Source organism: Streptomyces sp. NPDC034043, assembly GCF_055575675.1.
Genome location: NZ_JBVISF010000005.1, coordinates 142862 through 371019, shown reverse-complemented (window position 1 = coordinate 371019; position 228158 = coordinate 142862). Strand labels below are relative to the sequence as shown.

Below are 228158 nucleotides of genomic sequence, written 5' to 3'. Positions count from 1 at the left end.
ATCGAGAACATTACACGGTCATGGCCCCAGTCCAAAAATCGGTTTCCCCGAGCCCTTCCACGAGCCCTTCCGGGGCTCCGACGCCTGCCCGCCCTGCCCGTTTTGAGTGATTCGCCGCGATCCGATCCGGTCCCCGAGCCGACCCGAAAGCCGATCCGTCCCAAGCCGATCCGACCCGAGCCGTCACGCCCGGGCGAACTGGTAGAACCGCTTCAGCGTGCAGTGCTCGTCGAGCAGGCGGCCGTAGATCGGCTCGCCCTCCAGCTCCCGGTACGTCTCGATCGGGTCGCCTTTTATGATCAGCGCCCGCGCGCATTCCTCGCACCAGTACTGGTAGTCGGGGTTGACCGGCTCCATGTCCCGCACGATCGGCGTGCCGTTGTTGCACCAGTCGCACCGCCGCCGGTGTGCACCCATCCGTCAGCGACTCCCTCCCGCGTCGGGCCGTCGTGTCCCCCTCCGGCCGTCCGATTCTGCCACGTCGGCAGCGAACGGGGCAGCAAGCGCACAAAGGGGAACAAACGCAAGGATCCCGCCCCCTGTTGGGGACGGGATCCTGATTGTGGAGCTAAGGAGAATTGAACTCCTGACCTCCTGCATGCCATGCAGGCGCTCTACCAACTGAGCTATAGCCCCGCTCTCCGCGGCGTTCCCCCCGTTTCCGGTGTTCTTCGCTGCGAACAAGAAGAACTCTAGCCTGTGACCAGCCGGAAAGTGAAATCCGGGTCCGAGCCGCCCCGCGGGACACCGCGGAGGCCTCAGTCGTCGTCGCCGAGCACCGGTTCCGGCAGCGTGCCGGCGTTGTGCTCCAGCAGGCGCCAGCCGCGCGCGCCCTCACCGAGGACGGACCAGCAGCAGTTGGAGAGCCCGCCGAGGCCCTCCCAGTAGTACGCCTCCAGGCCCAGCAGGCGCCCGATGGTCGTACGGATGGTGCCGCCATGGCTGACGACGACGAGCGTGCCGCCCTCGGGCAGCCGGTCCGCGTGGCTGAGCACCACCGGAGCGGCGCGGTCGGCGACCTCGGTCTCCAGCTCGCCGCCACCGCGGCGGACGGGCTCGCCGCGCTTCCAGGCCGCGTACTGCTCGCCGTACTTCTCGAGGATCTCCTCGTGGGTGAGCCCCTGCCAGTCACCGGCGTACGTCTCGCGCAGCGACTCGTCGTGTGCCACCGGCAGGCCCGTGACGGCGGCCAGCTCGGCGGCCGTGTCCGCCGCCCGCCGCAGGTCGGAGGCGACGATGGCGTCCGGCTTCAGCGAGGCGAGCAGCCGGGCGGCGCGGCGCGCCTGCGCCACACCCGTCTCGGTCAGCTCGATGTCCGTCGAACCCTGGAACCGGCGCTCCAGGTTCCAGGCGGTCTGGCCGTGCCGCCAGAGGACGATCTTCCTGCCGGGCCGGCCGGCAGCGGTGGTGGGCGCGCTCAGAACAGATCACCGTCCAGCTCGTCGTCCCCCTGCGCCTCGCGCAGCTTGGCGTGCTCCTCGGCCTTGCCGAGGGTGAGCTTGGCGTCCTCGGGGAGCTCGATCTCGGGGCAGTCCTTCCACAGGCGCTCCAGCGCGTAGAAGACGCGCTCCTCGCTGTGCTGGACGTGGACGACGATGTCGACGTAGTCGAGGAGGATCCAACGGGCGTCGCGGTCGCCCTCGCGGCGCACCGGCTTGGCGCCGAGCTCCTTCAGGAGGCGCTCCTCGATCTCGTCGACGATCGACTTGACCTGGCGGTCGTTGGGCGCCGAGGCGAGCAGGAAGGCATCGGTGATCGACAGCACGTCGCTGACGTCGTACGCGATGATGTCGTGCGCGAGCCGGTCGGCCGCCGCCTGGGCGGCGGTGGTGATGAGCTCGATGGAGCGGTCCGTGGCGGTCACTGGCCATGCTTTCGGGTTGGCGGGCAGATTCCTACAAGGGTCTCACGTACCGCCGCCACCGCCCGCGCGCAACGGTTCGCGCGGGCGCAATCACCAGGTCAGGACGGGTTGTAGTCCTTCCCCAGCAGCACCACCACGTCCGCGTTCACCGCGTTCTCGGCCTTCTTCACGGCCGTCTCCGGCAGCCCCAGCGTCTTGGCGACGTCGATCGCGCGGTCCCGCTGCGCGTCGTCCTGGTACGTGATCCGCGTGGTGGCCGCCGTCCCGTCGGCCTTGCCGCCGTCCACGAAGCCGTAGCCCCCGTTGAGCAGCGCGGCCTTCGCCGCGACCTGCGCCTTCTCGCTGCCGGTGGCGTCCTTGAGGCCCACGCGCGGGACGGCGCCGGGCTGGGCCGCGGTGAAGGAGCCGCCGAGGATCTCCTTGACCACCTTCCGGTTGGCCTCGTCGGTCAGGCTTCCGTCCGGCTTCACGGCCAGCACCTCGGTGCGGTACGCCGCCGCCTTGGCGTGCTCGCCGATCCGCGACAGCAGGCCGCCGAGGTTCTGGGCGTCCAGTCCCGGGTCGAGGATCTGGCCCATGCTCTCCACGGTCGTGGCCGCCGCCTTCGGGTCGCCCGGGATCTTGCGCAGGACGGCGTAGAGCACCCTGCCGGTGCGCTCCAGCTGCCTGGCCTCCGGTTCGCCCTGGCCCCGGTGCGTGGCGTACGCGACGGCCATCGCCCCGGTCAGGCTCTGTCGGGGGCCCTGCGCCACGGCCGGGGTCCGGGCCTGCTCGTCGGCCGGGACGGCCGCGTCGGTGTCCACCTCGATGCCCCCGATCAGCTCGACGAGCCGTTCCAGGAAGGGGGTGTCCAGGCGCCAGGTGCCGCCGATGCGGGTGCCGAGCACGGTGTCGAGGGACTCCCGGGTGCCGAGGCCGCCCTCCTCGACGGCCTTGCCGAGGGAGGTCCCGGTGCCGTCCTGCTTGGGCACGCCCAGGGTGTTGGGGATCAGGACGGTGGCGCCGCGCGCGGTGGTGACGTTGTCAACGAGCAGGGCGGTGGAGCTGCCGCCCCGCTTGGTGTTGTGGAGGTGCACGACGATCATGTCGCGCTTCTGCGCCCCGGTGGCGGCCGCCGCGCCCTGCTGCTGCGCGGGGCCGTCGATGAAGGGCAGCTTGCCCGCGTACCAGAGGTAGCCGAGCCCGCCCACGGTGAAGAGGGCCAGGACGACGACCAGGGCGACGCCCCGGTTGCGGCCGCGGCGGCGGGCCTCCTCGCGGCGCTCGGTCCGGCTCTCGGTGAAGGCGAGCCAGTCGATGACGTCCTCGGAGTCCTCGTCGGGCCGGTCGATGAAGGCGAACTGCTCCGTGCGGTAGTCACGGCCGGCGCCGGGGCCGTCCGGGCTCTCGGAGGGGGATCCGGCGGGCGCAGCCCGGCGCGGTTCGGGGACCTGGGCGGGGGGTGCCGGTGCGGGTGCCGGGGCCGGCGGCTGCTGTGGGGCCGTCTGCTGCGGGATCCACTGCTGGGTTTGCTGGGTGTCGTACCCGGGGGCGGGGCCTTGCGGGTACTCCTGCTGCCGCGGGTGGGCGTCGTACTGCTGCGGCGGCGGGTAGGGCTGCTCGTACTGCGGGTACTGCGGGTAGTGCGGGTACTGCTCGTACTGCGGGTACTGCTCGTGGGGCCGGCCGTACGGGGGCGGGGCGGGCGGTTCGGGCCGTGCGGCCGCCTGGCCGTACACGGGCCTGCCGTACGGGTCGTAGCCGATGAGCTGCTGCTGGGCGGCGTACGGGTCGTACGGATCCTGTGGGTCGTTCACCGCGGTGCCCCTCTCTCCGGAAGCTCAGGCTCCCCGGTACAGCTCGCGCTTGTCGATGTAGCGCACCACACCGTCCGGAACCAGATACCAGACCGGGTCGCCGTGGGCGACCCGCGTACGGCAGTCCGTGGAGGAGATCGCGAGCGCGGGCACCTCGACCAGGGAGACCCCGCCCTCGGGCAGTCCGTCGTCGGTGAGGACGTGGCCGGGCCGGGTCACTCCGATGAAATGGGCGAGGGAGAACAGCTCGTCCGCGTTGCGCCAGGTCAGGATCTGGGCGAGGGCATCGGCGCCGGTGATGAAGAACAGGTCGGCGTCGGCGTTGAGCGCGCTCAGATCCCGCAGGGTGTCGATGGTGTACGTCGGGCCGCCGCGGTCGATGTCGATGCGGCTCACGGAGAACTGCGGGTTGGAGGCGGTCGCGATGACCGTCATCAGGTAGCGGTCCTCGGCGGGCGACACGGCCCGCTGCGACTTCTGCCACGGCTCGCCCGTGGGTACGAAGACCACCTCGTCGAGGTGGAAAAGGGCGGCCACCTCACTGGCGGCCACCAGGTGTCCGTGGTGGATCGGGTCGAACGTCCCGCCCATCACTCCGAGCCGGCGCTTGACCGGGCCCGTAGGCATTTCCTGCTCTCCCATGAGCGCAGAGCCTACTGGCCCGGTGGCACGCGCGCGGAGGCCCGGTACAGAAGGGAACCCGGCTCAGCGGTCGCGGTTCAGGCGGGTGGTCACCCAGAGCATGAGCATCAGGATGACGAACGCGGCGCCACCGGTGAGGTACGGGTTCAGGCTGTCGTGGCCGCCGCCGTGCTTCCCCCCTTCCTCCGCGGCGAGGACGACCAGGTTGTGGGCGGTGGTGGAGAGGCTCATCAGGCAGGTACCTATCGAGTCGGAGAGCGGGCGGAGACTTCCCTCACATCGTATGCGGGGGCCCGGGGCACGCTCACGCCGACTCAGGCGTTGGACGAGGATAGAGGCACGTCACCACAGCCGACCCAGGGGGAGGGCCCATGACGGACACCGGATCCGTGAAGACACCGGCACGCGAGCGCAGGAGGTACCCGGGGATTTCCTCGCGGGCGTACGAACACCCGGCGGACCGCTCGGCGCTGGTCGCGCTGCGCCGGCTCGCCGGTTTCGACACCGTGTTCAAGGCGCTCAGCGGGCTGCTCCCGGAGCGCAGCCTGCGGCTGCTGTTCCTGTCGGACTCGGTGCGGGTGGGCGAGACCCAGTTCCCGCACCTGCACGAGATGCTGCGCGACGCCTGTTCCATCCTGGACCTGGAGAAGGTCCCCCAGATGTACGTGCAGCAGGACCCGAAGCCCAACGCGATGTGCATCGGGCTGGACGAGCCGATCATCGTGGTCACGACCGCGCTGGTGGAGCTGCTGGACGAGGAGGAGATGCGGGCGGTGGTGGGCCACGAGGTGGGCCACGCGCTGTCCGGGCACTCCGTGTACCGCACGGTGCTGCTGTTCCTGACGAACCTGGCGCTGAAGGTGGCGTGGATCCCGCTGGGCAATGTGGCGGTCATGGCGATCGTCACCGCGCTGCGCGAGTGGTTCCGCAAGTCGGAGCTGTCGGCGGACCGGGCCGGGCTGCTGGTCGGGCAGGACGTCAACGCCTCGATGCGCGGCCTGATGAAGATCGCGGGCGGCAACCACCTCCACGAGATGAACGTCGACGCCTTCCTGGCCCAGGCCGAGGAGTACGAGGAGAGCGGCGACCTGCGCGACTCCGTCCTGAAGATCCTCAACGTGCTGCCGCGCACCCACCCCTTCACCACGGTGCGGGCGGCCGAGCTGAAGAAGTGGTCCCAGAGCCGGGACTACCAGCGGATCGTGGCCGGGCACTACCCCCGGCGGGAAGAGGACAAGGACACCTCGGTGACCGACTCCTTCCGCCAGTCCGCCTCGCACTACGCGGAGTCGGTTCGCACCAGCAAGGACCCGCTGATGAAGCTGGTCGGCGACATCGCCGGCGGCGCGGGCGACCTCGGTGGGAAGCTGCGCGACCGGTTCACCGGCACGGGCGGTGCCGCCACCAGGGACTCCGGCGGCTCCGGCGAGCCGAAGGGCTCTACGGAACGGGACTGACCGAGGCCGGCGGGGGCGGCTGCGGCAGGGCCCGCGGGCTGCCCTGCGCGTCGGGCGGGGCCAGTACGCCGCACAGCCCGGCCGTGCGCCTGGGGCGGCCGGTGGCGTACGGGTCGCTCGCGGGCGGGCCCACGGTGGTCGGCCCGGCGCCGGCCGGCAGCGGGCGGAATCCCCCGGCGGGCTCGCTCGCGCAGTCCTGCGGCCCGGCCATCACGTACGCCGAGGTCACCTCCGCCCGGCGGGCCATGAGGTCCTCCCGGTCGAAGCGCAGGCGCAGCTCGCGGCGGACGGTGAACAGCGAGGCCCCGTCGGCGGCGGGCGGCCCGGCCGCCGGCCGTACGGCGTACACGAAAGTGTGATCCGTGCTCACCTCCAGCAGCTTCGGGTTCAGTTCCTGGAAGGTGAGGGTGCCGTTCACCCGGACGCGGCTGTCGGCGACGACGGCGGTACCCGGGTCGAAGCGGACCAGCCAGCCGGTGGCGGCGTGCCGGCCGTCCGCGGAGGGCGAGGCCATGCTCTCGTCGAACTGGGCGAGCTGCCCGGGGTCCAGCAGCACCCGCACGGGCCGGGAGGCGGCGCCGGAGAGCACGTCGGGGTCCAGGGAGGACTGGACCAGGTAGTCCTTGGCGATGGACAGGGCGGCGACGACCTGGCCCTCGGTGAAGTGGTGCGTGCGGCGGACGGCCGGCAGGGTGATCCCGGCCGCGCCCACCCGGTACGCGGCGGCCGGGCTGTTCGCGTAGAGGTCGGCCGGGCGGCCGCCGGGCACCGTGGCGGCCGCCGCCAGGGGGACGACGGTGCTGTTCAGCGGTTCGGTCTCGCCGCCGGGCTGAGGGGCGTACGGGTTGCGAAGGCCCATGTAGACGGCGATCGCGAAGGCCGTGGCGATGAGCAGGACGAGCAGCATGCCCTGACGGGCACCGCGCGCCGGGGTGCCGGTGCGCGGCCGGGCGGTGCCGCCGCCGGACCAGATGGAACGGCTGCGGACGGCCCGCGCGTGCTCGCCCATGCGTTCCCGGGCGGAGAACTCCTGGAGCCGGGCAGCACGGACGAAGTCCTCGTCGAACACCACCGAGCGGTACTCGTCCGGGCGCAGTTCGTCATCACCCCCGCCGGTGCCTTCGGGGGTGCCGTTGGGCGGATCTCCTGGAACGGCCATCGCTTCTCCCGCTGTCCCCGCTTCAGAGAAGCCCCCAGCTCCGGCGTGAACGAGTGGGGTCGTACCTTCAGGGTTGGCGGCCGACGGGGTACGTAAACGCGCCGACGCCGGTGACTTCCCTCAGCGGGGTGCTCGCGGGGGCGGGTGCGGGGTCCTGGTCGCCGGAGGCGCTGCGGTAGACGGCGCTGAAGGCCAGCGCGACCATGCCGAGCCCCATCACGACGGCGAGCACCCAGGCGACCGGGCGCAGCCAGGGTGAGCGGCCGCGGTAGGGGCGCATGGCTCCGCCGTACGCCCCGTACGGGCCTTCGGCGTAGCCGTGGCCGTCCGGGCCGAACTCCCATCCGGGGTCGTCGAGGCCGTACCCGTCGGGGTGGCCGTAGTCGTCGTCGGCCGCCCAGCCTCCGGCGACGCGGGCGGCCTCGGCCTCGGCGCGCGCCCGGTCGGCCGCGCGCTGGCGCTCGGCCGCGCTCGGTTCGTGGATCTCGGCATTCCGGACGAAGTCCTCGTCGAACACCACGGAGGCGAATTCGTGATCCGCGCCTCCGCGGTCGTCGTCGGGCTCCCCGTCGTCCGGGAACGGTTTGCCCCCCACGTCGTCCGGCACGGAACCAGCGTAGACCTGGGGGGCCGCTTTGGGCAGGGTGTGAGCCTGATTCCGGCCACACCGTGTCCCGGGCGACTACCGTACGTGACCGTCGCCGGTGACGATGTACTTGGTGGAGGTGAGCTCGGGAAGCCCCATCGGGCCCCGGGCGTGCAGCTTCTGGGTGGAGATCCCGATCTCCGCGCCGAAGCCGAACTGGCCACCGTCCGTGAACCGGGTGGAGGCGTTCACGGCAACGGTGGTCGAGTCGACCAGCTGGGTGAAGCGGCGGGCGGCGGCCTGCGAGGTGGTGACGATCGCCTCGGTGTGACCGGAGGTCCAGCGGCGGATGTGGGTGACGGCGTCGTCGAGGGAGTCCACGACGGCGGCGGCGATGTCGTACGACAGGTACTCGGCGGCCCAGTCCTCGTCGGTGGCGGGCAGCGTGGTGGCCTTGGTGCCCTCGGCGGCGGCCAGTACCCGGTCGTCGCCGTGGACGGTCACGCCGGCGCCGGCGAGCGCGTCGAGGGCGCGCGGCAGGAACGCGTCGGCGATGTCGCGGTGCACGAGGAGGGTCTCGGCCGCGTTGCAGACGGAGGGCCGCTGGGCCTTGGAGTTGATGAGGATGTCCACGGCCATGTCGAGGTCGGCCTGGGCGTCGACGTAGACGTGACAGTTGCCCGTACCGGTCTCGATGACGGGAACGATGGACTCTTCGACGACGGTCTTGATGAGGGAGGCACCGCCGCGCGGGATGAGGACGTCGACGAGGCCGCGGGCGCGCATCAGCTCGCGTACGGAGTCGCGGGACTCGCCGGGGACGAGCTGGATCGCGTCGGCGGGCAGGCCGGCGCCCTCGATGGCGTCGCGCAGGATCGCGACGAGGGCGGTGTTCGAGGCATAGGCGGAGGAGCTGCCGCGCAGCAGGACGGCGTTGCCGGACTTCAGGCAGAGGGCGGCGGCGTCGACGGTGACGTTGGGGCGGGCCTCGTAGATGATGCCGACGACGCCGAGGGGGACGCGGATCTGCCGGAGGTCGATGCCGTTGGGGAGGGTGGAGCCGCGGACGACCTCGCCGACGGGGTCGGGGAGGGCCGCGACGTCTCGGACGTCCGAGGCGATGGCGCGGACGCGCTCGGGGGTGAGGGTGAGGCGGTCGATGACGGTCTCGCTGGTGCCGGCGGCGCGCGCCTTGTCGGTGTCGACGGCGTTGGCGGCGACGATCTCGGCCGTACGGGCCTCCAGCGCGTCCGCGATGGCCAGCAGGGCGGTGTCCTTGGCGGACCGCGGGAGTGGCGCGATGGCGGCGGCGGCGGTGCGGGCCGCCTGCGCGGTGGCGGTGACGGGGGAGGTGGCGGTGGCGTCGTCGAGCGAGGTCATGCGGCCCAGGGTAATCCCCGCGGCCCCGGGCTCCGCCGCCCTTCCCATCCCCCGAGACGGCCGGGCCGGCCGGTCCGGCCGCGCGTGCGGGCCGCCGGTCGCCGGGAGGCCCCGGGGGACCGGCCCGCGCTCCGGGAAGGCTCCCCCTCACGGCCGCACCATGCCCGTTCCCCGGATCCCCGTTCGCCGAGCTGCCGGACGCCCGTGCCTCGCACGGCGGCCTAGGTCCTGTCGTCAAAGTAGCGCCGGTCAGGCCTGCGGCGTCCGGTGCCGTGCATCGCAAGGCGGAGGGGCGCCCGAGTACTGGACGTACTCGGGTGCCCCGACAACGCGGCGAGGTGCGGTGCCGGGGGCCGCGGGCCAGGCGGGACTTTGACGACAGGGCCTAGTAGGGGTGCACCCCTACGGGGTGGGCCGGGGGCGGGCCGTAGCCTTCGGCCACCCGCTGGCGGTACGTGGGGCGGTCGATGACCTCCAGGCCGACGATCTCCCACGGCGGCAGCTGCGCCGAGGAGCGGTGCTCGCCCCAGAGCCGCAGCGCGACGGCCGCCGCGTCGTGGAGGTCGCGGGCCTCCTCCCAGTACCGGATCTCCGCGTGGTCGTCGGCGTACCGGCTGGTCAGCAGGAAGGGGTGGTCGTGCGCGAGCTGCTCCAGCCCGCGCCGCACCTCGGAGAGCGGCGCCGGTTTGCCGGAGACGCTCAGGGTGATGTGCCACAGCCGGGAGGTCTCGGCCTGCTCGTCCCCGCCGCCGCCCACGCTGGTCAGCGCTCGTCTCACCAGCCCGCCTCCTGTCTGCGCCACGCGTGTCCACCCCACACAGTTGACCAGTCCCCGGCCCGCCGCGCGGCGGTTTTGCCGAACCTCAGCCCTGGAGCAGCACCAGATCGTCGCGGTGGACGACCTCCCGCTCGTACGCGGGTCCGAGCTCCCGCGCAAGCTCGCGGGTGGAGCGGCCGAGGAGCTGCGGGAGTTCCTTGGCGTCGAAGTTGACCAGGCCCCGGGCCACGGCGCGGCCGTCGGCGGCGCGCAGCTCCACCGGGTCGCCGGCGCTGAAGTCGCCTTCGACGGCGGCGATGCCGGCGGCCAGCAGTGAGCTGCCGCGTTCGGTGACCGCGCGTACGGCGCCGTCGTCCAGGACGAGGTGGCCCTGCGGGGTCGACGCGTGCTGGAGCCAGAGCAGCCGGTCGGCGGAGCGGCGGCCGGTGGCGTGGAAGTGCGTACCGGTCTCGCGGCCGGCCAGGGCGTCGGCGGCGTGGCTGGCGGAGGTCAGGACCACCGGGATCCCGGCGGCGGCGGCGATCCGCGCGGCCTCGACCTTGGTGACCATGCCGCCGGTGCCGACGCCCGCCTTGCCCGCGCTGCCGATGGAGACGTGGGCGATGTCCTCGGGACCGCGTACCTCCGCGATGCGGGTGGTGCCGGGCAGGGACGGGTCTCCGTCGTACAGCCCGTCGACGTCGGAGAGGAGGACGAGGAGGTCGGCGCGGACGAGGTGGGCCACCAGGGCCGCCAGCCGGTCGTTGTCGCCGAAGCGGATCTCGTCGGTGGCGACGGTGTCGTTCTCGTTGACCACCGGCAGGGCGCCCATGTCCAGGAGCTGGTCCAGGGTCCGGTAGGCGTTGCGGTAGTGGGCGCGCCGGCTGGTGTCGTCGGCGGTCAGGAGGACCTGGCCGACGCGGACGCCGTAGCGGGCGAAGGAGGCCGTGTAGCGGGCGACGAGGAGACCTTGGCCGACGCTGGCGGCGGCCTGCTGCCGGGCGAGGTCCTTGGGGCGGCGGGCCAGGCCGAGCGGGGAGAGGCCGGCGGCGATGGCTCCGGAGGAGACCAGGACGATCTCCCTCTCGCCGCCGCTGCGGGCCTTGGCGAGTACGTCGACCAGCGCGTCCACCCGGTCGGCGTCGAGGCCGCCCGCGGCGGTGGTCAGGGAGGAGGAGCCGACCTTGACCACGATCCTGCGGGCGTCCACGACACCTTGCCTAGCCGTTGACACGTCTTTCCCCTCATCGAACCGACCGATCCCTGCGACCGGGCCAATCTACGGGGTGGGGCGGCGGGCCCGCCCGCCGGTTTCAGACCGTGGACGAGGAGGGCTCCGACACCCGCTCCGGTCCGGGGCCGCCGGCCGGACCCGCCCCGGTGCCGGGGATCAGGATCCGGCGCGAGAGCAGGAAGGTGAAGGGGATGGCGACGACGGCCGCGACGAGCGGCGCGATGCGGGTGTCCATTCCGGCCCAGCTCACCAGGGCGTAGAGGCCGGCGGACTGGATCACGTAGTTCGTGACGTTCGTCAGCGGGAAGAGGAGGAATTTCTTCCAGGTGGGCCGGGTGCGGTAGGTGAAGTAGGTGTTCATGAAGAACGACCCGATCATCGACAGCACGAAGGCCAGGGTGTACGCGGCGAAGTAGGGCATCCACGGATGCAGCAGCAGGTAGATGCCGAAGAAGGTGCCGGTGTTGACCCCGCCCACCAGGGCGAACCGGAAGATCTGGCCGAGCTGGTCGCGTCGGCTGGGCCGGCTCATCAGCGGCTGCGCTCCGTGATCACGGCCTCGGAGATCCCGGGCATCCGCTCGGCGCCGTGGGCCTCCTTGACCAGGAAGTGCGGGCGGCGCTTGCTCTCGTAGTAGATGCGGCCGATGTACTCGCCGATCAGACCCAGCATGATCATCTGCATGCCGCCGATGCCGGCGATCATCGCGACGATGGTGACGTAGCCGGGCGAATCGATGCCGTTGGTGATCGCCATGACGGTGATCCACAGCGCGTACAGGCCGGTCAGCGCGACCAGCGACACGCCGAGCCAGATACCGAGGCGCAGCGGCTTGTTGTTGAAGGAGATCAGCCCGTCCATGCCGTAGTTCAGCAGGGACCCGAACTTCCACTTGGTCTCGCCCGCCTCGCGCTGGGCGTTCTGGTAGTCGAAGTGGACGGTGTCGAAGCCGATCCAGGAGAACAGGCCCTTGGAGAAGCGGTTGTACTCGGGGAGGGCGAGCAGGGCGTCGACGGCCGGGCGCGACAGCATGCGGAAGTCGCCGACGCCGTCGGTGAGCTCCACGTCGACCCAGCGGTTGACCCCGCGGTAGTAGAGGCGGCTGAGGGCGGAGCGGAGCTTCTTGTCGCCCTCGCGGGTGCGCCGGGCGATGATCTGGTCGTGGCCCTGCCGGTAGTGCTCCAGCATGGTGGCGATCAGCTCCGGCGGGTGCTGGAGGTCCGCGTCCATGATCACCACGGCGTCGCCGGTGGCCTCGCGGAGCCCGGCGAGCATGCCGGCCTCCTTGCCGAAGTTCCGGCTGAAGGAGACGTAGCGCGTCTGCTCCCCGTACTCGGCGGCGATCTTGCGGAGCTTGCCGAGGGTCCCGTCCCGGCTGCCGTCGTCGACGTAACAGACCTCGTACTCGACGGGCAGGGTGTCCAGCACCCGGCGGATCTCCGCGTCGAACCGGTCGATGACGGCTTCTTCGTTGTAACAGGGGACAACTACCGACAGCTTGGTCATGAGCACTTCCTGCAGCGTCCTAACGGGTGATTGTCGGCGACCGGGCCCGCCACTCACCTCTTCCTTAGAAGTATGCACGCCGGCGGCCGGCCTGCCCGAGTCGCGTGTGGCACACGGTAGCTTTGACGGAATAAGCGGAATGGAACGAAAGGATCGAGGTGCACGTGCCTGACGTCTCCGTGGTCGTCATCGTCTACAACGACGCAGAGCGTCTGCCGACAGCAGTCCAGTCGGTTTTGGACCAGACCCTGCACGGGGTCGAGGTCGTGATCGTGGACGACTGCAGCGAGGACCGCTCCTTCGCGGTCGCCCGGGAGCTGGAAGCGGCGAACCCGGGCAGGGTGCGCGCCTTCCGGCTGCCCGAGAACAGCGGCGGCTGCGGCGCCCCCCGCAACCACGGCATCCAGCAGGCCACCGGCACCTACGTCATGTTCCTGGACAGCGACGACGTCCTGGAGCGCAACGCCTGCCGGAACATGCTGGTGGCCGCCGAGCGGACCGGCTCCGACCTGGTCTCGGGCATGTGCGTGCGCGTGCACCTCGACAACCGGTGGGGCAAGACCACCGAGTGGTACCCGTGGATCTACTCCCGTACCCGGACCCTGGAGTCGATCACCGAGTACCCGGACCTGCTGGTCTACGACACCCTCTCCACGAACAAGTGCTACCGGCGCGCCTTCCTGCTGGAGCAGGGCCTGGAGTTCCCGGTCGGCATCCACTACGAGGACCTGCTGTTCTCGGCGCAGGCGTACGTCGCCGCCCGCCGCATCACGCTGATCCCGAACCACGTGTACTTCTGGAACGTGGTCGAGAAGGCCCAGTCGAAGTCGATCAGCAACCGGCGCCACGAGATCGCGAACTTCGTCCACCGGATGGAGATCCACCGCCGCGTCGACGAGCTGCTGGCCGCCAAGGGCCACACCGCGATCAAGACCGCGAAGGACGCCAAGTTCCTCAAGCACGACCTGGTGCTGCACCTGCGCGACCTGCCGCTGCTGGGCGACGACTACCGCCGGGAGTTCGCCCGGCTGGCCAACGGCTACCTGGCCGGCATCGACCCGGCCGCGTACGACAACGTCACCCACCTCCAGGCCATCTGCGCCTACCTCCTCGGCAAGGAGGACTGGGACAACCTCCTCATGGCCGCCGACTCCATGACCAACAAGGGCCGGCTGTCCTCCCCGCTCGCCGAGCGCGACGGGCGCGTCTACTGGTGCGGCAACCACCTCGACGACGCCGAGGGCCGCCGGATACTGGACGTCACCGGCCAGGGCTTCCACACCGCACCGCTGTCCTCCCTGGCCCTGGGCAACCGCCTGACCTCGTACGAGGACGACGGGCGCGGCACGGTCACGCTGTCCGGCGCCGTCGTGAACCCGCTGGGCCGCATCCAGGAGGACACCGAGCTCAAGGCCTCCCTGGAATTCCGGGCCCGCCGGCAGATCGGGGTGCGCTCCTTCAGCTTCCCGGTGACCACCGTGCGCCACGCCGGTCACACGATCGAGTGGACCGCCACGGCCGACATCGCCGGCACCGTGCGCCCCCTCGGCATCATCGACGCCGTCTGGGACGTCCGCCTCAAGCTGACGGCCGGCGCCGACCGGCTCACCACCCGGGTCTCGGTCGGCGGCGTCGACCTGGACTCCGCGGCCCGCCTGCGGGTGCGCCCGCGCCTGACCCGGCTCGTCTCCGACCGCTTCGAGCCCGAGGTGACGAAGAAGGGCAACCTCTCCTACGTCCTCACCGCCGAGGGCGCCGCGGCCGTGCGCACGCAGACACTGCTCAGCAGCGCCATGCACGGCAAGGCGGCCGGCGTGGTCAAGCGCGGCCTGCGCCGGGCCCTGAAGGCCCGCCGCAACCTCGGCTCGGGCGAGCAGAAGGTGAAGGTCTACCACGAGGTCTTCTCGAAGCTGCCGGTCAAGAAGGGCACGGTCGTCTTCGAGAGCCACATGGGCAAGCAGTACAGCGACAGCCCGAAGGCGATCTACGAGGAGCTCGTCCGCCAGGGCGCGCCCTTCGAGGCGATCTGGTCCTACGCGGGCGCCCGGCCCACCGGCTTCCCCGAGGAGGCCACCCTGGTCAAGCGCTGGAGCTGGCCCTACCTGCGCGCGCTGGCCCAGGCCGAGTACTGGGTCGACAACCAGGGCTTCCCGCTGGCGCTGGCCAAGCGCCCGGGGACCACGTACATCCAGACCTGGCACGGCTCCGCGCTCAAGCGGATGGGCTTCCACGAGCCCCACACCAAGGCACAGGGCCGGGCCGGGCAGGACCGCTTCCAGGCGGCCGTCAACCGCTTCGACCACTTCCTGGTCCGCTCCGAGCACGACGTGCGCACCCTCGCCAAGGGCTTCCGGCTGCGCGACGAGGTCCTGCTGCGCACCGGCTACCCGCGCAACGACGCCCTCGTCGAGGCCCACCGCGCCGAGGCGGACAGCGGGGAGCGCGTGCGCGGTCCGCTCGCCGCCGAGCTGGGCATCGACCCGGACAAGCGGGTGCTGCTGTACGCGCCCACCTTCCGGGCGAGCGCGGACGGAACGGTGGAGGGCTTCGCGTTCCCCTTCGACGTCGAGGAGTTCGCGGACCGGCTCGGTGACCGCTTCACGCTGCTAGTGCGCACGCACTACCTCAACAGCGTCTCGCTGCCGCCGTCGGTGGCGGGCCGGGTGATCGACGTGTCCCGGCACCACGACATCACCCCGCTGCTGGCGCTCGCCGACGGGCTGATCACCGACTACTCGTCCGTGATGTTCGACTACGCGGTGCTCGACCGGCCGATGCTGTTCTTCGCGTACGACTACGAGAAGTACGCCACCGACATCCGGGGCACGTACTTCGACCTGAAGGAGAAGGCACCGGGGCCCGTCGTGGCCACGGCCGACGAGCTGATGCAGGCCGTCTCCGCCTTCGACGAGGCCGACGCCAAGTACGCGGAGGCCCGCCAGCGCTTCCTCAGCGAATTCGGCGAGTACGACCGCGGGGACGCCGCCCGCCAGATCGTCGAGAAGTTCTTCACCAGGAGCGGCAAGTGAGCCAGCAGCCCCACGAGTCCACAGCGCCGGGCGGCCGCGACATCTTCCTCGTCTCCAACAGCGTGGACGAGCTCGGCGGCGTGACCACCTGGTCGCACCAGATGGCCCGGCTCTTCACCGACCGCGGCCACCGGGTGCACGTCATCGGCATCGCACCCGTGGCGGAGGAGATCCGCCAGCAGCTGCCGTCCGGTCTCCCGTACGAGATGACCACCCTGTACGAGGCCCACCCGCCCAGGGCCCGCCGGCTGCGCGGCCTCAAGGGCCGGCTCAACGCCCCGGAGCGGCGCCGGCAGGCGGCCCGCCAGGCGGGCATGCGGGCCAAGGCGGAGGTGCTGAGCGGCCTGTTCCGGGCCGCCCGGCCCGGCGCCGTCGTGATCGTCACCCAGGTCTGGGCGATGGAGTGGGTGGCCCTCGCCGACACCAAGGGGCTGTCGGTCATCGGGATGAGCCACGAGTCCTTCGAGGCCAGCCACAAGTCCACCCGGGGCGCGCGGGTCCGCCGCTTCTACGCGCAGGCCGACCGGCTGCTGGTGCTCACCCCGGAGGACGCGGACCTGTGGATCCGGGCCGGCATGGAGAACGTCGACAGCATGCCGAACCCGCTGCCGTTCATGCCGGACTCCCCCGCCCCGCGCACCGCGAAGGTCGTCGCGAGCGTCGGCCGCCTCGCCTTCGAGAAGGGCATGGACCTGCTCCTCGACGCGTGGGCGGACGCCGCCCCGCGCCACCCGGACTGGACCCTGCGGATCTACGGCGCGGGGATCGAGGACGCGGCCCTGCGGGCGCACTGCGCCTCGCTCGGCGTGGAGGACTCCGTGGAGTGGATGGGCAGCACCGCCGACGTACTGGGCGCGCTGCGCGAGGCGTCCGTCTTCGCGCAGGCCTCCCGCGCCGAGGGCTTCCCGATCACCCTGCTGGAGGCGATGGCCGCGGGCCTGCCCGTGGCCGCCTTCGACTGCGCGCCTGGAGTGCGCGAGATCGTGCGGCACGGTGAGGACGGGCTGCTGGCCCGCCTCGGCAACACGATGGAGCTGGCCGGGCACCTCGACACCCTGATGTCGGACCGCGACACGCGCGAGGCGCTCGGCGACGCGGCCTTCCGCCACGTGCGGCGCTACTCCGCGGCGGAGATCACCGACCGGTGGGAAGAGCTGTTCGCCCTCCTCGAACGCTGACCCGCCCGCCCGTACGTACGCGGCCGCCCGCCCGGGACCCGGTCCCGGGCGGGCGGCCGCGTACGCGGCGCGAAGCCGGACGTCAGACCGTGTGGACGTCCTTGTGCGGGTCGCGGTGGCCGGCCCTGCGGTTGGCCTCCCAGCCCGCCCACGCCGAGGTGATCATCTCGCGGACGTCGTGCCGCGCCTTCCAGCCCAGCTCGGCGGCGATCCGGTCGGCCGAGGCCACGACCTTCGCCGGGTCACCGGGACGGCGCGGGGTGACGACCGGCGCGTAGGTGTGGCCCGTGCCCTCGTTCAGCAGCTCGACCATCTCCTTGACGGAGACGCCCTCGCCCCGCCCGATGTTGACGGTGAGGTCCTTGTGGTCCCCCGCCGCACCCCACTCGGCGAGCCGGCGGGCGGCCACCACATGGGCGTCGGCCAGGTCCTCGACGTGGATGTAGTCGCGGATGCAGGTGCCGTCCGGGGTCGGGTAGTCGTCACCGAAGATGCGGGCGCCCTCGCCGGCGTCGTACCGCTCGAAGACCATCGGGACCAGGTTGAAGACCCCGGTGTCCGCGAGCTCGGGGGTGGCCGCGCCCGCCACGTTGAAGTAGCGCAGGCAGGCGGTGGAGATGCCGTGGGCTTTGCCGGCCGCGCGCACCAGCCACTCACCGGCGAGCTTCGTCTCGCCGTACGGGCTCAGCGGCTTGCAGGGGGTCTCCTCGGTGACGGAGTCCACGTCGGGCATGCCGTACACGGAGGCGGAGGAGGAGAAGAGGAAGTTGCGGATGCCCGCGGCCGCCACGGCCTCCAGCAGCACCGTGAGGCCCTGCACGTTCTCGCGGTAGTAGTACAGCGGCTTCTCGACGGACTCCCCGACCTGCTTCTTGCCCGCCAGGTGCACCACGCCGGTGATCTTGTGCTCGGCGATGGCCTCGTCCAGGGCGAGGCGGTCCAGCACCGAGGCCGTCACCAGCGGGACGCCCTCCGGTACGCGGTCCTCCCTGCCGGTGGAGAGGTCGTCGAAGACCACGACCTTCTCACCCGCGAGCAGCATCGCGCGGACGATGTGCGCGCCGATGTAGCCGGCACCACCGGTGATCAGAAATGTCATGCGTGTCTCCCGAGCTCTAGCGTGACCGCCGCGTGCGGGCGCGGTCGAGGCGGTTGCGTACGAAGGTCAGCGCGCCCCCGGCACCGGGCGCGAGGCGCACGGCCAGCGCTCCGGCGGCCGTGCGGTAGGGCTGCGCCAGCAGAACACCGTACCGGCTGCTGGGCAGGGCCCTGCGGCGGAGCAGGCCGCCCGAGGGGTGCAGGGAGGTGACCAGGGAGCTCCCGTCGGCGCAGTCCACGCCCACCCGGACGTCCCAGGCCTGCATCCCGCGCAGCCCCCGGCGGCGCCCCTCGGCGGCCAGCGCGGCGAGCCGGAAGGGCACCTCGGCGGTCCACCCGTCCCCGTCCGCGGCGGCCCGCAGCTCCACCGGCCGCACCAGCACCGGATCGCCGCCCGCCCGGGGCGGGAAGCTCAGCCGAACGGTCCGCGGACCGGCCCCGGCGAGCCGCCCGTACAGGTCGCGCACCCGGATCCGGACGGCCCCCGCCCCGGCGGGCGCGGCGTCGACGGTGACGGGCAGCGCGTCCACCGGTACGGCGTCGAGACCGTCCAGCGGCACCGGCAGCCGCTCGCTCCACACGGGCAGCCCGGCCGTGTCACGCGCGTACGGGGGCAGCAGCCGGGCCGGCTCGGCGGCGAACCGGGTCAGCCGCTCCACGTCCTCCGGCGGGGCCTCGGCGGCCGCGAGCACCCGCGCGATCCAGCGGGCACGGGCGGGGGCGGCGTCGATGTCGGCCGGGTCGAAGCCCGCCAGGTACTCGCGGGTGAGGGTCCACCAGGCGGCCTGGTACTCGGGGTCCGTGCCCAGCTCCCGCAGGTACATCCGCAGGTCGTAGTCCAGGAACTTCACCTGGCAGGCGCGGCCCAGTTCCGGCGAGGCGGCGGCGAGGGTGCGCGAGGCGGTGCGGTGCGCCTCGACGCGGGAGCGCCAGTTCCCGACGTCCGCGCGGTCCAGGGAGATCGACACCCGCGCGGCGCTGCGGCGCACGTGCCACACGTAGACGAGGTCGCCGACGACCGCGATCCGGGGCGCGGCGGCCAGGACGCGGGAGGTGAAGACGAAGTCCTCGTACACGAACCGGCCGTCGGGGAAGCGGATCCCGTGCTTCTCCAGGAAGGCGCGGTCGTACAGCTTGTTGACGCAGAGCGTGTCCCGCACCAGCTCGGGCCGGTCGGCGGGCCGCTCGATGACGTCGCCCGGCGCGTACAGGCCGGGCATCCAGGGCACCTCGCGGCCCTCCGGCAGCTCCCGCCGCACGCACGAGCCGACCGTGACGGGGGCGCGGTGCTCCTCGGCCGCCCGCAGCAGCGCCCGGACGGCGCCCGGCGGCAGGACGTCGTCACTGTCCAGGAAGAGCACGTAGGGGGAGGTGGCGGCGGCGATCCCGTCGTTGCGGGGGGTGCCGCAGCCGCCGCTGTTCCGCGTGCGGTGCAGCACCCTCAGGCGCGGATGGGCCGCCGCCAGGTCGTCCAGCACGCGCGCGGTCCCGTCCGAGGAGGCGTCGTCGACCGCGATGACCTCGGCGACCACCGGGCCCTGGGCGAGGGCCGAGGAAACGGCCTCGCCCACGAGCCCGGCGTCGTTGTACGCGATCACCACCACCGATACCGAGGGGGCCGCGGCGGTGTCACTGCTGGAATGGCTGCTCACCCGTTGGATCCTAGGCGAACGGCGTAAAGCCCCGTTCAACAAGGCGGCACGCCGGGGAGGGTCGGCGTCAGAAGGGACGGAACTCGTCGTACTCCTGCTGGGCGGCGTCGCCCCGCTTGGCTTCCTTCTCCTTGCGGCGCGTGGTGGCCGGACGCGGGGCCTCCAGGCGGTGGTCCTCGCCTCGGCGGCCCAGCATCTCGGCGCCGGCCATCATGGTCGGCTCCCAGTCGAAGACGACCGCGTTCTCCTCGGAGCCGATCGCGACGCCGTCGCCCGCCTTGGCACCGGCCTTGCGCAGCGCGTCCTCCACACCGAGGCGGTTGAGCCGGTCGGCGAGGTAGCCGACGGCCTCGTCGTTGTTGAAGTCGGTCTGGCGCACCCAGCGCTCCGGCTTCTCGCCGCGCACGCGGTACACGTCCTCCACCTCGTCGTAGGTGACGGTGAAGCCCGCGTCGTCCACGGCCTTCGGGCGGATGACGATGCGGGTCGCCTCCTGCTTGGGCTTGCGGGCGCGCGCCTTGGCCACGACCTCGGCCAGGAAGTAGGAGAGCTCCTTCAGACCCGTACGGGCGACGGCGGACACCTCGAAGACCTTGTAGCCGCGGGCCTCCAGGTCCGGGCGGACCATCTCGGCGAGCTCCTTGCCGTCCGGGATGTCGACCTTGTTCAGGACGACGAGGCGCGGACGCTTCTCCAGGCCGCCGCCGTAGAGCTTGAGCTCCTCCTCGATGAGGTCGAGGTCGCCCACCGGGTCGCGGTCGGACTCCAGGGTGGCGGTGTCCAGCACGTGCACGAGGACCGAGCAGCGCTCGACGTGGCGCAGGAACTCCAGGCCGAGGCCCTTGCCCTGGCTGGCGCCGGGGATCAGACCCGGGACGTCGGCGATGGTGTAGACGGTCGAGCCGGCCGTGACCACGCCGAGGTTCGGGACGAGGGTGGTGAAGGGGTAGTCCGCGATCTTCGGCTTGGCGGCGGAGAGCACCGAGATCAGCGAGGACTTGCCGGCGCTCGGGAAGCCGACCAGCGCCACGTCGGCGACGGTCTTCAGCTCCAGGACGATGTCGTCCGTGGTGCCGGGGACGCCGAGGAGCGCGAAGCCGGGGGCCTTGCGGCGGGCGGAGGAGAGCGCGGCGTTGCCGAGGCCGCCGCGGCCGCCCTCGGCGGCTACGTAGGTGGTGCCCTGGCCGACGAGGTCGGCGAGGACGTTGCCCTGCTTGTCCAGGACGACGGTGCCGTCCGGCACGGGCAGGATCAGGTCCTGGCCGTCCTTGCCGGAGCGGTTGCCGCCCTCGCCGGGCTTGCCGTTGGTGGCCTTGCGGTGGGGGCTGTGGTGGTAGTCCAGCAGGGTGGTGATCGCCTGCTCCACCACCAGGATGACGTCGCCGCCACGGCCGCCGTTTCCGCCGTCGGGGCCGCCGAGCGGCTTGAACTTCTCCCGGTGTACGGAGGCGCAGCCGTGGCCCCCGTTACCCGCGGCGACGTGCAGCTCGACGCGGTCCACGAAGGTGGTCATGGGTGTTCCTCCAGATACATACGGGAATGTCCCGGGCAGGCCTTGCTGCCCATTAAACGTGTCTATGTGACAACGCGCCGAGGGCGGACCCCTCTTCCCGGCATGCGCCGGGAAGAGACGAGATCCGCCCTCGGGCTGTTACGAACGCGTGTGATTCAGCGGGAAGCTGGATCAGGCGGCCGGAACGATGTTGACGACCTTGCGGCCACGGTGCGTGCCGAACTGAACGGCACCCGCCTGCAGCGCGAACAGCGTGTCGTCGCCACCGCGACCGACACCGGCACCCGGGTGGAAGTGGGTGCCGCGCTGGCGGACGAGGATCTCACCAGCGGAAACGACCTGACCGCCGAAGCGCTTCACGCCGAGCCGCTGAGCATTGGAATCGCGACCGTTCCGAGTGGACGATGCGCCCTTCTTGTGTGCCATGTCTCAGTCCCTCTTACTTCGCAGCCGTGGGGATACCGGTGACCTTGATCGCCGTGTACTGCTGACGGTGACCCTGGCGACGGCGGTAGCCGGTCTTGTTCTTGTAGCGCAGGATGTCGATCTTGGCGCCCTTGGTGTGGTCCACGACCTCGGCCGTGACCTTGATCCCGGCCAGCACCCACGGGTCGCTGGTCACGGCGTCGCCGTCGACAACGAGCAGGGTCGAGAGCTCGACCGTGTCGCCAGCCTTGGCAGTGGAAATCTTGTCAACCTCAACGATGTCGCCGACAGCAACCTTGTGCTGGCGACCACCGCTGCGCACGATGGCGTACACGCGGATCTCTCTCTCACTCGGGACGGATGCTCCTGAAGCCAGCCGCTCACACGGGCCGGGCCCGTGATGATCCGGAATTGGACGAGCGGCCTCTCCCGTGACCCGGCCGCTTGCGCGGTCGTGCGGGAGGAAGGTGCTCAGGAGCGCGACGCACGCTGAACGGGTAATCGTTCAAGACACGCCGACGGTCTAGGTTACGGGGCTGGTTCCGGAGGGTCAAACCGGGCCCCGTGGCACCGTGGACCCCGCCCGGGGGCGGGGTCCACGGTCACGGAACGGATCAGGCCTCGGTCGGAGCCGAGACGGACGGAGCGCTCTGCTCCGCCGCCGCGGTCTTCTTCGTGGCCCGCTTCGCCGTCGTCTTCTTGGCCGTCGCCTTCTTCGCGACGGTCTTCTTGGCGGCCGCGGCCTTCTTGGCCGGGGCCTTCTTCGCCGTGGTGGCCGCCTTCTTGGCCGGCGCCTTGCGGGCGGCCTTCTTGGCGGGAGCCGGCGCCTCGGCCTCGGCCTCGGCGGCCTCCGGCTCGGGGGCCTCGGCCGGAGCCTGCTCCGGGGCGGCCGGCGCGGGCTCGGCGGCCGGAGCCTCGACGACCACGATGGCGGCCTCCACCGCACCGGCGGGCGCGGTGGCCCTGCGTACGGCACGGCGGCGCGGACGGGCCGGGGCGGCCTCCACGACGGGCTCGGCCGGGGTCTCGGCGACCACGGGCTCGGGCTCGGCGACCGGCTCCGGCTCGGCGACGCGCTCGGCGACGGCCTCCACGGCCGGCTGCGGCTCGGCCACCGCCACGGGCTCCGGGGCCACGACGGGCTCCGGCTCCGGCGCGGTCGCCTTGCGGGTCGCCCGGCGACGGGTACGGCCCTTCGGCGCGGCCTCCTCCACGGGGGCGGCCTCGACCGTCTCAGCGGCCTCGACGGCCTCGGCGACGACCTCCGCGGCCGGCTCCAGCACCGTGTCGGCGGGCTCGGTGACCGGCTCCGCCTCCACCACCGGGGTCACCGGCGCGGGGGCAGGGGCCTGGGCGGCGAACCGCTCCGCACCGCGCGGGGCGCCCGCCGGAGCGGTCGCCTTACGGGTGGCGCGGCGACGGTTGCGGCGCCCGCTGACGCCCGCCGCGGCCTCGGCCTCGGCGGCGCTGCTGTACAGCTCCTCGTCCGGCACGAACGCCGGCTCCGGCAGGGCACGGGGCGCGGCGAGCTCGGCGGCCACCTCGGCCTCGGTCTCGGCCTCCTCCAGCAGCTCGGCGTCGACGGTCTCCACCGTCTCCAGCTCGTGCTCGTGCTCGTGACCACGGCCACCGCGGCGCTTGGCGCGCTTGCCGTTGCCGCCGCCGCCCACCGCGGCCGGCGTCTCCATGTGGACGATCACACCGCGGCCGTTGCAGTGGACGCAGGTCTCGGAGAAGGACTCCAGCAGACCCTGGCCCACCCGCTTGCGGGTCATCTGGACCAGGCCCAGCGAGGTGACCTCGGCCACCTGGTGCTTCGTGCGGTCACGGCCCAGGCACTCCAGCATGCGCCGCAGCACCAGGTCGCGGTTCGACTCCAGGACCATGTCGATGAAGTCGATGACGACGATGCCGCCCAGGTCGCGCAGCCGCAGCTGGCGCACGATCTCCTCGGCCGCCTCCAGGTTGTTCCTGGTGACGGTCTCCTCGAGGTTGCCGCCCTGACCGGTGAACTTGCCGGTGTTGACGTCGATGACGATCATCGCCTCGGTCTTGTCGATCACGAGGGAGCCGCCCGAGGGCAGCCACACCTTGCGGTCGAGCGCCTTGGCGAGCTGCTCGTCGATCCGGTACGTCGCGAAGACGTCGACCTCGGAGGTCCAGCGGGACAGCCGGTCGGCCAGGTCCGGGGCCACGTGGGACACGTAGCCGTGGATGGTCTGCCACGCCTGGTCACCGCTGATGATGACCTTGGAGAAGTCCTCGTTGAAGATGTCGCGCACGACGCGGACCGTCATGTCCGGCTCGCCGTAGAGCAGGCTCGGCGACGAGGTCGTGATCTGCTTCGACTTCTTCTGGATCTCCTCCCACTGCCCCTGCAGACGCTCGACGTCACGGCGCAGCTCGTCCTCGCTCGCGCCCTCGGCGGCGGTGCGCACGATGACGCCCGCGTCCTCGGGGACGATCTTCTTGAGGATGGTCTTCAGACGCGCGCGCTCGGTGTCGGGCAGCTTGCGGCTGATACCGGTCATCGAGCCCTCGGGCACGTAGACCAGGTAACGGCCGGGCAGCGAGACCTGGCTGGTCAGGCGGGCGCCCTTGTGGCCGATCGGGTCCTTGGTGACCTGGACCAGAACCGACTGGCCGGACTTCAGGGCGGACTCGATGCGGCGCGGCCCGTTGGCCATGCCGAGCGCCTCGAAGTTGACCTCACCGGCGTACAGGACGGCGTTGCGGCCCTTGCCGATGTCGATGAAGGCGGCCTCCATCGACGGCAGCACGTTCTGGACCTTGCCCAGGTAGACGTTGCCGACGTACGAGGTGGCTTCTTCCTTGTTGACGTAGTGCTCGACGAGCACGTTGTCCTCGAGGACGCCGATCTGGGTGCGCTCGCCCGCCTGGCGGACGACCATCACGCGCTCGACGGCCTCGCGGCGGGCCAGGAACTCGGCCTCGGTGATGATCGGCACCCGGCGGCGGCCCTGCTCGCGGCCCTCGCGGCGGCGCTGCTTCTTCGCCTCCAGACGCGTCGAGCCCTTGATGGACTGGACCTCGTCCGCGCCGGTGCCCAGCTCGGCCTTCTCGCGCGCCGGACGCGGCTCGCGGACCTTGAGGACGGTACGGACACCGTCCTCCTCGCCCGCCTCGACCTCGACGGCACCGTCACCGCTGCGGCGGCGACGCCGGCGACGGCGACGGCTGGAGGCGGAACCGAGGGCCTCGTCGGCCTCCTCTTCCTCTTCCTCCTGCTCGGCTTCCCGCGGCTCGGCTTCCTGCGCGGGGGCCTCGGCCTCGCCCTCCTCGTACGCGGACTCGTCCAGGTCGGCGTTCTCACCGCGACGGCGGCGACGGCCACCGCGACGGCGGCGGCGCGAGGGGCGCTCGCCCGACTCGTCGGCCTCGTCCTCGTCGAACTCGGCGGCCTCGGCCTCCGGCTCCTCCTCGGCGAGCTCCTGCTCGGCCGGGGCGACGGGCTCGGCGGCACCGCGACGGCGGCGGCGACGGCCGGCCGGCTGCGCGGCGGGGGCCTGGACCTCGGCGACGGCCTCGGCCTCTTCCTCCTCGTCCTCCTCCACCGAAGCGGCGGCGGCAGCGGCCGCGGCGGCCATGGCGGCGGTCTCCGGCGTCTGGAACATCGGCTCGGCGAAGACCGGCGCCTGGAAGACGGCCACGGCGGGACGCGCGGCGCGGCGGCGGCCGGCCGGGGCGGCCTCGGGCTCGGCGGCGGCCTCGGGCTGCGCGGCGGGGGCCGCGGCGGCGGGGGTGGCCGGGGCGGCGGAACGGGTGGCGCGGCGGCGGCCCCGCTTGGGGGCGTCCACGGCGTCGGCGACGGTGACGGCGCGGGTGGCGGTCCGGGGGGCCTCCTCCGCGGCCGGGGCCTCTTCCGCTTCCTGCTCCGCGTCCTCGACGGCCGGGGCGGCCTCGGCGGCGGCCGGGGCGGCGACGGCGCGGGTGGCGCGGCGGCGGGCACGCGGCGCGGGAGCGGCCGGAGCCTCCTCCTCCACCGCCGGAGCCGGGACGGACTCCACGACGACCTCGGCCGGCTCGGCGGCCGCGGGGGCGGCGACGGCACGGGTGGCACGACGACGGGCACGCGGCGCCGGAGCGGCCGGAGCCTCCTCGGCGACCGGAGCGGGAGCCGGCTCCACGACGACCTCGGCCGCCTCAGCGGCAGGCGCGGCGACTGCACGCGTCGCACGGCGACGGGCACGCGGCGCGGGAGCGGCCGGAGCCTCCTCGACGGCCGGCGCCGGAGCGGCCGGGGCGGTCTCGGCGGCGGCCTCCGGAGCGGTCTCGGCGACCGGAGCGGTGGTGGCACGGGTGGCGCGGCGGCGGGTGCGCGGGGCGGGAGCGGCCACAGGCTCCTCGGTGACCGGCGCCGGAGCCGACTCCACGACGACCTCGGCCGCCTCAGCGGCAGGCGCGGCGACGGCACGCGTCGCACGGCGACGGGCACGCGGCGCGGGAGCGGCCGGAGCCTCCTCGACGGCCGGCGCCGGAGCCGGAGCGGCGGCCTCTACGGGCGCCTCGGCGGCGACGCCGCCGGGCGGGCCGGCCGGCCGGGAAGCCGCGCGGCGACGCCTGCGCGGGGGCAGGTTGTCGCTGGGGCTGCCACTGTCGGCGGCGGGGGTGTTCTCGTTTTCGTTGTTGAGCATGCGGGGTTCTCCCGTCACGCTCCCGGGCGCCGCGGCTGACGTCCGGTCCGGCACGGCTCCGCGCGAAGGGCGCGGAGCCGGCCTCCGGGGCGCGTTCGCCACACGGGAGCTGTAGTCCATGGCCGCCGGTTCCGTACGTCTTGTCCGTACGGCCTGGCGGAAGTCTTCAGGTCTGTGCGCTGCCCGACCCAGGTGGCTCCCGAGTGCCAGGGCGGCGCGACGACGACGTTCCTTACGCGGCGGGACCTTCCGGCGCCTTCGCGTCGGCATTCACGGCGGCCGTGGGTGGGGCGGCCGTGACGGCTTCGCGGTCGGGCGCGAGCGGGTCGGTCACCGTGCCGGACTCCTCGTCGAAGAGCCCCTGCGCCAGCCTGGTCACCGCTGCGGGGACCGGCGGCGCCAGGTCGGCCACAGCGTGGAGACCGGACAGGACGTCGTCGGGTCGCACGGCAGGTGTCAAATGCCGAACAACCAGCCGCAGTATCGCACAGGCATTGTCCAGCGGCCTATCAGCCGGGGCGGGAAGGGCCTCAAGACTGACGACGGCGCCCCGGGTGTCGAAGGTCCGCATGCCGTTCTTGGTCCGGCGCTGCACCTCGACCGTCTCGGCCGCGAGGAAGACCTCCACCGCCCGCGCGGCGTCGGCGGGCTCCACGCCCTCCAGGCGCAGCTCCCAGACCGAGGCCGTCAGGCGGTCCGCGAGCCCGGAGGTGCGGGCCTCGACGGCGTCGACGATGTCGAGGCCGGCCGGCATGGACTCGTCGAGCAGCTCGCGGAGCTTCTCGGGGTCACGGGCCTCGGCGAGGCCGATCTCGAGGTACTCGGCCTCGCTGCCGGTCCCGGTGGGGGCGGCGTTCGCGTACGAGACACGGGGGTGCGGGGTGAAGCCGGCCGAGTACGCCATGGGCACCTCGGCGCGGCGCAGGGCGCGCTCGAAGGCGCGCTGGAAGTCTCGGTGGCTGGTGAACCGGAGGCGGCCACGCTTGGTGTAGCGCAGTCGGATGCGCTGCACCACCGGTGCGGGAGGCGGGCCTTCGGGCTGTCGCTTGCCCAGTGGTTCTTCTCCTTGTGCGGGGCGGCACGGCTCGCGCGCCGCCCTGAGGTCTGTCGACCCGTCCGGCTCACCCCCGCCGTTCGCGCAGGGAGATCTCGGGAGCGGGTGCCGCGTCGGCGGCTGTCGTACTACCCAGAGTACGCGCCCGTGACCTCGCCGGTTCCCGGGGCGGTCCCCCGAACAGCACGCGCCGGACCTCGGCCCGTGCCTCGCGCACCGCGGCACGGGAGGTACGCCACACCTCGCGCAGGGCGTGGCCGAGGGGTGTGGCCACCTGCCGGTACACCCACGCGGCGGGCCGGACCACGCAGCCGCGCCACAGCCGGCGCAGGCCGCGGCCGAGGGCGCGGGTGATCCGGCCGGCGAGGTGCCAGGCGCTGACGAGGAGGCTTCCGAGGGGAGCGAGTAGGTACCGGTACAGGAGGGAGAGCGGCGGCAGGAGCACGTACCGCCCGATCCAGGCCAGCCCGTGCCCGGCCGGCAGGAGCACATACCGCCACAACCCCACCCAGGGCCACACGAACAACAGCCGCCAGAGCCCGCGCACCAGCCACCGCAGGCCGTGCCCGGCCGGCGTGAGCACCTCGCGGTACAGCCAGCCCGACGGCAGCACCACCGCGTGCCGCACCACCCATGCGATCCCGGTCCCGAGCGGCGCCAGCACGTACCGCCCGAAGGAGAGGAACAGCCAGGCGGTGCCCAGCCCGAGGGGCCGCAGCAGCCAGGTGTACGCGGCGCCGGAGACGGGCACGACCAGGTAGCGCCACAGTCCGGCCCAGGGCCAGTAGAAGAGGAGGAGCAGCAGCGGCCTCAGCGCGTACCGCCACACCCGCGCGAGCACCCATCCGGCGGCCCGCCCCAGTGGCGCCAGCACACGGCGCCGCGCGGCCCTCGCGCCCAGCACGAGCAGGTCCCACACGGCCCGAACCGGCAGCACCACCAGCACGGCCACGATCTTCACCGGCACCCTGACCACTCCGGTCAGGCACCCGTCCCCACCCGGCGCCGCCTGCTGCTTTTCCATCCGCATGCCGCTAAGGACACCAGAACCAGCAGTTCCGTTGCGCCCGGGCCCGGCGGGCCGGCGGGCAGACGGGCCGAAGAGGCCGGCGCACGAACACATATGCCCCCACCGTCGGACGGTGGGGGCATAGCGCGAAAGGGCTCAGCCGGAGGCCGAGGTCGAGGTCACTTCACGACCGACAGGGGCAGCAGCTTCTTGCCGGTCGGGCCGATCTGGATCTCCGTCTGCATCTGCGGGCACACGCCGCAGTCGAAGCACGGGGTCCAGCGGCAGTCCTCGACCTCGGTCTCGTCGAGGGCGTCCTGCCAGTCCTCCCAGAGCCAGTCCTTGTCCAGGCCGGAGTCCAGGTGGTCCCAGGGCAGCACTTCCTCGTACGTGCGCTCGCGGGTCGTGTACCAGGCCACGTCCACGCCGTACGCCGGCAGGGTCTTCTCCGCCGCCCGCATCCAGCGGTCGTAGGAGAAGTGCTCGCGCCAGCCGTCGAAACGGCCGCCGTCCTCGTAGACCGCGCGGATCACGTCGCCGACGCGGCGGTCGCCGCGCGAGAGGAGGCCCTCGACGATGCCCGGCTTGCCGTCGTGGTAGCGGAAGCCGATCGAGCGGCCGTACTTCTTGTCGCCGCGGATCTTGTCACGGAGCTTGCCGAGGCGGGCGTCCGTCTCCTCGGCCGACAGCTGCGGGGCCCACTGGAAGGGGGTGTGCGGCTTCGGCACGAACCCGCCGATGGACACGGTGCAGCGGATGTCGTTCTGGCCGGAGACCTCGCGGCCCTTGGCGATGACGTTGACGGCCATGTCGCCGATCTGGAGGACGTCCTCGTCGGTCTCGGTCGGCAGGCCGCACATGAAGTACAGCTTCACCTGGCGCCAGCCGTTGCCGTAGGCGGTGGCGACGGTGCGGATCAGGTCCTCTTCCGAGACCATCTTGTTGATGACCTTGCGCATGCGCTCGGAGCCGCCCTCGGGGGCGAAGGTCAGGCCGGAGCGGCGGCCGTTGCGGGTCAGCTCGTTCGCCAGGTCCACGTTGAAGGCGTCCACGCGGGTCGACGGCAGCGACAGGCCGACCTTGTCGTCGCTGTAGCGGTCGGCGAGGCCCTTGGCGATGTCGGCGATCTCGGTGTGGTCCGCGGAGGACAGGGAGAGGAGGCCGACCTCCTCGAAGCCCGTCGCCTTGAGGCCCTTCTCGACCATCTCGCCGATGCCGGTGATGCTTCGCTCCCGCACGGGGCGCGTGATCATGCCGGCCTGGCAGAAACGGCAGCCGCGGGTGCAGCCGCGGAAGATCTCCACGGACATGCGCTCGTGGACGGTCTCGGCGAGCGGGACCAGGGGCTGCTTGGGGTACGGCCACTCGTCGAGGTCCATGACGGTGTGCTTGGAGACGCGCCACGGCACGCCGGAGCGGTTCGGGACGACACGGCCGATGCGGCCGTCCTCGAGGTACTCGACGTCGTAGAAGCCCGGCACGTACACGTTGCCGGTCTTCGCGAGGCGCAGCAGGACCTCCTCGCGTCCGCCCGGGCGGCCCTCGGCCTTCCAGGTGCGGATGATCTCGGTCATGTCGAGGACGGCCTGCTCGCCGTCGCCGATGACCGCGCAGTCGATGAACTCCGCGATCGGCTCGGGGTTGAAGGCCGCGTGCCCGCCCGCGAGGACGATGGGGTGGTCGACCGTCCGGTCCTTGGACTCCAGCGGGATGCCGGCGAGGTCCAGCGCCGTGAGCATGTTGGTGTAGCCCAGCTCCGTGGAGAAGGACAGTCCGAACACGTCGAAGGCGGAGACGGGGCGGTGGCTGTCCACGGTGAACTGGGGCACCTGGTGCTCGCGCATCAGGGCTTCCAGGTCGGGCCAGACCGAGTACGTGCGCTCGGCGAGGACCCCCTCGCGCTCGTTCAGCACCTCGTAGAGGATCATGACGCCCTGGTTGGGCAGACCCACTTCGTAGGCGTCCGGGTACATGAGTGCCCAGCGGACGTCACAGGCGTCCCAGTCCTTGACGGTGGAGTTCAGCTCACCACCGACGTACTGGATCGGCTTCTGAACGTGCGGAAGCAGGGCCTCGAGCTGAGGGAAGACTGACTCGGCGGGCATAGCAACCTTCGTGAGCGGGCAGGGGGGCGACTCTCAAGCGTAACCCGCTCGGAGCCGCCCCCTGAATCCCAGCGGCCGGCGGCGGGCGGGGCGCGCACCGGACCTCGCGCGACCCGCGTTCACAGGGAGGAGCGGAGCTTCGGTCGCGACGCCCGGGCCCAGACGGCCGGGAGGTCGCGTTCCGTGCGTTCGGCCCGGGCCTCCTCGCGGCCGTGGAGGAGCCCCCAGGTGAAGGAGGGCTCGCCGGCGCCGTGGGCCTGGTGGGCCAGGTCGCGCAGGACGGTGCGGGTGACCACGCTGTCCTGGTGTTCGCCGAGCACGTCCTGGACCGCCTCCATGGCCTTGGCGAACTTGTTCGCGGGCTTGCCGAGGGCGGGTTCGGCGGCCTCCGCGCCGTAGCGGGCGCGTTTGGCCGCCTTGCGGGCCTCGTGGAGGGCCCGGTCGCGTTCCTGCCCGGGGCCGAGGGTCAGGGCGCGGTCGACCCGCCGGGCGAGCCTGCGGTAGTCGCGCAGGATCGCCTTGGGGAGGGCCTTGCCGGCGGGCTTCGCGGCCCTGGGCAGCAGCGGCGGGTCGGCGAGCAGGGCCTCCAGGGTGTCGAGGAGGGTGAGGTACCGGGCGTCGTCCAGGGCGGCGAGGGCGCGGCGGCGCGACGCGGAGCGGCTGGTGCTGTTCCAGGTGCGCAGCCGCTTGTGGACGGGGCCGGCGAGGAGGGGGTGGGGGAGGCCGGCGACCGCTTCCCGGAGGTGGTCGTGGAGGACTTCCCTGTCGCGGTCGGCGCCGAGTTCCGTGCCGAGCCGGCGCAGCTCTTCGCCGATGGGGTCGGTGACCTCGCGGTCGAGGATCTTGCGGTAGGTCTTGAACGCGCTGCGCAGTCGCCGGGAGGCGACCCGCATCCGGTGCACCGAGTCGGGCTGGTCGCGTCGTACGGCCGGGTCACAGCTGATCAGGGTGTCGACCTGCCGGCGCAGGTACGCGAGGACGTGCGCGCCGGCGGTTGCGTCGGACGGGCCGGGCGCGGGCCGGGCGGGGGCCCCGCTGCCGGTCTCGGCGAGGGCGCGGGCGAGTTTGGAGGGGGCCTCGGAGACCTTGAGCCCGGCCTTCTGGAAGGTCTGTTCGACGGCGTCGAGGAGTTCGGGTCCGGTGCCGTCGGCGAGTTCGACCTCGACCTCGGTCCAGTGCGCGGTGGCCCCGCCCCGTTCGGCGTGGACGGTGTCGGTGCTGAGCTGTGCGAGGAGGGTGCCGTCGGCGTCGAGGAGGTCGCGGGTGCGGCGTTCGGAGCGCAGCCGGACCTGGGGTTCGAGCCGGTGGTCGCGCACCCGGGAGCGGACCAGGGCGGCGAGGGCGGGCGGGACGGTGTCGGCGAGGGGGGCTTGGATCTCGCCGCGGACCCCGGGGGCGACGGGGAGTTTGAGGTGCCAGCCGGAGTCCTCGCCGCCGGTGCGGCGGCGCAGGGTGAGGCCGTCGGCGGCGAGCCGCTGGTCGGGGGTGTCGTAGTAGACGGCGTCGAGGTGGTCGGTGCCCCGGTCGTGGACGGCCGCGATGGCGGCGGTGCCGGTGAGGTCGGGGAGCTCGGGCCGCGCGCCGGCCCGGGGCTCCGCGCGCCGGGCGGCCTTGCCGTGCCCGGCCGCCTTGCCGCCCGCACCGGGTTTCGCCGCCCGGCCGGTCTTCTCCGTGTTTCCGGTGTTTCCGGTGTTTCCGGTCGTGCCGGCGCCGCCGTCGGTATCACCGGTGGTGCCGGAGCGCTTCCCGCCGGATCGCGGGAACTCGAATTTCCGCTCGATCTCGCGCTTGGTGTCCGCCATGAACCGAATCTAGTCCCGATCGGAGCACGGTGGGAGAGGGCCTCGGCGTTCGGCGGAACGGCCCCCTCCGCACCGTGTCGGCTCAGGCCGAGAGGGGGCGTTGCACGCGGATCGACTGGAGCAGCCCGACGGCCACCCAGACGGCGAACATCGATGATCCTCCGTACGACACGAAGGGCAGCGGCAGGCCCGCCACCGGCATGATGCCGAGGTTCATTCCGATGTTCTCGAAGGACTGGAAGGCGAACCAGGCGATGATCCCGGCGGCCACGATGGTCCCGTACAGCTCGGTGGTGGCGCGGGCGATCATGCAGGCGCGCCACAGGACCACTCCGAGCAGGCCGATGATGAGGATGCCGCCGATGAAGCCGAGCTCCTCCCCCGCGACCGTGAACACGAAGTCGGTCTGCTGTTCGGGCACGAACTGGCCCGTGGTCTGGGGGCCCTCGAACAGGCCTGAGCCCGAGAGGCCGCCGCCGCCGATCGCGATGCGCGCCTGGTTGGTGTTGTAGCCGGCGCCGGCGGGGTCGAGCTCGGGGTTGGCGAAGGCGGCGAAGCGGTTGATCTGGTACTGGTCGAGGACGCCCAGCTGCCAGATCAGGATGGCTCCGGCGGTTCCGGCGCCGATCAGGCCGACCACCCAGCGGTTGGAGGCCCCGGAGGCCAGCAGCACTCCCAGCACGATCACGACCATCACCATGACCGACCCGAGGTCGGGCATCAGCATGACGATGCCCATGGGCGCGGCGGCCAGGCACAGCGCCTTGACCACGGTGCGGTGCTCGGGATGTTCCAGGTCTCCGGCGTCGACCCGGGCCGCCAGCAGCATCGCCATCACCAGGATGATCGTGACCTTCACGAACTCCGAGGGCTGGAGCGAGAAGCCGCCGCCGATGACGATCCAGGCGTGGGCGCCGTTGATGGTGGCGCCGAGCGGGGTGAGCACGGCCGTGACGAGCAGGAGCGAGAGCCCGTAGAGGACCGGGACGGCCCCGCGCAGGTTGCGGTGGCCGAGGAGGACCGTCCCGATCATCAGGAGGAAGCCGATGCCGGTGTTGAGCAGGTGGCGCCAGAGGAAGTACTGCGGGTCGCCCTGGTTGAGGGTGTCCCGGTGGCGGGTCGCCGACCACACGAGCACGGCGCCGATCAGGGACAGGGCGAGCGCCGACAGCAGTATCGGCCAGTCGAGGCGGCGCAGGACCGAGTCACGGGCCGTCAGCCGGGCGAGCGGGCCCTTCTGGGGCGCGTACCGGGACACGGAGAAGTTGTTGGCGGTCTGCATCATCACGTCTCAGTCATGCCGCAGGGGCGGCGGGCCGGCGAGCGCGGGCGGCGCCAGCTCCTCCGGGGACGGGGGCACGTACGGCCGGATCTCGGGGGCGTCGATGGTGCCGTCGGGGTGGACGGTGGGCAGCTCGGCCTGCGGCTTGGGCAGGAGGGCCTTGCCGGTGTCCTTGCCGTCCATGGTGAGGCCGTACATCGCGTTGTAGATGTTGCGTACGGCGGGGCCCGAGGCTCCGGAGCCGGTGCCGCCCTGGGAGATCGTCATCACGATGGTGAAGTCGTCGGTGTAGGTCGCCAGCCAGGAGGTGGTCTGCTTGCCGTAGACCTGGGCGGTGCCCGTCTTGGCCCGCAGCGGGATCCTGTCCAGCGGCCAGCCGCCGAACCGCCAGGCGGCGGTGCCGCCGGGCTCGACGACCATGCGCAGGCCCTTGTCGAGGTCGGCGACGGTCTTGGCGTCGACCGGCAGCTTGCCGTGGGACGTGGGCTTGATCTCCTGGATCTTGCCGTCGGGGCTGATCACGGCCTTGCCGACGGTGGGGTTGTAGAGGGTGCCGCCGTTGCTGATGGCGGCGTAGGCGGTGGCCATCTGGATGGGGGTGACGAGGACGTCGCCCTGGCCGATGGCGAAGTTGATGCTGTCGTAGGCCTTCAGCTGGTTGCCTTCGAGGCAGCTTTCGTAGGCGATCTGCTCGACGTAGGTGCCGCCCTTCTTGCCCTGCTTGCACCAGGAGTCCTTGTTGGCCGCCCAGAAGTTCTGCTTCCACTGGCGGTCGGGGATGCGGCCGGTGACCTCGTTGGGCAGGTCGATGCCGGTCTCGGAGCCGAGTCCGAACTCACGGGCGGTCCGGTAGAACCAGTCGTGGGCGTCCTTCTTGGGTTCGAGGCCGCCGTCGCGCTGCCACTCCTTGTGGCCGAGTGCGTAGAAGACGGTGTTGCAGGAGAACTTGAGGGCTTCGCCGAGGGTGATGGGGCCGTGGCCCTTGGACTCGAAGTTCGCGAAGCTGCGGCCGCCCATGTTGTAGGAGGCGCTGCAGTTGTACTTGTCGTTGAAGGCGTAGCCGGCGCGGACGGCGGCGCTCGCGGAGACCACCTTGAAGATGGAGCCGGCGGGGGCCTGGCCCTGGATGGCCCGGTTGAGCAGCGGGTAGTTGGAGTTCTTGCTGGTGAGGTTGGCGTAGTCCTGGCCGGAGATGCCGCCGACCCAGGCGTTGGGGTCGTAGTCGGGCTGGGAGGCCATGGCGACGACGCGGCCGGTCTTGGTCTCCATGACGACGACGGCGCCGGAGTCGGCCTCGTACTTGCGTCCGGTGATGTTGTCGGTCTCCTTGCGGACGACCTTCATCGCCTGGGCGAGCTCGTACTCGGCGACGGACTGGACCCGGGCGTCGATGCTGGTGACGAGGGTGGACCCGGCGACGCCGGGGTCGGACTTCGTCTGGTCCATGACGCGTCCGAGGTTGTCGACCTCGTACGAGGTGACCTGCGCCTTGCCGCGCAGCTCCTTGTCGTACGTGCGCTCGAGCCCGGAGCGGCCGACCTGGTCGGAGCGCAGGTGGGGCGCGTCGGTGTCCTTGGCCTTCTGGATCTCGTCGTCGGTGACGGGCGAGAGGTAGCCGAGGACCTGCGCGGTACGGGCGGCGCCGGGCGCGGGGTAGCGGCGCACCGCGGTCGGTTCGGCGGTGATGCCGGGGAAGTCCTCGGGGCGTTCGCGGATCTGGAGGGCCTGCTGGGTGGTGGCCTCCATGGTGACCGGGATCGGCTGGTACGGGGAGCCGTTCCAGCAGGGCTTGGGAGTCTGGGAGTCGCAGAGCCGGATCTTGTCCATGACGTCCTGCGGCTTCATGTCCAGGACTCCGGCGAGGCGGGTCAGGACGGCCTTGCCCCGGTCCTTTATCCGCATCAGCTCGGTGCGGGAGGCGGAGACGACCAGCCGGGTCTCGTTGTCGGCGAGGGGGACGCCGCGGGCGTCGAGGATCGAGCCGCGCACGGCCGGCTGCACCACGCGCTGGACGTGGTTGCTCCTGGCCTCGTCGGCGTACTCGTGGCCGTTGCGGATCTGGAGGTACCAGAGCCGGCCGCCGAGGGTGCAGAGCAGGGAGAAGACGAGGATCTGGATGATGACGAGCCGGATCTGCACCCGGGGGGTGCGGCCGGTCTCGGGAATGTTGGTCATGCCTCGTGCTCCCCCGTCACAGCTTCTTGACGTTCTTCACGCCTTTGACGCCCTTTATCCGGCCGGCCCGGTTCGCGCGGCCGCGGGCGGTGCGCAGCCGCAGGCCGCCGCGCCGGCTGCCGATGCTGAGGCCGGTGCCGCCGGCGAGCCAGCCGGAGGACACGTCGGCGCCCTGCGGCGGGCCGCCGCCCGCTTCGACGGCCATCGGGTCGTTCTCCGCCCGGCGGGCGAGGGCCATGATCCACGGCACCGTGAAGGGGGCCAGCAGCAGGTCGTAGAGGACGGCGGTGAACAGCAGCCCGCCGAGGCCGACGTGACGTTCGGCGGTGTCGCCGACCAGGGCGCCCACGCCGACGTAGAGCAGGATCGAGCCGACGGCGGCGGCGAGCACGGTGAGCATCGGGCCCCAGGCGGAGCGGAACCGGCCGTTGTCGGGGCGGGCCAGTCCCACGAGGTAGCCGATGATGCACAGGACGAGGGCGTAGCGGCCCGCCGCGTGGTCGGCGGGCGGGGCCAGGTCGGCGAGGAGTCCGGCGCCGAAGCCGAGGAGGGCGCCGGAGGTCGGCCCGTACACCAGGGACAGGGCGACGACCGTGAGCAGCATCAGGTCGGGGACGGCGCCGGGGAGCTGGAGCCGCCCCAGGACGGTGACCTGGATGACGAGGGCCACCACGACGAGGGTGGCGGAGAGCAGGATCCGGTTGAAGCGCATGGCTCAGCGTTCCTCCTCGTCCGCGGGCCGGCCGGAGACGCTCGGGGAGGGCGTGACCGTGACGGTGACCGTCGGTGTGGGCTTGGGGGGTTCGGGCTTGGGCGGCAGGACGGCGTCGCGCGGGTCGTCGCGGGGCGGTACGACGACCACGCCGACGATGTCGAGGCGGGAGAAGCCGACGAAGGGGCGGACGTGGATCGTGCGGGTGAGGCCGCCGTTGGAGGGGTCGACGCGGACGACCTCGCCGAGCGGGACGCCGGGTACGAAGGGCTTGTTGGCGCGGGAGCCGAAGGTGACCAGGCGGTCGCCGGGGCTGACCTTGGCGCGGCCGTTGAGCATCTGGACCGACAGGGCGCGGTCGCCCTGGCCGGTGGCGAAGCCCAGTTCGCCGCTCTGCTCCAGGCGGGTGCCGACGGTGAAGTCGGGGTCGTTGGCGAGCAGGACGGTGGAGGTGTCGGGGCCGACGGTGGTGACCCGGCCGACGAGGCCGTCGCCGTTGAGGACGGTCATGTCGCGCTCGATGCCGTCCTTGCTGCCGGCGTCGATGGTGACGGTCCAGGAGAAGCCCTGCGCGGACCCTATGGCGATGACTTCGGCCCCCTTGATGCCGTACTGTCCGGCGCCGGCGCGCTTGAGCATCTCGTCGAGCTCGTGGATGCGGCTCTTGGCCCGCTCGTCGCTGCCCATCCTGGTCTTCAGGAGGGCGTTCTCTTGTTCCAGCCGGGTGATGCGGTTGTGGCGCTCGTCGGAGTCGCGTACGGCCCCTATGGCGTTGGCGACCGGGCCCACCGCGGTGGCGACGCCCTTCTCGACCGGGCCGAAGACCGCTGCCGCGGCCTTGCGGGCACCGTCGACCGGTGATTCCTCGCCCGCTCTGATGTCCACCGTGATCAATGCGAACGCGATGGCGATCAGCAGCACCAGGAGCAGCCGGCTCTCTCGTGTGTCCCTCACGTGCGGCGGCCGTGCCTTCCTCGTAGAAAACCCGTGCGGCGGAGTCGCTCCGGCGGAGCCGGGGCCGCGCCGGACTGTGCCTGTATATCAACGATCCGCCGCACCGGCGCGGTAGCACCCGTACGGCGGATCCTTGTGTTCCGCATGCCCCGTTGGAGGGGGTTTGATCACCGCCGGGGCTGGGCGTCCAGGACCTGCTGGAGGGCTTCGAACTCCTCGACGCACTTGCCGGAGCCGAGGGCCACGGAGTCGAGGGGGTCCTCGGCGATGTGGATCGGCATGCCCGTCTCGCGGCGCAGCCGCTCGTCGAGGCCGCGCAGCAGGGCTCCGCCGCCGGTGAGGACGATGCCGCGGTCCATGATGTCGCCGGACAATTCCGGCGGGCACTTGTCGAGGGTGGTCTTGACCGCGTCCACGATGGAGTTGACCGGCTCCTCGATGGCCTTGCGCACCTCGGCGGCGGAGATGACGACGGTCTTCGGGAGGCCGGAGACCAGGTCGCGGCCGCGGATCTCGGTGTGCTCGTCCTTGTCGAGGTCGTACGCCGACCCGATGGTGATCTTGATCTGTTCGGCGGTGCGTTCGCCGAGGAGGAGCGAGTACTCCTTCTTGATGTGCTGGATGATCGCGTTGTCCAGCTCGTCGCCGGCCACCCGGATGGACTGTGCCGTGACGATACCGCCGAGGGAGATGACGGCGACCTCGGTGGTGCCGCCGCCGATGTCCACGACCATGTTGCCGGTGGCCTCGTGGACGGGCAGGCCCGAGCCGATGGCGGCGGCCATGGGCTCCTCGATGATGTGCACCTGGCGGGCGCCGGCCTGCGTGGACGCCTCGATGACGGCGCGCCGCTCCACCCCGGTGATGCCGGAGGGCACGCAGACCACGACGCGCGGGCGCGCCAGGTAGCGACGCTTGTGGATCTTGAGGATGAAGTACCGGAGCATGCGCTCGGTGATCTCGAAGTCGGCGATCACGCCGTCCTTGAGGGGCCGTACGGCGACGATGTTGCCGGGCGTCCGGCCGATCATCTTCTTCGCCTCGGAGCCGACCGCCAGGATTCCACCGGTGTTCGTGTTGATGGCGACCACGGACGGCTCGTTCAGAACGATTCCCCGGCCCCTCACGTACACCAGCGTGTTGGCGGTCCCGAGGTCGATCGCCATGTCACGGCCGATGAACGACATGTTGTTCCCCTTGTTCCCCATGAGGAGCGTCTGGCCTTCCAGTTGATAGCGGCTGCTGTCAGGTCGGCGAGGTGGGTGTGTGGGTGGAGGCCCCATCGTAGTGCCGCGAGTACCGGTACCGCGCGACGGGACTCCGGCGATCCCGCCGGAACGGAAACCCGCCCCCTGATTGGTGACGTCGTGTCCTTGCCATGCGTTCCCGGCCGATACCCGCAATACCGAAGGGCGACCGAAATTACTTCGGTCGCCCCAGGTCATGAGCGCTATTCGGCTGATGTCTCGTCAGAAAGGACTGTTCCCGGAAATCAGAGCGCGGGGAAGAAGAGCTTCAGCTCGCGCTCCGCGGACTCCGCGGAATCCGAGGCGTGGATCAGGTTCTCGCGGACGATGGTGCCGAAGTCCCCGCGGATGGAACCGGGCGCCGCGGCGATCGGGTCGGTGGGTCCGGCCAGCTGGCGGACACCCTCGATCGCACGTTCCCCTTCCACCACCAGGACGACGACCGGGCCGCTCGCCATGAAGCCCATCAGGGGCTCGTAGAAGGGCTTGCCCTTGTGCTCACCGTAGTGGGCCTCCAGGGTCTCCGCGTCGAGCGTGCGCAGCTCCATCGCCGGGATGGTCCAGCCGGCCTTCCGCTCGATGCGGCCGATGATCTCGCCGACCAGCCCGCGACGGACGGCGTCGGGCTTGAGGATGACGAGAGTGCGCTGGGTCATGTGGGTGCTCCTTGCGGCAAACGGGTGCGGTGCGACGAATCTACAGGGCCGAAACGGTGAACCGTCACGCAGCGTCAGGAGCGGCGGCTTCCGCCTGACGGGCGGCCCAGCTCGCCTTGATCGCGTCGATCTTGCGGCCGTAGTGCACCGAGCACCACCACAGGCCCGCGAAGACCGCGCCCAGGAAGAACATCGTCGGGACCACGAAACCGCTCGCGATCAGCCCGATCTGCAGGGCCCAGCCGATCTGCACCGCGCCGGGACGCGAGAGCATCCCGCACAGCAGAACCGACAGCAGCATCGTCACACCACAGACGGTCCACACCTCGGCCTGGGTCAGGTCCGGGTTCTTCATGGCCACCAGGCCCGCGAAGCCGACGATGAAGAATTCACCGATCAGCGTGCTCGCGCAGAGCGTGCGCATCGATCCCTCAGCCCTTCTTGAACAGCAGGCGGGCCTCGCCCACCGTGATCACGGAACCGGTCACCAGGACCCCGGCCCCTCCGTATTCGGCCTCTTCCTCCGCGAGGGTGACGGCCGCCTCCAGCGCGTCGTCCAGCCGGGGCTCCACCTGCACCCGGTCCGGGCCGAAGACCTCGACGGCGATCGCCGCCAGCTCGTCCGCGCCCATGGCCCGGTGGCTGGTGTTCTCGGTGACCACGACCTCCGCGAAGATCGGCTCGAAGGCCTCGAAGACGCCCTTGACGTCCTTGCCCTCGCTCGCGGCCACGACACCGATCAGCCGGCTGAAGCCGAAGGCCTCGGTGACCGCCTCCGCGGTCACCTGCGCGCCCGCCGGGTTGTGCGCGGCGTCCAGGATCACCGTCGGGCTGCGGCGCACGACCTCCATGCGGCCCGGCGAGGTCACCGAGGCGAAGGCCTGCCGGACGGTGTCCGCGTCCAGCTCCCGCGCGTGCTCCCCGCCGACGCCGAAGAAGGCCTCGACGGCGGCCAGCGCGACCGCCGCGTTGTGCGCCATGTGGGCCCCGTACAGCGGCAGGAAGATGCCGTCGTACTCGCCGCCCATGCCGCGCAGGGTCAGCATCTGGCCGCCGACGGCCACCTCGCGGGAGACGACGCCGAACTCCATGCCCTCGCGGGCCACCGTCGCGTCGACCTCCACGGCCTTCTTCAGCAGCACCTGCGCCGCGTCCACCGGCTGCTGCGCCAGGATCACGGTGGCGTCCTGCTTGATGATGCCGCCCTTCTCCTGGGCGATCTCACCGGGCGTCGAGCCGAGCCGGTCCGTGTGGTCCAGGCTGATCGGGGTGATCACCGCGACCGTTCCGTCGATCACGTTGGTGGCGTCCCAGCTGCCGCCCATGCCGACCTCGACCACGGCCACGTCGACCGGCGCGTCCGCGAAGGCCGCGTACGCCATGCCGGTGAGCACCTCGAAGAACGACAGCCGGTACTCCTCGGCGGCGTCGACCATCTCCACGTACGGCTTCACGTCGTGGTACGTCTCGACGAAGCGCTCGGCGCTGATCGGCGCCCCGTCCAGGCTGATCCGCTCGGTCACGGACTGGACGTGCGGGCTGGTGTAACGGCCCGTGCGCAGGTCGAAGGCGTTCAGCACGGCCTCGATCATGCGGGCCGTGCTGGTCTTGCCGTTGGTGCCGGTGACGTGGATGGACGGGTACGCGCGCTGCGGCTCGCCCAGTACGTCCATCAGGGCGGCGATCCGGCTGACGGACGGCTCCAGCTTGGTCTCGCCCCACCGGGTGGCCAGTTCCTGCTCCACCTCCAGCAGCGCCTTCGCCACCTCCGGGTCCTCGGGGCGGGACGGCACGGGGTCGCCCGACGGCGGACCGGCCTGGGCGCGCAGGGTACGGCTGCCGGCCTCGATCACCGCCAGGTCGGGGTCGCGGTCGGACTCTTCCGCCACAATCTGGTCGAACTCGTCGAAGGTACCGTCGCGGTCGCGGTCGTGGCTCTCGGGCTGCTGCTCACTCACGGGGACCAGTCTACGGACGGGGACCCGCAGGACTTCCGGCCCGGGCGTTTCGGGACCTACGGGCGCGAAGGCGGCGTGATCGTCATGCAAGCCTTGCGGCAGGAGAGAGGGGACCGAATGCCGCAGGCCAGCACCACCACGACCGCCTCCAGCCGCGACATAGGGATGGACCTGGGAACCGCCAACACCCTCGTCTACGCGCGCGGCCACGGGATCGTCCTCAATGAGCCGTCCGTGGTGGCGGTCAGGGCCGGCACCACCACCGCCCTGGCCGTCGGGGCCGAGGCCAAGGAGACCATCGGCCGCACCCCGGGCTCCATCACCGCCATCCGCCCCCTCAAGGACGGGGTGATCTGCGACTACGAGGCCGCCGAGGAGATGATCCGGCACTTCGTGCGCAAGGCGGTGCCCGGCCGGCGCCCCCGCGCCCGGATGGTGATCTGCGTGCCGTCCGGCGTGACCCCCGTCGAGCGGCGGGCCATCGTCCACGCCTCCACCCGGGCCGGCGCCCGGACGGTCCACCTGATCGAGGAACCGATGGCGGCGGCGATCGGCGCCGGACTTCCGGTGGCCGAACCGCGCGGCTCGATGGTCGTGGACATCGGCGGCGGCACCTCGGAGGTCGCCGTGATCTCCCTCGGCGGGATCGTCACCTCCCGGTCCCTGCGGGTGGGCGGGGACCGCCTGGACTCCGCGATCACGGACTACGTGCGCAAGCGGCACTCGCTCCTCATCGGCGAGCGCACCGCCGAGGACGTCAAGATCGCCATCGGCTCCGCCTGGCCCGTCCCCGGACGGCCCGAGCTGGAGGCCCGCACCTTCACCGTGCGCGGCCGGGAGAAGGCCGGCGGGATGCCCAAGACGCTGGAGCTGACCGCCACCGACGTACGGGCCGCCCTCGACGAGCCCCTCGAGGCGATCATCGCCACCGTCCGCGCCACCCTGGAGGACTGCCCTCCGGAGCTCTCCGGCGACATCATGGAGCACGGCATCGTCCTCACCGGCGGCGGCGCCCTGCTCCCCGGCCTGGACCTGCGCATCGCCTCCGCCACCGGCATCCCGGTCTTCGTCGCGGACGCCCCGCTGGACTGCGTGGCCCTGGGCTCCGGCCGCTGCGTCGAGGACCTCGACACGCTGAGCGGTCTGCTCGCCCCCGCCGGGGCCTGAGCGCCGGCCCGGTCAGCCGCGCGGCAGCGTCGCCACCACCTCGTACGAGTCCGGCGTGCGCGTCGCCGTCAGCGTGCCGCCCAGGCTGCGGACCCGCTCGGCCATGCTCGCCGTACCCGAGCCCGCCGAGACCGGGGCCCGGCCCGGGGCGCCGTCGGGCAGGCCGTTGCTGACGGCGATCCGCACGTGCGGGCCGTCCGCCCGGACCGACACCTCGATGGTCTCGCCGCGGGCGTGCTTGGCCGCGTTGGTCAGGCACTCCTGCACCACCCGGTAGACCGCGGCCTGCCGCAGCGGCGACAGCGCGTGCGCCTGCGGGTCCAGCGCCAGCGTGACCGGCGAACCGGCCCGCCCGCTCTGCTCCGCCAGCGCCGCCAGCCCGTCCACACCGGGGGTCGCCGCCCGCTCCCCGCGCTGCACGATGATCTCGTTGAGGACCAGGTGCGCCCGCCGGGCGGTGTCCGACAGCTCCTCGAAGTCCTTCGCGTACGGCGTCTCCCGCGCCCGCATCGACAGCACCTCCGAGCGCACCGTCAGCAGGGTCAGCTCCCGCCCCACGAAGTCGTGGACGTCGCGGGCGACCGAGGTCCGCTCCTGCTGCACGGCGCTCAGCACCGCCGACTCGGCCCGCCGGGCCTCCAGCTCGCGCACCAGGTCGTGCCGGCAGGCGGCGATCCCGACGGCGGAGGCGAGCACCCCGATCGGCACCACGAGGCCCAGGAAGGAGCTGAGCGTCGCCACCTTCGGCTCGGGCCAGCCCGGCAGGCAGAACACCGCGACCGCGAAGGCCACGTACCCGAGGGTGGCCAGGACCGCTGCGCGGCGCCCCCGGTACCGGCCGACGGAGTACAGCGCGAACTGGATCAGGGTCAGCTCGTGCAGCCAGCCGATGAACAGCAGGGCCGTGAGGTACGCCGCCCACGGCATCCGGCGGCGCGCCAGCAGCGTCGAGCAGCCCGCGGTGAGCACGGCGGCGGCCCCCGCCCCGCTGAGGGAGTTGTCGGCGGCGGCGAGGCCGGGCAGGTCCAGCGTCATCAGGGCCAGGCAGCTCAGCGCGGCGAGGGCGTCCTGCGCCCGGGGCGAGGCGCCCCAGCCCTCGGCCATCCGGCGGGCGGAGGCCACGGCCCGGTGGAACGCCGACGGGGCGGGCTTGACGTGCATCCCCCCATCATCCGTGGTCGGCCCGGGGGGTGCGGATCGAGGGGTGCCGCATATGAAGTGATATGCGGCACTCCGGTCATCTCCGGACACGGGCCCACGCGAAGGCCCCCGCACCGTCCGGAGACGGTGCGGGGGCCTTCGCACGCGGCAGGGACGCGCGGCTACGCGGCGGGCAGGGCGGCCAGCTGCGCCTGGATCCGGGCGATGTCCGCGTCGGCCTTGGCGAGACGGCCCTTGATCTTGTCCACGACGTTGTCGGGGGCCTTGGCGATGAACGCCTCGTTCGCCAGCTTCGCCTCGGCCTGCTGCTTCTCCTTCTCGGCGGCGCCCAGGTCCTTCGTCAGGCGCTTGCGCTCGGCCTCGACGTCGATGGTGCCCGACAGGTCGAGCGCGACCGTGGCGCCGGCGACCGGGAGGGTCGCGGAGGCGCTGAAGGCGTCGCCCTCCGGCTGGAGTCGCAGCACCTGGCGGATGGCCGCCTCGTGCGCGGCGAGCGCCGTACCGGACAGGTCGAGACGGGCCGGCACCTTCTGCTTGTCGTCGAGGCCCTGCTCCTTGCGGAACCGGCGGACCTCGCGGACGAGGTTCTGGACGCTCTCGATCTCGGCCTCGGCGGCCTCGTCGCGGAAGCCGCTGTCCTTGGGCCAGTCGGCGACCACGAGGGACTCACCGCCGGTCAGCGTGGTCCACAGCGTCTCGGTGACGAAGGGGACCACCGGGTGCAGCAGGCGCAGCATCACGTCGATGACCTCGCCGAGGACCCGGCCGGAGACCTTCGCCTGCTCGCCGCCCGCGAAGAAGGTCGTCTTCGACAGCTCGACGTACCAGTCGAAGACCTCGTCCCACGCGAAGTGGTAGAGCGCCTCGCTGAGCTTCGAGAACTGGAAGTCGTCGTAGTAGCCGTCGACCTGCGCGACCGTCTTGTTGAGGCGGGACAGGATCCAGCGGTCGGTGGCCGACAGCTGCTCGGCCGGCGGCAGCTCGCCCTCGATCGTGGCGCCGTTCATCAGCGCGAAGCGCGTGGCGTTCCAGATCTTGTTGGCGAACTTGCTGGACGCCTGGACCCAGTCCTCGCCGATCGGCACGTCCGTGCCGGGGTTGGCGCCCTTGGCCAGGGTGAAGCGGACGGCGTCGGAGCCGTACTTGTCCATCCAGTCGAGCGGGTCGACGACGTTGCCGAAGGACTTCGACATCTTCTTGCCGCGCTCGTCGCGGACCAGGCCGGTCAGCGCGATCGTCTTGAAGGGGACCTCGCCGTCCATGGCGTACAGGCCGAACATCATCATCCGGGCGACCCAGAAGAAGATGATGTCGTGGCCGGTGACCAGGACGTCGGTGGAGTAGAACTTCGCCAGGTCCGGGGTCTTCTCCGGCCAGCCCAGCGTGGAGAACGGCCACAGGCCGGAGGAGAACCAGGTGTCCAGGACGTCCGTGTCCTGGATCCAGCCCTCGCCCGTGGGCGCCTCTTCGTCGGGGCCGACGCAGACGACCTCGCCGTCGGGGCCGTACCAGACCGGGATGCGGTGGCCCCACCACAGCTGGCGCGAGATGCACCAGTCGTTGAGGTTGTCGACCCAGTCGAAGTACCGCTTCTCCATCTCCTGCGGGTGGATCGCGACCCGGCCGTCGCGGACCGCGTCGCCGGCGGCCTTGGCGAGCGTCTCGACCTTGACCCACCACTGGAGGGACAGGCGGGGCTCGACGGTGGTCGAACAGCGCGAGCAGTGCCCGACGGAGTGCAGGTAGGGGCGCTTCTCGGCGACGATCCGGCCCTGCTGGCGCAGCGCGCCGACGACCGCGGAACGCGCCTCGAAGCGGTCCAGGCCGAGGAAGGGGCCGTGGACGGTGATGACACCGTGCTCGTCCATGATCGTCATGTTGGGCAGGTTGTGGCGCTGCCCGATGGCGAAGTCGTTCGGGTCGTGGGCGGGCGTCACCTTGACGCAGCCGGTGCCGAACTCGGGGTCGACGTGCGCGTCCGCGACGACCGGGATCGAGCGGTCGGTGAGCGGCAGCTTGATGAGCCGGCCGACGAGGTGCTTGTAGCGCTCGTCGTCGGGGTGGACGGCGATGGCCGTGTCACCGAGCATCGTCTCGGCGCGGGTGGTGGCGACGACGAGGCTGTCCTCGCCCTCGCCGTACCGGATGGAGACGAGCTCGCCCGCGTCCTCCTGGTACTCCACCTCGATGTCGGAAATGGCCGTCAGACAGCGCGGGCACCAGTTGATGATGCGCTCGGCGCGGTAGATCAGGCCGTCGTCGTAGAGCTTCTTGAAGATGGTCTGGACGGCCCTGGACAGGCCCTCGTCCATGGTGAAGCGCTCGCGGGACCAGTCGACGCCGTCACCGAGGCGGCGCATCTGGCCGAGGATCTTGCCGCCGTACTCTTCCTTCCACTGCCAGACGCGCTCGACGAACTCCTCGCGGCCCAGGTCGTGGCGGGACTTGCCCTCCTCGGCGAGCTGCTGCTCGACCTTGTTCTGGGTGGCGATGCCGGCGTGGTCCATGCCGGGCAGCCACAGGGACTCGTAGCCCTGCATGCGCTTGCGGCGGGTCAGGGCGTCCATGAGGGTGTGCTGGAAGGCGTGGCCCAGGTGGAGCGAGCCGGTGACGTTCGGCGGCGGAATGACGATGGTGTACGGGGGCTTCTCGCTCGCGGGGTCGGCCGTGAAGTACCCACGCTCTACCCAGCTCTCGTAGAGCTTCCCCTCTACCTCGGCCGGCGCGTAGGCGGTCGGCAGTTCGGAGTCGGGTGCGCTGGGTGTCTGCGTGTTCTCGGTCACGGGCACAGTTTAGGGCCGTAACGGTCCGGTACTGAAACCCGTATTCCGGGGGCCCGCCGCCCCGGGCGCCCGTGCCTTCCGCCAGGATGTGTGAAACGGATAAGCAAACCTCACAGGGGGACGCGGGATGAGTTACAACCAGCCGGGGCCGTACGGCCAGCAGCCACAGCAGCCGGGCCCCTACGGGCAGCAGCAGCCGCCGCAGCCGTACGGCCAGCCCCCCCAGCAGCCCGGCTACGGCTACCCCCAGCAGGCCCCGCCGCCCCCGCCGGCCTACCCGCAGCAGGGCGGCTACCAGACCCCTCCCCCGCCCCCGCAGCCTCCGTACGGCCAGCAGCCCCAGCCGCCGGCGTACGGCTACCAGACGCCGCAGCAGCCCCAGCCCGCGTACGCACCCCCGCCGCAGCCCCCGAAGAAGTCGAAGGCGGGCCCGATCATCGCGGTGGTCGTCGCCGTGGCAGTGATCGCGGGAGCCGGCTGGTGGTTCCTGGGCGGCGCGGGCGGCGCGGTCTCCGACGCCACCAAGGGCTACAAGCTGGTCGCTCCGGAGTCGGTGGGCGAGTTCCAGAAGAACCCGAAGTACGAAGAGAAGCCCATCAGCGACAAGGACAAGCAGGAAGCCGAGGCCGTCGGCATCAAGAACCCCACCCAGGTGGGCATGAGCTACATGACCGGCGACCCGAAGAATCCGCTCACGCAGAAGGGCATCAACTTCAGCGGCGTCTACGGCGACATCGCCGACCCGGAGAAGTCGGTCGACGCCTACTTCGCCATGTTCAAGATGAACGCCGCTCAGAAGAACGACAAGTCGACGGTCGAACTGGTCGGCAGCCCGAAGGAGATCACTCCCGAAGGGTTCGATGGGGCCGTGCTCAAGTGCCAGGAGATCAAGGCGACTCCGAAGGACCCGAGCAAGGGAATCAAGGAGTTCACGCTGCCCGTCTGCATCTGGGGGGACTACAGCACCCTGGCCGCGGTCAGCGCCAGCGACGCCGTCTCCATCCTCGCCGGCAGGCCCGGCTACACCCTGGAGCAGACCGCCGACTTCACGGCGAAGCTCTACAACACCGCCCGCGTCAAGTCCTGATCGCCCGGCGCCCGGTGCGGGCGGTTCCGCACCGGGCGCGCGACATGATGCCTACGCCTCCAAGCATGCTGCCAAGGCGTCAGCAGGCCTAACTCCTATGTTGAGCAGAGATCCGTAACACTGACTGAAGGACCACGCCTGGTGAGCGGCACCCGCCGCGCAGGCACTCTGCACGTTCGGACCGATCACGTAGCCCGCCTGATGCAGCGCATACTGGCAATCGCCCTGATCGGCCGCTGCGGGTGATGCCACCACGATCGGCAGCGCAGCAGCGGCGAACATCGCCGCCAGAACGGCGCCTGCGCGCTTCTTCTTCATGTCTCGTCCCTTCCAAGAAGATGGTCGAGAGGGAGTCGATCAAGGACTCGGGCGCCGCGCCATGGGGCGACAGAACTATCGTCCGAATATCGGTCACTTTCGTCCGGAAAACGAAGAGGGGCGCCCCGGATATCCGGGACGCCCCTCTTCAAACTTGGCGTCGGTTACGCCGACTTCTCCTGCGGGCCCTGGTCCTTCGGGACGATGCGGGGGACCAGCGTCGGGTTGACGTTGGAGCGGACGACGTCGGCGCTGATGACCACGCGGGCCACGTCCTTGCGGGACGGGACCTCGTACATCACCGACATCAGGACCTCCTCCATGATGGCGCGCAGGCCGCGCGCGCCCGTCTGGCGGAGGATCGCCTGGTCGGCGATGGCCTCGAGGGCCTCACGCTCGAAGTCCAGCTCGACGCCGTCGAGTTCGAACAGGCGCTGGTACTGCTTCACCAGGGCGTTGCGCGGCTCGACCAGGATCTGGAGGAGGGCTTCCCGGTCCAGGTTGTGCACCGAGGTGATGACGGGGAGGCGGCCGATGAACTCGGGGATCATCCCGAACTTCACCAGGTCCTCCGGCATGACCTCCTGGAACTGGTCGCTCGCCTCGATCTCGCGCTTCGAGCGGATCGTCGCCCCGAAGCCGATGCCCTTGGCGCCCGCACGCGACTCGATGATCTTCTCCAGGCCGGCGAAGGCGCCGCCCACGATGAAGAGCACGTTCGTCGTGTCGATCTGGATGAACTCCTGGTGCGGGTGCTTGCGGCCGCCCTGCGGCGGGACCGACGCCGTGGTGCCTTCCAGGATCTTCAGGAGGGCCTGCTGGACGCCCTCGCCCGAAACGTCGCGCGTGATCGACGGGTTCTCGCTCTTGCGGGCGACCTTGTCGATCTCGTCGATGTAGATGATCCCGGTCTCGGCCTTCTTGACGTCGTAGTCAGCCGCCTGGATCAGCTTGAGCAGGATGTTCTCGACGTCCTCGCCCACGTAGCCCGCCTCCGTCAGCGCCGTCGCGTCGGCGATGGCGAACGGGACGTTCAGCATGCGGGCCAGGGTCTGGGCCAGCAGGGTCTTGCCGGAGCCCGTGGGGCCCAGCAGGAGGATGTTGGACTTCGCGAGCTCGATCGCGTCGTCACGGCCCTGCGCGCCGCCGTTCTCGCCGGCCTGGACGCGCTTGTAGTGGTTGTACACCGCTACCGAGAGCGCCTTCTTCGCCGGCTCCTGGCCGACGACGTAGCTCTCCAGGAACTCGTAGATCTCACGGGGCTTGGGGAGTTCCTCCCACCGGACCTCGGAGGTCTCCGCGAGTTCCTCTTCGATGATCTCGTTGCAGAGGTCGATGCACTCGTCGCAGATGTACACACCGGGTCCTGCGATGAGCTTCTTCACCTGCTTCTGGCTCTTTCCGCAGAACGAGCACTTGAGCAGGTCGCCGCCGTCACCGATGCGTGCCACGAGGTGCTTCCCCTTCGCCTGGGAGACGCCTGGTTCAGCGCTCCTGGTGCCTCATATCCGACGGTACCTTGCCGGGGGCCCCGTTCGGGGCCCCCTTGACGCGGTTCACATCGCAGAATCCTGCGGTGCGGCCGCGCCGAGTGGCGGCAAGGATCAGACCGCGTTCATCTTGCGGGTCGAGACGATCTGGTCGATCAGCCCGTACGCGAGCGCGTCCTCGGCCGTGAGGATCTTGTCGCGCTCGATGTCCTCGCGGATCTTCTCGATCGGCGTGGACGAGTGCTTGGCCAGCATGGTCTCCAGCTGGTCGCGCATGCGCAGGATCTCGTTGGCCGCGATCTCCAGGTCGGAGAGCTGCTCGCGGCCGGTGCCGCCGGAGGGCTGGTGGATCAGCACACGGGCGTTCGGCAGGGCCATGCGCTTGCCCGGGGTGCCGGCGGCGAGCAGGACCGCGGCGGCGGAGGCCGCCTGGCCCATGCAGACCGTCTGGATGTCCGGCTTCACGAACTGCATGGTGTCGTAGATGGCCGTCAGCGCGGTGAAGGAGCCACCGGGGCTGTTGATGTAGATCGAGATGTCGCGGTCCGGGTCCATCGACTCCAGGCACAGCAGCTGCGCCATGACGTCGTTGGCCGAGGCGTCGTCGATCTGCACGCCGAGGAAGATCACGCGCTCCTCGAAGAGCTTCGCGTACGGGTCGTACTCGCGCACGCCCTGCGAGGTGCGCTCGACGAAGCGCGGGATGACGTAGCGGTTGTCGACCTGGGGGCCGGAGTAGAGGCCGCTCGCGGAGAAGTTGTTCAGCATCTGGGTGTTCACCGTCCTGGTGGCGTTCTGCGGGCTGGGGGTGCCTGGCTCGGGCGGGCTGGCGTACGGGGCCCCGTACGGGCCCCCGCGCGCCGGGCCGGGATCAGGCCCCGGTGCCGCCGCCGCCCGGGACCAGGGACGCGGCGGAGATGATCTCGTCGATGAGGCCGTACTCCTTGGCCTCCTCCGCCGTGAACCAGCGGTCGCGGTCGCCGTCGCGGATGATCGCCTCCACGGTCTGGCCCGAGTGGTGCGCGGTGATCTCAGCCATGCGCTGCTTGGTGCGCAGCAGGTACTGGGCCTGGATCTTGATGTCCGAGGCGGTGCCGCCGATACCGGCGGAACCCTGGTGCATCAGGATGTCGGTGTTCGGCAGCGCGAAGCGCTTGCCCGTCGCGCCGCCGGTGAGGAGGAACTGGCCCATGGAGGCCGCCATGCCCATGCCGATGGTGACGACGTCGTTCGGGATGTACTGCATGGTGTCGTAGACCGCCATGCCCGCCGTCACGGAGCCACCGGGGCTGTTGATGTACAGGTAGATGTCCTTGTCCGGCTCGGCCGCCAGGAGCAGGAGCTGCGCCGTGATCTTGTTCGCGATCTCGTCGTCGACCTGCTGGCCGAGGAAGATGATGCGTTCGCCGAGCAGCCGGTTGTAGACATGGTCGCCGAGGCCGCCACCGATGGACGGCTCACCCGCGGCGTAAGGCTTCAGATTCGTCACGTATCCACCTGCTCGTCTCCGACGGCCACATGCCGTCTCAGCGTCTCGTTCTGGGGCGCGGACCTACCGGGGGGCGATGCCCGCCGACTTCGGGTACTCCCGTGCCCTCGTATTCATGGACCCTAACGCGCAGGTAGGACAACGCCATCCCGCTTCCCGAACTGTTCGCTCGGAGCGCAAGGTCCCGAGCCCTTCGCGGGGGCATGCGGAAGGGCCCGGACGCGGCTGCGTCCGGGCCCTTCGGGGCACTGCTCAGGGGGCTCCGCCGGGGCGTCGCCCGGGGGTGTTACTTGGCCTCGTCGGCCTGCGCCTCGGCGTCGCCCTCGACGGCCTCGGCGGCCGCCTCGACCTCGTCCTCGTCGTCGGAGAGGTCGACGACCTCACCCTTGGTGTCGACGACCTTGGCGGCCTCGACGACGACCGCGAGGGCCTTGCCGCGGGCGACCTCGCCGACCAGCATCGGGACCTGGCCGCCCTCGACGACGGCCTGGGCGAACTGGTCCGGGGACATGCCGGAGGACTGCGCGCGGCGCATGAGGTGCTCGGTGAGCTCCTCCTGGTTGACGCCCAGCTTCTCCTTGTTGACCAGCGCGTCGAGGACGAACTGCGTCTTGATGCCCTTGACGGCCTGCTCGGAGGTCTCGGCGTCGAACTCCTCGACCGTCTTGCCCTGGATCTCGAGGAACTTCTCGAGGTTCAGGCCCATCTGGCCGAGCTGGTGGTGCTCCAGGTTGTGCTTGCGGGTCTGGACCTCGTCCGCGAGGAGCTTCTCGGGGATCGGGACCTCGACGAGCTCCAGCAGCTTCTCCAGGACGCGCTCCTGGGCCTGCGTGGCCTGGTCGTACTGCTTCATGTTCTCGAGGCGCTTGCGGCTGTCCGCCTTCAGCTCCTCCAGGGTGTCGAACTCGCTCGCCATCTGGGCGAACTCGTCGTCCAGCTCCGGCAGCTCGCGGGCGGAGACCTTGGTGACCTTGACGGTGACCTCGGCGTCCTTGCCCTCGGCGGAGCCGCCCTTCAGCTGCGAGGTGAAGGTGGCCTCGCCGCCGGCCTCGAGGCCCTTGACGGCCTCGTCGATGCCGTCGAGGAGCTCGCCCGAGCCGATGGTGTAGGAGACGTCGGTGGCGACACCGTCCGCGAGGACCTCGCCGTCGACCTTGGCCTCGAGGTCGATGGTGACGACGTCGCCCTCGGCGGCGGCGCGCTCGACGTCCTTGGTGGACGCGAAGCGGTTGCGCAGCTGCTCGACCGACTTCTCGACGTCCTCGTCCGAGACCTCGACCGCGTCGACCTCGACCTCGATGCCGGAGTAGTCCGGGATCTCGATCTCGGGGCGGACGTCCACCTCGGCGGTGAAGGCCAGCAGCTCGCCGTCCTTCAGCTCGGTGATGTCGACCTCGGGCTGGCCCAGCGGGTTCAGGTCGGCCTCGTTGACCGCCTCGGTGTAGAACTTCGGGAGGGCGTCGTTGACGGCCTCCTCCAGCACCGCACCGCGGCCGAAGCGCTGGTCGATGACCCGGTTCGGGATCTTGCCCTTGCGGAAGCCCTTCACCGTGACCTGCTGGTTGATCTTCTTGTACGCCGCGTCGAGGCTGTCCTTGAGCTCCTCGAAGGGCACCTCGACAGTGAGCCGAACCCGAGTCGGGTTCAGGGTCTCCACGGCGCTCTTCACGGTTCGGTCTCCTTGTGGCTGACTGCTTGGGGTTCTGCCGGCCCGCTGTGATTCAGCGGCCTCGGCGGATTTCGGCCCGGCATCAGACACACGGGCACGCAGCTTGCATAGTAACCGCAAGCGGCAATCAGCCCACAACGCGATCTTCGGAGATCCCGGTGGCGGGCGGTACTGGTGGTCGGGGTGGCCGGATTCGAACCGACGACCTTCCGCTCCCAAAGCGGACGCGCTACCAAGCTGCGCCACACCCCGTCGGTGCGACACGTAGGGTACATGCCCGGAGACCCTCCGACGCCCCGGTTTTCCCCGGCGGGCGCACGCGCGCGCGGAGCGGGCCGGACACGGCGGGAAAAGCGGTGTGCACTCCCCCCGCGCGACCCGCTAGGATGCTGTCCGTGCCGCGGTCCCCGGACCTGCGGCGCGCATGTTGCGGGTGTAGCTCAATGGTAGAGCCCTAGTCTTCCAAACTAGCTACGCGGGTTCGATTCCCGTCACCCGCTCTCCATGACTCGGGGCCAGGCGCCGGAGATTTCTCTCCGCCCTGGCCCCGAGGCGTTTTTCCGGGTCCGGAGGGCCCCGCGGAAGGCCCGCGTCAGAGCTTGATGCCCGCGATGGTGTCCGCGAGGGAGTTCAGGAAGCGGTTGACGTCCGGGGCGATGGAGCTGGACGCGAGGAAGAAGCCGAAGAGGACCGCGACGATGGCGGGGCCGGCCTTGATGTGGCCGCCGCGGATCAGGATCACCAGGATGATCGCCAACAGAACCACCACTGACAGCGAAATGGCCACTACTGATCACACCTTCGGTCGTCCCCTGGCCGGCCCGGCGCGCGCGGTCGCGCGCGCCCCACTTGCACCATCCTCCCACCAACCGGCCCCCACTACCCGCCTCGTGACGAATCGCCATGATGTCTTTCCCGCCGGACGGGCGCAGATCCGGCACATATGGGGCGGAGCGGGACCGGGGGCCGGGTTCAGGGCGGGGTGATGCCGAGGAGGGAGCGGACGCGGGCGTACTTCGCGGTCAGCCGGTCCCGGGTCGGCGCGTCCAGTACGGACAGGCGCACCGGGTCGGCGTTGTGCGCGAGGTCGGCTTCCTTGACGAGGAGGGCGCCGGGGGTGGCGAGGACACGGGCGGCGTATTCCTCCAGTGGTTCCCCGGGGCGTTTGGTGAGCGCCAGGACCATGTCCTTGACCTCCTGCGGCAGGGCGGCCTCGGCGAGCTGTGCGGGGCTGAGCGCGTCGTCCTCCACCGAGTCGTGGAGCCAGGCCGCGGCCTGCTGGGCGGGGGTGCCGCCGCGCAGGCGGACGCCTTCGGCCACGGCGGCCAGGTGCTCGGCGTAGGGCCGGCCGGCCTTGTCGGTCTGGCCCTCGTGCGCGGAGCGGGCGAGGGCCTCCACCTCGGCGAGGGTCAGGGAGCGGTCCGTCATGCGATCTCCTCGGCTGCCGTGCGCAGGGCCTCGGCGACGCGGTTCACGTCCGCCGGTGTGGTGCGCCAGTTGGAGAACGCGGCGCGCAGGGCGGCGGTTCCCCCGTGGACGGTGGGGGTGACGAAGACGTCGGCGGCGACGGCCTCGCGCAGGGCGGTCAGCCGCTCGGGGGTGGGGGCTTCGGCGAGGGTGAAGCAGACGACGTTGAGGCGGACCGGGGACAGGAGCCGGAAGGCCGGGTCCCGGCCGAGGCGTTCGCCGAGGGAGCGGGCGCAGGCGATGTCCCGTTCGACGATCTCCCGGTGGCCCTCGCGGCCGTACGCGCGGAGGGTGAACCAGGCGGCGAGGGCCCGCAGCCTGTGGGAGTTCTCGGGGGTGAGGTGGACCAGGTCGGGGTCGGCGCCGAGGGGGCCGAGGTAGGCGGCGGCGTTGGCGAAGACCCGGGACTGGAGGTCGCGGCGGCGGGTGAACTGGACGGCGCTGTCGTAGGGGACGTTGAGCCACTTGTGCAGGTCGGCGCAGACGGAGTCCGAGGCGTCGAGGCCGGCGACGAGGTGCGCGTGTGCGGGGGTGAGGGCCGCGAAGGCGCCGAAGGCGGCGTCGGTGTGGAGCCAGAAGCGGTGGCGGTCCTTGAGGGCGGCGACGGCGCGGAGGTCGTCGAAGTCGGCGGTGTTGACGGTACCGGCGTTGGCGACGACGACCGCCGGGCCGGGCGTCTCGGCCAGGGCCCGGTCGAGGGCGGCGGGGTCGACGGCCTCCCGGCCGGGGAGGGTCGGCACGCGGACGAGGGCGGAGCGGCCGAGGCCGAGGACGGACAGGGCCTTGGCGATGGAGGAGTGCGGGGCGCCGGACAGTACGCGGACGGGGCCGAGGGCGGCGGCCCCGTCCTCGGCCGGGGAGACGCCGAGGTGTTCGCCGAGCCATTCGCGGGCGATGGCGAGGCCGGCGGTGTTGGACAGGGTGGCGCCGCTGACGAAGGTGCCGGTGTGGGCGGCGGAGAGGCCGAAGAGCTCGCGCAGCCAGCCGACGGTCTCGCGTTCGAGGTGCTGGCCGGCGCCGTCGAGCGCGGAGTTGGAGTTCTGGTCGTGGGCGGCGGTCAGCCAGTCCCCGGCCAGGGCGGCGGGAGTGGCGCCGCCGGTGACGAAGCCGAGGTAGCGGGGTCCGGCGGAGGCGGAGAGGCGGGGTGCCCAGCGGGCCCGGAAGTCGGCGAGGGCGGCTTCCGTGCCGGTGCCGTGCTCGGGAAGGGGCGCGGGCGGCGGCGCGTCCCCGGGCGGTACGACGGGGCGGTCGTCCAGGGTGGTGAGGGCCTCGGCGGCGGCGCGGCGGGTGGCGTCGAGGAGTTCGGGGAGGCGGGCGAGGTCGGCGGCGAGCGTGCGGTCCATGGGCGGGACGGTAGACGCCGCCCGGGCCGGGCGACCGGGCCAATCGGCGGCGAGTGGCCCGGCGGAACCCGGGGCGGCGTTGGGGGGGCGAGGCGCACGGCGGGGGGGGGTCCCCGGCGGGCGCGGAGCGGCGTACGGGCGGGCGGGGGGCCTACGGGCGGCGGGTCCGGGCAGGCGGCGCGGGCGGCGGACGGGCTGTGGCCGTCGGGGCTGCCCTACGCCGCTGCCGGTGCCGGGTAGCCCGGGCGGGTCGTGAGGGTGGTCATGCGGGCGGCGATCCGCTGGGCGGAGGTGCGCGGGAGGCGGTCCGCGATGAGGCCGTCGGCGAGGAAGAGCACCTGGTCGGCGTGGGCGGCGGCGGACGGGTCGTGGGTGACCATGACGACGGTGGCGCCGAGGGAGTCCACGGCGTCGCGGAGCAGGCCGAGCACCTCGGCGGCGGTGGTGGTGTCGAGGGCGCCGGTCGGTTCGTCGGCGAAGACCACGTCGGGCCGGGTGACCAGGGCCCGGGCGATGGCGACCCGCTGCTGCTGTCCGCCGGACAGTTCGGCGGGGCGGCGCCGGCCCTTGCCCTCCAGCCCGACCCGGGCGAGCAGTTCCGCGGCGCGTGCCCGGTCCTGGCGGCCGCCGCCGAGGCTCATCGGGAGCAGGACGTTCTGCTCGACGGTCAGCGAGGGCAGCAGGTTGAAGGCCTGGAAGACGAAGCCGAGGCGGCTGCGGCGCAGCTCGGTGAGTTCGTTCTCGTTCATGGCGGTGATCTCGGTGCCGCCGAGCCGGACGGAGCCCTCGGTGGGGACGTCGAGTCCGGCGGCGCACTGGAGGAAGGTGGACTTGCCGGAGCCGGAGGGGCCCATGACGGCGGTGAAGCTGCCGCGCGGGAGGGTGAGGTCGATGCCGCGCAGGGCGTGGACGGAGGCGGCGCCGCGTCCGTAGACGCGTCGTACTCCGCGCAGTTCCACGGCGGGGCCGGTCTCCTCGTCGTGTCGCCTGGTCCGCCTGAACGCCATGGTGTGCCGCCTTCCGTACCGCTGTCCGCTGGTGTCCCCGACGCTACGGAGCGGCGTGCGGGGGCGGCCATGGAGCGGCCCGGCGGACGGCTGGTGGGGTAAACCCCACCCCGGGTCAGGGCGAGCGGCGGATGAGGAGCAGGGCCCGGTCGTCGTTGACGTCCTTGGCGACCTTCTCGATGAGGTGCCAGGCGGCGCCCTCCCAGCCGGCGGCGACGTACCGGTCGGCTTCGCCGGTGAGCCGGTCGATGCCCTCGCTGATCTCGCGGTCGGAGGTCTCGACGAGGCCGTCGGTGAAGAGCATGAGGACGTCGCCGCTGCGCAGGTTGCCGCGGGCGGGTGCGAATTCGGCGCCGTCGTAGACGCCGAGGAGCGGTCCCTCGCCGGTCACCTCCTGCCAGCGGCCGGTGCCGGCGGAGAGCTGGAGGGCGGGGAGGTGTCCGGCGGACAGGAGTTCGTAGTCGCCGGTCTCCAGGTCGAGGACGAGGTGGATGGAGGTGGCGAAGCCCTCCTCCCAGTCCTGGCGGAGGAGGTAGCCGTTGGCGGCGGGGAGGAACTCCTGGGACGGCAGGGCGCCGAGGAGGCCGCCGAAGGCGCCGGAGAGGAGGAGGGCGCGGGAGCCGGCTTCCATGCCCTTGCCGGAGACGTCGGTGAGGACGACTTCCAGGGTGCGGCCGCCGTTGGTGCGGGCGGCGACGACGAAGTCGCCGGAGAAGGACTGGCCGCCGGCCGGGCGCAGGGCCATCTCGCGGTGCCAGCCGCGCGGCAGGGCGGGCAGCTTGCTCTGTACGCGGATGCGTTCGCGCAGGTCGAAGAGCATGGTGCCGCCGCGTCTCCACGGGACGCCGACGCGGCTGCGGAACTGGGCGATGACCAGTCCGAAGAATCCGCAGGCGGCGACCACGAGCACGGTCCCGGGGGTGACCCGGGCGGGTCCCTGGGTGTACGGGCCGAGGACGAGGGCCTCGACGATCAGGGCGGCCGCGGCGGCGGCGTACAGCCCGAGCAGGCTGGCGGGGCGCAGCAGGAGGCCGCCGGCGACGATGGGCAGGACCAGGGCCGACGGGGAGAACCAGACGGGCATGAGCAGGGTGCCGCAGGCTATGGCGGGTACGGTCAGGAGGAGGCCGGCGAAGGCCAGCCAGTCGGAGGCGTCCCCGCGGAAGTAGTCGACGGCGGATTTGCGCAGGGCGGTGCGGGCCCGGTGCGACAGCATGCGCATCCGGGCCGTGAACGTCTCGACGCGTGCTCCGGCCATTGCTCCGGGACCATATCCATCCTGGCTGTGGCCGCGCAGGGGGACCCCCGGACCAATGGCGCTTCGCGGAGCGAAAACCCTTCGACCGCGACGGAACGCGCGCGTGAGGATGGCCGCATGGCACTTGAGATGCGGGTTTTGAAGCAGGATGACTGGGATGTCTGGTTCCGGCATCTGGAACTGGCGTTCGGCGGCGTCTCCGAGCCCGCCCCGGCCCGGGAGCTCTTCCGATCCCTGACGGAGCTCGACCGTTCCCTCGGCGTCTGGGACGGCGAGGACTGCGTCGGCTCCGCTTCGGCCTTCGGCTTCCGCCTCTCGGTGCCGGGCGGGGCCCTGGTCCCGGCGTCGGGCGTCACCATGGTCGGGGTCGCGCCGACCCACCGCAGGCGCGGGGTGCTCACCTCGCTGATGCGGCGCCAATTGGACGACATCCGTACGGGTGAGGAGCCGGTCGCCGTGCTGACGGCGTCGGAGCCGGAGATCTACGGCCGCTTCGGGTACGGGACCGCCGCGTACTCCACGGCCGTCGACATCGACACCACCCGGGTACGCCTCTCCGTGCCGCCGGGGACGGACGGGGTGCGGCTGCGGCTCGTGGACCCGGAGAAGGCCCTGCCGGACTGCGAGCGGGTCTACGCCGCCCTGGTCGCGGGGCGGCCGGGCATGCTCGCGCGGCGGCCGGGCTGGGAACGGCACGCACTGCTGGACGCGCCGGAGCACCGGGAGGGGGCGTCGCCGCTCACGTGCGTGGTGGCGGAGGGTCCGGACGGCGAGGTGACCGGGTACGCCCGCTACCGGGTCAGGCCGGACTGGGAACTGACCGGCTCGGACGGCAAGGTCGAGGTCGCCCAGGTGGACGCGCTGGACCCGGCGGCGTACGCGGCGCTGTGGCGCTACCTCTTCGAGATCGACCTGACCTGGCACGTACGGGCGTACGCGCGGCCCGTCGACGATCCGCTGCTGCACCTGGTGAGCGACGTCCGGCGGGTTCGGGCGAAGCAGCGCGACGCGCTGCACCTACGGCTGGTGGACCTGCCGGCGGCGCTGGAGGCGCGGGCGTACGGGGCCGCGGTGGACGTGGTCGTGGAGGTGGAGGACGCGTTCTGCCCGTGGAACACCGGGCGGTGGCGGCTGTCCGCCGACGGGGACGGCGCGGCGCGGTGCGCGCGCACGCGGGACGCCGCCGACCTGGCCCTGTCGGTGCGGGAGCTGGGCTCGGCGTACCTGGGCGGGATCACCCTGACCTCGCTGGCGGCGGCGGGGCGGGTGCGCGAGCTGCGCCCGGGCGCGCTGCGGCAGGCGTCGCGGGCCTTCGCCGGTGATGTGGCGCCCTGGCTGCCGCACTCGTTCTAGGCCCTGTCGTCAAAGCAGCGCCGGTCAGGCGGGACTTTGACGACCGGGCCTAGGGCTACCGCCGCTGGCAGGTGGGGCACCAGAAGAGGTTGCGGGCGGCGAGGCCGGCGGTGCGGATCTCGCCCCCGCAGATGTGGCAGGGCATGTTCGCCCGCCGGTAGACGTACACCTCGCCGCCGTGGTCGTCCACCCTGGGCGGGCGGCCCATGGCCTCGGGGAGGTGCTCGTCGCGGACGGTGTCGATGCGGTTCTTGCGGACGCCCTCGCGCATCAGCACCACCAGGTCGGCCCACATCGCGTCCCACTCGGCGCGGGTGAGGTCCTTGCCGAGCCGGTAGGGGTCGATGCCGTGCCGGAAGAGGACCTCGGCGCGGTAGACGTTGCCGACGCCCGCGACGGTCTTCTGGTCCATCAGGAGGGCGGCGATCGTGGTCCGGCTGCGGGAGATCCGGGCCCAGGCGCGGACCGGGTCGTCGGCCGGGCGCAGCGGGTCGGGGCCGAGGCGGTCGTGTATCGCCTTCTTCTCGCCCTCGCCGATCAGGGCGCAGGCGGTGGGGCCGCGCAGGTCGGCGTAGTGGTCCTCGTTCAGCAGGCGCAGCCGGACCGTGTCGGTCGCCGGCGGGGCCGGGGCGGTGCCGAAGCCGAGCTTGCCGAAGAGGCCCAGGTGGATGTGGATCCAGGCGTCACCGAGCTCCAGGAAGAGGTGCTTGCCGTGGGCCTCGGCGCCCTCCAGCTCCCGCCCGTCGAGCAGGGCCGCGCTCTCGGCGAAGCGGCCCTGGGGACTGCTCACCCGTACGGGGCGGGCGGCGAAGCGCTCGGTGTGGTCCTGGGCGAGGCGGTGGATCGTATGCCCCTCGGGCACGGCGGTGCTCCTCCATCGGGTGCGTGCCGCCGGACGGGTGCGTCCGGCGGCACGGGGTCCTACTGGTCCTGCGGGTGGTGGGCCGGGATCGGGGGGAGCTCGCCGGTGGTCTCGTACGCGGAGAGCATGTCGATGCGGCGCGTGTGGCGCTCCTCGTCGGAGTACGGGGTCTCCAGGAAGGCCTCGACGAAGCGGGTGGCGTCCTCCTGGGAGTGCATCCGGCCGCCGACGGAGATGACGTTGGCGTTGTTGTGCTCGCGGCCGAGCTTCGCGGTCTCCACGCTCCAGGCGAGGATGGCGCGCACGCCCTTGACCTTGTTGGCGGCGATCTGCTCGCCGTTGCCGGAGCCGCCGATCACGATGCCGAGGCTGTCGGCGTCCGCGGCGGTCTTCTCCGCGGCGCGGAGGCAGAACGGCGGGTAGTCGTCCACGGCGTCGTAGATGTGGGGCCCGCAGTCGACGGGCTCGTGGCCGTTGTTCTTGAGCCAGTCCACCAGGTGGTTCTTGAGCTCAAAGCCGGCATGGTCGGATCCGAGATACACGCGCATGGGTCGAGTGTGGCATGCGCGGCTCCGGAGGACGGCGGAGGGGTGTCGCATAAATCACTTCTAAACCTCAAGTAAACCCAAAGAACGCAGACGGGAGGGGTCGGGACCTTGGTCCCGGGTTAGGGGCCTTGGGTAACTATCGGAAGAAGGTCTTCCGTACTGGCCGGAAATCGGGTTTGAATGCCGGAACTCTCCACCCGAGAACCTAAGGATTCGTCCATGAGCACCACGACGACCCTTCAGAAGGCAGGCGACTCGACCGGCGACCCCGGTTCCGCCCAGCCCTCCGACGGTCTCAAGGCCGGTCTCAAGAACCGCCACCTCTCCATGATCGCCATCGGCGGTGTCATCGGCGCCGGGCTCTTCGTCGGCTCCGGCGGCGGCATCGCCAAGGCCGGCCCCGCCATCCTGATCTCGTACGCCCTCGTCGGCGCGATGGTCGTCTTCGTGATGCGGATGCTGGGCGAGATGGCCGCCGCCAGCCCGAACTCGGGCTCCTTCTCCGCGTACGCCGACCGGGCGCTGGGCCGCTGGGCCGGTTTCTCCATCGGCTGGCTGTACTGGTTCTTCTGGGTCGTCGTGCTCGCCGTGGAGGCCACCGCGGGTGCCGCCATCCTGGAGAACTGGATCCCGGCCGTCCCGCAGTGGGCCTGGGCGCTGATCGTGATGGCGGTGCTGACCGTCACGAACCTCGGCTCGGTCGCCTCCTACGGTGAGTTCGAGTTCTGGTTCGCGGGCATCAAGGTCGTCGCCATCGGCGCGTTCGTGGTCGTCGGCATGCTGGCCGTCTTCGGCATGCTGCCGGGCTCGGACAACCCGGGCGCGGGCTTCGCGCACCTGACCGACACCGGAGGCTTCTTCCCCAACGGGTACGGGGCCGTCCTGACCGGTGTGCTGATGGTCGTCTTCTCCTTCATGGGCAGCGAGATCGTCACCCTCGCCGCCGGCGAGTCGGAGAACCCCCGCAAGGCGGTCACCCAGGCCACCAACTCCGTCATCTGGCGGATCGGCGTCTTCTACCTCGGCTCGATCTTCATCGTGCTGACGCTGCTCCCGTGGAACGACAAGTCGATCACCGAGAAGGGCTCGTACGTCGCCGCCCTGGACTCGATCGGCATCGCGCACGCCGGCACGATCATGGAGGTCATCGTCCTGACCGCCGTGCTGTCCTGCCTGAACTCGGGCCTCTACACCGCCTCCCGCATGGCCTTCTCGCTCGGTGAGCGCGGCGACGCCCCGAAGGCGTTCGCCAAGGTCAACGCCAAGGGCGTGCCGGTCGCCGCGATCCTGGGCTCCACGGTCTTCGGCTTCGTCGCCGTCTACTTCAACTACGCCTTCAAGGACACGGTCTTCAACTTCCTGCTGAACTCCTCGGGTGCCATCGCGCTCTTCGTCTGGCTGGTGATCTGCTTCACCCAGCTGAGGATGCGCGGGATCCTGGTCCGCGAGGCCCCGGAGAAGCTGACCGTCAAGATGTGGCTCTTCCCGTGGCTGACCTGGGCCACCGCCGCACTGATCATGTTCGTGATCGGCTACATGTTCGTGGACGACGCGAACCGCGAGGTGGTCACCCTGTCCACCCTGGTCGCCGCCCTCGTCGTGGCCGTCGGCGTGGTGCTGGACCTCCGCCGCAAGCGGGCCGCGCTGCGGGGCTGAGCCCTGTACGCCCACGCACGACAGAGCCCGGCCCGCCGTCACTGGCGGGCCGGGCTCCGGCGTACGGGGGGCGGTCAGCTGCGGCGGCCGGCCAGCTTCCAGACGGCCGGCAGGGCTCCCATCGCGAGGGCGGCCTTGAGGGCGTCGCCGATGAGGAACGGGACCAGGCCCTTGGCGACGGCGGTCTCGAGGGACATCCCGGTGACGGCCATCAGGTACGGCACGCCCACCGCGTAGATCACCGCGGAGCCCAGCGCCATCGTGCCGGCCATGCGCAGCACCGAGCGGTCGCCGCCGCGCCGCGCGAGGGCCCCGACGAGGGTGGCGGCGAGCAGCATGCCGAGGACGTAGCCGAAGGTCGCGCCGCCCGCGCCGGAGCCGCCGTTCGCGAACCACGGCACGCCGGCCATGCCGACCAGCACGTAGAGCGCGAGCGACAGGAAGCCGCGTCGGGCGCCGAACGCGGTGCCGACGAGGAGGGCCGCGAAGGTCTGACCGGTGATCGGGGCGGCCAGGCCGTCGACCTGGACGGAGATCTGCGCGGCCAGGCCGGTGAACGCGGCTCCGCCGGCCACGAGGGCGGCGTCCTTGACGCGGCTCGCGGGCAGCAGATCGGCGAGGACGGCGCCGGGCCGGAAGGAGACGGAAGCGGTGCTCATCGAAGGCTCCGGAGGGTGGGGTGGTCGGGCAGGTCACCGCGACGTTAGCCGCCGGCCAACGGCCGCCCCACCATCGACCGGGACAAAGCCGTACTGTCCGGTTTGGTGGAGACCGCACAAAGGCACGGCCTTACACCCGCGTTGAAGTGATCCCGATCACGGGCCACATTCGACGGCACATCCTTTTTGCTCCCGGGGGGCCCTCCAGCCAGACTGTAGGTTCCCGCCAATCCCCCTGGATACCCCTGGATTCCCCGTCCATCCCTTGCGCAGCCCCCGGCGTCGCTTGCCTACCGAGAGTACGAATCTGCTCATGCGCGAAGACCTGTCCGTCACCGGGAGCGAGCTGCCCCCGGAACCCCTCAGCCACAGCCTCAAGCAGCGTCACCTGACCATGCTGGGCCTCGGCGGCGTGATCGGCGCCGGCCTCTTCGTCGGCTCCGGCGCCGGCATCGGGATCGCCGGCCCCGCGATCATCTGCTCGTACCTGCTCGCGGGCGTGCTCGCCATGCTGGTGATGCGGATGCTCGGCGAGATGTCCGCCGCGATGCCCGCCTCCGGCTCCTTCTCCGTGTACGCGGAGAAGGCCCTCGGGCGCTGGGCCGGCTTCTCGGCCGGCTGGCTGTACTGGTTCCTGCTGGTGGTGGTGCTGGCCGTGGAGGCGACCGGCGCCGCGAACATCGCGCACGGGTGGGTGCCCTCGGTCGACCAGTGGCTGTGGGTGCTGATCTTCATGGTGGTCTTCACGCTCAGCAACCTGGCCGCCGTACGGAACTTCGGCGAGTTCGAGTTCTGGTTCGCCGCCCTCAAGGTCGGCGCGATCGTGCTGTTCCTGATCCTGGGCACCCTGGCGGTCTTCGGCCTGCTCCCCGACACCGAGCCGGTGGGCACGGCCAACCTGACCGGGCAGGGCGGCTTCTTCCCGGCCGGGGTCGGCGGGGTGATCGCGGGGATGCTGGCGGTGGTCTTCGCCTTCGGCGGTCTGGAGGTCGTCACCATCGCCGCCGCCGAGTCGGACGACCCGGCCAGGTCCGTGTCCCGCGCGGTGCGCAGCGCGGTGTGGCGCATCCTCTTCTTCTACGTCGGCTCGATGCTGGTCATCGTGAGCCTGCTGCCGTGGGACTCGCTGGAGCCCGGTGAGAGCCCGTACGTCGCCGTCCTCGACTCGATCGGGATCCCGGCGGCCGGCCAGATCATGAACATCGTGGTGTTCGTGGCACTGCTGTCGGCGCTGAACGCCAATCTGTACGGCTCCTCGCGCATGGTGTTCTCGCTGGCCGAGCGGGGCGAGGCGCCGAAGTCGCTGCTGAAGGTGTCGGGCAGCGGGGTGCCGACGCGGGCGGTGCTGGCCTCGGTGGCCTTCGGCTTCGTCTCGGTGGTGCTGAACCTGCTGTGGCCGGACACGGTCTTCCTCTACATGCTCAACGCGGTCGGCGCGGTGCTGCTGTTCGTGTGGGCGCTGATCGCCGTCTCGCAGCTGCGCCTGCGGCCCCGGCTGGAGCGGGACATGCCGGAGCGGCTGACGCTGCCGATGTGGGCCTTCCCGTACCTGACGTGGGCGGCTCTCGTCGGCATGGCGGCGGTGCTGGTGCTGATGCTGTTCGACGACTCGGCGCGGCCGCAGTTGCTGTGGTCCTCCGGGGCTGCGGCCCTGGTGCTGCTGGTGGCGTGGTACCGGGAGGCGCGGGACCGGCGGTCCTGACGCCGCGACAGACGTGCCGCGGGCCCGGGACTTCCGTCCCGGGCCCGTTCCGCTTTCCGGGGCGGGGCGGTCACGTCCGGTGAGAGCGATGTCCGGATAGTGGACCGACGACGTCCGATAACCGGACGCTCGACAGACTGGCCCCATGAGTCAGAGCACCACCACCGCACCTCCCGGACAGCAGGCCCCGACGGCCGCAGGGGCCGGGTCGCCCCTCGGCAACGGCCTCAAGCAGCGCCACCTCTCGATGATCGCCCTCGGCGGGGTGATCGGCGCCGGCCTCTTCGTCGGCTCCGGCGCCGGCATCGCGGCCGCCGGCCCCTCCATCGTGCTGGCGTACGCCGCGTCCGGGCTGCTCGTGATGTTCGTGATGCGGATGCTCGGCGAGATGTCCGCCGCCAACCCGGCCTCCGGTTCCTTCTCGGTGCACGCCGAGCGGGCGGTCGGGCCCTGGGCCGGCTTCACGGCGGGCTGGATGTTCTGGACCCTGCTGGTCGTGGGCGTGGCCATCGAGGCGATCGGCGCGGCGCACATCCTGGCGGGCTGGTTCCCCGGCACCCCGTCGTGGATGTGGGTGCTGGTCCTGATGGTGGTCTTCACCACCGCCAACCTGGGCGCCGTCTCGCGCTTCGGCGAGTTCGAGTTCTGGTTCGCCGCCCTCAAGATCGGCGCCATCGCGCTCTTCCTCGGGCTGGGCGTGCTCGCCGTCCTCGGCCTGCTGCCCGGCACCTCCTCCCCCGGCGCGGACAACCTGCTGCACGACGGCGGCTTCCTGCCCAATGGGGTCGACGGCCTGCTGGTCGGCCTGCTCGCCTCCGTCGTCGCGTACGGCGGCCTGGAGACGGTGACCATCGCGGCCGCCGAGTCCGAGGACCCGGTCAAGGGCGTGGCCCGGGCCGTGAGGACCACCATGTGGCGGATCGCGATCGTCTACGTCGGCTCGATGCTGGTGATCGTGACCCTGCTGCCCTGGAACGACCCGGCCGTCACCGAGCACGGCCCGTACGCGGCGACCCTGGACCACCTGGGGATCCCGGCCGCCGGCCAGATCATGAACGTGGTGATCCTGATCGCCCTGCTGTCCGCGATGAACGCCAACATCTACGGCTCCTCGCGCATGGCCTACTCCCTGGTCGCGCGCGGCCAGGGCCCCCGGGCGATGGGCAAGGTCTCGGGCGGGGTGCCGCGCCGGGCGGTGCTCGCCTCCGCGGGCTTCGGCTTCGTCACCGTCCTGCTGTCCTACTGGTACCCGGACACCCTCTTCGCCTGGCTGCTGAACATGGTCGGCGGGGTCATCCTGGTCGTTTGGGGCTTCATCGCCGTCTCGCAGTACGTGCTGCGCCGGCGCCTGGAGCGCGAGGCCCCCGGCAAGCTGGTCGTGCGGATGTGGGGCTTCCCGTACCTGACCTGGGTGGCGCTGGCGGGCGTCGCGGGCGTGCTGGTGCTGATGGTCCTGGGCGAGGACACCCGGGTGCAGGTCGTGTTCACCGGCGGACTGACCGCGGCCCTGGCGGCGACCGGGTACGTGATGCAGCGCCGGCGCGCCGCCTCCGGGGAGTCCGCTCCGAGGTAACACCCCTGCCCGACGGCACGTCAGAGGCCGGGTCCGTGCACACGCACGGGTCCGGCCTTCGGCGTTCGGGCGGTGCGCACAGGAGAGGTGACCCTTACTCGTGGAGCCGGAATAGATGCTGCTAGCGTGCAGTTGCGCATTAATTGCAATTAGCGATTGGCACGCTGAGGGGACCGGACAACACGCATGGCGATCTACACGCTTCCTGAGCTTCCTTACGACTACGCGGCGCTCGAGCCGGTGATCAACCCGCAGATCATCGAACTGCACCACGACAAGCACCACGCGGCCTACGTCACGGGTGCCAACACCACGCTCGAGCAGCTGGAGGAGGCGCGCGACAAGGAGAACTGGGGCGCGCTCAACGGGCTGGAGAAGAACCTGGCGTTCCACCTCTCCGGCCACATCCTGCACAGCATCTACTGGAACAACATGGCCAGCCCCAAGACCGGTGAGGGCGGTGGCGAGCCGACCGCGGCCGACGGGGTGGGCGACCTCGCGGACGCGATCACGGAGTCCTTCGGCTCCTTCGCCAAGTTCAAGAAGCAGCTGACCTTCGCGTCCTCCGCGACGCAGGGCTCCGGCTGGGGCGTGCTCGCGTACGAGCCCGTCAGCGGCCGCCTGGTCGTCGAGCAGGTCTACGACCACCAGGGCAACGTGGGCGTCGCCAGCACGCCGATCCTGGTCTTCGACGCCTGGGAGCACGCCTTCTACCTCCAGTACAAGAACCAGAAGGTCGACTTCATCGAGGCCATGTGGAACGTCGTCAACTGGCAGGACGTGGCCCGGCGCTACGCCGACGCCAAGGCGAACACCCCGCTGCTGATCCCCGTCAAGGGCTGATCCGCAGCGCCTAGACCCGTCCGGCTCGTGATCGTCTTCTCAGCCTTCGCGTGCGGACGTGTTCAGCGGAAGACCCCCGTGAGGACGTGACTCACGGGGGTCTTCTGCGCGTACCTGGGCCGGGCGGGCCGGACCGGGGCCGGACTACTCGAAGCTGGGGCCCTTGGTGCGGGTGCGCTTGATCTCGTAGAAGCCGGGGGTCGAGGCGACCAGCAGGGTGCCGTCCCACAGGCGGGCGGCGGCCTCGCCGCGCGGGGCGGGCGTGACGACCGGACCGAAGAAGGCCACCTCCTCGCCGTCGGCGCCGGGCACGGAGATCACCGGGGTGCCGACCTCCTGGCCGACGCGCTCGATGCCGTCGTTGTGCGAGTCGCGCAGCACCTGGTCGTACTCGTCGGAGTCGGCGTAGGCGAGCAGCTCGGCCGGCAGGCCGACCTCCTCCAGGGCGTCGGCGATGACCTCACGGGTCGCACCGCGGTCCTCGTTGTGGATCTTCGTGCCGAGGGCGGTGTACAGCTTGCCGGTGACCTCTTCGCCGAACTTCTGCTGCGCCGCGACCACCACGCGCACCGGAGCCCAGCCCTTGGGGCCGAGCAGCTCGCGGTAGCGCTCGGGCAGCTCGTCGAGCTTGTCCTCGTTGAGCACGGCGAGGCTCATCACGTGCCAGCGGACTTCCACGTCGCGGACCTTCTCGACCTCGAGCATCCACCGCGAGGTCATCCAGGCCCAGGGGCAGAGCGGGTCGAACCAGAAGTCGACCGGCGTCTTCTCGCGCACCTGGGTGTCGGTCATGGCTCTCCTCAAGTCACATAGGGCGTCACGGGGCATGTTCCATCTCGCCAACCAGGCCGGGAACGTGCGCATTCCCCGTGGGAGGATTCCAGCGAAGACCGCGATCACGCACGAAGGAGTGCAACGTGCCCGGAGAGAATCTGTCCCGCGACGAGGCCCGCGAGCGGGCCGAGCTGCTGTCCGTCGACGGGTACGAGGTGGTCCTCGACCTGAGGTCCGCGGTGGACGAGGCCGAACCGGCCGAGGGTCCCCGCACCTTCCGTTCGGTGACCACCGTGCGCTTCCGGGCCGCCGTCCCGGGCGCCTCCTCCTTCGCGGACCTGATCGCCCCCTCGGTGAACTCCGTCACCCTCAACGGGCGCGCGCTGGACCCGGCCGCCGTCTTCGACGGGGCGCGGATCGCGCTGGAGGGGCTCGACTCCGAGAACGTCCTGGTCGTCGACGCGAACTGCGCCTACAGCCGCACGGGCGAGGGCATGCACCGCTTCGTGGACCCGGAGGACGGCGAGGTCTACCTCTACACCCAGTACGAGCCGGCGGACGCCCGCCGGGTCTACGCCAACTTCGAGCAGCCCGACCTGAAGGCGCCGTACCGCTTCGAGGTGACCGCGCCCGAGGGCTGGCAGGTGTGGAGCAACGGCGCGGAGGAGTCCCGCGAGGGGCAGACGCGGCGCTTCGCCGAGACCGCGCCCATCTCCACGTACATCACCTGTGTGGTGGCCGGGCCGTACCACTACGTCACCGACACCTACACGCGCGGGGACCTGACCATCCCGCTGGGCGCGATGTGCCGCAAGGGGCTGGCGAAGCACTTCGACGCCGACGACGTCTTCCTGGTCACCAAGCAGGGCTTCGACCTCTTCCACGAGATCTTCGACTACCCGTACCCCTTCGGGAAGTACGACCAGGCCTTCGTGCCGGAGTACAACCTGGGCGCGATGGAGAACCCGGGGATGGTGACCTTCCGCGAGGAGTACATCTTCCGCGGGAAGGTCACGCAGGCCTCCTACGAGCGGCGCGCGAACGTCATCCTGCACGAGATGGCGCACATGTGGTTCGGCGACCTGGTCACCATGAAGTGGTGGGACGACCTGTGGCTGAAGGAGTCCTTCGCCGACTTCATGGGCTCCTTCGGGCTGGTCGAGGCCACACGCTTCGACCAGGCCTGGGTCACCTTCGCCAACAGCCGCAAGGCATGGGCGTACCGGGCCGACCAGCTGCCGTCCACGCACCCGATCACGGCCGACATCCGTGACCTGGAGGACGCGAAGCTGAACTTCGACGGCATCACGTACGCCAAGGGCGCCGCCGTGCTCAAGCAGCTGGTCGCGTACGTGGGCCGGGAGGCGTTCCTGGACGGCGCCCGGCGCTACTTCAAGGCGCACGCCTACGGGAACACCACGCTGGACGACCTGCTGTCGGTGCTCGGGGAGGTCTCCGGGCGGGACATGGCCGAGTGGTCGCGGGCCTGGCTCCAGACGGCGGGCGTGAACGCGCTGACGCCGGTGGTGACCTCCGACGCGGCCGGGCGGCTGACGGAGCTGGCGGTGGTGCAGGACGGCGACGAGCCGCGGCCCCACCGGGTGGCGGTGGGCCTGTACCGGCTGGAGGCCGACGGTTCCCTGGTGCGCTACGCGCGGGCCGAGGCCGACGTGGCGGGGCCCCGGACGGTGGTGGCGGACCTGGCCGGACTGGAGCGGCCCGACCTGGTCCTGGTCAACGACGAGGACCTCACGTACTGCAAGATCCGCTTCGACGAGGTCTCGCTGGCGACGCTGCGCGGCCACCTCGGCGACCTGAACGACCCGCTCGCCCGGGCGCTGTGCTGGTCGGCGCTGTGGAACCTGACGCGGGACGCCCTCATGCCCGCGCGGGACTTCCTCTCGCTGGTTCTGGCCCACGCGGGCCGGGAGACCGACGTGGGCGTGCTCCAGCAGCTGCACGCGCAGGCCCTGAGCGCGGTGACCCACTACACGCCGGCGGAGCGCCGCGAGCAGAGCGGGCGCGACCTGGCGGCGGGCGCGCTGCACGAACTGCGGCTGGCCGAGCCGGGGTCGGAACACCAGCTGACCTGGGCCCGGTTCTTCGCGGCGAGCGCGGCGACCGAGGGCGACTTCCAGCTGCTGCTGGGCCTGCTGGACGGCACGGCGCGGATCGACGGGCTGGAGGTCGACCAAGAGCTGCGCTGGGACTTCCTGCTGCCGCTGGTGGCGCACGGGGCCCTGGGCGAGGCGGCGGTGGAGGCCGAGCTGACCCGGGACGACACGGCTTCGGGCAAGCGGCACGCGGTGCGCTGCCTGGCCGCCCGGCCGTCGGCGGCGGTCAAGGACCAGGCGTGGGCGGCGGTGGTGGAGTCCGACGCGCTGTCCAACGCGCTGGTGGAGGCCACCATCGACGGGATGCAGCGGGCCTCGCAGCGCGACCTGCTGGCGGGTTACACGGGACGCTACTTCGAGGTGATCGAGCGGGTCTGGGCGCAGCGCTCGATCCAGATCGGCATCGACGTGGTGAAGGGGCTCTACCCGATGCTCCAGGACTCGCAGGCCACGGTGGACGCCACCGACGCGTGGCTCGCCGCCCGCCCGGACGCGGCCCCCGCGCTGCGCCGGCTGGTCCTGGAGTCCCGCGACGACCTGGCCCGTGCGCTGCGCGGCCAGGCGTGCGACGCGGCCGCGGGCTGAGACCGCGTACGGCGGGGTGCGGGCCGGCGGTCCGCACCCCGCCCCGGGGGTGTGCCCGTGCGGTCATGGGGTCATAGGCTCATCGGAGCAGCGGTCCTATTCGGCACTCGAACGCCCGTACTTTAGCCCCGGCTTGTCCGGATTTGTCGACGGGCGTGTAACAGGGGTTAGCAAGGCCATGGCCTGAGGGAATCACCGCGTCATGAACCAGAACGCACCCCTCCCCCTCACCCACCTCACCGCCAGCCGCCCCCGCGTGCTGACCCTCGCCCAGCTGCGCGAGCACGGCGTCAGCGCCTCCGAGGCCGCCGGGCGGCCCTGGCAGCAGGTCCTGCCCGGGGTGTTCCTGCTCCACTCCGGGCCCGCGACCAGCGAGGAGCGGCTGCACGCCGCCCTGCTGTACGCCGGCCGGCGCGGCAGCGGCGAGGCCATGATCACCGGGCTGGCCGCCCTCGCGCTCTACCGGTTCTCCTCGACCTCCGCCCTGCTCGCCCTCCCGCACATCGACGTCCTCGTACCGAACACCCGCCGGCTGCGCTCCACCGGCGACGTCCGCATCGTCCGCGCCCACACCCCGCCCCGCCCCGTGGAGGTGACCGGGCTCCCGGTGGCCCCGGTGGCACGGGCCGTCGCCGACGCCGTCGCGCAGGTCTCCGACGCCGGCACGGTGCGCGGCATCCTCAGCGAGGCCGTCCGCGGCGGGCACTGCGAACCGGCCGCCGTGGTGCGGGAGCTGACGGTGGCCCGGCTGCTGAACCGGCCGCACGTGGTCGACGCCGTCGAGTCCCTCCTCGCGGAGGGCCGGGCCATCGCCGAGGACCGGCTCTACCAGCTCGTACGGGGCTACGAGCTCCCCGAGCCCGTCTGGAACGTGGACCTGCGGCTGCCCGGCGGCCCGCACCTGGGCGGCGTCGACGCGTACTGGCCCGAGCAGGCCGTCGCCATCGAGATCGACACCCGCGCACCCCGCCAGGGCGAGGACGAGGACTGGTCGGAGGCGGTCCGCAAGCGGGAGACCCTGGAGCGCCTCGGGGTGACCGTCCTGTACCTGACGCCCCGCAAGCTGCGCGACTGGCCCGAGCAGCAGGCGGCGGTCGTCCGGACCGCCCTGACGGCGTCCGGCGACCGCGAACCCGCCGCCTACCTGGTCGTACTGCCCCGGTGAGGCGGGTTGGCCGGGGAGTACTCGGGAGTGCTCCACCGCAGCCGGCCCGGATGCAGGCTCTCCACGACCGCCTCCACCCGGAAGCGCACGGCGCGGCCGCCGCCCGGGCCGTACTCGGTCCGCGCCCGGCCGCTCAGCTGGAGCAGCCCGCCGCCCTCCCAGTCGGGGAAGAGCAGCCCGGCCCGCTCGTCGGCGGCCAGGTTGCCCAGGGTCAGGAACATCGCGTTGCCCGCGTAGTCCGGCCAGAGCAGTTCCGTCGGCGAGAGCACCTCCACGAAGCCCGGCATGCCGCCCCGGTGGCTGGCGTCGGCCCCGTCCGCCTCGGCGGTGGTGGCGACGAAGAAGGTGTCCGCGGCGCGGACGGCCCTCACCTGGCCGGGGGTGAGCGCGTCACCGCGCCCCACCACACCGGCCCCTTCGGCCACCAGCTCCAGCGGCTGCCGCTTCTGGAGGTACTTGGGGCAGTTGGAGAACACCTGCTCGGCCTCCACCGCGAAGCCGCCGGGCGTCACGGCGAGGGTCCCGTTGAGCCGCATCCGGCGCCGGGTGCGCGGGTCCAGGGAGATCGTGCCCGTCCGGGTGCCGTCGGTGGCCAGCGCCCCGGCCAGCGGGTCGCCCTCGGGGAGGCCCCCCGAGACCTCGATGCGGCGCGGCCCGGTGGCCCGTACGAAACCGGGCGCGCCGGTGAGCAGCGAGGCCCACAGCCGTCCCGCGCCGTCGGCGGCGCCGACGACGAGATGGGGCTGCTGGGCGAGGAAGGCCGCCGCGACGTCGCGGATGTCCGCGCCGATGGAGCGGCCGACGTGTTCGGCGAGCCCGCGTACGCCGACCCGTTCCTGCACGGCCAGCGAGCCCTGGTGGTACCGGCCCATCACGATCCCCTGTCTTCCTAGAAGAATCCGCAGGTCGGAGCGCCCGCCGTCGGGGCGGGAGCGCCCTGGGCCCCGGTGGGCACGGAGATCTCCAGGCGGGTGCCGTCGGGGTCGTGGAAGAAGATCCCCCCGGAGGCCGCGCCCTCGCCGTGGGCGACGACGCCGTCGTGGGCGAATGCGACGCCGAGGCCGCGCAACCGCTCCTCGTACGCCCGGACCTCCTCGATCGCGCCGGCCGAGAACGCGAGGTGGTGCAGTCCGGCGGCCTGCGGCTCGTACCTGCCCCCCGCCTGCTGCCAGAGGGTCAGGACCAGTGCGCCGTCCTGGCCGAGGAAGGCGAACCTGCGGTCCTCCTCCTTGCCCTCGCCCAGCAGCGCGAAGCCGAGGGCGTCGCGGTAGAAGGCGAGCGATCGGTCCAGATCGGTGACGTTGAGGCCGATGTGCCCGGTGCCGAGCGGGCCGGTGGCGGTCGTCATGAGGGTTCCCTTCCGAGGTTCCAGAATCCTGGAGTTCTAACCTTCTAAATCGAGATTAGGGGTTAGAACCGCGAGCGTCAACCGGTCACGTACCCTTGAGGGGTTAGCGGCACGAGGAGGCGGACATGACGGCACCGACCACGGACCCGCGTCCGCTCACCGGGGAGCCGGTCTCCCTGGACCTGCTGAACACGCGCTGGATGGCGGACGGCGAGGCCGTCGACCTCTTCGCGGGGGCCTTCGGGCTGACCCGGGTGGAGGGGCTGGCGCTCTGGCTGAAGAGCACCGGCCTGGCCGGCCGCTTCCGCGCCGACGCCTCGACCCTCGTGCACCTGCTGACCGCGCGCGAGGCGATCGCCCGCGCCGTCGCGGACCCCGCGGACGAGGGCGCCCGCTCCCTGGTCGACTCCGTACTGGAGCACGGCCGGATCCGCGCCACCCTCACCGCCGAAGGCCCGGGCGAGCGCGCCGAGTTCGCCGACCCCTCCTGGGGTCCGGCGTGGACGGCGGCCCGCGACTACCTCGGCCTGCTGGCCACCGCGCCCGACCGGATCCGCAAGTGCGCCTCGGAAACCTGCGTGCTGCACTTCCACGACACCTCGCGCAACGGCACCCGGCGCTGGTGCTCCATGGCCGCCTGCGGCAACCGCGCCAAGGCCTCGCGGCACTACGCGCGCACGCGCGAGCGCTGAACGGCCGGAATCTGTCACACCCGTTCTGAGACGGAAGTCCGATCCGCCTCCGCAAGGCGGTCGGAGAGTCGATAAATCAACTCATCGGGCGTTCCAACTCGCCCCGAATCACCCTGGCTTGTCCTCACTGGCGGACACCGCGCACTGACGGGAACCCGCCATGTCAGGTCTCGGTCAATGACAGCCCTCCCCAAACAGCTGTCACTTGCGCAAAGCTGACCGGTCATCCGGCACCGAATTCCGGACCGTATCTTTCACTTAGCCAGGGATGCTGATGACCCTCGACTCCCCCAGCTCCACCACCGGGGCCATACCCGGCACCAGGCGCGCTGCCCGCGTCGCGGCGGCCGCGGGCCTGGTGGCCGCCCTCTGCGCCACCGGCGCGGTGCCCGCGTTCGCCGCGGGCGACGGCGACGCCCCGTGGACGACCGCGCCGGTCAAGTCCGCGGACCAGAAGCTCGGTTCGGCCGACGCCGAACTGCTCCAGGAGGCCAAGGCCAAGGGTGACGCGACCGTCACCGTCATGGTCGCGACCGCCCCCGGCCAGACCAAGCAGGTCGCCGACCAGCTCGACGCCGTCCAGGGCGCCTCGGTCGGCCAGACGTACGACAAGCTCGGCTACGTACGCGCCACCCTGCCGACCGACAAGGCGGAGGCCGCGCTGAAGGCGGCCGCCAAGCTGGAGTCCGTCCACGGCATGGACCTGCGGCACGAGATCCGGCTCCCGGACCCGCGCCCCGAGGTGAGCAAGGAGGGCTCGGCCAAGAAGACCGCCGCCGAGACCTACCCGGCGCCGGACAAGAACACCCCGGCCAAGAACCCGTACAACCCCTCGTTCGAGACCGGCTCCGTGGACTTCGTCAAGGCGAACCCGCAGGCCGACGGCCGTGGCGTGACCATCGGCATCATGGACTCGGGCGTCGACGTCAGCCACCCCGCGCTGCAGAAGACCACCACCGGCGAGCGCAAGATCGTCGACTGGGTGACCGCGACCGACCCGATCACGGACAACGACGGGACCTGGCGCGCCCAGATCACCCCGGTCACCCCCGCGGGCGGCGCCTTCACCGCCGGCGGCCAGAGCTGGAAGGCCCCCGAGGGCACCTTCCAGTGGAGCCGCTTCAGCGAAGCCATCACCGCCAACGGCGACATGAAGGGCGACGTCAACCGGGACGGGGACACCACCGACCGGTTCGGCATGCTCTACGACCCGGCCGCCGGCACCGTCCGCGTCGACACCGACCAGAACGGCGACTTCACCGACAACGAGCCGATGAAGCCGTACAAGGACGGCTTCCAGATCGGCTACTTCGGTACGGACAACCCGGCGACCGAGGTGGCGGAGCGCATCCCGTTCACCATCGAGATCCGCAAGGACGTCCCGATGGACCCGCTCGGCGGTGACTGGATCGGCAAGAAGGCCGACTTCGTCAACATCGGCATCATCGAGTCCGAGCACGGCTCGCACGTCGCCGGCATCACCGCCGCCAACGGCCTGTTCGGCGGCCAGATGAACGGCCAGGCGCCCGGTGCCAAGCTCGTCTCCTCCCGTGCCTGCTCCTGGTCCGGCGGCTGCACCAACGTCGCCCTGACCGAGGGCATGATCGACCTCGTCGTCAACCGCGGCGTCGACATCGTCAACATGTCGATCGGCGGCCTGCCGGCGCTGAACGACGGCAACAACGCCCGCTCGGAGCTCTACAAGAACCTCATCGACACCTACGGTGTCCAGCTCGTGATCTCCGCGGGCAACGAGGGTCCGGGCGTCAACACCATCGGCGACCCCGCCCTCGCGGACAAGGTCATCTCCGTGGGCGCCGCGGTCTCCAAGGAGACCTGGGCCGCCAACTACGGCTCCGGCGTGGCCAAGAAGTACAACATGTTCCCCTTCTCCTCGCGCGGCCCGCGTGAGGACGGCGGGTTCACGCCGACCGTCACCGCCCCCGGCGCGGCCATCAACACCATCCAGACCTGGCTGCCCGGCATGCCCGTGAAGGAGGCCGGCTACAGCCTGCCCGCCGGCTACGGCATGCTCCAGGGCACCTCGATGTCCTCGCCGCAGGCCGCGGGCGCCAGCGCCCTGCTGATCTCGGCCGCCAAGCAGCAGAAGATCGCGCTGTCCCCGGCGAACCTGCGCGTGGCGCTGACCAGCACCGCGAAGAAGATCGACGACGTCCCGGCCCACGCACAGGGTGCCGGTCTCATCGACATCCCGCAGGCGTGGCAGTCCATCCAGCGCGGCCCCAAGGCCAACGAGTTCACCGTCAAGGCCCCCGTCGACACCGCGCTCGACCAGTTCCTGAAGACCCCGGGCTTCGGCACCGGCCTCTACGACCGCGAGGGCGGCCTCAAGGTCGGCCAGAAGAAGGTCTACGACGTCGTCGTCACCCGCACCACCGGCGTCAAGTACGGCACCCGCCACAACATCGGCTGGCGCAACAACGACGGCACCTTCAAGGTCGTCGGCGGTGGCGGCTACGACTACGTCACCCTGCCCCTGAACAAGCCCGTCACCATCAAGGTCGAGGCCAACGCCAAGTCGGCCGGCGTCCACAGCGGCATCCTGCAGCTCGACGACCCCACCACCGAGGGCGTCGACAAGCAGATCCTCACCACGGTCGTCGCCGCCACCCCGCTGGCGAAGCCCTCCTTCACGCTGTCGGACAGCTCCACCGTCCAGCGCAACAGCCACAAGTCGTACTTCGTGACCGTCCCGCAGGGTGCCAAGACCCTCGAGGTCGCCCTCGGCGGGCTCGCGGCGGGCAGCCAGACGCGCTTCATCTCGATCCACCCGTACGGCACGGGCGTCGAGGACAGCGCGACCACCCAGTGCTACCCGAACTACGACAACCCGGCGAACCAGTGCCGCCCCGACCTGCGCTCGTACGAGAACCCGCAGCCGGGCGTCTGGGAGATCGAGGTCGAGTCGCGCCGTACGTCGCCGCTGCTCGACAACCCGTTCAAGCTGGACGTCTCCGTGCTCGGCGCGGCCTTCGACCCGGCCGTCAAGGTCCTGCCCGAGGTCAAGCAGGGCACCCCGGCGCCGGTCCAGTGGACCGTGAAGAACGACGCCGCCGCCATCTCCGGCGGCAAGCTGGCGGGCGGCCCGCTGGGCTCCGCCAAGGTCGACAAGCCGACCATCGCGACCGGTGAGACCAAGACCACCGAGGTCACCGTCGGCGAGGGCGCCTCGCGCCTCGACGTGGCGATCAACAAGCCCTCGGACACCGCCGCGGACCTCGACCTCGAGGTCTACAAGGACGGCGTCAAGGTCGGCTCCTCCGCCGACGGCGACTCCGACGAGACCGTGAGCCTGGTCAAGCCCGCCGCCGGCACCTACACCATCAAGGTCATCGGCTACGCGATCCCGGCCGGCACCACCACGTACGACTACCGCGACGTGTACTTCTCGGCCGCCCTGGGCTCCGTCCAGGTCGACGAGGCCACTCCGGTCAACCTCGCCACCGGGGCCTCGGCCGCCGTCTCGGCGCAGGTCCTGGTCTCCGGCGCGGCCCCCGAGGGCCGTCAGTTCTTCGGCCAGGTCCAGCTGCTCAACGCCCGCGGCACCGCCGCCGGCACCGGCAGCGTGCAGATCGACAAGGTCACCCCGTAACGGCGTGACCGGCTGAACGCATGACGAGGGGCGGTGCCCGACCGGGCACCGCCCCTCCGTCTTACGCTCCGACCAGGCAAAACGGACCGTCGGCGGCCCTGGGGGAGGCCGTCCGGGGACCCGTCACGGGCGGGCGGGCGTCCGACACTGTCCGCACCTCGGACAATGGATTGGACAAGCCTCGTGGGTTCGAACGCATGATGGCTTCACGCGCGCCCGCGTCCCCGTATTGAAGGAGTCACCGTGAGGGTCGGAATCGTCGGAGCCACCGGACAGGTCGGCGGAGTCATGCGCGGCATCCTCGCCGAGCGGAAGTTCCCGGTGGACGAGCTCCGGCTCTTCGCCTCGGCCCGTTCCGCCGGCTCGACCGTCGAGTGGCAGGGCCGGGAGATCACCATCGAGGACGCCTCCACGGCGGACTACTCCGGCCTCGACATCGTGCTCTTCTCCGCGGGCGGCGCCACCTCCAAGGCCCTCGCCGAGAAGGTCGCCTCCCAGGGCGCCGTCGTGATCGACAACTCCTCCGCCTGGCGCAAGGACCCCGAGGTCCCCCTCGTCGTCTCCGAGGTCAACCCGCACGCGATCAAGAACCGCCCCAAGGGCATCATCGCGAACCCGAACTGCACCACCATGGCCGCCATGCCGGTGCTGCGCCCCCTCCACGAGGAGGCGGGGCTGGTCGCGCTCGTCGCCACCACCTACCAGGCCGTCTCCGGCTCCGGCCTGGCCGGCGTCGCCGAGCTCAAGGGCCAGGCCTGCGCGGTCTCCGAGGCCGCCGACCAGCTGACCTTCGACGGCGGCGCGGTGGAGTTCCCCGAGCCGGCCGTCTACAAGCGCCCCATCGCGTACAACGTGGTCCCGCTCGCCGGCAACCTGGTCGACGACGGCTCCTTCGAGACCGACGAGGAGCAGAAGCTCCGCAACGAGTCCCGCAAGATCCTGGAGATCCCGCAGCTCAAGGTCTCCGGCACCTGCGTGCGCGTCCCCGTCTTCTCCGGCCACTCGCTCCAGGTCAACGCCCGCTTCGAGCGTCCCATCAGCGTCGAGCGCGCCTACGAGCTCCTCAAGGACGCCCCCGGCGTCGAGCTCTCCGAGATCCCCACCCCCCTCCAGGCCGCCGGCAAGGACGCCTCGTACGTGGGCCGCATCCGCGTGGACGAGACGGTCGACAACGGCCTCGCGCTGTTCCTCTCCAACGACAACCTCCGCAAGGGCGCCGCGCTGAACGCCGTCCAGATCGCGGAGCTCGTCGCCGAGGAGCTCCGCGGCTGACGACCCCCGGGTCCGACGAAACGGAGGGGCGGTGCCGGGACGGCACCGCCCCTCCGTCGTACCCCCGCCGTGTTCGCCTCTGGATTAGTCCTGCCCCGCGGCGCGGCCCGCGTGGAAGGATGGCCGGGCAACGTCACCATCAAAGGAGATGAACGCGTGCCTGGCACGAATCTCACCCGTGAAGAGGCTCAGCAGCGGGCGAAGCTGCTCACCGTCGACTCGTACGAGATCGAACTCGATCTCAGCGGCGCGCAGGAGGGCGGCACCTTCCCGTCCGTGACCACCGTGCGCTTCCAGTCGGCCGAGGCAGGCGCCGGGACCTTCATCGACCTGGTCGCGCCGGCCGTGCACGAGGTCGTCCTGAACGGCAAGTCGCTCGACGTGGCCGCCGTCTTCCGCGACTCGCGGATCGCGCTGGACCACCTCGCCGCCGGCGCCAACGAGCTGCGCGTCGTCGCGGACTGCGCCTACACCAACACCGGCGAGGGCCTGCACCGCTTCGTCGACCCGGTCGACCAGCAGGCCTACCTGTACACCCAGTTCGAGGTGCCGGACGCGCGGCGGGTCTTCGCCAGCTTCGAGCAGCCCGACCTGAAGGCGACGTTCCAGTTCACCGTGACCGCCCCCGAGGGCTGGACGGTCATCTCGAACTCCCCGCGCGACCTCTCGCAGGGTGCCGACCCCAAGGACCGGGTGTGGGTCTTCGAGCCGACACCGCGCATCTCCTCGTACATCACCGCGCTGATCGCCGGCCCGTACCACGCGGTGCACAGTTCGTACGAGGGCCCGGACGGGCAGTCCGTGCCGCTCGGCATCTACTGCCGGCCCTCCCTCGCCGAGTTCCTCGACGCGGACGCGATCTTCGACGTGACCCGGCAGGGCTTCGACTGGTTCCAGGAGAAGTTCGCGTACGACTACCCCTTCGCGAAGTACGACCAGCTCTTCGTGCCGGAGTTCAACGCGGGCGCGATGGAGAACGCGGGCGCGGTCACCATCCGCGACCAGTACGTCTTCCGCTCCAAGGTGACGGACGCGGCGTACGAGGTGCGCGCCGAGACCATCCTGCACGAGCTCGCGCACATGTGGTTCGGCGACCTGGTCACCATGGAGTGGTGGAACGACCTGTGGCTGAACGAGTCGTTCGCCACCTACACCTCGATCGCCTGCCAGGCCTACGCCGAGGGCTCGAAGTGGCCGCACGCCTGGACGACCTTCGCCAACTCCATGAAGACCTGGGCCTACCGCCAGGACCAGCTGCCGTCCACGCACCCGATCATGGCCGACATCCGTGACCTGGACGACGTCCTCGTCAACTTCGACGGCATCACGTACGCCAAGGGCGCCTCGGTGCTCAAGCAGCTCGTCGCGTACGTCGGCATGGACGCCTTCTTCAAGGGCGTGCAGGCGTACTTCAAGGCGCACGCGTTCGGGAACACCCGCCTGTCGGACCTGCTCGGCGCCCTGGAGGAGACCTCCGGCCGCGACCTGACCGCCTGGTCGAAGGCGTGGCTGGAGACGGCCGGCATCAACGTCCTGCGCCCGGAGATCGAGCTGGACGCGGACGGCCTCGTCTCGTCGTTCGCCGTCCGCCAGGAGGCCCCGGCCCTGCCGGCGGGCGCCAAGGGCGAGCCGGTGCTGCGCCCGCACCGCATCGCGGTGGGCCTGTACGACCTGCGCGACGGCAAGCTGGTCCGCACGGACCGCCTCGAGCTGGACATCGACGGCGAGCTGACGGCCGTCCCCGAGCTCGTGGGCCGGACCCGCCCTGCGGTCGTGCTGCTCAACGACGACGACCTGTCGTACGCCAAGGTCCGCCTGGACGAGGTCTCGCTGGCCAACGTCACCGCGCACCTGGGCGACTTCACGGAGTCCCTGCCGCGCGCCCTGTGCTGGGCCTCGGCGTGGGACATGACCCGCGACGGCGAGCTGGCGACGCGCGACTACCTGGCCCTGGTGCTGTCCGGCATCGGCAAGGAGTCGGACATCGGCGTGGTGCAGTCGCTGCACCGCCAGGTGAAGCTGGCCGTCGACCTGTACGCCGACCCGGCGTGGCGGGAGCAGGGCCTGGAGCTCTGGACCGAGGCCGCGCTCGAGCACCTGCGTGCGGCCGAGCCGGGCAGCGACCACCAGCTGGCGTGGGCCCGGGCCTTCGCGGCGACGGCCCGTACCGAGGGACAGCTGACCTACCTGGCGGCGCTGCTCGACGGCTCGGCGGAGGTCGAGGGCCTGGTCGTGGACACGGAGCTGCGCTGGGCGTTCCTGGAGCGCCTGGCCGCCACGGGCCGCGCCGACGAGGCGGCGATCGCGGCGGAGCTGAAGCGGGACGCGACCGCCGCGGGCGAGCGCCACGCGGCGACGGCGCGGGCCGCGCGGCCCACAGCGGAGGCCAAAGCGGCGGCATGGGCCTCGGTGGTGGAGTCGGGCGACCTGCCGAACGCGGTGCAGGAGGCCGTGATCGGCGGCTTCGTCCAGACCGACCAGCGGGAGCTGCTCGCGCCGTACACGGAGAAGTACTTCGCGGTGCTGAAGGACATCTGGGAGAGCCGCAGCCACGAGATCGCGCAGCAGATCGCGGTCGGGCTGTACCCGTCGCTCCAGGTCTCGCAGGCGACCCTGGACGCGACGGACGCGTGGCTGGCCTCGGCCGAGCCGAACGCGGCGCTGCGCCGCCTGGTCTCGGAATCCCGCGCCGGCGTCGAGCGCGCCCTGAAGGCCCAGGCGGCGGACGCGGCTGCGTCCCGGGCCTGACGGCCGCACCCCCGGCCCCCGCACGGGGGCCGGGGCCCCCGCCCGGTCCCCTCACCCGAGTGCCGCCGCCGCCTCCTGGAGTGCCTCCAGGGCTCGGGAGAGCGCCGGGGCGGATTCCGTGCCGCGGCGGAGGGCGGCGATGACGTGGCGGGTCGGGCGGTCGTGGGGCAGGGCGCGGACGGCCACCCCCGAGGCGCGGGCGGAGACCATGCGCGGGACCAGGGCGACGCCCATCCCCGCCTCCACCATCGCCAGGATCGCGGTCCACCCGGACGCCGAGTGGGCCTGCTCCGGTACGAAGCCCGCCGGTTCGCACGCGGAGCGGGTGATCTCCGACCAGGGCCCGCTGCCGCCGTAGATCCACGGCTCGGCGGACAGGTCGGCCAGCCGTACCTCCGCCGCGCCCGCCAGTGGATGGCCGGGGGGCAGGGCCACGTCCAGGGGGTCCTCCAGCAGGGTGACCCGGGTGAAGCGGGCGTCCCGCGCCCCCGGGGCGTGCGCGGCCAGGGAGAGGGCGAGGTCCACGGCCCCGGCGGACAGCAGCTCGTACGATTCGGCGGCCTCGGTCTCCCGTACCCGCACCTCGATCCCCGGGTGGCTGAGCCGCAGGGCGGCCACGGCCGGGACGACCAGCACCGGCACCGCCGTGGAGAAGGCCCCGATGCGCACCTCCCCCGCCTCCCCGGCCAGGTAGCCGGCGAGTTCGGCGTCGGCCCGCTCCAGCTGGGCGAAGACGGCCTCGGTGTGCCGCAGCACCAGGTGCGCGGCGTCGGTGAGCCGGACCCGCCGCCCCTGCGCCTCCAGCAGCGTCACCCCCAGGTGCCGGGCGAGGTTGGTGAGCTGCTGGGAAACGGCCGAGGGCGTCATGTGCAGCGCCTCGGCCGTGGCGGTCACCGTCCCCTGGTCGGCCAGGGTGCGCAGGATCCGCAGCTTCTTGATGTCCCAGTCGGTCACGGGAGCGAAACTACCTCCGGGTCGCGCTGCCGAGGGCGACACCGCCGAGGATCAGCGCCATGCACAGCAGCTGTGCCGGTCCGGTCCGCTCGCCGAGGAGGAGCAGGCCGAGCCCGGCGACGCAGACCGGCTGGAGGTAGTAGACGACTCCCGCGCGGGCCGCCCCGATCAGGGAGATGGCCTTGTTCCAGGCGAAGAAGGCGACGGCGGAGGAGAAGACGCCGACGTACAGCAGGGGTCCGACGGTCGCGGAGGTGACCTCGAAGCCGCCCTGGACGGTGAGGGACACGGCGTAGGCGGGAGCCAGCATCAGGGCGCCGAGGACGAAGGTGGCGAGCAGGAAGGACAGTCCGCCGATCTCGGCGGGCTTGCGCTTGAGCAGCGCGCTGTAGGTGGCGAAGGACAGTGCGGCCCCGAACATCCACAGGTCGCCGGCGCCGAAGTCGAAGCCGAGCGATCCGTCGCCGACCAGCAGCAGCACCCCGAAGGCCGCGAGGAGCATCCCGAAGGAGCGCCGGACGCCGAGCCGTTCGCCGCCGAGGCGGGCGTACAGGGCCATGACGACCGGCGAGGCCGCCATGATCATGCCCATGTTGGAGGCGGAGGTGGTCAGTCCGGCCTGGTGGACCAGGGTGTTGTAGAGGGTGACTCCGAAGAGCGTGGCGAGCGAGACGTAGCCGACGTGCCGGCACAGCAGCGCCCGCTGCCGCCAGGCCTGCCGGGCGGCGAAGGGGGCGACCGCGACGGCGGCGATGATCCAGCGCCAGAAGACCGCCTGTACGGGAGGGACCGTGTCCGCCATGCCCCGGGTGGCGACGAAGCTGCCGGACCAGACGACCGTCGCGACCAGCGCGAGCAGTACGCCGAGCCCCGCGGCTGCCTTCTTCGTCCCGGCTGCGGCAGCGGCGCCGCCGCCGGCGAGGGCGCCGGCGGCGGTTGATGCGGTGCGGACACGGTCCATGACGGTCACTGCTGGTTTCCCCCTCGGGGTTCGGTGTGGTGCGTGTCCCCCACCTTCACACCTTCACTTTGCCCAGGTCCATCGAAACATTTCGATCGGTCTCTTCAGAGGAACTGAACGGTTCCTCCGCGGCGGCCGGCTCGTCCGCCACCGGAGCGGCCTTCCCGGGGAGCTGCCCGACGACCGTGGCGCCGAAGGCGATGGCCATGCCCACCAGCTGTACGGGCGACAGCGACTGGCCGAGCGCGGCCCAGCCGATGACGGCGGCGGTGAGCGGCGACAGCGGGCCGAGCAGGGTGACGGAGGTGGCGGTGAGCCGGCCGATTCCGCGGAACCAGAGGAAGTACGCGGCCCCGGTGTTGATCAGCATCATGTAGCCGTAGCCGAGGAAGGCCTTGCCGTCGAGCGCGGGCGGCGCGCCTTCGACCAGTGCGGCGATCGGGATGATGACCAGGCCGCCCGCGGTGAGCTGCCAGCCGGTCACGGCCAGCGGGCCGACGCCCTCGGGGCGTCCCCAGCGCTTGGTCATCACGGTGCCCGCGCCCATGGCGGCGGAGGAGACCACGCCCGCGATGACGCCGATGAGGTCGAGCTCGGCCTGGGCGGTCAGCACCACCATGCTCACTCCGAAGGCGGCGGCCACGGCGGCGAGCACGGTCCGCAGCCGGGCCCGCTCCCCCAGGAGGAGGGCGGCGAGCCCCACGACGAAGAGCGGCCCGGCGGAGCCGAGCACGGCCGCGACGCCGCCGGGGAGCCGGTAGGCGGCGAGGAAGAGCAGCGGGAAGAACGCTCCGATGTTGAGGGTGCCGAGGACCGCGGACTTCCACCACCAGGCGCCCTTGGGCAGGGTGCGGGAGAGGGCGACCAGCAGCAGACCGGCGGGGAGGGCGCGCATGGCCCCGGTGAACAGGGGCCGGTCCGGCGGCAGCAGCTCACTGGCGACGAAGTACGTCGATCCCCAGGAGATGGGGGCGAGCGCGGTCAGGAGGGTGGTGGTGACACGGTTCACGGTCACTCCTCGGGCAGATGAGGATCGGCGGGCGGGGTGCGGGTTGGCCGCGACCCACCCGGGGGCCCGTCCCCGGACCTCCCCGGGTAGGTCGCTGATAAGTAGCTTACCGCTAAGCTACTTTTAAGCAAGCTACTTTCTTGCGGACGAGCGAGCGGAATCGGATACTTCGGTCATGACCGAGGTGAAGAAGGCCCCCGCCCCCGAGAAGGACGCCGTCGACGCGATCACCGCGCAGTGGGCCGCCGTACGACCGGACCTGGACACCGCCCCCATGGCCGTCTTCGGCCGGATCTACCGGATCTCCAAGGCCGTGGGCGAGGCCGTCGAGCGCGCCTACAACCGGCACGGCATCACCCGCGGGGAATTCGACGTCATCGCGACGCTGCGCCGCTCCGGGGTCCCGTACACCCTCTCCCCCCGCGAGCTGTCCGCCACGCTGATGCTCACCACGGGCGGCATGACCGGGCGCCTGGACAAGCTGGAGAGGGCCGGACTGCTCACCCGCAGCCCCGACCCGCACGACCGGCGCGGGCTCCAGGTGACCCTCACCGACCGGGGGCTCGCCCTCGCCGACGAGGCGGTCTCCGCGGGACTGGAGGTGCACCGCGCCGCCCTGGAGGGCTTCGACCGCGAAGAGGTCGAACAGCTCACGGCGCTGCTGCGCAAGCTCCTCGCGGACGTCGCCTAGGTCCCGCGCGTTTCCGGGCACGCCAAGGCGCCGGAGGCCGCGCGGGGGCCGGCTCACACCGGTTCCGCGGACCTCCGGCGCCCGGAAGTCTTGACGAAGGGCCTGCCCGGCCGGGTCAGACCTTGGTCTTGCGCGACTTGTCGCCGACCATCACGAGACCCGCGATGACCAGGAACAGCACGATCGGCGCGGCCACGTACAGGCCGAGCGTCTCGCCAATGCTCAGGCCCGGGCCCGGGTCGTCACCGTCGTCGCGGGTCACCGCGAGCGCGGGAGACGTCATCAGCAGCATCATCAGCGTCGTTCCGGCCGTGACGGCGCCGGCGCGCAGAGCGTTCTTCTTGTCCACGGTGCAAACGTAGCGAACACCTAAACGGGGCGCGCGCCCGGGGGTGCCGTACGGGTCCGCGCGCCCTCCCGCACGGCGCCGAGCAGGGCGTTCGCCCGGGGCGAGGCGGTCAGCGCCTCCAGGGTCAGCGGCCGCCCCCCGGCGTCGGCCAGCGGCAGCCGCCAGTTGGGGTACTGGTCCCAGGTGCCCGGCAGGTTCTGCGGCCGCCGGTCCCCCACCGCGTCGGGCAGCCACACGCCGACCAGCCGGGCGGGCGTGCGCAGCAGGAACGCGTACAGGGCCCGTACGGCGGCCTCCTCGCCCTTGGTCTCCAGCCCCAGCCGGTCCAGTACCGCCAGCCACCGCGCGGTGTCGGCGGCGTCCTCGGCCCGCTCCTGCTCCAGAGGACGGGTCAGCAGGCCGAGCCGGTCGCGCAGTTCGACGTGGGACCCGGCCAGCTTGGCGGCGGAGGGCGGCAGGTCGTGGGTGGTGGCGGTGGCCAGGCACTCCGACCGCCAGGCCGCGGCGGGCAGCGGCTCGCCGTCACCGGACCAGTCCCGCTCGAACCAGAGCACGGAGGTGCCGAGGATCCCGCGCCGGGCCAGCGCCCGCCGCACCCCCGGCTCGACCGTCCCGAGGTCCTCGCCGACCACCAGCGCCCCGGCCCGGTGGGCCTCCAGGACCAGCACGGCCAGCATCGCCTCGCCGTCGTAGGAGACGTACGTCCCCTCCGCGGGCGGGGTGCCCTCCGGGATCCACCAGAGCCGGAACAGGCCCATGACGTGGTCCACCCGCACCGCCCCCGCGTAGCGGAACACCCCGCGCAGCAGGGCCCGGAACGGCGCGTACGCGGACTGCTCCAGCGCGTCGGGCCGCCACGGCGGCAGTCCCCAGTCCTGGCCGCGCGCGTTGAAGGCGTCCGGCGGGGCGCCGACGGAGGCGCTGCGGGCGTGGAAGGAGCCGGTACGGGCGTCCGAGCCGTCCGGGTGCACCCCGACGGCCAGGTCGTGCACGATGCCGACCTCCATCCCGGCCTCCCGCGCGGCCCGCTGGGCGGCGGTCAGCTGGGTGTCCGTCAGCCAGACCAGCCAGCAGTGGAAATCGGCGCGCTCCCCGGGGTCCTCCCCGGCGGCGGCCGCGCACCAGGCGGCGTGCGCGGCGAGCCCGTCCCCCTGGGCCGCGCGGAACGCCCGGTAGGCGGCCTCCCGCGCGGGGGTGCGCGGGACGGCGTACAGCAGTTCCAGGGCGGCGCGCTTGAGGGCCCAGACGGCGTCCCGGTCGATCAGCGCCCCCTTCTCCAGCACCTCCCGGCGCAGCTCTCCGCCCCGGGCGGCGAGTTCGGCGAGGGCGTCCCGCTCCGGGCAGGCCTCCCACTCGGGGAGGTCCTCGACGCGCAGGTGCACCGGGTCCGGGAAGCGACGGGAGGACGGCCGGTAGGGGGACGGGTCGCTCGGGGTACCGGGGAAGCCCGCGTGGAGCGGGTTGACCTGGACGAACCCGGCGCCGTGGGTGCGGGCCGCCCAGCGGGCCAGCTCCGCGAGGTCGCCCAGGTCGCCCATGCCCCAGGAGCGCTCCGAGAGCAGGGAGTACAGCTGGACGAGCAGCCCGTGGGCGCGGGCGGGCGCCGCCGGGGCCCGGTCCGGGGCCACGATCAGGGTGGCGGAGGCGGTGCGCCCGTCGGGTGCCTCGGCGGCCAGCCGGTGCACCCCCAGGGGCAGGCCGGGGTGCCAGTCGGCCTGCCCGGCCCCGTCCTCCAGGGTCACCCGCACCCGCGTCCCGGCCGGCAGCCCGGCCAGGGCCGCCGGCGCGGGCTCTCCCCTCCAGTGCACCAGCGTCGGCGGGAGCAGCCGCCCGGCCCGCTCCCGCTCGGTGGTGCCGGCCGTCTCCCGCACCTCCTCTGGGGTGCCGGCGGGGACGCCGATCAGGCCCAGCACGGCCCGGACCGTGGCCTCGGGCACCTGGACGGTGACGTCCTCGGCGGGCTGGTAGGAGGTGGCGACGCCGTAGAGGGCCGCGAGCCGGGCGAGGTCGTCCATCGTCATCCTTGGCTGGAGGGGGGCTGGGGGACGGCTGGGCCATCTCTTCCGGATCTCGCCGGTCAAGCCCGCGGCGTCTGGTGCGGTGCCTCGCAAGGCGGAGGTACAGCGCGCGTACTGGACGTACCCGGCTGTGCCGACAACGCGGCGAGGTGCCGTGCCAGGCGTCGCGGGTCAGGCAAGATCCGGAAGAGACGGCCTAGGTGAGCGGCTCGCTGGTGAGGGGGGACTCGGCCACGAGCGGGGACTCACTGGTCAGGGGCGCGTACGCGGAGCCGGCCAGCGGGGGTTCGCTGGTCAGCGGCGGGTGCGCGGCGTCGGCGGCCGGCAGGTCCCCGGGCCCGGACGGGACGGGCAGATGGGCGAGCGGGGCCGGTTTCCCGCGGGTGGCGGACGCGGTGCGGGCGTTCATGAGGTTCCTCCCTGGTGCGGTTGTTCGGACCGCCGGCGTGGTTGTTCGGACCGCCGGCGCTCTTCGGACCGCCGGCGCGGTCTTCGGACCGCCCATGCAACACCCGTGGTGAACACCGCAGCCATACCCAGTCAGGGGCATCGCATTCCTGGCGGATCCAGGTCAGATCACCCCACCCGCATTGACACCCACGCCGCACGGGTGGTGGGCTCTGGCTCGTTCACACGGTCGGGGGACGACTCGGGACGGGGGAGGCTCCATGCAGCTCAGGGGCAGGAAGCGGACCACGGCCGCCGCCGTCGCCGTCATCGGAACACTGCTCGGCGGAGCTGTCGCGTCCGCTCCGCCGCGGCTCACCGCGGCACCGGGGAACTCGGGCTCCGCGCGCCCCGACAGCGGGTCAGTCCCCGTCCAGGCGGCGGGACTCGGGTCCGTCGTCGACCCGGGCTCCGACGTTCCCCGAGCCGCTTCCGAGGGCCCCGCCGTGTGGCCGAGGCCGCAGTCGGCGACCGCCGACCCGGGGCGGGAGCTGCCGGTGCCCGCGGAGGCCGTGCTGGTGGCCCCGCAGGACGTGGACCCGTACGCCGTCGAGGTCGTACGCACCGCCCTGCGCGCGGCCGGGGTGCGGAACCCGCTCGTGCGCCCCCCGGGCGCGGCGCTGCCCGAGCGGGCCCTCGTCGTCCGGCTCCAGGGGCCGGACGCCGAGGAGGCCCTGCGGGCGCTGGGCGCCGCGCCGGCCGGGGACCTGCCCGCCGGCGGCTACCGGCTGGCGGTGGGACGGACCGGCGGGCGGGACACCGTCGCGCTGGCCGGGGTGGGCGAGGACGGGCTGTTCCACGCCGCGCAGACGCTGCGCCAGCTGCTGGCGGCCGGGCGCGGCAAGGTGCCCGGGATGCTGGTGCGGGACTGGCCCATCGCCCCCGTGCGCGGGATCACCGAGGGCTTCTACGGGCAGCCCTGGACCCAGGAGCAGCGCCTGGAGCAGCTGGACTTCCTGGGCCGTACCAAGCAGAACCGGATGCTGCTGGCGCCCGGTGACGACCCGTACCGCACCACGGCCTGGCGCGAGGAGTACCCGCGCGCACGGCAGGAGGAATTCCGGGCCCTGGCCGAGCGGGCCCGCGCCAACCGGGTGGTGCTCGGCTGGGCGGTGTCCCCGGGGCAGTCGATGTGCCTGTCGTCGGCGGACGACCGGGCGGCGCTGCTGCGCAAGGCCGACGCCATGTGGGAGCTGGGCTTCCGGGCCTTCCAGGTGCAGTTCCAGGACGTCAGCTACACCGAATGGGGCTGCCGCGCCGACCGGGCGCGGTACGGGACGGGCCCCGCCGCGGCGGCGAAGGCGCACGCCGAGGTCGCGGGCGAGCTGGCCGCGCACCTGGCGGCGCGGCACCCCGGGTCGGCCCCGCTGTCGCTGCTGCCGACGGAGTACTTCCAGAACGGCGCCACCGCCTACCGGACGGCCCTGGCGGGGGCGCTGGACCCGCGCGTGGAAGTGGCCTGGACGGGCGTGGGCGTGGTGCCGCGCACCATCACGGGCCAGGAGCTGGCCGGGGCGCGGGCGGCGCTCGCGCATCCGCTGGTCACCATGGACAACTACCCGGTCAACGACTGGGACCCGGGCCGCATCTTCCTCGGCCCGTACGCCGGGCGCGATCCGGCGGTGGCGGGCGGTTCGGCGGGGGTGCTGGCCAACGCGATGGCGCAGGGCACCCTGTCCCGGATCCCGCTGTTCACGGCGGCGGACTACGCCTGGAACCCGCGCGGTTACCGGGCCGGGGAGTCCTGGGCGGCGGCGGTCCTCGACCTGTCCGGCCCCGACCCGAGGACCCGGGCGGCGCTCGCGGCCCTGGCGGGGAACACGGCCTCCTCGGGCCTGAAGGTGGAGGAGTCGGCCTATCTGAAGCCGCTGGTCGAGGAGTTCTGGCGGGCCCGCGCCGCCGGGGACAAGGCCGCCGGCGACCGGCTCCGCGCGGCGTTCACCGTGCTGCGGGAGGCCCCCCGGCGCCTGGACGCGCCGGTGGCGGAGGAGGCCGGGCCCTGGCTGGAGCGGCTCGCGCGGTACGGGGCCGCGGGCGAGCTGGCGGTCGACCTGCTGCGCGCCGAGGCCCGGGGTGACGGGGCGGCCGCCTGGCAGGCCTCGCGGGAGCTCGCGCGGGCACGGAGCGCGCTGGCCGAGCCGGGCGGGGTGCGGGTGGACACCTCCGTGCTGGACCCCTTCCTGGCGAAGGCGGCGGCGGAGTCGGACGCCTGGACGGGAGCTGCCCGCAAGGACGGGACCGTGGTGCGCGAAGCCGGCTCCCACACCGTCCGGCTGGACTCGGCGCGGCCGCTCGCGGCGGTCACGGTCATGACGGACCCGCTGGCGCCGGGCGCGCGGGGCGTGACGGTGGAGGCGCACGTGCCCGGTGAGGGCTGGCGGCGGCTGGCCGACGCGGCGGTGTCCGGCTGGACGCAGGCCGATGCGGCGGGCGTACGGGCGGACGCGGTCCGGCTGTCGTGGGCGGGCCCGGACCCCGTGGTGCACAAGGTGGTCCCGTGGTTCGCGGACGGCCCGCGGGCCCGCTTCGAACTGTCCGCAGGGGGCCGCGCCGACGTGGAGATCGGCGGCGCGGCGCGCACCGTGCCGGCGCAGCTGTCCGGACTGCGTCCCGGGGAGTTCCGGGCCCCGCTGACGGCGGCCCCGCCGGCGGGGGTCCAGGTGCGGCTGCCGCAGGAGGTCGCGGTGCCCCGGGGCGCGACGGTCTCCGTCCCGGTGGAGGTCACGGTGGCGGCGGGCACCCCGGCCGGGGTGTACGAGGTCCCGCTCGCCTTCGACGGGGAGGTGCGCACCCTCACCGTCCGGGCGGTTCCGCGCACCGGCGGTCCGGACCTGCTGCGCACGGCGCGGGCCCGCTCGTCGGGCGACGAGGCCCCGCAGTTCCCGGCGTCGGCGGCGGTGGACGGGTCCGCCGCCACCCGGTGGTCGTCCCCGGCGGTGGACGGCGCCTGGTGGCAGGCCGAACTGGCCGCCCCGGCCCGGGTGGGCCTGCTGACCCTGCACTGGCAGGAGGCCCACCCCTCGCAGTTCCGGGTGGAGACGTCCCGCGACGGCGTGACGTGGCGCCCGGGGGCGGTGGTGTCCTCCCGGGGCGGGGTGGACGCGGTCCGGCTGGACGCGCCGGACACGCGCTACCTCCGCGTCACGTGCGAGCGCCGCGCGACGCGCTTCGGCTGCAGCCTCTGGTCCGCCACGGCCCTCGCGGTGGTCCCCTGAGCCCTGCGCGGCGCGGCGCGCGCACGGCCCGGGCGCGGGGGGCTACGCGGTGGCTCCGATGCGTTCGAGGGCGTCCTGTGCCCCGTACGGCTGGAGGTACGGCATCCACCGCGGGTCGCGGTGCCCCGTTCCGATGATCCGCCAGGCCAGCCCGGAGGGCGGAGCCGGCTGGTGGCGCAGGCGCCAGCCGAGTTCCAGCAGGTGCCGGTCGGCCTTCACGTGGTTGCACCGCCGGCAGGCGGCGACCACGTTGTCCCAGGCGTGCTGGCCTCCGCGGCTGCGCGGGATGACGTGGTCCACGCTGGTGGCGACGGCCCCGCAGTACATGCAGCGGCCGCCGTCGCGGGCGAACAGCGCGCGGCGGGTGAGTGGAACGGGCCCCCGGTAGGGGACCCGCACGAAGCGCTTGAGCCGGACCACGCTGGGCGCGGGGACGGCTCGTGTCGCGCTGTGCAGGAAGGCGCCCGATTCCTCGAGGGAGATGGCCTTGTTCTCCAGGACGAGGACGAGCGCGCGGCGGAGCGGTACGACGCCGAGGGGCTCGTACGACGCGTTGAGGACCAGGACGTGCGGCACGGACTGCCTCCTTGTACGCCGGCGGCGCGTGGCTCGCGCCGGGACGATCTGCTCTCAGTCTCCCCTTACGGCTGGTCGAAGCGCCACCACGCGCCGGTAACGGGCCCGGGGTGTTTTCGACCACACACCCTTTCCTCCCCAGGTGAGTCCGGTCTCTCCCTCGAACAGCACAACGAGGTCGGTCGCGTGCCCCGTTAGTGTGGATGGTCCGCCCGCACCGTCTGCACGACCGTACGACCGTTCCGCGGGCGGACCGCTATGCCCTGGAGGTTCCCGCCGTGCCCTCGCCCGCCATCCTGCTACCGCAGGCAGCGTCAACCACCGACGACGCCGCCGAGAGCGTGACGAACGCCGCGAGCTTCGTCGAGGAGAACTGGGCCACCTGGCTGAGCGTCGGCCTGCGGATCCTGCTGATCATCGTGATCGCGGTGGCGCTCCGTTCGGTGGTCCGCAAGGCCCTGACCAAGCTGATAAGCCGGATGAACTCCGGGGCGGAGGCCGTCGAGGGCACCGCGCTCGGCGGGCTGCTGGTCAACGCGGAGCGGCGCCGCCAGCGTTCGGAGGCGATCGGTTCGGTACTGCGTTCGGTGTCCTCGTTCGTGATCCTCGGCACGGCCGCGCTGATGGTGCTGGCCGCCCTGAAGATCGACCTGGGGCCGCTGCTGGCGAGCGCGGGCGTGGCCGGTGTGGCGATCGGCTTCGGTGCCCGCAACCTGGTGACGGACTTCCTCTCCGGCGTGTTCATGATCATGGAGGACCAGTACGGCGTCGGTGACCAGATCGACGCCGGGGTGGCCTCGGGCGAGGTGATCGAGGTCGGACTGCGCGTGACCAAGCTGCGCGGCGACAACGGCGAGATCTGGTACGTCCGCAACGGCGAGATCAAGCGGATCGGCAACCTCAGCCAGGGCTGGGCGACCGCGGGCGTGGCCGTGCAGGTCAAGCCGACGGAAAACCTCGCGCACATCCGCGAGGTGGTCCAGGGGGTCGCGGACACCCTGGCCAAGGAGACCCCGTGGGACGAGCGGCTGTGGGGTCCGGTGGAGGTGCTGGGCCTGGACGAGGTGCTGCTGGCCTCCATGACGGTGAAGGTGTCGGCGAAGACGATGCCGGGCCAGCAGTTCGCGGTGGAGCGCGAGCTGCGCTGGCGGATCAAGGAGGCCTTCGACGCGGCCGGGATCCGGATCATCGGCGGCGCCCCGGACCCCGGCGAGGAGGAGGCCGCCCCGGTCGACGCGGCGGCCGCCGTCGCCGCGCCGTCGGCGCTGGCCAACCCGGCCTCCCCGCAGTCCCTGGCCACCGCCCCGATCCCGCAGGCGCCCGCGCCGGGGGTCCGGCTGCCGAAGTAGGGCCCGCCCGGCCGTCCGCCGTGCCCGCCCGCACCCACCGCTGCCCCGCCGGTCCGTACCGGCGGGGCAGCGGCATTGACACCCCTCCGCCGCTGATAGGAAACTTACCTAACAGTTGCCTCGGTGAGGGAGCACCCGTCATGCCGACCACCACTCCCGGAACCCCCAGCCTGCTGCGCGCCATGAACGACCGCGCCGCCCTGGAGCTGCTGCTGACGCACGGCCCCCTGTCCCGGACGCGGATCGGGCGCCTCACCGGACTGTCGAAGCCCACCGCCTCCCAGCTGCTGGCCCGGCTGGAGGCCGCCGGGCTGGTCGTGGCCACCGGCACCGACGGCGGCCGCCCCGGCCCGAACGCCCAGCTGTACGCGCTCAACGCCCGCGCCGCCCACGTCGCCGGTCTCGACGTGACCCCCGACCGGGTGCTCGCCGCCGTCGCCGACCTGACCGGCACCGTGACCGGCCGCGCCGAGATCCCCAGCGCCGAGTGCGCCGACGCCGTCGGGCAGGTCACCCGGGCCCTGCGCGCGGCCCTGGAAGACGCCGGGCTCACCCTCCCCGCCCTGCACCGCGTCGTCATCGCCACCCCCGGCGCCTTCGACCCCCGCTCCGGGCGGCTGCGCTACGCCGGCCACCTCCCCGGCTGGCACTCCCCCACCCTCCTCGACGAACTGGCCGCGGCCCTGCCCGTGCCGGTCGAGTACGAGAACGACGTGAACCTCGCCGCGGTCGCCGAGCAGCGGCTCGGCGCGGCCCGCGGCCACGAGGACTTCGTCCTGCTGTGGAACGAGGAGGGCCTCGGCGCCGCCCTCGTCCTCGGCGGACGGCTGCACCGCGGCTGGACCGGCGGCGCGGGCGAGGTGGGCTTCCTGCCCGTGCCCGGCCACCCCTTGGTCCGCCAGGTGGCGCGGGCCAACAGCGGCGGCTACCAGGAGCTGGCCGGCGTACAGGTCCTGCCCGCCCTCGCCGCCGGTGCCGGGTTCGACGCCGGCGTCCTCCCGGGCGCCCCGCGGGCGGCGCGGGTGGCCGCCGGGGCCGACCTGCTGCGGCGCGCCGCCGCCGAGCCGCGGGGAGCCCGCCTGCGCTTCCTCCGGTCGTACGCCACCGCGCTCGCGACCGGCCTGGCCTCGCTGGTCGCCGTGCTGGACCCGGAGATCGTGGTGCTGTCCGGCGCCCTGATCACCGCGGGCGGCGACCCGCTGCGCGCCCTGCTGGAGGACGAACTGGCCGAACTGGCCCCCTCCCGGCCCCGGCTGGTGACCGGCGAGGTGCGCGAACACCCCGTGCTGCGCGGCGCCCTGGAGAGCGCCCTGGCCACCACCCGCGAGGAAGTCTTCGACACCTCCCGCTGACCCCCGTCCCTCAGCCCCCTCAGCCCCTCATCCGAAGTTCTCCCCCAGAGAGCGAGTGCCTCCATGCCCGAAGCCGCACGCCTGACCACCACCGCGGCCGTCCTCGCCGCCATATCCCTGCTCGCCGCCGGCTGCACCGGCCAGAGCGGCGCCCCCGCCGCCGACGACCCGAAGGCCGACGTCACCATCAGCTTCTGGCACGGCTGGTCCACGCCCAGCGAGGTCAAGGCGATCGAGGACAACATCGCCCGCTTCGAGAAGGCGCACCCGAACATCAAGGTCAAGGCCACCGGCAACATGACCGACGACAAGATCAACCAGGCGCTGCGCGCGGGCGGGGACAAGGCCCCCGACGTGGTCTCCTCCTTCGCCACGGACAGCGTCGGCGCGTTCTGCAACTCCGGCGCCTTCGCCGACCTGGGCCCCTTCCTGGAGAAGTCCGGGATCGACACGGCGAAGGTCTTCCCGGCGACCCTGCTGGAGTACACGCGGTTCAACGGCAACCAGTGCACGCTGCCGCTGCTCCACGACGCCTACGGCCTCGTCTACAACAAGACCGCGTTCGCCGCCGCCGGGATCGCCGAACCGCCGCGGACGTGGAGCGAGTTCGAGGAGGCCGCGCGGAAACTCACCAAGCCCAAGGGGGATTCGTACGAGCAGCTCGGCGTGATGCCCACCTTCCACGGCTACGAGACCACCCCGATGCGGCTGGCCGCGCAGTGGAGCCCCACCTACTTCACCGCCGACGGCAAGTCGAACCTCGCCAGCGACCCGGCCTTCGCGAAGATGCTCACCGCCCAGAAGGACCTGGTGGCCAAGCTCGGGGGCTACGAGAAGCTGGAACGGTTCCGCACCGGTTTCGGCGCCGAATGGAGCAACGAACACCCCTTCCACAAGGGACTCGTGGCCATGCAGATCGACGGCGAGTGGAGGCCGGCCATGGCCAAGGCGGCCGGCGTCCCCTTCGAGATCGGCACCGCCCCGCTGCCCGTGCCGGACGACCAGAGGGCCGACTACGGCAAGGGCTACCTCTCCGGCACCATCATGGGCATCTCCTCGGCGAGCCGGAAGCAGAACGCCGCCTGGGAGCTGGTGCGGTACATGACCACGGACACCGAGGCGGTGGTCGCCTTCGCCAACGCCATCCACAACATCCCCTCGACGCTCGACGCGCTCCGTTCGCCGCGGCTCTAGATCACCCCCGAGTCGAAGACGTTCCTCGACATCGCCCGGCACCCGAAGTCGAACACCACCCCGGCCCAGGTGAACGGCGGCGCCTACCAGCTGACCTTCCAGGACTTCGCGTACTCCGTCGAGAAGGGCGACGTCCCCGATCTCGCGGCCGGGCTCGCCAGGACCGACCGGCAGATCGACACGGACATCGCGAAGGCCAAGTAGCCCCATGGCCACCACCCCCGCCCTGCGGGCCCGGCACCGGCGCTCCGCCCTGCGGACCCTCGCCTTCCTGTCGCCCTGGCTGATCGGCTCCGCCGTCTTCTTCGCCTACCCGCTGCTGTCCACCGTCTACTTCTCCTTCACCCGGTACGACGGCTTCCGGCCCCCCGTCTTCAACGGCCTGGACAACTGGAGCTACGTCTTCTGCGACTATCCGCTCTTCTGGCCGGCGATGCGCAACACGCTGTGGCTCGTCGCGGTCATGGTGAGCTGCCGGGTCGTCTTCGGGCTCGGCGTCGGCCTGCTCGTCACCAAGGTCAAAACCGGCGCCGGCCTCTTCCGGACCCTGTTCTACCTGCCCTACCTGGCCCCGCCGGTGGCCGCGACCCTCTCCTTCGTCTTCCTCCTCAACCCCGGCACGGGCCCCGTCAACACCCTGCTCGAAGCCGCCGGACTGCCGGCGCCCGGCTGGTTCACCGACGCGGCCTGGTCCAAGCCCGCGCTCACCGTCCTCGCGCTGTGGGGGGCCGGCGACCTGATGGTGATCTTCATGGCGGCGCTGCTCGACGTACCGAAGGAGCAGTACGAGGCCGCCGAGCTGGACGGGGCCGGCGCCTGGGCCCGCTTCCGGCACATCACCCTGCCGAACATCTCCCCCGTCGTCCTCTTCGCCGTGGTCACCGGGGTCATCCAGGCCATGCAGTACTACACGCAGCCGCTCATCGCCGGGAAGACCTCCGCCGGGATCATCGGCGGCTCGGGACAGCAGGTCGAACCGGGCTACCCCGACAAGTCCACGCTGACCCTCCCCCAGACCGTCTACAACCTCGGCTTCCAGCGCTTCGACTACGGCTCCGCCAGCGTCCTGTCCCTGGTGCTTTTCGCCCTCTCCATGGCCGTCACCGCGCTCCTGATGCGCCGCCGGGGCGGACTGATCGGATCCGGTGACTGAGATGCGCCACCACCGCAAGGCCGTGCTCCACTGGGTCGGGGTGCACGCCCTGGCCGTCGCCGCCGCCCTGTTCTTCGTCCTCCCCTTCGTCTTCCTCCTCCTCACCTCCCTGATGAGCGACCAGCAGGCCCTGACCCGCGAGCTGTGGCCGCGCACCTGGGAGTGGGGCAACTACGCGCAGGTCTGGCACACCCCCGGCTTCCTGACCTGGTGGCGCAACACCCTGCTGTACGCGGGGCTCGGGACCGTGCTGACCGTGGTCTCCTCGCTGCCCGTCGCCTACGCCCTCGCGAAGTTCCGCTTCCGCGGCCGGCGGATCGCGCTGCTCCTGGTGATCGCCACGATGATGCTGCCGCCCCAGGCGGCCGTCATCCCCATGTACCTCTTCTGGGCGAAGCAGCTCGACCTGTCCGGCACCCTGTGGCCGCTGATCGTGCCGCTGGCGTTCGGCGACGCCTTCGCCATCTTCCTGCTGCGCCAGTTCCTGCTGACCATCCCCGGCGAGTACCTGGACGCGGCCCGCCTCGACGGCTGCGGCGAGGTCCGCGTCCTGCTGCGCGTCGTGGTGCCCATGGCCAGGCCGGGGATCGCGGCCGTCGCGCTGTTCCAGTTCTTCTACGCCTGGAACGACTACTTCGGCCCGCAGATCTACGCCTCCGACAACCCGGCCGCCTGGACCCTCAGCTACGGCCTGGAGTCCTTCAAGGGGGCGCACCACACCAACTGGAACCTCACCATGGCGGCGACGGCGCTCGTCATGGCCCCGGTGATCGTCCTCTTCTTCTTCGCCCAGAAGGCGTTCGTCGAGGGAGTCACCCTGACCGGCGTGAAAGGCTGATCCCGATGAAACTCGCAGTGGTGGGCGGCGGTTCCACCTACACGCCCGAACTGGCCGACGGCTTCGCACGGATGCGCGACACCCTGCCCGTCGGCGAACTCGTACTGATCGACCCCGCCGCCGAACGGCTGGAGCTGGTCGGCGGCCTGGCCCGGCGGATCTTCGCCCGCCAGGGCCACCCGGGGCGCGTCACCACCACCTCCGACCTGGACGCGGGCGTGGCCGACGCCGACGCGGTGCTGCTCCAGCTGCGCGTCGGCGGGCAGGCGGCCCGGCTCCAGGACGAGACCTGGCCCCTGGAGTGCGGCTGCGTCGGCCAGGAGACCACGGGTGCGGGCGGGCTCGCCAAGGCCCTGCGGACCGTCCCGGTGGTCCTCGACATCGCCGAGCGGGTCCGCCGGGCCGCCCCGGACGCCTGGATCATCGACTTCACCAACCCGGTCGGGATCGTCACCCGGGCCCTGCTCGGGGCCGGGCACAAGGCGGTCGGGCTGTGCAACGTCGCCATCGGCTTCCAGCGGAAGTTCGCCGCCCTGCTGGGCGTGGCGCCCGCCGAGGTCCACCTCGACCACGTCGGCCTCAACCACCTGACCTGGGAACTCGGGGTGCGCCTCGGCGGCCCGGGCGGCGCCGACGCGCTGCCGCGCCTGCTGGCCGAGCACGGGGACGCCGTCGCCGCCGACCTGCGCCTGCCGCGGGCGCTGCTGGACCGGCTCGGCGTGGTGCCCTCGTACTACCTGCGCTACTTCTACGCCCACGACCAGGTGGTGCGGGAGCTGGGCGAGAAGCCCTCGCGGGCCGCCGAGGTCGCCGCGATGGAGCGGGAACTCCTCGCCCTGTACGCGGATCCCGCGCTCGACGAGAAGCCCGCGCTGCTGGCCCGGCGGGGCGGGGCCTTCTACTCGGAGGCGGCCGTGGACCTCGCGGCGGCCCTGCTCGGCGGCGGCGGACCGTCCGTCCAGGTGGTCAACACCCGCAACGGCGGGACGCTGCCCTTCCTGGCGGACGACGCCGTGATCGAGGTCCAGGCGCGGGTCGGCGGCGAGGGCCCGGTACCGCTGGCCGTGCCCCGGCTCGACCCCCTGTACGCCGGGCTGGTCGCGCACGTCGGCGCGTACGAGGACCTGGCGCTGGACGCGGCCCTGCGCGGCGGGCGGGAGCGGGTCCTCAAGGCCCTCCTCGCGCATCCGCTCGTCGGACAGTACGACCTGGCCGAGGGGCTGACCGACCGGCTGCTCGCGCACAACAAGGAGCACCTGCCGTGGGCGTAGCCGTCCCCGGCGCCTCCGCCGTCCCGGACGGCCCGGCCCGCCCGGCCGTCCTCGCGATCGACGCGGGCAACAGCAAGACCGACGCCGTGCTCGTCGCCGCCGACGGCACGGTCCTCGGCACCGGGCGCGCCGGGGGCTTCCAGCCGCCCCGGACCGGTGTGGAGGCGGCCGTGGACGTGCTCGCCGAGGCCGCCTCGGCGGCGGCCGCGGCCGCCGGGCTGCCCGGGGTGCCGCGTGTCGCCCGGGTCTCGGCCTGCCTGGCCAACGTGGACCTGCCGGTGGAGGAACGCCGGCTCACGGAGGCGGTCGCGGCGCGCGGCTGGGGCGCGGCCACCGAGGTGCGCAACGACACCTTCGCGATCCTGCGGGCGGGAGTGGACACCCCGTTCGGGGTCGCCGTGGTCTGCGGGGCGGGCATCAACTGCGTGGGCATGCTGCCCGACGGGCGCACCGCCCGCTTCCCCGCCCTCGGGCAGATCTCCGGGGACTGGGGCGGCGGGGGCGGCCTGGCGCAGGAGGCCCTGTGGTGGGCGGCGCGGGCCGAGGACGGGCGGGGCGGACCGACGGCTCTGGCGACGGCCCTGCCCGGGCACTTCGGGCTGGCGTCGATGGCCGCGCTGATCGAGGCGGCGCACCTGGGCACTCTGGCCCGGGAGCGGCTGCACGAGCTGGTGCCGGTGCTGTTCGCGGTGGCGGCGGCGGGGGACCCGGTGGCCTCGGCGCTCGTGGAGCGGCAGGCCGACGAGGTGGTGGCGATGGCCTCGGTGGCCATGGAGCGGCTCGGGCTGCTGGAGCGGGAGGTGCCGGTGCTGCTGGGCGGCAGTGTGCTCGCTGCCCGGCACCCGCAGCTGAACGGCCGCATCGAGGAGTTGCTGGCCGTCCGCGCGCCCCGGGCCCGGGTGTCGGTGGTCACCGCCCCGCCGGTGCTGGGGGCCGCCCTGCTGGGGCTGGACGCCCTGGGCGCGCCGGCCGGCGCCGCGGCGAGGCTGCTTACCCGTTTGAGTGAAACCGCGCCGGGCACCTCGGCGGCCGGAACCACGGGGGCCGCCGAGGCGTATTGACGGTGAAGGGCATCGGCGGTGAAGGGTGACGGGGGGATCCGCAGGGGTAGGAGCAGGCGGGGCGACGGCCGGGGCGGCCCGGGAGGGGGGACCGTCCAAGATCGGGCACCGGGTGCTGTGGCCGGGCGCCACTACGGCCATACTGCTGCGGAGCAGAGGGACCGAGGGGGAGGTCACGGTGGCCATCACGACACGCGCGCCGGCGCCCGGGGGCGGTACCTCCGGGGCGCCCGCCGGACCGGCCGGGAGACCGCCCGCGCCGCCGGGACGCGGTACCGCCTGGGCGGAGGGCGTCGAGCGGCTGCGCGCCGCGGCGACGACCGAGCCGGGCCGGCTGCGGATCATCGGTGCGGTACTGGCCGCCCTGGTCGTCCTGTTCGGCGCGGTGGCGGTGTGGGAGGTCTCCGGCCGGGTCACGGCCGCGGAGGACGTGGTGGGCCGCAGCCAGCCGCTGAGCGCGGACGCGGCGAGCATCTACCGTTCCCTCGCCGATGCCGACACGGCCTCCTCCAGCGGCTTCCTCGCGGGCGCCCAGGAGCCCCGGGAGGTCCGCCGGCGCTACGAGAAGGACATCGCGAACGCCTCCCGGCTGCTGGTGAGCGCGGCCGCCAACACCGGGGCCGGCGGGGAGTCCCGCAAGGAGATCGCGCTGCTCGGCGAGCAACTGCCCCGCTACACCGGGCTGATCGAGCAGGCCCGGGCGACGAACCGGCAGGGCCTGCCGCTGGGCGGAGCCTACCTGCGCCACGCCAACGAGCTGATGAGCACGGTGCTGCTGCCCGCGGCCCAGCGGCTGTACGAGGCGGAGACGGGCCGGCTGTACACGGACTACGACGAGGCCCGGTCCTGGCCGGCGGCGGCGACGGGCGCGGGCGTGCTCGCGCTGGCCGCCCTGGTGTGGGCGCAGCGGCGGACCTACCGGCGGACGAACCGGGTCTTCAACCACGGAATGCTGGCGGCGACGGCCGCGGCGGCGGTGGCGCTGCTGTGGCTGACGGTGGGGCAGTCGGTGGCGCGGGCCGGGCTGGGCGAGGCGAGGGCGGACGGGCAGGAGTCCCTGAAGGTGCTCAACGACGCCCGGATCGCCTCGCTCCAGGCGCGGGCGAACGAGAACCTGACGCTGATCGCGCGGGGCGCCGTACTGGCCGAGGACAAGAAGTCCGACAAGTACGACGTGGACTACGAGAAGAACATGAAGCAGCTCGACGCCGGTCTGGCGCGGGCGCTGCGGCTGGCGGACGACGGGAGCGGCCGGGAGCCGGTCTCGAAGGCCGTCGCGGGCGTGGCGCAGTGGAAGCAGCGGCACGCGGCGGCCCGGGACGCCGACATGAAGGGCGACTACGAGCAGGCGCTGCTCCAGGTCATCGGGGACGAGCGGCACAAGGACAGCAGCGGCACCTCGTTCGACACGGTGGACGCCTCCCTGGAGCGGGCCGTGGCCCATGAACAGAAGCAGTTCACCCTGGCCGCCCGGGACGGGCTCGGCGCGCTGGGCGGCCTGGTGACGGGCTCGGCGGTGCTGGCGCTCGCCGGCGCGGCGGCGGCCCTCCTCGGCATCGGCCGCAGGCTTTCGGAGTACAGGTGAGATCGATGCGGATACGAGGGACACGGCCGGAGCGGAACGAGCCGTACGGGACGCCGCGGGAGGCGGAGGGCGCTGTGCCGCGGCCGTCCGGCGCGGCCCGGGTGCGGGGCGCGGCCGGCCGGCTGCGCGGCTGGGGCGGGGTCAGTGCCATGGCCGCGGCCTGCGGGGTGACGGCGGCGGCGGTGCTGCTGCCGCTGGCCGGGTCCCCGCCGGCGGGCGGGTCCGGGGCGGTCCGCGAGCCGGCCGCGGTGGCCGCGGCCCCGTACCAGCCGGCCGACACCTGCCAGAACCCGGAGGCCAGCCTGCGCCCGTCGGGGCTGGACGGCCCGGCGATCGAGCGGATCCGCAAGGCGGGCAAGCTCGTGGCGGGCGTGGACCAGAACAGTTTCAAGTGGGGCTACCGCAATCCGGACGGCCGTCTGGACGGTTTCGACATCGACCTGGTGAAGGCGATAGCGAAGGACATCCTGGGCAGTGAGGACCTGGTCATCTACCGGGCCATCCCGACCAGTCAGCGCGTCCCGGCGCTCCAGGAGGGCCGGGTCGACATCGTCGTGCGGACCATGACGATCAACTGCAAGCGCCTGGAGGACGTGGCCTTCTCGACGGCCTACTTCGAGGCCGGCCAGCAGGTGCTGGCCCCCAAGGGCTCGCCGATCACCGGGTACGACGCCTCGCTGAAGGGCCGCCGGATCTGCACGGCGGCCGGGTCCACGGCGGAGTCGGCCCTGAAGTCCCAGTCGTACGGGTCCGTCGGGGTGTCGGTGCCGAACCAGCTGGACTGCCTGGTGCGGCTCCAGCTGGGCGAGGTGGACGGGATCATCACGGACAACGCGCTGGCCGCCGGACAGGCGGCGCAGGACCCGTCGGTCCAGCTGGTCGGGGCGCCCTTCACCCGCGAGTTCTACGGGGTGGCCATGAACAAGGACGCCTCCGACCTGGTGCGCCGGGTGAACAAGGTGCTGGAGAACTTCCGGGCGGGCGGTGAGCAGAGCCCGTGGGCGACCTCCTACAGGAAGCACTTCGAGGACGTCCTGCCGAGGGCCAGCGTGCCGCCGGCGCCCAAGTACCGGGACGGCTGAGGCACATGGCGGATTCGGAGCGGTACGTGAGCGAGCCTTACACGAGCGGGCCCCGTGCGGGCGGGCCCCATCCGAGCGAGCTCCGTGCGCCCCTGCCGGGTGCGGGGCCGGCGGTGATGGACCGGGACGACGTCGACCGGGCGCTGGCCCGTCTGGGCGCGGAGCACGAGGCCGTCGAGACCTCCCTGCTCGCGCTCCAGGACCACGCGGGACGGCGGCTGCTGGAGGGCGCCGCTCTGAGCGGGGTCACCAAGGAGCGGTGGGCCGCCGCCGACGCGTCGGTGACCCGGCTGTGGACGTACTTCGACGCCTACAGCGGGGCGCTGGCCGCCGCCCGGGAGATCCGCGAGCGGCGCCGCTGGCCGAGCCGGGAGGACCTGGCCGAGCTGACGGAGCGGCTGCGCGGGCCGGGGGTGACGATCGCCGGCGCCGGGCTGGAGGGCGCGGCGCTGGCGGAGCGCTTCTCTCTGGCCGAGCTGGTGGCCCGGATGAACGAGCTGTACGCGTCCGCCCTGGACGTGGTGGTCGCCGCCGACGCGGTGTGGTCGGCGCTGCCCGCGCGGATCGACCTGCTCGCCGCCGAGCTGCACCGGACGCGTTCGCTGGCGCACTCGGTGGGGGTCCGGCCGGGCGAGCACCCCGCGGGGGACGACCTGGAGGAGATCACCGCCGAGCTGACGCGACTGCGGGAGGCGGTGATCGCCGACCCGCTGGCCTTCTGGGTGCCGGCGGCGGGGAGCTCCGCCCCGGGCGGGGGCCGTCCGGACACCGCCCGCTACGACCGGGCGGCGCGCGCGCTGGACGACGTACGCCGTGAGGTGGAAGCGGTCCTGACGGTACGGCAGGACGCGGAACAGCGGCTGATCGCGGTACGGGACCTGCTGTCGCGCGCCGACCGGACCCTGGCGGAGGCGCGGACGGCGCGCGGCGAGGTGCTGGCGAAGATCGCGGCGTCGGAGGTGCCGGCGGTCAGCGGCCCGCCGACGGCCCTCCAGGAACAGCTGGCGGCGGCGGCCGAGTACCGGCGGCGGTCGCAGTGGCACCGGCTGTCGCCGCTGCTGGACGCGCTGGAGGACCGGGCCGAGGAGGAACTGCGGAGGGCCCGTGAATCGTTGACGGCGGTGACGGCGCCCCTGGCGGTGCGGGCCGAGCTGCGCGGACGGCTCGACGCGTACAAGGCGAAGGCGGCCCGGCACGGCATCGCGGAGGACCCGCTGCTGATCGAGCGGTACGACGCGGCCCGGCGGATGCTGTGGAGCGCGCCCTGCGACCTGCGGGCTGCGGAGCAGGCGGTCCGGCGCTACCAGCAGGCGACGGCGGAGGCCCTGGCGCCACAGGAACACCGGCCCGCGCGGCCGGGGGAGGAGGAGGCATGACCCCGATCGGAACGCCCTGCCTTCGCCCCGGCTGCCTGGGTGCGTACGAGGACATGGGCGGCGGCGGGCTCTACTGCGACACCTGCGGGCTGGCGCCGGTGGGTGCGGTCGCCGCGGGCGCGGAGGAGCTGGTGTCGCCGCCGACCGGGATGACGAGCGCCGCCCGGCACGGCGACTCCCGGGGTTCGGCGGGTTCGCGCGGTTCGGGCCGGTCCTCGGCCTCGGCCCGCTCCTCGCGGTCCTCCCGCTCCTCCTCCTCGCGCCGTTCGGTGTCCGGCCGGCTGTCGCGTTCGCTGGCCGGCAGCGCGTCCAGCCGGTCGGTGTCGGTGCGCAGTTCGGGCTCGGCCGCGTCCTCGTCGGGGCGTAGCCGGCTGGGCGCGGGGCTGGTCAGCGTGCCCGAGGTGCCGCGTCCGGATCCGTCGGCGGCGGTGCTGGAGAACCCGGAGGTGCCGGAGCGGAAGCGGTTCTGCTCGCGCTCGGACTGCGGGGCTCCGGTGGGCCGGGCGCGCGGGGACCGGCCGGGGCGCACGGAGGGCTTCTGCACCAAGTGCGGGCACCCGTACTCCTTCGTGCCGAAGCTGCGCGCCGGGGACGTGGTGCACGGCCAGTACGAGGTGGCGGGCTGCCTCGCGCACGGCGGGCTCGGCTGGGTCTACCTGGCGGTGGACCGGGCGGTGTCGGACCGGTGGGTGGTGCTCAAGGGCCTGCTCGACACCGGGGACCAGGACGCGATGGAGGCGGCGATCTCCGAGCGGCGTTTCCTCGCGGAGATCGAGCACTCCAACATCGTGCGGATCTACAACTTCGTGGAGCACCTGGATCAGCGGACCGGTTCGCTGGACGGGTACATCGTCATGGAGTACGTGGGCGGCAAGTCGCTGAAGGAAATCGCCAACGAGCGGCGCCGGCCGGACGGGCGGCGCGATCCGCTGCCGGTGGAGCAGGCGTGCGCATACGGGATCGAGGCCTTGGAGGCCCTCGGGCACCTGCACAGCCGCAACCTCCTCTACTGCGACTTCAAGGTCGACAACGCGATCCAGCAGCAGGACCAGCTGAAGCTGATCGACATGGGCGCGGTCCGGCGGATGGACGACGAGGAGTCGGCCATCTACGGCACGGTGGGCTACCAGGCGCCCGAGGTGGCGGAGGTGGGCCCCTCGGTGGCCTCCGACCTGTACACGGTGGCGCGCACCCTGGCGGTGCTGACCTTCGACTTCCAGGGCTACACGAACGTGTTCGTGGACTCGCTGCCGGATCCGGAGCACATCGAGGTGTTCCAGCGGTACGAGTCCTTCTACCGGCTGCTGGTACGGGCGACCGATCCGGATCCGGGGCGGCGGTTCGCGTCCGCGCAGGAGATGGCCGACCAGCTGACGGGTGTGCTGCGGGAGGTGGTCGCGCTGCAGACGGGCCGGCCGCGGCCGCAGCTGTCGACGCTCTTCGGGCCGGAACTGCGGGTTCCGGACACCCAGCTGTACGCGGACGCGCCGGGGGCGGAGGTGTCCCGGCTGGGGGTGCGGTCCGTGGCCGCCGGGCGGGGCGGGCTGTTCGGCCGGCGCACCCGCACCGCGGCTTCGGCGGGTGCGGCGGGTGCCGTGGCCCCGGCGGGCGCACCGTCCGCCGCGGTTCCCGGGCAGGACACGGGTGCGGGTCCGGCGGTGGCGCACGGGCCGGCGCCCGTTCCGGCCGGCGTGCCGGGGCGGGGCGGGCCGGCCGGTGCCGGCGCCGTGCCCGCTCCGTCCGCCGGAGCCTCCCCCGCGGGAGGCGGCGCGGCGCTGCCCGCACTCGCGACCACCGCCACGCACGTCGCCGGGTCCGCCGTGCCCGGGCCCCGGCGGGCGCCGGCGGCCCCCGCGCACGCGCTGCCGCCGCTCCCGGCCCCGCGTACGCCGCCGCCGGCCACCGCCGGGCTCGCACCCCTCGACGCCCGCGACACCGCACTGGCCCTGCCGGTGCCGCTGGTGGACCCCGCCGACCCCAATGCCGGCTTCCTCGCCGGCCTGCTCGCCTCCGCCCCCGCCGATCTGCTGGGCGCCCTCGGCGCGGCGCCGGCCGACTCCGTCGAACTGCGGCTGCGGGAACTGCGCGCCCGGCTCGAACTGGGCGAACTGGCCGTCGCCGGTGACGCCCTGGCCGAGCTGGAGGCCCGGTACCCGGACGACTGGCGGGTGGTGTGGGCGCGCGGGATCGCCTCCCTGGCCACGGGGGACGACGCGATAGCGGCCCTGTCCTTCGACGCCGTCTACGACGCCTTCCCGGGCGAGCCCGCGCCGAAGCTGGCGCTCGGGCTGTGCGCGGAGGTCCTGGGGCAGCTGGACAACGCCGCCGAGTACTACCGGCTCGTGTGGATCACCGACCCGGGCTTCGTGAGCGCGGCCTTCGGGCTGGCCCGGGTCCAGCTGGCGGCCGGCGACCGGGAGGCGGCGGTGCGCACCCTGGAATCCGTACCGGAGGCGTCGATCCACTACACCGCCGCACGGGTGGCGGCCGTACGGGCACGCCTGCGCGACCGTTCCCCGCATGAGGAGCTGCTGGCCGACCTCGCGGCGGCTTCCGACCAGGTGGAGGCGCTGCGGCGGTTCGGCCTGGACCCGGAGCGGCAGGAGCGGCTGGCGACGGAGGTCCTGGGCTCCGCCCTGGACTGGGTACTGTCGGGTGGCCGGGGTGCCGACCCCGGCCGGACCTCGCTGCTCGGCAGTCAACTGGACGAGCGGGGCCTGCGCTTCGGCCTGGAACGCTCCTACCGCGTCCTCGCCCGGCTGGCGCAGCGGGGCGAGGAGCGGATCGAACTGGTGGAACGGGCAAACCGTTTCCGTCCCCGGACGTGGGTGTGAGTGATGTCGATGCATCGGCCGTCGGGCTGCCCCAGCTGCGCGGAGCCCCTGGAGGAGGGTGACCGTTTCTGCGGCGTGTGCGGATACGCCCTCTCCGCCGCGCCCCCCGCCACGGATCCCACCCCGACCCTCCCGGTCACCCCCACCCGGGCCGCGGCGGACCGGGCCGGGTACGAGTCCCCGGCGTCCGGCCCCGCCGAAGCTCCGGCGGCCGCGGCCCCGGAGCGGCCCGGCGCCCGCGTCCCCGCCGCACCCGGCGCCGCCGAGCCGGCCCCCGTCCCGGCCGGGGCCGCGCACCACGCCGTCCCGGGCTACGGCGGCCCCGCCGGGTACGGGGTGCCCGCGCCCGGATGGGAGGGCGAGACCGGGCCGGACGCCCCTTGGGCCTCAGCCGCCGCGCCCGGGGAACCGCACGGCGGCGCCGCGCGGGAAGCCCCGTACGGAGGCGCGGCTCAGGGCGGCGGCCCGCACGAAGACCCGTACGGCGGCGCCGCGCGGGAGGACCCCTACGCGGGCAGCGGCGGCGTCCGCCACGACCCGCCGGGCACCACGCCCGAGGAGCCGTACGGCGGCGCCGCGCGGGAGACCCCGTCCGGCACCCCGCAGGGCGAGGGCAGGACCTGCGTCGCCTGCCGCGCCGGGCACGTGGACACCGACGGGTACTGCGAGCACTGCGGCCACGCGCAGCCCCGGGAGCGGGACCACCTGGAGGAGGAGCTCTGCAGCGTCGCCGCCGTCAGCGACCGCGGCCTGCGCCACCACCGCAACGAGGACTCCTTCGCCGTGTCGGCCACCGCCCTGCCCGACGGCTCCGCAGCCACCGTCGCCATCGTGTGCGACGGCGTCTCCTCCGCCAGCCGTCCCGACGAGGCATCGGCGGCCGCCGCCGGCGCCGCCAACGAGGCGCTCCTCGAAGCCCTTCCGCGCGGCACCAACCCGGTCGAGGCCATGCACGAGGCGATCCTCGCGGCGGCCGCCGCGGTCACCGCCCTCGCCCCGCCGGCGCCCGGCGCGCAGAACGCCCCCGCCTGCACGCTCGTCGGGGCCGTCGTCAGCGGCGGTGTGCTGACCATCGGCTGGGTCGGCGACAGCCGCGCCTACTGGGTGCCGGACGACCGCTCCGCCCTGGCCCGCCGGCTCACCGAGGACGACTCCTGGGCCGCCCAGATGGTCGCCGCGGGTCTGATGGGAGAGGCCGAGGCCTACGCCGACGTCCGGGCCCACGCCATCACCGGCTGGCTCGGGGCCGACGCGTACGACCTCGAACCGCACACCGCCAGCTTCAGACCGGACCACCCCGGCGTGGTGGTCGTGTGCACCGACGGCCTGTGGAACTACGCCGAGTCCGCGCGGGAGATGGCGCGGCTCCTGCCGGCGGACGCCGCCGCCCGCCCGCTGCACAGCGCGCAGGTACTGGTCGGACACGCCCTGGACGGGGGCGGCCACGACAACATCACGGTCGCCGTCGTGCCCTTCGGCGACCCGGTGCAGGCGCCGCCCGAAGCGCGGGCGGAAGCGCATGCGGAAGCACCCGCACGACCCGAAGCGGAACCCGAAGCGGAACCGCAGGTCCGCCCCCAGGGCTGACCGCCCGCCCCAGCCGGCCCGGAGGAGGAGTCCAACCGATGGCGAACTTCGCCAAACCGAGCGCCCCGCGCTTCAGCGTGGAGGTGTACCAGAACGAGTTCCTGCCCGCGGGCGGGCGCGACGTGCACGCCATCGTGACGGTCACCTCCACCGGCGGAGCCACCGCCACCGCCGCGTACGCGCCCGGCCAGGACGCGGCCGTCGTGATCATGGTGGACTGCTCCGGCTCCATGGAGTACCCGCCCGACAAGATGCGCGGCGCCCGCGAGGCCACCGCCGCCGCGATCGACACCCTCCGCGACGGCACGGCCTTCGCCGTGATCGCCGGCACCCACGAGGCCAAGGAGGTCTACCCCGGCCGGGGCGGCCTCGCCACCGCCGGACCGGCCACCCGCGCCCAGGCCAAGGAGGCCCTGCGGGGCCTGCACGCCGGCGGCGGCACGGCCATCGGGACGTGGCTGCGGCTCGCCGACGGCCTGCTGCGCCGGACCCCGGCCCAGATCCGGCACGGCATCCTGCTCACCGACGGCCGCAACGAGCACGAGGACCCGGCGGTGCTGCGCGCCACCCTCGACGCCTGCGCCGGCCGCTTCACCTGCGACGCGCGCGGGGTGGGCACGGACTGGGAGGTGAAGGAGGTGAGGGGGATCGCGAACGCGCTGCTCGGCTCCGCCGACATCGTCGCCGATCCGGCGCGTCTCGCCGAGGACTTCACGCGCATGATGGAGAAGGTCATGGGCAAGGAGGTCGCGGACGTCGCGCTGCGCCTGTGGACCCCGGTCGGCGCGGAGATCCAGTACGTCAAGCAGGTCTCGCCCTCCGTCCAGGACCTGACGGACCGCCGCACCGGGGCGGGCCCGCGCGCCGGGGACTACCCGACGGGCTCCTGGGGCGACGAGTCCCGCGAGTACCACGTGTGCGTCCGGGTGCCCGGCGGTTCCGTGGGCCAGGAGATGCTGGCCGCCCGGGCCTCGCTCGTCCTGCCCGGTCCGGACGGCGAACCGCGTCCGCCGCTCGCCCAGGGGCTGGTCCGGGCGGTGTGGACGGACGACCTGGCCGCTTCCACGGCCATCAGCCCGCAGGTGGCGCACTACACGGGGCAGGCGGAGCTCGCGGAGGCTATCCAGCAGGGGCTGGAAGCCCGCAAAATGGGCGATGTCGACGGCGCGACGGCGAAACTGGGCCGTGCCGTGCAGCTGGCGAGCGCCTCCGGCAACGCCGACACCGCGAAACTGCTCGCGAAGGTGGTGGATGTCGTGGACGCGGTGGCGGGTACTGTGCGGCTGAAGGCGAAGGTCGCCGATGCCGACGAGATGACCCTTGAAACGCGTTCGACGCAGACCGTCCGAGTGAAGAAGACCTGAGAAGAAGCCTGACGCGATGACGCAGGGAGAAGGGGGAGCCGCCGCGATGCCGACCTGCCCGAACGGCCACCAGTCCGCCTCCGACGACTGGTGCGAGGTCTGCGGCCACCGGATGGCCGCCCCCGCGGGCGCCTCCGCGGCACCCTCCCACGGCTACGGCTACCCGCCCACCGGCGGAGAGCCGACCGCGCAGGCCGAGCTGTGCCCGCGGTGCCGGACCCCGCGCGAGGCGATGGCCCCCTTCTGCGAGGAGTGCCGGTACAACTTCCTCACCCGCACGGCGACCCCGTACGCGGCGGAGGCCGGTCCGGGCACATTGGGCACCCCGCCGTCCCCGCCCCTGCCGCCGGTTCCGCCCCTGCCGGTGTACTCCCAGGACCACTTCGACTACCAGGGCTCCCGCCCGTCGCGGGTCAACCGCCCGGCGGAGCCGCTCCAGGGCGAGGACGACTGGCTGCTCCAGCCGCCCGCGCCGGAACGGCCCGCGCAGCCGCAGCCGGTGGAGCGGGAGCACCCGCAGCCCGCCCCGCAGCCGGAGTACCAGCAGCCCGAGTACCAGCCGGCCGAGTACCAGCAGCCGCAGTCGGCGCAGCCGTCGCAGCAGGAGCCCGTCCCCGATCTGAACGGCGGCGCCTCCTGGTCGGCGACGATCGGCCCCGACCGTTCGTACTTCACGGCGATGATGCGGCGCAGCGGTCCCGAGGCCGCCGCCCTCAACCTTCCCGCGTACTCCCCGGAGCTGCACCTTCCGCTCTCGGGGGGCCAGATCACCATCGGCCGGCGCCGCGCCTCCACGGGAGAGTCCCCGGATATCGACCTGTCGGTGCCGCCGGAGGACCCGGGCGTCTCCCACCAGCACGCCGTGCTCGTCCAGCAGCCGGACCTGACCTGGGCCGTGGTCGACCAGAACTCCACCAACGGCACCACCATCAACGGCGGCGAGGAGCCCATCCAGCCGTACGTCCCGGTGCCCCTCGCCGACGGCGACCGCGTCCACGTCGGCGCCTGGACCACCATCACCGTCCGCCGCGGCTGAGGACCCTTCCGCTCAGGTCTCCTCCCCCAGGGGCCACACGTAGGGCCCCTGGGGATCGTCGAGCCAGGCCCACTGCCCCTCCGGGGTGACGGTGACGCCGAACCGCTCGCGCGCCGGGCGGCCCTCGCCGCGCCACAGGTCGAGCGCCTCGCGGGGGTGGAGCACGCCCGCCGTCAGGATCAGCAGGAACTGGAAGCGCTCGTTCTCCACCAGTTCGTACGGGATCCCGTGCAGCGGCCCGGTCGCCCCCGGGGGTCCCGGCGCGGCCGTGGCACCGCGCAGCGGGACGAAGTACGCGGAGGTGTGCAGGAAGCGGCCCTCCGCGAAGGCGGCGTCCCGGACGGTGAGCGCGATCAGCCCGGTCGACAGCGGGGCCAGGATCCGCGCCCCCGGCCGGCACTGGCCGAGCCAGGCGGGCGGGATCAGCGGCAGGGTGCAGGTCACCAGGATCCGGTCGAAGGGCGCCCGGGCGGGACAGCCGCGCGCCCCGTCCCCGGTGACGACGGCGGGCCGGTAGCCGAGCAGCGCCAGGTGGGAGCGTGCCGACTCGGTGATCTCCTCGTCCAGGTCCACCGTGGTGACGTGCCCGTCGCCGAGCCGGTGGCAGAGCAGGGCCGCGTTGTAGCCGGTCCCGGTGCCGATCTCCAGCACGTCGTGCCCGTCGCGCACCTCCAGCGCGTGCAGCATCTTCGCCATCAGGGAGGGCTGGCTGCTGGAGGAGACCAGCTCGCCGTCGCGCAGCCTCGTCGCCAGTGGGGCGTCGGTGTACACCCCGCGCAGCCAGCGGGCCCGGCGCTCGGGGTCCGGGTCCTCGGCCCACAGCCGCTCGTGCCCGGCGCCACGGCCGGTCCAGAAGTACGGCACGAACAGGTGCCGGGGCACGGCGTCGAACGCCGCCCGCCAGGCCGGGTCCTCCAGCACACCGGCGGCTGTGAGTTCCCGTACCTGGGCGGCGTGCGCGACCGCGCGCAGGTCCCTTTCCCCGGCCCTCGCCGTGTTCATGTCTCCACTGTGCTGCGGACGGGCCCCGGAGGCGACCTCTCGGCGGGGGCCGTCGCCGGTGGTCCTGGGACCGGCGTCCTCCGTCCGGGCGTCTGAGACGATGGTCGGGTGAATGACGATCCGCAGAGCACGGTGCAGGAGACGACCTTCTACGAGCAGGTCGGCGGCGAGGAGACCTTCCGCCGTCTGGTCCACCGCTTCTACCAGGGGGTCGCGGGAGATCCGCTGCTGCGCCCGATGTACCCGGAGGAGGACCTCGGGCCCGCCGAGGAGCGGTTCGCGCTGTTCCTGATGCAGTACTGGGGCGGCCCGACGACGTACAGCCGCGACCGGGGGCACCCGCGGCTGCGCATGCGGCACGCGCCGTTCCAGGTGGACGCGGCCGCGCACGACGCGTGGCTGGGCCACATGCGCGTGGCGGTGGACGAGCTGGGCCTGGCGCCTGAGCACGAGGCGCAGCTGTGGCGGTACCTGACCTACGCGGCCGCCTCGATGATCAACACCCCCGGGTAGTACCGCGCGGCGCTAGACCGGCCGTACTTGGAGGGTGCCCAGCCCTCCGGTGCCGCCGGGGCGGCGGGTGGCGACGGATCCGTACGGGGTGCTGAGCCGGAGCCAGCCGCCGGAGGCGAACAGGGCCACCGGGGCGGGACCGGCCGCGGCGGGGACGCCGGCGGGCACGGTGGTGCGTACCGGGCGCAGGAAGCCCAGCGACTGGGCGGCGTGCACGGCGCGCAGCGGCAGTTCGGTGTCGCCCAGGGTCCGCGACCAGATCTCGCGGCCGATGCGGTCCCGCTCGGAGCGGGTCCGGTGCTGCGGGGGCAGGGCCTCGTCGCGCGCCCGGAACTCGGCGACGGCGGCGGCGACGGCGGCTCGTACCGCTTCGGGGCCTGGCAGGCCGGGGACCGGCTGCCAGCCGCCGCGGGGCGGCAGGACCCCCGCCCAGGGCGGGCCGGTGACGGCGCCGGGGACGGTGACGGCGGCTCCGTCCTCGTCCACGGCCTCCAGCAGCTCGCCCGCCGAGACGGTGATGTCCAGCGGGGTCGCGAGGGGCTCGGCGAGGCGTGCGGTGCGGATGGCCAGGACCTCGAAGGAGGGCGGCCGTCCGAAGACGGCGAGCGCGCCGCCGCCCGCCCGCGCCTGCAGGCGGACCGCGGCGGCGCGGTCGTAGTGCACCAGCCGGCCCAGGAAGGCGGCGAGGTCCGCCGCCTCCCCGGAGTCGGCGAGGCGCAGCTGTCCGTTCATGCCGCGAGGCGCCCTTCGGCGGCCGCCGGGGCGTTCTCGGGCGTGTCGAGGTACTGCTCGAGGAAGTGCCGCTCCTCGGCCGTGATGCGGCGGGGCCGCCCCTCGGCGAGGTTGTAGGGCACGACCACCGTCTCGGCACGGACGTAGACGGTCTCCGGGCTGTCCTCGGTCGCCTCGTCCTTGACCTCGTAGCGGATGGTCAGGGAGGCGGCGCCGATCCGGGTCACCCAGGACTCGATCAGCACCGGCTCGTGCCGGTGCACGAGGGGCAGCTTGTAGTCGATCTCGTGACGGGCCACGACGGAGCCGCCCGTGAAGGAGTCGCTGCCTTCCCCCGGCGCCAGGCGGAACATGAAGTCGATGCGCGCCTCCTCCAGGTAGCGGAGGAAGACGACGTTGTTGACGTGCCCGAAGGCATCCATGTCCGCCCAGCGGAGGGGGCACCGGTAGTGGTGTCTGGCCATGGCTGCGGCCTAGCCCCGGGTGAGCTTCTTGTAGGTGGCGCGGTGCGGACGGGTGGCGTCCGGGCCGAGCCGCTCGACCTTGTTCTTCTCGTAGGACTCGAAGTTGCCCTCGAACCAGAACCACTTCGACTCGCCCTCGTAGGCGAGGATGTGCGTCGCGACCCGGTCCAGGAACCAGCGGTCATGGGAGACGACCACGGCCGCACCCGGGAACTCCAGCAGCGCGTTCTCGAGCGAGCCGAGGGTCTCGACGTCGAGGTCGTTGGTGGGCTCGTCGAGGAGCAGCAGGTTGCCGCCCTGCTTGAGGGTGAGCGCGAGGTTCAGGCGGTTGCGCTCACCGCCGGAGAGCACGCCGGCGGCCTTCTGCTGGTCCGGGCCCTTGAAGCCGAAGGCGCTGACGTACGCGCGGGACGGCATCTCGACGTTGCCGACGTTGATGTAGTCCAGCTCGTCCGACACGACCGCCCAGAGGGACTTCTTGGGGTCGATGTTGGCGCGGCCCTGGTCGACGTACGAGATCTTGACGGTCTCGCCGACCTTGATCTCGCCGGAGTCCGGGGCCTCCAGGCCCTGGATCATCTTGAAGAGCGTGGTCTTGCCGGCGCCGTTCGGGCCGATGATGCCGACGATGCCGTTGCGCGGCAGCGTGAAGGACAGGTCGTCGATGAGGACCTTGTCGCCGAACGCCTTCGAGAGGTTGTTGACCTCGACCACGATCGAGCCCAGGCGCGGGCCCGGCGGGATCTGGATCTCCTCGAAGTCGAGCTTGCGCATCTTGTCGGCCTCGGCCGCCATCTCCTCGTAGCGGGCGAGGCGGGCCTTGGACTTGGCCTGACGGCCCTTGGCGTTGGAGCGGACCCACTCCAGCTCTTCCTTGAGGCGCTTGGCGCGCTTCTCGTCCTTCTTGCCCTCGACCTTGAGGCGCTCGGCCTTCTTCTCCAGGTAGGTGGAGTAGTTGCCCTCGTAGGGGTGGGCGCGGCCGCGGTCGAGCTCGAGGATCCACTCGGCGACGTTGTCGAGGAAGTAGCGGTCGTGGGTGACGGCCACGACGGCGCCCTTGTACTGGGCCAGGTGCTGCTCCAGCCAGTTCACGGACTCGGCGTCGAGGTGGTTGGTGGGCTCGTCGAGGAGCAGCAGGTCGGGGGCCTCCAGCAGCAGCTTGCAGAGGGCCACGCGGCGCTTCTCACCACCGGAGAGGTTGGTGACGGGCCAGTCGCCGGGCGGGCAGCCCAGGGCGTCCATGGCCTGCTCCAGCTGGGCGTCCAGGTCCCACGCGTTGGCGTGGTCCAGGTCGTCCTGGAGCTTGCCCATCTCCTCCATGAGCTCGTCGGTGTAGTTCGTCGCCATTTCCTCGGCGATCGCGTTGAACCGGTTGAGCTTGCCCTTGATCTCCGCGACGCCGTCCTCGACGTTCTCGAGGACCGTCTTGGACTCGTCGAGCTTCGGCTCCTGCATGAGGATGCCGACGGAGTAGCCGGGCGACAGGAAGGCGTCGCCGTTGGACGGCTGCTCGATGCCCGCCATGATCTTCAGGACGGTGGACTTGCCGGCGCCGTTCGGGCCGACAACGCCGATCTTCGCCCCCGGCAGGAAGTTCAGGAAGACGTCGTCGAGGATCACCTTGTCACCGTGCGCCTTGCGCGTCTTGCGCATGGTGTAGATGTACTCAGCCAAGAGAAACCGTCCGGCAGATCGATGGTGGGCAGATACACCCCATACTGCCGTACGTCCATCCCCCGGGGGAAACCCGTCCGGGTCCCGCCGGGCAGCGGTGGGGGCCTGGCCTGGGCATGGTGACGCTGGGTACGGCTGGTATGACAGGTACGACCGACCGGCACAACCGGCACGACCGGTGTGACGGGTACGACCGGTGTGACGGGTGAGACGGGTACGACGCTCGGGGGAGTCCTTGTGGGCAATTGGCCGCTGCCGCTCGCGATAGCGCTCATCGGCATGACGGGCACGCTCTTCGCGCCGCTGCTGACGCAGCGGCTGGTGGGCCGGGTCCAGTCCGAGCAGTTCGAGCGGCAGGAACGGATGGCCGAGAGCCAGTGGCTGCGCGAACAGCGGGCGTCCGAGCTGGACGTCCGCCGTGCTTGCTACGTGGCGGCCACGACCGGGTACCGGCGCTACCGGATCGAGCTGATGAACTTCCTGTGGCTCGTCCACAAGGCGCAGGTCACGGCGGACGGCCGGGCGGCCCTCGAAGACGCGCGGCAGGCGATGCACCTGGCCTTCGCGGAGGCGCAGCTGGTCGGGTCCGAGGCGGTCGTGGCCGAGCTGGACGCCACGACCGAGCGGCTCTCCGAGGCCTTCTACCTGATCCTGCGGCTGGAGGAGGGCGACCCGGCACCGGACGGCTCCTTCCAGGAGGTCAAGGCGAACCTGCTGCGGCTCGGGGAGCGGTGGAAGGAGATGCGCGCCCTGATGCGGGCCGACCTCGGGACGGACGCCCGCCTTCAGCGGGGGCGGTAGACGACCAGGGCGTCCGTGAGGGACTCGAGCACGAGCGCGGCGGGGGCCTGGGCGTACTCGCCGTCGTAGGCGAGCGGGGTGCCGGGCGGGATGTCCTCCACGCGCAGGGTGCGCAGCCGGGTGGCCACGTGGACGGGGGACCGGCTGAGGGGGCCGGCGAAGGCGGCGGCCAGCAGGCGCGGGCCGGGACGGCCGCCGCCGTGGACGACACGCAGGTCGAGCACGCCCTCGCCGACGCCCGCCCGCCTTCGGGGGGCGGGGCCGGTGCCCTGGTAGGTGCCGTTGCCGGCGAAGAGGAGCCACGCGCTCCGGGGACGCCCGGCCAGGGTCAGCCGCACGGGCCGCTCGGCCCGCAGCACCCGCCAGGCGGCCAGCACCGCGGCCGGCCCGCCCCCGATCCGCGGCGCCCAGCGCAGCCGGTGCCGCAGCAGCTCGGGATAGGCCCCGATGCTGAAGTTGTTCAGGAAGTACCGGACCCCGTCCCCGCCCCCGGCGGAACCCGCCGCCCCGGGGGCGTGGCCGGAGGCCGTCGTGCCGGACTGGCCCGTCGGCGGGGTGGGGGACGGGGCCGGGGTGAAGCGGCCGACCGAGACGCGGACCGCCTGGCCGGCGGTGACGGCGCGGCAGGTGTCCTCCGGGCCGGCGAGGCCGAGGTCCAGCGCGAAGTGGTTCAGGGTGCCGCCGGGGAAGACCGCCAGCGGGATCCCGGCCCGCAGGGCGGCGGTCGCGGCGGCGTTGACCGTGCCGTCGCCGCCGCACACCCCGAGCACGGTGGCCCGGGAGGCGGCGTCCGCCAGCGCGGCCTCCAGCTCGTCCCCGGCGCACTCCACGACCTCCGCCTTCGGCAGCTTCGCCCGTACGACGTCGAGCACCTCGGACCGGGGCGTCCCCGACGAGGTGTTCGCCACGACCGTCAGCCCGGCCCCGTCCGGCAGTGCGGGCGCGCCTGCCTCCGGGCGCTCGTGGCCCGGAACGGTCCGCGCCTGCTCGGCTCCGCGCGCGATGCCGCGTACGACGAACCCCGCCACGACCCCGAGCGCCGCGCCCGCCAGCACGTCCGACGGGTAGTGCACGCCGGTGTAGACCCGGGAGAAGGCCACCGACGCGGCCACGGGGGCCACCGCGGCGCCCCAGCCGGGCGCCTCCAGGGCGAGGCCGGCGGTGAAGGCGGCGGCCGAAGCGGAGTGCCCGGACGGGAAGGAGGTCGTCCACGGCGGCACGGCCGGCTGCCGCACCAGGGGCACTCCCTCCAGCAGCGGCCGGGGCCGCCGCACGGACCACTTCCCGACGGTGTTGATGGTCGCCGAGGCCAGCGCCAGCGAAGCGGCAGCCGTCAGCGCCCCCTTGCGGGCCCGCGGCGAGCCGACGACGGTGATCGCCGCCGCGGTCGCGCCCCACAGCACCCCGTGGTTCGCGGCACGTCCCAGCGCGGGCAGCACCCGTTCGGCGCCAGGCCAGTGCCGCTGGGCCACGGCGTCGAACAGCCGCCGGTCCCAGGCCGCGAACGTGCCCCGCCAGGTCAGTTTCTGATCAGCCACGTCCCGCCTCTACCCCGGGTCGCCGGACGGAATCACCCCTCGCCTTCCTCCCCTTCCAGCGGCCGCTTGCGCAGCAGCAGGACGACCATGCCGCCCAGCACCACGAGTCCGACCGCGAGGGAGGCGATCACCGGCGTGGCCGCGGAGCTGCCGCTGGTCGCCAGCCGCTCCTCGTCCGGGGAGTCCGGCCCGGCCGAGGCCGGTTCGGCGGCCGTCGCCACCTCGGAGGTACCGGACAGCTGGCCCAGCGTCCCGACCGTGTCCGCCGGGACGGCAGGCGGCTGCGGCCAGACCGCCTTGGCGGTGGCGGCGGCCGCGGACTCGCTGGAGCCGGCCACGATCTGCGCCTCGGCCGGAATCCCGCTGGTGAAGACCCGCCCGACGGGCACCTTCGTGGAGCCGTGCACGGTCACGGAGGCCGTCCCGTCCGGGGTGCCGGCGGGCACCTCGAAGTACAGCCGGCTGCCGTTCGCCGCGGAGGCCACCGGCCGCCCCTCGGCGTCGACGACCCGCACCCCCATGGCGGTGGCGGCCGCGTCCGGGGTGACGGTCACGCTCTGCGCGCCCGTCCGGACGGTGACGGGGCCCAGCCGGGTGCCGACGGCGCCCGTCAGAGGCCCCGACACCTGGCCGGGGTCCAGTCCGAGCGAGGCGGGCGGCTCCGGCAGCCGGCCGGCCTCCCGTTGGAGGTAGTCGGCCAGCATCTCCGCCGCCGGGTCGGCCGCCTCCACCTGCGCACCGTCTGCCAGGCGCCAGATCGCCACCTGCGTCCCGGCCGCCGCGCTCTCGGCGGTCAGCGCCGCGGCCCCGGCCGCCTTCGCCAGTCCGGCCAGGTCGTTGTGCTGCGGGTAGGAGTGCTCCAGCACCCAGCGGATCCGGCCCGCCTCGGCGTTCCCGGCGAGGGGGCTGCCGCCCCAGCCGCTCTCCGTGTACCGGGCCTGCGGCTGCGCGTAGCCGGCGACGCCGACTCCGTACGTCTGGAGCATGCCGCCGCCGTCGACCCGCATCTCGTACAGCCCGGCCGGGATCTGCCGGACCGAGCCGTCCCCGGCGCGCAGGACCGCCTGCCCGTACGTCTTGAGGCCGTCGAGCACGGCGCTCGCGCCCCCGGCCCCCCGTCCGGCGGCGGCCGGGCCGGAGTCCGCCGCGGCGCGGGCGCCGGGTGCGGCGGTGAGGGCAGCGGCCAGCAGGGCCGCCGCCAGCGGCCGGCGCACCGAGCCCCGTACCCCACCCGCGGCGGCACCGGCGGCGGCCGCGGCGAGGCCGGCGGCGGCACCGGCTGGAAGCGGAACCTGCGGCCCGTCCGGTCCGGCCGCGGGTGGGACGGTGGGCGCGGAGGCCGGTTCGCCCGCCGGTGCGGTGGACACCGCGCGGGATTCGGAGGATGCGGAGGATGCGGGAACAGCAATCGACACAGTTCTCCCCTTCGGGCCGAAGACCAAGGTGCCCGTGAGTACCGGGGAATCCTAGCCGCCTCGAACACTCAGACCACCGCCGCCTTCTGAGGGGCCATCAGTGGGGTGTCCGTCCTGACGACCCTGCGGAAGGCCGCCGTTCCGCGGTTGAGGTCGTGTCCGACGGTGATCGCGTCGATGTCCGCCGAGAACCAGCGGACGCCCTCGCCGTCGGGCGGGTCTTCCCGGACCCGCAGACGTCCGTGGACCACCAGCGGTTCCCCCACGGAGACGGAACTGGCCAGATTGACCGCCAGCACCCGGCGCGCCCACACGGTGTAGAAGCTGGTGGGGGCGTCCGTCCAGGTCTCGGTGCGCCGGTCGAAGTACCGGGGCGTCACAGCGAAGCGGAATCTCGCGGACGGTCCGGTCACCGTCTCCTTGAAGTCGATCTGGGTCGCCACGTGCCCCACCAGCGTCACCAGGGTGTCGTTCATCCCGGCAGCCTCCCCCGCGTTCCGTACCCGTGCGGACCATCCGCACGAGGTACGACCATGCTGGCCGCAGGCGCCGCCCTCCCGCTCCGGCCTGTGGATTACTGACGGGTTGTGGACAACCTCGTCCCCCCTGCGGCGACCGTCGCGTACTGCTCGCGCACCTCGCGGTAGCGCAGCAACTCCGCCGCCACCGGTTCCAGCACCCGGGCCCGGCCGCAGCCGGCCGCCGCCTGCCGCAGCCGCCGCTCCGCGTCCTGGCCGTACCTGCGCGCCGGTCCCCGGGCGGCGATCGAGCAGGCCCACTCCACCAGGGGCCCGCCGACGATGCCCGCCACCATGAACAGCACGGGCGGCAGCAGCTTCGGCTCCAGGACCCCGACGATCTGACCGACCAGCCACAGTCCGCCGAAGATCTGCACCAGAGTCATGGCCGCCTGCGCCAGTACCGCCACCGGCCACCACGCGGGCCTCGGCGGCTTGGCGCCGGGTACCGCGACGGCCGCACCCAGGGTCACCGCCAGCTCGTCCAGCGCCTCCGGAAGCCGCTCGGCGCCGCGTACCGCGGTCTCCCGTACGGCCTGCGCCCAGGGGTCGGGCAGCCCGATGACCGCCTCGTCCGCGACGGTGCGTACCGCCTGTTCCACCCGCTGGCGGGCGGTCACCTCCTCCTCGGGGGGCACGGCGGCGGACGCGCCAGGGGTGCGGCCCTTCGCCGACATCATGGCCAGGGACGCGAGCGAGCGCGGGGCGCGCCTGCTCTCGTACCAGCGCCACAGCCGCAGCCAGGGCGTACCGCAGGCCTTGCCGGCGTTGCGCCGCCAGGCCCGCTCGGCGGCGAGACCGGCCGCGTACGCCCCGACCGCCTCGGCGAGCCGGTCCTCGAACTCGGCGCGCGCCGCCTCGCCGATCTCGGGCCCGGAGGGTCCGGAGTGCCCGTGCGCCACGTACAGCGGGCGCAGGCGTACGGCGGCCCGGTCGACGTCGGCGCAGATCCGCCTGGTCGCGGCGCCCCTCTCCTGGGTGAACTGTCCGAGGAGCTCGCGGAGTTCCCCGACCCCTTCACCCGTCAGGGCGGACAGTCCGAGCACGGTTGCCCCGGGCTCACCGTGCTCGCCGAGGGCGATCCCGTCGTCGTCCAGCAGCCGCCGCAGGTCGTCCAGGACCAGGTCGGCGGCTTCGCCGGGCAGCCGGTCCACCTGGTTCAGCACGACGAAGGTCACCTCGGCGTGCCCGGCCAGCGGCCGCAGGTACCGCTCGTGCAGGACGGCGTCCGCGTACTTCTCCGGGTCCACCACCCACACCACGGCGTCGACCAGCGCCAGCACCCGGTCGACGTGCTCCCGGTGCGCACCGACCGCCGAGTCCAGGTCGGGCAGGTCGACGAGGACGAGCCCGCGCAGCGCCCCGGCCTCGGAGGTCTCGCGGGGGCGGCGGCGCAGCCGCCCCGGGATCTCCAGCCGGTCGAGCAGGCCCGCGGCGCCGTCGGACCAGCTGCAGGCGATGGGCGCGGCGGTGGTCGGCCGGCGCAGTCCGGTTTCGGAGATCTGCACTCCGGCGAGTGAGTTGAAGAGCGTGGACTTGCCGCTTCCGGTGGCTCCGGCGATGGCGACGACCGTGTGCTGCGGGGACAGGCCCCGGCGCGCGGCCGCCTCGTCCAGCACCCGGCCGGCCTCGGCGAGGGTCTTGCCGTCGAGGCGGGTCCGGGACAGTCCGACCAGCTGGCGCAGGGCGTCGAGGCGCATCCGCAGGGCCTGGGCCTCGGGGCTGAGCGGAGGCGAGGGCGCCTTGCCGCCGTCGCTGCCGACGCCGGAGACGGCCCGTACGAGCGCCCCGTCCCCGTGGCCGTTGCCGTCCTCGTTCCCGTCCCCGTTCTCGTTCTCGTTCTCGTTCTCGTTCTCGTCGAGGTCGTTGGCGAGGAGCGCCGCGTCGAGGAGGGCGTCGTCGATGAGGGCGTCACCGGCCTGGGGACCGGAGCCGCGCGGACCACCCTTGCGGGAGTTCCGGTGGCGCGAGCGTGCGATGAACCCGTCGTCCCACCGGTCACCGGCGTGGTCGCGGTCGGTCACGGCGGTCACCGCGTCACCTCTCCTTCTGCAGTACGGACAGCGCGGCGATCAGCTCGGCCTGTGGTTCGGGGGTGACTTCGAGTGCCTGGAGGGGGGCGAGCCTGCGGTCCCGTTCGGCGCGCAGGACCTGGTCGAGGTGGTCTCCGACCAGTTCGCCGCCCCGGTCGCGCAGGCGTACGGCGGCCTGTACGCCGATCCGCTCGGCGAGCTTCTCCCCCGCCGGCCGGGCCCGTTTGCCGCCGAGGAGGGCGGCGACGAGGAGGGCGGCGACGCCGTCGGGGTCGGGCGCGGGCTGCTTGTCGAGCTTGGCGACCTCCTCCTCGGCGAGTTCCTCCAGCACGCGCCGCCAGCGGCGTACGGCCATGCCGATACGTTCCGCCGCCTCCCGGTCGGGGCCGGGCAGCGGCACCGCCCCGGAGGCCGGCTCGCGCCGCCAGACCTCGGCGATCCGCTCGTCGGCGGCGGCGACGGCGCACTGGAGCAGGGCGGCGAGGGATTCCGCGAGGGAGTCGAGGAGTTCGTCGGCACTGGTGTCGAGGGGGTAGCCGCGCCACCGGGTGAGGGCGTCACCGGCGAGCACGGCGCCCTTGTCGAGGCGGTTGCGGACCCGCTTGCCCTCCTGCCGGTACGCGTCCTCGACGGCCGTCGTCAGCCGGACGGCGGCGGCGTGCTGCGCGGCGACGGCGGAGGCCAGCTCCGGCATGCGGCGCTTGAGGGAGTCGAGCGCGCCGAGGGCGGTCCGGCCGACGGCGTACTGGCGGGCGGCGGGGTCCTGGACGTGATGGGTGAGCCAGGCCAGCAGCGGGGCGACGGCACTGGCCGGCAGCAGCCCGCCGCCGCCGGTCGACTCGGGCAGCTCGGGCACCGTGAACCGGGGCACGTCGCCGAGGCCGGCCCGGGTGAGCAGCGCCCCGTACTGGCGCGAGACCTCGGCGAGCACCTGGTGCGGGACCCGGTCGAGGACGGTGACCAGGGTGGCGTTGTACTGCTTGGCGGTGCGCAGCAGGTGCCAGGGGACGGCGTCGGCGTACCGCGAGGCGGTCGTGACCATGACCCAGACGTCGGCGGCGCAGATCAGCTCGGCGGCGAGGGTGCGGTTCTCGACGACGAGGGAGTCGATGTCGGGGGCGTCGAGTACGGCGAGGCCTCGCGGGAGGGTGGAGACGGTCTCGATCCGCAGCTCACGGGTCGAGGCGGGGTGCCCCGGGGCGCGCTGGGGCCTCTTCCTGGAGGCGGGGACCAGCTCCTCGTCCGGCTGGGGCGCCCAGACGCGCATGAGGTCGGGCAGGATCCGCATCCCGGCGAACCAGTGGTGGTCGTCCGGATGGCAGACGAGCACCGGCGTGCGGGTGGTGGGGCGCAGCACTCCGGCTTCGCTGACCTGCCGGCCGACGAGGGAGTTGACGAGGGTGGACTTACCGGCCCCGGTGGAACCGCCGATGACGGCGAGGAGCGGCGCCTCGGGCGACTTCAGCCGGGGGACGAGGTAGTCGTCGAGCTGCGCGAGCAGCTCGGCTCTGGTCTGGCGGGCGCGTGGGGCGCCGGGCAGGGGCAGCGGCAGACGCACGGACGCGACCCGGTCGCGCAGGGCGGACAGGGCATCGAGCAGCTGAGGCCGAACATCCAAGGTCACCACATGCGAAGAATGCCCAATTTGGGACCATTTTTGAAGCTTATACGCCCTCTGCGCGCCGACCGCGACTCCAGAGGGACATCATGGACACCGCGGACGAGTGGGACGCAGGCATAACGAGTGCACAACACCCAGGCCGACGCGGCGCAAAAGCGATGCGAGAATCGCACCTGCCTGCGATTATCGGGACCGCTTCACCGAACCTCCACAACGTGGCACGCGGGTGAAGCAACCGGGACAAGGCGACCGGAGCCCTATCCTTGACCCGGCACGGACCGCAGTCCCACCCCCACCAAGGGGCTCCTGGCCAACACGGTCACCTTCCGGCCCCCGTAGCTCAGTGGATAGAGCAGGCGCCTTCTAAGCGCTTGGCCGCAGGTTCGAGTCCTGCCGGGGGCACCACTCAAGCATCGCCACCCCGGCGATGCTTTCGCAGGTCGGACGGCGTGCATCTGACCATCCGGAGGGATCGGAACCCTTCCGCCCAACAGGACCGCAGACCGACAGACCGGCCGCCAATGCCGGCCCACTCGGCGACCGGGGCGGGCGGGATGCCGCCGCTGGGCCCCGGGGGCTCAGGCCGCGGCTTCGCCAGGGTCCTCGTCCTCGTCCTCGTCGTCCGAACCGCCGCCCCGCTCGTAACGCGGAACGGGGATGACGCGGCCGTCGCGAAGAGTCCTCGTATGGGCGCATACCCCATGCCTGACGGGGGACTTCCGTCGCCCGTCGGAGTCGTCCGAGTCGTCGGAGTCATCGGAGTCGTCAGGGTCGGAGACCGGCTCGGTGTCCTCCACGTCCCCGCCGTCCTGGCCGTCCTCGGCCGCGTTCCCTTCCAGGGCTTTCCTGACGACCACGGCAGCGACGACCAAGCCGGCGGCGCAGACCGCGATGATCTTTCCCTTGTGCTTCCCGCACAGGTTCTTCGCCCTCTGGGTGAAGGGGGTGTGCTCGCCGTCCTCGGGCGTGGAGTCATTCACCCGTACAGATCTATCGGACCCGTCCCTCACCTGTCAGGCGATCACGGGCGTACACCCCGCTGAAGCCCCCGCGGGAGCGGCCGCGTGGCTTGCCGCCGGCCACACCAGCGGCGGCCCGTCCAGACCGACCGTCCAGACCGCCCGTCCAGACCGCACCGACTACGTGTCGCGTCGACCGCTGGAACCCGCCGTCGTTGTCGGCGGACCGGCTCGTCCCAACCTCCCCTGCGGTGCGGCGTTGTCATCCTGTTGGCCCTCATCCTTCAGGAGCACCGCCTGACGAAGCCCCCGCACCCCGCCGCCTCGGCCGGCTCCGGCCGGCCTGGCCGCTGCTGCGCGCCGTGGCCGCGAGCGTGCTGACCAGCCTCACCGTCGCCGACCTGCCGCGGGCCTGGCACGAGCGGTTCGGCTTGCCCGGTTCCGTTTCGCCGCCGCACTGTCCTGGACGGTGCACCGCGGGATGCGGCAGGTCATGACCTGCCTGCCGGACCGCCTGCGCTACCGCGGCCACCCGACGGCGGCGACGGGCAGCGCTCCGCCTCACGGCGGCCCGCGGCGGCTCCGCGCTTGCCCCGGCCCCCGTACGGCCGACTCCCGCCCGGCGTGGCTGGAGTTTTTCCGGCAGTTGGACGGGGACGGGGACGGCCGGATCAGCGAGGAGGAGTTCGTCGCCGCGTTCACCGACTTCTTCACCGCCCGGGCGGACACCGCCGCGGGTGTGGCGCTGCTGGGCCGCGTGACTCAGGCAGCGCCTGCTCCATCCGGGCCGTCCCGCCCGACGGGGGTTCGTTCGGGCGGGACGGTGTCAGGGGCCTCGCCCGGCACCGGCGGGCGGTTGCCGGGCGGGTCGGGGGCCGTGGGGGGGTCAGGAGGCCAGGGCCGGGTCGGTCAGGGTCGGGTCGGTCAGGGTCGGGTCGGTCAGGGTCGGGTCGGTCGGGGCCGAGTCGGAGGGGGCGTCCTGGGGGGAGACGCCGAAGGCCTTGACCGCCTGGTAGTACGTCCAGGCGGTGCTGTCGCAGGAGCCCTTCTTGACGCCCGAGTACTGCGAGCAGACCCGCTTCAGGTCGGCGTAGAAGGCGTCGTCCAGCCGGGGCTTGTTGGCCGGGAACGTGCCGGCCGCCTTGTAGTTGCGGTAGCCGAAGTCGTGGCGGGCGCAGGCCGTCTGGAAGGGGAAGCCGAAGGGGTTGTCGGGGGACGAGGAGCAGTAGTCCGTCGACCAGTCGAAGGCGTACGCGGCCCAGCTGCCCTGGTTGGCGCGCGCCGCGACCCAGGCGTTGTAGCTGGAGACGCTCGTCTGCGTCCAGCCGCTCAGGATCTGCGGCTTGTCCGCCGGGACCGCCGAGGCCGGGGTGGCGAGGGCCAGCAGGCCGGCGGACGCGGCAGCGAGCAAGGGAACGAGACGGCGACGCATGTCAATCCTCCGGGTGGGGGCGGCGGGGCGAGCGGGCGACGGGGCCGCCCGGTCAACTCCCGGTGCGGCGCCGGGTTCCACCCTCGGAGCAGGCCATATCCGTGATCCCTACCGCCCCTATAACGCGATGCGGAGGCGTACGTGTCGGCGAGTGGTGCGTGGACCGTGCCCCATCGCGCCCCTCTCAGGTATGACTCCGTATCCGCCCTGCGGCAGATCCGAAATTGATACCGGGGAGGGACGCGCGAACGGGCCCCGGCGAGAACACTTATGGGTATGAACCGCCGTCCGCTCGTCATCGCCGCCGCCGTCGCGGGAGCCCTCGCCCTGGCCGCCTTCGCGCTGCCCAACCTGCCGCCCAACCCCGTCACCGACGCCCTGGAGAAGCAGGTCCTGCGGGAGAAGGGCAAGCGCTACGCCAGCGCCGCCGACGCCCCGAAGCGGGGCGACCGGGCGTTCGTCCTGCCCAGTTGGATACCGCGGGACGCCACCGACATACGGATCCGCGCGCGCGGCGACGGCGGCGCCCGGCTGATCCGGTTCACCCTCGGCAAGACACCGCTCGACGGCCCGCAGTGCGCGGCCGCGGCGCGGAAGAAGCCCGGCGGGCCCCGTCTGGACGCCCGTTGGTGGCCGGGCGACACCCGGGTCGAGGAGCGCCCGGAGTGCCGGGACCGCTACCAGTACCAGGTCTCGGTGCGCGGCCGGCAGGTCTACGCCTGGACCGACGGAACGCCCTCCCCGGGAGCGCGAATACCGGGCTCCAGCCCGAACGGCGCCCCCGCCGTCACCCCCGGCGGCATACCCGCGGGGTCCCCCGCCGGGTAGCGGGACGGCTCAGACCGCGTCCCGCGCGAGGGCGGCCGCCGTGGCCCGCGCGAAGCCCTCCGGGTTGTCGAGCATGATGTTGTGCCCGCTGTCCGGTACGGCCACGACGGCGACGCCGGCCGCCTCCAGGGCGTCGGCGCCGGCGAGCGGTCCGTCCTCCTCCGGGAAGAGGAAAACGCGCGGGATCCTCAGCTCCAGCAGCAGCTCCCGCATGGTGGGCGTGGTGCCCGCGGCCAGGTTCACGGCGCTGCGGTACAGGGCGGTACGGCCGGCCAGCCGCATGGTCGACCACCAGTGCGCACCGACCCGGTCGCGTACCTCCGCCCAGCCGCCGGCCAGGAACTCCTCCTCCGTATAGGAGGCGATACCGCTGCTGCCGGCCGTGGACCGGGCGGGCGGAAGCGGGTCCAGGTTGGCGTCGACCAGGACGAGGCGGGAGACCAGCCGGGGGTGCCGGGCGGCCAGCACGATGGCCACCGATCCGCCCATGCTGTGGGCGATCACTTCGGCACCCTCGACGCCGGCCACGGTAAGGGCCTGCGCCACCGCGTCGGCGTGCGCCTCCAGGGTGTACGCGAACGCCTCGGGCCGGTCGCTGTGGCCGTGCCCCAGCAGGTCGAGCAGCAGCGAGCGCCGCCCGGCCAGCAGCGGGTGCACGGCACTGGCGGCGAAGTAGGCCGGGGAGGTGGCGCCGAGCCCGTGCAGGTAGACGCGGGGGGCCTCCTCTCCGGGCAGTTCGACCCAGCGGATCCGGTCGCCTTCCGGCGTCACGACTGCATTGCGCACGGTGTGTTTCCCCCTGGAGTGGTGCTCGGCAAGTCCGGCACGAGGGTAACCGGGGCCCCAACTGCCTCGTCTAGGCTCGTCGGATGAGTCAGTACGTCAACCAGCTCGACGGCGCCGTACCCCTGACGGGACCACCCCCGGCGGGCTCCGCCGTGGCGGTGTGGGCCCTGGACACCACGCGTGAGGTGATCGGCGGTCACCGGGCGGACGGGGCGCGGGCGCTGCTCGACGCGGCCGAACGTGAGCGGGCGGAACGGCTGCTGCGCCCGGCCGACCGGCGCAGCTACCTGGCCTCGCACCTGGGGCTGCGGGTGCTGCTCGGCGGGTACCTCGGGCTGTCGCCGGAGAAGGTCGAACTGGTCCGCGAGGACTGCCCGGGCTGCGGGCAGCCGCACGGCCGTCCCGCCGTGGCCGGGGGTGGGTTGCACTTCTCCCTGTCCCACAGCGACGACCTGGCCTATTTCGCTTTCGCGGGGGTACCGGTGGGCGTCGACGTGGAGGGCCTGCCGACGGCGGGCGCGGTGGCCGATGTCCTGAGCAGCCTGCACCCGGTGGAGGCGGGTGAGATCAACGCGCTCCCGGAGGCGGAGCGGCAGGCGGCACTGGCCCGGGTGTGGGCCCGCAAGGAGGCCTGCCTCAAGGGCACGGGCATGGGGGTCGCCCTCGGCCTGGCGGAGCCCTACGTGGGTTCGGGCCCCGCCCCGGCCCCGGTCCCGGGCTGGACCCTGCACGACCTCCCCGCCCCGACCCCCTACGCCGCCGCCGTCGCCGTCCGCGCCGCCTGAGCGGAGGCACGCCGACCGGGCGGGGCGCGCAGCCCGGGCGGTGGCGCGCCGCCTGCACGGGAGCGTGTCCGCCTGGGCGGGCCGCTCAACTCGAGCGGGCCGCGCCACCCGGGCGGGGCCCGGCGAAGGGCCGGGCATTGGCCCCTTCGGTGGCGTGTCGGGGGGCCACTCGGCGCACCCTCCGCGCGGCGTCACCCGGGCTGGCCGAGCATCGGCCGCATGACCGCCATGACCGCGCTGCTCCCGGCCGCCGCCCTCCTGGCGGCGGCCGCCGTCCTGCCGCCGCACCCCGCCGCCACCGTCGGCGGTGGTGGTGAGGCCGGCGATGCCCCCACCTCGCCGTACGTCGTCACCCTGAAGGACACCACCTCCCGCGCCCCGACCCGCGCCCTGGCCGCCGAGGCGGCGCGGTCGGGGGACGAGGTGGGAGCGGTCTACGAAGCCGCCCTCAACGGTTTCGCGGTACGCACCACCGCCGCCCGCGCCGCCGTCCTCGCCGCCGATCCCCGGGTGGCGGCCGTGGAGCCGGACGCGCCGTTCCGGATCTCCGGTACGGCGTCCCCCCTCGAACCCCCGGCCGGCGTCCCCCATCCCCCGGCCGTGCCCGTCCCGGTCCCGGCGCCCCCGACCGCACCGGCCGTCGCCGAGCCCCTCCCCACCACCCCGGTCCCCGCCCCCGCCGACGCCCCCGCCGCGCAGACCCAGCGGCCCGCCCCCTGGGCACTGGACCGGATCGACCAGCGCGAGCTGCCGCTCGACGGTTCGTACACGTACTCCGGCGACAACGGCCGGGGCGTCACCGTCTACGTGCTCGACACCGGGATCAACACCCTCCACCAGGAGTTCGGCGGCCGCGCCCGCAACGGCTACAGCGGGATGCTCCCGGGGAGCTCCCAAGACTGCAACGGCCACGGCACGCACGTCGCCGCCACCGTCGGCGGGGCGACGTACGGGGTCGCGAAGGGCGTCTCCCTGGTCGGGGTGAAGGTCGCCGACTGCCGGGGCGACGGGAGCCTTTCGGTGATCCTGCGCGGCCTCGACTGGATGGTGAAGGACCACCTCCGCAACCCCGCCCGGGGGCCCGCCGTCGCCAACATGAGCATGGGCGGCAGCCGCAGCCACTCCATGGACGCGGCGGTCGTCCGCGCGGTGGCCTCCGGGATCACCTTCGCCGTGGCCGCCGGCAACGAGGCCAGGGACGCCTGCGCCGGTTCCCCGGCCGCCGTCCCGCAGGCGCTCACGGTCGGCGCGACCGACGGGGCGGACCGGCGCCCGCGCTTCTCCAACCACGGCCGCTGCGTGGACCTGTCGGCGCCGGGGCTGGCCGTCACCTCGGCCTGGAAGGGCTCCCCCACCGCCCTCGCACGGGCCTCGGGGACCTCCATGGCCGCCCCGCACGTCGCGGGTGCCGCCGCGCTGCTCCTGGCGAACGGCAGGGCCAGGACCCCCGAGGAAGTCGGCCGGATCCTCCTGCGCGACGCCGTCCCGGACAAGGTGACGAACCTGCCCGCCGGAACCCCGAACCTGCTCCTGCACCTCTCCGCGGAGCGCTGAGGGAAGGCCGGGGGAAGGCTGGAGGCAGGCCGAGGGAAGAACGCACCGGAGTCACCGGCCTGCCGCCACCCGGTGTCCCGTCCGACCCGGTCTGATGGGACATCAATGTCTGCGTGCTTCGGGCGAAAACGAGGCATTGACTTCTCGGCACGGCGACGCGTCAATGACGGCCATCCGCACCGGCTCGGCCTTCCCCGCACAGCGGGTGGGGGGGAAGGGTTCGTCATGACGAAGGAGTCGCGACCCTGTGAGTACGAGAACGCTCAGACGAAGAGTGCTGGCCGGGGCGGGCGCCCTGTCCCTGGCCCTGACGGGCGGCGTCGTGGCCCTGACGGGACCGGCGCAGGCCGCGACGAAGACCACTCCCGTGCCGGTGAAGTGCGTCGCCCCCGCTCCACAGCCGGGTGCCAACGGCAGCCAGGACTACACGGTCACGGTGCCGGACACCGCCAAGGCGGGCGAGACCGTACCGATCACCATCGACCCCGGCGAGACGCCGGTGATCCCGATGTTCACCATCGACACGGTCAACACCATCAAGGCGAAGCTGCTGGTCGGCGGGGTCGCGCAGACGGTCACCAGCCCGGCGACCCCCAGCCGTCAGGAAGCCGGCAAGAAGTCCGACCCGCCCGCGTTCAGCGGCACCGTCAAGATCCCTGACGGCACGGAGGGCACTGCGGTCCAGATCACCATCGACCAGGTGGTCACGGACGCCGACCTCGGCGGCACGGTCTACACGACGACCTGTACGCCGGACCCGCGCCCCAGCGCCCCGGTGGCCTCGATCGCCGTCGAGGCCCTGCCGAAGGACCCGGTCACCACCAGGCTGACGCCCAACAGCGGCAAGGCCGGCACCTCGGTCGTCGCCACCGGCGCCAACTTCCCGGCCGGCCCGGTCACCTGTTCCGCCCTGCTCGCCGGTGCGCCGACGGGTGACACCGGCACCGGGACGGCGGACGGGTCCGGGGCCGCCACCTGCACCGTCACCGTCACCAAGAAGGCCGACACGATCAAGATCGACGGCTCGGTCGCCCCGTTCAAGCCGTTCGTCTTCATCGAGGAACAGGCGGGCGTACAGAACCCGGTGGACATCGAGGTACTGCCCGGGCCGCTGGCACTCGGCCCGAAGGACGGCCAGCCGGCCGTCAGTTTCGGATCGGTGACCATCAACGGCAAAGCCCAGTCGGTGTTCGGCGCGTTCAACGCCGCGACCGTCCAGGACTTCCGCGGCGGCAGCCTCGGCTGGGACGTGACGGCGACCCGTACGCCGTTCCTGAACCAGGCGACGGGCCACTCGATGGCGAAGGCCCAGCTCGGCATCCAGCCGTCCTGCACGGTGACCAACCCGGACAGCCCGAGCACCTGCACGGCCGGCGCCCCGGGCGCGATCTCGGACACGCCGATGAAGGTCGCCTCCCAGGCGGCCGGCGGTGAGGAGCTGACCGGCGGCGAGTTCGCCGTGGGCGGCGCGGCGGTGATCCAGCTGCCGCCGTTCATGTTCGCCGACACCTACCGGTCGGTCGTGACCTTCTCCATCGCCTGACGGACGGCCCGACCCGGGTGGTGCGGCGCTCCGGCGCCGCACCACCCTCCCGCCTTCCCCCGCCTTCCCCCGCCTTCCCCCGCCGCGACACTGGAGATCCCGCCCATGCGCCTGCGCACCGTTCTCCGCTCCCTCCTCCCGGGCCTGTGCGGCGTGCTGGTGCTGCTGCTGCCCGCCGCCCCCGCGACGGCCGCGGACAACGGCACCTGGGGGGTCTTCCCGACACCGCCCGCCGGCGCGTCGGTGACCGACCGCGCGTACTTCTTCCACCAGGGCACGGCCGGCACCACGGTCCGCGACAGCGTGACCGTCCTGAACTCCTCCGACCGGGAGCTGACCTTCCGGGTCTTCGCCACCGACGCGGTGAACACCCCCTCGGGCGGCGCCTTCGCGCTGCTGCCCGTGCAGACGAAGCCCCGGGACGTCGGCGCCTGGGTGGCGCTGGCCCCCGAGGCCGCGGCCACCGTGACCGTCCCGCCCCGGGGCCGCAAGGACGTCCCCTTCACCGTCAAGGTCCCCGAGGACGCCGTGCCGGGTGACCACGTGGGCGGGATCGTCGCGCTGAACACGCAGGTCGAGGGGGTACGGGAGGAGGGCGGGGTGCAGGTCGGGGTCCAGCGGCAGGTGGGTGCCCGGCTGTACTTCCGGGTGCCCGGGCCGCTGACGCCGGGGCTGAGCGTGGAGGACGTACGCGTCACCCGGGGCGCCCCGCTGCTGCCGTGGGTCAAGGACGCCCGCGCCACCATCACGTACACGCTGGTGAACCGGGGCAACGTGGTCCTCGGGCCGACGGTGGCGGTGTCCGCCGAGGGCCTGTTCGGGCGCCGGCTGCTGGACCGGCCGGCCCGGGACCGGAAGGTCGTACTGCTGCCCGGCCAGCGGATCGAGCTCACCGAGCCCTGGCCGGATTCCCCCCAGTTGGACCGGGTGTCCGTCACGGTCCGGGCGGGCGCGTCCGGCTACCCCGACCTCGCCCCCGGGGCCGGTACGGACTTCCTCGCCGTCCCCTGGCCGGCGGCGGGCGCCGCCCTGCTGCTGGCGGGGGCGGCCGTCGCCCTCCCGGTGCTGCGCCGGCGCCGCCGCGCGGACGCGGAAGAAGCGGAGAGCGAACCGGACTTGGCGCGGGCCCGCTGACCGGCGAGGGTGTCCCCGGGGGTGACGGCATTCGGCCATCACCTGCGACGGGGAGGCAAGACGGATGGCACGAGAGCACAACGAGTCCGGTTCCGCCGCGCCCGCCGCCCGGCCGGTCGGGGGCGTGGGCCTGCTCACCCGGATCGAGCGGGCACTGGGCACCGGGACCGCCGCCTACCTGCCCGGGGACGGCTGGATACGGCTCACCCTCCCCCTCGACGACGGCGGCCCGGCGCCCGTCACGGTGGACGTGGTCGCGGACGCGGTGCGGGCCCCGCACGGGATCGTGTACCTGCTGCCCGGCGGTGGCCTGAACTTCGCGGCGGACTTCTTCACGCCGGGCGACGACAACCTGGCCCACCACCTGCGCCGCCAGGGCCTGCTGGTGGTCGGGGTGACGCCCCGGGAGGACGCCGCCCGCCCCGAGGAGGTCACCGCGGACTTCGGGCTCGCCGCGCACCGCCGGGACCTGGCGGGCGTGGTCGCCGCGCTGGACTCCGTACTGGGCCTCCCGTACGCGTACGCGGGCCACTCGGCGGGGGCCGCCCTGGCCCTGGACGCGGCCTCGCACGACCCCTCGGAGCGGCTGCGCCGGGTCCTGGCCCTGGACACGACCGGGCCGTACTCCGGAGCCCTGGCCGAGCGGGCGGCGCGGACCAAGGAGGCGTACGAGGAGCAGCTCGCGCGGGGTGTCCACGCGGCCGACCCGGGCCTGGCTGGGCTGGTCGCCCGGGCGGTGGCCGACCCCTCCGGCGACTCGGGGGCGCCCTGGCCGCCGGACCCGGCCCGGCGCTTCACGCACGCGGGCCTGGCCCACTTCGCCCTGGTCCGCACCGCCGCCCTCCCCGGCCCGGCGAACTGGATCTACCGGCAGGGCCACGCCGCGGGCGAGTACGCGTTCGGCGCCACCCCGGCCGAGGACCGCTTCACCCTGACCCGCACCCCGCTCGCCACCTGGCACGCGGCCACCTCGGCGCTCGGCAGCGGGCTGGTCCCGACGGCCCTGATGCGGGACCTGGCGGCGGTGTGGGCGGGCGACGGGAAGGCGTACGGGATCGCGTGGGAGCGGATCCGCTGCGAGGTGGTGTGGGTCAACTCCGAGCTGGGCCGGGGCGACGAGCCGCGCGGCGCGGAGCTGATCCGCGCGGCGGGCAACGCCCGGGTCCGCTTCGTCACGGTCCCCGGCTACGGCCACGGCGACGTGGTCTGGTCCGCCACGGCGTCCACGGACGTCTGGCCGCTCCTTGGGGACGCCCTTCAGCGGGACGGGGGGACGGCTCCCACGGGTGGCGCTCCGGGCGCACGGCGTTAGAACGGCGGGAAACCCCCGGCCGGTGAGGGTCGGCCGGGGGTTCCGTCGTGCGGGGTGGTGTCAGTGGTTGCGGGGGAAGCCCAGGTCGACGCCGGCCGGGGCGTCCGCCGGGTCGGGCCAGCGGGTGGTGACGACCTTGCCGCGCGTGTAGAAGTGGATGCCGTCGTTTCCGTAGATGTGGTGGTCGCCGAAGAGCGAGTCCTTCCAGCCTCCGAAGGAGTGGTAGCCCACCGGCACCGGGATCGGCACGTTCACGCCGACCATGCCCGCCTCGACCTCCAGCTGGAAGCGGCGGGCGGCGCCGCCGTCGCGGGTGAAGATCGCGGTGCCGTTGCCGAACGGCGAGGCGTTGATGAGGGCCAGGCCCTCCTCGTAGGTCTCGGTGCGCAGGACGCACAGCACCGGGCCGAAGATCTCGTCGCGGTAGGCGTCGGAGTCGGTCTTGACGTTGTCGAGGAGGGAGAGGCCGATCCAGTGGCCGTTCTCGTTGCCCTCGACCGTGTAACCGGTGCCGTCCAGGACCACGTCGGCGCCCTGGGCGGCGGCGCCCTTGACGTAGGAGGCGACCTTGTCGCGGTGGGCGGCGGTGATCAGCGGGCCCATCTCGGAGGTCGGGTCGTTGCCGGGGCCGATCTTGATCTTCTCGGCGCGCTCGCGGATCTTCTCGACGAGCTCGTCGGCGATGGAGCCGACCGCGACGACGGCGGAGATGGCCATGCAGCGTTCGCCCGCCGAGCCGTAGGCGGCGGAGACGGCCGCGTCGGCGGCGGCGTCCAGGTCGGCGTCGGGGAGCACCAGCATGTGGTTCTTGGCACCGCCCAGCGCCTGGACGCGCTTGCCGTTGGCGGCGGCGGTGGTGTGGATGTGGCGGGCGATCGGGGTGGAGCCGACGAAGGAGACGGCGGAGATGCCGGGGTGGGCGAGGAGGGCGTCGACGGCGGTCTTGTCGCCGTGGACGACGTTGAGGACGCCCGCGGGCAGGCCGGCCTCGGTCATCAGCTCGGCCAGCTTGTTGGAGGCCGACGGGTCCTTCTCGCTCGGCTTGAGGACGAAGGTGTTGCCGCAGGCGATGGCCAGCGGGAACATCCACATCGGGACCATGGCCGGGAAGTTGAACGGGGTGATGCCCGCGACGACGCCGAGCGGCTGGCGGATGGCGGAGACGTCCACCCGGTTGGACACGGAGGTGGACAGCTCGCCCTTGAGCTGCGTGGTGATCCCGCAGGCCAGCTCGACGATCTCCAGGCCGCGCGCGACCTCGCCCAGCGCGTCGGAGTGCACCTTGCCGTGCTCGGCGACGATCAGCTCGGCGATGGCGTCGCGGTTGGCGTCCAGCAGGGCGCGGTAGGCGAAGAGCACCTTGGTGCGGGCGGCCAGCGAGGACCGGCCCCACGACAGGAAGGCCTCCTGGGCGACCTTCACCGCGGCGTCGACCTCCTCGGCGGAGGCCAGCGCGACCCGCGTGGTGACCTCGCCGGTGGCCGGGTCGGTGACCGGGCCGTAGTTGCCCGACGCGCCCTCGACGGTCTTGCCACCGATCCAGTGGTTGACGGTCTTCATGGTGCTGCTCCTTCACAGATGGCGACGTCGCTGCGCGGCTTGCCGGTCGTACTCTTCACGGGCCTGGGCGGCCGGCGCACGGGTCGCGGTCTCGGCCACAGGAACATCCCACCACGCCTGTGCCGGGGGCGGGCCCGACACAGTGTCGGGTGTTCGGGTCTGTGCGTAGACACATGTGGGCCGGTCCGATTCGCGGGCCTCGGCGAGGGCTTTTCGCAGGTCACCGATGGTGCGGGTGCGGATCACGGCCATTCCGAGGGAGGCCGCGTTGGCCGCGAGGTCCACCGGCAGGGGCGGCCCGTCGTACGAACCGTCCTCCCCCCGGAAGCGGTACGCCGTGCCGAAGCCCTCGCCGCCGACCGCCCCGGACAGGCCGCCGATGGAGGCGTAGCCGTGGTTGTCGAGGATCACCACCTTGACCGGGATCCCCTCCTGGACGGCGGTGACGATCTCCGTCGGGTTCATCAGGTACGTCCCGTCGCCGACCAGCGCCCAGACCGGGCGGCCGGGGGCGGCCAGGGCGGTGCCGATCGCGGCGGGGATCTCGTAGCCCATGCAGGAGTAGCCGTACTCGACGTGGTACTGGTCGGCGGAGCGGGCCCGCCACAGCCGGTGCAGGTCGCCCGGGAGGGAGCCGGCGGCGTTGATCAGGATGTCGCTGTCGTCGACGAGCCCGTCGAGCAGTCCGAGGACCTGCGCCTGGGTGGGCCGGGCGTCCTCCCGCGGGGTGGCCCAGGCCCGGTCGACGCGGCGCTCCCAGTCGGCCTTCGCCGCCGTGTACGCCGCCTCGTACGGGGACTCGACCCGGTACCCGGAGACCGCCTCCCGGAGTTCGGTGAGGGTCTCGCGGGCGTCGCCGACCAGGGGGTGGGCGGCGAGTTTGTGGGCGTCGTAGGGGTCGAGGTTGAGGCCGATGAAGCGGACGGCCGGGTTCTGGAACAGTGTCGCGGAGGCGGTGGTGAAGTCGGTGAGCCGGGTCCCGGCGGCGATGACGAGGTCGGCGCCGCGGGCCAGTCCGTCGGCGGTGGCCGTCCCGGTGTGGCCGACGCCGCCCACGTCGGCGGGGTGGTCGTACGGGAGGACGCCCTTGCCCGCCTGGGTGGCGGCGACGGGGATCCCGGTGGCCTCCGCGAAGGCGGCGAGGGCGTCCCAGGCGGCGCTGTGCCGGATGCCGCCGCCGGCGATGAGCAGGGGGCGCGCGGAGCCCCGCACGAGTGCGGCGGCGTCGGCCAGCTCGCGGCGGTCGGGGCGGGGGCGGCGTACGGCCCACACCCGCTCGGCGAAGAACTCCTCGGGCCAGTCGTACGCCTGCGCCTGCACGTCCTGCGGGAGCGCGAGGGTGACGGCGCCGGTCCGCACGGGGTCGGTGAGCACCCGCATCGCCTGGAGGGCGGCCGGGACCAGGGCCTCGGGGCGGGTGATCCGGTCGAAGTACCGGGAGACGGGCCGCAGGGTGTCGTTGACGGAGACGTCGCCCGCGCAGGGGACCTCCAGCTGCTGGAGCACCGGATCGGCGGGCCGGGTCGCGAAGGTGTCCCCGGGCAGCAGGAGCACCGGGATCCGGTTGATCGTGGCGAGGGCGGCGCCGGTGACGAGGTTGGTGGCGCCGGGCCCGATGGAGGTGGTGACGGCGTGCGCGGAGAGCCGGCCGCTCTGGCGGGCGTAGCCGACGGCGGCGTGCACCATGGCCTGTTCGTTGCGCCCCTGGAGGAAGGGCATGGCGTCCGGGCCGCTCTCCAGCAGGGCCTGCCCGATTCCGGCGACGTTCCCGTGCCCGAAGATCCCCCAGGTGGCGGCGATCAGCCGGTGCCGGCGGCCGTCGCGCTCGGCGTACTGGACGCTCAGGAACCGTACGAGCGCCTGGGCGGTGGTGAGCCGGACGCTGCGCGGCGGCGCGGTCACGGGGCCTCCTCGGGACGGGATGCGGGACGGGACACGGGGTCGGACGCGGAACCGGACCCACGACCGGACCCGGGACCAGACCCACGACCGGACCCGGGACTCGGCTCCGCGCGCGACGGGAACGGCAGCCGGGGATCCACGTCCTGCCCCGCCCACTCCTCGCGGATCCAGGCGTGGTCGGGGTGGTCCCGGATCAGCCACTCCCGCTCCGCGCCCGGGCCGGCCATCACGTTCAGGTAGTACATGTCGTGGCCCGGCGCGGCGATCGAGGGCCCGTGCCAGCCGTCCGGGATGAGGACGGCGTCGCCGGTCCGCACCTCGGCGAGGACGTCGGTCTTCCCCGCGGGCGAGGGCGTCACGCGCTGGTAGCCGACGCCGGGGGTGTCGCCGTGCGGGGCGATCTCGAAGTAGTAGATCTCCTCCAGCCGGGACTCCTCGCCCGGGTGGTGCTCGTCGTGCTTGTGGGGCGGGTACGAGGACCAGTTGCCGCCGGGGGTGAGCACCTCGACGGCGATGAGCCGGTCGGCGGCGAAGGCACCCGCGGCGGCGAAGTTGTTGACCTGGCGCGAGCACCGGCCGGCGCCGCGCAGCTCGACGGGCACGTCCGCGGCGGGGCCGTACCGGGCCGGCAGCCGGTTCCCGCAGCGCGCGCCGACGAGCGCGAACCGCCCGCCCCGCGCCGAGGCGACCTCCGCGTGCCCGTCCCGGGGGAGGTACGCGAAGTCGGTGACTCCGGCGAACACCCCGGGCCGGCCGCGCAGCCGGAAGACCCGGACGGGCCGGGCCACTCCCGCACCCGCCCCGCCCTCCTCGCCGGCCGCGCCCTCATCGCAGCGGACTTCGCAGCCACCGGACAGCGGCAGCACGATCCATTCGGCGTCCCCGCACGCGTGCGCGTACGACTCCCCCGGCGCCAGCTCCAGCACCCGCAGCCGGGTGAACTCCATCTCCCGCTCACAGACCACCGGCACGGCCGAGCACCTCCTCCACCTCGCCGGGGAACGGCATCGCCGACGAACACGCCAGCCGCGAGGCCACGATCGCCCCGGCGGCGTTCGCGTACCGCAGCACCCGCTCCAGGTCCCAGCCGGCCAGCAGCCCGTGGCACAGCGCGCCCCCGAAGGCGTCCCCGGCGCCGAGCCCGTTCACCACCTCCACCTCCACCGGCGGCACCTCCACCGCCGTCCCGTCCCGGTGCACCGCGAGCACGCCCCGCGGTCCGCGTTTGACCACGGCCAGCTCCACGCCGGCGGCGAGCAGGGCCTCCGCGGCCGCGTACGGCTCCTCGTGCCCGGTCGCGACCCGGCACTCCTCGGCGTTGCCGACGGCCACCGTCGCCATCCCGAGGGCCCGCTCGTACCAGGGCTGCGGCGGGCCGTCCCACAGCATGGGCCTCCAGTCGAGGTCGAAGACGGTGGTCCCGGACTTCGAGCGGGCCTCCAGCGCGGCCAGGGTCGCGCCGCGGCTCGGCTCGGCGCTGAGCCCCGTGCCCGTCATCCAGAAGACCCGGGCCGCCCGCACCGCCTCCCGGTCGATCTCGTCCGGGAGGATCTCCAGGTCGGGCGCCTTCGGGAGCCGGTAGAAGTAGAGCGGGAAGTGGTCCGGCGGGAAGACCTCGCAGAAGGTGACGGGCGTCGGGTACGCCGCCACCTCGCCCGCCCACCGGTCGTCGACGCCGAACGCCCGCAGCTCGGCCCGCAGGTAGGCGCCGAAGGGGTCGGCCCCGGTCCGGGTGATGACGGCCGTGCGCCGGCCGAGCCGGGCGGCCGCGACGGCGACGTTCGCCGGCGAGCCGCCGAGGAACTTGCCGAAGGTGTCGGCCTCGGCGAGCGGTACACCGGTCTTGAGCGGGTAGAGATCCACCCCGATCCGCCCCATCGTGATCAGGTCGTAGGCCGCTTCCCCGGTCGGCCCCTCCACCGGTCCGTCCGCCGTGGTCACAGCGGGCTCTCCTCCCATTCGTCCTCCCTCGTCCCTCGAAGTCCCTCGAAGTCCCTCGCAGTCCCTCGGACCCCGCACCCTAAGGTGGCCGTCATGACCTCCTCCCCACCCGCGTTGACCCGTATCCGTATCGGTTCGGCTCCGGACTCCTGGGGTGTCTGGTTCCCGGAGGATCCCCTCCAGACCCCCTGGGAGCGGTTCCTCGACGAGGTCGCCGACGCCGGGTACGAGTGGATCGAGCTCGGCCCCTACGGCTACCTGCCCACCGATCCCTCCCGGCTCTCCGACGAGACGGCCAAGCGTGGCCTGCGGGTGTCCGCCGGCACGGTCTTCACCGGACTCCATCACGGCCCCGCCGTCTGGGAGGAGACCTGGGCGCACGTGTCGCGGATCGCCGCGCTGGCCCGGGACACGGGCGCGGAGCACCTCGTCGTCATCCCCTCCTTCTGGCGCGACGACAAGACGGGCGCCGTGCTGGAGGACCCGGTCCTCAGCGCGGCCCAATGGCGTGAACTGGCCTCCGGGACCGAGCGCCTGGGCCGGGAGGTACGGGAGCGGTACGGGCTGCGGATCGTGGTCCACCCACACGCGGACACGCACCTCGACACCCCGCGGAACGTGGCCCGGTTCCTGGACGCCACCGATCCGGCGCTGGTCTCCCTGTGCCTGGACACGGGGCACTACGCGTACTGCGGCGGGGACAGCGTCGAGGCGATCGAGGCGTTCGGCGAGCGGATCGGCTACCTCCACCTGAAGCAGGTGGACCCGCGGGTCCTCGCCGAAGTGCGGGCGCAGGGGACGCCGTTCGGCCCGGCCGTGGCGCGCGGGGTGATGTGCGAGCCGCCGTCCGGGGTGCCCGCGCTGGAGCCCGTACTGGCGGCGGCGCAGCGGCTCGGGGTGGACCTGTTCGCGATCGTGGAGCAGGACATGTACCCGTGTCCGCCGGAACGTCCGCTGCCGATCGCCCGGCGCACCCGCGCCTACCTGCGCTCGTGCGGCGCGCGCTGACCGGCCCGGCCATCCTGAGGAGAGACATGAGCACGCTCGGCATCGCCGTCATCGGCACCGGGAAGATGGGCACCGACCACGTCCGCCGGATCGGCGGCGCGGTCGGCGGGGCACGTGTGGTGGCCGTGGCCGATCCGGACGGGGACCGGGTCAAGGAGGTCGCGGCGACCCTGGAGGGGGCGGGCGCGTACACGGACCCGGCGGCGGCGATGGCGGCGCCGGGGGTGGACGCCGTACTGGTCGCCTCGCCCGGACCGGCCCACGAGGAAGCGATTCTGCACGCCCTGGAGCGGGAGTTGCCGGTGCTCTGCGAGAAGCCGCTGACCCCGGACCCGGAGGGGGCCCTGCGCGTGCTGGAGGCGGAGCGCCGGCTCGGCCGGCGTCTGGTGCAGGTGGGCTTCATGCGGCGCTTCGACGCGGAGTACGAGCGGCTCAAGGAGCTGCTGGACGCGGGCGGGATCGGCCGGCCGCTCTTCCTGCACTGCCGGCACCGCAACGCGGCCTCGCCGTCCTTCTTCACCAGCGACATGCTGATCAGCGACTCGGTGGTGCACGAGGTGGACGCGGCCCGCTGGCTGCTGGGCCAGGAGGTCACCGCGGTGACCGTGCTCTCCCCCGCGCCGTCCTCGGCGGCGCCGGAGGGGCTGCGCGACCCCCGGCTGGTGCTGCTGGAGACCTCGGGCGGGGCGGTCGTCGACGTGGAGATCTTCGTCAACTGCGGTTTCGGCTACCAGGTGCAGTGCGAGGCAGTCGGGGAATCCGGCAGCGCCCGGATCGGCGACGGGCACGCGATGGTCGTCCAGTCGGGCGGCCGCTGGGGCGGGGAGATCACCCAGGACTTCACCACCCGCTTCACCGACGCCTACGACCGCCAGCTGCGGCGCTGGGTCGCCGCGGCGGCGCGGGGGCGGGTGGCGGGACCCGACGCGTGGGACGGGTACGCGGCCGCCGCCGTGTCGGAGGCGGGGCTGGCGGCCGCGCGGGACGGCGTACGGACCGAGGTGCGGCTGGCCGAGCGGCCGCAGCTGTACGCGCGCTGAGCCCCGCCGTACACGCACTGCCGCTCCTCGTCACCGGCTGACTCCTGTGCCGCATACGTCACAGGAGTCGCCGCTGTGTCACGGATGTCCGTACTACGCGGGTTTTCCGTTACAGCCGGTCGACAGCCGCTCCCCCGCGCTCACCGAGCGTCGTTCTCCGGGCACAACCCCGAGTGATCGTCATGTCCACGCGCCGGCTCCCCCGACGGCCTCCCGGCCGGCCCCGCGCCGTGGACCAGGAGGTGGCGCGCATGAGCGACCGACAGCTGTGGTCCTACAAGGAGATCGCCGCCCATATCCGGGTCCAGCCCGACACCGTGCGCTCGTACCGGAAGCACGGGCTGCTGCCGGCCCCGGACCACGTGGAGGGCGGCAAGCCCTACTGGTACGCCGACACCATCCGGACCTGGGTGTCGCGCCGCCCCGGCAACCGGGGCCGCCGCGAGGAGTGATCCGGTGCCGCGGGAGCGGGGCGGCCCCCGGCGCCGCCCCGAGTGCGCCGTCCCGCACGCCGAGGGTGGTGATCGCCACCACCAGCGGCAGCCCGGTCGACGAGAACGGCCCCATCGCCTGGGCCGGCCCCAGCATCGCCACGAGCATCAGCACCACCAGGCGTAGAGCACCGCAGCGGCCATGATGAGGACGAGCGTCACAGAATGGGACATGTGCGTATTTACTTGTGTTCCTTCGGTCCCGGCCGCCCCACGGCGCCGCCCGCGGCCCGGCACCCCCCACGGCACCGCTCAACGGCGGGCGGATATTCGCTCAATACCCCCTAGGGGTATAAACTGAGGGAGAGAGACACCCCTTCGACGAGGAGAACGACATGACCGCCGAAACGGACACCCAGCACACCGTCGTGTACAAGGTCACCGGCATGACCTGCGGGCACTGCGAGGGCGCGGTGACCGCCGAGCTCACCGCCCTCCCCGGCGTGACCTCGGTCAAGGCCGTCGCCGCCACCGGTGAGGTGACCGTGACCTCCGCCGCCCCGCTCGCCGAGGCCGACGTACGCGCCGCCGTGGACGAGGCCGGGTACGAGCTCGCCGGCCAGGCCTGAGCCCCGCCGCCTCCCCGGCACCCCGCACCACCGCGGTACCGCCGGGCCGCACCGGCCGGCTCATACTGGACCGTACGGCCCGGCCCTCCCCCTGGAGCGGGAACATGAGCAGCAGCACCGTGCACGACCGGCCGGCGGCGGAAGCCCTCGCCTCCGAGGTCGAGCTGACGATCGGCGGGATGACCTGCGCCTCCTGCGCAGCCCGCATCGAGAAGAAGCTCAACCGGATGGACGGCGTCAGCGCCACGGTGAACTACGCCACCGAAAAGGCCCGGGTCTCCTACGGCGGCGCGGTCCAGGTGGCCGACCTGATCGCGACCGTGGTCAGGACGGGCTACACCGCCGAGGAGCCCCCGCCGCCCGCCCCGCCCCGGCCCGAGCCGGAATCCGGCGCCGGGGCCGGTGCGGGGACGGACGGGCGCGACCCCGAGCTCGACGCGCTCCGGCAGCGGCTGATGGTGTCCGCCGTCCTGGCCCTGCCGGTGGTCCTGCTCTCGATGGTCCCGGCCCTCCAGTTCGACAACTGGCAGTGGCTCGCGCTCACCCTGGCCTCGCCCGTCGTCGTCTGGGGCGGCCTGCCCTTCCACCGGGCCGCCTGGACCAACCTCCGGCACGGCGCGGCCACCATGGACACCCTGGTCTCGGTCGGGACGCTGGCCGCCTACGCCTGGTCCCTGTGGGCCCTGTTCTTCGGCCACGCCGGTTCGCCCGGGATGCGGCACGGCTTCGACCTGACCGTCTCCCGCACGGACGGCTCCTCCGCCCTCTACCTGGAGGTCGCGGCCGGCGTCGTGTCCTTCATCCTGCTCGGCCGCTACCTGGAGGCCCGGTCCAAGCGGAAGGCCGGCGCGGCCCTCAGGGCGCTGATGGAGCTCGGCGCCAAGGACGTGGCCGTGCTGCGCGACGGCCGGGAGGTGCGGATCCCGGTCGGCGCGCTCGCGGCCGGCGACCGGTTCGTGGTCCGCCCGGGGGAGAAGATCGCCACCGACGGCACGGTCGTCGAGGGCTCCTCCGCCGTGGACGCCTCCATGCTGACCGGCGAGTCCCTCCCGGTCGACGTCACCGCCGGGGACGCGGTCACCGGCGCCACCGTCAACGCCTCCGGCCGGCTCGTCGTCGAGGCCACCCGGGTCGGCGCGGACACCCAGCTCGCCCGGATGGCCCGGATGGTCGAGGAGGCCCAGAGCGGCAAGGCCGGGGTCCAGCGCCTCGCCGACCGGATCTCGGCCGTGTTCGCGCCCGTCGTCCTGCTGCTGGCGCTCGGCACCTGGGTCACCTGGCTGCTGGTCACCGACGACCACGCCGCCGCGTTCACCGCCGCCGTGGCCGTCCTGATCATCGCCTGTCCCTGCGCCCTGGGCCTGGCCACGCCGACCGCCCTGATGGTCGGCACGGGCCGGGGCGCACAGCTGGGCATCCTGATCAAGGGGCCCGAGGTGCTGGAGTCCACCCGGCGCGTGGACACGGTCGTGCTCGACAAGACCGGGACGGTCACCACCGGCCGGATGACCCTCGTCGGGGTGCACGCCGCCGAGGGCGTGGACGAGCGGGAGCTGCTGCGGCTCGCGGGCTCGCTGGAGCACGCCTCGGAGCATCCGGTCGCGCGGGCGATCGCCGCCGGGGCGGCCGGGGCGGCCGGGGAGCTGCCCGCGCCCACCTCCTTCGAGAACGTGGCCGGGCTCGGCGTGCGGGGCGTGGTCGAGGGGCGCGAGGTCCTGGTGGGACGGGAGCGGCTGCTCGCGGACCGGGCGGTCGCCCTGCCCGCCGCTCTCGCCGGGGCGAAGGCCGCCGCCGAGGCCGCGGGCGCCACCGCGGTCCTGGTCGCCTGGGACGGCACGGCCCGCGGTGTCCTGACCGTGGCCGACGCGGTCAAGTCGACCAGCGCCGAGGCCGTGAGCCGGCTGCGGGCGCTGGGCCTCGCCCCGGTCCTGCTGACCGGTGACAACAGGGCCGCGGCCGAGACGGTGGCCCGTGAGGTGGGCATCGCCGAGGTGATCGCCGAGGTGCTTCCGCAGGACAAGGTGGACGTGGTCCGCCGGCTCCAGGCCGAGGGCCGTACGGTCGCCATGGTGGGCGACGGGGTCAACGACGCGGCCGCCCTCGCCCAGGCCGACCTGGGCCTGGCCATGGGCACCGGCACCGACGCGGCCATCGAGGCCGGCGATCTGACCCTGGTACGGGGTGACCTGCGGGTGGCCGCGGACGCGATCCGGCTCTCCCGGCGGACCCTGGCCACCATCAAGGGGAACCTGTTCTGGGCCTTCGGCTACAACGTGGCGGCGCTGCCGCTGGCCGCCGCCGGCCTGCTCAACCCGATGATCGCGGGAGCCGCGATGGCCTTCTCGTCGGTCTTCGTCGTGACGAACAGCCTGCGCCTGCGCTCGTTCCGGTAGGGGCCCCGGGGCGGAATGCGGGGGGTCTCCTCCGCGTTCCCTCCACACATCCTTCACTGGAGACGCAGATCACAGTGATGCCGACGTAACCATCCGGGGTCGGCACGGGTCTAATGGGGCGATGCCGAAAACGTCTTGGGGGACGTTTCACGGAGGTCCTTGGGGGGACGTCCGGGCATCCGCCGGCCGGGACGCGTGCCCTCGGGAAGCTTGAGCGGCCCTCCCGACCCGAACGGGTCCCGGCACACACCGACGCCCCGGCGCGGGTCCCGTGGGGGGAATCCGCCGCCGGGGAAAGGGAAGCGCCCCGACCGTCGACCCGTGGGGGGATCGACGGCGGGGCGCTTTCCGTATGACCGGTGCCGCCGGGAAGGCCTCAGCGAGCCTCGACCGGGACGAAGTCGCGCAGGACCTCGCCGGTGTAGATCTGGCGCGGGCGGCCGATGCGGGAGCCGGGCTCCTTGATCATCTCGTGCCACTGGGCGATCCAGCCGGGAAGGCGGCCGAGCGCGAACAGCACGGTGAACATCTCGGTCGGGAAGCCCATGGCCCGGTAGATCAGACCGGTGTAGAAGTCCACGTTCGGGTAGAGGTTGCGGGCGACGAAGTACTCGTCGGCCAGCGCGTGCTCCTCCAGCTTGAGCGCGATGTCCAGCAGCTCGTCGCTCTTGCCGAGCGCCGAGAGGACGTCGTGCGCCGCCGCCTTGATGATCTTCGCCCGGGGGTCGAAGCTCTTGTAGACGCGGTGCCCGAAGCCCATCAGGCGGACGCCGTCCTCCTTGTTCTTCACCTTGCGGATGAAGGCGTCGACGTCGCCGCCGTCGTTCTTGATGCCTTCCAGCATCTCGAGGACGGACTGGTTGGCGCCACCGTGCAGCGGGCCCCACAGGGCCGAGATGCCGGCGGAGATCGAGGCGAACATGTTCGCCTGCGAGGAACCGACCAGGCGCACGGTGGAGGTGGAGCAGTTCTGCTCGTGGTCCGCGTGCAGGATCAGCAGCTTGTCGAGCGCGGAGACCACGACCGGGTCCAGGTCGTACTCCTGGGCCGGCACGGAGAAGGTCATGCGCAGGAAGTTCTCGACGTAGCCGAGGTCGTTGCGCGGGTAGACCACCGGGTGGCCGACCGACTTCTTGTAGGCGTACGCGGCGATCGTCGGCAGCTTGGCCAGCAGGCGGATCGTCGAGAGGTGGCGCTGCTTCTCGTCGAACGGGTTGTGGCTGTCCTGGTAGAACGTCGACAGCGCGCTGACCACGGACGACAGCATCGCCATCGGGTGGGCGTCGCGCGGGAAGCCGTCGTAGAACCGCTTGACGTCCTCGTGCAGCAGGGTGTGCTGGGTGATCTCGTTGCGGAAGGACGCGAGCTGGTCGACGGTCGGGAGCTCACCGTTGATCAGCAGGTAGGCGACCTCGATGAAGGTCGAGCGCTCCGCCAGCTGCTCGATCGGGTAGCCGCGGTAGCGCAGGATGCCCTGCTCACCGTCGAGGTAGGTGATGGCGGACTTGTACGCGGCGGTGTTGCCGTAGCCGCTGTCCAAGGTGACGAGCCCGGTCTGGGCCCTCAGCTTCGAGATGTCGAAGCCCTGGTCACCGACGGTGCTTTCGACCACCGGGTAGGTGTATTCACCGTCCGCGTACCGGAGTACTACAGAGTTGTCGCTCACGTCATCCCTCACCGACGTAGTGCCTCTTCTTCGAGGTGCCCTGACTGCCTCTACCTTCCCCCATTTGGCGCAGGAGAGTGCACTCGGGGTCGGCCTTTGGTCCGTCTGACGGCACTGAGTGCCTTCAACCTGTTCATCCTGCCCCCTCCCCACCGGTTGTCGGAACCCCAAATGATCGATCATCTAGGTGATGTTTCCCACCGAGACGCGCCCGGCGAGCCGGGAAGCGACCGCGGTGTACCTCCTGCCTGCGGAAACGGTACGCACGGCCTGCCCGAGGGCCTTGCGTGACCCGACCAGGACGACCAGTTTCTTCGCCCTGGTCACGGCCGTGTACAGCAGGTTCCGCTGGAGCATCATCCAAGCCCCCGTGGTGACCGGGATCACGACGGCCGGATATTCACTCCCCTGGGAGCGGTGGATGGTGACGGCGTACGCGTGCGCCAGCTCGTCCAGCTCGGCGAACTCGTACCCCACCTCCTCGTCCTCCTCTGTACGGACCGTCAAGCGCTGCTCGTCCACGTCCAGGGCGGTGACGACCCCGACCGTGCCGTTGAAGACGCCGTTGGCGCCCTTCTCGTAGTTGTTGCGGATCTGGGTCACCTTGTCGCCCACCCGGAAGACCCGGCCGCCGAACCGCTTCTCGGGCAGGTTCGGCCGGGCGGGTGTGATCGCCTGCTGGAGCAGGCCGTTCAGGTTCCCGGCGCCGGCCGGACCCCGGTGCATCGGGGCGAGCACCTGGACGTCGCGGCGCGGGTCCAGGCCGAACCGGGCCGGGATCCGGCGGGCGGCCACGTCCACGGCGAGGATCCCGGCCGCCTCCGTGTCCTCCTCCGGGAAGAGGAAGAAGTCCGGCAGGCCGTCGGTGATGGGCGGGACCCCGGTGTTGATGCGGTGCGCGTTGGTTACCACGCCCGACTGCTGGGCCTGGCGGAAGATCCGGGTCAGCCGGACGGCGGGCACCGGGCCGCCCTCGGCCAGCAGGTCCCGCAGCACCTCGCCGGCGCCCACCGAGGGGAGCTGGTCCACATCGCCGACCAGCAACAGGTGCGCGCCCGGTGCCACCGCCTTGACCAGCTTGTTCGCGAGCAGCAGGTCCAGCATGGAGGCCTCGTCGACCACGACGAGGTCGGCGTCCAGCGGGCGGTCCCGGTCGTACGCCGCGTCCCCGCCGGGCTTGAGCTCCAGCAGCCGGTGCACGGTGGAGGCGTCGGCCCCGGTCAGCTCGGACAGCCGCTTCGCCGCGCGGCCGGTGGGGGCGGCGAGCACCACCTTGGCCTTCTTGGCCCGGGCCAGCTCGACGATGGAGCGCACGGTGAAGGACTTCCCGCAGCCGGGGCCGCCGGTGAGCACGGCCACCCTGCGGGTGAGGGCCAGCTTGACCGCGTCCCGCTGCTCGGGGGCGAGACTGGCCCCGGTGCGCCCGGCGAGCCAGCCGAGGGCCTTGTCCCAGTCCACGTCACCGAAGCCGGGCATCCGGTCCTCCTCGGCGTTCAGCAGCCGGCGGACCTGGCCGACCAGCGACAGCTCCGCCCGGTGGAAGGGGACCAGGTACACCGCCGTGAGGGGGTCCGGGCCGCCCTGGGGGTCGGGCACGGATTCCCGTACGACCCCTTCCGGATCCGCGGCGAGCTCGGCGAGGCACTCGATGACCAGCCCCGTGTCGACCTGGAGCAGCTTGACCCCGTCGGCGATGAGCCGCTCCTCGGGGAGGAAGCAGTGCCCCTGGTCGGTGGACTGCGACAGGGCGTACTGGAGGCCGGCCTTGACCCGCTCGGGGCTGTCGTGCGGGATCCCGACGGCCTGGGCGATGCGGTCGGCGGTGAGGAAGCCGATGCCCCAGACGTCGGCGGCGAGCCGGTACGGCTGGTTCTTCACCACGGAGATGGAGGCGTCCCCGTACTTCTTGTAGATGCGCACCGCGATGGAGGTGGAGACGCCGACGCCCTGGAGGAAGACCATGACCTCCTTGATGGCCTTCTGTTCCTCCCAGGCCGCGCCGATGAGCTTGGTCCGCTTGGGGCCGAGGCCGGGGACCTCGATCAGCCGCTTCGGCTCGGCCTCGATGACGTCGAGGGTGTCGAGGCCGAAGTGCTCGACGATGCGGTCGGCGATGCGCGGGCCGATGCCCTTGATGAGGCCGGAGCCGAGGTAGCGGCGGATGCCCTGGATGGTGGCGGGCAGGATGGTCGAGTAGTTCTCGACGCTGAACTGCCGGCCGTACTGCGGGTGCGAGCCCCAGCGGCCCTCCATGCGCAGGGACTCGCCGGGCTGGGCGCCGAGGAGCGAGCCGACGACCGTCAGCAGGTCTGCGGCACCCCGGCCCGTGTCCACCCGGGCGACCGTATAACCGCTCTCCTCGTTGGCGTAGGTGATGCGCTCCAGCACCCCCTCGACCACCGCCAGTTGCACCGCCGCCCCGTTGTTCACCATGGCACGAAGCTACCGTCCGCCGCCGACAGCGCACTGGGCCTGTGGACGAACGAAAGGGGGTCCGGCCTCGCGGCCGGACCCCCTCACGGTTACCCCTCCCTCGTCGGACTTCCCGATCCCCCCGGATCCCCACCCGGAAGTCCCGACGCAACATACGACTCGCCACTCGGCCCGAGGGTTGCATCCGGAATCACAGCTTTACCTTTCCGTTACCTAGCGCCACGCGGACGACACTCCGAGGTGCTGACGAATCACCGCACAAGTAGCGTTTCCGGCATGAGCGAATCTTCCTTCCAGGACGACGTGATGCGTGAACTCGGCGACGACGGGCTGGGCGAGATCGCCGGCCTGCTCGGCACCGACACCGACGGCGCCCGCGAGACGGTCGCCCAGACCGTCGGGGCGATGACCGGGGGCCTCCAGGAGAAGGCCGACGCCGGGGACGACGAGGTCCGCCAGGCCCTGGCCGAGGCGTCCGGCCCGCCCGGGGGCTCCGGGGCGTCCGAGGCCCCCCTCCAGGGCGTGGCCACGCTCGGCGGCGGCCTCGGCGGGCTGCTCGGCGGCGGGATGATGGCCGGGGTGCTCGCCAAGGTCGGCAAGCCGGTGGCAGATGCCGTGGCGAAGAGGACCGGCATCCCCGCCCCGACCGTCATGCGGGTCGTCGAGATGCTGATCCCGGTCGTGATGGCCGTCTTCGCCAAGCGCATGGCCGCCGGCAAGGGCCCGGGCGGGGCTGCCGGCGGCGCGGGCGCGGGCGGCGCGCGGGGCGGCGGCCTGGGCGACCTGCTGGGCCAGATCCTGGGCGGCGGCAGGAAGTAGGCCGCCCGGCAGCGCGTACGGAGCGGTACGGGGACGGTTCCCCGTACCGCTCCCCCACGCCGGCGCCGCGCGGACCTCCCTCAGGGGGCGCAGCCGGCGGCCGCCGTGCGGGGGCCGCCCGCGGCGGCGGCGCCCGTACGGGTCCCCGCGCGCGCCGGGGCCAGCGAGGTCAGGCCGACGCCGCCGACCAGGAGCACCGCCGCCAGCCAGCGCGGCCCCGAGATCCCCTCGCCGAGCACCAGGGCGGCCGAGGACATCCCGAACACCGGCACCAGCAGGGAGAACGGCGCCACGGCGGACGCGGGGTAGCGGCGCAGCAGGTAGCCCCAGGCGCCGAAGCCGAACACGGTGGACACCCAGGCGACGTAGCCGATGACGGCCGCCCCCGACCAGTCCAGGGCGCGCAGCGCGGCCAGGTCCCGCCCGGGCCCCTCCAGCAGCAGCGAGAGCGCGAACAGCGGGACCACCGGGACGGTGCACACCCAGACCATGAAGTTCAGGGCGTCGGGCGGGGCGGCCCTGCGGGTGAGCACGTTGGACACGCCCCAGCAGGCGGCGGCCGCGACGACCAGGACGAAGCCGGTGACGGACCCGGAGAGGCCCCGGTCCACGGCGGCCACCGCGATCCCGGCCAGCGCCACGGCCATGCCCAGCAGCCGCACCCGGCCCGGGCGCTCGCGCAGGACGGCCGCCGCCAGCACCGCGGTGAAGACGGCCTGGATCTGGAGCACCAGGGACGACAGCCCGGCCGGCATCCCGGCGGCCATGCCGGTGAACAGCAGCCCGAACTTGGCGATCCCGAGGGCCGCGCCGACCCCGAGGACCCACTTCCAGGCGACCTTGGGCCGCCCGACGAAGAACACGGCGGGCAGTGCGGCGACGAGGAAGCGCAGGGCGGACAGGAGCAGCGGCGGGAAGTGGCCGAGGCCGATCTCGATGACGACGAAGTTGAACCCCCAGACGGCGGCGACGAGTACGGCGAGTGCGGTGTGAGCGGGACGCATGCTCCGAGGATCGGCGCCCCGGACCATGTAGCACCAGCGCTGATCACTACCGGGTTGGATGAAGCGCTGCTTACGATGGGCGGATGCTCGACCTCTCCCGGCTGCGCGCCCTGCACGCCGTCTCCGTCCACGGTTCGGTCGCGGGCGCGGCCGCCGCCCTCGGCTACACCCCCTCCGCGGTCTCGCAGCAGATCGCCAAGCTGGAGCGGGAGACCCGCACCACGCTGCTGGAGCGGCGCGGGCGCGGGGTCGCGCTCACCGAGGAGGCCCGGCACCTGGCCGACACCGCGCGGGAGCTGCTGGCGATCGTGGAGCGGGCCGAGACCACGCTGGAGGAGCGGCGCGGGCGGCCGAGCGGACTGCTGACGGTCGCCGCCTTCGCCTCGGCGGCGCGCGGACTGCTGCCGGGCGTACTGGCGGACCTGGCGGGCCGTCATCCGGCGCTGGACGTACGCCTGACGGAGGTCGACCCCCACCTCTCGGTGGACCTGGTGGCCCGGGGCATCACCGATCTGGCGGTGGCCCACGACTGGGACATCGCCCCGCTGCCCGCCCCCGAGGGCGTGGAGCAGGCGGTCATCGGCGACGACCGCTGCGATCTGGTGGTCCCGGCCGGGCACCCCTTCACCGCCCGGCGGGTGGTGCGGCGGGCGGACCTGGGGGGCCAGCGGTGGGTGTGCCAGCCGCCGGGGCGGGTCTGCCACGACTGGCTGGTGCGGACCGTGCGGGCGGCCGGGTTCGAGCCGGACATCGCGCACACGGCCGAGGAGAACCACACCATCGTCGCCCTGGTCGCGGCCGGCCTCGGGATCGCGGTGGTGCCCCGGCTGGGCACGGGCGCCCTGCCGCCGGGCGCGGTGGCCGTACCGCTGGAGCCCGGGCCCGTACGCAGGCTGTACGCCCTGTGGCGGACGGGGGCGGCCCGCCGGCCCGCGATCACCGAGGCCGTACGCACCCTCCAGGAGCACTGGAGGCCCTGAGGCGTGCCGCCGAAGGCCCCCTCGGCGCGCGACGCCCCGCCCCCGACGCCCGGCCCCCGGGCACGGCACGGCACTTACGGGCCATTCCCGAGTGTCCGTCAGCCCTGGCGCGTAGTACCGCAGTAGGGTCCGGGGGGTGCCGAACCACGCCTCCCGCCGGGCTCTGCTCGCCGCCGCCGCCATGGCCGCCGTCACGGCCGCCGGAGCCGCCGGAGCGGCTTCCACCGCCTCCACCGCCTCCACCGCCGCCTCCCGGATCCCGGATGACTCCCGCGCCCCCGCCGGGCCGCCGGGCCGCCGGCCGGGCCGGGACCGGCTGCGGACCCTGGTGTCCGGGCTGGGCCTGCCCGAGCTGGTGGGGCAGCTCTTCGTGTCCCGGGCCTACGGGCATTCGGCGACGGACCCCGACCCGGCGGACGCCGACCTGAACCTGCGGCACTTCGGGGTGCGCACCGCCGCCGAGCTGGTGGCCCGCTACCACCTGGGCGGGGTCGTGTACTTCGCGTGGGCCCACAACACCCGCTCCCCGCACCAGATCGCCGCCCTGTCCAACGGCCTCCAGCGGGCCGCCGCGGACTCGGGGGCGGGGATCCCGCTGGTGCTGTCGGTGGACCAGGAGCACGGGGCCGTCGCCCGGATCGGCCGGCCCGCGACCCTGATGCCCGGGGCGATGGCGCTGGGTGCGGCGGGCTCCGCCGAGGGGGCGCGCCGGGCGGCGCGGGTGGCCGGGACCGAGCTGGCGGCGCTCGGCATCCGGCAGGACTGGGCGCCGGTGGCCGACGTGAACGTGAACCCGGCCAACCCGGTGATCGGCGTGCGCTCCTTCGGCTCCGACCCGGACGCCGTCGCGGAGCTGGCCGCCGCACAGGTGCGCGGCTACCAGGGGGCGGGGGTGGCGGCCGCGGCGAAGCACTTCCCGGGCCACGGGGACACCGAGACGGACAGCCACGTCGGGCTGCCGGTGATGCGGCACACCCGCGCGCAGTGGGAGGAGCTGGACGCGCCGCCGTTCCGGGCGGCGGTGCGCGCGGGCGTGGACGTGATCATGACGGCGCACATCGTGTTCCCCGCGCTCGACCCCTCGGGGGACCCCGCGACCCTGTCGCGGCCCATCGTGACCGGCGTCCTGCGCGAACACCTCGGCTTCGGCGGGGTGGTGGTCACCGACGCCCTCGACATGGCCGGTGTCCGGCAGAAGTACGGGGACGACCGGGTGCCCGTACTGGCCCTGAAGGCGGGCTGCGACCAGCTGCTGAACGCGCCCGACCTGGGGCTGGCGTACCGCAGCGTGCTGGCGGCGGTGGAGTCGGGCGAGCTGACGCGCGGGCGGATCGAGGAGTCGGTGCTGCGGATCCTGGAGCTGAAGGCCCGCCGGGGCCTGTTCGAGGACCCGTACACCTCCGACGCGCGGGTGGACGAGGCGGTGGGGACGGCCGAGCACCTGGCGGCCGCCGACGCGGTCGCCGCCGGTACGACCACCCTGCTGGCCAATCCCCGCGGGCTGCTGCCCCTGGACGCGTCGGCCGGGCCGCGGCTGCTGGTGACCGGGACCGACCCGGCCTCCCCCTCGGGTACGACGGGTCCTCCGACGACGGTCCTGGCGCGGGAGCTGACCGCTCTGGGCTGCCGGGCCGGGGCGCTCCCGCCGGAGCGGGCGGTGGCGGCCGCCCCGGGGCACGCGGCGGTGCTGGTGTGCACGTACAACGTCCCGGAGGGGGAGAGCCCGCAGCGCACGCTGGTGACGGAGCTGGTGGCGACGGGCGTCCCGGTGGTGCTGGTGGCGGTCCGCAATCCGTACGATCCGGCGCGGCTGCCCGAGTGCGCGGCCGAGGTGGCCACGTACACGTGGACGGACGTGGAGCTGCGGGCGGCGGCCCGGGTGCTGACGGGAGCGAGCCGGCCCGTGGGCCGTCTCCCCGTTCCGGTGCCGGGCCGCTACCCGCTGGGCCACGGGCTGTCGTACCAGCCCGCGGCCCGCTGAGGCCCTTACCGGCGCAGCGACTCGCGGCGCAGGTCGCTCTGGTCGAGCTGCGGGTCCGGCGCGGCGAGCGGCGCCGCCTGGGGGGCCGCCTTCTCCGTGCTGAACACGTTCGCGGCCGGGGCCACTCCGGCCCACTGGAGGATCCGGGCGGTCGCGAGGGCCTTCTCGCCGTCCATGAGCTTGGACACGTTGGCCCCGTGGTTGGCGCCCGGCGCGGTCATCACGTGGCTGTCGCGCACCCCGTACCCGAGGCGGAAGGGTTCGGCGCCCCACGGGTCGTTCTGTCCGTACACGAACAGCATCTGGTGGGCGTTGTTGCGGACCCAGTTGTCGATGTCCGCCATGGCTCCCGGCTGGAAGGTCATCGGGATGTCGCGCGGTACGAAGTCGCGCGGCGGCTGGTAGCCGTACCGGCTCAGGTCCTTGAGGTGCGGCTGCTTGATGTCGGGCGAGCCGAGCTGCGTACCGGCCTGGTAGTAGTACGGCGTGTACGTCTCCAGGCCCTGGTCGGCGTAGGCCGAGAAGCCGGAGATCGAGTCGACCGTGTCCCAGATCTGCTGGTCGGTGGCGGTCTTCGCGTCGGGGATGGCCGCGCAGTCGGCGAGCAGGCTGTACTGCCAGAAGGCCCAGGTGTAGTCGAGCACGACGGCCTCGAAGGCCTTGTCGAGGCTGCCGACGGTGTTGAAGGTCCAGCCGTTCTCGGCGGCGGCGGCCTTGTACTTGGCCTCCAGCGGCTCGCGGCGGATCAGGGCCTCGCGCTGGACCGCGCTCAGTCTGTCGCGGCATTCCTTGGTGCCGACCTTGTTGAAGAACCGGTCGTAGGCCGAGTCCTCCTTGTTGACGACGTCGTTGGGCGCCACGTAGGCGACGATCCCGTCCATGTCACGTGGGTAGAAGCGCTCGTAGTACGTCGCCGTCATGCCGCCCTTGCTGGCGCCCGTGGCGAGCCAGTTCTTGGGGTAGAGCTTCTTGAAGGCGGTGAACAGGCGGTGCTGGTCGCTGGCGGCCTGCCAGATGTCCAGCTTCGACCAGTCCGCCGGGTCGGGGCGGGACGGGTTGAAGAATCGATACTCCATGGACAACTGGTTGCCGTCGACTATGGTCGTCGGCTCCGCGCGGCGCGGGTTGGTGTTGACGTTGTAGCCGGAGGTGAAGAAGACCGTGGGCCGGGAGACGTCCTTGTGCAGCAGGGTGACGCGCTGCTTGAAGGTGCCCTTCCCCGGCTGCCGGTGGTCGACCGGCTGCTCGTAGTTCAGCACGAAGAAGCGGTAGCCGGGGTACGGCTTCTCCTCGATCAGGCTCATGCCCGGGATCGCGAGGATCTGGTCCTTGATGTCCGCCGCGGAGCTCTGTCCGGCGGTGGCCTGCGCGGCCGCGGCCGGCTCTGCGGCGGTGGCCGTCTGAGCCGTGAAACCGGCCGTGCCGACGGTGCCGATCAGCACCGTGAGCGGCAGCAGCCGGCCAAGCGTCTTGCGCATGCACTCTCCCCATATTCGGTTCACTGGTGGTCGCCGTGAACCTAGCGGGGTCAACGTGCCCGTGAACAGTCCCAGTTGGGCCGCCGATTCAGCAGAGGATCCAGCCGGACTCCACCGATCCGGCCGCCACACTCCCCTTTACATACACACATCGGCTGATAGCTCCGACGGTGACGGGGCCCGCGTACCGGGTGAATTGCCCCGCATCGCCCACGGGCACCCCGCCACGCGGCTGAACGCTCACCTCCATGAAGCGGCGCTCCCCTGGGGCCAGGGCCACGTTCACCGCGCACACCTGGGTCCGGCTCTTGTACACGCGCACCTCGGCCCCGGGCAGCGGCAGCGTCCGGACCAGCTGCCCCGGACACCCGCCGGCGGCCGCCCGCGCCTCGGGCGCCGTCGCGAACACCCCGCCCACGGCCAGCCACAGCGCCGCCCCGAACACCCCGAGGGACACGGTCCGCTCCCGGCCGCGCCCCCTCTTCGCCCGCGTTCCCGCGCCCCGCACCATGCCGCGCCCCCCGATCAGTCGTACGTAACACGCACGCGCGTACGTAACGACGCCCCGGCCCACCGGAAGGTTGCACGGGGCACCCGGGTCGGCCGGGGCCGCCACGCGGGGCGGCCCGCCGGGCGCCGGGCGGCTCCTACCTCGTACGAGTGCATCCACAACTTCCCAGCGGCGGAACGGGATTGCACGATCGGACCGGACACTACGCTAGGCGACCGATCGACCGCTCATCGTAGCCGTGGAAGGCAATGACATGACGAACGACCTGCTCGACCGCAAGCTGGAACGTGCCTTCACGCACCTGGACGCCGACGGCAGCGGCGTGATCGACGAGCACGACATCATCGCGCTGGGCTCCCGGCTGCTGTCGGCCCTCGACGAGCCGGCGAACTCCCCGAAGGCGACCGCGGTGATGGGCGGGCTGGTCGACTTCTGGCAGGAGCTCTTCACCGAACTGGACATGGACCGGGACGGCAAGGTCACCCCCGAGGAGTACTCCCGGGGCATGACCCGCCTCTACAAGGACGGCGGCGAGGCCTACGACCGGTCCTTCCGGCCGATGGTGAAGGCGATCCTCACCGTCGTGGACACCAACGGCGACGGGCGGATCAGCCCCGAGGAGTTCCACAAGGCCCAGCTGGCCTTCGACACCCGGCTGGAGCCCGCCGACGCGGAGGCCCTGTTCGCGAAGATCGACAAGAACCACGACGGCTACCTGTCGGTGGACGAACTCCTCGACTCGGTACGCGAGTACTACACCGGTGACGACGAGGACGCCCCGGGCAACCTGCTCTTCGGCGAGCTCTGATACCCGGGGCGCCCGCGGAGCCCGCTACGCGGCCGCGGCCGCCTCGTCCTCGCCGGCGAAGGTCCGCCACAGCACCGCGTACCGTCCGCCGCGGGCCAGCAGTTCGGCGTGGCTGCCGTCCTCGACGACCCGGCCCCGGTCCATCACCACCACCCGGTCGGCCCGGGCGGCGGTGGTCAGCCGGTGGGCCACCACGAGGGTGGTGCGCTTGCCCACGAGCCGCTCGGTGGCCCGGTTGACCTGCGCCTCGGTGGCCAGGTCCAGGGCCGCGGTGGCCTCGTCGAGCAGCAGCACGTCCGGGTCGACCAGCTCGGCGCGGGCCAGCGCGATCAGCTGGCGCTGGCCCGCGGAGAGGTTGCGGCCGCGCTCGGTGACGGCGTGCAGGTAGCCGCCTTCCAGGGTGGCGATCATGTCGTGCGCGCCGACCGCGCGGGCCGCGGCCTCCACCTCGGCGTCGCTCGCGCCGGGCCGGCCGTAGGCGATGGCGTCGCGGACCGTCCCCGGGAAGAGGTACGGCTCCTGGGGGACGACCCCCAGCCGGTGGCGGTACGCCGTCAGGTCCAGCTCCCGCAGGTCGGTGCCGTCGGCGGTGACCCGGCCGGAGGTCGGGTCGTAGAACCGGGCCACCATCTTGACCAGCGTGGACTTGCCCGCTCCGGTCTCGCCGACGAAGGCGACGGTCTGCCCGGCGGGTATCCGCAGGCTGATTCCGGCCAGGGCGTCGCCCTTCTCCCCGCGCTCCTCGGCGGTGCCGTACTGGAAGCGCACGTCCTCGAAGGCGATCTCGCCGCGCAGCGCCGTGACCTCGCGGGGCTCGGCCGGGCGCGGGGTGGTGGTGGGCTCGCGCAGCAGGTCCTGGATCCGGCCCAGGGAGACGGTGGCCTGCTGGTACCCGTCGAAGACCTGGGAGAGCTGCTGGACCGGTGCGAAGAACAGGTCGATGTAGAGCAGGTACGCCACCAGCGCGCCCGTCGTGAGGGTGCCCGCCTCGACCCGGCCCGCGCCGACGATCAGCACGGCCGCCGCCGCGCCCGAGGACAGCAGCTGCACGAAGGGGAAGTAGACGGAGATCAGCCACTGGCCGCGCACCCGGGCCTCCCGGTACGCGGCGCTGCGCTCGGCGAACCGCGCCCGGCCCGTGTCCTGGCGGCGGAAGGCCTGCACCAGCCGGAGCCCGGCCACGGACTCCTGGAGGTCGGCGTTGACCAGGCTGACCCGGTCGCGCGCCAGCTCGTAGGCGGCCACCGACTTGCGGCGGAACACGATCGTGCCGAGGACGAGCACGGGCAGGGTGGCGAAGACGATCAGCGCCAGCTCGGCGTCGAGGACCAGCAGGGCGATCAGGATGCCGAAGAAGGTGAGGACGGAGACGACGGCGGTGACGAGCCCGGTCTGCAGGAAGCTGGACAGGGAGTCGACGTCGGTGGTCATCCGGGTCATGATCTTGCCGGTGAGCTCGCGCTCGTAGTAGTCCAGGCCGAGGCGCTGGAGCTGGGCGAAGATCTTGACGCGCAGCGAGTAGAGCACGCGCTCGCCGGTGCGCCCGGTCATCCGGATCTCGGCGAACTGCGCGGCCCACTGCGCGGCCACCACGGCGAGGGCGAGCAGGGACGCGGCCCACACCGCCCCCAGGGCGGCCTTCTCCACGCCCTGGTCGATGCCGTGCCGGATCATGACGGGCAGCAGCAGCCCGGCGCTCGCGTCGAGGGCGACCAGGCCGAGGCTGACGGCGAGCGGGGCCCAGAAGCCGCCCAGCAGCCGGCGCAGGCCGTAGCTCTCCTCGGCGGACGAGGCCCGCGCCTCGTCCACCCGGGGTTCGTCGTCGGCGGGCGGCAGCGCGGCCACCTGCGCGAGCAGCTCGGGGGTGGCACCCGGCATTCCGGGGACCGCCGCGGCGCCGCCGTCCTTCTCCTCCCGCCGCCACAGCTCGGGGGTGACCCCGTCGGCCACGCGCCGCTTGGCGCTCACCGGCTCGGAATCGATCTCGGCCTCGAGCTCGATGTCCTTCTCCAGGTCCCGCTCGAACTCCGCCATGGACGGCGCGTCGGGGGTCCGCGGCGAGTGCGCCCCGAGGGCGTCGGGGTCGGTGAGCAGCCGCCGGTACAGCGCGGAGCGGCGCTCCAGCTCCTCGTGGGTGCCGATGTCGGCGAGCCGCCCGTGTTCGAGTACGGCGATCCGGTCGGCGAGCGCGAGGGTGGAGCGGCGGTGGGCGATCAGCAGGGTGGTGCGGCCCGCCATGACGGCCCGCAGCGCCTCGTGGATCTCGTGCTCGACGCGGGCGTCGACGGCGGAGGTGGCGTCGTCCAGCAGCAGCAGGCGGGGGTCGGTGAGGATGGCGCGGGCGAGCGCGACGCGCTGGCGCTGGCCGCCGGAGAGGGTCAGGCCCTGCTCGCCGACCTTGGTGTCGTAGCCGGCGGGGAGGGCCTCGATGAACCCTTCCGCCTGGGCGGCGCGGGCGGCGGCGCGGATCTCCTCCTCGCCGGCGTCGGGGCGCCCGTAGGCGATGTTCGCGCGGATGGTGTCGGAGAAGAGGAAGGAATCCTCCGGTACCAGTCCGATGGCGCCGCGCAAGGAGTCGTAGGTCAGCTCGCGCACGTCGTGGCCGCCGACGCGGACCGTGCCGTGGTCGGCGTCGTAGAAGCGCGGCAGGAGCAGGGAGACGGTGGACTTGCCGCTGCCGGAGGCACCCACGAGCGCGACGGTCTCGCCCTCGGCCAGGGCGAGGGAGAAGCCGTCGAGGACGGGACGCCCGGGCTCGTACCCGAAGCGGACGTCCTCGAACTCGACTGTGGCGGGCGCGTCGGCGGGGAGTTCCTCGGTCCCCTCGCGGATCTCGGGCTCGGTGTCGATGAGCTCGAAGACGCGCTCCACGCCGGCGCGGGCCTGCTGGCCGACGGTGAGCACCATGGCGAGCATGCGGACGGGGCCGACGAGCTGGGCGAGGTAGGTGGAGAAGGCCACGAAGGTGCCGAGGGTGACCTGTCCCCGGGTGGCCATCCAGCCGCCGAGGGCCAGCATGGCGACCTGCGCGAGGGCGGGGACGGCCTGGAGGGCGGGGGTGTAGCGGGAGTTCAGCCGGATGGCGCGCATCCGGCCGCCGAAGAGCCGGCGGCCGGCCTCGCGGAGCTTGCCGGTCTCCTGCTCCTCCTGCCCGAAGCCCTTGACGACCCGTACGCCGGTCACCGCGCCGTCGACGACGGAGGCGACGGCGGCGGCCTGGCCCTGGGCGTACCAGGTGGCGGGGAAGAGCTTCTTGCGGCTGCGCTTGGCGATGAACCAGAGGGCGGGGGCCATCAGCAGGGCGACGAGGGTCAGCAGCGGGGACAGCCACAGCATGATCCCCAGGGATATCCCGAAGAGGAGGAAGTTCCCTATGGTCATGGGCAGCATGAAGAGCAGCCCCTGGATCAGCTGGAGGTCGCTCGTGGCCCGGCCGACGACCTGTCCGGTGGACAGCTCGTCCTGCCGGCGCCCGTCGAGGCGGGCGATGGTGTCGTACATGTCGGTGCGCAGGTCGTGCTGCACGTCGAGGGCGAGGCGCCCGCCGTAGTACCTGCGTATGTAGGTCAGTGCGTAGACCAGCACGGCGGCGCCTATGAGCAGGCCGGCCCAAAGGCCCATGGGCTTGCTCTCGTCGCCGATGACGTCGTCGATGATGACCTTGGTGACCAGCGGCACCAGCGCCATGACGGCCATGCCGGCCAGCGAGGACCCGAGCGCGAGGAGCACGTTGGCCTTGTACCGCCAGGTGTAGGCGGCCAGCCGCCTGCCCCAGCTCCGCTGCTCTTCGGCCGCCTTCTCCCCGGCCTGCGTCTGCGCCGCCGTCACGTGGTGCCTCCCCGTCGGTCCTGTCCTGCCGCTCCCCCAACGCCCCCACCGGCGGATTTCATCCCACCGCAACGATCGCACCGGTGTGCGCGGGGGCGCTCGGGGGCTTCGTCCGTCCAGGGGGCGGCGCGGGGAACCGTCCCGCCACGGGGGCGCTCTAGCCGGGTGCGCACCGGTTGGCGGTGCTGTGGGCATCTTGGAAGGATTCGCCGGTTCATGGGTCTGACGAGTGGCACGCTCCTGGCGGGCGCCGTGCTGTGCACGGTGCTGGTGTTCACGGTGACGGTGTGGCGGTGGCCGCGGCTGGCGCGGGGCGGCGCGGGGCGGGTGGTGGGACGTGCCGGACTGCTGGTCCTGGTCCAGGTCTGCCTGTTCGCCTCGGTCGCGCTGGCGGCGAACCGCAGCTTCCTGATCTACGGCTCGTGGGAGGACCTGACCGCCGGGCCGCCCCGCCGGGAGGCCGTGCCCGGCGGGGCGGCGGTCCGGGTGCTGGGGCGGCAGGCGCCGGACGTGCCGGGCGGGCGCGATCCCCGGACGGGCGGGGTCATAGAGCACGTGACGCTGCACGGCGAGCGGTCGGGGGTGGCGGCCCAGGCGTACGTGTACCTGCCGCCGGAGTACTTCCAGAAGGGCGCCGAGCAGCGGAGGTTCCCTGCCGCCGTGGTCCTGACGGGCTACCCGGGCACGGCGGAGAACCTGCTGAAGGGGCTGCGGTACCCGAAGACGGCCTGGACGCAGGCCAAGCAGAAGAAGACGCAGCCGATGATCCTGGTGATGATGCGGCCCGTGGTGGACCCGGCCAACAGTCAGTGCGTGGACGTCCCCGGCGGCGGCCCGCGGAGCGAGACCTTCTTCGGTACGGACGTCCCCCGGACCGTCGCGAGCCACTACCGGGTCGGCACGGCCGCCCGGAACTGGGCGATCATCGGCGACTCGACGGGCGGCTACTGCGCCCTGAAGATGACCCTCCAGCATCCGGAGACCTATGCGGCCGGGGTCGGCCTCTCCGCGGACTACAAGCCGGAGATCGACTCGGACTCCGGGGACCTCTTCCACGGCGACAAGGACGAGGAGAAGCGGTCCGACCTGCTGTGGCACCTGGCGAACCGGCCGCAGCCGAACGCGTCCTTCCTGGTCACCACCTCACTGCGGGGCGAGGGCAACCTGCGGGCGACCCGGCAGTTCGTCCAGGCCGTGAAGGCCCCGGCCCACGTCTCCTCGATCACCCTCGAACGCGGCGGCCACAACTTCAACACCTGGAACCGGGAGATCCCCCCGGCTCTGGAATGGACCAGCGCCCGCCTCAGGGCCGACTGACGGCGCCGGCCGGGGCAGGTCCCCGGGCCGGCCCGCGCCGGCGCGGCTCAGACGTGGGTCGGGGCGAACGTCTTCAGGGTGACGGGGAGGACCAGGACCGAGGGGCCCGGGGTCTTCAGGGCCCGCGCCAGGTCTTCGCGGAGGGTGTCCGGGGTGGTGGTGGACGCCGGGACGCCGAAGGAGGCGGCCAGGGCGGTGAAGTCGGGCCGGGTCAGTTCCGTGGCGGTCGTACGGCCGTCGAAGGCGGCCGCCATGTACTCGCGCAGGATGCCGTAGCCGCCGTCGTCGACGATCAGCCAGGTGACGTCCAGCCCGTGTTCCCTGGCGGTGGCGAGCTCGGCGAGGGAGTACATCGCGCCGCCGTCGCCGGAGACCGCCAGGACCGGGGTGCCGGGCTCGGCGACGGCCGCGCCGAGCGCCGCCGGGAAGGCGTAGCCGAGGCCGCCCGCGCCCTGGGCGGAGTGCATGGTGTTCGGGTGCTTCGCGTCGAAGGCGGACCAGGCCCAGTAGGACAGGATCGTCATGTCCCAGAAGGACGGGGAGCGGGCCGGGAGGGCCTGCCGGATGGCGGTCAGGAGACCGCGTTCGAGGGCGACGTCCTGAGGGGCGAGGCGTTCCTCGACCGCGGCGAGGAGGGCGCGGACCCGTTCGGGGGCCTCCTCGTCCGGGCGGGGTTCCACCGTTTCCAGGAGGGCCTGGAGGGCGAGGCGGGCGTCGGCGTGGATGCCCAGTGCCGGGTGGTTGGACTCCAGCTTGCCGAGGTCCGCCTCGATCTGGACGACCCGGCCGGCGGGGAAGAACGTGTGGTAGTTCGAGGACAGCTCGCCGAGGCCGGAGCCGACCACCAGCAGGACGTCCGCGTCCTCCAGGAAGTCCGTCGTGTGGCGGTCCTCCAGCCAGGACCGGAGGGAGAGCGGGTGGGTCCAGGGGAAGGCGCCCTTGCCGCCGAAGGTGGTGACCACGGGGGCGTTCAGCCGCTCCGCGAGCTGCCTGAGCTTGCCGGCGGCGTCGGCGCGGATCACCCCGCCGCCCGCGATGATCACCGGGCGGGCGGCGTTCGACAGCCAGTGCGCGGCCAGCGCGGTGAGCTCCGGCCGCGGGGCCAGCTCGTGCGGGGTCGCGTCCATGCCGGTGACCTGCGGGATCAGCGTCTCCGCCCGCAGGACGTCCTCGGGGATCTCCACCCAGACCGGGCCGTGCGGGGCGGTCAGCGCGGACTCCCAGGCCCCGGCGATCACGGAGGGGATCTGGGACGGGGTGCGGGCGGTGTGGACCGACTTCACCACGTCGCGGAAGGAGGCCGACTGGTCCCGCAGCTCGTGCAGGTGGCCCCGGCGGCCCCCGCCCAGGCCGGCGGTGGGGACCTGTGAGGAGATCGCGAGGACCGGCGCGGAGGCGGCCGCCGCCTCCGCGAGGGCCGGCAGGGACATCAGCGCGCCGGGCCCGGTGGACAGCAGCAGCGGCACCGCCTCGCCCGTGAGCCGGCCGTACGCGTCGGCGGCGAAGCCCGCGTTGTTCTCCGTGCGCAGGGCGACCAGGCGCAGGTCGGAGCGGCCGACCGCGTCGAAGAGGCCCAGCGCGTGCTGGCCCGGCAGGCCGAAGACGGTGGTCGCGCCGAGGCCGCGCAGCGTCTCCACGACCAGGTCCCCGCCCGTGCGGCCCGGCGGCGGGGCCAGGGCGGCCGCCGTCTGGGCCTCGGTGGGACGGAGTACCAGGTCGTGGTCGTGCGTCACGCGCGTACGTGCCCTTCGTGCTGCGGTCGTTCCGCTCCCGGCGCCGCCGGGCCGGGCTGGTCAGCCCTGGCGGGAGGCGGCGATCTGACGGCTCATGATCGTGGTCAGCTCGTACGCGGTGTGCGAGGCCGCGACCGAGGTGATCTCCGCGTGATCGTACGCCGGGGCGACCTCGACGACGTCGGCCGAAACCAGGTTGCAGGACGACAGGCCGCGGATGATCTCCAGCAGCTCGCGGGAGGTCATGCCGCCGGCCTCCGGCGTGCCGGTGCCGGGCGCGTGGGCCGGGTCGAGCACGTCGATGTCGATGGAGATGTACAGCGGGCGGTCGCCGATGCGCTGGCGCAGCTGGTCGGCGACCTCGTCGGCGCCGCGGCGGTAGACGTCCGCCGAGGTCACGATGCCGAAGCCCATCTTGGCGTCGTCGTCGAGGTCCTGCTTGCCGTACAGCGGGCCGCGGGTGCCGACGTGGGAGAGCGCCTCGGTGTCGAGGATGCCCTCCTCGACGGCGCGGCGGAACGGGGTGCCGTGGGTGTACTCGGCGCCGAAGTAGGTGTCCCAGGTGTCCAGGTGGGCGTCAAAGTGCAGCAGCGCGACCGGGCCGTGCTTCTTCGCGACGGAACGCAGCAGCGGCAGGGCGATGGTGTGGTCGCCGCCGAGGGTCATCAGGCGCGAGCCGTTGCCGAGGAGCTCGTCGGCGGCGGCCTCGACCGTCTCGACGGCCTCGTTGATGTTGAAGGGGTTCACCGCGATGTCACCGGCGTCCGCGACCTGCGCGAGGGCGAAGGGGGAGGCGTCCTGGGCCGGGTTGTACGGGCGCAGCAGACGGGAGGCCTCGCGGATGGCGTTGCCGCCGAAGCGCGCGCCGGGGCGGTAGGAGACACCGGAGTCGAAGGGCACGCCGACGACGGCGACGTCGGCGGAGCCGACCTCGTCGAGGCGGGGCAGGCGGGCGAAGGTCGCCGGGCCCGCGTAGCGCGGGATGCGGGAGGAGTCGACGGGGCCGCGCGGCTGCGTGCTCATGGGGGGTGCCCTTCTGGTGGTCCTGCTGGTGCGGTCCTTCGAGCGTAAGCGTGCCGCGCGGGGGTGGGGAGGGTACGTTTCATCCATCTGGCAGCACTGAAATGTACGGAGCATCCATGTCCGAGGTCCCGGTCACCCCGAGCCCCGGCGGCGGGCGGGCCGGGGCGCCCGCCGGTGAGCCGATGACGCCGCCCGTGGAACTGGCCGGACTGCTCGGCGAGCGGGGGCTCGGGCTGCGGCACCTCGCGGGTCCCGCGGTGGCGGAGGTGCACGGGGTGCACGCTTCCGAGATGGCGGACCCCTCGCCGTACCTGCTGGGCGGCGAGCTCCTGCTGACGGCGGGGGCCGAGCTGACGGAGGCCGGCGCCGCCGCCTACGTCGGCAGGCTGGCCCGTGCCGGGGCCGCCGCCCTCGGCTTCGGCGTGACCCCGGTGCACGAGGTGGTGCCGCCCGGCCTGGCCGAGGCGTGCGAGCGGTACGGGCTGCCGCTGGTGGAGGTCCCGCCCGGGACCCCGTTCACGGCGGTCGCCCGCAGCGTCGGGCGGCTGATGGCGGAGGCGCGCACGCGGGAGCTGCGCCGGGTCGCGGAGGCGCAGCAGGCCCTGGCGGCGGCCGCGGCCCGCCCGGACCCGGTCCCGGCGGTGCTGTCCCGCCTGACGGCGAGCCTGGGCGGCTGGGCCGCGCTGCTCGACGCGGCCACCGTCGGGACCGGCCCGGCCGGGACCGCCGGGGCGGCCGGGACCGGCTCAGCCCCCGGCGCCGGGGCGGCCGCCGGGGCCGTGCCCGGCGCCGGGGTGCTCGACGCCGTGGCCGCGCTGGCGCGCCGGGTGGCGCCGGGGGCCGCGGCCACCGCCACCGACTCGCTCGGCGCGACGAGCCTGGCCGCGTACGCCGTGGGCGGCGGGCGGGTCCTGGCCCTGGCCACCCCGGGGCGGACCCCCGGCGACCACACCATCGCCTCCATCGCCGCCGTACTGCTGAGCCTGGTCACCGCGGAGCGCCCGGCCGGGGACGAGGCGGCGGCCCTGACCCGGCTGCTGCTGGACGGGGACCCGGCCGGGGCCCTCGCCCCCGGCCCCTGGTACGCGGTCCACGCCCGGGGCGGCGGCGACCCGCAGGCCCTGGCGGCCGCGCTGGGCACCGTACTGCTGGACCCGCGCGGGGACGGGGGCGTACGCCTCCTCACCGACCGCGAGCCCGGCCCGCAGCCCGGGTGGCGGCTCGGGGTCAGCGCCCCGGCCGCGCCCGGCGCCCTGGCCACCGCCGGAGCGCAGGCCCGGCGCGCCCTGGTCCGGGCCGAGGCGGCCCGTACGCCGCTGGCCCGGCACACGGACCCCGGCTTCGCGGGGCTGGTCGGCGAGGCGGAGGCGCGGGCCCACGCCGAGGCGCTGCTCGGGCCGCTCTCCCCCGCCCTGCGGGACACCCTGCGCGGCTGGCTGGCCCACCACGGCAGCTGGGACCGCGCCGCGGCGGCGCTGGGCGTCCACCGCAACACGGTCCGCCAGCGCATCGCCCGCTGCGCGGCGCTGCTCGACCGGGACCTCGACGACCCGGACGTCCGGATGGAGCTGTGGTTCGCGCTGCGCGTGCTGCCGTAGGCCCGCCGACCCGCCAGCCCGCCGACCCCGACCTGAAGGCAGCAGGCCCGGAGGCAGCAGGCCGCAGAAAGGTTCCGGGACCGCGTCACACTCCCTGGACAGCCGGAGTGACCGCCGGGTAACTTAGCTATGAGCAAGCGCTTAGACATAGTCTGGCCGAACTAGGGATCGAGGAGGCGGCTCGTGCGCCGTACCGTATTCAACGAGGACCACGAGGCGTTCCGCGAGACCCTCCGCGCCTTCATCGAGGCCGAGGTCGTCCCCGTCTACGACGAGTGGTTCCAGGCCGGCCAGGCGCCGCGCGACTTCTACTACAAGCTCGGCGAGCTGGGCATCTTCGGCATCAACGTGCCCGAGGAGTTCGGCGGCGCGGGCCTGGACACCCACAAGTTCGAGGCCGTCCTCTACGAAGAGACCTCCCGCGCGGGCGTCAACTTCGGCGGCTCCGGCGTGCACGTGCTGCTCGCCCTGCCCTACATCAAGATGCTCTCGACCGACGAGCAGAAGAAGCGCTTCCTGCCGAAGTTCGTCTCCGGCGAGGAGATGTGGGCGCTGGCGATGACCGAGCCGGGCACCGGCTCCGACGTCGCGGGCATGAAGACCACCGCCAAGCTCTCCGAGGACGGCACCCACTACGTCCTCAACGGCGCCAAGACCTTCATCACCGGCGGCGTGCACGCCGACCGCGTGATCGTCTGCGCCCGCACCTCCGCCCCGTCGGCCGAGGACCGCCGCTTCGGCATCTCCCTCTTCGCCGTGGACACCAAGTCCGAGGGCTACTCGATCGGCCGCAAGCTCGACAAGCTGGGCCTGAAGACCTCCGACACCGCCGAGCTGGCGTTCGTCGACGTCAAGGTCCCCGTCGAGGACCTGCTCGGCGAGGAGGGCAAGGGCTTCTACTACCTCGGCCACAACCTGGCCTCCGAGCGCTGGGGCATCGCCTTCGGCGCCTACGCCCAGGCCGCCGCGGCCGTCCGGTTCGCCCAGCAGTACGTCACCGACCGCACCGTCTTCGGCAAGCCGGTCGCGCACTTCCAGAACACCAAGTTCGAGCTGGCCGCCTGCCAGGCCGAGGTGGACGCCGCCCAGGCCGTCGCCGACCGCGCCCTGGAGGCCCTGGACGCGGGCGAGCTGACCCCGGCCGAGGCCGCCTCCGCGAAGCTGTTCTGCACCGAGGTCGCGCACCGCGTCATCGACCGCTGCCTCCAGCTGCACGGCGGCTACGGCTACATGAACGAGTACCCGATCGCCCGCCTGTACGCCGACAACCGCGTCAACCGCATCTACGGCGGCACCAGCGAGATCATGAAGTCGATCATCGCCAAGTCGATGGGCCTGTAACCCACTTGAACGACGCACTGGCGGACCTCCTCGATCTGCTCGACCTGGAGCAGATCGAGGAGGACATCTTCCGGGGCACGAGCCGCACCTCCCTGGTGCCGCGCGTGTTCGGCGGCCAGGTCGCGGCCCAGGCCCTGGTCGCGGCCGGCCGCACGGTGCCCGCCGACCGTCTGCCGCACTCGCTGCACTCGTACTTCCTGCGCACCGGCGACTCCGGCGCGCCGATCGTGTACTCCGTGGACCGGATCCGCGACGGACGCTCCTTCACCACCCGGCGCGTGGTCGCCGTCCAGCACGGGCAGCCGATCTTCCACCTCTCCGCGTCCTTCCAGACGTACGAGGAGGGGATGGAGCACCAGGCCCCGATGCCGGCCGCGCCCGACCCCGAGACCCTGCCGACGGCCGCCGAGGCGCTGCCCGCGTACCGCGGGACCTTCCGTGACGCGGGCACCGTCGAGCGGCTGCTGGAGTCCCGCGGGGCCGTGGACCTGCGGTACGCGACCACCCCGCCGTGGGGCTCCGTCGGCGAACCGAGGGAGCCGCGCTCCCAGGTCTGGTTCCGCACCCAGGGCAAGCTCGCGGACGACCCGCTGCTGCACATCTGCCTGGCCACGTACGTCTCCGACATGACCCTGCTGGACTCGGTGCTGCTCGCGCACGGCCGGGGCGGCTGGGCGGTCGGCGACGTGGTCGGCGCCTCGCTGGACCACGCCATGTGGTTCCACCGGCCCTTCCGTGCCGACGAGTGGCTGCTGTACGACCAGGAGTCCCCCTCGGCGTCCGCCGGCCGGGGCCTGGGCCAGGCCCGCATCTGGACCCGGGACGGCCGCCTGGCGGTCACCGTCATCCAGGAGGGTGTCGTACGCGTCCCGCGCGGCTGACCGGACATACCGTCACCCCATGCCGGTCGCAGCCGAAGGGGCGGAATCCGAGAGCGTCGCCACGGTGGTCGTCGCCGTGGTCACCAACCTGGCCCTCGCCGCGGCGAAGGCCGTCGCCGGGATCGTCGGCGGGTCCAGCGCCATGCTGTCCGAGGCCGCTCACTCGGTGGCCGACACGGTCACCGAGGTACTGCTGCTGACGTCCCTGAAGCGCAGCGCCCGCCCCGCCGACGAGGCGCACCCGCTGGGGTACGGGCCCGAGCGGTACGTCTGGGCGCTGCTCGCCTCGATCGCCACCTTCGCGGGCGGCGCGGTCTTCGCCGTCTACGACGGGATCCACACGCTGGTCCACGGGGAGGAGCCCGGTGACCCGGCCCTCCCGTACGCCGTCCTCGCGGTCGCCTTCGTCCTGGAGGGGTACTCGCTGCTGGTGGCCTGGCGGCAGGTGACGGGGGAGGCGGCCCGGATGCGGGCGCCGCTGGGGCTGTACGTGAAGCACACCCCGGACACGGCGGTGAAGGCGGTCCTGCTGGAGAACGCCGCCGCGCTGATCGGCCTCGCGCTGGCCGCGGGCGGACTGCTGGGGGCCCAGCTGACGGGCTCGGGGGTCTACGACGGGGTGGCCTCGCTGCTGATCGGGCTGCTGCTGGTGGCGGTGGCGTGGGAGCTGGGGCGCTCCAACGCCCAGTACCTGATCGGGCGGCCGCTGCCCGCCCCGATGCGGGCGGAGGTCCGCGAGGAGCTGCTGTCGGTCCCGCACATCGAGGGGGTGCTGGAGCTGACCACCCTGGTGCAGGGGCCGGACGAGGTGCTGATCGCGGCGAAGGTGGACTTCCACGACCTGGCCTCGGCCCGGCAGGTGGAGGCGGCCTGCGAGGACGCCGAGGACCAGCTGCGGGAGCGGTGGCCGGCGATCCGCCGGGTGTACCTGGACCCGACCCCCTCCCCGACGGAACCTGCGGTACCGCCGGGGGCCGTGCGAGGCTGGAGGGGTGAACCTGGAGGACCTCGCCCGGCTGCGCCGGGCCCGTGACCTGATGGACCGCGACTACGCGGAGCCGCTGGACGTCGCCGCGCTGGCGCGGACCGCCCTGATGTCGGCGGGCCACTTCTCGCGCAGCTTCCGCGCCGCCTACGGGGAGACCCCGTACGGCTACCTGATGACGCGCCGGATCGAGCGGGCCAAGGCGCTGCTGCGGCGGGGCGACCAGTCGGTGACGGAGGTCTGCTTCGCGGTGGGCTGCACCTCGCTGGGGTCGTTCAGCTCCCGGTTCACGGAGCTGGTGGGCGAGACCCCGAGCGCGTACCGGGCCCGCGGCCACGAGGAGGACGCGGCCCTGCCGGCCTGCGTGGCGAAGATCCACACCCGGCCGGTCAGGAACGGCCCCCGGACCCCGTAGCGGTACCCGCCCGGTCCGCGCCCACCGCGCGGCCGGGTCTACAGCAGGCCCGCCGCCGAGAGCAGGTACGCCACCATCGGGTCGTAGAAGCGCGGGTCGCGGACGTGGTCGTCCAGCGGGACCGCCACCTGGAGGGTGCCCTCCGCCTCGCCGACGAACAGCGCCGGGTCGTTGCAGTCCGCGTACCCCACCGCGTCGAGCCCGCGCTGCGCCGCGCAGCCCGCCCAGCCGTGGTCGGCGACGACCAGGTCCGGCTGCGGGCGGCCCTCCGCCGCGAGACCGTCCAGGATCGCGGCCATCGGGGCCGGGGAGTGGGTGTGCCACAGGGTCGCGCCCCGCTCCAGCACGGCCACGTCGGCGAACTGCCACACCGAGCCCTCGTCGGCGATCAGGCCGGCCGGGATGCGGACGATCTCGCAGCCCGCGGCGCGCAGCGCGTCGGCCGTGGCGCGGTGGACGTCGAGCAGGCCGCCCGGGTGGCCGGTGGCCAGCAGCACGCTCTGCCGGTCCAGGGCGGCCTTGTGCAGCCGGGCCGCCATCCGGTCCAGGCCCGCGACGGTCAGTTCCGGGTCGATGGTGTCCTGTCCGGCCCGGTGGGCCGGGTCGTCGATGACGCCCACGCGCTCGGCCATCACGGCCAGTACGTCCTGCTCGTCGGCCCAGCGGTCGCCCAGTTCCAGGCCGAGCCAGTAGTGCCGGTCGCCATTGGCGAGTTTGCGGTAGTGGGAGAGGTTGTTCTCCCGCGGAGTGGCCACCTGGCCCGCGATGCGCGTACGGACCAGGTGGTCGACGAGTTCGGCGCGGCTGGGTACGGGCGTCTCTATCGGCTTCGGCATGCGGCCCATTCTGCCGCCGCCCGCCCGGAGCCGTCCGTTCCACCAAGCGCCGCTCGAGCCGCGCCTCACCCCGACAACGCCCCGAAGGCCCCGTTCGCCAGCCTGCGCAGCAGCGACTCGGTCGCCTCCCGGCCGGGCGCGGCCAGGTGCGGGGTGGAGTTCAGCAGCCCGAAGACGGCGTGCACGGCCACCCGTACCTCCGCCTCCCCCACCTGGGGGTGCAGTTCCCGTACGACCTCCACCCACAGCTCCACGTACTGGCGCTGGAGCTGGCGCACGAGCTTGCGGTCGGCCTCGCGCAGCCGGTCCAGTTCGCGGTCGTGCAGGATGATCAGGGCGCGGTCGTCGAGGGCGAAGTCGATGTGGCCCTCGACGAGGGAGGCCAGGAGCGCCTCCGGGTCCCCGGCCGCCTCCTCGGCCCGGCGCCGGCCGCCCGTCAGCAGCCGCTCACTGATCCCGACGAGCAGCTCGGCGAGCATGGCGTCCTTGCCGGCGAAGTGCCGGTACAGACCGGGGCCGCTGATGCCGACCGCCGCCCCTATCTCGTCCACGCCGACGCCGTGGAAGCCGCGCTCCGCGAAGAGACGAGCGGCCTCACTGAGGATCTGCTCGCGACGGGTCGGGGTGGCCGCTCTGGTGCTCATGGAAATCCATTCTAGACAGGGCGGTTAGCGCTCGTTAACCTGAGACCCGAACGCGTTAACGGTCATTAACAAAGCGTGCACGAGCAAGGGAGCTCGACCGATGCAGCAGGCACCAGTGCTGACGAGCGCCGCGGACCCGGCGTCCGAGGCCTGGCGGACCAATGAGGCCGCCCACCGCGAACTCGCCGAGGGCCTGCGCGCCCGGCTCGACGCGGCCCGTCTCGGCGGCGGCGAGAAGGCCCGGGCCCGCCACACCGCGCGCGGGAAGCTGCTCCCCCGCGACCGGGTGGACACCCTCCTCGACCCCGGTTCGCCCTTCCTGGAGCTGGCCCCGCTGGCCGCCGAGGGGATGTACGGGGGCGCCGCCCCCGCCGCCGGGGTCATCGCGGGCATCGGCCGGGTCAGCGGGCGCGAGTGCGTGATCGTCGCCAACGACGCCACCGTCAAGGGCGGCACGTACTACCCGATGACCGTCAAGAAGCACCTGCGGGCCCAGGAAGTGGCCCTGGAGAACCGTCTCCCCTGCCTCTACCTGGTGGACTCCGGCGGCGCCTTCCTCCCCATGCAGGACGAGGTCTTCCCCGACCGGGAGCACTTCGGCCGGATCTTCTACAACCAGGCCCGCATGTCGGGGGCCGGGATCCCGCAGATCGCCGCCGTCCTCGGCTCCTGCACCGCGGGCGGGGCGTACGTACCGGCGATGAGCGACGAGGCCGTCATCGTGCGCGGCCAGGGCACGATCTTCCTCGGCGGCCCGCCGCTGGTGAAGGCCGCGACCGGCGAGGTGGTCACGGCCGAGGAGCTGGGCGGCGGCGAGGTGCACTCCCGCACCTCCGGGGTCACCGACCACCTCGCGGAGGACGACGCGCACGCGCTGCGGATCGTACGGAACATCGTGGCGACGCTGCCCGAGCGCGGGGCGCTGCCCTGGTCGGTCGAGGCTCCCGAGGAGCCCAAGGTGGACCCGTACGGCCTGTACGGCGCGGTCCCCGTCGACTCCCGCACGCCCTACGACGCCCGCGAGATCATCGCCCGGATCGTGGACGGGTCCCGGTTCCAGGAGTTCAAGGCGGAGTTCGGGCAGACCCTGGTCACCGGCTTCGCCCGGATCCACGGCCACCCGGTCGGCATCGTCGCCAACAACGGCATCCTCTTCTCCGAGTCCGCGCAGAAGGGCGCCCACTTCATCGAGCTGTGCGACCAGCGCGGCATCCCGCTCCTCTTCCTCCAGAACATCTCCGGCTTCATGGTCGGCCGCGACTACGAGGCCGGCGGCATCGCCAAGCACGGCGCGAAGATGGTCACGGCGGTGGCCTGCACCCGGGTCCCGAAGCTGACCGTGGTCGTCGGCGGTTCGTACGGCGCGGGCAACTACTCGATGTGCGGGCGGGCCTACTCGCCGCGCTTCCTGTGGATGTGGCCCAACGCCAAGATCTCGGTGATGGGCGGCGAGCAGGCCGCCTCGGTGCTGGCGACCGTCAAGCGGGACCAGATCGAGGGCGCGGGCCAGGAGTGGCCCGCCGAGGACGAGGAGGCCTTCAAGGCCCCGGTCCGCGCGCAGTACGAGGAGCAGGGCAACGCCTACTACGCCACCGCGCGGCTGTGGGACGACGGGGTCATCGACCCGATGGAGACCCGGCAGGTGCTGGGACTGGCCCTGACCGCGTGCGCGAACGCCCCCCTGGGCGACTCCGGCTTCGGCATCTTCCGTATGTGACGTGTGACGTGAGGACCTCACTGATGTTCAGCACTGTTCTGGTCGCCAACCGCGGCGAGATCGCGGTCCGGGTCATCCGCACCCTGCGGGAGCTCGGTATCCGCTCCGTGGCCGTCTTCAGCGACGCGGACGCCGACGCGCGGCACGTACGGGAGGCCGACACCGCCGTCCGGATCGGTCCGGCGGCCGCCTCCGAGAGCTACCTGTCGGTGGAGCGGCTCCTGGACGCCGCGAAGCGCACGGGCGCCGAGGCCGTCCACCCGGGCTACGGCTTCCTCGCGGAGAACGCGGCCTTCGCACGGGCCTGCGCGGACGCCGGCCTGGCCTTCATCGGGCCGCCCGCCTCCGCCATCTCCCTGATGGGCGACAAGATCACGGCCAAGGAGACGGTCCGGGCGGCCGGCGTCCCGGTGGTCCCGGGCTCCTCCGGCAGCGGTCTGACCGACGCCGAACTGGTCGCGGCCGCGTCCGAGATCGGCATGCCGGTGCTGCTGAAGCCCTCGGCGGGCGGCGGCGGCAAGGGCATGCGCCTGGTGCGGGACGAGGCGGTGCTGGCCGAGGAGATCGCGGCGGCCCGCCGCGAGGCGAAGTCCTCCTTCGGCGACGACACCCTGCTCGTGGAGCGGTGGGTCGACCGGCCCCGGCACATCGAGATCCAGGTACTGGCGGACGCCCACGGGAACGTGGTGCACCTGGGCGAGCGCGAGTGCTCCCTCCAGCGGCGCCACCAGAAGGTCATCGAGGAGGCCCCCTCGGTCCTGCTGGACGAGAAGACCCGCGCGGCGATGGGCGCGGCGGCCGTGGAGGCGGCGCGCTCCTGCGGGTACGTCGGCGCCGGCACGGTGGAGTTCATCGTCCCGGGCGGGGACCCGTCCTCCTACTACTTCATGGAGATGAACACCCGCCTCCAGGTGGAACACCCGGTCACCGAGCTGGTCACCGGCCTGGACCTGGTGGAGCAGCAGCTGCGCGTCGCGGCCGGCTCCCCCCTCGGGTTCGGGCAGGACGACGTCCGGCTGACCGGGCACGCGATCGAGGCCCGCGTCTGCGCGGAGGACCCGGCGCGCGGGTTCCTGCCGTCCGGCGGCACGGTGCTGGCGCTGTCGGAGCCGGACGGCGGGGCGGTGCGCACCGACTCCGGTCTGACGGCGGGCGTCCCCGTCGGTTCCACGTACGACCCGATGTTGTCCAAGGTCATCGCGTACGGGCCGGACCGCGCCAGTGCCCTGCGGGTGCTGCGCGGGGCCCTGTCCGACACGGTGATCCTGGGCGTCCAGACCAACGCGGGCTTCCTGCGGCGGCTGCTCGCGCACCCGGACGTGGTCTCGGGCGACCTGGACACCGGCCTGGTCGAGCGGGACCTGCCGTCCCTCCTGCCGGAGGGCGTCCCGGCCGAGGTGTACGCGGCGGCGGCGCTGCTGGCGCGGCCCGCCGCGGCGGAGGCGGGCGGCTGGGTGGACCCGTTCGGCGCCGCCGACGGCTGGCGCCTGGGCGGCACTCCCGCGTGGACGGTGCACCACTTCCGCCTCCCGGGCCAGGACCCGGTGGAGATCCGCACCCGCCGGTCGGACTCCGGCACCGAACTGCTCGTCGGCGCGGGCGAATCGGCGGCCGGGCAGGACCCCGGCGCGCCGGTCCGCGGCCGCGTCGTCGACCGCACTCCCGCTACCGTCACCGTGGAACTGGACGGCGTCACCCACCGCTTCAGCGTCGCCGCTTCCCCGGAGGGGATCTGGCTCGGCCGCGACGGTGACAGCTGGCACCTCCAGCACCACGACCCGGTGGCCGCTTCCCTCGGCGGCGGCGGAAGGGCCGGGGCCGACACCCTCGCCGCCCCGATGCCCGGCACCGTCACCGTCGTCAAGGTGGCCGTCGGGGACCGGGTGGCGGCCGGTCAGAGCCTGCTGGTGGTCGAGGCGATGAAGATGGAGCACGTCATCTCCGCCCCGCACGCCGGCACCGTCACCGAGCTCGACGTCACCCCGGGCACCACGGTGGCCATGGACCAGGTCCTGGCCGTGGTGACCCCCGACGCGGAGGAGGAGGCCGCGTGAACGGGCTGCCCATGACCTTCCCGGCCCCCGCCGGGCTCCCGCCGCGCGTACGCATCCACGAGGTGGGCGCGCGCGACGGGCTGCAGAACGAGAAGTCGGCCGTTCCCACGGACGTGAAGGCCGAGTTCATCCACCGGCTCGCCGCGGCCGGCCTCACCACCATCGAGGCCACCAGCTTCGTCCACCCCAAGTGGGTCCCCCAGCTGGCGGACGCCGAGCAGCTCTTCCCCCTGCTCTCGGACGTCGGGGCGCACCTCCCGGTCCTGGTCCCCAACGAAAGGGGCCTGGACCGGGCGCTCGCCCTCGGGGCGACCCGTATCGCGGTGTTCGGCTCGGCCACCGAGACCTTCGCCGCCCGCAACCTGAACCGCACCGTCGCCGAGTCCCTCGCCATGTTCGAGCCCGTGGTGGCCCGCGCCAAGGCGGACGGGGCGCACGTGCGCGGGTACCTCTCGATGTGCTTCGGGGATCCCTGGGAGGGGCCGGTCCCGGTCGGCCAGGTGGTCTCCGTCGCCAGGGCCCTGCTCGACCTCGGCTGTGACGAGCTGAGCCTGGGTGACACCATCGGCGTCGCCACGCCCGGCCACGTCCAGGTCCTGCTCTCCGCCCTGAACGAGAGGGGCGTGGGGACCGACCGGATCGGCGTGCACTTCCACGACACCTACGGCCAGGCCCTCTCCAACACCCTCGCCGCGCTCCAGCACGGCGTGACCACGGTCGACTCCTCCGCCGGCGGCCTCGGCGGATGCCCGTACGCGAAGAGCGCCACCGGCAACCTCGCCACCGAGGACCTGGTGTGGATGCTCGACGGCCTCGGCATCGAGACCGGGGTCGATCTGGCCGCCCTCACCGCCACGAGCGTGTGGATGGCCGAACGGCTGGGCCGCCCCAGCCCCTCCCGTACCGTCCGCGCCCTCTCCCACAAGGAGTAGTCACACCATGTCCCTCGACCACCGGCTCACCCCCGAGCACGAGGAACTCCGCCGCACCGTCGAGGCGTTCGCGCACGACGTGGTCGCGCCGAAGATCGGCGACCTGTACGAGCGCCACGAGTTCCCGTACGAGATCGTCCGCGAGATGGGCCGCATGGGCCTGTTCGGCCTGCCCTTCCCGGAGGAGTACGGCGGCATGGGCGGCGACTACCTCGCCCTCGGCATCGCCCTGGAGGAGCTGGCCCGCGTCGACTCCTCGGTCGCGATCACCCTGGAGGCGGGCGTCTCCCTGGGCGCCATGCCCCTGTACCTGTTCGGCTCGGAGGAGCAGAAGCGGCAGTGGCTGCCGAAGCTGTGCTCGGGCGAGGTGCTCGGCGCCTTCGGCCTGACCGAGCCCGGCGCGGGCAGTGACGCGGGCGGTACCCGCACCACCGCCGTGCGCGACGGCGACGAGTGGGTGATCAACGGCTCGAAGTGCTTCATCACCAACTCCGGTACGGACATCACCGGTCTGGTCACGGTCACCGCCGTCACCGGCCGCAAGGAGGACGGCCGCCCGGAGATCTCCTCGATCATCGTCCCGTCCGGCACCCCGGGCTTCACGGTGGCCGCGCCCTACTCCAAGGTCGGCTGGAACTCCTCCGACACCCGTGAGCTGTCCTTCGACGGCGTACGGGTGCCGCTCGCCAACCTGGTGGGCCAGGAGGGCCGCGGCTACGCCCAGTTCCTGCGGATCCTCGACGAGGGCCGGATCGCCATCGCGGCCCTGGCCACGGGTCTGGCGCAGGGCTGTGTGGACGAGTCGGTGAAGTACGCCAAGGAGCGGCAGGCCTTCGGCCGGGCGATCGGCGACAACCAGGCCATCCAGTTCAAGCTGGCCGACATGGAGACGCGCGCCCACATGGCCCGCATCGGCTGGCGCGACGCGGCCTCCCGGCTGGTCCGCGGCGAGCCGTTCAAGAAGGAGGCGGCGATCGCGAAGCTGTACTCCTCGACGGTCGCCGTCGACAACGCCCGGGACGCCACGCAGATCCACGGCGGCTACGGCTTCATGAACGAGTACCCGGTGGCCCGTATGTGGCGGGACTCCAAGATCCTGGAGATCGGCGAGGGCACGAGCGAGGTCCAGCGCATGCTGATCGCCCGTGAGCTGGGCTTCGCCGGCTGACCGGTGACCCCGCGGCGTGCGGGGAAGGACGAGGGGACCCTAAAAAAAATTAGGGTCCCCTTACCGTTTTCAGCCAAGGTTAGGCTAACCTTCCCTCCGAACGGCCTCGGGTTCCCCGGCCGCCCCCTGCACGTACGAAAGCGGACTTCGCCATGCCCAAGCCCAGCCCCACGTTCCTCTCCCGCCGCGGCCTCATCGCGGCCGGCGGCGCCCTCGGACTCGTCGCCGCGCTCACCGCGTGCGGTGGCAGCGACAAGGCGAAGGACGCTGACGGCGGCAAGGGCGGCACGGCCGCCGCCTCGGGCCCCTGGACCTTCAAGGACGACCTGGGCAAGGACGCCACCGCGAAGTCCACGCCGAAGAACATCGTGGCCTACACCGGCACCGCCGCCGCGCTGTACGACTACGGCGTGCAGGTCAAGGGCGTCTTCGGCCCGACCAAGCTCGCGGACGGCAAGCCCGACCCGATGGCCGGCTCGATGGACATCTCCAAGGTCGAGATCCTCGGAAACGTCTACGACGAGTTCAACGTCGAGAAGTACGCCTCCCTGAAGCCCGAGCTGCTCGCCACCAACACCTGGGACGGCTCGTACTGGTACGTCCCCGAGGCCTCCAAGGACAAGATCCTGAAGCTGGCCCCGGCCGCCGCGATCGGCGTGGGCGACAAGGCCACGATGGACAAGGCCCTGGAGCGCACGGCGGAGCTCGCCAAGTCCCTCGGCGCCGACCTGAACTCCAAGAAGGCCGCCGACGCCAAGGCCCGCTTCGACGCCGCCTCGGCCAAGGTCCGCGAGGCCGTCAAGGCCAACCCGGGCATCAAGGTGCTCGTCGGCTCCGCCGCCGACCAGCTCTTCTACGTCTCCACGCCGAAGACCTCGGCCGACCTCAAGTACTTCGAGTCCCTGGGCGTCGAGTTCGTCGCCCCCGAGCAGGACAAGCTGGACCCGCAGGGCTTCTACGAGAGCCTCAGCTGGGAGAACGCCGGCAAGTACAAGGCCGACCTCGTCCTGCTCGACAACCGCACCCAGGCCCTCCAGGCCGAGGCCCTGAAGGCCAAGCCGACCTGGAACGAGATGCCCGCCGTCAAGGCCGGCCAGATCGCCCCGCGCGTGACCGAGCCGATCTACTCGTACGAGAAGTGCGCGCAGATCCTCGAGGACCTCGCCAAGGCCATCCAGAACGCCAAGAAGGTCTCCTGATCCTCCTGGGCCGTGTCGTCGAAGCCCCGATCGGCCCTGCTTCGACGACACGGCCCGGGGCCCCGCACCCCTTCCGCCGGTCCTGACGCCGGGCTCCCGGCCACCGCCGGGGGCCCGGCGTCCGGCACTGACCACCCGGCACCGACCGCCCGGCACCACACCCGCCGCCGGCGCCACCTTCGAATCCCAGGGGGGACTCGCGCATGACCGCCACCGCATCCGAGGCCGGACAGGCCGCGGCGCACTTCCGCTTCTTCACGATGGAGGTGCTGCGCACGCGCCGCCTCGGCCACTCGTTCCTGCGCGTGACCTTCGGCGGGGAGTCCCTGGCGGACTTCAGATCCGGCGGCTACGACCAGAGCCTCTCGCTCTTCCTGCCGCCCCCGCACGCGGAGCACACCGAGCTGCCCTCCACCGACGAGGACACCTGGTTCGGGGCCTGGCGCGGGATGCCGGACGCGGAACGCCCGGTGATGCGCTCGTACACGGTGCGCGAGCAGCGGCGTACGGACGACGGCGCGACGGAGGTCGACATCGACTTCGTCCTCCACGGGGACACCTCCCCGGCTTCCCGCTGGGCGGGCAGGGCCGTCTCCGGCCGCCGGATCATGGCGATCGGGCCGGCGGTCGCGCAGAACAAGTCCGTCCGCTTCCAGCCCCCGGCGGCCACGGACGCGTACCTGATGTACGCCGACGAGACCGCCCTGCCCGCCGCCTGCGCCATCCTGGACCGGCTCCCCGCCGGGACCAGGGTCAAGGCCTGGTTCGAGGTCCCGCACCCGGACGACCGGCTCGCCCCGCACACCCTCGCCGACGCGGACATCACCTGGATCGTGCGCGAGAAGGGCGCGTCCGGCCCCGAGCGGACGGCCCGCGTGGTGGACGCGGTCCGGGCGGCGGAACCGCCCGCCGCCGAGGCCCCGTACGCCTGGCTCGCGGGCGAGGCGGGCACGGTGCGCGCCGTACGCCGCCACCTGGTGGGGGAACGTTCCGTCGACCGGCGCGCGGTGCGTTTCACCGGGTACTGGAGGCTCGGGGCGAGCGAGGAACAGCTGCTCGCCGAGGCGTACGCGGGCCGGGCCCCGAGCGAGGACCCGGCGTCCGAGCTGTAGCCGACTCCTGCGCGGAGCAGGGAATTTGATGGAGGAGGGCCCCGGCGGAAGCCGGGGCCCTCCTCCATTTGTACTACAACTTAGGTTAGGCTAACCTAACTCACGCACCCCACCCCTCCCCCGCCCCCCGCTTCCCCATGCCCGGAGGAAAAGTTGATGCGCACGCATCTGCTGAACGAGACGACCGCGGACCTCTACCGGCGATCCGTCACCGAGGGCGTCGACCGCGTCGCGGCCAGGCTCTCCACCACCCGGCGGCCCCACACCGGCGTATCCGTCGACGAACTCGCTCCGGTCATCAACGGGATCGACCTCGACGCGCCACTGGCCGACACCGCCGCCGCCCTCGCCGAGCTGGAGGACGTCTACCTCCGCGACGCCGTCTACTTCCACCACCCGCGCTACCTGGGCCACCTCAACTGCCCCGTGGTCATCCCCGCGGTGGTCGGCGAAGCGGTCCTGTCGGCCGTCAACTCCTCCCTCGACACCTGGGACCAGTCCATCGGAGGCACGCTGATCGAGCGCCGCCTGATCGACTGGACCGCCCGGCGCATCGGGCTCGGCGAGGGCGCGGACGGCGTCTTCACCTCCGGCGGCAGCCAGTCGAACTTCCACGCCCTGCTCCTCGCCCGTGACGAGGCCTGCCGGACCGTCATGCAGCGCGCCCACGAGGCGGGGACCGAGATCACCAAGGCCGAGGTGCTGCCGAAGCTGCGCATCTTCACCTCCGAGGCCAGCCACTTCAGCGTCCAGAAGTCCGCCGCCATGCTGGGCCTGGGGTACGAGGCCGTCATCTGCGTGCCCGTCGACCGCAACCGCCGCATGGACACCGCCGTACTGGCCCTGGAGCTGGAGAGCTGCGCCGGCGAAGGCCTCTTCCCCATGGCCGTCGTCGCCACCGCCGGCACCACCGACTTCGGGTCCATCGACCCGCTCCCCGAGATCGCCCGCCTGGCCGAGGAGCACTCCGCGTGGATGCACGTGGACGCCGCCTACGGATGCGGACTGCTGGTCTCCCCGACCCGCCGGCACCTCCTCGACGGCATCGAGAAGGCCGACTCGGTCACCGTCGACTACCACAAGTCGTTCTTCCAGCCCGTGAGTTCCAGCGCGATGCTGGTCCGCGACCGCCACACCCTGCGGCACGCCACGTACCACGCGGACTACCTCAACCCGCGCCGGATGGCCGAGGAGCGGATCCCCAACCAGGTCGACAAGTCCATCCAGACCACGCGCCGCTTCGACGCCCTCAAGCTCTGGATGACCCTGCGCGTCATGGGCGCCGACGGCATCGGCTCCCTCTTCGACCAGGTCATCGACCTGGCCGCCGCCGGCTACGAGGTCATCGCCGCCGACCCGCGCTTCGAGGTCGTCGTCGAACCGCAGATCTCCACCCTGGTCTTCCGCTACCTCCCCGCGGGCGAGCTGCGCCCCGACCTCGTCGACGAGGCACAGCTGCACGCCCGCAAAGCCCTGTTCGCCTCCGGCGAGGCCGTCGTCGCCGGCACGAAGGTGGACGGGAAGCAGTACCTGAAGTTCACCCTCCTCAACCCGCAGACCACGACGGCCGACATCGCGGCCGTCCTCGACCTCCTCGCCGCACACGCCGAGCAGTTCCTGGGAGAATCCCTTGCCGTCCACCACTGAGCCCCACGACTTCATCGGCATCGGCCTGGGTCCCTTCAACCTGGGACTCGCCTGCCTGACCGCGCCCGTCGACGAGCTCGACGGCCTGTTCATCGAGTCGAAGCCGCACTTCGAGTGGCACGCCGGAATGTTCCTGGACGGCGCCCACCTGCAGACCCCGTTCATGTCGGACCTGGTCACCCTCGCCGACCCGACATCGCCCTTCTCCTTCCTGAACTACCTGAAGGACAAGGACCGGCTGTACTCCTTCTACATCCGGGAGAACTTCTACCCGCTGCGCGCCGAGTACAACGACTACTGCCGCTGGGCCGCCGACCGGCTCGACAACGTCCTGTACTCCACCTCCGTCACCGAGGTCACCTACGACGGGACCGCCGGCCTGTACGAGGTCCACACCGACCGCGGCGAGACCCACCGCGCCCGCCGTCTCGTCCTCGGCACCGGCACCCCGCCGCACGTCCCGGCGGCCTGCGAGGGCCTCGGCGGGGACTTCCTGCACAACTCCACGTACATGCAGCACAAGGAGCAGCTCCAGCGGAAGAAGTCGATCACCCTGATCGGCTCGGGCCAGAGCGCGGCCGAGATCTACTACGACCTGCTCGCCGAGATCGACGTCCACGGCTACCGGCTCGACTGGATCACCCGTTCGCCGCGCTTCTTCCCCCTGGAGTACACCAAGCTCACGCTGGAGATGACCTCGCCGGAGTACGTGGACTACTTCCACGCCCTCCCCGAGGACACCCGCTACCGGCTGGAGAGCCAGCAGAAGAACCTCTTCAAGGGCATCGACGGCGACCTCGTCAACGCCATCTTCGACCTGCTCTACCAGAAGAAGATCACCATGCCGGGCGCGGTCCCCACGACGCTGCTCACCAACACCTCCCTGAACAGCACGGCGTACGACACCACCACCGGCACGTACACCCTGGGCCTGCGCCAGGAGGAGCAGGAACGGGACTTCTCCCTCACCACGGAGGGCCTGGTCCTCGCCACGGGCTACAAGTACCGGATCCCGGACTTCCTGGCCCCCGTCCGCGACCGGCTGAACTTCGACGGCCACGGCCGCCTCGACGCCGCCCGCAACTACAGCGTCGACGTGACCGGGCGCGGGGTGTACCTGCAGAACGGCACGACCCACAACCACTCCCTCACCTCGCCCGACCTGGGCATGGCCGCGTACCGCAACGCGTACATCGTCAGTGAGCTGCTCGGCCGTGAGTACTACAAGGTCGAGAAGTCCATCGCGTTCCAGCAGTTCGCGGCCCCGGAAGGCATCCACGCATGAGCACCACCCCAGAGCTCCTCTTCGCCCGCACCGACACGGCCCTCGGGACCTTCTCCCTGCGCCCCCTGGACCCCTTCTCGGACGCGGAACTCCTGCACGGCTGGGTCACGCACCCGAAGGCCGCCTTCTGGATGATGCAGGACGCCACCCTCACCGACGTCGAGCGCGAGTACGTCCGCATCACCGCGCACGAGCACCACCACGCCTTCATCGGCCTCCACGAGGGCCGCCCGGCCTTCCTGATGGAGAGCTACGACCCTTCGCGCCTGGAGCTCGTCGGCCTGTACGAGGCCCAGCCCGGCGACGTCGGCATGCACTTCCTCGTCGCTCCCACCGAGACCCCTGTCAGCGGCTTCACCCGCGCGGTGATCACGACGGTGATGGCCGCCCTGTTCGCGGACCCCTCCACCCGGCGCGTCGTCGTCGAGCCGGACGTCCGCAACGAGGCGGTCCACGCCCTGAACGAGGCCGTCGGCTTCGTCCCCGAGCGCGAGGTCCGCAAGCCCGAGAAGGTCGCCCTGCTCAGCTTCTGCACCCGCGAGCAGTTCGAGGCCACCCAGCGGGAGTCGATGTGAGCCTCGCCGACGCCGTCTCCCACCTCTCCCCCGAGCTGTGGGCCCGCGCCAACCGCGCCCTGGTCCGCAAGGCCCTCGCGGAGTTCTCCCACGAACGCCTGCTGACCCCGGAGCCGCTGGGCGATGACCTCTACTCGGTCCGCAGCGACGACGGAGCCGTCGAGTACCGCTTCCGCTCGGCCCGGCTCGCCCTGGACCACTGGTCGGTGGACGAGCGGTCCATCACCCGCCACCACGACGGCGGGACCCTGGAACTGGACGCCCTGGACTTCCACATCGAGTTCCGGCGGACCCTGGGCCTGAGCGCGGAGGTCCTCCCCGTCTACCTGGAGGAGATCTCCTCCACCCTGGCGGGCACGGGCTTCAAGTACACGAAGCCGCAGCCGTCCTCCGCCACCCTCGCCAAGTCCGGCTTCCAGGAGATCGAGACGGGCATGACCGAGGGCCACCCCTGCTTCGTCGCCAACAACGGCCGCCTGGGCTTCGGCGTGCACGAGTACCTCTCGTACGCACCGGAGACGGCGAGCCCGGTCCACCTGGTGTGGGCGGCGGCCCACAAGGACGTCTCCACCTTCACGGCGGGCACGGGCCTGGACCACGACGCGTTCATGCGCGAGGAACTGGGCGAAGCCGCGATAGCCGGCTTCAGGGCCAAGCTCACCGCCCTGGACCTCGACCCGGAGGACTACCACTTCCTCCCCGTCCACCCCTGGCAGTGGTGGAACAAGACCACCGTCACCTTCGCGGCGGAGATCGCCAACCGCCGCCTGGTCCTGCTGGGCGAGGGCGAGGACGCCTACCTCCCGCAGCAGTCGATCCGCACCTTCTTCAACACCACCACCCCCACCAAGCACTACGTCAAGACGGCCATCTCGGTCCTCAACATGGGCTTCATGCGCGGCCTCTCCGCCGCCTACATGGAGGCCACCCCGGCCATCAACGACTGGCTCCACCAGCTGATCGAGTCGGACGAGGTCCTCCGGTCCGTCGACTTCTCGATCATCCGCGAGCGCGCGGCGATCGGCTACCACCACCGCCAGTACGAGCGTGCGACGGACCGCTACTCGCCGTACCGCAAGATGCTGGCCGCCCTGTGGCGCGAGTCCCCGGTGAACTCCCTCCGCGAGGGCGAACGCCTGGCCACCATGGCCTCGCTCCTCCACGTCGACGCGGAGGGCCGGTCCTTCGTCGGCGCCCTGATCGCCGAATCGGGCCTCACCCCGGCGGAATGGCTCAAGCCGTACCTCCGCGCGTACCTGCTGCCGCTCCTGCACTGCTTCTACCAGTACGACCTCGCGTACATGCCGCACGGCGAGAACACGATCCTGGTGATCAAGGACGGGGTGGTGCAGCGGGCGATCTTCAAGGACATCGCCGAGGAGATCGTGGTCATGGACCCGGACGCGGTCCTGCCCCCGGCGGTCGAGCGGATCAGGGCCGACGTCCCGGAGGACATGAAGCTCCTGTCGGTCTTCACGGACGTCTTCGACTGCTTCTTCCGCTTCCTGAACGCGATCCTGGCCGAGGAGGGCATCTGCACGGAGGAGGTGTTCTGGAAGGCGGTGGCGGACTGCGCCCACGACTACCAGGCCTCGGCCCCCGCCCTGGCGGACCGCTTCGCGCAGTACGACCTCTTCACCCCGGAGTTCCAGCTGTCCTGCCTGAACCGCCTCCAGCTGCGCGACAACAAGCAGATGGTCGACCTCGCGGACCCGTCGGCGGCCCTCCAGCTGATCGGCACCCTCAAGAACCCCGTCGCGCCCTTCGCCCGGCGCTGACGGCCCGGGTGGCGGGCGGGCTCCCGACACGGTCCCTCGGAAGCCCGCCCGCCACCCGCTACCGCCCGCGCCCATGGCGCCGGGCTACTCCCACGGCACCTCCGGTGACCGGTAGTACGCGGTGCCCTGGGCGTCCAGGCGGGGGGCCTGGGCGGCGAGGCGGGGGCGGTAGGCGTCCCAGCCGAGTGACGCGGCCGGGGACCAGCCGAGTTCCGCGAGGCCCAGGAGGCGGGGGAAGGCCATCAGTTCCCAGTCGGCGCGGGTCGCGATGGTCTCCGTCCAGAGGGGGGCCTCCACGCCCAGGACGGCGGATTCGGGGACGTCCGGGAGGTAGGCGCCCGGGTTCCAGGAGTAGGAGCGCCGCACCGGGACGTAGCCGGCCCAGGCCAGGCCCGGCTTCGTCGCCTTGTCGTACTTCATGTCCAGGTAGGCGCGGTCCGCCGGGGAGAGGATCAGGGGGTGGCCCGCCCTGGCCGCCGCCGCGACCGCGGATTTCTCCGCTGCCGCCGTCCGGTCGTGGCCCCAGTACTGGAGGACCGCCCCCCGCGCGGGGCGGGCGTTCGCGAGCTGGTGCCAGGCCACCACCGTCTTGCCGTGCTTCGCCACCACCGCCTGGGCGCGGTCCATGAAGGCCGCGTAGTCCGCCGCCGGGGTGGAGTGGGCCTCGTCGCCGCCGATGTGGAGGTAGCGGCCGGGGGTGAGGGCGGCCAGCTCGCCGAGGACGTCGTCGACGAACTCGTACGTGCGCTCCTTGCCCACGCACAGCGAGCTGAAGCCGACCTTGGTCCCGGTGTAGCGCTCGGGAGCCTTGCCGTCGCAGTTCAGCTCCGCGTAGGAGGCCAGGGCGGCGTTGACGTGGCCGGGCATGTCGATCTCGGGCACCACGTCGACGTAGCGCTCCGCCGCGTAGGCGACCAGGTCGCGGTACTCGGCCTTGCTCCAGTGGCCGCCGGGCCCGCCGCCGACCTCGCTCGCTCCGCCGTACGAGGCCAGGCGCGGCCAGGAGTCGATGGCGATCCGCCAGCCCTGGTCGTCGCTGAGGTGCAGGTGCAGGGTATTGATCTTGTACTGGGCGAGCTGGTCGACGTACCGCTTGACCTGCTCCACCGGAAAGTAATGGCGGGCGATGTCCACCATCGCCCCCCGGTACGCGAAGCGCGGGACGTCGGTGATCTCGCCGCCCGGGACCTCGCCCGTGCCCCGCACCGGCAGCAGCTGCCGCAGCGTCTGCCCGGCACGGAAGAGGCCCGCCGGGGTGTGCGCGGTCAGGGTGATCCCGGAGGGGGTGGTCCGCAGGCGGTAGCCCTCGGCACCCAGCTCCCGGGCCCGGTCGTCCAGCCGCAGCCGGATCCCGTCCCCCTCCTCCCCGTCGACCACCGGCAGCGGCAGCCCGCTCGGCCCGCGCAGCTGGTCCGCCAGGAGCTCGCCGACCCGCCGCACCTCCTGCGGCGAGCCCGGCCCGGTACGGATCACCGTGCCCGCGCCGAAGCCGTACCCGGCGCCCGCGGCCCGGGCGGAGGCCGGCGCCGGCAGGAGCCGTTCGTAGGGGGTGAGGGCGGCGGGACGCCCGGAGCCGGGTCTGGCTTCGTCTCCGCGGGCCTCGGTGCGGGAGACGGCGCCGCCGAGGGCGCCGAGGACGAGGAGGGTGCCGAGCGCGCGTCGCAGGACTCTCATGTGCCCAGGTATAGGCCAGACGGCCCCCCTTCGGGCCCCACATACCGGTGGGAGAATCACCGGATGGCGGAAATCATCCAGAAGGACGGTACGTGGACCTTCGACGGGGACGCGGTGCGCATCGTGCCGGGCCGCGACAAGGGGGTGGGGCTGCTCCGGCAGCACTTGGGCGAGGTGGTCGTGCCGCTGCGCGCGATCGCGGGGATCAGCTACGAGCCGGGGCGCAAGGCGGGCCGGCTGCGGCTCAGGCCGCGCGACGGGGCGGACCCGCTGCTGCAGGTGACGGGCGGGCGGCTGCCGGAGGCCTCCGACCCGTACCGGCTGGCCGTGGAGTCGGACCGGTCGGGGGTGGCGGAGTACTTCGTGGACGAGGTGCGCAACGCCCTGCTGCTGGACCGGGTGGATCCCGGCCCCTGCGACGCGTACCTGCTGCCGGGGCCGGCGGTGCCCGTCTCGTTCGGCGCGGGTGACGCCACGGCCTCCTTCGACGGCGACCGGGTGGTCCTGGAGTGGAACTGGACCGCGGAGGAGGCCAAGCGTTCCGGGGGTCCGCGCGAGTTCCGGGTCGCGGACGTGCGGGCGGTGGACTGGTACCCCTCGAAGGGCCTGGACCACGGCTGGCTGCGGTTCACCCTGGACGGCGCCCCTCCGGCCCCCGCGCCCAAGTACGACCGTTGCGCGGTGGAGCTCTTCGGCTTCAAGAAGGACCCGCTGATGGCGCTGGTCGCCGCGGCCGTGGCGGTGCGGATGCCCCATCCGGCGGCTCCCGCGCCCGAGCCGGCCGTGCCGCTGCCACTCGCGGAGTCGGCCCCGGCGCTGGCGGGCGAGGCCGCGGACCACGACACCCTGCTGCGGCGGCTGCGCGAGGTGGGCGAGCTGCACCGGTCGGGCGTCCTCACCGCCGATGAGTTCTCGGCGGCGAAGGCAGCGATTTTGGGTCGTTTCTGACCACGCCGTACCGGAATCTCCCATTCCCTGGTCCAGACCAGCGAGATCCTGCCCGATGTCGGGCAGGATCTTTGCGTTTCACCCCTCGGACAGTCAATATCTACTGGTGCTCGACCGCCGCCCGTCACATGACGACCTCGTCGACCACCTGGTGCGCAGCACCGCGCTGCGGCGCGGCGAGGCCGCCCGGGTGGTGCTCGACGTGCTCGCGTACTTCAACGAGACGACCGAGGAGTTCGTCCGCCGCCGCCACCGCGAGCTGCAGTCGGGCGGGGCGGTCAACGCGGAGATCTTCGAGCGGATCGCGGCCGAGCTGCCGCACCGCGCCGTGGCGCCACCGGAGCTCTCGCTCCGGCAGCTGCGCCGCATCGTCTACGGCTGACAGGGCCGGGGCGGCCCGGACGGCCGCGCGCGGACGAGCAGGACACCGAACTTCAGGAGGGGCAAGACCGTATGTGTGGAATCGTCGGTTACATCGGCAAGCGTGACGTCGCACCACTGCTGCTGGAGGGCCTGGCACGGCTGGAGTACCGCGGGTACGACTCCGCGGGCATCGTCGTCAACAGCCCGAAGGCCGCCGCCCTGAAGATGGTCAAGGCCAAGGGCCGCGTCCGCGACCTGGAGGCCCGCGTCCCCAAGCGCTTCGCCGGCACCACCGGCATCGCCCACACCCGCTGGGCCACCCACGGTGCCCCGAGCGACCTCAACTCGCACCCGCACCTCGACCCCGAGAACAAGGTCGCCGTCGTCCACAACGGCATCGTCGACAACGCCGCCGAGCTGCGCGCCAAGCTGGAGGCCGAGGGCGTCGTCTTCGCCTCGGAGACCGACACCGAGGTGATCACCCACCTGATCGCCCGCTCCCAGGCCGACAGCCTGGAGGAGAAGGTCCGCGAGGCGCTCAAGGTCATCGAGGGCACCTACGGCATCGCCGTGATGCACGCCGACTTCGCCGACCGCATCGTCGTCGCCCGCAACGGCTCCCCGGTCATCCTCGGCATCGGCGAGAAGGAGATGCTCGTCGCCTCCGACGTGGCCGCCCTGATCGCGCACACCCGCCAGGTCGTGACCCTCAACGACGGCGAGATGGCCACCCTCAAGGCCGACGACTTCCGCACCTACACCACCAGCGGCACGACGACCACCGCCACCCCGGAGACCGTGGAGTGGGAGGCCGCGTCCTACGACATGGGCGGCCACGACACCTACATGCACAAGGAGATCTCCGAGCAGCCCGACGCGGTCGACCGCGTGCTGCGCGGCCGGATCGACGACCGGTTCAACACCGTCCACCTGGGCGGCCTGAACCTGGACCCCCGCGAGGCCCGCGGCATCCGCCGGGTCAAGATCCTGGGCTGCGGCACCTCGTACCACGCGGGCCTGATCGGCGCCGGCCTCATCGAGAGCCTGGCCCGCATCCCCGCGGACGCCGAGCCGGCCTCCGAGTTCCGCTACCGCAACCCGGTGGTGGACCCCGACACCCTCTACATCGCCGTCTCCCAGTCCGGTGAGACGTACGACGTCCTCGCGGCCGTCCAGGAGCTCAAGCGCAAGGGCGCCCGCGTCCTCGGCGTGGTCAACGTGGTCGGCTCGGCGATCGCGCGCGAGGCCGACGGCGGCGTGTACGTGCACGCCGGCCCGGAGGTCTGTGTCGTATCCACCAAGTGCTTCACCAACACGGTGGTGGCCTTCGCGCTGCTCGCCGTGCACCTGGGCCGGATCCGGGACCTCTCGGTCACCGACGGCAAGCGGATCATCGACGGCCTGCGCCGGCTGCCCGCGCAGATCGAGGAGATCCTGAAGGGCGAGGAGGACATCAAGCGCCTCGCGGCCGAGTACGCCGACGCCAAGTCGATGATGTTCATCGGCCGGGTCCGCGGTTACCCAGTGGCCCTGGAGGCCTCCCTCAAGCTGAAGGAGATCTCCTACATCCACGCCGAGGCCTACCCGGCCTCCGAGCTGAAGCACGGCCCGCTCGCCCTCATCGAGCCGGCGATGCCGACGGTCGCGATCGTCCCGGACGACGACCTGCTGGAGAAGAACCGCGCGGCGCTGGAGGAGATCAAGGCCCGCAGCGGCCGCATCCTGGCCGTCGCCCACCGGGAGCAGGAGAAGGCCGACCACACCATCCTCGTGCCCAAGAACGAGGACGAGCTGGACCCCATCCTGATGGGCATCCCGCTCCAGCTGCTGGCGTACCACACCGCCCTGGCCCTGGGCCGGGACATCGACAAGCCGCGCAACCTGGCGAAGTCCGTCACCGTCGAGTAGTCACGGTCGGGCAGGCACCGTCGAGCAGTCACCACCGCGCACGCGCGGCGGCCCCGGGGAGGGGCGACCTCCCCGGGGCGACGCGACAGGGGTGCCGCCGGAACTCCGGTGGCACCCCTGCCCGTTCTCCCGCGGTACCGGCCCGTCAGCCCGCGGCGACCGCGCGCCCCGAGGTCCTGCCCATCGCCATCGGCCAGTTGGCCAGCGCGGCGGTGGCCCCGTACCAGGCCAGCAGCCCCGACACGGCCGCGACCCAGCCGCCCGCCTTGGCCAGACCGCCGCTGTCCGCGAAGGCGGCGACGGCCAGCAGCAGGAGGGAGAGGGTCAGCAGGGCGTACACGCCCTGGCCGAACAGCCCGCTCGACGCGGCGAGCGTGAGGGTCAGCGCGAGCATCGCGAAGAGCACCAGAAACGTTCCGGCCGCCTCGTCGGAGACCGTGGCTCCCGCGCCCTTGGCCCAGGTGAACCAGAAGATGCCGAGGCCCGCGAAGGCGGTGCCGTTGAAGCCGTTGCCGCCGCGGTATTCGAGGAGGCCGAGGAGGAAGAGGGCCGCGCCGCCGACGTACATCGCGAGCGACACGGAGTGGGCGGCGGTCACACCGGAGAGGATCCCCGTGTGGCCGATACCGAATGCGAGAAGGGTGAGACCCAGGGCGATGTTCCCCAGGGTCGAGGTCGAGGCCGTGCTTCCCGCAGAGACACCATTGTCCACGGCGGGCTCCCTTCGATCTGCAGTTGTCTGCTGCGTCCCAGCAGCATTTATCTACCCTTTACAAAGGGGTTCACAACCGCACGAGCGACGCACAGCGGGTTACGGAATGACAACAACGGGTCGCTGCGCCCGCTTCGCCAGCCGCCCCGCGACCGAGCCGAAGATCCGCCCGACGATCCCGTGAGTGGAACCGACCACGATGGCGTCCGCCGAGTACTCCCGGCCGACCTCCTCCAGCTCGTGGCAAATGTCACCCCCGCGCTCGACGAGGATCCACGGCACCTCGGTCAGGTAGTCCGCGCAGGCCAGCTCCAGACCGAGCACCTCGGTGCGGTGGTCGGGCACGTCCACGAAGACGGGCGGCTCGCAGCCGGCCCACACCGTGGTGGGCAGCCGGTTCGCCACATGGACGATGATCAGACCGGAAGCGGAACGCCGGGCCATGCCGATCGCATAGGCCAGGGCCCGCTCACTGGACGTGGAGCCGTCGAAGCCCACCACCACGCCGTGCCGGAAGGCCGGGTCGCAGGGGTGACGTGTCTGTTCCACCGCGCGCAGGTCGCTCGATACGGAATCGGCGAAGGGTTTGCGCTTGCGGTCCGCGGGTTCGGAGAATTCGTGACCGGCCATGGGTGTCTCGGCGAAGAGTCCTCGGGGGAAGCGACAGGGGCGGTTTCGGCGACTCGGACTTTCTGACGACGGGGGCCTGGATCACGAACGCTTTTGACGACGCAGCGTGACCGGGTTCTGTCCTGGAAGCATCTTCCCAAGCCCTTACCCCCCAGGGTACGGCGACACTCCTGTCCTGCACAGGGCATGCCGCCCTTGGAGAGCGTCCCAGGGAGCATGCCGGAGCGCGAGCGCCTTGGCAATGGCAGCTGCCCCCTACAGCCAGTGACGAGAGACCTTCGCGCCACCCGTGCGCGCAGTGACCGAGGCCCGGCCAGGGCGTTGGACAGGCGTCCGACCGTCCAGGGAAGAGCCCGCAGGGAGTACGCCGTGCCCGGTCATCCGGTTCACCCCGTCCAGCCCGTCCAGCCCGCTCCGATGACGCGGTCCGCCCGGTCCGCCCGCTCCGCGCCGTCGCCCGCGCGCGCCTCGCTTCACCCGTCCGTGCGGTCCGCCGGACGCGCTCACGACGACCCCGCGGGTGACGTGGTGCGCTGGGCCGCCTTCAGCTGCCTGCTCGTGCCCGTGGTCCTGGTGGTCTACGGGACCTCGTACGGCGGGGCCGCCGTGGCGACCCTGGGGCTGGCCGCCGTCACCGCCGCCTGCCGGGTCCTGCTGCGGTACTCGGAGAAGACGGAACGGGCCGCCGCGCGCGTGCGTTCGGAGAATCCGCTTCCGTCCGGCCACCGGGGCCGGCACTCCCGCACCGGGGCGGGTTCGCACCGCGGCTGCCACGGTTCCGGTGGCCTGTCCCCTCACGACTGACCGGTTCGTACGTACACACCCGGTTGTTTTCGGCCAACTTCCGGACCCGGCGCTTCCCTTGCCGGAATGTTCCACCGACCCCACCACCACCAGCGACTACGGGCGAGAGGGGACGAATTGACCCCGTGAGTACTGGCCACGGCCGGATCGCGCGCTATCCGGTCGGGTAGCGGAGTGGAACGCTTCCTGATCGAATGCTTTTCGCCAAGTTGCCAAGTCGACATAGCGCTGCGTGCTGAACTTGTCACGCCGACACCACGGGACGCAGTAGATTCGATCATGTATTTACGGCGGGGGATCCACGTGCAAGGCCGAGGGGAAACGTGCAGGTGCGACCAGACCAAGGAGTCGCGACACCCAAGGGGGGCTTAGCGCCATGAGCCAGGATTCCACCGCCGCCGTCGTCGCCGACGCGGGCCGGAAGCTCGCGGGGCGTCGCCGCAGGGAGATCGTCGCGGTGCTGCTGTTCAGCGGCGGACCGATCTTCGAGAGTTCCATTCCGCTGTCCGTTTTCGGGATCGACCGACAGGACGCGGGAGTTCCACGCTACCGACTGCTCGTGTGCGCCGGGGAGGACGGTCCCCTGCGGACCACCGGCGGACTCGAACTGACCGCGCCGTACGGGCTGGAGGCGATCGCCCGGGCAGGCACGGTCGTCGTTCCGGCCTGGCGCTCCATCACCTCGCCCCCGCCGCCGGAAGCGCTCGACGCGCTGCGCCTGGCGCACGAGGAGGGGGCCCGGATCGTCGGCCTGTGCACGGGAGCCTTCGTGCTCGCCGCCGCCGGGCTGCTGGACGGCCGGCCCGCGACGACGCACTGGATGTACGCGCCGACGCTCGCCAAGCGCTACCCGTCCGTCCACGTCGACCCGCGCGAGCTGTTCGTCGACGACGGCGACGTGCTGACGTCCGCGGGCACCGCGGCCGGAATCGACCTGTGCCTGCACATCGTCCGCACGGACCACGGCAGCGAGGCGGCCGGGGCACTGGCCCGCCGGCTCGTCGTCCCGCCGCGCCGCACCGGCGGCCAGGAGCGCTACCTCGACCGGTCGCTGCCCGAGGAGATCGGCGCCGACCCGCTCGCCGAGGTCGTCGCCTGGGCACTGGAACACCTCCACGAGCAGTTCGACGTGGAGACGCTGGCCGCCCGCGCCTACATGAGCAGGCGCACCTTCGACCGGCGGTTCCGCTCGCTCACCGGCAGCGCTCCGCTCCAGTGGCTGATCACGCAGCGGGTGCTCCAGGCGCAGCGGCTGCTGGAGACCTCCGACTACTCGGTCGACGAGGTCGCCGGACGCTGCGGCTTCCGGTCGCCGGTCGCCCTGCGCGGTCACTTCCGGCGGCAGCTGGGGTCCTCCCCGGCCGCCTACCGCTCCGCCTACCGCGCACGCCGGCCGCAGGCCGAGGTGTCCCCGGTGTCGGAGATGCAGGGCTCCTCGCTGCCGCACCAGCGCACTCCGCAGCCCCAGCGGGCCGCGGCGGCCCTGGCCGCCTCCGGCCCGAGCGTGACCGAGCTGTACGCCCCGAGCCGGGTGCTGCGCGAGCACGCGTAGCCGTCCGCGCACGAGCGAAGAGGGCCCCCGCACCGGCCGAGCACCGGTGCGGGGGCCCTTCGGCATAAGGTGGGGCGCATGAACGATCGCATGGTGTGGATCGACTGCGAGATGACCGGGCTCTCGTTGACGGACGACGCACTTATCGAGGTGGCCGCACTGGTCACCGACTCGGAGCTCAACGTGCTCGGCGAAGGCGTGGACATCGTGATCCGCCCGCCGGACGCGGCCCTGGAGACCATGCCGGACGTGGTGCGCGAGATGCACACCGCTTCCGGGCTGCTCGACGAGCTGGCCGCCGGCACGACCCTGGCCGACGCCGAGGCGCAGGTCCTGGCGTACGTACGGGAGCACGTGAAGGAGCCGCGCAAGGCCCCGCTGTGCGGGAACTCCGTCGGCACCGACCGCGGATTCCTCTCGCGCGACATGCCCGCGCTGGAGGGCCACCTGCACTACCGGATCGTGGACGTGTCCTCGGTCAAGGAGCTGGCGCGCCGCTGGTACCCGCGGGCGTACTTCAACAGTCCGCCGAAGAACGGGAACCACCGGGCGCTCGCGGACATCAAGGAGTCCATCGCCGAGCTCCGCTACTACCGGGAAGCGGTCTTCGTGCCGCAGCCCGGACCCGACTCGGACACCGCCCGGGCCATCGCCGCCAAGCACGTGGTCACGGACGAGTAGTCCCCCGGAGGGGGGCGCGGGGGAAAGGTGGAGCGAGCACCCTCCCGGACCCTGTACCCTTTTCTTCGGCCGGTCGTTCTGCGACCGGACATGGTGGGTGTAGCTCAGCTGGTAGAGCACCTGGTTGTGGTCCAGGTGGCCGCGGGTTCAAGTCCCGTCACTCACCCTGCGGGAAGGCCCCGGTTCGCGAGAGCGGACCGGGGCCTTCTGCGTTCCCCGGACCGCCTTCCCCGGACCGCGGGTGCGTCCCTGCGCCGGCCCGTGGGCGATCGGCTCCGTCGGCGGGCCGGGTCCGGTGCGCGAGCCCTACGGTGACGTCCGCATCGCGGCCAGGCCCTTCGCCATGTCTTCGGCGTTCATGACGGGGCTGACCTCCAGCTCGGCGTTGAACTGGAGGAAGAGGTCCTCGAGGATCGGCGGCAGCTGCGCGCTGTCCTGGAGGTCGAAGACCATCCAGCAGGAGCGCACGCCCTCGTGGAGGCCGAAGTAGGCCGCCTCCGGCTGGACCCTCTCCATCAGGTCCTTCACGGCCCTGGGCAGGGATCCGGTCTTGATGCCCTCGTTGGTGGCGGCCGTGTCCATGTGGGCCCTGAGCATGACTCTCATGCGTGGCTCCTTCCGTCACGGCCACCCTCGGCGCGGCACGGGGGCGCCGCAACATGTGCGCCCCCGTCCGGGCGCAGGGGCCGTCCGCGCCGATGCGGAGCGGTGCCGCGTGCGGTCTGTGCCGCGGTCCGGCGGGCGGTCTCAGTCCAGGATCCCGACGTCGTAGAAGAACTGGTACCGGACGGGGTCGTCCGGCAGGAACCAGTGGAAGCCCTCTTCCAGGAACACCGCCACGACGTTGACGGCGAGGACCAGGCCCAGGAAGCCCAGTACGAGGATCCCCGCCGTCCGGTGCGGGCCGGGGGCGGCGGTCGGGACGGTCCGCCCGGCCGTGGCGTGGGCCAGGGCGAGGACGACGCCGATCGCGACGACCGAGGCGGAGAAGAGGATCCACGCCCACACGTACAGGTGCAGACCGAGCGCCGTGCTGCCGTAGCCCTTGTCCCCGGGGAGGACGTGCAGCATCGTCTGCCGCCACGCGGTGAAGGAGCCGCCCATCACCGCGACGAGGGCCATGCCCCAGCCCGTCATGTAGTCCCGGCCGGTCACCACGCCGACGGTGAGGGCGGTGCGGACGATGTACCCGGCCCCGACCGCCGCCAGCAGCATGAACATCCGCTGCACGACGCAGAGCGGGCAGGGGTACTCCCACAGACCGAACTGGTAGAAGAGGCCGCCGCAGACGACCGCCGTCCAGCCGGCGGTGAAGAAGCAGGCGAACCAGTACTGGGCCCGCGCCAGCAGGCCGCTCTCCAGTGGCGCCTCCGGCAGGAGGCTGCTCATCGTGGCCACGGGTCAGTAGCTCAGGTCGAGGGCGAGGCCGCTGGTGATGTGGTGCGCCATCAGCAGGAGGACGGCGGCCAGCATGGCCCACCAGGCGCCGAGCACCACGTTCCGGGAGGTGTCCCGGCACATGGCGACGAGGGTGGCGAGGATCCCGGCGAAGATGAGGGTGTCCATGGGGCGGACCGTACCGACCTGCGGACTTCCGCCCCGCGAGGCGCGCCCCCGGGTAAGCCGGTTGCCCCGCCGGGCCCGGTGTCCCGGGTCAGCCGCCCCGGCGCCTGCGGCGGCCCCGCCGGCCGCGCGCCCCGCGCTCGCCGCCCCGGGCCCGGTCGTCCAGCGCGATCCACACCCGCACCTCGGTCCCCCCGAGCACCGAGCGCCCCAGCCGTACGTCGCCGCCCGTGGACTCGGCGACCCGCCGCACGATGTCCAGGCCGAGCCCCGTGGAGCCGTCGCGGGCTCCGTCGTTGCCGCGCCGCAGGGCGGCGGCCGGGTCGGCGATCCCGGGGCCGCCGTCCGAGACGAGGACGATGACGGCGTCCCCGGCGTCGTGCACGTCCACGGCGAAGGGGGTGGCCTCCGGGGTGTGCCGGAAGACGTTGCCGAGCATGGCGTCGAGGGCCGCCGCCAGCTCGGGGCGGGCCACGGGGACGCGTACGGTGCGGTCCACGCCGGCGAGCCGGACCTCGCGGCCCTCGTCCTCCGCGAGCGCCGACCAGAAGGCCATCCGGTCGCGTATCACCTCGGAGGCGTCGCAGCCGGCGGTGGCCGCGGCGGCGGGCGGGCGCTGTTCGCGTGCGGTACGGATGATCGTGTCGACCTCCCGTTCCAGCTGCTCCACCGCCGCCCGGGTGTGCTCGGCGGCCGGGCCGTCCCCGAGGGAGGCGGCGTTGAGCCGCAGCACGGTCAGGGGGGTGCGCAGCCGGTGGGAAAGGTCGGCGGCGAGCTCCCGCTCGTTGGCGAGGAGTTCGACGACCTGGTCGGCCATGGAGTTGAACGCGACGGCCGCCGAGCGGAGTTCCTTGGGCCCGTCCTCGGGAACCCGTGCGCCGAGCCTGCCCTCACCCAGCTGGTGCGCGGCGTCCGCGAGCCGTTCGGCGGGGCGCACCAGGCGGGCGCCGAGCCGGTCCGCGACGGCCACCGAGCCGATGACGAGGGCGAGCCCGACCCCGCCGAGGATGAGCCAGGCGGTGGTGACCCCGTTGCTGACCTCGCTCTCCGGCACGTAGATCTCGATCACCGCGATGTCGCCGGAGCCGAGGGCGATGGGCTGGAGCAGCGCCGAACCCCCGCCCGGGACGCCGGCGGTGGTCGCCCGTCCCAGGGACCGGGTCTCGGCCACCGCGTGGGCTCCGGCGCGGCCGTCACCGATGTCCACGGGGGCGGCGCCGCCGATCGCCGGCACGTGGACGGCCATCCGCCCGGCGGCGCCCATCTCGGTGGACTCCACGGCCCGGCGCAGCTGAGCCGGGTCGGTGGTGATGGACAGGGTCGGCCCCATGGTGGCGGCCTGCCGTTCGGCGTTGGAGAAGGCCCGGTCGCTGGCCATCTCCCGCACCACCATCGCGAGCGGCGCCGCGAAGGCCAGGACCACCATGGTCGTGACGGCGAGGCACACCTTGACCAGCGCCCACCTCACGGCGTCCGCCTGACGGGCGCCCGGCTCTCCGCGGTGCGTCTCACAGCGGCGGCTCCAGCTTCACGCCGACGCCGCGCAGGGTGTGCAGGTAGCGGGGCCGGGCGGCGGTCTCGCCGAGTTTGCGGCGCAGCCAGGACAGGTGCACGTCGATGGTCTGGTCGTCCCCGTACGACTGCTGCCAGACCTCGGCGAGCAGCTCGCGCCGGGCCACGACCACCCCGGGGCGTCCGGCGAGGAAGGCCAGCAGGTCGAACTCCCGCCGGGTGAGGTCGAGGACCGCGCCGTCGAGCTCGGCCTGGCGGCGCAGCGGGTCGATGGCGAGCCCGCCGACGCGCAGCACGCGCGAGGGCGGCTCGGCCCCGGCGGCGGCGCGGGCGCGGCGCAGGACGGCGGCCATCCGGGCGGAGAGGTGCTCGACGGAGAAGGGTTTGGTCAGGTAGTCGTCGGCGCCGTCGTTGAGCAGCCGGACGATCTCGGCCTCGTCGTCGCGGGCGGTGGCGATGATGACCGGCACGTCGGTGATGCCGCGCAGCATCTTCAGGGCCTCGGAGCCGTCGAGGTCGGGCAGTCCGAGGTCGAGGATGACCACGTCGAAGGGGTTGTGGGCGACTTCGCGCAGGGCCTCCAGGGCCGTGCCGACGCTCCGGACGGTGTGCGAGGCCTCGGTCAGGTGCCGGATGAGGGCGGAACGTACGAACTGGTCGTCCTCGACCACGAGCACACTAGCCATGGGCGCACGGTAGTCCATCCGGGGGACGCGGGGAGGTGCCGGGCCGGGTCCGTGACGGGTGGTGCAGTATGTGCCCTGATGCGACGAGGACCTGTACATGCCATGGCCTGGGTGCTGGCGACCGCCGCCGCGGCGACCCTGTCGTGGTGGGGCGTGCACACCGTGCTGGCCGGGACCGCCTACGATCCCCCGCGCGCGGTGCCGCTGACGGCCGGGGGGCCCGGCGGTCCGGCGCTGTCCTCGGCCACGCGGGGGCCGGACCCGACGCCGTCGCCGGGCCCTTCGGGTTCCGTTTCCGCCCCGCCCTCCGCGTCCCCGTCGGCGGCCCCGCCACCGTCGGCCGGTGCGGGCGCGCCCTCGCCGGCGAAGCCGCAGCAGGCGCCGCCGTCCGCCCGGCGCCCGTACCCGGAGGGCGGCCAGGGCGGCGGGCCGGGCACGGTGAAGAACTACTCGGTGTCGGGCGGCCGGGTCGTCTTCGACCTCGGGACCTCCTCTGCCGGGCTGGTCTCGGCGACCCCGGAGGCGGGCTGGCGGATGCAGGTGTGGAAGCAGGACTTCTGGATCCGGGTCACCTTCACCCAGGGCAGCCGCGAGGTGTCGGTGTTCTGCACCTGGCACGACCATCCGCCGGCGGTGGAGATCGTCGACCCGTAGGGCGGGTCAGCGGAAGACCGAGGGCGGCGGCTGCGGGGAGGCCACCGCCGAGGCGTCGGCGACCGGGGCCGCACCGCCGGTGAAGTCGGCCAGGGCGCGGCCGTGCTCGACCCGGCCGGGGTGCGGGTCGCTCGCCACGCGGCGGGTGAACTCCGCGACGGGCAGCTCCTGGTCGGAGGCCACGAGCACCGCATTGCCGAAACGTTTCCCCCGCCAGACCACGGGATCCGCCGCCAGCGCCAGCCGGGCGAACCGCGAGGCGGCGGTGGCGACCTGGCCCCGCAGGTGCGCCAGCGGCGGACCGTCCGCGAGGTTGGCCACGTACCACCCGGCGGGCGCGAGGACCCGGCGTACGTCGTCCAGGAATTCCACGCTGGTCAGGTGGGCCGGCGTGCGCGCCCCGCTGAACACGTCCGCGATCACCAGGTCCGCCCAGCCGTCCGGCACCTTCGCGAGCCCCGCCCGCGCGTCCACGGCCCGTACGCGGATCCGCGCCTGGGGGTCCAGCGGCAGGTGTTCCCGTACGAACGCCACCAGGGCCGCGTCGATCTCCACCACCTGCTGCGTGGAGCGGGGGCGGGAGGCGGCCGTGTAGCGGGCCAGGGTGAAGGCGCCGCCGCCCAGGTGCACCACGTTCAGGGGCTGCCGGGCGGGCGCGGCGAGGTCGATCAGGTGGCCGATCCGGCGCTGATAGGCGAAGTCCAGCCAGGCGGGGTCGTCCAGGTCCACATGGGACTGCGGGGCCCCGTCGATCAGCAGGGTCCAGGCACGGGGACGCTCGCGGTCCGGTGCCAGCTCGGCGAGCCCGCCGCCCACCTGCCCGGCGACCGGTCCGGCGTCCGGTATCGCGCCGCCCCGGCCACCCTTGCCGCCCTTGCCCTTGCCTGCCACTCCCCCATTATGGCTGGTCAGCGCCTCAGCGGCAGTTGTCGGCCGCCTCGATCAGCCGGGCCGCCTCGCCGAGCGCGGCGCGCAGCACCTCCGGGTCGGTGACCGGCCCCACGGCCTCGGGGGGCAGCAGCCAGCCGCTGCTGCCGGAGGCGGGCGAGACGGCGTCGCCGAAGCGCATGCCGCGCCCGTTGGTCTGCGTACAGGCACTGCCGGGCAGGTCCCAGGCGTCGGCGGTGCCGGGCGGGACGAGGAAGCCGAGGGTGTCGCCGGAGCCGTCGTGGAGCACCGGGCCGACGCCGGGGGCCGTCAGGCCGGCCCCGCGGCGGATGATGTCGACCGCCTCCAGCCCCTGGCGGGTGGGCACGGTCACCAGGTCCGGGGCCGCGGGGAAGGCCTGCGGCAGGAGGGGCGGCGCGAGGGTCGGATGGACGGGCGGATGGACGGGACCCGGGACCGGGCTCGGCGCCGGGGAGGCCGCGCCGGGCGCGGCCGCGGTGTTCGTTCCGATGCTGTCCATGCCGGCCTCCGCCAAGGGGAACCCCTCCTCGATCCGTATCCGCATGGGTTCAACGCACGGAAGCGTCAACGGGTGCGGCGGCAAGACGCCGCAAAGGATGGCAGTTCATGGCGGATCGCGGGTGAGATATCCGTTTTGTAGCCAAACACCACATCAAGCACCCGTCGGCGGCGGTACGTTCGTGCGCGCCGGAGCCCTGACTCCGGGGCGAGACCGACACGGATCGAAGGGGGTCCTGCGGGGCCCCTTGGGATCGTCCAGAGAGGCACACGTCCATGGCGGCGTCCCCCCACTCACCCAACTCCTCCTTCCGCAGGCTCCGCGGGCAGCGCTCCCCGGCCGAATTCGCGGCCCTCGTCCGGCGCGCGGCCCGGGAGATCGGCGAAACGGTTTCCTGCGACGCCCGTTACATCGGCCGGGTCGAGTCCGGCGAGATCCGCTGCCCCAACTACGCCTACGAACGCGTCTTCCTCCACATGTTCCCCGGCCACACCCTGGCCGACCTCGGTTTCTCCCCCCGCGAGACCGTGCGCGGCCGCTCCGCGCAGCGCGCGAGGCCCGTGCCCCAGGCCCTCACCCACCTCGTCCGCCGTTCCAAGGAGAGCGACGTGCTGCGCCGCGCGTTCATGACCGGCGGTTCCGCCACCGTGGCGGCCGCCACCCTCAGCCTCACCCTGCTCGGCGACAGCCGCCGGATCCCCTCCCGCGCCGGTGAGGCCGAGGCCGCCGCCGTCGAGGACGCGGTACGCCAGATCCGGCTCCTGGACGACCGGCACGGCGCCGACACCCTCTACCGGCGGGCGGCACAGCCCCTGAAGACCGCCTACGCCCTGCTCGACGCGGGGGCCGCCCGGCAGTCCACCGAGGACCGGCTGCACGCCGGGGCCGGGGAACTGGCCGTCTCGGTGGGCTGGCTGGCGCACGACTCGGGCCGCTTCGAGGACGCCCGCTCGCACTACGCCGAGGCCCTGGCCACCGCCCGGGTCTCGGGCGACGCCGCCCTGGAGGCGCACGCCTTCAGCAACATGGCCTTCCTGGCCCGGGACCGCGGCCGCCCCCGCGAGTCGGTGCGGGCCGCCCAGGCGGGCCGGCACGCGGCCCGCTCGCTGGGCTCGCCCCGGCTGCTCGCGCTGCTGGCGCTGCGCGAGGCGGGCGGCTGGGCGGGGCTCGGCGACCGCAGGGCGTGCGAGGAGTCCCTGGCCCGGGCGCACGCGGAATTCGCGCGGGGCGCGTCGCCCGCCGACCCGGAGTGGATGTCCTTCTTCGGCGAGGCGGAGCTGGAATCCCTGGAGTCCCGCTGCTGGGCCGCGCTCGGGGAGCACGCCCGCGCGGCCCGGCACGCCCGGCGAGCGGCCGACCTCCAGGACCCGCACTTCGCCCGGAACGTGGCCCTCTACACGGCGGAGCTCGCCGACGACCTGGCCCGGGCGGGCGCACCGGACGAGGCGGCCTGGGCGGGCGGACGGGTACTGGACCTGCTGGCCGAGGTCCGCTCGACCCGGATCCGGTCGATGCTGGCGGGCACGGCCCGCACCCTCGTCCCGCACCAGCGCTCCCCGCGCGTCGGCGCCTTCCTGGCCCGGCACGCCCAGGCCTGAGCCGGCCTCCCCGTCAGGCGCCGACGTACTCGAAGACCCCGCCGTCGGGGTGGCGCGGTACGGCCCGGCGCCCGTTCGGGGTCTCGGCGGGAGCGGCGACCACCTCGGCACCGGCCCCGCGGGCCCCGGCGACGGCGGCGTCCAGGTCGGCGACGCGCCGGCGCAGCACCACGGAGCTGATCGTCATACCGGGATCATCCCCAAGCGGCCCCGCCGGACGGGAGTTGGGGGTCAGCCCTCCAGGTGCCCTGTGTCGTTCCAGCGCTCCAGCGCCGGGGCGCCGTAGGCCCAGCCCAGGACCGACAGGGAGGTGGGCTCCAGCCGGATGCGGGCGCCGAAGGAGGCCTCGAAGCCGAGCCAGCGGGCGGCGAGGGTGCGCAGGATGTGGCCGTGGGCGAAGACGAGGACGTCGCGCTCCGCCGAGCGGGCCCAGGCCACGACCTCGTCGGCGCGGGCCGCGACGTCTGCGACGGACTCGCCGCCGGGGACCCCGTCGCGCCAGATCAGCCAGCCGGGCCGGACCGCCTGGATCTCGGCCGGGGTCATGCCCTCGTAGTCGCCGTAGTCCCATTCCATGAGGGCGTCCCAGGGGTCGGCCTGGGCCGCGTAACCGGCCAGGTCGCAGCTCTCGCTGGCGCGGACCAGCGGGCTGGTGCGCACCTCCAGGCCGCGCAGGTCCGCCCAGGGCTCCCGGGCCAGGCGCTCGCCCAGCCGCTTCGCCCCCAGCCTGCCCTCCTCCAGCAGCGGCACGTCCGTGCGTCCGGTGTGCTTGCCGAGCCGGGACCATGCCGTCTGCCCGTGGCGGGCCAGCAGGATGCGGGGGGCCATCTGTGTTTCTCCCGGTCCTAGGGGGTTCACCCCTCCAGGGGCGATGGGGTCGTCCGTCCATCATCCCCGACGGGAATAGGGAGACGTCCGGGCCGGTCGGCGGGAGGGCGGGAGGGGCGGGCAGGGGCGTCCGGGAGGCGGGCCGGGCGGCGGACGCCGGGAGGGCGACCGGCTCGTTTCGGCCGTATGACCACGATTGTCAGTGGCGGATGGGACACTTCCGCCCGTGAGCTCCTACCCGCCCGACGGCCCGCCCCAGACGACACTGCGGCAACGGCTCGCCGACCTGCGCGGCCCCGCCGTGCCGCCCCGACCGCTCGACGCACGGGCGCTCGCCGCGCTCGCCGCCAACCCCGGCTGCGGCAGACGGGCCCTCCTCGACGGCGCCGGCATCGACAAGACCGCGCTCGCGGCCGCGCTGGGCTCCCCCGCCGCCTTCGGGCAGTCGCAGTTCGCGATCGTGCGCGGCAACTCCTTCGAGGCCAAGGTCAAGGCCGACGGCGGAGCGGAACTGCTGCGGCTGACGCACGCCCGCCTCGGCGGCGGTGCCGAGCCGCCCGGGCCGCACGCCCGGGTGCCGGACCTCACCGCCGCCGGACCCGAGGGACGTGCCGCGCGGACGGCGCTGGCCCTGCGGGAGGCCACCGCCGCGCGGGCGTGGACGCTGCTGGACCATCCGATGCTGGCCCTGGAGGTGGCGGGCACCCCCGCGTACCTGGAGCCCGACGCCGTCGTGGTGCACCCCGACGGCCGCTGGACCGTAGTGGAGATCAAGTCGTTCCCGATGATCGACGGGGCCGCCGACGCCGCGAAGGTGGGGGCCGCCGCGCGGCAGGCCGCCGTGTACGTGCTGGCCCTGGAGCAGACCGCCGGGAAGCTGGAGGGGGCCGAGGTCGGCCACCAGGTCCTGCTCGTCTGCCCGAAGGACTTCTCCAACCTGCCCACCGCCGCGCCCGTGGACGTCCGCCGGGAGCGGTCGGTCACCCGCCGCCAGCTGGAGCGGCTGACCCGGGTGGAGGAGCTGGCCGAGGGGCTGCCGCCGGGGCTGTGCTTCGACCCCGCGCGGCCCGCCGCCGAGCTGACCGAGGCCGTCTCGGCGGTCTCCGCCTCCTACGCCCCCGAGTGCCTCGCCGCCTGCGAACTGGCCTTCCACTGCCGGGAGCGGGCCCGCGCCGCCGGGGAGCCGGCCGCGCTCGGCCGTTCCGTCCGCGGGGAGCTGGGCGGCCTCGCCACCGTCGAGGCGGCCCTCGCGGCGGCCGCCGGAGCGGGCCCCGAGGGCGATGCCACCGCCCAGGCGCTGCGCCAGGCCGCCCGGCTGCGCGCCGAGGCGCTGGAACTGGCCGCCGCCCGACCCCCGTACCAGGCCCCGGAGACCCCCGAATGCCCCTGCTGAGCACCCTGGCCCGGCTGGAGGCGGTCCGCGCGGGCCGCGCCCGGCCGCTGGCGACCGTACGGCACCGCCACCTGAGCGGGCGGCCGCTGGTCTTCGTACCGCTGACCACCGCCGGTGAGGCGGGGGCCCCGCTCGGCGCGATGCTGGGCACCGACCCGCAGGACCCGCGGATCTTCGTCATACCCCAGCCGCGCGACCGGGACCTGCGCTGGGAGTTCCTGGCCGCCCTGGCCGCCGAGGTGATGGCGTACGTGGACGCGTACGCGGACGTCGTCGAGCCGGCCGAGCGCACCGAGACCGACCCGGAGAGCGGCAGGAAGGTCAAGGTCGAGGCCGAACTGTGCGTGGACGCGCCGCAGATCGTCGTACCGAGCCGGGCCGGCATCGAGTACGTGCGCCTGCTGGGCCGGTCGATGCGGTTCCGGCGCACCGCCGAGGAGGACCCGGACAACCCGTACCCGGCGCCCACTCAGGTGCCGCTGCTGGGCCGCTGGTTCACGCACCTCGCCGAGCGTTCCCGGGTCCCCGGCTCCTCGATGCTGCTGTCCGCCACGGAGCTGCTGGGCCGGCACTGGGCCACCGGCCAGAGCAGCCTGGAGGACCAGCACCTGGGGGCGCTCCTCGCCTGGATCGACCCGCCGGAGGGCGTCTCCGGGGCCGAGCAGGCGCTGCGCGTGGAGCTCGCGCGGGACGGTGACGGGCAGCTGCTGGTGCCGCCGTCCGGGCCGGCCACCGACCCGGCCTTCGACAACAAGCTGCTCGCGCCGGCGATCGCGCGGTTCGACGCGGCCCGGGCGGCGGGCGGAGCCCGCGACGACGATGCGGTGCGGTCGGCCGAGGGGGCGGTCCGGCAGCTGGTCGTGGACCAGATGCGGCCCGCCTGGTCGCAGACCTGGGAGGCGATCGAGCTGCTGCGCACCCTGCCGCCGGGCGAGCGTACCGAGGAGCGCTGGACCCGCGACCGCTGGTCGTTCACGGGCCACCGCGACCGGGTCCGGGCCGGCGAGCCGCCGCAGCCGCGCCGCGACGACGCGGTGACGGCGGCCCAGAAGCTGGCCACGCGGGAGACCGAGCAGGTACGGCTCGACGCGCAGGAGGCGCTGGACGACCCGCTCGTCATGGCGGGCCGGCGGTTCGCGGGCGAGGCCTTCGCCGGTGAGGTCACCGAGGTGCTGATGGAGTGGACGGAGGGCAAGCGGCCCCGGCCGCGCCCGCTGGTGACGGTGGCCACCGAGGACCGGCCGCAGCTGGCGGACGAGGGCGGCGGCAAGGTGTTCCGGTCCCTGGACGGCCGCCAGCAGGCCTTCGAGTTCGTGCGGTACGAGGACGACGGGCAGCTGGTGCTGCGCGTGCTCGACAAGATGGGCGCCGGCCGGGAGCCGGTGGCGGGCTCGGTGCCGCAGAAGGGCGACCGGGACTGCTGGACGCTCTTCGAGCACGACGCGCGCGGCGGCCCGAAGCTGCCCGACCCGGAGAACACCCCCTGGACGCACGGCGGCCCGCCGGGCTCCCGGACCGCTCCCGCCCTGGACGCCGTGACCGACGAGGACCTGCTGTGACCACCGCCTTCGACCCGGGCGCGGCCGCCGACCGGGCCACCGCCGCCATCCTCCACGACACCCTGCACGGCACCGAGCGGGGTGTCGTCGTCGACTCCCCGCCCGGGGCCGGCAAGTCGACGCTCGTGGTGCGGGCCGCCCGGGAGCTGGCCGCCGCCGGGCGCCGGCTGATGGTGGTCGCGCAGACCAACGCCCAGGTGGACGACTTGGTGCTGCGGCTCGCCGAGAAGGACCCTGAGCTGAAGGTGGGCCGGCTGCACAGCAGCGACGCCGACGCCTACGACCCGGCGCTGCGGGACCTGCCGTCCGTAACCCTCTCCGCGAAGCCGGCGGAGCTGGCCGAGCTGCCGATCACGATCTCCACGGCCGCCAAGTGGGCGTACGTCAAGGACGCCGAGCCGTGGGAGCACGCCATCGTCGACGAGGCCTACCAGATGCGCTCCGACGCGTTGCTGGCCGTGGCCGGACTCTTCGAGCGGGCGCTGTTCGTGGGAGACCCCGGGCAGCTGGACCCGTTCAGCGTGGTCGGCGCGGAGCAGTGGGCCGGCCTGTCGTACGACCCTTCGGCGAGCGCCGTCTCCACCCTCCTCGCCCACAACCCGCAACTGCCGCAGCACCGGCTGCCGGTGTCGTGGCGGCTCCCGGCGACGGCCGCGCCGCTGGTCTCGCGCGCCTTCTACCCGTACTCGCAGTTCCGCAGCGGCACCGGACCCGGCGAGCGCCGTCTCGCGTACGGGGTCGCGGGCGACGGCTCGGGCCCGGACCGCGTCCTGGACGAGGCCGCCGCGTCGGGCTGGGGGCTGCTGGAGCTGCCCGCGCGGCACACCCCGCGCACGGACCCGGAGGCGGTGCGGGCGGTGGCCCTGGTGGTGCGGCGCGCCCTGGACCGCGGCGCGGTGACCTCGGACGAGCGGTCCCCCGCCCCCTCCCCGCTGACGCCGGCCCGCATCGCCGTCGGCACGGCCCACCGCGACCAGGCCGCGGCGGTGCGCACGGCCCTGGCGGCCCTGGGCGTCGCGGGCGTCACGGTCGACACCGCGAACCGGCTCCAGGGCCGCGAGTACGACCTCACGGTGGTCCTGCACCCCCTGTCCGGCCGCCCCGACGCGACGGCCTTCCACCTGGAGACGGGCCGCCTGTGCGTCCTGGCCTCCCGGCACCGGCACGCGTGCGTGGTGGTGGCCCGGGCGGGAGTGGCGGAGCTGCTGGACGAGCACCCGTCGACGGAACCGGTCCAGCTGGGCGTGACGGTGAAGTTCCCGGACGGGTGGGAGGCGATGATGACCACGTGGGACTCCTGGTCCGACCACCGCGTCCGATGGCGCCCGTAGACCGCCCCCGCACGACCGGTACGGAAGGGGGAACGCATGGGACTCCGCTACGGCTACGAGGTCTTCCTGCCCGCCCGGAACGTCCCCCGGGCACTGCGCGAACTCGCCGCGCTGGCGCCTCGGACCGACCGGGTGCCGCCGCTCGCGCTCACCCTGCCCGGCGGTGAGCGGGTCGTCGTCCCCTTCACCTCCGGCTTCAAGAGCGAGCCGGTCGACTGCTCCACGGGCGGGACCCTCGAACTCGACACCTCGCTCCTGTGCGGCGCCGACGAGGCGGTGAGCGCGTACGCCCGCGGCCACGGCACCGGACCCGACGCGCTCGGGCGGGTCGGGATCGGGTACGTCTACCTCACCGTGCGGTTCACGCCCGCGCTGCACCCGCGTTACGCCTCGATGGAGTTCACCGCGGCGACTTCGGAGATGAGCCGGCTGTTCGAGCGGTCTGCGAGCGTCAGAGCCGTGTTCACCGGCCTCACCGCCGCCGCGGGCGGGGTGTGCTGCGTGCTCGACACCGAGGGCGACAGCTCCCGCCTGTGCTGGCTGAACGGCCGGCCGGCCGACGAGACGGTCCCCGGCCCCCGCTTCGCGGGCTACCGCGAGCTCGTGGCGGCGTGGGACGGCTAGGCCGGCAGGGGGCTACTGCTCCCCGAACGCCATCCACTTCTCCGGGGTGGCCAGCGGCTCGAAGCCCGCGCGGGCGTAGACCTCGTGCGCGTCGGCGGTGGCCAGCATGATCCGGCGCAGGCCGTACGGGGCCAGGTGGGCCTTGACGGCTTCGACGAGGGCGCCGCCGAGGCCCTTGCCGCGCGCGCCGGGGTCCACGTACACGTCGCAGAGCCAGGCGAACGTGGCCCGGTCGGTGACGATCCGCGCGTAGCCGAGCTGGGCGCCCGAAACGCTGTCGTACACGCCGAAGTTCAGGGATGACCCGACGGCCCGGTCGTGGGCCTCGCGGCTGCGGCCGAGGGCCCAGTAGGCGTCCTGCGACAACCAGCGGTGGACCAGCGCGTTGTCGAGCCGGTCCGGGTCGGTGGAGATCTCGTAGCCGTCCATCGGGCCATCCAAGCACCGCCGGCGCTCGCCGGACCACCGGTTATCCGGCGCGCCAGTCCGGCGGCAGCAGGTCCCAGGAGTCGCGGCCGAGCCATTCGCCGAAGGTCGCCGGCCGGGCGCCGGCCGCGTGGTCGAGGGAGAGCGGAACGATGAGGCCGCAGCTGGCGCGCCCGTCCCACCACACCGTGCCGGCCAGCGGCCCGGACACCGCCAGCAGGGTGGAGAAGCCGCAGCCGTGCTCCTGGAGGCGTAGCGCGCCGGCCGTCCGGCGGGCCTCGAACTCCTCGCATTCGGCGTCCCAGGCGTCCCAGGCCTCGGTGAACGAGGCGGGATCGGGGTGGTCCGCCCACTCCGGTTCGCGCGCGCACAGCGCGATGTCGGCCTCCGCGTAGGAGTCGGGGTGCGGGAAGGGCGTGGGCAGCAGGTCGGGGCGCAGCCAGTCGTCCCCGGGCCACCGCCAGCCGCTCTCGGTGCGCTCCACGGCGAACCCGGACCCGGCGGCCGCCGGGTCGCGCAGGTGGGCGCGGTACTCGTCCGGGAAGCGGACCCCGAGCTCGCGCTCGGCGTCGCCCACCTCGTCATCGGTCAACGGCGGTCGCGCGGGGGCGGGGCGGTGCATGCGGCGATCCTACGGTCGGCCGCCGGAGCTACTGGTCGTGGTCCTTGCGGGCGATGCCGAAGTGGCGGCGGAGGGTTTCGCCGGCGTCGGCGAGGGCGTGCAGCTGTTCCGGGGTGAGGACGTCGATCAGGTGCCGCCGTACGGACTCGACGTGCAGCGGGGCCGCCGCGTTGATGGTGTCCAGCCCTTCGGCGGTGAGCACCACCTCGGCGCCCCGGCCGTCGGTGGCCACCTCCTCGCGGCGGACGAGGCCGCGCCGCTGCATCCGGCTGATCTGGTGGGAGAGGCGGCTGCGCGACCACTGCATCAGCACCGCGAGGGAGCTGATCCGCATGCGGTGGCCCTCCGTGGAGCCGAGCACCGAGAGGACGTCGTAGTCGGCTTCGGACAGGGCGCTGTCCAGGTTGAGGTCACGCGCGATCTGGGCGTCGACCAGGGGGAACATCCGGCGCCACGCGTACCAGGCGTGCTGTTCGGACTCGGTGAGCCAGCGGGGGTGGGCCGGCTCGGGCGTGTCGGTCATGGGCACAGCCTAACGAGTCTGGTGACACATCAACTACCTAGTTGACATATCACGCATCGGCGGCTTTCCTGGGTGACACATCAACAACCAGACTGCGATCAGCACCGCCCCTCCAGACCAAGGGAGTTCAGCCATGACCCGCCTCCTCGTCCTTTCCGCCGCCACCCGCCCCACCTCCTCCGGACGGCCGCTCGCCGAGTGGGTCGCCCGCCAGGCCCGCGAGCACGGCGCCTTCGAGGTCGTCCCGGTGGACCTCGCGGAGCTCGCCCTGCCCTTCCTGGACGAGCCGGAGTACGCCTCCAGCGGCAACTACGCCCACCGGCACACGCGGGAGTGGAGCGCGCTCGTCGACTCCGCCGACGCGTTCGTGTTCGTCCTGCCGATGTACAACGGCGGGTTCACCGCCCCGTTCAAGAACGCCGTGGACTTCCTCTACCGCGAGTGGCAGGGCAAGCCGGTCGGCCTGGTCAGCTACAGCGCGGGCGGCTCCGGCGGCGCCCCGGCCGCCCGGATGCTGCTGCCGGTGCTCACCCAGCTCGGCATGCGGCCCGCCGAGCGCTCCGTGGCCGTCGCCGGCATCAACGCGCTGATCGGGGCCGAGGGCTTCGGGGCGCCGGAGGGCCTGGCCGGCGAGGTCGCGGGCGTGCTGGACGACATCGCGGCGCTGGCGAAGGAGCCCGCCGCCGCCTGACGCACGGCGCCCTTGCGCGACGCTGGACAATGGAGGGTGGCCCAGGAGTTCGCAGCGCAGCAGGAGGACACGCATGGCAGAGCCCGAGCGGACCGAGCGGAGGCAACGGCCGGCACCGCTGCTCTTCGAGCCCTCGGAGGCCGTCACGGACCCGGAGCACTTCTTCGACCTGGAGTCGATCGAGGACCCGCGCGAGCTGCTGACCCGGGCCACCGAGCTGACGCTGGCCTTCCGGGCCGCGCAGGACCGGGCCGTCGAGTTCCAGGCCCTGGCGGCGGCCCAGCTGGCGGACCCCCGGCGCTTCGACCGGCTCCCGCCGGAGGCCATCGCGGCGATCGCGGAGTGGACCGAGGACTACGCCCGCAAGATGATCGAGTTCGGCGAGGACCTCCAGCGCGGCACCACCCCCGGCACCGTCTAGGCACGGGACTGGGCACGGCCTCGGCACGGTCCGGCCGGGTCACACGGAAACAGGGCGGCCGGTCCCGGGGACCCCGCGGCGCGCGGCATATGCGCGGCGCAACATACCCCAGGACCGCCCGCCCTGTCCCGGTTTTCGGTAACTCCGCGGAACCGCTGCGCTACGGCGGGTACACCTGGCATATGACGACCTTGACGACGGCCGCCGGCTGCCCCGCCCTCGACGGCCCCGACGCACGCACCGCGCCCGCCACGCAGGTCACCGCACAGGGTGCCGCCTGGCTGGCCTCCGCTTCCGCGTACCCGCACGAGACGCTCGCCGTCTGGGAGGCGCGGCCCACCGCGCCCGCCGTGCTGCCCTGCGGGACCGCGTTCGACGTCGTCAACGTTCCGCTCGTGCTCGGCCGCCGGATGCTCGACCTGCTCTGGGAGCGGGGCCCCGGCTCGGGGCCGGCCGCCGTCCACCGCGGGCGGATGCTGCTCTTCGCCTCCCCCGGCACCGCCCAGCGACTCCCGGCGCTGCTCGCGTGGGAGGAGTGGGGTCCGGCCGCCCCGGCCCCGCTATGCCACGGCCACGGGGACGCCGTCACGGTGCCCCCGCTGTCCGCCGCCCCGGGCCCGTCGCGCTGGCTGGTGGCCCCGGACGCCCGGCTGCCCTGGCTCCCCGGTCCGGACGCCCTGCTCTGGGCGTTCCTGCACGCGGCCCGGGGTCCGGTATCGATTTTTGGTTCGGCCGAAACGCCTGCTAATGTCTACGACGTCAGCAGGCGCCGCTAGCTCAGTTGGTTAGAGCAGCTGACTCTTAATCAGCGGGTCCGGGGTTCGAGTCCCTGGCGGCGCACAGACGGGAGAAGGCCCCCGCTCTTCGGAGCGGGGGCCTTCTTCGTGTGCGCGCGGCGGCGGGAACGGCTCCCTCAGGTCGTGATCTTCACGGTGTAGGCGCCCGACTGGGTCCGGTCCGCCACCTCGATGGTGATGCGCTCCCCCGGCACCGTGAAGGTCTCACCGACCTCCAGCGGCGCGTCCGCCAGCGGCGGGTACACCGAGCGGTCCCAGCAGGCCTCCGTGCGGGGGTGCCCGTCCAGCACCTCGATCGGCCCGCCGCCCGAGGAGGCCTCGTTGCGGACCCGGTAGACCAGGACCCCCTCCGTACAGGTATCCCCGTCGTTCCCGGCGGAGCCGCGCGCCTCGATCGCGATCGCGCTGCCGGGGCCCGTACGGATCACCGCGAGCCGGGTGCCGCCCGTGCCGCCCGGCGGCGGGGCCTCCGACAGCGGCTGGAGGGTGTGCAGCGAGGTGCCGGACCGTACGCAGTCCACCTGGGCGGGGTCCAGCCAGCCCAGCTTCCACTTGTGCCAGGCGAACAGGTCCGGGGCCATGCCGAACTGGCTGCCCATGACGTCCCAGTCGCCGACGTACGTGTCCCAGTCGCCCTTGCCGTCCGCCGGCCGGTGGTAGAGGTCGGGCAGGTCGAAGACGTGCCCGGTCTCGTGCGCCAGCACGTTGCGGTCCGGCGGGTGCTGCTCGAAGACGGTGACGATCCGCCGCAGCTCCGAGCCGTCCGCCACGATCGGGCGGTCGAAGTTGACGACCTTGGTGGCGTCGGAGTCCACGCCAGGGGCGCTCGGGTCTGCGATGAAGTACACGACGTCGTACGCGCTGAAGTCCACGCGCGGATCGGCGGCCGCGACCGCGTCCCGCAGGTAGGCCGCCCGGTCCCCGGGGGCCCAGTCGCGCTGTATCCCGTACGCGGTCGCCGGCCGGGGCATCCGGATCCACTGCTTCTGCGGGTGCGGGGCCAGCCGGAACCGGCCGTAGGAGGCGCGCTCGAAGAACTCGCTGGTCGCCGGGAAGTAGTCGGCCGTCAGCTCGGCGGGGGTGAGGGCGGTGCGGTGGCCGGGGAAGGAGAGGAAGACCATGACCGCGTGGAGCGTGCGCTCCGGCTTGGGGTAGGAGCCGTTCCAGGTGTCCACGCCGAGGGAGTGGTGGGCGGCCGTCCGCGTCAGCGCGCAGGGCCCCGCGGCGGTGGTGTCGGCGACGGCCGGACCCGCGACGAGCGACATGGCGGCGAGCGCCGTCATGGAGGTGAGGGCCGCGGCCGTACTTCGCATGCGGGAGCGGTCCACTCCCCCGGGTGTCTGCTCTCGCCGCACGTCGACCTCCCGCTGGTGGATTCGTCCCGTCCCATCCACCTTGGGGTGATTGTCTGACTAATGTCCTGTTCCGGTGCCCCACATGAGTGACCGCTGCGGCAAGCCGGTGACCCCCGGAGTTCACGGCGGACGCTACAGAACGTCACGATCGATCACATCAGATCGACTCGCGCCGCCCGATGCTCACAGATGCGCGTAAACGGTCACCCGGCCCCTGTCCGACACCCCGTCAGGAGGCCCCCCGAAAGGCGTCAGCATGGCGACGGACCCGTCCCCGCACGGCGACGCCGCTGGATAGGGGCTCCCGGCAGCCTCTATGATCGGCACACTTTCCTGCGCGGACACTCACGAACACAGCGGGAGCGAACGGTGAGCGGAACCTCAGAGGAGACCGGTTCGGCGGCCGAGAGCACCCGACCGACCCTTACGGAGCGTCACCAACCAGTGTCTGCCGTGCCCGAACCGCGCGACTACCGCGCCGCCTTCGACGCGGCGCACCTCGCCATGGCCGTCATCGGCCGCGGCGGCGAGGTGATCGCCGCCAACCGGGCCCTGGCCTCCCTCCTGGGAGCCGAACCGCGCGCCCTCGCCGGGCAGTGCGCCGCCGACCTCGTGGACCTGGCGGCGGAGGCCCGTACCTGGCAGGCCTACCAGGAGGTGCTGCGCGGCCGGCAGGCCCGGCTGCGGTGCACGCGCCGCCTCAAGCACCCCGACGGGCACTCGCTGTGGGCCGAGGTCACCCTGGGCCCGGTGACCGGCACCCCGGACGTCCTGCTGTCCGTCGCCGACATCAGCGACCGGCGCGACCTCCAGGCCCGGCTGCGGCACCTCCAGATGCACGACCCGGTGACGCGGCTGCCCAACCGGGCACTCTTCTTCGAGCGCCTCTCGGCCGCCCTGGAGGCCTCCGCCTACGGCACGGGCGGCACCGGCCGGATCGGCCTGTGCTACCTGGACCTCGACGGCTTCAAGGCGGTCAACGACACCCTGGGCCACCGGGTCGGCGACCGGCTGCTGACCGCCGTGGCGGCCCGGCTCAGCCAGTGCGCCGACCAGTCCGGTTACGGCCGCTCGGGCGGGCACCTGGTCGCCCGGCTCGGCGGTGACGAGTTCGCCCTGCTGGTGGAGGACTCCACCGGCACCGAGCAGCTCGCCGACCTGGCGCGCAGCGTACTGGCCGCCGTACAGGAGCCCTTCGACCTGGCCGGGCAGCGGCTGTCGGTGTCCGCGTCGATCGGCGTGGTCGAGCGGGACGCGGCCGGCACCTCGGCGACGGGGCTGATGCAGGCGGCGGACACGACCCTGTACTGGGCGAAGGCGGACGGCAAGGCCCGCTGGACCCTCTTCGACCCCGAGCGCAACGCGCACCGGATGACCCGGCAGGCGCTCTCCTCCAGCCTGCGCCCGGCCGTGGAGCGCGGGGAGTTCGAGCTGGAGTACCAGCCGCTGGTCGACCTGGAGAGCGGGGTGGTGCGCGGGGTGGAGGCCCTGGTCCGCTGGCGGCACCCGCAGTTCGGGATGCTGACGCCGAATCGGTTCATCGGGATCGCAGAGGAGGACGGCTCGATCGTGCAGCTGGGCCGGTGGGTGCTGCGCACGGCGTGCCGCCAGGCGCGGCGCTGGCAGATCGAACAGCCCAGCGACTCGCCGGTGTTCGTTTCGGTGAACGTGGCGGTGCGCCAGGTCTGGGACTCGGACCTGGTGGGGGACGTCGCGGAGATCCTCGCCGAGACCGGCCTGGCCCCCCAGCTGCTCCAGCTGGAGCTGACGGAGTCCGCGGTGATGGGGTCGGCGGGCCGCCCCCTCCAGGCGCTCCAGGCACTCAGCGACATGGGCGTGCGGATCGCCATCGACGACTTCGGGACCGGCTACTCGAACCTCGCCTACCTGAGCCGGCTCCCGGTGTCCGTGCTGAAGCTGGACGGCTCCTTCGTCCGCGGCTTCCGCTACGAGGAGGGCACCCACCCGAACCCGGCCGACGAGACCATCGTGGAGGCCCTCGTCCAGCTCGCGCACCGGCTGGGGCTGACGGTCACCGCCGAGTGCGTGGAGACCGCCGGCCAGGCGGCCAGGCTGCGCCGCGTCGGCTGCGACACCGGGCAGGGCTGGCTGTACTCCCGCGCGGTCGCGCCGGAGCGGATCGCCGAGATGATCGCGCCGCCGCCGGGGGCCCGGTTCGCCTCGGGGACGCCGCAGGCCTGAGGCACGCCCCCCTTCCCGGAACCGGAACCGCCCCGCCCCCGGGAAGGGGGGCGGGGCGGGCCGGCGCTCGGCGCGGGGTGGGGGGAGATCAGCAGGCGCCGAGGTCCTTCCAGACACCCCATTCACCGGTGGTGCCGGGCGCCTCGTTCTGCGTCCACCACTGGGCCCGGTACTTGCGGCCGTTGTGCGAGACCTCGTTGCCGGCGGTGTAGACGGTGCCCGCGACGTAGGCCGGGACGCTGCCGCAGCCGGTGGCCGGGGGCGTCGTCGGCGGGGTCGTCGGCGGCGTGGTCGGCGGGGTGGTGGGGGGCGTGGTCGGCGGGGTGGTCGGCGGCTGGGTGGCAGCGCCGAGGGCGTCCGAGATCTGGTTCAGCAGCGTGGTGTTGTTGTCCAGGCCGAGCAGGGAGTACATCATCGCGCCGGCCAGGCCGCGCTGCTTGCCGTAGTCGACGCGGGCCTGGATCGACTTCTGGTTCAGGCCGGTGAAGAACTCGCCGTCCTTGTAGAAGTACGAGGCCTTGGCCTGGTCGTCCCAGTAGGTGGTCGCCGGGTTGTCGACGATCCCGCCGAGCTCCTTGTAGTTGGCGATGCCGGCCTGCTGGCTGGTGGGACGGGCACTGGAGGCGCCGGTGGCGGGCTGCGCGAGGCCTCCCGCCGCCCCCGCGGGGACGCCCTTCCAGCCGCGGTAGTAGAACTCGTAGCCCAGGGTCAGCTTGCCGGCGGGGAACCCGCCGGCGATGCCGTAGGCCGGGTTGCCGTCGATCCAGGAGTCGATGGCGTTGTCGATGCTGTACTTCTGGGTGCCCGGGGCGATCACGTCGGTCGGGTCGCCGGCCGGGGAGTACAGCGGGGACTGGTGGTACGTCGGCCCGTCGCCGTCCCAGGCGCCGTGCATGTCGTACGTCATGATGTTCGCGTAGTCGAGGTACGCGCCGATCTTGTCCGTCTCGATGTGCTTGATCTTGTCCTGGCCGGCCGGGAGGGCCGCCGTCAGCATGAACTTCTTGCCGCCGTTGGCCTGGCCGTAGGCGTCGAGCTGCTCGCGGAACTCCTTGAGCAGGAGGGTGAAGTTCTGCTTGTCCTCGGGGGCGTAGTGGTTGCCGAGGTGGCCGTCGGGCGAACCGGGGTACTCCCAGTCGATGTCGATGCCGTCGAAGATCCCGGCCGCGGTGCCGGGGCCGCCGAAGCCGTCGGCCTTGGGCAGGTTGCCCTTGATGTACTGGTCGATGCAGGAGGAGACCAGCTTCTTGCGGGAGGCGTCGGTCTTCGCCGCGTCGCTGAAGTACTTCGAGTACGTCCAGCCGCCGAGCGAGATGTTGATCTTCAGGTGGGGGTACTTGGCCTTCAGCTGCTTGAACTGGTTGAAGACGCCCACGATCGGCTGGTCCCACTTGTCCGCGACGCCGCTGACGCTGTCGGCCGCGCTGAAGGACTTCTGGTAGTCGGCGTACGAGTCGCCCGCGCCGTCACCGGCGTTGGGGTTGTTGTCGTCGCCCGCCGCCTTGTTCGCCTCGAAACAGGTGAGCTCTGTGGGGTGGATGTTGCCGAACGAGTAGTTGATGACGTCCAGCTTCCCCGCTATGCCCCGGGTGTCGAGGTGCTTGGGGTAGAAGGCGTTGCCGTACACGCTCCACTGGTCGTAGTAGGCGATCCGCACACCGCCGGCCGTGGCGGTGGTGGAGGCGCCGGCGGCCTGTGCGGTGCCGAGTCCCGCGAAGCCGGCCAGCGCACCGGCCGCCAGCGCGGCCGTGGCGGCGGCCGCGATGAGGGGTTTACGCATGTGCATGAACTGCCTCCGTGGGGGTGGGAGGTGAGGAAATCAGCGGTAGGTGAGAGAAGTGATAGCGATCACCCGACGCCCCAGTCAATGGTTTGGACCAAAGAAGGACTAGACCACTCAACGGTCAAATCCCCTCGTCAGAGACCTGAGCGCACGGCAAGAACCGCCCGCCACCCCGGGTGACGAGCGGTTTAAGGCTCCCTTAGGTCATGCTCCGGCAAGCCTTCGGCAACAAACCAGCCACATGCCGTTCTCCCGGATCCAGCCCCGCTCAGGCCCGCGTCGAGGGCTCGGCGGGCATCCCGTACGCATCTGCGACGAGTCCGTACGAGCGCAGCCGGGCCTCTCCGCCATGGGCGTTGGCGGTCAGCATCAGCTCGTCCGCGCCCGTCCGCGCCACCAGCGCGTCGAGCCCGGCCCGGACCTCGTCGGCGGTGCCGTGGACGACGTTGGAGAGCCAGCCGTCGACGAACTCCCGCTCCAGCGGCGAGAAGCCGTACGCGGCCGCCTCCTCGGGCGTCGGGACCAGCCCGGGCCGCCCGCCGCGCAGGCGGAGCATCGACAGCGCTCCGGTCAGCACCTGCGCACGCGCCTCGGCAGCGGTGTCGGCGGCCAGCGCCGAGACGCCGATGAGGGCGTACGGGGCGTCCAGCACCGCCGAGGGGCGGAAGCTGTCGCGGTACAGCTCCAGCGCGGGCAGGGTGCCGGCCGCGGAGAAGTGGTGGGCGTACGCGAAGGGCAGGCCCAGCTCCCCCGCGAGCCGGGCGCTGAAGCCGGAGGAGCCCAGCAGCCAGACCGGGGGACGCCCGGCGGGCCCCTGCACCGGGCCGGGCACGGCGTGCACGCGGGCGTACGGGTGCCCGTCGGGGAAGTCGTCGTCCAGGAAGCGGGTCAGCTCCGCGAGCCGCCGGGGGAACTCGTCCGCCGCCTCGTCCAGCCGTCCGGGCCCCCGCAGCGCGGCCGCCGTACGGGGGTCGGTGCCCGGCGCCCGGCCGAGCCCGAGGTCGATCCGCCCCGGGGCGAAGGCCTCCAGGGTGCCGAACTGCTCGGCCACGGCGAGCGGAGCGTGATTGGGCAGCATGACCCCGCCCGAGCCGAGGCGGATCCGCGAGGTGTGCGCGGCGAGGTGGGCCAGGATCACGGCCGGGGAGGAGCTGGCGACCCCGGGCATGGAGTGGTGCTCGGCGACCCAGTGGCGGTGGTAGCCCCGGGCCTCGGCCTGCCGGGCGATCCGCACGCTGGTGCGAAGGGACTCGTGGGCGGTGGACCCGCTGCCCACGGTGACCAGGTCGAGCACCGACAGCGGCACCGGCGCCCCGCCCCGGGCGGTCCCGCGGACGGGGTCGCGGGGACGGTCCTGGGCCGGGTCGCCGGCCGGGTCCCGGCCGGGGTCCTGCGGGCGGTCCTGGGCCCGGTACCGGCCCGGGTCCGCGGCCGGAGCCGTGGCCGCCGGTGCCGTGGGCGCCGCTGCCGCCGCCGGGTCCTGGGCGGTGGCCCGGTCCGCCTGCGGAGGGCTGCCTTCCGCCGACCCGCCCGTGCCCCGGCCCGCGTCCCCGGTGTCGCTCATCGTCGCTCCCGTCCCGTCCCGCTCGTGCGCCCGCGGCGCCCCGTACGCCTCGTACGGCGTTCGTACGAAGAACTCGAACGGGAAGTGCTCGCCGGGCATTCCCGGCAGACCGGGGCATGCCCATGCCTCTGGCATATGCCAAACGAGTAGTTCCAGGCCGGGCGACTTGATTAAGCCATCAATCTCCTCAACACACGCCCCACGTGGGCCCCTTGATGGCTATCGTGGTAGAGCAAGCGGTAACAACCTGGTAGGGGGAAACCGTGGCGCTGAAGCCCGAGCCGACCGCGCCGTTCCACTCGGTGCAGTACGCCCTGCGCGTACTCGAAACGATCTCGCGGCACACCGGCGGTGTGACCGACGTGCAGATCGCGCGTGAGACCGGCCTGCCCGCGGTCCATCTCGCCCCGATGCTCCTCATGCTCCGCCGCGAGGGGTACGTCCTCCAGGTCTCCGACGGCGCCTACGCCATAGGTGACTCCCTCGTCCTGCTCGGCTCCGGCCTCGGCCGGCAGCAGGCCCTCCAGGAAAAGCTCCAGGACACCCTCGACAAGCTGCGGGACTCGGTCGGCGCGGCCGTCTACATCAGCCGCTACGTGGACGGCGAGGTCCGCATCACCCAGTTCGCGGACAGCCCGCGCACGCCCAAGGTGCACGAGTGGGTCGACTTCCGCTCGGCGGCGCACGCCAGCGCGGTCGGCAAGTGCCTGCTGACCCAGCTCGACCAGAACGGGCGGCGCGACCACCTGTCCCGCCACAAGATCGCCCGGCTCACCTCGAAGACGATCGTGAACGAGCGGATCCTGTTCTCGAAGCTGGACTCCCAGCCCGCCACCGTCCCCGTCCTGGACCTCCAGGAGTACGCGGTGGGCACGGTCTGCGCGGCGGTCCCGATCACGGCCGGTGCCGCGGTGGGCTGCCTGGCCCTGTCCATGCCGGTCGAACACGCCCACCGGCTGCGCGCCGCGGCCGACACCCTGAACCGCAAGGCCGCACCGCTGCTGCTGTCGCTCACCCTCTGAGGACCCCCGCAAGAAGGCCGAGCGCGGCCCCGGCCCCGGACACCCTGCGCCCCCGGAAAAAGCACTGCGGCGACCCGGAAAACACTTCGGGCGGTTCCCGGTGAACCGGAAACCGCCCGAAGATCAGGTGCGCCGCCAGGGACTCGAACCCCGGACCCGCTGATTAAGAGTCAGCTGCTCTAACCAACTGAGCTAGCGGCGCCTGCTGACAGAGAAAATACTACCTGGTCCCCAGGGGTGCTCCAAACCAGTAACCGCAGGCCCGCACGGCGAGCCCCTCAGCGGTCCAGCAGCTCCCGGCGGCCCTGCGCCTCGTACGCCGCCAGCAGCGCGGCCAGCCCCTCCCCGTCGAGCGGGCGGTACGCGCCGCCGGACCGGTGCCAGACCGGGCCGGGGCCGAGGAAGCCGGCCCGGCGCAGGGCGACCCGGTGGATCTTGTTCGTGGCGGTGACGGGCAGCGCGTCGAGGATGCGCACGTAGCGCGGGGCCATCTTCGTACCGAGGTCCGGCTGCGCGGCCAGGAAGGCACCGAAGGCCTCCGGATCGAAGGCCGCGCCCTCGCGCAGGGCCAGGGCGGCCATCACCTGGTCCCCCGCGACCTCGTCCGGGACCGCGTACACGGCGACACCGGCCGCCGCCTCCCAGCGGGCCAGGATGTTCTCGATCACCGCCGCGGCCAGGTTCTCGCTGTCGACCCGCAGCCGGTCGTCGGTGCGGCCCGCGAAGTAGAGGAACCCCTCGGGGTCCCGGAAGAACAGGTCACCGGTCCAGTACCAGCCGTGCCGGGTGCGGGCCGCCTCGGCGCCGGGGTTGCGCCAGTAACCCTCGAAGAGGCCGCCGCCCCGGTTGACGAGCTCGCCGATGGCCTCGTCCCCGTTGACCAGCCGGCCCCGCCCGTCCAGGACCGCGGGCGGGCACTCGCGGCCCGTCTCCGGGTCCACCACGGCCAGGTCGTCCCCCGGGGCCGCCAGGCCCAGCGCGCCCGCCGGGGTGCCGGGGACCCGCTGGACCGAGGCGCCGCCCTCGGTGGCCCCGTACCCCTCCACCAGCCGGACCCCGAACCGGTCGGCGAAGCGGGCCGCGTCCACCGCCCCCGCCTCGGTGCCGAAACCCAGACGCAGCCGGTGCTCCCGGTCGTCCGGGCGGGGCTCGGTGGCCAGCAGGTACTGGACGGCCCGGCCGACGTAGGTGAAGTACGTCGCCCCGTAGGCCCGTACGTCGTCCAGGAACGCGGAGGCCGAGAAGCGGCGGCGCAGCGCCACCGGGGCGCCGGCGGCGAGGGCGGGCAGCCAGTCGGCGATGACGGCGTTGCCGTGGAAGAGCGGCATGCAGATGTAGTGGACGTCGTCCGCGGTGACCGAGAAGCGCCGGGCCAGCGCTCCGCCCGCGGCGGCGAGACGGCCCTGGCCGCAGACGGCGGCCTTAGGGGCGCCGGTGGAGCCGGAGGTGAAGTAGAGCAGCAGCCGGGTCCCGGGGCCGGGCGCTCCGGCACGCACCGTCGACTCGCCGGGCTTCGCGGCGGCGTACGGGGCGAGCAGGGCCTCGTACTCCTCGGTCCCCGTGACCAGCAGTCGCACGCCGGGCAGGTCCAGGCCGCGCAGCAGCGGGAGGTGGGCGGGCTCGGTGACGAGGATCCGGCAGTCGGTGTGCAGGATGTCCCGGGCCAGCTCGGGGCCGCGCCGGGTGGGATTGATCCCGGCGACGGCGGCTCCCGCGAGGGCCGCCGCGCCGAGCCAGAAGGGGAACTCGGGGGTGTTGTCGAGCAGCACCCCCACGTGCGGTTCAGCCCCCGGCGGCAGCAGGTCGGCGAGGAGCGCCGCCCGGGCGGCGGCCTCCCGGGCGGTCCGGTGGCGGCTGAGGACGGCGGGCCCGGCGCTGCCGGCCGCGCCGGCCCCGTACATCAGCCCGGGCCGGTGGTCGCCCCACTGGCGCGCGACGAGTTCCGCGACGGTCTCGCCGGCGCCGGGTGCTGTCGTGGTCCGCATGCCGCCGGAGGTTAGCTGACGTGACGTCAGAACTGAACGTCGGAGCAGGCGTAGAAGGCCATCGGGGTGTCGTTGACCGTCCAGACGGCCAGGATCATGTGCCGCCCCGTCTTGCCGGCCGGCATGGAGCCGCGGTGGATGGTCGTCATGTCCGGGCGGCCGCCGTTGTACGGGACGACGAGGAAGGGCTGGGGGTCGAGGGCGGCCCGGGTGAGGGGCTTGGCCGGGTCCCATCCGTTCCGGGTGACGTAGTACCGGAAGTCGGTGGTGGAGTGGTTGGCGGTGAACTGCCAGCGGAAGTCGAAGGGCTGGCCCGAGTTCACCCGGGTCGCGGGCCAGTTGCCGCCGCGCGGGTCGTCGAGCTGGGCGAACTCGCCGTGCCCGCCGGCGCATATCTTCCCGTCGGCCGGACCGGCCGCCGGGAATCCCTTGTACCCCTCGACGCTCTGCGGCTCCCACTGGATGGGGCCGCAGTCGGAGACCGTCCTGTTGGCGCAGAGCTTCTGGCGGCTGATGGGGGTGTCGGTGTAGCCGTGGCCGCTGGCGCTGGGGGCGCCGAGCAGGGCGATTCCGGCGAGCAGGCCGAGACCGAGCGTGGCGGCGGCGGCCGTCCGCGCGGGGCGGGAGGGGTGGGAGGAGTGCACGGGGCCTATGGGGCGTGCGGGCCATGAGGGCATGCGGAAGGAACGCATGGTGCTCCTTGGGCGTGGGGGGGGAAATCCGGCATCCGGTGAGGGGTGTGCGCATGGGATCGGCCCTGGCGGGCCGGCGGGGGAGCTGGGGTCCGGCGGTCGGTGGGGTCGACCGGAGTGGTGGGGGCCGGGTTGGGTTGGGTTGGTGAGCTCGGTGGGACCGATCGGGGCTGGTGGAGCTGGTTTGAGCTGGTGGGGCGGGTGGGGTGGGTGAGGCTGATGGGGGTGCTGGGGCCGGGCGGGGGGAGCCGGCCGGCCGCTCTAGGTCTAGACCAAGTTCCAGGGTATGGACGGGAGTTGGCCATGTCTATACCAATGAGAGAACGGGTGGTCCGGTCATTACCGGCCACCCGTTCGCTCGCGGAACCTCCGTGACGGCTGTTACTGGTCGGACCGCCCGGTGTAGAAGGCGACGGTGAGGTCCTTCACCAGGGCCTTGCGCTCGTAGTCGTCGAGCTCCACGATCCCGCGCGAGGTCAGCCGGTGGACGGTGTCGTCCACTGCGTCGACCACCGACGTCAGCACCGTGTCCCGGTGCTTGGCGTCGATCGCGGCCACCCGGCGCCGGCGCATCGCCTCCGCGACCTCGGGGGCGTACTCGATCCGGGTGGGCTGGGCCGAGAACACCTCGATCCCGACCGCCTCGGTTTCGGCCGCCACCATCCGGGTCAGCGCGTCACCGACGGCCTCCGCGTCGCGCAGGGTCGGGGCGTCCTCGTGGAAGGCGTCGGCGGGCAGCTGGGACAGCACCCGGGCCATCGCCGACTCGACCTGCTCGGCCAGGTAGTCGGTGTGGTCCTCGACGGCGAGGGTGGCCCGGGCGGTGTCCTTGACCTGCCAGACGACCTGCACGACGACCTGGAGGGCGAGCCCGCCCGAGTCCACGGCGGGCATCGGCTCGCTGCGCCAGTGCCGCAGCCGGACGTCGACCCTCTGGCGCAGCAGGAGCGGGCTGATCCAGGTCAGGCCGGTACGCCGGACCGTGCCCCGGTAGCGCCCGAAGAGGGTGAGCACCCAGGCGTGACCCGCCTTGGCCCGGCCGAGGCCGCCGAGTGCGAGGAGGGTGACGATGCCGAGGAAGGCGAGCGGGGGCCAGTGCGTGGCGCGCAGCCCCCGGTAGGGGCGGGGAGGGGCGCCGAAGGCGGCGACCACGGTGGCGGGGACCACCCCGGCCCGCCACAGCACCGCCGCGCAGCCGAGGAGGGCCAGGCCGCCGACGGCCACCGCGATCCAGCCGGGCAGTACGGGCCCCCGGTGCTCGCGGAGCCGGTCGTCGCCCCGGGGGACGCGACGGCCGCCGGCGGGCTTCCGCGCGGTGCGGGCGGCGGGAGCGGCGGCCGGGGACCTGGGCGGCTGCGGCTGCGGGCGGAACGGGAGGTGCAGCGGGACCTCCGTGACCGCGGTGCCGCGCGAGGGGTGCGGGCGGCCGCGCGGGGCGGGGTCCTCGGTGCGCATCCCGCGCGCGACGGCCCGCGCGGCGATTTCCGCGGGTCCGGGGCCGGGCACGCCGTGCGGGGGCTCGGGCGCGGGGTGCGGGATGCCGGGGGCGACGTCCGCCCCGGCCTGGCTCCGGGCGGCGGGTACGTCACCCCGCGGCGGCCCCGGCCGGGCGGGCTCGCTGCCGGGCTCCGGGGCGTCGGCGGCCGCGCGGAACGCGTCGGGGTCGGCGTCGGCGGGGTGCGAGGGCCCTGGCCGGGCGGGTTCCGGTTCGGGGGCGCGGCCCTGGGCGGGGCCGGGGAAGGCCCCCGGAGCCGGTTCGGGTGCGGCGGCCGGGGACGCCGCCAGGGCCAACGGGGCCGGTTCGGGGTGCGCGTGCCCGGCCGGAAGCGGGTCCGGCTCGGCGGCGCGGGGGGCCGTCGCGGCGGCGGGTTCCGCGGCGCGGGGGGCCGTCGCGGCGGCGGGTTCCGCGGCGCGGGGGGCCGGAGTGCAGGTCGCGGCGGCCTCGGGGAATCCCGTACCCCCGGTCGCGGAGGTGGGTTCCGCCGCCGGGACCACCGTCACGGGCTCCGGACCGGCCGGGCGGAGCGCGGCGACGCCCGACGCGAACCGGGTGGCTCCGAACGGCTGGACGGCCCGTTCGGGGGCGGGGCCGTCGGGGCGCTCGGCCCGTGCCGTCGGCCCGTGGTCCGGCTGCCCGGCGGGGCGGTCCCGGTAGCCGCCCGGCTGCGGAACGGCCGCCCGGGCGGGGGCAGCGGGAGCCGCCGCCCACGGATGCGGGTCGCGGGCGGCGGACTCCCCCACCGGGGGCGGCGCCTGGGGCCCCGGCCCGGCCGGGTGCGCGGCGGCGGGCGCCGGCTGCGCGGACGGCCACGCCGGGGCGGGGGTGGGGTGCGCGGCGGGCGTCGGGGCGGGGCTTGGCGCCGGGGTGACAGCCGGGGCGGGGCCCGGGACGGGGGCGGGGCCCGCCGTGGGGGGCTGCGGTGTCCATGACCCGCGGTACACGGCGACCGGCTCGGCGGGGCGGGTCCCGGCGGCCTGGTCCGGGTCCACGGCCGGTGCCCGGGACGGCAGCGGGCCGGCGGGACCCGAGGCGTGGGCGGTGGCGCCGGCGGGGGCTGCGGGCAGCGGGGGGATGCGGAAGGTGCCCGTGGTGAACGTGGTGTGGGTGGGGTACATCGTTGCCTCCGTCATGCGAACAGCCGGCGCCAGGTTTCCGGGCCCGGATAGCCGTTGGCCGAGGCCCCGCGCCAGCCCTGGGCGCGCTGGAAGGCCTCGACGTTGCGGCGGTCGGCCTCGCTCCAGCGCGGGCCCGGGCCGGACGTGTAGTACTTGCCGAAGCCCTTCGCCGCCAGCCGGCGGGCGAGGGCGAGGACGGCCGGATGGGACTGCCCCGGGCGGAAGACGCCCGGCCCCGGATAGGCGGGCACCCCGGTCGGACCTGGCAGGGCCGCGGCCGGCTTCACCGCACCGGGTCCCGTCGTCCGTCCCGTCGGCGGGATGTCCTTGCCCTTGCGCTGGACCAGCAGCCGCCAGGTGTGCTCGCCGGGGATGCCGTCGGCGTCGGCGCCCGTCCAGCCCTGCGCCTCCTGGAAGGCCCGCGTGGCCTGCCGGTCGGCGTCGCTCCACTTCGTGCTCGGCCCCTTGGGGTAGAAGCGCAGGGCACCGCGCCCGATCAGCATCTTGCCGAGCTCGGCAACGTACTCGTTGTCCGCGCCCGGGCCGAACTTGGCCGCGCCGGGGAAAGCGGCCGTGCCCGCCGGCGGGGCGCCCGGCACCGGGGAGCCCGGCACCGGCGCGTCCGGTACCTGCGTGCCCGGCACCTGCGTGCCCGGCACCGCGGTGTCCGGTACCGGGGTGTCCGGTACCGGGGTGTCCGGTACCGGGGTGTCCGGGAGGACCCCGGTGGTCACGCCGTTGTACCGGTACGGCAGGTACTTCTCGGAGTTCTTCCAGTACCCGTACGGCGTGGCCTGCTTCCGCGTCGCCGGGCGGGTCTGCTCGTACGCGACGTAGTGCGTGCGCGTCTCGTCGACCCAGCCGCCGAAGAGGACGACGTGCGACCCGTTGCTGGGATCCGCCGGGTTGTGGAAGAGCAGCATGTCCCCCGGCAGCAGCTGCTCCTTCGTGATCTTCGTGGCGAAGGAGTCGAGGCTGCCGGTCCACTCGTTCGTCCCCAGGTTCCAGGCCATGGAGACGTACCCCGAGCAGTCCTGCCGGTAGCCGTCCGACCAGTACGAGGTCATGCTGTAGGGGACCTGGGCGTCCAGCCAGGTCTTCGCGCGGTTGATGATCGTGGCCCGGTCGATGGCGCGCGCGGCGGGCGGCGCGCCCGGCCGCCCCACCGACGGGGACGTGGGGCGCGGCCCGGGGGTCGGGCGTCCGTGCAGCGGGGCCCGGTCGCCCTGGGGGGTGCCCGGACCGTCCGCACCGTCCCGGTCGTCCAGGGCAACCGGGCCCGGGCCCGGCACCGGCCTGGCGGCGGCCAGTGCCGCCGACCCGCCGCCGCCCAGCACCACACCGGCCGCGGTCGCCAGTACCAGCGCCCGGCGGGCCCCGCGCGCGGCCGGGTGCCCGCCGTCCCGCAGCGCTATGGCCCGCCCGCGCGCGAGGGTGCGGCGCCGCTGCGCGCACCCGAGGCACACGCAGTCGCCGGCGGGCTCGTACTCCTCGAAGACCGGCAACGTCATCGGCGTCGGCATCTGCACATGCACCGGAGGCTGCATCGTCATGCGGTTCCGTCCACTCCCCTGCTCGTCCACTAGTCGGCCGGGCACGCATCTGTCGGGGCATCAGATTCGGCTCGACCAGACATATCGTGCACGACAAACCTCTTAAACATGGGTTAATCGGACAGAACGGGCGCGGCTGGTCACGAGCGTCTCTCCCGGTGGGGTAGAGTTTTGCCTGTCAGCAAGCGCCGCTAGCTCAGTTGGTTAGAGCAGCTGACTCTTAATCAGCGGGTCCGGGGTTCGAGTCCCTGGCGGCGCACAGACGAGAAGAAGACCCCCGTGGCGAAAGCCACGGGGGTCTTCTTCGTTCTGCGTGGGCCCGGCCGGGCAGGGCCTCGGGGGCCGGGGGCCCGGCTGACCCGGACGGGCTAGACCGACGCCGTGGCCGGCTTCGCCCCCGCGCCCGTGAGGTACGCCGAGACCACCACGTTCGCCGCGTACTGCCCGGCCGCCTTGTCGTAGTTCCCGCCGCAGGTGACGAGCCGCAGTTCGGCGCGGCCCCCGACCCGGGGCCCGTACGCCTTGTGGGGGTCGAAGCCCGCGCGCTCGAAGACGCGTACGTCCTCCACGGTGAACTCGGCGACCGTGGCGTCCGCCCGCTCCACGCGGATCTTCTGGCCCGGCTTGAGGGAGCTCAGGCCGTAGAAGACCGCCGGCTTGGACCGCGTGTCCACGTGCCCCACCATCAGCGCGGCCCCCACCGCACCGGGCGCCGGGCCCGCACCCCACCAGCCCACCGTGCCCGGGAGCTCGTACGGCGGCGGATCGATCGCCCCCTGCGCGTCCAGGCCCCGGGCGATCACCGGCGCCCGGACGCCCAGAGCCGGTACGTCGACCCGCGCGGGCATCACCCCCGGCAACGGGGGCCGCGCGGCCGGGAGGGCCGGCCCCGGCTGCCCGCCGGCCTGGTCGGCGGCCGGAACGGGCGGCACCCCGGTGATCTCCTTGCCCCACAGCCACAGGCCCATGACCAGCACCGTCCAGGCGGCGAAGGTCAGCAGCCGGCCGCCCGCGGAGGCCTTGGGCCCGCTCATCCGCCGTTGCGGCGGCGTCGCAGGGTGATGGCCCGGCCCGCGACCGCCAGGGTGGCCGCGGCGGCGAGAACGGCGCCGATCACGGTGTGGGGCAGCCCGGGGCCGTCGCCGTCGTGGCCCTTCTCCGCGGCCGTCGCCGGCCGGGTCGCCCCGGCGACCTCGGCGGACATCCCGCCGCCCCCCGCGTGGACCGGCCAGACCGGCGAACGGTGCGGGTCGGGGCGGTGGTGGTCGCGGTGGCGGATGTCGATGGAGCCGCGCAGGCCGTCGGCGCCCTCGCACTTGACGCGGATCTCGTGCCAGCCCGGATCGGCGTGGGAGCGGACGGTGGCCTCGCCCCAGAGGGTCCGGCCGTCCCCGTGGCGCGAGGAGAGGCGCACGTCCGACACGAAGACGGGGGAACGGGCCACCCCCCAGTCACCGTGACAGCCCCGCACGCGGATCTTGACGTGCGCTCCCGGTGCGGCCGGGTTCGGTTCCGCCGAGACGCCACCGCGGTCCCACTCGTTCGCGAGGGCTGCGGGGGCGGTCACGGCGGTGAATGCCGTCAGGGCGACGGCGGCCCCTGCGACACGCAGAGCGATCAGAGAACAGCGCATGGTGAACCTCCTCAACAAGGAGCCTCACGCGCGGCGCGCCGCTCCGCATCCGGAGCGGCGCTCTCTTGGCCCGTACGTGTCAGCCGTACGCGTTCCTGCGCGACTACACCAGGCCGACGAGGTCGGCGATGGAATCGACCGTCTTGGTCGGCCGGTACGGGAACTTCTCGGTGTCCTCGACCGTGGTGAGACCGGTCAGCACGAGGAAGGTCTGCATGCCCGCCTCCAGCCCGGCCAGCACGTCGGTGTCCATACGGTCGCCGATCATGGCGCTCGACTCGGAGTGGGCGCCGATGGCGTTGAGACCCGTGCGCATCATCAGCGGGTTGGGCTTGCCGGCGAAGTACGGCTTCTTGCCGGTCGCCTTGGTGATCAGCGCGGCGACCGCACCCGTGGCCGGAAGCGGACCCTCGGTGGAAGGACCCGTCTCGTCGGGGTTGGTGCAGATGAAGCGGGCTCCGCCGTTGATCAGCCGGACGGCCTTGGTCATGGCCTCGAAGCTGTAGGTGCGCGTCTCGCCCAGGACCACGTAATCGGGCTCGTGGTCGGTCAGGATGTAGCCGATGTCGTGCAGGGCCGTGGTCAGGCCGGCCTCGCCGATGACGTACGCGGTGCCGCCCGGGCGCTGGTCGTCGAGGAACTTCGCGGTGGCGAGCGCCGACGTCCAGATGTTCTCGACGGGCACGTCCAGACCCATCCGGCTGAGCCGGGCCTGGAGGTCGCGCGGGGTGTAGATGGAGTTGTTGGTCAGCACCAGGAAGGGCTTGCCGGACTCGCGCAGCCGCTTGATGAAGGCATCCGCGCCAGGGATCGGGGTGCCCTCGTGGATGAGGACTCCGTCCATGTCGGTCAGCCAGGATTCGATCGGCTTGCGCTCTGCCACGGGACGTCTCTCCGCTCTGCGGGGCCTCTGACCTCGGGGGGCCTCTGGTCTGAACCACCCTAGCGGTGCGGGGCTGCGGAAGGGGAGGGCGTCCACGGCCCGGACAGGGCGGAGCAGGGCGGGGCGGGGGCGGCCTCGCCGTCGGGGTGTTCAGCGGTACGCCGCCCGGTGCGGCGGCGTGACGCCTGCGCGTGGGCGGGCCGGCGGCGACGGCGGTGACGGGCCGGCGAGCGGGTCGGCGCGGTCGGTCGCACCGAGGAGGCGGAGGGGCGGGGGAGGTGCGGGGGGGGCGTGCGCGGGGCGAGCCGCTAGGCGGAGGCCCGGAGCCGTCGGGCCCCGAGCAGCAGCCCGCCCCCGGCTGCGACGGCGGCGACGGCGGCGGACCCGTAGGCCCACTCGCGGGGCCCGGTGTGCGCGAGCGAACCCGCCTCGGCCGGGTCCTGCGGCCCCTCCACGGAGAAGCGGTACCCGCCCGCCTCCCCGACCCACTCCCCGTCGCCGGCCTTGCGCTGGACCAGCGCCGCGTCGGCGACGACCTCGCCCAGGGGGGCATCGGCGGCGAAGGCCAGCCGCACCTTGACGGTGGCGGAACCGCCGGCCGGCACGGAGAACCCGGCGAACCGGCTGTCCCCGTTCCCCCCGTTCGCACCGTTCCCGCCGCCGTTTCCGCTGCCGGGGCCGCCGTCGAACACGGCGATGATCTCGTCACGGTCGGAGCGCTCCAGGGTGACGGGGAAGGGGCCGCCGGGGGCCTCGAACTCCATCCGGAGGTGGGCGGGGCGCAGCGCCCGGGCGGCATCGGTGAAGACGACCACGGGGTGGATGGCCGTACAGGTGCCGCTGGTGGTGTTGGTCAGGTCGAGCAGCCAGGTCTGCGGCCCGGCACCGGCCCGGTAGACCACAGGCCCACCCCGGATCCGCGCCCCGATGGGGAACGCGGTGGCCTTGCCGTCGCCGCAGGTGGCGTGCGCGCGGGAGGGCAGCGCGGGGGCGGGGCGGGCACCGCCGCCGTTGCCGATGTCGGCAGCGGCGGTCGCGGAGTTGAGGGCCAGGAGGAGGGCTGTGAGGGCAAGGGCGTTGCGCAGTCTCATGGCAGACCTTCGCTGCTCGCCGGACGGAACGATGATCGGACGAGGCGACAATCACCCCGGCCCTCCCGCACCCTGCCACGCCCGCGCGACCCACATCCCACCCCACGCCCAAGCCCTCCCGGTTTACGCCCATACGGCGGCCGGGGTCAAACGGTGGGGGGCTGGGGGCGCGCGGGGAAGGCGGTGCCGCCGGGGGGGCACCGCCCCTGGGGGCGTGCCCCCAGGGGCGGTGCCCCCCCGGGGGCGGTCCCCGGGCCGGGACCGAGCCACCGGGATCCGGGGCACCGGCCCGGGGGATCCGGGCACAGCCCGAGAGTCCGGGCACCCCCCCCGGGAGAGCGGGCACCCCCCCCGGGGATCCGGGCACAGCCCGGGCATCCGGGCGCCCCCCGGGAATCCGAGGACAGCCCGAGAGTTCGGGCACCCCCCGAGTTCGGGCACCCCCCGGGGATCCGGGCACCCCCCGGGAACCCGGGCACAGCCCGGGTGCGGGCACAGCCCGGGAACCCGGGCACAGCCCGGGTGCGGGCACAGCCCGGGGATCCGGGCACAGCCCGGGTGCGGGCACAGCCCGGGAACCCGGGCACAGCCCGGGTGCGGGCACAGCCCGGGGATCCGGGCACAGCCCGGGTGCGGGCACA

188 protein-coding genes, 8 tRNA genes and 3 pseudogenes are annotated in these 228158 nt (G+C 73.0%); 88 read left to right on the top strand and 111 right to left on the bottom strand.

What is annotated here, in order from left to right; all coding sequences use genetic code 11:
• Positions 1-183: 183 nt before the first annotated feature.
• From ACZ51S_RS15450 to ACZ51S_RS15420, 7 genes are all read right to left on the bottom strand, one after another.
• Positions 184-417, bottom strand: coding sequence for a hypothetical protein (locus tag ACZ51S_RS15450; protein WP_007264019.1), 234 nt, complete (start codon positions 415-417; stop codon positions 184-186).
• Between the two features lie 146 nt (positions 418-563).
• Positions 564-636 (bottom strand) — tRNA-Ala (locus ACZ51S_RS15445).
• 122 nt (positions 637-758) lie between these two features.
• Positions 759-1421, bottom strand: coding sequence for a histidine phosphatase family protein (locus ACZ51S_RS15440; RefSeq protein ID WP_388939134.1), 663 nt, complete (start codon positions 1419-1421; stop codon positions 759-761).
• Positions 1418-1864, bottom strand: a complete 447-nt coding sequence (gene rsfS, locus ACZ51S_RS15435) for a ribosome silencing factor (RefSeq protein ID WP_388938965.1) — start codon at positions 1862-1864, stop codon at positions 1418-1420. Before rsfS ends, ACZ51S_RS15440 begins: the two co-directional genes overlap by 4 nt.
• 98 nt (positions 1865-1962) lie before the next feature.
• Positions 1963-3660, bottom strand: coding sequence for an LCP family protein (locus ACZ51S_RS15430; RefSeq protein WP_468961018.1), 1698 nt, complete (start codon positions 3658-3660; stop codon positions 1963-1965).
• Positions 3661-3684: 24 nt separating this feature from the next.
• Positions 3685-4302, bottom strand: coding sequence for a nicotinate-nucleotide adenylyltransferase (gene nadD, locus ACZ51S_RS15425; protein ID WP_388938962.1), 618 nt, complete (start codon positions 4300-4302; stop codon positions 3685-3687).
• A 63-nt stretch (positions 4303-4365) separates the two neighbouring features.
• Entirely contained in the window at positions 4366-4533 is a 168-nt protein-coding gene (locus tag ACZ51S_RS15420; protein WP_388938960.1) for a hypothetical protein, read from the bottom strand.
• 140 nt (positions 4534-4673) lie between these two features.
• On the opposite strand from ACZ51S_RS15420, the gene ACZ51S_RS15415 reads away from it, so the two are divergent.
• Positions 4674-5759: a M48 family metallopeptidase gene (locus ACZ51S_RS15415; protein WP_468477803.1), complete on the top strand. Its 1086-nt coding sequence runs from the start codon at positions 4674-4676 to the stop codon at positions 5757-5759.
• On the opposite strand, the gene ACZ51S_RS15410 is transcribed toward ACZ51S_RS15415, so the two are convergent.
• From ACZ51S_RS15410 to ACZ51S_RS15380, 7 genes are all read right to left on the bottom strand, one after another.
• Positions 5743-6918: an SCO2583 family membrane protein gene (locus ACZ51S_RS15410; protein WP_468884095.1), complete on the bottom strand. Its 1176-nt coding sequence runs from the start codon at positions 6916-6918 to the stop codon at positions 5743-5745. The two genes, ACZ51S_RS15415 and ACZ51S_RS15410, sit on opposite strands and share 17 nt — an antisense overlap.
• 67 nt (positions 6919-6985) lie before the next feature.
• Positions 6986-7525 carry an SCO2584 family spore wall biosynthesis protein gene (locus ACZ51S_RS15405; protein WP_468961016.1) on the bottom strand — a complete coding sequence of 180 codons (540 nt, stop codon included), beginning with the start codon at positions 7523-7525 and terminating at the stop codon, positions 6986-6988.
• 75 nt (positions 7526-7600) lie between these two features.
• A complete protein-coding gene (locus ACZ51S_RS15400) occupies positions 7601-8884 on the bottom strand; it encodes a glutamate-5-semialdehyde dehydrogenase (protein ID WP_468884098.1) in 1284 nt (427 codons plus the stop codon).
• Between the two features lie 385 nt (positions 8885-9269).
• Complete coding sequence (locus tag ACZ51S_RS15395) at positions 9270-9665, bottom strand: hypothetical protein (RefSeq protein WP_388939133.1); 396 nt, start codon at positions 9663-9665, stop codon at positions 9270-9272.
• Positions 9666-9747: 82 nt separating this feature from the next.
• Positions 9748-10875 carry a glutamate 5-kinase gene (proB, locus tag ACZ51S_RS15390; RefSeq protein WP_388938951.1) on the bottom strand — a complete coding sequence of 376 codons (1128 nt, stop codon included), beginning with the start codon at positions 10873-10875 and terminating at the stop codon, positions 9748-9750.
• A gap of 79 nt (positions 10876-10954) precedes the next feature.
• Positions 10955-11407: a GtrA family protein gene (locus ACZ51S_RS15385; protein ID WP_388938950.1), complete on the bottom strand. Its 453-nt coding sequence runs from the start codon at positions 11405-11407 to the stop codon at positions 10955-10957.
• Entirely contained in the window at positions 11407-12381 is a 975-nt protein-coding gene (locus ACZ51S_RS15380) for a glycosyltransferase family 2 protein (RefSeq protein ID WP_388938948.1), read from the bottom strand. Before ACZ51S_RS15380 ends, ACZ51S_RS15385 begins: the two co-directional genes overlap by 1 nt.
• 158 nt (positions 12382-12539) lie before the next feature.
• Between ACZ51S_RS15380 and ACZ51S_RS15375 the strand changes: the two genes are divergently transcribed.
• On the top strand, positions 12540-15410 hold the full coding sequence (locus tag ACZ51S_RS15375) for a bifunctional glycosyltransferase/CDP-glycerol:glycerophosphate glycerophosphotransferase (protein WP_468802005.1): 2871 nt from the start codon (positions 12540-12542) through the stop codon (positions 15408-15410).
• Positions 15407-16588 (top strand): glycosyltransferase, encoded by a 1182-nt coding sequence (locus ACZ51S_RS15370; protein WP_468884103.1) that lies wholly within the window; start codon positions 15407-15409, stop codon positions 16586-16588. The genes ACZ51S_RS15375 and ACZ51S_RS15370 overlap by 4 nt, the downstream gene beginning before the upstream one ends.
• Before the next feature lie 82 nt (positions 16589-16670).
• Here the strand turns inward: ACZ51S_RS15370 and galE are convergent, their stop codons facing one another.
• From galE to folC, 18 genes are all read right to left on the bottom strand, one after another.
• Positions 16671-17687, bottom strand: a complete 1017-nt coding sequence (gene galE / locus ACZ51S_RS15365) for a UDP-glucose 4-epimerase GalE (protein ID WP_468961013.1) — start codon at positions 17685-17687, stop codon at positions 16671-16673.
• A 16-nt stretch (positions 17688-17703) separates the two neighbouring features.
• Positions 17704-19338, bottom strand: a complete 1635-nt coding sequence (locus ACZ51S_RS15360) for a glycosyltransferase family 2 protein (protein WP_468961010.1) — start codon at positions 19336-19338, stop codon at positions 17704-17706.
• Positions 19339-19405: 67 nt separating this feature from the next.
• The gene (obgE, locus tag ACZ51S_RS15355; protein ID WP_388938940.1) at positions 19406-20851 is read right to left on the bottom strand and encodes a GTPase ObgE; all 1446 of its coding nucleotides are present in this window, start codon (positions 20849-20851) and stop codon (positions 19406-19408) included.
• Positions 20852-21022: 171 nt separating this feature from the next.
• Positions 21023-21277 (bottom strand): 50S ribosomal protein L27, encoded by a 255-nt coding sequence (gene rpmA, locus ACZ51S_RS15350; protein ID WP_008738950.1) that lies wholly within the window; start codon positions 21275-21277, stop codon positions 21023-21025.
• Between the two features lie 13 nt (positions 21278-21290).
• Positions 21291-21611: a 50S ribosomal protein L21 gene (gene rplU, locus ACZ51S_RS15345; RefSeq protein ID WP_007264039.1), complete on the bottom strand. Its 321-nt coding sequence runs from the start codon at positions 21609-21611 to the stop codon at positions 21291-21293.
• A gap of 280 nt (positions 21612-21891) precedes the next feature.
• Positions 21892-25932, bottom strand: coding sequence for an Rne/Rng family ribonuclease (locus ACZ51S_RS15340; protein WP_468961007.1), 4041 nt, complete (start codon positions 25930-25932; stop codon positions 21892-21894).
• Positions 25933-26164: 232 nt separating this feature from the next.
• The gene (locus tag ACZ51S_RS15335; protein ID WP_388938938.1) at positions 26165-26944 is read right to left on the bottom strand and encodes a TIGR03936 family radical SAM-associated protein; all 780 of its coding nucleotides are present in this window, start codon (positions 26942-26944) and stop codon (positions 26165-26167) included.
• A gap of 109 nt (positions 26945-27053) precedes the next feature.
• The gene (locus ACZ51S_RS15330; protein ID WP_468474902.1) at positions 27054-28016 is read right to left on the bottom strand and encodes a hypothetical protein; all 963 of its coding nucleotides are present in this window, start codon (positions 28014-28016) and stop codon (positions 27054-27056) included.
• Positions 28017-28174: 158 nt separating this feature from the next.
• Positions 28175-30100 carry a TIGR03960 family B12-binding radical SAM protein gene (locus ACZ51S_RS15325; RefSeq protein WP_388938936.1) on the bottom strand — a complete coding sequence of 642 codons (1926 nt, stop codon included), beginning with the start codon at positions 30098-30100 and terminating at the stop codon, positions 28175-28177.
• A gap of 119 nt (positions 30101-30219) precedes the next feature.
• Positions 30220-31902, bottom strand: coding sequence for a CYTH and CHAD domain-containing protein (locus tag ACZ51S_RS15320; protein ID WP_468961004.1), 1683 nt, complete (start codon positions 31900-31902; stop codon positions 30220-30222).
• 82 nt (positions 31903-31984) lie between these two features.
• The gene (rodA, locus tag ACZ51S_RS15315; RefSeq protein ID WP_468475065.1) at positions 31985-33184 is read right to left on the bottom strand and encodes a rod shape-determining protein RodA; all 1200 of its coding nucleotides are present in this window, start codon (positions 33182-33184) and stop codon (positions 31985-31987) included.
• Positions 33185-33193: 9 nt separating this feature from the next.
• Entirely contained in the window at positions 33194-35359 is a 2166-nt protein-coding gene (gene mrdA / locus ACZ51S_RS15310) for a penicillin-binding protein 2 (RefSeq protein WP_468961001.1), read from the bottom strand.
• Positions 35360-35375: 16 nt separating this feature from the next.
• Entirely contained in the window at positions 35376-36071 is a 696-nt protein-coding gene (gene mreD, locus ACZ51S_RS15305) for a rod shape-determining protein MreD (RefSeq protein WP_468474904.1), read from the bottom strand.
• A gap of 3 nt (positions 36072-36074) precedes the next feature.
• Positions 36075-37025, bottom strand: coding sequence for a rod shape-determining protein MreC (gene mreC, locus ACZ51S_RS15300; protein ID WP_468474905.1), 951 nt, complete (start codon positions 37023-37025; stop codon positions 36075-36077).
• Positions 37026-37192: 167 nt separating this feature from the next.
• Positions 37193-38212 (bottom strand): rod shape-determining protein, encoded by a 1020-nt coding sequence (locus tag ACZ51S_RS15295; RefSeq protein WP_030008578.1) that lies wholly within the window; start codon positions 38210-38212, stop codon positions 37193-37195.
• Positions 38213-38517: 305 nt separating this feature from the next.
• Entirely contained in the window at positions 38518-38928 is a 411-nt protein-coding gene (ndk, locus tag ACZ51S_RS15290; RefSeq protein WP_468960999.1) for a nucleoside-diphosphate kinase, read from the bottom strand.
• A gap of 64 nt (positions 38929-38992) precedes the next feature.
• Positions 38993-39352, bottom strand: a complete 360-nt coding sequence (locus ACZ51S_RS15285; RefSeq protein WP_388938929.1) for a DUF4233 domain-containing protein — start codon at positions 39350-39352, stop codon at positions 38993-38995.
• Between the two features lie 7 nt (positions 39353-39359).
• Complete coding sequence (folC, locus tag ACZ51S_RS15280; RefSeq protein WP_468960996.1) at positions 39360-40886, bottom strand: bifunctional tetrahydrofolate synthase/dihydrofolate synthase; 1527 nt, start codon at positions 40884-40886, stop codon at positions 39360-39362.
• A gap of 117 nt (positions 40887-41003) precedes the next feature.
• Between folC and ACZ51S_RS15275 the strand changes: the two genes are divergently transcribed.
• Complete coding sequence (locus tag ACZ51S_RS15275) at positions 41004-42053, top strand: rod shape-determining protein (RefSeq protein ID WP_468474908.1); 1050 nt, start codon at positions 41004-41006, stop codon at positions 42051-42053.
• Positions 42054-42065: 12 nt separating this feature from the next.
• Here the strand turns inward: ACZ51S_RS15275 and ACZ51S_RS15270 are convergent, their stop codons facing one another.
• Together ACZ51S_RS15270 and ACZ51S_RS15265 are read right to left on the bottom strand one after the other, a co-directional pair.
• The gene (locus tag ACZ51S_RS15270; RefSeq protein ID WP_468474909.1) at positions 42066-43214 is read right to left on the bottom strand and encodes a sensor histidine kinase; all 1149 of its coding nucleotides are present in this window, start codon (positions 43212-43214) and stop codon (positions 42066-42068) included.
• A gap of 161 nt (positions 43215-43375) precedes the next feature.
• The gene (locus tag ACZ51S_RS15265; protein WP_468474910.1) at positions 43376-45997 is read right to left on the bottom strand and encodes a valine--tRNA ligase; all 2622 of its coding nucleotides are present in this window, start codon (positions 45995-45997) and stop codon (positions 43376-43378) included.
• 127 nt (positions 45998-46124) lie between these two features.
• Here ACZ51S_RS15265 and ACZ51S_RS15260 point away from each other — a divergent pair, with 127 nt between their 5' ends.
• Positions 46125-47084: a hypothetical protein gene (locus ACZ51S_RS15260; protein WP_468802013.1), complete on the top strand. Its 960-nt coding sequence runs from the start codon at positions 46125-46127 to the stop codon at positions 47082-47084.
• 51 nt (positions 47085-47135) lie between these two features.
• On the opposite strand, the gene ACZ51S_RS15255 is transcribed toward ACZ51S_RS15260, so the two are convergent.
• From ACZ51S_RS15255 to ACZ51S_RS15230, 6 genes are all read right to left on the bottom strand, one after another.
• On the bottom strand, positions 47136-47402 hold the full coding sequence (locus ACZ51S_RS15255) for a hypothetical protein (RefSeq protein ID WP_468474912.1): 267 nt from the start codon (positions 47400-47402) through the stop codon (positions 47136-47138).
• 164 nt (positions 47403-47566) lie between these two features.
• Positions 47567-48853 (bottom strand): ATP-dependent Clp protease ATP-binding subunit ClpX, encoded by a 1287-nt coding sequence (clpX, locus tag ACZ51S_RS15250; protein ID WP_134075487.1) that lies wholly within the window; start codon positions 48851-48853, stop codon positions 47567-47569.
• A gap of 153 nt (positions 48854-49006) precedes the next feature.
• Positions 49007-49660 (bottom strand): ATP-dependent Clp protease proteolytic subunit, encoded by a 654-nt coding sequence (locus ACZ51S_RS15245; protein WP_468475066.1) that lies wholly within the window; start codon positions 49658-49660, stop codon positions 49007-49009.
• Positions 49661-49763: 103 nt separating this feature from the next.
• The gene (locus tag ACZ51S_RS15240) at positions 49764-50381 is read right to left on the bottom strand and encodes an ATP-dependent Clp protease proteolytic subunit (protein WP_388938917.1); all 618 of its coding nucleotides are present in this window, start codon (positions 50379-50381) and stop codon (positions 49764-49766) included.
• A gap of 286 nt (positions 50382-50667) precedes the next feature.
• Positions 50668-52050, bottom strand: coding sequence for a trigger factor (tig, locus tag ACZ51S_RS15235; RefSeq protein ID WP_468474913.1), 1383 nt, complete (start codon positions 52048-52050; stop codon positions 50668-50670).
• Between the two features lie 175 nt (positions 52051-52225).
• Positions 52226-52302 (bottom strand) — tRNA-Pro (locus ACZ51S_RS15230).
• A 177-nt stretch (positions 52303-52479) separates the two neighbouring features.
• Between ACZ51S_RS15230 and ACZ51S_RS15225 the strand changes: the two genes are divergently transcribed.
• Positions 52480-52550 (top strand) — tRNA-Gly (locus tag ACZ51S_RS15225).
• A gap of 92 nt (positions 52551-52642) precedes the next feature.
• Here ACZ51S_RS15225 and ACZ51S_RS15220 read toward each other — a convergent pair.
• The 5 genes from ACZ51S_RS15220 to ACZ51S_RS15200 form a co-directional block, all read right to left on the bottom strand.
• Positions 52643-52837 (bottom strand): hypothetical protein, encoded by a 195-nt coding sequence (locus tag ACZ51S_RS15220; protein WP_388938914.1) that lies wholly within the window; start codon positions 52835-52837, stop codon positions 52643-52645.
• Positions 52838-53022: 185 nt separating this feature from the next.
• On the bottom strand, positions 53023-53478 hold the full coding sequence (locus ACZ51S_RS15215; RefSeq protein WP_468474914.1) for an HD domain-containing protein: 456 nt from the start codon (positions 53476-53478) through the stop codon (positions 53023-53025).
• Positions 53475-54860 carry a pyridoxal phosphate-dependent decarboxylase family protein gene (locus tag ACZ51S_RS15210; RefSeq protein ID WP_468960991.1) on the bottom strand — a complete coding sequence of 462 codons (1386 nt, stop codon included), beginning with the start codon at positions 54858-54860 and terminating at the stop codon, positions 53475-53477. The genes ACZ51S_RS15215 and ACZ51S_RS15210 overlap by 4 nt, the downstream gene beginning before the upstream one ends.
• 215 nt (positions 54861-55075) lie before the next feature.
• The gene (locus ACZ51S_RS15205) at positions 55076-55867 is read right to left on the bottom strand and encodes an ABC transporter ATP-binding protein (protein ID WP_468802015.1); all 792 of its coding nucleotides are present in this window, start codon (positions 55865-55867) and stop codon (positions 55076-55078) included.
• 115 nt (positions 55868-55982) lie between these two features.
• On the bottom strand, positions 55983-57125 hold the full coding sequence (locus ACZ51S_RS15200) for a SpoIIE family protein phosphatase (RefSeq protein WP_468474917.1): 1143 nt from the start codon (positions 57123-57125) through the stop codon (positions 55983-55985).
• 117 nt (positions 57126-57242) lie between these two features.
• Between ACZ51S_RS15200 and ACZ51S_RS15195 the strand changes: the two genes are divergently transcribed.
• Positions 57243-58478: a GNAT family N-acetyltransferase gene (locus ACZ51S_RS15195; protein ID WP_468960987.1), complete on the top strand. Its 1236-nt coding sequence runs from the start codon at positions 57243-57245 to the stop codon at positions 58476-58478.
• Positions 58479-58533: 55 nt separating this feature from the next.
• Here the strand turns inward: ACZ51S_RS15195 and ACZ51S_RS15190 are convergent, their stop codons facing one another.
• Positions 58534-59340: an Fpg/Nei family DNA glycosylase gene (locus ACZ51S_RS15190; RefSeq protein ID WP_468474919.1), complete on the bottom strand. Its 807-nt coding sequence runs from the start codon at positions 59338-59340 to the stop codon at positions 58534-58536.
• Positions 59341-59399: 59 nt separating this feature from the next.
• Positions 59400-59888, bottom strand: a complete 489-nt coding sequence (locus ACZ51S_RS15185) for a ribose-5-phosphate isomerase (protein WP_388938902.1) — start codon at positions 59886-59888, stop codon at positions 59400-59402.
• A 219-nt stretch (positions 59889-60107) separates the two neighbouring features.
• Here ACZ51S_RS15185 and ACZ51S_RS15180 point away from each other — a divergent pair, with 219 nt between their 5' ends.
• Positions 60108-61544 (top strand): amino acid permease, encoded by a 1437-nt coding sequence (locus tag ACZ51S_RS15180; protein ID WP_468884131.1) that lies wholly within the window; start codon positions 60108-60110, stop codon positions 61542-61544.
• A gap of 74 nt (positions 61545-61618) precedes the next feature.
• Here the strand turns inward: ACZ51S_RS15180 and ACZ51S_RS15175 are convergent, their stop codons facing one another.
• The gene (locus ACZ51S_RS15175) at positions 61619-62203 is read right to left on the bottom strand and encodes a biotin transporter BioY (protein WP_468960985.1); all 585 of its coding nucleotides are present in this window, start codon (positions 62201-62203) and stop codon (positions 61619-61621) included.
• Between the two features lie 313 nt (positions 62204-62516).
• Here ACZ51S_RS15175 and ACZ51S_RS15170 point away from each other — a divergent pair, with 313 nt between their 5' ends.
• The 3 genes from ACZ51S_RS15170 to ACZ51S_RS15160 all read left to right on the top strand — a co-directional run bounded on the left by ACZ51S_RS15170 (position 62517) and on the right by ACZ51S_RS15160 (position 66321).
• A complete protein-coding gene (locus ACZ51S_RS15170; RefSeq protein WP_468802016.1) occupies positions 62517-63905 on the top strand; it encodes an amino acid permease in 1389 nt (462 codons plus the stop codon).
• 145 nt (positions 63906-64050) lie between these two features.
• Positions 64051-65478, top strand: coding sequence for an amino acid permease (locus ACZ51S_RS15165; RefSeq protein ID WP_468474923.1), 1428 nt, complete (start codon positions 64051-64053; stop codon positions 65476-65478).
• A 186-nt stretch (positions 65479-65664) separates the two neighbouring features.
• Complete coding sequence (locus ACZ51S_RS15160; protein ID WP_125597991.1) at positions 65665-66321, top strand: superoxide dismutase; 657 nt, start codon at positions 65665-65667, stop codon at positions 66319-66321.
• Between the two features lie 144 nt (positions 66322-66465).
• Here ACZ51S_RS15160 and ACZ51S_RS15155 read toward each other — a convergent pair whose 3' ends face one another.
• Complete coding sequence (locus ACZ51S_RS15155; RefSeq protein WP_468474924.1) at positions 66466-67113, bottom strand: mycothiol-dependent nitroreductase Rv2466c family protein; 648 nt, start codon at positions 67111-67113, stop codon at positions 66466-66468.
• A gap of 125 nt (positions 67114-67238) precedes the next feature.
• Here ACZ51S_RS15155 and pepN (ACZ51S_RS15150) point away from each other — a divergent pair, with 125 nt between their 5' ends.
• A complete protein-coding gene (pepN, locus tag ACZ51S_RS15150) occupies positions 67239-69794 on the top strand; it encodes an aminopeptidase N (protein WP_468474925.1) in 2556 nt (851 codons plus the stop codon).
• A gap of 202 nt (positions 69795-69996) precedes the next feature.
• Entirely contained in the window at positions 69997-70959 is a 963-nt protein-coding gene (locus ACZ51S_RS15145; protein ID WP_468960982.1) for a hypothetical protein, read from the top strand.
• Here the strand turns inward: ACZ51S_RS15145 and ACZ51S_RS15140 are convergent.
• Positions 70935-71831 carry a pyridoxamine 5'-phosphate oxidase family protein gene (locus ACZ51S_RS15140; protein ID WP_468474927.1) on the bottom strand — a complete coding sequence of 299 codons (897 nt, stop codon included), beginning with the start codon at positions 71829-71831 and terminating at the stop codon, positions 70935-70937. The two genes, ACZ51S_RS15145 and ACZ51S_RS15140, sit on opposite strands and share 25 nt — an antisense overlap.
• A 17-nt stretch (positions 71832-71848) precedes the next feature.
• Complete coding sequence (locus ACZ51S_RS15135; RefSeq protein WP_468960979.1) at positions 71849-72307, bottom strand: VOC family protein; 459 nt, start codon at positions 72305-72307, stop codon at positions 71849-71851.
• A gap of 125 nt (positions 72308-72432) precedes the next feature.
• Between ACZ51S_RS15135 and ACZ51S_RS15130 the strand changes: the two genes are divergently transcribed.
• From ACZ51S_RS15130 to pepN (ACZ51S_RS15115), 4 genes are all read left to right on the top strand, one after another.
• On the top strand, positions 72433-72999 hold the full coding sequence (locus tag ACZ51S_RS15130) for a CGNR zinc finger domain-containing protein (protein ID WP_468960976.1): 567 nt from the start codon (positions 72433-72435) through the stop codon (positions 72997-72999).
• A gap of 274 nt (positions 73000-73273) precedes the next feature.
• A complete protein-coding gene (locus ACZ51S_RS15125) occupies positions 73274-76612 on the top strand; it encodes a S8 family serine peptidase (RefSeq protein ID WP_468960973.1) in 3339 nt (1112 codons plus the stop codon).
• Between the two features lie 243 nt (positions 76613-76855).
• A complete protein-coding gene (locus ACZ51S_RS15120; RefSeq protein ID WP_468474931.1) occupies positions 76856-77884 on the top strand; it encodes an aspartate-semialdehyde dehydrogenase in 1029 nt (342 codons plus the stop codon).
• Positions 77885-78040: 156 nt separating this feature from the next.
• Positions 78041-80632, top strand: a complete 2592-nt coding sequence (pepN, locus tag ACZ51S_RS15115) for an aminopeptidase N (protein WP_468474932.1) — start codon at positions 78041-78043, stop codon at positions 80630-80632.
• A 51-nt stretch (positions 80633-80683) separates the two neighbouring features.
• On the opposite strand, the gene ACZ51S_RS15110 is transcribed toward pepN (ACZ51S_RS15115), so the two are convergent.
• Genes ACZ51S_RS15110 through ACZ51S_RS15100 form a run of 3 tightly spaced genes read right to left on the bottom strand, consistent with a single transcriptional unit; the run spans position 80684 to position 83562 of the window.
• Positions 80684-81586: a LysR family transcriptional regulator gene (locus ACZ51S_RS15110; protein ID WP_468960970.1), complete on the bottom strand. Its 903-nt coding sequence runs from the start codon at positions 81584-81586 to the stop codon at positions 80684-80686.
• 10 nt (positions 81587-81596) lie between these two features.
• Positions 81597-82556 carry a DMT family transporter gene (locus tag ACZ51S_RS15105; RefSeq protein ID WP_468474934.1) on the bottom strand — a complete coding sequence of 320 codons (960 nt, stop codon included), beginning with the start codon at positions 82554-82556 and terminating at the stop codon, positions 81597-81599.
• A gap of 46 nt (positions 82557-82602) precedes the next feature.
• Entirely contained in the window at positions 82603-83562 is a 960-nt protein-coding gene (locus tag ACZ51S_RS15100; RefSeq protein ID WP_468474935.1) for an EamA family transporter, read from the bottom strand.
• Positions 83563-83731: 169 nt separating this feature from the next.
• On the opposite strand from ACZ51S_RS15100, the gene ACZ51S_RS15095 reads away from it, so the two are divergent.
• The gene (locus tag ACZ51S_RS15095) at positions 83732-84247 is read left to right on the top strand and encodes a MarR family winged helix-turn-helix transcriptional regulator (RefSeq protein ID WP_468474936.1); all 516 of its coding nucleotides are present in this window, start codon (positions 83732-83734) and stop codon (positions 84245-84247) included.
• Between the two features lie 115 nt (positions 84248-84362).
• Here the strand turns inward: ACZ51S_RS15095 and ACZ51S_RS15090 are convergent, their stop codons facing one another.
• The 3 genes from ACZ51S_RS15090 to ACZ51S_RS15080 form a co-directional block, all read right to left on the bottom strand.
• Positions 84363-84596, bottom strand: coding sequence for a hypothetical protein (locus tag ACZ51S_RS15090; RefSeq protein ID WP_388938873.1), 234 nt, complete (start codon positions 84594-84596; stop codon positions 84363-84365).
• A gap of 20 nt (positions 84597-84616) precedes the next feature.
• Positions 84617-86617 carry a 4-alpha-glucanotransferase gene (locus ACZ51S_RS15085; RefSeq protein ID WP_468960966.1) on the bottom strand — a complete coding sequence of 667 codons (2001 nt, stop codon included), beginning with the start codon at positions 86615-86617 and terminating at the stop codon, positions 84617-84619.
• A gap of 193 nt (positions 86618-86810) precedes the next feature.
• Positions 86811-87023, bottom strand: a complete 213-nt coding sequence (locus ACZ51S_RS15080; protein ID WP_468474938.1) for a hypothetical protein — start codon at positions 87021-87023, stop codon at positions 86811-86813.
• Between the two features lie 259 nt (positions 87024-87282).
• Between ACZ51S_RS15080 and ACZ51S_RS15075 the strand changes: the two genes are divergently transcribed.
• Positions 87283-90276: a beta-N-acetylglucosaminidase domain-containing protein gene (locus tag ACZ51S_RS15075; RefSeq protein WP_468802023.1), complete on the top strand. Its 2994-nt coding sequence runs from the start codon at positions 87283-87285 to the stop codon at positions 90274-90276.
• Positions 90277-90318: 42 nt separating this feature from the next.
• Here the strand turns inward: ACZ51S_RS15075 and ACZ51S_RS15070 are convergent, their stop codons facing one another.
• Entirely contained in the window at positions 90319-90852 is a 534-nt protein-coding gene (locus ACZ51S_RS15070; protein WP_388938867.1) for an HNH endonuclease, read from the bottom strand.
• 278 nt (positions 90853-91130) lie between these two features.
• On the opposite strand from ACZ51S_RS15070, the gene ACZ51S_RS15065 reads away from it, so the two are divergent.
• The 14 genes and pseudogenes from ACZ51S_RS15065 (at position 91131) to ACZ51S_RS15000 (ending at position 109934) form a co-directional block, all read left to right on the top strand.
• A complete protein-coding gene (locus ACZ51S_RS15065) occupies positions 91131-92201 on the top strand; it encodes a mechanosensitive ion channel family protein (protein WP_468474940.1) in 1071 nt (356 codons plus the stop codon).
• A gap of 140 nt (positions 92202-92341) precedes the next feature.
• The gene (locus ACZ51S_RS15060; protein ID WP_468960963.1) at positions 92342-93553 is read left to right on the top strand and encodes an ROK family transcriptional regulator; all 1212 of its coding nucleotides are present in this window, start codon (positions 92342-92344) and stop codon (positions 93551-93553) included.
• Between the two features lie 63 nt (positions 93554-93616).
• Positions 93617-94951, top strand: a pseudogene (locus tag ACZ51S_RS15055) (ABC transporter substrate-binding protein).
• Positions 94952-94955: 4 nt separating this feature from the next.
• Positions 94956-95900, top strand: coding sequence for a carbohydrate ABC transporter permease (locus ACZ51S_RS15050; RefSeq protein ID WP_468474943.1), 945 nt, complete (start codon positions 94956-94958; stop codon positions 95898-95900).
• A gap of 1 nt (position 95901) precedes the next feature.
• The gene (locus ACZ51S_RS15045) at positions 95902-96738 is read left to right on the top strand and encodes a carbohydrate ABC transporter permease (RefSeq protein ID WP_468475067.1); all 837 of its coding nucleotides are present in this window, start codon (positions 95902-95904) and stop codon (positions 96736-96738) included.
• A 5-nt stretch (positions 96739-96743) separates the two neighbouring features.
• On the top strand, positions 96744-98009 hold the full coding sequence (locus ACZ51S_RS15040) for a 6-phospho-beta-glucosidase (RefSeq protein WP_468960959.1): 1266 nt from the start codon (positions 96744-96746) through the stop codon (positions 98007-98009).
• Positions 98000-99070 (top strand): N-acetylglucosamine kinase, encoded by a 1071-nt coding sequence (locus tag ACZ51S_RS15035; protein ID WP_468474945.1) that lies wholly within the window; start codon positions 98000-98002, stop codon positions 99068-99070. The genes ACZ51S_RS15040 and ACZ51S_RS15035 overlap by 10 nt, the downstream gene beginning before the upstream one ends.
• A 178-nt stretch (positions 99071-99248) precedes the next feature.
• Positions 99249-100655, top strand: coding sequence for a hypothetical protein (locus tag ACZ51S_RS15030; RefSeq protein WP_468884154.1), 1407 nt, complete (start codon positions 99249-99251; stop codon positions 100653-100655).
• 149 nt (positions 100656-100804) lie between these two features.
• The gene (locus ACZ51S_RS15025) at positions 100805-101737 is read left to right on the top strand and encodes a glutamate ABC transporter substrate-binding protein (protein WP_468802133.1); all 933 of its coding nucleotides are present in this window, start codon (positions 100805-100807) and stop codon (positions 101735-101737) included.
• A gap of 116 nt (positions 101738-101853) precedes the next feature.
• Positions 101854-103113, top strand: a complete 1260-nt coding sequence (locus ACZ51S_RS15020; RefSeq protein ID WP_468475068.1) for a hypothetical protein — start codon at positions 101854-101856, stop codon at positions 103111-103113.
• 5 nt (positions 103114-103118) lie between these two features.
• Positions 103119-105947, top strand: a complete 2829-nt coding sequence (locus ACZ51S_RS15015; protein WP_468961147.1) for a serine/threonine-protein kinase — start codon at positions 103119-103121, stop codon at positions 105945-105947.
• A 3-nt stretch (positions 105948-105950) separates the two neighbouring features.
• The gene (locus tag ACZ51S_RS15010) at positions 105951-107534 is read left to right on the top strand and encodes a protein phosphatase 2C domain-containing protein (RefSeq protein ID WP_468884157.1); all 1584 of its coding nucleotides are present in this window, start codon (positions 105951-105953) and stop codon (positions 107532-107534) included.
• Between the two features lie 38 nt (positions 107535-107572).
• Positions 107573-108898 (top strand): VWA domain-containing protein, encoded by a 1326-nt coding sequence (locus tag ACZ51S_RS15005; RefSeq protein ID WP_468474950.1) that lies wholly within the window; start codon positions 107573-107575, stop codon positions 108896-108898.
• Positions 108899-108914: 16 nt separating this feature from the next.
• Positions 108915-109934 (top strand): FHA domain-containing protein, encoded by a 1020-nt coding sequence (locus ACZ51S_RS15000; protein ID WP_468960956.1) that lies wholly within the window; start codon positions 108915-108917, stop codon positions 109932-109934.
• A 12-nt stretch (positions 109935-109946) separates the two neighbouring features.
• Here the strand turns inward: ACZ51S_RS15000 and ACZ51S_RS14995 are convergent, their stop codons facing one another.
• Positions 109947-110936 carry a methyltransferase domain-containing protein gene (locus ACZ51S_RS14995; RefSeq protein WP_468960954.1) on the bottom strand — a complete coding sequence of 330 codons (990 nt, stop codon included), beginning with the start codon at positions 110934-110936 and terminating at the stop codon, positions 109947-109949.
• A 108-nt stretch (positions 110937-111044) separates the two neighbouring features.
• On the opposite strand from ACZ51S_RS14995, the gene ACZ51S_RS14990 reads away from it, so the two are divergent.
• Positions 111045-111449: a globin gene (locus ACZ51S_RS14990; RefSeq protein ID WP_388938846.1), complete on the top strand. Its 405-nt coding sequence runs from the start codon at positions 111045-111047 to the stop codon at positions 111447-111449.
• Positions 111450-111461: 12 nt separating this feature from the next.
• Here ACZ51S_RS14990 and ACZ51S_RS14985 read toward each other — a convergent pair whose 3' ends face one another.
• The 3 genes from ACZ51S_RS14985 to ettA are packed head-to-tail and all read right to left on the bottom strand — an operon-like array spanning position 111462 to position 114319.
• Complete coding sequence (locus ACZ51S_RS14985; RefSeq protein WP_468960952.1) at positions 111462-112181, bottom strand: DUF8010 domain-containing protein; 720 nt, start codon at positions 112179-112181, stop codon at positions 111462-111464.
• Positions 112178-112645, bottom strand: coding sequence for an acyl-CoA thioesterase (locus ACZ51S_RS14980; protein ID WP_468474954.1), 468 nt, complete (start codon positions 112643-112645; stop codon positions 112178-112180). Before ACZ51S_RS14980 ends, ACZ51S_RS14985 begins: the two co-directional genes overlap by 4 nt.
• Positions 112646-112654: 9 nt before the next feature.
• Complete coding sequence (gene ettA, locus ACZ51S_RS14975) at positions 112655-114319, bottom strand: energy-dependent translational throttle protein EttA (protein ID WP_388938841.1); 1665 nt, start codon at positions 114317-114319, stop codon at positions 112655-112657.
• Between the two features lie 237 nt (positions 114320-114556).
• Here ettA and ACZ51S_RS14970 point away from each other — a divergent pair, with 237 nt between their 5' ends.
• On the top strand, positions 114557-115120 hold the full coding sequence (locus ACZ51S_RS14970) for a hypothetical protein (RefSeq protein WP_468884163.1): 564 nt from the start codon (positions 114557-114559) through the stop codon (positions 115118-115120).
• Here the strand turns inward: ACZ51S_RS14970 and ACZ51S_RS14965 are convergent.
• The 5 genes from ACZ51S_RS14965 to ACZ51S_RS14945 form a co-directional block, all read right to left on the bottom strand.
• On the bottom strand, positions 115105-116658 hold the full coding sequence (locus ACZ51S_RS14965; protein ID WP_468474956.1) for a phosphatase PAP2 family protein: 1554 nt from the start codon (positions 116656-116658) through the stop codon (positions 115105-115107). The two genes, ACZ51S_RS14970 and ACZ51S_RS14965, sit on opposite strands and share 16 nt — an antisense overlap.
• A 32-nt stretch (positions 116659-116690) precedes the next feature.
• On the bottom strand, positions 116691-118025 hold the full coding sequence (locus ACZ51S_RS14960) for a TQXA domain-containing protein (RefSeq protein ID WP_468960950.1): 1335 nt from the start codon (positions 118023-118025) through the stop codon (positions 116691-116693).
• Between the two features lie 116 nt (positions 118026-118141).
• Entirely contained in the window at positions 118142-118549 is a 408-nt protein-coding gene (locus ACZ51S_RS14955; protein WP_468802033.1) for a single-stranded DNA-binding protein, read from the bottom strand.
• A gap of 98 nt (positions 118550-118647) precedes the next feature.
• On the bottom strand, positions 118648-120624 hold the full coding sequence (locus ACZ51S_RS14950; protein WP_468960948.1) for a YfjP family GTPase: 1977 nt from the start codon (positions 120622-120624) through the stop codon (positions 118648-118650).
• A 4-nt stretch (positions 120625-120628) separates the two neighbouring features.
• Positions 120629-122242, bottom strand: coding sequence for a dynamin family protein (locus ACZ51S_RS14945; protein ID WP_468802035.1), 1614 nt, complete (start codon positions 122240-122242; stop codon positions 120629-120631).
• Between the two features lie 332 nt (positions 122243-122574).
• Between ACZ51S_RS14945 and ACZ51S_RS14940 the strand changes: the two genes are divergently transcribed.
• Positions 122575-122650: transfer RNA gene (locus ACZ51S_RS14940), tRNA-Arg, on the top strand.
• A gap of 173 nt (positions 122651-122823) precedes the next feature.
• Here ACZ51S_RS14940 and ACZ51S_RS14935 read toward each other — a convergent pair.
• The gene (locus ACZ51S_RS14935; protein ID WP_468960946.1) at positions 122824-123225 is read right to left on the bottom strand and encodes a hypothetical protein; all 402 of its coding nucleotides are present in this window, start codon (positions 123223-123225) and stop codon (positions 122824-122826) included.
• Positions 123226-123685: 460 nt separating this feature from the next.
• On the opposite strand from ACZ51S_RS14935, the pseudogene ACZ51S_RS14930 reads away from it, so the two are divergent.
• Positions 123686-123874: pseudogene (locus ACZ51S_RS14930) on the top strand (oxygenase MpaB family protein); the annotation flags it as partial.
• Positions 123875-124165: 291 nt separating this feature from the next.
• Here ACZ51S_RS14930 and ACZ51S_RS14925 read toward each other — a convergent pair.
• Positions 124166-124636: pseudogene (locus ACZ51S_RS14925) on the bottom strand (phospholipase); the annotation flags it as partial.
• Between the two features lie 276 nt (positions 124637-124912).
• Here ACZ51S_RS14925 and ACZ51S_RS14920 point away from each other — a divergent pair.
• Positions 124913-125464, top strand: coding sequence for a hypothetical protein (locus tag ACZ51S_RS14920; RefSeq protein ID WP_468802036.1), 552 nt, complete (start codon positions 124913-124915; stop codon positions 125462-125464).
• Positions 125465-125473: 9 nt separating this feature from the next.
• On the opposite strand, the gene ACZ51S_RS14915 is transcribed toward ACZ51S_RS14920, so the two are convergent.
• Positions 125474-126250 (bottom strand): alpha/beta fold hydrolase, encoded by a 777-nt coding sequence (locus tag ACZ51S_RS14915; protein ID WP_468474963.1) that lies wholly within the window; start codon positions 126248-126250, stop codon positions 125474-125476.
• An 83-nt stretch (positions 126251-126333) separates the two neighbouring features.
• On the opposite strand from ACZ51S_RS14915, the gene ACZ51S_RS14910 reads away from it, so the two are divergent.
• The 5 genes from ACZ51S_RS14910 (at position 126334) to ACZ51S_RS14890 (ending at position 132578) form a co-directional block, all read left to right on the top strand.
• Positions 126334-127035: a 4'-phosphopantetheinyl transferase family protein gene (locus tag ACZ51S_RS14910; protein WP_468802037.1), complete on the top strand. Its 702-nt coding sequence runs from the start codon at positions 126334-126336 to the stop codon at positions 127033-127035.
• 219 nt (positions 127036-127254) lie between these two features.
• Positions 127255-128589: a S8 family peptidase gene (locus ACZ51S_RS14905; RefSeq protein WP_468960944.1), complete on the top strand. Its 1335-nt coding sequence runs from the start codon at positions 127255-127257 to the stop codon at positions 128587-128589.
• Positions 128590-128836: 247 nt separating this feature from the next.
• The gene (locus ACZ51S_RS14900; protein ID WP_468960941.1) at positions 128837-130132 is read left to right on the top strand and encodes a hypothetical protein; all 1296 of its coding nucleotides are present in this window, start codon (positions 128837-128839) and stop codon (positions 130130-130132) included.
• Between the two features lie 105 nt (positions 130133-130237).
• Complete coding sequence (locus ACZ51S_RS14895; RefSeq protein ID WP_468960939.1) at positions 130238-131266, top strand: WxL protein peptidoglycan domain-containing protein; 1029 nt, start codon at positions 130238-130240, stop codon at positions 131264-131266.
• Between the two features lie 64 nt (positions 131267-131330).
• A complete protein-coding gene (locus ACZ51S_RS14890) occupies positions 131331-132578 on the top strand; it encodes a hypothetical protein (RefSeq protein ID WP_468960937.1) in 1248 nt (415 codons plus the stop codon).
• 60 nt (positions 132579-132638) lie between these two features.
• Here the strand turns inward: ACZ51S_RS14890 and ACZ51S_RS14885 are convergent, their stop codons facing one another.
• The 4 genes from ACZ51S_RS14885 to iolC are packed head-to-tail and all read right to left on the bottom strand — an operon-like array spanning position 132639 to position 137918.
• Positions 132639-134138, bottom strand: a complete 1500-nt coding sequence (locus tag ACZ51S_RS14885) for a CoA-acylating methylmalonate-semialdehyde dehydrogenase (RefSeq protein WP_468474969.1) — start codon at positions 134136-134138, stop codon at positions 132639-132641.
• 12 nt (positions 134139-134150) lie between these two features.
• Complete coding sequence (iolD, locus tag ACZ51S_RS14880; RefSeq protein ID WP_468884187.1) at positions 134151-136040, bottom strand: 3D-(3,5/4)-trihydroxycyclohexane-1,2-dione acylhydrolase (decyclizing); 1890 nt, start codon at positions 136038-136040, stop codon at positions 134151-134153.
• On the bottom strand, positions 136037-136987 hold the full coding sequence (gene iolB / locus ACZ51S_RS14875; protein WP_468961144.1) for a 5-deoxy-glucuronate isomerase: 951 nt from the start codon (positions 136985-136987) through the stop codon (positions 136037-136039). The genes iolD and iolB overlap by 4 nt, the downstream gene beginning before the upstream one ends.
• 7 nt (positions 136988-136994) lie before the next feature.
• Positions 136995-137918 (bottom strand): 5-dehydro-2-deoxygluconokinase, encoded by a 924-nt coding sequence (gene iolC / locus ACZ51S_RS14870; RefSeq protein WP_468475070.1) that lies wholly within the window; start codon positions 137916-137918, stop codon positions 136995-136997.
• 156 nt (positions 137919-138074) lie between these two features.
• On the opposite strand from iolC, the gene ACZ51S_RS14865 reads away from it, so the two are divergent.
• From ACZ51S_RS14865 to ACZ51S_RS14845, 5 genes are all read left to right on the top strand, one after another.
• Entirely contained in the window at positions 138075-138989 is a 915-nt protein-coding gene (locus ACZ51S_RS14865; protein WP_468474971.1) for a sugar phosphate isomerase/epimerase family protein, read from the top strand.
• 26 nt (positions 138990-139015) lie between these two features.
• Positions 139016-140029, top strand: a complete 1014-nt coding sequence (locus tag ACZ51S_RS14860; RefSeq protein ID WP_468960935.1) for a Gfo/Idh/MocA family protein — start codon at positions 139016-139018, stop codon at positions 140027-140029.
• Between the two features lie 251 nt (positions 140030-140280).
• The gene (locus ACZ51S_RS14855; protein WP_042800909.1) at positions 140281-140481 is read left to right on the top strand and encodes a helix-turn-helix transcriptional regulator; all 201 of its coding nucleotides are present in this window, start codon (positions 140281-140283) and stop codon (positions 140479-140481) included.
• A 374-nt stretch (positions 140482-140855) separates the two neighbouring features.
• Positions 140856-141089: a heavy-metal-associated domain-containing protein gene (locus ACZ51S_RS14850; protein WP_468474973.1), complete on the top strand. Its 234-nt coding sequence runs from the start codon at positions 140856-140858 to the stop codon at positions 141087-141089.
• A 104-nt stretch (positions 141090-141193) separates the two neighbouring features.
• The gene (locus tag ACZ51S_RS14845) at positions 141194-143482 is read left to right on the top strand and encodes a heavy metal translocating P-type ATPase (RefSeq protein WP_468960933.1); all 2289 of its coding nucleotides are present in this window, start codon (positions 141194-141196) and stop codon (positions 143480-143482) included.
• A gap of 376 nt (positions 143483-143858) precedes the next feature.
• Here the strand turns inward: ACZ51S_RS14845 and ACZ51S_RS14840 are convergent, their stop codons facing one another.
• Complete coding sequence (locus tag ACZ51S_RS14840) at positions 143859-145148, bottom strand: citrate synthase (protein ID WP_136216460.1); 1290 nt, start codon at positions 145146-145148, stop codon at positions 143859-143861.
• Positions 145149-145331: 183 nt separating this feature from the next.
• Entirely contained in the window at positions 145332-147581 is a 2250-nt protein-coding gene (gene recD2, locus ACZ51S_RS14835; RefSeq protein WP_468474975.1) for an SF1B family DNA helicase RecD2, read from the bottom strand.
• Between the two features lie 276 nt (positions 147582-147857).
• On the opposite strand from recD2, the gene ACZ51S_RS14830 reads away from it, so the two are divergent.
• Positions 147858-148400 (top strand): DUF937 domain-containing protein, encoded by a 543-nt coding sequence (locus ACZ51S_RS14830; RefSeq protein WP_468474976.1) that lies wholly within the window; start codon positions 147858-147860, stop codon positions 148398-148400.
• Positions 148401-148480: 80 nt separating this feature from the next.
• Here ACZ51S_RS14830 and ACZ51S_RS14825 read toward each other — a convergent pair whose 3' ends face one another.
• Positions 148481-149404: an EamA family transporter gene (locus ACZ51S_RS14825; protein WP_468474977.1), complete on the bottom strand. Its 924-nt coding sequence runs from the start codon at positions 149402-149404 to the stop codon at positions 148481-148483.
• A gap of 83 nt (positions 149405-149487) precedes the next feature.
• Between ACZ51S_RS14825 and ACZ51S_RS14820 the strand changes: the two genes are divergently transcribed.
• Both ACZ51S_RS14820 and ACZ51S_RS14815 read left to right on the top strand, forming a co-directional pair.
• Positions 149488-150384: a LysR family transcriptional regulator gene (locus ACZ51S_RS14820; RefSeq protein ID WP_468474978.1), complete on the top strand. Its 897-nt coding sequence runs from the start codon at positions 149488-149490 to the stop codon at positions 150382-150384.
• A 136-nt stretch (positions 150385-150520) separates the two neighbouring features.
• Positions 150521-152365 carry a glycoside hydrolase family 3 protein gene (locus ACZ51S_RS14815; protein ID WP_468802046.1) on the top strand — a complete coding sequence of 615 codons (1845 nt, stop codon included), beginning with the start codon at positions 150521-150523 and terminating at the stop codon, positions 152363-152365.
• Positions 152366-152370: 5 nt separating this feature from the next.
• On the opposite strand, the gene ACZ51S_RS14810 is transcribed toward ACZ51S_RS14815, so the two are convergent.
• The gene (locus ACZ51S_RS14810) at positions 152371-153843 is read right to left on the bottom strand and encodes an aminopeptidase (protein ID WP_468474980.1); all 1473 of its coding nucleotides are present in this window, start codon (positions 153841-153843) and stop codon (positions 152371-152373) included.
• Between the two features lie 88 nt (positions 153844-153931).
• Positions 153932-154300, bottom strand: a complete 369-nt coding sequence (locus ACZ51S_RS14805; RefSeq protein ID WP_468474981.1) for a hypothetical protein — start codon at positions 154298-154300, stop codon at positions 153932-153934.
• A 307-nt stretch (positions 154301-154607) separates the two neighbouring features.
• Here ACZ51S_RS14805 and ACZ51S_RS14800 point away from each other — a divergent pair, with 307 nt between their 5' ends.
• Positions 154608-155162 carry an EF-hand domain-containing protein gene (locus ACZ51S_RS14800; RefSeq protein ID WP_388938774.1) on the top strand — a complete coding sequence of 185 codons (555 nt, stop codon included), beginning with the start codon at positions 154608-154610 and terminating at the stop codon, positions 155160-155162.
• A gap of 24 nt (positions 155163-155186) precedes the next feature.
• Here ACZ51S_RS14800 and ACZ51S_RS14795 read toward each other — a convergent pair whose 3' ends face one another.
• On the bottom strand, positions 155187-158990 hold the full coding sequence (locus ACZ51S_RS14795; protein ID WP_468960931.1) for an ABC transporter ATP-binding protein: 3804 nt from the start codon (positions 158988-158990) through the stop codon (positions 155187-155189).
• A gap of 216 nt (positions 158991-159206) precedes the next feature.
• On the opposite strand from ACZ51S_RS14795, the gene ACZ51S_RS14790 reads away from it, so the two are divergent.
• On the top strand, positions 159207-160307 hold the full coding sequence (locus tag ACZ51S_RS14790; RefSeq protein WP_468960928.1) for an alpha/beta hydrolase: 1101 nt from the start codon (positions 159207-159209) through the stop codon (positions 160305-160307).
• 47 nt (positions 160308-160354) lie between these two features.
• On the opposite strand, the gene ACZ51S_RS14785 is transcribed toward ACZ51S_RS14790, so the two are convergent.
• Together ACZ51S_RS14785 and speB are read right to left on the bottom strand one after the other, a co-directional pair.
• Positions 160355-162040, bottom strand: a complete 1686-nt coding sequence (locus ACZ51S_RS14785) for a thiamine pyrophosphate-binding protein (protein WP_468474984.1) — start codon at positions 162038-162040, stop codon at positions 160355-160357.
• 60 nt (positions 162041-162100) lie between these two features.
• Positions 162101-163063, bottom strand: coding sequence for an agmatinase (speB, locus tag ACZ51S_RS14780; RefSeq protein ID WP_007264163.1), 963 nt, complete (start codon positions 163061-163063; stop codon positions 162101-162103).
• Positions 163064-163179: 116 nt separating this feature from the next.
• Here speB and ACZ51S_RS14775 point away from each other — a divergent pair, with 116 nt between their 5' ends.
• The 5 genes from ACZ51S_RS14775 (at position 163180) to ACZ51S_RS14755 (ending at position 168283) form a co-directional block, all read left to right on the top strand.
• Complete coding sequence (locus ACZ51S_RS14775; RefSeq protein WP_468960925.1) at positions 163180-164661, top strand: helix-turn-helix domain-containing protein; 1482 nt, start codon at positions 163180-163182, stop codon at positions 164659-164661.
• Between the two features lie 183 nt (positions 164662-164844).
• Complete coding sequence (locus ACZ51S_RS14770; protein WP_467886458.1) at positions 164845-166002, top strand: acyl-CoA dehydrogenase family protein; 1158 nt, start codon at positions 164845-164847, stop codon at positions 166000-166002.
• 5 nt (positions 166003-166007) lie between these two features.
• Positions 166008-166883, top strand: coding sequence for an acyl-CoA thioesterase II (gene tesB, locus ACZ51S_RS14765; RefSeq protein ID WP_468474986.1), 876 nt, complete (start codon positions 166008-166010; stop codon positions 166881-166883).
• 19 nt (positions 166884-166902) lie between these two features.
• Positions 166903-167916: a cation diffusion facilitator family transporter gene (locus tag ACZ51S_RS14760; RefSeq protein WP_468474987.1), complete on the top strand. Its 1014-nt coding sequence runs from the start codon at positions 166903-166905 to the stop codon at positions 167914-167916.
• The gene (locus tag ACZ51S_RS14755; protein ID WP_468474988.1) at positions 167876-168283 is read left to right on the top strand and encodes a helix-turn-helix transcriptional regulator; all 408 of its coding nucleotides are present in this window, start codon (positions 167876-167878) and stop codon (positions 168281-168283) included. The genes ACZ51S_RS14760 and ACZ51S_RS14755 overlap by 41 nt, the downstream gene beginning before the upstream one ends.
• A 38-nt stretch (positions 168284-168321) precedes the next feature.
• On the opposite strand, the gene ACZ51S_RS14750 is transcribed toward ACZ51S_RS14755, so the two are convergent.
• Together ACZ51S_RS14750 and ACZ51S_RS14745 are read right to left on the bottom strand one after the other, a co-directional pair.
• Positions 168322-169128, bottom strand: a complete 807-nt coding sequence (locus ACZ51S_RS14750; protein WP_468474989.1) for a phosphatase — start codon at positions 169126-169128, stop codon at positions 168322-168324.
• Between the two features lie 56 nt (positions 169129-169184).
• Entirely contained in the window at positions 169185-169763 is a 579-nt protein-coding gene (locus tag ACZ51S_RS14745) for an SACE_7040 family transcriptional regulator (RefSeq protein WP_468960922.1), read from the bottom strand.
• Between the two features lie 100 nt (positions 169764-169863).
• On the opposite strand from ACZ51S_RS14745, the gene ACZ51S_RS14740 reads away from it, so the two are divergent.
• From ACZ51S_RS14740 to ACZ51S_RS14695, 10 genes are all read left to right on the top strand, one after another.
• Positions 169864-171480 carry a carboxyl transferase domain-containing protein gene (locus tag ACZ51S_RS14740; RefSeq protein ID WP_388938750.1) on the top strand — a complete coding sequence of 539 codons (1617 nt, stop codon included), beginning with the start codon at positions 169864-169866 and terminating at the stop codon, positions 171478-171480.
• 23 nt (positions 171481-171503) lie between these two features.
• Positions 171504-173534 (top strand): acetyl/propionyl/methylcrotonyl-CoA carboxylase subunit alpha, encoded by a 2031-nt coding sequence (locus ACZ51S_RS14735; protein ID WP_468802055.1) that lies wholly within the window; start codon positions 171504-171506, stop codon positions 173532-173534.
• 11 nt (positions 173535-173545) lie between these two features.
• Positions 173546-174466 (top strand): hydroxymethylglutaryl-CoA lyase, encoded by a 921-nt coding sequence (locus ACZ51S_RS14730; protein WP_468802135.1) that lies wholly within the window; start codon positions 173546-173548, stop codon positions 174464-174466.
• A 7-nt stretch (positions 174467-174473) separates the two neighbouring features.
• Positions 174474-175634, top strand: a complete 1161-nt coding sequence (locus ACZ51S_RS14725) for an acyl-CoA dehydrogenase family protein (RefSeq protein ID WP_388938746.1) — start codon at positions 174474-174476, stop codon at positions 175632-175634.
• 152 nt (positions 175635-175786) lie between these two features.
• Entirely contained in the window at positions 175787-176833 is a 1047-nt protein-coding gene (locus ACZ51S_RS14720) for an ABC transporter substrate-binding protein (protein ID WP_388938744.1), read from the top strand.
• A gap of 203 nt (positions 176834-177036) precedes the next feature.
• A complete protein-coding gene (locus tag ACZ51S_RS14715) occupies positions 177037-177945 on the top strand; it encodes a siderophore-interacting protein (protein ID WP_468802056.1) in 909 nt (302 codons plus the stop codon).
• 156 nt (positions 177946-178101) lie between these two features.
• The gene (locus tag ACZ51S_RS14710; protein WP_468802057.1) at positions 178102-179592 is read left to right on the top strand and encodes a pyridoxal phosphate-dependent decarboxylase family protein; all 1491 of its coding nucleotides are present in this window, start codon (positions 178102-178104) and stop codon (positions 179590-179592) included.
• Entirely contained in the window at positions 179576-180877 is a 1302-nt protein-coding gene (locus ACZ51S_RS14705) for a lysine N(6)-hydroxylase/L-ornithine N(5)-oxygenase family protein (protein WP_468802058.1), read from the top strand. Before ACZ51S_RS14710 ends, ACZ51S_RS14705 begins: the two co-directional genes overlap by 17 nt.
• Entirely contained in the window at positions 180874-181452 is a 579-nt protein-coding gene (locus ACZ51S_RS14700) for a GNAT family N-acetyltransferase (RefSeq protein ID WP_468474996.1), read from the top strand. Before ACZ51S_RS14705 ends, ACZ51S_RS14700 begins: the two co-directional genes overlap by 4 nt.
• Positions 181449-183230, top strand: coding sequence for an IucA/IucC family protein (locus tag ACZ51S_RS14695; RefSeq protein ID WP_468474997.1), 1782 nt, complete (start codon positions 181449-181451; stop codon positions 183228-183230). The genes ACZ51S_RS14700 and ACZ51S_RS14695 overlap by 4 nt, the downstream gene beginning before the upstream one ends.
• 84 nt (positions 183231-183314) lie before the next feature.
• Here the strand turns inward: ACZ51S_RS14695 and ACZ51S_RS14690 are convergent, their stop codons facing one another.
• Positions 183315-184904 carry a beta-N-acetylhexosaminidase gene (locus ACZ51S_RS14690; protein ID WP_468802059.1) on the bottom strand — a complete coding sequence of 530 codons (1590 nt, stop codon included), beginning with the start codon at positions 184902-184904 and terminating at the stop codon, positions 183315-183317.
• A gap of 63 nt (positions 184905-184967) precedes the next feature.
• Between ACZ51S_RS14690 and ACZ51S_RS14685 the strand changes: the two genes are divergently transcribed.
• From ACZ51S_RS14685 to glmS, 3 genes are all read left to right on the top strand, one after another.
• Positions 184968-185852: a DUF4429 domain-containing protein gene (locus tag ACZ51S_RS14685; RefSeq protein ID WP_468960917.1), complete on the top strand. Its 885-nt coding sequence runs from the start codon at positions 184968-184970 to the stop codon at positions 185850-185852.
• A gap of 106 nt (positions 185853-185958) precedes the next feature.
• The gene (locus ACZ51S_RS14680) at positions 185959-186234 is read left to right on the top strand and encodes a hypothetical protein (protein ID WP_388938730.1); all 276 of its coding nucleotides are present in this window, start codon (positions 185959-185961) and stop codon (positions 186232-186234) included.
• A gap of 71 nt (positions 186235-186305) precedes the next feature.
• Complete coding sequence (gene glmS / locus ACZ51S_RS14675; RefSeq protein WP_388938728.1) at positions 186306-188123, top strand: glutamine--fructose-6-phosphate transaminase (isomerizing); 1818 nt, start codon at positions 186306-186308, stop codon at positions 188121-188123.
• Positions 188124-188268: 145 nt separating this feature from the next.
• Here glmS and ACZ51S_RS14670 read toward each other — a convergent pair whose 3' ends face one another.
• Together ACZ51S_RS14670 and ACZ51S_RS14665 are read right to left on the bottom strand one after the other, a co-directional pair.
• Positions 188269-188835, bottom strand: a complete 567-nt coding sequence (locus ACZ51S_RS14670) for a GPR1/FUN34/YaaH family transporter (protein WP_468802061.1) — start codon at positions 188833-188835, stop codon at positions 188269-188271.
• A 99-nt stretch (positions 188836-188934) separates the two neighbouring features.
• Positions 188935-189465, bottom strand: a complete 531-nt coding sequence (locus ACZ51S_RS14665; protein ID WP_388938724.1) for a universal stress protein — start codon at positions 189463-189465, stop codon at positions 188935-188937.
• A 417-nt stretch (positions 189466-189882) separates the two neighbouring features.
• On the opposite strand from ACZ51S_RS14665, the gene ACZ51S_RS14660 reads away from it, so the two are divergent.
• From ACZ51S_RS14660 to ACZ51S_RS14645, 4 genes are all read left to right on the top strand, one after another.
• The gene (locus ACZ51S_RS14660; RefSeq protein WP_468475072.1) at positions 189883-190269 is read left to right on the top strand and encodes a hypothetical protein; all 387 of its coding nucleotides are present in this window, start codon (positions 189883-189885) and stop codon (positions 190267-190269) included.
• Positions 190270-190645: 376 nt separating this feature from the next.
• Positions 190646-191821: a helix-turn-helix domain-containing protein gene (locus ACZ51S_RS14655; RefSeq protein WP_468475001.1), complete on the top strand. Its 1176-nt coding sequence runs from the start codon at positions 190646-190648 to the stop codon at positions 191819-191821.
• Positions 191822-191899: 78 nt separating this feature from the next.
• A complete protein-coding gene (gene orn, locus ACZ51S_RS14650; protein WP_388938719.1) occupies positions 191900-192502 on the top strand; it encodes an oligoribonuclease in 603 nt (200 codons plus the stop codon).
• A 93-nt stretch (positions 192503-192595) separates the two neighbouring features.
• Positions 192596-192668 (top strand) — tRNA-His (locus ACZ51S_RS14645).
• 140 nt (positions 192669-192808) lie between these two features.
• Here ACZ51S_RS14645 and ACZ51S_RS14640 read toward each other — a convergent pair.
• The 5 genes from ACZ51S_RS14640 to ACZ51S_RS14620 form a co-directional block, all read right to left on the bottom strand.
• Positions 192809-193108 carry a hypothetical protein gene (locus ACZ51S_RS14640; RefSeq protein ID WP_468475002.1) on the bottom strand — a complete coding sequence of 100 codons (300 nt, stop codon included), beginning with the start codon at positions 193106-193108 and terminating at the stop codon, positions 192809-192811.
• A 141-nt stretch (positions 193109-193249) separates the two neighbouring features.
• Positions 193250-193891, bottom strand: coding sequence for a disulfide bond formation protein B (locus ACZ51S_RS14635; RefSeq protein ID WP_468475003.1), 642 nt, complete (start codon positions 193889-193891; stop codon positions 193250-193252).
• Between the two features lie 12 nt (positions 193892-193903).
• Positions 193904-194068 carry a DUF5993 family protein gene (locus ACZ51S_RS14630; RefSeq protein ID WP_468475004.1) on the bottom strand — a complete coding sequence of 55 codons (165 nt, stop codon included), beginning with the start codon at positions 194066-194068 and terminating at the stop codon, positions 193904-193906.
• Between the two features lie 88 nt (positions 194069-194156).
• Positions 194157-195533: a sensor histidine kinase gene (locus tag ACZ51S_RS14625; protein ID WP_388938711.1), complete on the bottom strand. Its 1377-nt coding sequence runs from the start codon at positions 195531-195533 to the stop codon at positions 194157-194159.
• A 40-nt stretch (positions 195534-195573) separates the two neighbouring features.
• Positions 195574-196263, bottom strand: a complete 690-nt coding sequence (locus ACZ51S_RS14620; RefSeq protein WP_388938709.1) for a response regulator transcription factor — start codon at positions 196261-196263, stop codon at positions 195574-195576.
• Between the two features lie 78 nt (positions 196264-196341).
• On the opposite strand from ACZ51S_RS14620, the gene ACZ51S_RS14615 reads away from it, so the two are divergent.
• Positions 196342-196917: a hypothetical protein gene (locus ACZ51S_RS14615; protein WP_468884230.1), complete on the top strand. Its 576-nt coding sequence runs from the start codon at positions 196342-196344 to the stop codon at positions 196915-196917.
• A 6-nt stretch (positions 196918-196923) separates the two neighbouring features.
• Here the strand turns inward: ACZ51S_RS14615 and ACZ51S_RS14610 are convergent, their stop codons facing one another.
• Both ACZ51S_RS14610 and ACZ51S_RS14605 read right to left on the bottom strand, forming a co-directional pair.
• On the bottom strand, positions 196924-197808 hold the full coding sequence (locus ACZ51S_RS14610; RefSeq protein WP_468960915.1) for a spermidine synthase: 885 nt from the start codon (positions 197806-197808) through the stop codon (positions 196924-196926).
• A 25-nt stretch (positions 197809-197833) separates the two neighbouring features.
• The gene (locus ACZ51S_RS14605; protein ID WP_468475006.1) at positions 197834-198325 is read right to left on the bottom strand and encodes a hypothetical protein; all 492 of its coding nucleotides are present in this window, start codon (positions 198323-198325) and stop codon (positions 197834-197836) included.
• Positions 198326-198600: 275 nt separating this feature from the next.
• Between ACZ51S_RS14605 and ACZ51S_RS14600 the strand changes: the two genes are divergently transcribed.
• Positions 198601-199923: a tetratricopeptide repeat protein gene (locus tag ACZ51S_RS14600; RefSeq protein WP_468960913.1), complete on the top strand. Its 1323-nt coding sequence runs from the start codon at positions 198601-198603 to the stop codon at positions 199921-199923.
• Between the two features lie 13 nt (positions 199924-199936).
• Here ACZ51S_RS14600 and ACZ51S_RS14595 read toward each other — a convergent pair whose 3' ends face one another.
• On the bottom strand, positions 199937-200110 hold the full coding sequence (locus ACZ51S_RS14595; RefSeq protein WP_468884233.1) for a hypothetical protein: 174 nt from the start codon (positions 200108-200110) through the stop codon (positions 199937-199939).
• A 44-nt stretch (positions 200111-200154) separates the two neighbouring features.
• Positions 200155-200751, bottom strand: a complete 597-nt coding sequence (locus tag ACZ51S_RS14590) for a histidine phosphatase family protein (RefSeq protein WP_468475008.1) — start codon at positions 200749-200751, stop codon at positions 200155-200157.
• A 226-nt stretch (positions 200752-200977) separates the two neighbouring features.
• On the opposite strand from ACZ51S_RS14590, the gene ACZ51S_RS14585 reads away from it, so the two are divergent.
• The 4 genes from ACZ51S_RS14585 to ACZ51S_RS14570 are packed head-to-tail and all read left to right on the top strand — an operon-like array spanning position 200978 to position 205658.
• Positions 200978-202144 carry a hypothetical protein gene (locus ACZ51S_RS14585; RefSeq protein ID WP_468884236.1) on the top strand — a complete coding sequence of 389 codons (1167 nt, stop codon included), beginning with the start codon at positions 200978-200980 and terminating at the stop codon, positions 202142-202144.
• Entirely contained in the window at positions 202132-203703 is a 1572-nt protein-coding gene (locus ACZ51S_RS14580) for a hypothetical protein (RefSeq protein WP_468960911.1), read from the top strand. The genes ACZ51S_RS14585 and ACZ51S_RS14580 overlap by 13 nt, the downstream gene beginning before the upstream one ends.
• Complete coding sequence (locus ACZ51S_RS14575; RefSeq protein ID WP_468475011.1) at positions 203700-205034, top strand: AAA domain-containing protein; 1335 nt, start codon at positions 203700-203702, stop codon at positions 205032-205034. The genes ACZ51S_RS14580 and ACZ51S_RS14575 overlap by 4 nt, the downstream gene beginning before the upstream one ends.
• Before the next feature lie 36 nt (positions 205035-205070).
• Positions 205071-205658: a hypothetical protein gene (locus ACZ51S_RS14570; RefSeq protein ID WP_468802063.1), complete on the top strand. Its 588-nt coding sequence runs from the start codon at positions 205071-205073 to the stop codon at positions 205656-205658.
• Positions 205659-205670: 12 nt separating this feature from the next.
• Here ACZ51S_RS14570 and ACZ51S_RS14565 read toward each other — a convergent pair whose 3' ends face one another.
• Genes ACZ51S_RS14565 through ACZ51S_RS14555 form a run of 3 tightly spaced genes read right to left on the bottom strand, consistent with a single transcriptional unit; the run spans position 205671 to position 207229 of the window.
• Positions 205671-206087 carry a GNAT family N-acetyltransferase gene (locus ACZ51S_RS14565; protein ID WP_468475013.1) on the bottom strand — a complete coding sequence of 139 codons (417 nt, stop codon included), beginning with the start codon at positions 206085-206087 and terminating at the stop codon, positions 205671-205673.
• A 40-nt stretch (positions 206088-206127) separates the two neighbouring features.
• Positions 206128-206706, bottom strand: coding sequence for an SMI1/KNR4 family protein (locus tag ACZ51S_RS14560; RefSeq protein WP_468802064.1), 579 nt, complete (start codon positions 206704-206706; stop codon positions 206128-206130).
• A gap of 28 nt (positions 206707-206734) precedes the next feature.
• Positions 206735-207229 (bottom strand): MarR family winged helix-turn-helix transcriptional regulator, encoded by a 495-nt coding sequence (locus tag ACZ51S_RS14555; protein ID WP_468802065.1) that lies wholly within the window; start codon positions 207227-207229, stop codon positions 206735-206737.
• A gap of 133 nt (positions 207230-207362) precedes the next feature.
• On the opposite strand from ACZ51S_RS14555, the gene ACZ51S_RS14550 reads away from it, so the two are divergent.
• The 4 genes from ACZ51S_RS14550 to ACZ51S_RS14535 all read left to right on the top strand — a co-directional run bounded on the left by ACZ51S_RS14550 (position 207363) and on the right by ACZ51S_RS14535 (position 209181).
• Entirely contained in the window at positions 207363-207920 is a 558-nt protein-coding gene (locus ACZ51S_RS14550; protein ID WP_468475016.1) for an NADPH-dependent FMN reductase, read from the top strand.
• Positions 207921-207993: 73 nt separating this feature from the next.
• Positions 207994-208341: a hypothetical protein gene (locus ACZ51S_RS14545; RefSeq protein ID WP_468475017.1), complete on the top strand. Its 348-nt coding sequence runs from the start codon at positions 207994-207996 to the stop codon at positions 208339-208341.
• Between the two features lie 182 nt (positions 208342-208523).
• Positions 208524-209117, top strand: a complete 594-nt coding sequence (locus ACZ51S_RS14540) for a bifunctional DNA primase/polymerase (protein WP_468475018.1) — start codon at positions 208524-208526, stop codon at positions 209115-209117.
• Positions 209108-209181: transfer RNA gene (locus ACZ51S_RS14535), tRNA-Lys, on the top strand. The genes ACZ51S_RS14540 and ACZ51S_RS14535 overlap by 10 nt, the downstream gene beginning before the upstream one ends.
• A 73-nt stretch (positions 209182-209254) precedes the next feature.
• On the opposite strand, the gene ACZ51S_RS14530 is transcribed toward ACZ51S_RS14535, so the two are convergent.
• Positions 209255-210451: a M6 family metalloprotease domain-containing protein gene (locus ACZ51S_RS14530; protein WP_468802066.1), complete on the bottom strand. Its 1197-nt coding sequence runs from the start codon at positions 210449-210451 to the stop codon at positions 209255-209257.
• Between the two features lie 411 nt (positions 210452-210862).
• On the opposite strand from ACZ51S_RS14530, the gene ACZ51S_RS14525 reads away from it, so the two are divergent.
• Positions 210863-212695, top strand: a complete 1833-nt coding sequence (locus ACZ51S_RS14525) for a putative bifunctional diguanylate cyclase/phosphodiesterase (protein ID WP_468960906.1) — start codon at positions 210863-210865, stop codon at positions 212693-212695.
• 88 nt (positions 212696-212783) lie between these two features.
• Here the strand turns inward: ACZ51S_RS14525 and ACZ51S_RS14520 are convergent, their stop codons facing one another.
• Both ACZ51S_RS14520 and ACZ51S_RS14515 read right to left on the bottom strand, forming a co-directional pair.
• Positions 212784-214481, bottom strand: coding sequence for a glycosyl hydrolase family 18 protein (locus tag ACZ51S_RS14520; RefSeq protein ID WP_468960903.1), 1698 nt, complete (start codon positions 214479-214481; stop codon positions 212784-212786).
• 265 nt (positions 214482-214746) lie between these two features.
• Positions 214747-216042 carry an LLM class flavin-dependent oxidoreductase gene (locus ACZ51S_RS14515; RefSeq protein WP_468802136.1) on the bottom strand — a complete coding sequence of 432 codons (1296 nt, stop codon included), beginning with the start codon at positions 216040-216042 and terminating at the stop codon, positions 214747-214749.
• 263 nt (positions 216043-216305) lie between these two features.
• On the opposite strand from ACZ51S_RS14515, the gene ACZ51S_RS14510 reads away from it, so the two are divergent.
• Positions 216306-217064, top strand: coding sequence for an IclR family transcriptional regulator (locus ACZ51S_RS14510; protein WP_388946303.1), 759 nt, complete (start codon positions 216306-216308; stop codon positions 217062-217064).
• Between the two features lie 128 nt (positions 217065-217192).
• Here the strand turns inward: ACZ51S_RS14510 and ACZ51S_RS14505 are convergent.
• From ACZ51S_RS14505 to ACZ51S_RS14485, 5 genes are all read right to left on the bottom strand, one after another.
• A tRNA-Lys gene (locus ACZ51S_RS14505) sits at positions 217193-217266 on the bottom strand.
• Between the two features lie 76 nt (positions 217267-217342).
• Complete coding sequence (locus tag ACZ51S_RS14500) at positions 217343-219049, bottom strand: AMP-binding protein (protein ID WP_468802067.1); 1707 nt, start codon at positions 219047-219049, stop codon at positions 217343-217345.
• A gap of 26 nt (positions 219050-219075) precedes the next feature.
• Entirely contained in the window at positions 219076-219741 is a 666-nt protein-coding gene (locus ACZ51S_RS14495; RefSeq protein WP_468802068.1) for a lytic polysaccharide monooxygenase auxiliary activity family 9 protein, read from the bottom strand.
• A 381-nt stretch (positions 219742-220122) separates the two neighbouring features.
• A complete protein-coding gene (locus ACZ51S_RS14490; protein ID WP_468960901.1) occupies positions 220123-222357 on the bottom strand; it encodes an SPFH domain-containing protein in 2235 nt (744 codons plus the stop codon).
• A gap of 11 nt (positions 222358-222368) precedes the next feature.
• Positions 222369-223868 (bottom strand): peptidoglycan-binding protein, encoded by a 1500-nt coding sequence (locus ACZ51S_RS14485; protein ID WP_468802137.1) that lies wholly within the window; start codon positions 223866-223868, stop codon positions 222369-222371.
• Positions 223869-224095: 227 nt separating this feature from the next.
• Here ACZ51S_RS14485 and ACZ51S_RS14480 point away from each other — a divergent pair.
• A tRNA-Lys gene (locus ACZ51S_RS14480) sits at positions 224096-224169 on the top strand.
• Positions 224170-224278: 109 nt separating this feature from the next.
• On the opposite strand, the gene ACZ51S_RS14475 is transcribed toward ACZ51S_RS14480, so the two are convergent.
• From ACZ51S_RS14475 to ACZ51S_RS14460, 4 genes are all read right to left on the bottom strand, one after another.
• On the bottom strand, positions 224279-224944 hold the full coding sequence (locus ACZ51S_RS14475) for a class F sortase (RefSeq protein ID WP_468475025.1): 666 nt from the start codon (positions 224942-224944) through the stop codon (positions 224279-224281).
• Positions 224941-225543, bottom strand: a complete 603-nt coding sequence (locus ACZ51S_RS14470; protein ID WP_468475026.1) for a hypothetical protein — start codon at positions 225541-225543, stop codon at positions 224941-224943. Before ACZ51S_RS14470 ends, ACZ51S_RS14475 begins: the two co-directional genes overlap by 4 nt.
• A 103-nt stretch (positions 225544-225646) precedes the next feature.
• On the bottom strand, positions 225647-226426 hold the full coding sequence (locus ACZ51S_RS14465) for an HAD-IIA family hydrolase (RefSeq protein WP_388946319.1): 780 nt from the start codon (positions 226424-226426) through the stop codon (positions 225647-225649).
• 308 nt (positions 226427-226734) lie between these two features.
• Positions 226735-227517, bottom strand: coding sequence for a hypothetical protein (locus ACZ51S_RS14460; RefSeq protein WP_468802071.1), 783 nt, complete (start codon positions 227515-227517; stop codon positions 226735-226737).
• Positions 227518-228158: the final 641 nt, after the last annotated feature.

Excerpts from the sequence above, each read along its gene's own strand:
- ACZ51S_RS14565 (WP_468475013.1), bottom strand. The coding sequence starts at position 206,087 with ATGGACGGCTACGAGATCTCCACCGACCCGGACCGGCTCGACAACGCG.
- ACZ51S_RS15160 (WP_125597991.1), top strand. The coding sequence starts at position 65,665 with ATGGCGATCTACACGCTTCCTGAGCTTCCTTACGACTACGCGGCGCTC.
- galE (WP_468961013.1), bottom strand. The coding sequence starts at position 17,687 with ATGACATTTCTGATCACCGGTGGTGCCGGCTACATCGGCGCGCACATC.
- ACZ51S_RS15095 (WP_468474936.1), top strand. The coding sequence starts at position 83,732 with ATGACCGAGGTGAAGAAGGCCCCCGCCCCCGAGAAGGACGCCGTCGAC.
- glmS (WP_388938728.1), top strand. The coding sequence starts at position 186,306 with ATGTGTGGAATCGTCGGTTACATCGGCAAGCGTGACGTCGCACCACTG.
- ACZ51S_RS14600 (WP_468960913.1), top strand. The coding sequence starts at position 198,601 with ATGGCGGCGTCCCCCCACTCACCCAACTCCTCCTTCCGCAGGCTCCGC.
- ACZ51S_RS15200 (WP_468474917.1), bottom strand. The coding sequence starts at position 57,125 with ATGGCCGGAGCACGCGTCGAGACGTTCACGGCCCGGATGCGCATGCTG.
- ACZ51S_RS14620 (WP_388938709.1), bottom strand. The coding sequence starts at position 196,263 with ATGGCTAGTGTGCTCGTGGTCGAGGACGACCAGTTCGTACGTTCCGCC.
- ACZ51S_RS15000 (WP_468960956.1), top strand. The coding sequence starts at position 108,915 with ATGACGCAGGGAGAAGGGGGAGCCGCCGCGATGCCGACCTGCCCGAAC.
- ACZ51S_RS14885 (WP_468474969.1), bottom strand. The coding sequence starts at position 134,138 with ATGAAGACCGTCAACCACTGGATCGGTGGCAAGACCGTCGAGGGCGCG.
- mreD (WP_468474904.1), bottom strand. The coding sequence starts at position 36,071 with ATGCGCTTCAACCGGATCCTGCTCTCCGCCACCCTCGTCGTGGTGGCC.
- ACZ51S_RS14530 (WP_468802066.1), bottom strand. The coding sequence starts at position 210,451 with ATGCGAAGTACGGCCGCGGCCCTCACCTCCATGACGGCGCTCGCCGCC.
- ACZ51S_RS14615 (WP_468884230.1), top strand. The coding sequence starts at position 196,342 with ATGCGACGAGGACCTGTACATGCCATGGCCTGGGTGCTGGCGACCGCC.
- ACZ51S_RS15040 (WP_468960959.1), top strand. The coding sequence starts at position 96,744 with ATGAAACTCGCAGTGGTGGGCGGCGGTTCCACCTACACGCCCGAACTG.
- ACZ51S_RS14890 (WP_468960937.1), top strand. The coding sequence starts at position 131,331 with ATGGCACGAGAGCACAACGAGTCCGGTTCCGCCGCGCCCGCCGCCCGG.
- ACZ51S_RS15085 (WP_468960966.1), bottom strand. The coding sequence starts at position 86,617 with ATGACGATGGACGACCTCGCCCGGCTCGCGGCCCTCTACGGCGTCGCC.
- ACZ51S_RS14745 (WP_468960922.1), bottom strand. The coding sequence starts at position 169,763 with ATGAGCACCAGAGCGGCCACCCCGACCCGTCGCGAGCAGATCCTCAGT.
- ACZ51S_RS15045 (WP_468475067.1), top strand. The coding sequence starts at position 95,902 with ATGCGCCACCACCGCAAGGCCGTGCTCCACTGGGTCGGGGTGCACGCC.
- ACZ51S_RS14730 (WP_468802135.1), top strand. The coding sequence starts at position 173,546 with ATGACCTTCCCGGCCCCCGCCGGGCTCCCGCCGCGCGTACGCATCCAC.
- ACZ51S_RS15020 (WP_468475068.1), top strand. The coding sequence starts at position 101,854 with ATGGACCGGGACGACGTCGACCGGGCGCTGGCCCGTCTGGGCGCGGAG.
- ACZ51S_RS14470 (WP_468475026.1), bottom strand. The coding sequence starts at position 225,543 with ATGCGCTGTTCTCTGATCGCTCTGCGTGTCGCAGGGGCCGCCGTCGCC.
- ACZ51S_RS15295 (WP_030008578.1), bottom strand. The coding sequence starts at position 38,212 with ATGTCGTTCATCGGCCGTGACATGGCGATCGACCTCGGGACCGCCAAC.
- ACZ51S_RS14980 (WP_468474954.1), bottom strand. The coding sequence starts at position 112,645 with ATGGCCAGACACCACTACCGGTGCCCCCTCCGCTGGGCGGACATGGAT.
- ACZ51S_RS14635 (WP_468475003.1), bottom strand. The coding sequence starts at position 193,891 with ATGAGCAGCCTCCTGCCGGAGGCGCCACTGGAGAGCGGCCTGCTGGCG.
- ACZ51S_RS15385 (WP_388938950.1), bottom strand. The coding sequence starts at position 11,407 with ATGAGCCGGCCCAGCCGACGCGACCAGCTCGGCCAGATCTTCCGGTTC.
- ACZ51S_RS14590 (WP_468475008.1), bottom strand. The coding sequence starts at position 200,751 with ATGGCCCCCCGCATCCTGCTGGCCCGCCACGGGCAGACGGCATGGTCC.
- ACZ51S_RS15400 (WP_468884098.1), bottom strand. The coding sequence starts at position 8,884 with ATGACCTCGCTCGACGACGCCACCGCCACCTCCCCCGTCACCGCCACC.
- ACZ51S_RS15410 (WP_468884095.1), bottom strand. The coding sequence starts at position 6,918 with ATGGCCGTTCCAGGAGATCCGCCCAACGGCACCCCCGAAGGCACCGGC.
- ACZ51S_RS15135 (WP_468960979.1), bottom strand. The coding sequence starts at position 72,307 with ATGACGACCGCCACCGGCCCGCTCGGCACCGGGCACATCGGCCTCAAC.
- ACZ51S_RS14860 (WP_468960935.1), top strand. The coding sequence starts at position 139,016 with ATGAGCACGCTCGGCATCGCCGTCATCGGCACCGGGAAGATGGGCACC.
- ACZ51S_RS15320 (WP_468961004.1), bottom strand. The coding sequence starts at position 31,902 with ATGGCGGACACCAAGCGCGAGATCGAGCGGAAATTCGAGTTCCCGCGA.
- ACZ51S_RS14720 (WP_388938744.1), top strand. The coding sequence starts at position 175,787 with ATGCCCAAGCCCAGCCCCACGTTCCTCTCCCGCCGCGGCCTCATCGCG.
- ACZ51S_RS14540 (WP_468475018.1), top strand. The coding sequence starts at position 208,524 with ATGACGACCTTGACGACGGCCGCCGGCTGCCCCGCCCTCGACGGCCCC.
- ACZ51S_RS15325 (WP_388938936.1), bottom strand. The coding sequence starts at position 30,100 with ATGCCCGCCGAGTCAGTCTTCCCTCAGCTCGAGGCCCTGCTTCCGCAC.
- ACZ51S_RS14865 (WP_468474971.1), top strand. The coding sequence starts at position 138,075 with ATGACCTCCTCCCCACCCGCGTTGACCCGTATCCGTATCGGTTCGGCT.
- ACZ51S_RS14520 (WP_468960903.1), bottom strand. The coding sequence starts at position 214,481 with ATGCACATGCGTAAACCCCTCATCGCGGCCGCCGCCACGGCCGCGCTG.
- ACZ51S_RS14460 (WP_468802071.1), bottom strand. The coding sequence starts at position 227,517 with ATGAGACTGCGCAACGCCCTTGCCCTCACAGCCCTCCTCCTGGCCCTC.
- ACZ51S_RS14715 (WP_468802056.1), top strand. The coding sequence starts at position 177,037 with ATGACCGCCACCGCATCCGAGGCCGGACAGGCCGCGGCGCACTTCCGC.
- ACZ51S_RS15080 (WP_468474938.1), bottom strand. The coding sequence starts at position 87,023 with ATGAACGCCCGCACCGCGTCCGCCACCCGCGGGAAACCGGCCCCGCTC.
- orn (WP_388938719.1), top strand. The coding sequence starts at position 191,900 with ATGAACGATCGCATGGTGTGGATCGACTGCGAGATGACCGGGCTCTCG.
- ndk (WP_468960999.1), bottom strand. The coding sequence starts at position 38,928 with ATGACCCAGCGCACTCTCGTCATCCTCAAGCCCGACGCCGTCCGTCGC.
- ACZ51S_RS14760 (WP_468474987.1), top strand. The coding sequence starts at position 166,903 with ATGCCGGTCGCAGCCGAAGGGGCGGAATCCGAGAGCGTCGCCACGGTG.
- ACZ51S_RS14910 (WP_468802037.1), top strand. The coding sequence starts at position 126,334 with ATGAGTCAGTACGTCAACCAGCTCGACGGCGCCGTACCCCTGACGGGA.
- ACZ51S_RS15175 (WP_468960985.1), bottom strand. The coding sequence starts at position 62,203 with ATGAGCACCGCTTCCGTCTCCTTCCGGCCCGGCGCCGTCCTCGCCGAT.
- obgE (WP_388938940.1), bottom strand. The coding sequence starts at position 20,851 with ATGACCACCTTCGTGGACCGCGTCGAGCTGCACGTCGCCGCGGGTAAC.
- ACZ51S_RS15075 (WP_468802023.1), top strand. The coding sequence starts at position 87,283 with ATGCAGCTCAGGGGCAGGAAGCGGACCACGGCCGCCGCCGTCGCCGTC.
- mrdA (WP_468961001.1), bottom strand. The coding sequence starts at position 35,359 with ATGACCAACATTCCCGAGACCGGCCGCACCCCCCGGGTGCAGATCCGG.
- ACZ51S_RS14955 (WP_468802033.1), bottom strand. The coding sequence starts at position 118,549 with ATGAACGACACCCTGGTGACGCTGGTGGGGCACGTGGCGACCCAGATC.
- ACZ51S_RS14555 (WP_468802065.1), bottom strand. The coding sequence starts at position 207,229 with ATGACCGACACGCCCGAGCCGGCCCACCCCCGCTGGCTCACCGAGTCC.
- ACZ51S_RS15170 (WP_468802016.1), top strand. The coding sequence starts at position 62,517 with ATGCGCGAAGACCTGTCCGTCACCGGGAGCGAGCTGCCCCCGGAACCC.
- ACZ51S_RS14495 (WP_468802068.1), bottom strand. The coding sequence starts at position 219,741 with ATGCGTTCCTTCCGCATGCCCTCATGGCCCGCACGCCCCATAGGCCCC.
- ACZ51S_RS15145 (WP_468960982.1), top strand. The coding sequence starts at position 69,997 with ATGAACCAGAACGCACCCCTCCCCCTCACCCACCTCACCGCCAGCCGC.
- ACZ51S_RS15450 (WP_007264019.1), bottom strand. The coding sequence starts at position 417 with ATGGGTGCACACCGGCGGCGGTGCGACTGGTGCAACAACGGCACGCCG.
- ACZ51S_RS14895 (WP_468960939.1), top strand. The coding sequence starts at position 130,238 with ATGCGCCTGCGCACCGTTCTCCGCTCCCTCCTCCCGGGCCTGTGCGGC.
- ACZ51S_RS14740 (WP_388938750.1), top strand. The coding sequence starts at position 169,864 with ATGCAGCAGGCACCAGTGCTGACGAGCGCCGCGGACCCGGCGTCCGAG.
- recD2 (WP_468474975.1), bottom strand. The coding sequence starts at position 147,581 with ATGGTGAACAACGGGGCGGCGGTGCAACTGGCGGTGGTCGAGGGGGTG.
- ACZ51S_RS15275 (WP_468474908.1), top strand. The coding sequence starts at position 41,004 with ATGCCGCAGGCCAGCACCACCACGACCGCCTCCAGCCGCGACATAGGG.
- ACZ51S_RS15415 (WP_468477803.1), top strand. The coding sequence starts at position 4,674 with ATGACGGACACCGGATCCGTGAAGACACCGGCACGCGAGCGCAGGAGG.
- ACZ51S_RS15215 (WP_468474914.1), bottom strand. The coding sequence starts at position 53,478 with ATGACGGACCGCTCCCTGACCCTCGCCGAGGTGGAGGCCCTCGCCCGC.
- ACZ51S_RS15130 (WP_468960976.1), top strand. The coding sequence starts at position 72,433 with ATGACGGCACCGACCACGGACCCGCGTCCGCTCACCGGGGAGCCGGTC.
- ACZ51S_RS14800 (WP_388938774.1), top strand. The coding sequence starts at position 154,608 with ATGACGAACGACCTGCTCGACCGCAAGCTGGAACGTGCCTTCACGCAC.
- ACZ51S_RS14700 (WP_468474996.1), top strand. The coding sequence starts at position 180,874 with ATGAGCACCACCCCAGAGCTCCTCTTCGCCCGCACCGACACGGCCCTC.
- ACZ51S_RS15180 (WP_468884131.1), top strand. The coding sequence starts at position 60,108 with ATGAGCACCACGACGACCCTTCAGAAGGCAGGCGACTCGACCGGCGAC.
- ACZ51S_RS14550 (WP_468475016.1), top strand. The coding sequence starts at position 207,363 with ATGACCCGCCTCCTCGTCCTTTCCGCCGCCACCCGCCCCACCTCCTCC.
- ACZ51S_RS14905 (WP_468960944.1), top strand. The coding sequence starts at position 127,255 with ATGACCGCCATGACCGCGCTGCTCCCGGCCGCCGCCCTCCTGGCGGCG.
- ACZ51S_RS14735 (WP_468802055.1), top strand. The coding sequence starts at position 171,504 with ATGTTCAGCACTGTTCTGGTCGCCAACCGCGGCGAGATCGCGGTCCGG.
- ACZ51S_RS14605 (WP_468475006.1), bottom strand. The coding sequence starts at position 198,325 with ATGGACAGCATCGGAACGAACACCGCGGCCGCGCCCGGCGCGGCCTCC.
- ACZ51S_RS14570 (WP_468802063.1), top strand. The coding sequence starts at position 205,071 with ATGGGACTCCGCTACGGCTACGAGGTCTTCCTGCCCGCCCGGAACGTC.
- ACZ51S_RS15270 (WP_468474909.1), bottom strand. The coding sequence starts at position 43,214 with ATGCACGTCAAGCCCGCCCCGTCGGCGTTCCACCGGGCCGTGGCCTCC.
- ACZ51S_RS14855 (WP_042800909.1), top strand. The coding sequence starts at position 140,281 with ATGAGCGACCGACAGCTGTGGTCCTACAAGGAGATCGCCGCCCATATC.
- ACZ51S_RS14545 (WP_468475017.1), top strand. The coding sequence starts at position 207,994 with ATGGCAGAGCCCGAGCGGACCGAGCGGAGGCAACGGCCGGCACCGCTG.
- ACZ51S_RS15260 (WP_468802013.1), top strand. The coding sequence starts at position 46,125 with ATGAGTTACAACCAGCCGGGGCCGTACGGCCAGCAGCCACAGCAGCCG.
- ACZ51S_RS14790 (WP_468960928.1), top strand. The coding sequence starts at position 159,207 with ATGGGTCTGACGAGTGGCACGCTCCTGGCGGGCGCCGTGCTGTGCACG.
- ACZ51S_RS15125 (WP_468960973.1), top strand. The coding sequence starts at position 73,274 with ATGACCCTCGACTCCCCCAGCTCCACCACCGGGGCCATACCCGGCACC.
- ACZ51S_RS14500 (WP_468802067.1), bottom strand. The coding sequence starts at position 219,049 with ATGCGGACCACGACAGCACCCGGCGCCGGCGAGACCGTCGCGGAACTC.
- ACZ51S_RS14825 (WP_468474977.1), bottom strand. The coding sequence starts at position 149,404 with ATGCGTCCCGCTCACACCGCACTCGCCGTACTCGTCGCCGCCGTCTGG.
- ACZ51S_RS14475 (WP_468475025.1), bottom strand. The coding sequence starts at position 224,944 with ATGAGCGGGCCCAAGGCCTCCGCGGGCGGCCGGCTGCTGACCTTCGCC.
- ACZ51S_RS15210 (WP_468960991.1), bottom strand. The coding sequence starts at position 54,860 with ATGGACCGCACGCTCGCCGCCGACCTCGCCCGCCTCCCCGAACTCCTC.
- ACZ51S_RS15245 (WP_468475066.1), bottom strand. The coding sequence starts at position 49,660 with ATGCTGAACAACTTCTCCGCGAGCGGCCTCTACTCCGGCCCCCAGGTC.
- ACZ51S_RS15185 (WP_388938902.1), bottom strand. The coding sequence starts at position 59,888 with ATGCGCGTGTATCTCGGATCCGACCATGCCGGCTTTGAGCTCAAGAAC.
- ACZ51S_RS14810 (WP_468474980.1), bottom strand. The coding sequence starts at position 153,843 with ATGCGCAAGACGCTTGGCCGGCTGCTGCCGCTCACGGTGCTGATCGGC.
- ACZ51S_RS14580 (WP_468960911.1), top strand. The coding sequence starts at position 202,132 with ATGCCCCTGCTGAGCACCCTGGCCCGGCTGGAGGCGGTCCGCGCGGGC.
- ACZ51S_RS14660 (WP_468475072.1), top strand. The coding sequence starts at position 189,883 with ATGACGCGGTCCGCCCGGTCCGCCCGCTCCGCGCCGTCGCCCGCGCGC.
- rodA (WP_468475065.1), bottom strand. The coding sequence starts at position 33,184 with ATGCAGACCGCCAACAACTTCTCCGTGTCCCGGTACGCGCCCCAGAAG.
- ACZ51S_RS14630 (WP_468475004.1), bottom strand. The coding sequence starts at position 194,068 with ATGGACACCCTCATCTTCGCCGGGATCCTCGCCACCCTCGTCGCCATG.
- ACZ51S_RS14750 (WP_468474989.1), bottom strand. The coding sequence starts at position 169,128 with ATGGGCCGCATGCCGAAGCCGATAGAGACGCCCGTACCCAGCCGCGCC.
- ACZ51S_RS15195 (WP_468960987.1), top strand. The coding sequence starts at position 57,243 with ATGGCACTTGAGATGCGGGTTTTGAAGCAGGATGACTGGGATGTCTGG.
- ACZ51S_RS14640 (WP_468475002.1), bottom strand. The coding sequence starts at position 193,108 with ATGAGAGTCATGCTCAGGGCCCACATGGACACGGCCGCCACCAACGAG.
- ACZ51S_RS14665 (WP_388938724.1), bottom strand. The coding sequence starts at position 189,465 with ATGGCCGGTCACGAATTCTCCGAACCCGCGGACCGCAAGCGCAAACCC.
- ACZ51S_RS14995 (WP_468960954.1), bottom strand. The coding sequence starts at position 110,936 with ATGAACACGGCGAGGGCCGGGGAAAGGGACCTGCGCGCGGTCGCGCAC.
- ACZ51S_RS14725 (WP_388938746.1), top strand. The coding sequence starts at position 174,474 with ATGTCCCTCGACCACCGGCTCACCCCCGAGCACGAGGAACTCCGCCGC.
- ACZ51S_RS15255 (WP_468474912.1), bottom strand. The coding sequence starts at position 47,402 with ATGAAGAAGAAGCGCGCAGGCGCCGTTCTGGCGGCGATGTTCGCCGCT.
- ACZ51S_RS14490 (WP_468960901.1), bottom strand. The coding sequence starts at position 222,357 with ATGTACCCCACCCACACCACGTTCACCACGGGCACCTTCCGCATCCCC.
- ACZ51S_RS15140 (WP_468474927.1), bottom strand. The coding sequence starts at position 71,831 with ATGGGCCGGTACCACCAGGGCTCGCTGGCCGTGCAGGAACGGGTCGGC.
- speB (WP_007264163.1), bottom strand. The coding sequence starts at position 163,063 with ATGAGCACGCAGCCGCGCGGCCCCGTCGACTCCTCCCGCATCCCGCGC.
- ACZ51S_RS15155 (WP_468474924.1), bottom strand. The coding sequence starts at position 67,113 with ATGACCGACACCCAGGTGCGCGAGAAGACGCCGGTCGACTTCTGGTTC.
- ACZ51S_RS15420 (WP_388938960.1), bottom strand. The coding sequence starts at position 4,533 with ATGAGCCTCTCCACCACCGCCCACAACCTGGTCGTCCTCGCCGCGGAG.
- ACZ51S_RS14850 (WP_468474973.1), top strand. The coding sequence starts at position 140,856 with ATGACCGCCGAAACGGACACCCAGCACACCGTCGTGTACAAGGTCACC.
- ACZ51S_RS15010 (WP_468884157.1), top strand. The coding sequence starts at position 105,951 with ATGTCGATGCATCGGCCGTCGGGCTGCCCCAGCTGCGCGGAGCCCCTG.
- ACZ51S_RS15165 (WP_468474923.1), top strand. The coding sequence starts at position 64,051 with ATGAGTCAGAGCACCACCACCGCACCTCCCGGACAGCAGGCCCCGACG.
- ACZ51S_RS15285 (WP_388938929.1), bottom strand. The coding sequence starts at position 39,352 with ATGCGCACGCTCTGCGCGAGCACGCTGATCGGTGAATTCTTCATCGTC.
- ACZ51S_RS15025 (WP_468802133.1), top strand. The coding sequence starts at position 100,805 with ATGGCCGCGGCCTGCGGGGTGACGGCGGCGGCGGTGCTGCTGCCGCTG.
- ACZ51S_RS14690 (WP_468802059.1), bottom strand. The coding sequence starts at position 184,904 with ATGAGAGTCCTGCGACGCGCGCTCGGCACCCTCCTCGTCCTCGGCGCC.
- ACZ51S_RS15060 (WP_468960963.1), top strand. The coding sequence starts at position 92,342 with ATGCCGACCACCACTCCCGGAACCCCCAGCCTGCTGCGCGCCATGAAC.
- rpmA (WP_008738950.1), bottom strand. The coding sequence starts at position 21,277 with ATGGCACACAAGAAGGGCGCATCGTCCACTCGGAACGGTCGCGATTCC.
- iolB (WP_468961144.1), bottom strand. The coding sequence starts at position 136,987 with ATGGAGTTCACCCGGCTGCGGGTGCTGGAGCTGGCGCCGGGGGAGTCG.
- ACZ51S_RS14655 (WP_468475001.1), top strand. The coding sequence starts at position 190,646 with ATGAGCCAGGATTCCACCGCCGCCGTCGTCGCCGACGCGGGCCGGAAG.
- ACZ51S_RS14845 (WP_468960933.1), top strand. The coding sequence starts at position 141,194 with ATGAGCAGCAGCACCGTGCACGACCGGCCGGCGGCGGAAGCCCTCGCC.
- ACZ51S_RS14710 (WP_468802057.1), top strand. The coding sequence starts at position 178,102 with ATGCGCACGCATCTGCTGAACGAGACGACCGCGGACCTCTACCGGCGA.
- ACZ51S_RS14515 (WP_468802136.1), bottom strand. The coding sequence starts at position 216,042 with ATGAGCGACACCGGGGACGCGGGCCGGGGCACGGGCGGGTCGGCGGAA.
- ACZ51S_RS15050 (WP_468474943.1), top strand. The coding sequence starts at position 94,956 with ATGGCCACCACCCCCGCCCTGCGGGCCCGGCACCGGCGCTCCGCCCTG.
- ACZ51S_RS15005 (WP_468474950.1), top strand. The coding sequence starts at position 107,573 with ATGGCGAACTTCGCCAAACCGAGCGCCCCGCGCTTCAGCGTGGAGGTG.
- ACZ51S_RS14560 (WP_468802064.1), bottom strand. The coding sequence starts at position 206,706 with ATGCACCGCCCCGCCCCCGCGCGACCGCCGTTGACCGATGACGAGGTG.
- ACZ51S_RS15380 (WP_388938948.1), bottom strand. The coding sequence starts at position 12,381 with ATGACCAAGCTGTCGGTAGTTGTCCCCTGTTACAACGAAGAAGCCGTC.
- ACZ51S_RS14985 (WP_468960952.1), bottom strand. The coding sequence starts at position 112,181 with ATGAACGGACAGCTGCGCCTCGCCGACTCCGGGGAGGCGGCGGACCTC.
- ACZ51S_RS14775 (WP_468960925.1), top strand. The coding sequence starts at position 163,180 with ATGTCCGAGGTCCCGGTCACCCCGAGCCCCGGCGGCGGGCGGGCCGGG.
- ACZ51S_RS15330 (WP_468474902.1), bottom strand. The coding sequence starts at position 28,016 with ATGCGGATGGAAAAGCAGCAGGCGGCGCCGGGTGGGGACGGGTGCCTG.
- ACZ51S_RS15205 (WP_468802015.1), bottom strand. The coding sequence starts at position 55,867 with ATGGCGTTCAGGCGGACCAGGCGACACGACGAGGAGACCGGCCCCGCC.
- iolC (WP_468475070.1), bottom strand. The coding sequence starts at position 137,918 with ATGGGGCGGATCGGGGTGGATCTCTACCCGCTCAAGACCGGTGTACCG.
- ACZ51S_RS14595 (WP_468884233.1), bottom strand. The coding sequence starts at position 200,110 with ATGACGATCAGCTCCGTGGTGCTGCGCCGGCGCGTCGCCGACCTGGAC.
- nadD (WP_388938962.1), bottom strand. The coding sequence starts at position 4,302 with ATGGGAGAGCAGGAAATGCCTACGGGCCCGGTCAAGCGCCGGCTCGGA.
- ACZ51S_RS14920 (WP_468802036.1), top strand. The coding sequence starts at position 124,913 with ATGAACCGCCGTCCGCTCGTCATCGCCGCCGCCGTCGCGGGAGCCCTC.
- ACZ51S_RS14685 (WP_468960917.1), top strand. The coding sequence starts at position 184,968 with ATGGCGGAAATCATCCAGAAGGACGGTACGTGGACCTTCGACGGGGAC.
- ACZ51S_RS14485 (WP_468802137.1), bottom strand. The coding sequence starts at position 223,868 with ATGACGTTGCCGGTCTTCGAGGAGTACGAGCCCGCCGGCGACTGCGTG.
- ACZ51S_RS14830 (WP_468474976.1), top strand. The coding sequence starts at position 147,858 with ATGAGCGAATCTTCCTTCCAGGACGACGTGATGCGTGAACTCGGCGAC.
- ACZ51S_RS15340 (WP_468961007.1), bottom strand. The coding sequence starts at position 25,932 with ATGCTCAACAACGAAAACGAGAACACCCCCGCCGCCGACAGTGGCAGC.
- ACZ51S_RS14820 (WP_468474978.1), top strand. The coding sequence starts at position 149,488 with ATGCTCGACCTCTCCCGGCTGCGCGCCCTGCACGCCGTCTCCGTCCAC.